General features: G+C 71.5%; 207 protein-coding genes, 3 tRNA genes and 2 pseudogenes (1 of these 212 cut by a window edge). 119 read left to right on the top strand and 93 right to left on the bottom strand.

Translation table 11 applies throughout. From position 1 onward, the window contains the following. Positions 1-389: 389 nt before the first annotated feature. Positions 390-1208, bottom strand: a complete 819-nt coding sequence (locus IF17_RS0121210; protein ID WP_030568249.1) for a class I SAM-dependent methyltransferase — start codon at positions 1206-1208, stop codon at positions 390-392. Positions 1209-1318: 110 nt separating this feature from the next. On the opposite strand from IF17_RS0121210, the gene IF17_RS0121215 reads away from it, so the two are divergent. From IF17_RS0121215 to IF17_RS0121230, 4 genes are all read left to right on the top strand, one after another. Further along, positions 1319-1576, top strand: a complete 258-nt coding sequence (locus tag IF17_RS0121215; protein WP_030568251.1) for a hypothetical protein — start codon at positions 1319-1321, stop codon at positions 1574-1576. Positions 1577-1702: 126 nt separating this feature from the next. Further along, positions 1703-2779, top strand: a complete 1077-nt coding sequence (locus IF17_RS0121220; protein WP_051884095.1) for a M20 family metallopeptidase — start codon at positions 1703-1705, stop codon at positions 2777-2779. Between the two features lie 81 nt (positions 2780-2860). Continuing rightward, positions 2861-3481, top strand: a complete 621-nt coding sequence (locus IF17_RS0121225) for a TOPRIM nucleotidyl transferase/hydrolase domain-containing protein (RefSeq protein ID WP_030568255.1) — start codon at positions 2861-2863, stop codon at positions 3479-3481. Positions 3482-3641: 160 nt separating this feature from the next. After that, positions 3642-4496, top strand: coding sequence for a M23 family metallopeptidase (locus IF17_RS0121230; protein WP_030568257.1), 855 nt, complete (start codon positions 3642-3644; stop codon positions 4494-4496). Between the two features lie 97 nt (positions 4497-4593). On the opposite strand, the gene IF17_RS0121235 is transcribed toward IF17_RS0121230, so the two are convergent. Together IF17_RS0121235 and IF17_RS0121240 are read right to left on the bottom strand one after the other, a co-directional pair. Further along, complete coding sequence (locus IF17_RS0121235) at positions 4594-5103, bottom strand: hypothetical protein (protein ID WP_030568259.1); 510 nt, start codon at positions 5101-5103, stop codon at positions 4594-4596. Positions 5104-5454: 351 nt separating this feature from the next. Beyond that, the gene (locus IF17_RS0121240) at positions 5455-5871 is read right to left on the bottom strand and encodes an ATP-binding protein (RefSeq protein WP_030568262.1); all 417 of its coding nucleotides are present in this window, start codon (positions 5869-5871) and stop codon (positions 5455-5457) included. A gap of 234 nt (positions 5872-6105) precedes the next feature. Here IF17_RS0121240 and IF17_RS0121245 point away from each other — a divergent pair, with 234 nt between their 5' ends. Both IF17_RS0121245 and IF17_RS0121250 read left to right on the top strand, forming a co-directional pair. Further along, positions 6106-6975: a helix-turn-helix domain-containing protein gene (locus IF17_RS0121245; RefSeq protein ID WP_030568264.1), complete on the top strand. Its 870-nt coding sequence runs from the start codon at positions 6106-6108 to the stop codon at positions 6973-6975. A gap of 14 nt (positions 6976-6989) precedes the next feature. After that, positions 6990-7193, top strand: a complete 204-nt coding sequence (locus tag IF17_RS0121250; RefSeq protein ID WP_030568266.1) for a DUF397 domain-containing protein — start codon at positions 6990-6992, stop codon at positions 7191-7193. A gap of 62 nt (positions 7194-7255) precedes the next feature. Here the strand turns inward: IF17_RS0121250 and IF17_RS1000000138995 are convergent, their stop codons facing one another. Continuing rightward, positions 7256-7684 (bottom strand): DUF5959 family protein, encoded by a 429-nt coding sequence (locus tag IF17_RS1000000138995; RefSeq protein ID WP_030568268.1) that lies wholly within the window; start codon positions 7682-7684, stop codon positions 7256-7258. Positions 7685-8188: 504 nt separating this feature from the next. On the opposite strand from IF17_RS1000000138995, the gene IF17_RS0121260 reads away from it, so the two are divergent. After that, positions 8189-9292 (top strand): helix-turn-helix domain-containing protein, encoded by a 1104-nt coding sequence (locus IF17_RS0121260; RefSeq protein ID WP_244890525.1) that lies wholly within the window; start codon positions 8189-8191, stop codon positions 9290-9292. Further along, a complete protein-coding gene (locus tag IF17_RS1000000139000; RefSeq protein ID WP_157851165.1) occupies positions 9289-9846 on the top strand; it encodes a PIN domain-containing protein in 558 nt (185 codons plus the stop codon). The genes IF17_RS0121260 and IF17_RS1000000139000 overlap by 4 nt, the downstream gene beginning before the upstream one ends. Before the next feature lie 83 nt (positions 9847-9929). Here the strand turns inward: IF17_RS1000000139000 and IF17_RS0121265 are convergent, their stop codons facing one another. Then, positions 9930-10163 (bottom strand): type II toxin-antitoxin system VapB family antitoxin, encoded by a 234-nt coding sequence (locus tag IF17_RS0121265; RefSeq protein WP_030568272.1) that lies wholly within the window; start codon positions 10161-10163, stop codon positions 9930-9932. Between the two features lie 86 nt (positions 10164-10249). Beyond that, on the bottom strand, positions 10250-10552 hold the full coding sequence (locus tag IF17_RS0121270) for a DUF6087 family protein (protein ID WP_030568274.1): 303 nt from the start codon (positions 10550-10552) through the stop codon (positions 10250-10252). Between the two features lie 282 nt (positions 10553-10834). Between IF17_RS0121270 and IF17_RS0121275 the strand changes: the two genes are divergently transcribed. Continuing rightward, entirely contained in the window at positions 10835-11113 is a 279-nt protein-coding gene (locus tag IF17_RS0121275; protein ID WP_237667086.1) for a hypothetical protein, read from the top strand. Between the two features lie 51 nt (positions 11114-11164). Here the strand turns inward: IF17_RS0121275 and IF17_RS0121280 are convergent, their stop codons facing one another. The 3 genes from IF17_RS0121280 to IF17_RS0121290 form a co-directional block, all read right to left on the bottom strand. Continuing rightward, the gene (locus IF17_RS0121280; RefSeq protein ID WP_030568277.1) at positions 11165-12271 is read right to left on the bottom strand and encodes a glycoside hydrolase family 43 protein; all 1107 of its coding nucleotides are present in this window, start codon (positions 12269-12271) and stop codon (positions 11165-11167) included. Positions 12272-12474: 203 nt separating this feature from the next. After that, positions 12475-13284 (bottom strand): NAD-dependent epimerase/dehydratase family protein, encoded by an 810-nt coding sequence (locus IF17_RS0121285; protein ID WP_030568279.1) that lies wholly within the window; start codon positions 13282-13284, stop codon positions 12475-12477. Between the two features lie 247 nt (positions 13285-13531). Continuing rightward, positions 13532-14857: an LPXTG cell wall anchor domain-containing protein gene (locus IF17_RS0121290; protein ID WP_030568281.1), complete on the bottom strand. Its 1326-nt coding sequence runs from the start codon at positions 14855-14857 to the stop codon at positions 13532-13534. A 507-nt stretch (positions 14858-15364) separates the two neighbouring features. Between IF17_RS0121290 and IF17_RS0121295 the strand changes: the two genes are divergently transcribed. The 6 genes from IF17_RS0121295 (at position 15365) to IF17_RS0121320 (ending at position 23545) form a co-directional block, all read left to right on the top strand. After that, entirely contained in the window at positions 15365-16273 is a 909-nt protein-coding gene (locus IF17_RS0121295; protein ID WP_179115524.1) for a TIGR03619 family F420-dependent LLM class oxidoreductase, read from the top strand. An 11-nt stretch (positions 16274-16284) separates the two neighbouring features. After that, complete coding sequence (locus IF17_RS0121300; protein ID WP_030568286.1) at positions 16285-17070, top strand: SDR family NAD(P)-dependent oxidoreductase; 786 nt, start codon at positions 16285-16287, stop codon at positions 17068-17070. A gap of 111 nt (positions 17071-17181) precedes the next feature. After that, positions 17182-18306, top strand: coding sequence for an LLM class flavin-dependent oxidoreductase (locus tag IF17_RS0121305; RefSeq protein ID WP_030568288.1), 1125 nt, complete (start codon positions 17182-17184; stop codon positions 18304-18306). A 228-nt stretch (positions 18307-18534) separates the two neighbouring features. Then, the gene (locus IF17_RS0121310; protein WP_030568291.1) at positions 18535-20274 is read left to right on the top strand and encodes an N-acyl-D-amino-acid deacylase family protein; all 1740 of its coding nucleotides are present in this window, start codon (positions 18535-18537) and stop codon (positions 20272-20274) included. Next, positions 20271-21737 (top strand): aldehyde dehydrogenase family protein, encoded by a 1467-nt coding sequence (locus IF17_RS0121315; protein WP_030568292.1) that lies wholly within the window; start codon positions 20271-20273, stop codon positions 21735-21737. The genes IF17_RS0121310 and IF17_RS0121315 overlap by 4 nt, the downstream gene beginning before the upstream one ends. Before the next feature lie 227 nt (positions 21738-21964). Further along, entirely contained in the window at positions 21965-23545 is a 1581-nt protein-coding gene (locus tag IF17_RS0121320; protein WP_030568295.1) for an APC family permease, read from the top strand. A gap of 26 nt (positions 23546-23571) precedes the next feature. Here IF17_RS0121320 and IF17_RS0121325 read toward each other — a convergent pair whose 3' ends face one another. Beyond that, the gene (locus IF17_RS0121325) at positions 23572-24300 is read right to left on the bottom strand and encodes a siderophore-interacting protein (RefSeq protein WP_030568296.1); all 729 of its coding nucleotides are present in this window, start codon (positions 24298-24300) and stop codon (positions 23572-23574) included. A gap of 124 nt (positions 24301-24424) precedes the next feature. Between IF17_RS0121325 and IF17_RS01000000136600 the strand changes: the two genes are divergently transcribed. The 3 genes from IF17_RS01000000136600 (at position 24425) to IF17_RS0121340 (ending at position 29000) form a co-directional block, all read left to right on the top strand. Next, positions 24425-27241, top strand: coding sequence for a GNAT family N-acetyltransferase (locus IF17_RS01000000136600; RefSeq protein WP_078615984.1), 2817 nt, complete (start codon positions 24425-24427; stop codon positions 27239-27241). Positions 27242-27377: 136 nt separating this feature from the next. Next, positions 27378-27638, top strand: coding sequence for a hypothetical protein (locus IF17_RS0121335; RefSeq protein WP_030568300.1), 261 nt, complete (start codon positions 27378-27380; stop codon positions 27636-27638). Between the two features lie 156 nt (positions 27639-27794). Continuing rightward, on the top strand, positions 27795-29000 hold the full coding sequence (locus tag IF17_RS0121340) for a hypothetical protein (protein WP_030568302.1): 1206 nt from the start codon (positions 27795-27797) through the stop codon (positions 28998-29000). A gap of 60 nt (positions 29001-29060) precedes the next feature. On the opposite strand, the gene IF17_RS0121345 is transcribed toward IF17_RS0121340, so the two are convergent. Further along, positions 29061-29516 carry an SEL1-like repeat protein gene (locus tag IF17_RS0121345; RefSeq protein ID WP_032772361.1) on the bottom strand — a complete coding sequence of 152 codons (456 nt, stop codon included), beginning with the start codon at positions 29514-29516 and terminating at the stop codon, positions 29061-29063. Positions 29517-29636: 120 nt separating this feature from the next. On the opposite strand from IF17_RS0121345, the gene IF17_RS0121350 reads away from it, so the two are divergent. From IF17_RS0121350 to IF17_RS0121365, 4 genes are all read left to right on the top strand, one after another. Beyond that, the gene (locus IF17_RS0121350) at positions 29637-30482 is read left to right on the top strand and encodes an LLM class F420-dependent oxidoreductase (protein WP_030568305.1); all 846 of its coding nucleotides are present in this window, start codon (positions 29637-29639) and stop codon (positions 30480-30482) included. Positions 30483-30629: 147 nt separating this feature from the next. Next, entirely contained in the window at positions 30630-32114 is a 1485-nt protein-coding gene (locus IF17_RS0121355; protein ID WP_030568307.1) for a peptidoglycan D,D-transpeptidase FtsI family protein, read from the top strand. A gap of 186 nt (positions 32115-32300) precedes the next feature. Further along, a complete protein-coding gene (locus tag IF17_RS0121360; RefSeq protein ID WP_030568309.1) occupies positions 32301-33434 on the top strand; it encodes a PQQ-dependent sugar dehydrogenase in 1134 nt (377 codons plus the stop codon). Positions 33435-33797: 363 nt separating this feature from the next. Continuing rightward, positions 33798-37274: a hypothetical protein gene (locus IF17_RS0121365; RefSeq protein WP_030568311.1), complete on the top strand. Its 3477-nt coding sequence runs from the start codon at positions 33798-33800 to the stop codon at positions 37272-37274. Between the two features lie 60 nt (positions 37275-37334). On the opposite strand, the gene IF17_RS0121370 is transcribed toward IF17_RS0121365, so the two are convergent. Further along, positions 37335-38081: an HAD family hydrolase gene (locus IF17_RS0121370; RefSeq protein WP_030568313.1), complete on the bottom strand. Its 747-nt coding sequence runs from the start codon at positions 38079-38081 to the stop codon at positions 37335-37337. A 149-nt stretch (positions 38082-38230) separates the two neighbouring features. On the opposite strand from IF17_RS0121370, the gene IF17_RS0121375 reads away from it, so the two are divergent. Continuing rightward, positions 38231-40819 carry a bifunctional FO biosynthesis protein CofGH gene (locus IF17_RS0121375; RefSeq protein ID WP_030568315.1) on the top strand — a complete coding sequence of 863 codons (2589 nt, stop codon included), beginning with the start codon at positions 38231-38233 and terminating at the stop codon, positions 40817-40819. A 52-nt stretch (positions 40820-40871) separates the two neighbouring features. Here IF17_RS0121375 and IF17_RS0121380 read toward each other — a convergent pair whose 3' ends face one another. The 4 genes from IF17_RS0121380 to IF17_RS0121390 are packed head-to-tail and all read right to left on the bottom strand — an operon-like array spanning position 40872 to position 44083. Further along, complete coding sequence (locus IF17_RS0121380; RefSeq protein WP_030568317.1) at positions 40872-41417, bottom strand: hypothetical protein; 546 nt, start codon at positions 41415-41417, stop codon at positions 40872-40874. Continuing rightward, positions 41417-41860 carry a hypothetical protein gene (locus tag IF17_RS1000000139855; RefSeq protein WP_244890526.1) on the bottom strand — a complete coding sequence of 148 codons (444 nt, stop codon included), beginning with the start codon at positions 41858-41860 and terminating at the stop codon, positions 41417-41419. The genes IF17_RS0121380 and IF17_RS1000000139855 overlap by 1 nt, the downstream gene beginning before the upstream one ends. An 11-nt stretch (positions 41861-41871) precedes the next feature. Further along, positions 41872-43602: a hypothetical protein gene (locus IF17_RS01000000136610; RefSeq protein ID WP_244890527.1), complete on the bottom strand. Its 1731-nt coding sequence runs from the start codon at positions 43600-43602 to the stop codon at positions 41872-41874. A gap of 31 nt (positions 43603-43633) precedes the next feature. Next, positions 43634-44083 (bottom strand): hypothetical protein, encoded by a 450-nt coding sequence (locus IF17_RS0121390; protein ID WP_030568319.1) that lies wholly within the window; start codon positions 44081-44083, stop codon positions 43634-43636. A gap of 207 nt (positions 44084-44290) precedes the next feature. Between IF17_RS0121390 and IF17_RS0121395 the strand changes: the two genes are divergently transcribed. Beyond that, a complete protein-coding gene (locus tag IF17_RS0121395) occupies positions 44291-45145 on the top strand; it encodes an NPP1 family protein (protein WP_030568320.1) in 855 nt (284 codons plus the stop codon). A gap of 15 nt (positions 45146-45160) precedes the next feature. Here the strand turns inward: IF17_RS0121395 and IF17_RS0121400 are convergent, their stop codons facing one another. Further along, positions 45161-46138, bottom strand: coding sequence for a GlxA family transcriptional regulator (locus tag IF17_RS0121400; RefSeq protein ID WP_030568322.1), 978 nt, complete (start codon positions 46136-46138; stop codon positions 45161-45163). 153 nt (positions 46139-46291) lie between these two features. Here IF17_RS0121400 and IF17_RS0121405 point away from each other — a divergent pair, with 153 nt between their 5' ends. Then, the gene (locus IF17_RS0121405; protein ID WP_030568324.1) at positions 46292-47176 is read left to right on the top strand and encodes an NAD(P)-dependent oxidoreductase; all 885 of its coding nucleotides are present in this window, start codon (positions 46292-46294) and stop codon (positions 47174-47176) included. Between the two features lie 2 nt (positions 47177-47178). Next, positions 47179-47832 carry a maleylpyruvate isomerase N-terminal domain-containing protein gene (locus IF17_RS0121410; RefSeq protein ID WP_051884084.1) on the top strand — a complete coding sequence of 218 codons (654 nt, stop codon included), beginning with the start codon at positions 47179-47181 and terminating at the stop codon, positions 47830-47832. 54 nt (positions 47833-47886) lie between these two features. Here IF17_RS0121410 and IF17_RS0121415 read toward each other — a convergent pair whose 3' ends face one another. The 5 genes from IF17_RS0121415 to IF17_RS0121430 all read right to left on the bottom strand — a co-directional run bounded on the left by IF17_RS0121415 (position 47887) and on the right by IF17_RS0121430 (position 50540). After that, on the bottom strand, positions 47887-48480 hold the full coding sequence (locus IF17_RS0121415) for a hypothetical protein (protein WP_030568328.1): 594 nt from the start codon (positions 48478-48480) through the stop codon (positions 47887-47889). Between the two features lie 107 nt (positions 48481-48587). Then, on the bottom strand, positions 48588-49178 hold the full coding sequence (locus IF17_RS0121420; protein ID WP_030568330.1) for a hypothetical protein: 591 nt from the start codon (positions 49176-49178) through the stop codon (positions 48588-48590). Between the two features lie 128 nt (positions 49179-49306). Continuing rightward, positions 49307-49546 (bottom strand): DUF397 domain-containing protein, encoded by a 240-nt coding sequence (locus IF17_RS1000000137940; protein WP_076967425.1) that lies wholly within the window; start codon positions 49544-49546, stop codon positions 49307-49309. Continuing rightward, positions 49510-49710 carry a DUF397 domain-containing protein gene (locus tag IF17_RS0121425; RefSeq protein WP_030568333.1) on the bottom strand — a complete coding sequence of 67 codons (201 nt, stop codon included), beginning with the start codon at positions 49708-49710 and terminating at the stop codon, positions 49510-49512. Before IF17_RS0121425 ends, IF17_RS1000000137940 begins: the two co-directional genes overlap by 37 nt. After that, entirely contained in the window at positions 49707-50540 is an 834-nt protein-coding gene (locus tag IF17_RS0121430; RefSeq protein WP_030568335.1) for a helix-turn-helix domain-containing protein, read from the bottom strand. The genes IF17_RS0121425 and IF17_RS0121430 overlap by 4 nt, the downstream gene beginning before the upstream one ends. Positions 50541-50681: 141 nt before the next feature. On the opposite strand from IF17_RS0121430, the gene IF17_RS0121435 reads away from it, so the two are divergent. After that, on the top strand, positions 50682-50978 hold the full coding sequence (locus tag IF17_RS0121435; RefSeq protein ID WP_030568337.1) for a hypothetical protein: 297 nt from the start codon (positions 50682-50684) through the stop codon (positions 50976-50978). A 13-nt stretch (positions 50979-50991) separates the two neighbouring features. Further along, entirely contained in the window at positions 50992-53376 is a 2385-nt protein-coding gene (locus IF17_RS0121440; protein WP_030568339.1) for a tetratricopeptide repeat protein, read from the top strand. A gap of 582 nt (positions 53377-53958) precedes the next feature. Here the strand turns inward: IF17_RS0121440 and IF17_RS0121450 are convergent. Continuing rightward, the gene (locus IF17_RS0121450) at positions 53959-55089 is read right to left on the bottom strand and encodes a helix-turn-helix domain-containing protein (RefSeq protein ID WP_030568343.1); all 1131 of its coding nucleotides are present in this window, start codon (positions 55087-55089) and stop codon (positions 53959-53961) included. Between the two features lie 141 nt (positions 55090-55230). On the opposite strand from IF17_RS0121450, the gene IF17_RS0121455 reads away from it, so the two are divergent. The 9 genes from IF17_RS0121455 (at position 55231) to IF17_RS0121495 (ending at position 65398) form a co-directional block, all read left to right on the top strand. Further along, entirely contained in the window at positions 55231-55854 is a 624-nt protein-coding gene (locus IF17_RS0121455) for an NADPH-dependent F420 reductase (protein WP_030568345.1), read from the top strand. Between the two features lie 42 nt (positions 55855-55896). After that, the gene (locus IF17_RS0121460) at positions 55897-56802 is read left to right on the top strand and encodes an AfsR/SARP family transcriptional regulator (protein WP_076967281.1); all 906 of its coding nucleotides are present in this window, start codon (positions 55897-55899) and stop codon (positions 56800-56802) included. Between the two features lie 171 nt (positions 56803-56973). Further along, complete coding sequence (locus IF17_RS0121465) at positions 56974-58347, top strand: FAD-binding oxidoreductase (RefSeq protein ID WP_244890529.1); 1374 nt, start codon at positions 56974-56976, stop codon at positions 58345-58347. Between the two features lie 81 nt (positions 58348-58428). Beyond that, complete coding sequence (locus IF17_RS0121470) at positions 58429-59781, top strand: MFS transporter (RefSeq protein ID WP_030568348.1); 1353 nt, start codon at positions 58429-58431, stop codon at positions 59779-59781. 320 nt (positions 59782-60101) lie between these two features. Beyond that, positions 60102-61112, top strand: a complete 1011-nt coding sequence (locus IF17_RS0121475; protein WP_244890530.1) for an AMP-binding protein — start codon at positions 60102-60104, stop codon at positions 61110-61112. Further along, positions 61112-62482, top strand: coding sequence for an aldehyde dehydrogenase family protein (locus tag IF17_RS0121480; protein ID WP_030568351.1), 1371 nt, complete (start codon positions 61112-61114; stop codon positions 62480-62482). Before IF17_RS0121475 ends, IF17_RS0121480 begins: the two co-directional genes overlap by 1 nt. 86 nt (positions 62483-62568) lie before the next feature. Further along, complete coding sequence (locus IF17_RS0121485) at positions 62569-62937, top strand: tyrosinase cofactor (RefSeq protein ID WP_237667082.1); 369 nt, start codon at positions 62569-62571, stop codon at positions 62935-62937. A 49-nt stretch (positions 62938-62986) separates the two neighbouring features. Then, entirely contained in the window at positions 62987-63907 is a 921-nt protein-coding gene (gene griF, locus IF17_RS0121490; protein WP_030568355.1) for a grixazone synthase, read from the top strand. Positions 63908-64000: 93 nt separating this feature from the next. Further along, on the top strand, positions 64001-65398 hold the full coding sequence (locus IF17_RS0121495; protein ID WP_030568358.1) for an MFS transporter: 1398 nt from the start codon (positions 64001-64003) through the stop codon (positions 65396-65398). Here IF17_RS0121495 and griH read toward each other — a convergent pair. The 3 genes from griH to IF17_RS0121510 all read right to left on the bottom strand — a co-directional run bounded on the left by griH (position 65373) and on the right by IF17_RS0121510 (position 68770). Then, the gene (gene griH / locus IF17_RS0121500) at positions 65373-66491 is read right to left on the bottom strand and encodes a 3-amino-4-hydroxybenzoic acid synthase (RefSeq protein ID WP_030568360.1); all 1119 of its coding nucleotides are present in this window, start codon (positions 66489-66491) and stop codon (positions 65373-65375) included. The genes IF17_RS0121495 and griH overlap by 26 nt on opposite strands. 71 nt (positions 66492-66562) lie before the next feature. Further along, a complete protein-coding gene (gene griI / locus IF17_RS0121505; protein WP_030568362.1) occupies positions 66563-67396 on the bottom strand; it encodes a 2-amino-4,5-dihydroxy-6-oxo-7-(phosphonooxy)heptanoate synthase in 834 nt (277 codons plus the stop codon). A gap of 81 nt (positions 67397-67477) precedes the next feature. Then, positions 67478-68770, bottom strand: coding sequence for an aspartate kinase (locus IF17_RS0121510; RefSeq protein ID WP_030568364.1), 1293 nt, complete (start codon positions 68768-68770; stop codon positions 67478-67480). A 311-nt stretch (positions 68771-69081) separates the two neighbouring features. On the opposite strand from IF17_RS0121510, the gene IF17_RS0121515 reads away from it, so the two are divergent. Further along, positions 69082-70197: an ADP-ribosylglycohydrolase family protein gene (locus tag IF17_RS0121515; protein ID WP_030568366.1), complete on the top strand. Its 1116-nt coding sequence runs from the start codon at positions 69082-69084 to the stop codon at positions 70195-70197. A 17-nt stretch (positions 70198-70214) separates the two neighbouring features. On the opposite strand, the gene IF17_RS0121520 is transcribed toward IF17_RS0121515, so the two are convergent. Next, complete coding sequence (locus IF17_RS0121520; RefSeq protein WP_030568368.1) at positions 70215-70997, bottom strand: SDR family oxidoreductase; 783 nt, start codon at positions 70995-70997, stop codon at positions 70215-70217. Positions 70998-71087: 90 nt separating this feature from the next. On the opposite strand from IF17_RS0121520, the gene IF17_RS0121525 reads away from it, so the two are divergent. Then, positions 71088-71936 (top strand): hypothetical protein, encoded by an 849-nt coding sequence (locus IF17_RS0121525; protein WP_030568370.1) that lies wholly within the window; start codon positions 71088-71090, stop codon positions 71934-71936. 160 nt (positions 71937-72096) lie between these two features. Here the strand turns inward: IF17_RS0121525 and IF17_RS0121530 are convergent, their stop codons facing one another. From IF17_RS0121530 to IF17_RS0121540, 3 genes are all read right to left on the bottom strand, one after another. Then, positions 72097-72303, bottom strand: coding sequence for a DUF397 domain-containing protein (locus tag IF17_RS0121530; protein WP_030568372.1), 207 nt, complete (start codon positions 72301-72303; stop codon positions 72097-72099). Between the two features lie 200 nt (positions 72304-72503). After that, positions 72504-73361 carry a helix-turn-helix domain-containing protein gene (locus tag IF17_RS0121535; protein WP_026242169.1) on the bottom strand — a complete coding sequence of 286 codons (858 nt, stop codon included), beginning with the start codon at positions 73359-73361 and terminating at the stop codon, positions 72504-72506. 314 nt (positions 73362-73675) lie between these two features. Beyond that, positions 73676-74395 carry a GOLPH3/VPS74 family protein gene (locus tag IF17_RS0121540; RefSeq protein ID WP_015609174.1) on the bottom strand — a complete coding sequence of 240 codons (720 nt, stop codon included), beginning with the start codon at positions 74393-74395 and terminating at the stop codon, positions 73676-73678. A 193-nt stretch (positions 74396-74588) separates the two neighbouring features. On the opposite strand from IF17_RS0121540, the gene IF17_RS0121545 reads away from it, so the two are divergent. The 3 genes from IF17_RS0121545 (at position 74589) to IF17_RS0121555 (ending at position 80308) form a co-directional block, all read left to right on the top strand. Then, positions 74589-77138, top strand: a complete 2550-nt coding sequence (locus IF17_RS0121545; protein WP_030568375.1) for a serine hydrolase — start codon at positions 74589-74591, stop codon at positions 77136-77138. 170 nt (positions 77139-77308) lie between these two features. Further along, positions 77309-79180 (top strand): MFS transporter, encoded by a 1872-nt coding sequence (locus tag IF17_RS0121550; RefSeq protein ID WP_030568377.1) that lies wholly within the window; start codon positions 77309-77311, stop codon positions 79178-79180. Between the two features lie 222 nt (positions 79181-79402). Continuing rightward, the gene (locus IF17_RS0121555) at positions 79403-80308 is read left to right on the top strand and encodes a hypothetical protein (RefSeq protein WP_030568379.1); all 906 of its coding nucleotides are present in this window, start codon (positions 79403-79405) and stop codon (positions 80306-80308) included. Between the two features lie 30 nt (positions 80309-80338). Here IF17_RS0121555 and IF17_RS0121560 read toward each other — a convergent pair whose 3' ends face one another. Then, positions 80339-80989: a hypothetical protein gene (locus IF17_RS0121560; RefSeq protein WP_030568381.1), complete on the bottom strand. Its 651-nt coding sequence runs from the start codon at positions 80987-80989 to the stop codon at positions 80339-80341. 98 nt (positions 80990-81087) lie between these two features. Here IF17_RS0121560 and IF17_RS0121565 point away from each other — a divergent pair, with 98 nt between their 5' ends. From IF17_RS0121565 to IF17_RS0121575, 3 genes are all read left to right on the top strand, one after another. Then, a complete protein-coding gene (locus IF17_RS0121565) occupies positions 81088-81996 on the top strand; it encodes an aminoglycoside phosphotransferase family protein (protein ID WP_051884085.1) in 909 nt (302 codons plus the stop codon). A 96-nt stretch (positions 81997-82092) separates the two neighbouring features. Then, on the top strand, positions 82093-83679 hold the full coding sequence (locus IF17_RS0121570) for an alpha/beta hydrolase (protein WP_030568385.1): 1587 nt from the start codon (positions 82093-82095) through the stop codon (positions 83677-83679). Positions 83680-84037: 358 nt separating this feature from the next. Continuing rightward, on the top strand, positions 84038-84340 hold the full coding sequence (locus IF17_RS0121575) for a hypothetical protein (protein WP_030568387.1): 303 nt from the start codon (positions 84038-84040) through the stop codon (positions 84338-84340). A 1247-nt stretch (positions 84341-85587) separates the two neighbouring features. Here IF17_RS0121575 and IF17_RS0121580 read toward each other — a convergent pair. Then, positions 85588-85660 (bottom strand) — tRNA-Arg (locus IF17_RS0121580). A 188-nt stretch (positions 85661-85848) separates the two neighbouring features. Here IF17_RS0121580 and IF17_RS0121585 point away from each other — a divergent pair. Next, the gene (locus tag IF17_RS0121585) at positions 85849-87204 is read left to right on the top strand and encodes a hypothetical protein (RefSeq protein WP_030568390.1); all 1356 of its coding nucleotides are present in this window, start codon (positions 85849-85851) and stop codon (positions 87202-87204) included. A gap of 222 nt (positions 87205-87426) precedes the next feature. Next, a complete protein-coding gene (locus IF17_RS0121590; protein WP_030568392.1) occupies positions 87427-89190 on the top strand; it encodes a class I adenylate-forming enzyme family protein in 1764 nt (587 codons plus the stop codon). Here the strand turns inward: IF17_RS0121590 and IF17_RS0121595 are convergent. After that, positions 89177-90454, bottom strand: a complete 1278-nt coding sequence (locus IF17_RS0121595) for a M6 family metalloprotease domain-containing protein (RefSeq protein ID WP_030568394.1) — start codon at positions 90452-90454, stop codon at positions 89177-89179. The two genes, IF17_RS0121590 and IF17_RS0121595, sit on opposite strands and share 14 nt — an antisense overlap. Positions 90455-90785: 331 nt before the next feature. Between IF17_RS0121595 and IF17_RS0121600 the strand changes: the two genes are divergently transcribed. Beyond that, positions 90786-91448, top strand: a complete 663-nt coding sequence (locus tag IF17_RS0121600; protein WP_030568396.1) for a TetR/AcrR family transcriptional regulator — start codon at positions 90786-90788, stop codon at positions 91446-91448. A 202-nt stretch (positions 91449-91650) separates the two neighbouring features. Further along, positions 91651-93210, top strand: coding sequence for an MFS transporter (locus tag IF17_RS0121605; RefSeq protein WP_030568398.1), 1560 nt, complete (start codon positions 91651-91653; stop codon positions 93208-93210). Between the two features lie 71 nt (positions 93211-93281). On the opposite strand, the gene IF17_RS0121610 is transcribed toward IF17_RS0121605, so the two are convergent. Further along, positions 93282-93794 (bottom strand): MarR family winged helix-turn-helix transcriptional regulator, encoded by a 513-nt coding sequence (locus IF17_RS0121610; protein WP_018515782.1) that lies wholly within the window; start codon positions 93792-93794, stop codon positions 93282-93284. Positions 93795-94010: 216 nt separating this feature from the next. Here IF17_RS0121610 and IF17_RS0121615 point away from each other — a divergent pair, with 216 nt between their 5' ends. Continuing rightward, complete coding sequence (locus tag IF17_RS0121615; protein ID WP_030568401.1) at positions 94011-94793, top strand: dioxygenase family protein; 783 nt, start codon at positions 94011-94013, stop codon at positions 94791-94793. Positions 94794-94814: 21 nt separating this feature from the next. Here the strand turns inward: IF17_RS0121615 and IF17_RS0121620 are convergent, their stop codons facing one another. Next, complete coding sequence (locus IF17_RS0121620; RefSeq protein ID WP_030568403.1) at positions 94815-95903, bottom strand: questin oxidase family protein; 1089 nt, start codon at positions 95901-95903, stop codon at positions 94815-94817. A gap of 504 nt (positions 95904-96407) precedes the next feature. Here IF17_RS0121620 and IF17_RS0121625 point away from each other — a divergent pair. After that, positions 96408-97418 (top strand): sigma-70 family RNA polymerase sigma factor, encoded by a 1011-nt coding sequence (locus IF17_RS0121625; protein WP_030568405.1) that lies wholly within the window; start codon positions 96408-96410, stop codon positions 97416-97418. Positions 97419-97550: 132 nt separating this feature from the next. On the opposite strand, the gene IF17_RS0121630 is transcribed toward IF17_RS0121625, so the two are convergent. Continuing rightward, positions 97551-98645: a helix-turn-helix transcriptional regulator gene (locus tag IF17_RS0121630; RefSeq protein ID WP_051884086.1), complete on the bottom strand. Its 1095-nt coding sequence runs from the start codon at positions 98643-98645 to the stop codon at positions 97551-97553. A 62-nt stretch (positions 98646-98707) separates the two neighbouring features. Between IF17_RS0121630 and IF17_RS0121635 the strand changes: the two genes are divergently transcribed. Then, positions 98708-100255 carry an MFS transporter gene (locus IF17_RS0121635; RefSeq protein WP_030568409.1) on the top strand — a complete coding sequence of 516 codons (1548 nt, stop codon included), beginning with the start codon at positions 98708-98710 and terminating at the stop codon, positions 100253-100255. 114 nt (positions 100256-100369) lie between these two features. On the opposite strand, the gene IF17_RS0121640 is transcribed toward IF17_RS0121635, so the two are convergent. Next, positions 100370-101116, bottom strand: coding sequence for a DUF6227 family protein (locus tag IF17_RS0121640; RefSeq protein WP_018515776.1), 747 nt, complete (start codon positions 101114-101116; stop codon positions 100370-100372). A 220-nt stretch (positions 101117-101336) separates the two neighbouring features. Then, positions 101337-102491, bottom strand: coding sequence for a P1 family peptidase (locus tag IF17_RS0121645; RefSeq protein ID WP_244890531.1), 1155 nt, complete (start codon positions 102489-102491; stop codon positions 101337-101339). Positions 102492-102659: 168 nt separating this feature from the next. Between IF17_RS0121645 and IF17_RS0121650 the strand changes: the two genes are divergently transcribed. From IF17_RS0121650 to IF17_RS0121675, 6 genes are read left to right on the top strand one after another with little or no spacing between them, the layout of a single operon-like run. After that, positions 102660-103856 carry a hypothetical protein gene (locus tag IF17_RS0121650; RefSeq protein ID WP_030568413.1) on the top strand — a complete coding sequence of 399 codons (1197 nt, stop codon included), beginning with the start codon at positions 102660-102662 and terminating at the stop codon, positions 103854-103856. Next, positions 103853-106180, top strand: coding sequence for a molybdopterin oxidoreductase family protein (locus tag IF17_RS0121655; protein WP_030568415.1), 2328 nt, complete (start codon positions 103853-103855; stop codon positions 106178-106180). Before IF17_RS0121650 ends, IF17_RS0121655 begins: the two co-directional genes overlap by 4 nt. Before the next feature lie 6 nt (positions 106181-106186). Next, positions 106187-106789: a 4Fe-4S dicluster domain-containing protein gene (locus IF17_RS0121660; protein ID WP_030568417.1), complete on the top strand. Its 603-nt coding sequence runs from the start codon at positions 106187-106189 to the stop codon at positions 106787-106789. Beyond that, on the top strand, positions 106786-107481 hold the full coding sequence (locus IF17_RS0121665; RefSeq protein ID WP_030568419.1) for a QcrA and Rieske domain-containing protein: 696 nt from the start codon (positions 106786-106788) through the stop codon (positions 107479-107481). The genes IF17_RS0121660 and IF17_RS0121665 overlap by 4 nt, the downstream gene beginning before the upstream one ends. Then, positions 107478-107873 (top strand): hypothetical protein, encoded by a 396-nt coding sequence (locus tag IF17_RS0121670; RefSeq protein ID WP_030568421.1) that lies wholly within the window; start codon positions 107478-107480, stop codon positions 107871-107873. Before IF17_RS0121665 ends, IF17_RS0121670 begins: the two co-directional genes overlap by 4 nt. Positions 107874-107931: 58 nt before the next feature. Then, positions 107932-108162 carry a hypothetical protein gene (locus IF17_RS0121675; RefSeq protein WP_030568423.1) on the top strand — a complete coding sequence of 77 codons (231 nt, stop codon included), beginning with the start codon at positions 107932-107934 and terminating at the stop codon, positions 108160-108162. Positions 108163-108184: 22 nt separating this feature from the next. Here IF17_RS0121675 and mscL read toward each other — a convergent pair whose 3' ends face one another. The 6 genes from mscL to IF17_RS0121705 all read right to left on the bottom strand — a co-directional run bounded on the left by mscL (position 108185) and on the right by IF17_RS0121705 (position 114274). After that, on the bottom strand, positions 108185-108724 hold the full coding sequence (gene mscL / locus IF17_RS0121680; RefSeq protein WP_030568425.1) for a large conductance mechanosensitive channel protein MscL: 540 nt from the start codon (positions 108722-108724) through the stop codon (positions 108185-108187). 113 nt (positions 108725-108837) lie between these two features. Next, positions 108838-109458 (bottom strand): hypothetical protein, encoded by a 621-nt coding sequence (locus IF17_RS0121685; RefSeq protein ID WP_030568427.1) that lies wholly within the window; start codon positions 109456-109458, stop codon positions 108838-108840. A gap of 226 nt (positions 109459-109684) precedes the next feature. Further along, on the bottom strand, positions 109685-110569 hold the full coding sequence (locus IF17_RS0121690; RefSeq protein WP_030568429.1) for an S-methyl-5'-thioadenosine phosphorylase: 885 nt from the start codon (positions 110567-110569) through the stop codon (positions 109685-109687). A 106-nt stretch (positions 110570-110675) separates the two neighbouring features. Further along, entirely contained in the window at positions 110676-111038 is a 363-nt protein-coding gene (locus tag IF17_RS1000000137950; protein WP_030568431.1) for an FmdB family zinc ribbon protein, read from the bottom strand. A 66-nt stretch (positions 111039-111104) separates the two neighbouring features. Continuing rightward, positions 111105-112385, bottom strand: a complete 1281-nt coding sequence (locus IF17_RS0121700; RefSeq protein ID WP_030568433.1) for an MFS transporter — start codon at positions 112383-112385, stop codon at positions 111105-111107. Between the two features lie 293 nt (positions 112386-112678). Beyond that, positions 112679-114274, bottom strand: a complete 1596-nt coding sequence (locus IF17_RS0121705; RefSeq protein WP_030568435.1) for a potassium/proton antiporter — start codon at positions 114272-114274, stop codon at positions 112679-112681. Between the two features lie 297 nt (positions 114275-114571). Here IF17_RS0121705 and IF17_RS0121710 point away from each other — a divergent pair, with 297 nt between their 5' ends. Further along, positions 114572-117319, top strand: coding sequence for a penicillin acylase family protein (locus IF17_RS0121710; protein ID WP_030568437.1), 2748 nt, complete (start codon positions 114572-114574; stop codon positions 117317-117319). 25 nt (positions 117320-117344) lie between these two features. Here the strand turns inward: IF17_RS0121710 and IF17_RS0121715 are convergent, their stop codons facing one another. Next, on the bottom strand, positions 117345-117962 hold the full coding sequence (locus tag IF17_RS0121715; protein ID WP_030568439.1) for a 5-formyltetrahydrofolate cyclo-ligase: 618 nt from the start codon (positions 117960-117962) through the stop codon (positions 117345-117347). Between the two features lie 94 nt (positions 117963-118056). Between IF17_RS0121715 and galU the strand changes: the two genes are divergently transcribed. The 7 genes from galU (at position 118057) to IF17_RS0121750 (ending at position 123741) form a co-directional block, all read left to right on the top strand. Continuing rightward, a complete protein-coding gene (galU, locus tag IF17_RS0121720) occupies positions 118057-118962 on the top strand; it encodes a UTP--glucose-1-phosphate uridylyltransferase GalU (protein WP_030568441.1) in 906 nt (301 codons plus the stop codon). Positions 118963-118966: 4 nt separating this feature from the next. Next, complete coding sequence (gene glp / locus IF17_RS0121725) at positions 118967-120280, top strand: molybdotransferase-like divisome protein Glp (protein WP_030568443.1); 1314 nt, start codon at positions 118967-118969, stop codon at positions 120278-120280. A gap of 98 nt (positions 120281-120378) precedes the next feature. Continuing rightward, a complete protein-coding gene (moaC, locus tag IF17_RS0121730) occupies positions 120379-120888 on the top strand; it encodes a cyclic pyranopterin monophosphate synthase MoaC (RefSeq protein WP_030568445.1) in 510 nt (169 codons plus the stop codon). Further along, positions 120885-121499, top strand: a complete 615-nt coding sequence (locus tag IF17_RS01000000136615) for a MogA/MoaB family molybdenum cofactor biosynthesis protein (RefSeq protein WP_076967312.1) — start codon at positions 120885-120887, stop codon at positions 121497-121499. Before moaC ends, IF17_RS01000000136615 begins: the two co-directional genes overlap by 4 nt. 17 nt (positions 121500-121516) lie before the next feature. Beyond that, positions 121517-122161 (top strand): GNAT family N-acetyltransferase, encoded by a 645-nt coding sequence (locus IF17_RS0121740; RefSeq protein WP_018515757.1) that lies wholly within the window; start codon positions 121517-121519, stop codon positions 122159-122161. 162 nt (positions 122162-122323) lie between these two features. Then, on the top strand, positions 122324-123580 hold the full coding sequence (locus tag IF17_RS0121745) for a gephyrin-like molybdotransferase receptor GlpR (RefSeq protein ID WP_030568447.1): 1257 nt from the start codon (positions 122324-122326) through the stop codon (positions 123578-123580). Between the two features lie 87 nt (positions 123581-123667). Then, positions 123668-123741: transfer RNA gene (locus tag IF17_RS0121750), tRNA-Ala, on the top strand. Between the two features lie 124 nt (positions 123742-123865). On the opposite strand, the gene IF17_RS1000000139860 is transcribed toward IF17_RS0121750, so the two are convergent. Both IF17_RS1000000139860 and IF17_RS1000000139865 read right to left on the bottom strand, forming a co-directional pair. Next, entirely contained in the window at positions 123866-124294 is a 429-nt protein-coding gene (locus IF17_RS1000000139860) for a DUF1963 domain-containing protein (protein ID WP_244890532.1), read from the bottom strand. Further along, positions 124282-124629: a DUF1963 domain-containing protein gene (locus IF17_RS1000000139865; protein WP_244890533.1), complete on the bottom strand. Its 348-nt coding sequence runs from the start codon at positions 124627-124629 to the stop codon at positions 124282-124284. Before IF17_RS1000000139865 ends, IF17_RS1000000139860 begins: the two co-directional genes overlap by 13 nt. A gap of 326 nt (positions 124630-124955) precedes the next feature. Here IF17_RS1000000139865 and IF17_RS0121760 point away from each other — a divergent pair, with 326 nt between their 5' ends. Further along, positions 124956-126164, top strand: coding sequence for a S1 family peptidase (locus IF17_RS0121760; protein WP_030568448.1), 1209 nt, complete (start codon positions 124956-124958; stop codon positions 126162-126164). An 83-nt stretch (positions 126165-126247) separates the two neighbouring features. Here IF17_RS0121760 and IF17_RS0121765 read toward each other — a convergent pair whose 3' ends face one another. Continuing rightward, a complete protein-coding gene (locus IF17_RS0121765) occupies positions 126248-127306 on the bottom strand; it encodes a helix-turn-helix domain-containing protein (RefSeq protein ID WP_030568450.1) in 1059 nt (352 codons plus the stop codon). Between the two features lie 166 nt (positions 127307-127472). Here IF17_RS0121765 and IF17_RS0121770 point away from each other — a divergent pair, with 166 nt between their 5' ends. Then, complete coding sequence (locus IF17_RS0121770) at positions 127473-128963, top strand: sigma-70 family RNA polymerase sigma factor (RefSeq protein ID WP_030568451.1); 1491 nt, start codon at positions 127473-127475, stop codon at positions 128961-128963. Between the two features lie 4 nt (positions 128964-128967). Here the strand turns inward: IF17_RS0121770 and IF17_RS0121775 are convergent, their stop codons facing one another. Then, positions 128968-129456 carry a GNAT family N-acetyltransferase gene (locus IF17_RS0121775; RefSeq protein ID WP_030568453.1) on the bottom strand — a complete coding sequence of 163 codons (489 nt, stop codon included), beginning with the start codon at positions 129454-129456 and terminating at the stop codon, positions 128968-128970. Positions 129457-129506: 50 nt separating this feature from the next. Here IF17_RS0121775 and IF17_RS0121780 point away from each other — a divergent pair, with 50 nt between their 5' ends. After that, positions 129507-130322, top strand: a complete 816-nt coding sequence (locus IF17_RS0121780) for an exodeoxyribonuclease III (RefSeq protein ID WP_030568455.1) — start codon at positions 129507-129509, stop codon at positions 130320-130322. Between the two features lie 11 nt (positions 130323-130333). Here IF17_RS0121780 and IF17_RS0121785 read toward each other — a convergent pair whose 3' ends face one another. Continuing rightward, a complete protein-coding gene (locus IF17_RS0121785) occupies positions 130334-130975 on the bottom strand; it encodes a MerR family transcriptional regulator (RefSeq protein WP_030568457.1) in 642 nt (213 codons plus the stop codon). Between the two features lie 169 nt (positions 130976-131144). On the opposite strand from IF17_RS0121785, the gene IF17_RS0121790 reads away from it, so the two are divergent. From IF17_RS0121790 to IF17_RS0121810, 5 genes are all read left to right on the top strand, one after another. Continuing rightward, positions 131145-132755 (top strand): flavin-containing monooxygenase, encoded by a 1611-nt coding sequence (locus IF17_RS0121790; protein ID WP_030568459.1) that lies wholly within the window; start codon positions 131145-131147, stop codon positions 132753-132755. Continuing rightward, positions 132752-133699, top strand: a complete 948-nt coding sequence (locus IF17_RS0121795; protein WP_030568461.1) for an alpha/beta fold hydrolase — start codon at positions 132752-132754, stop codon at positions 133697-133699. Before IF17_RS0121790 ends, IF17_RS0121795 begins: the two co-directional genes overlap by 4 nt. After that, positions 133696-134589, top strand: coding sequence for an SDR family oxidoreductase (locus IF17_RS0121800; protein ID WP_030568463.1), 894 nt, complete (start codon positions 133696-133698; stop codon positions 134587-134589). The genes IF17_RS0121795 and IF17_RS0121800 overlap by 4 nt, the downstream gene beginning before the upstream one ends. 133 nt (positions 134590-134722) lie before the next feature. After that, positions 134723-134938, top strand: a complete 216-nt coding sequence (locus tag IF17_RS0121805; RefSeq protein ID WP_018515744.1) for a hypothetical protein — start codon at positions 134723-134725, stop codon at positions 134936-134938. A 235-nt stretch (positions 134939-135173) separates the two neighbouring features. After that, a complete protein-coding gene (locus IF17_RS0121810) occupies positions 135174-136637 on the top strand; it encodes a glycosyltransferase family 39 protein (protein WP_078615987.1) in 1464 nt (487 codons plus the stop codon). A gap of 19 nt (positions 136638-136656) precedes the next feature. On the opposite strand, the gene IF17_RS0121815 is transcribed toward IF17_RS0121810, so the two are convergent. The 3 genes from IF17_RS0121815 to IF17_RS0121825 are packed head-to-tail and all read right to left on the bottom strand — an operon-like array spanning position 136657 to position 140776. After that, the gene (locus IF17_RS0121815; RefSeq protein WP_030568467.1) at positions 136657-137025 is read right to left on the bottom strand and encodes a helix-turn-helix domain-containing protein; all 369 of its coding nucleotides are present in this window, start codon (positions 137023-137025) and stop codon (positions 136657-136659) included. After that, positions 137022-137390 carry a type II toxin-antitoxin system RelE/ParE family toxin gene (locus IF17_RS0121820; RefSeq protein ID WP_030568468.1) on the bottom strand — a complete coding sequence of 123 codons (369 nt, stop codon included), beginning with the start codon at positions 137388-137390 and terminating at the stop codon, positions 137022-137024. The genes IF17_RS0121815 and IF17_RS0121820 overlap by 4 nt, the downstream gene beginning before the upstream one ends. Next, positions 137387-140776, bottom strand: coding sequence for a S41 family peptidase (locus IF17_RS0121825; RefSeq protein WP_030568470.1), 3390 nt, complete (start codon positions 140774-140776; stop codon positions 137387-137389). Before IF17_RS0121825 ends, IF17_RS0121820 begins: the two co-directional genes overlap by 4 nt. Before the next feature lie 171 nt (positions 140777-140947). Here IF17_RS0121825 and IF17_RS0121830 point away from each other — a divergent pair, with 171 nt between their 5' ends. Together IF17_RS0121830 and IF17_RS0121835 are read left to right on the top strand one after the other, a co-directional pair. After that, positions 140948-141520, top strand: a complete 573-nt coding sequence (locus tag IF17_RS0121830; RefSeq protein ID WP_030568472.1) for a TetR/AcrR family transcriptional regulator — start codon at positions 140948-140950, stop codon at positions 141518-141520. Between the two features lie 130 nt (positions 141521-141650). Further along, entirely contained in the window at positions 141651-143876 is a 2226-nt protein-coding gene (locus IF17_RS0121835) for an MMPL family transporter (RefSeq protein WP_030568484.1), read from the top strand. 211 nt (positions 143877-144087) lie between these two features. Here IF17_RS0121835 and IF17_RS0121840 read toward each other — a convergent pair whose 3' ends face one another. Further along, on the bottom strand, positions 144088-144525 hold the full coding sequence (locus IF17_RS0121840; protein ID WP_030568486.1) for an SsgA family sporulation/cell division regulator: 438 nt from the start codon (positions 144523-144525) through the stop codon (positions 144088-144090). A 282-nt stretch (positions 144526-144807) separates the two neighbouring features. Between IF17_RS0121840 and IF17_RS0121845 the strand changes: the two genes are divergently transcribed. The 6 genes from IF17_RS0121845 to IF17_RS0121870 all read left to right on the top strand — a co-directional run bounded on the left by IF17_RS0121845 (position 144808) and on the right by IF17_RS0121870 (position 150099). Beyond that, a complete protein-coding gene (locus tag IF17_RS0121845) occupies positions 144808-145869 on the top strand; it encodes an energy-coupling factor ABC transporter permease (RefSeq protein WP_030568488.1) in 1062 nt (353 codons plus the stop codon). Between the two features lie 51 nt (positions 145870-145920). Next, positions 145921-146682: a cobalt ECF transporter T component CbiQ gene (gene cbiQ, locus IF17_RS0121850; protein ID WP_030568490.1), complete on the top strand. Its 762-nt coding sequence runs from the start codon at positions 145921-145923 to the stop codon at positions 146680-146682. Next, positions 146670-147461 (top strand): energy-coupling factor ABC transporter ATP-binding protein, encoded by a 792-nt coding sequence (locus IF17_RS0121855; RefSeq protein WP_030568492.1) that lies wholly within the window; start codon positions 146670-146672, stop codon positions 147459-147461. Before cbiQ ends, IF17_RS0121855 begins: the two co-directional genes overlap by 13 nt. 146 nt (positions 147462-147607) lie before the next feature. Continuing rightward, complete coding sequence (locus IF17_RS0121860) at positions 147608-148774, top strand: serine hydrolase domain-containing protein (protein ID WP_030568494.1); 1167 nt, start codon at positions 147608-147610, stop codon at positions 148772-148774. Next, on the top strand, positions 148771-149556 hold the full coding sequence (locus IF17_RS0121865; protein ID WP_030568496.1) for an SDR family NAD(P)-dependent oxidoreductase: 786 nt from the start codon (positions 148771-148773) through the stop codon (positions 149554-149556). Before IF17_RS0121860 ends, IF17_RS0121865 begins: the two co-directional genes overlap by 4 nt. A 66-nt stretch (positions 149557-149622) precedes the next feature. Further along, positions 149623-150099 (top strand): GNAT family N-acetyltransferase, encoded by a 477-nt coding sequence (locus IF17_RS0121870; RefSeq protein WP_030568498.1) that lies wholly within the window; start codon positions 149623-149625, stop codon positions 150097-150099. A 35-nt stretch (positions 150100-150134) separates the two neighbouring features. On the opposite strand, the gene IF17_RS0121875 is transcribed toward IF17_RS0121870, so the two are convergent. From IF17_RS0121875 to IF17_RS01000000136625, 4 genes and pseudogenes are all read right to left on the bottom strand, one after another. Continuing rightward, entirely contained in the window at positions 150135-150608 is a 474-nt protein-coding gene (locus IF17_RS0121875) for a GNAT family N-acetyltransferase (protein WP_030568500.1), read from the bottom strand. A 61-nt stretch (positions 150609-150669) separates the two neighbouring features. Then, positions 150670-151698 (bottom strand): hypothetical protein, encoded by a 1029-nt coding sequence (locus IF17_RS0121880; protein ID WP_030568502.1) that lies wholly within the window; start codon positions 151696-151698, stop codon positions 150670-150672. Positions 151699-151872: 174 nt separating this feature from the next. Continuing rightward, the gene (locus tag IF17_RS1000000139005) at positions 151873-152028 is read right to left on the bottom strand and encodes a hypothetical protein (protein ID WP_157851166.1); all 156 of its coding nucleotides are present in this window, start codon (positions 152026-152028) and stop codon (positions 151873-151875) included. Further along, positions 152025-152461, bottom strand: a pseudogene (locus IF17_RS01000000136625) (ATP-binding protein). The gene IF17_RS1000000139005 and the pseudogene IF17_RS01000000136625 overlap by 4 nt, the downstream one beginning before the upstream one ends. 164 nt (positions 152462-152625) lie before the next feature. Between IF17_RS01000000136625 and IF17_RS01000000136630 the strand changes: the two are divergent. The 3 genes and pseudogenes from IF17_RS01000000136630 to IF17_RS0121900 all read left to right on the top strand — a co-directional run bounded on the left by IF17_RS01000000136630 (position 152626) and on the right by IF17_RS0121900 (position 154355). Continuing rightward, positions 152626-153503 (top strand): annotated as a pseudogene (locus IF17_RS01000000136630) (helix-turn-helix domain-containing protein). Continuing rightward, positions 153500-153709 carry a DUF397 domain-containing protein gene (locus IF17_RS0121895; RefSeq protein ID WP_030568504.1) on the top strand — a complete coding sequence of 70 codons (210 nt, stop codon included), beginning with the start codon at positions 153500-153502 and terminating at the stop codon, positions 153707-153709. The pseudogene IF17_RS01000000136630 and the gene IF17_RS0121895 overlap by 4 nt, the downstream one beginning before the upstream one ends. Before the next feature lie 250 nt (positions 153710-153959). Further along, a complete protein-coding gene (locus IF17_RS0121900) occupies positions 153960-154355 on the top strand; it encodes a hypothetical protein (protein WP_051884087.1) in 396 nt (131 codons plus the stop codon). 52 nt (positions 154356-154407) lie between these two features. Here the strand turns inward: IF17_RS0121900 and IF17_RS0121905 are convergent, their stop codons facing one another. The 3 genes from IF17_RS0121905 to IF17_RS0121915 form a co-directional block, all read right to left on the bottom strand. After that, positions 154408-154953: a hypothetical protein gene (locus IF17_RS0121905; RefSeq protein WP_030568508.1), complete on the bottom strand. Its 546-nt coding sequence runs from the start codon at positions 154951-154953 to the stop codon at positions 154408-154410. Positions 154954-155057: 104 nt separating this feature from the next. Then, positions 155058-155912 (bottom strand): DMT family transporter, encoded by an 855-nt coding sequence (locus IF17_RS0121910; RefSeq protein ID WP_030568510.1) that lies wholly within the window; start codon positions 155910-155912, stop codon positions 155058-155060. Beyond that, positions 155909-156439, bottom strand: coding sequence for a YbaK/EbsC family protein (locus IF17_RS0121915; protein WP_030568513.1), 531 nt, complete (start codon positions 156437-156439; stop codon positions 155909-155911). Before IF17_RS0121915 ends, IF17_RS0121910 begins: the two co-directional genes overlap by 4 nt. A 249-nt stretch (positions 156440-156688) precedes the next feature. Here IF17_RS0121915 and IF17_RS0121920 point away from each other — a divergent pair, with 249 nt between their 5' ends. From IF17_RS0121920 to IF17_RS0121930, 3 genes are all read left to right on the top strand, one after another. After that, a complete protein-coding gene (locus tag IF17_RS0121920; RefSeq protein WP_032772383.1) occupies positions 156689-157831 on the top strand; it encodes an ArsR/SmtB family transcription factor in 1143 nt (380 codons plus the stop codon). Between the two features lie 162 nt (positions 157832-157993). After that, the gene (locus tag IF17_RS0121925; protein ID WP_030568517.1) at positions 157994-158374 is read left to right on the top strand and encodes a hypothetical protein; all 381 of its coding nucleotides are present in this window, start codon (positions 157994-157996) and stop codon (positions 158372-158374) included. 57 nt (positions 158375-158431) lie between these two features. Next, positions 158432-158995: a 3'-5' exonuclease gene (locus IF17_RS0121930; RefSeq protein WP_030568519.1), complete on the top strand. Its 564-nt coding sequence runs from the start codon at positions 158432-158434 to the stop codon at positions 158993-158995. Between the two features lie 37 nt (positions 158996-159032). Here IF17_RS0121930 and IF17_RS0121935 read toward each other — a convergent pair whose 3' ends face one another. Continuing rightward, positions 159033-160679 (bottom strand): penicillin-binding transpeptidase domain-containing protein, encoded by a 1647-nt coding sequence (locus IF17_RS0121935; protein ID WP_030568521.1) that lies wholly within the window; start codon positions 160677-160679, stop codon positions 159033-159035. A gap of 393 nt (positions 160680-161072) precedes the next feature. On the opposite strand from IF17_RS0121935, the gene IF17_RS0121940 reads away from it, so the two are divergent. From IF17_RS0121940 to IF17_RS0121950, 3 genes are all read left to right on the top strand, one after another. Beyond that, entirely contained in the window at positions 161073-161477 is a 405-nt protein-coding gene (locus IF17_RS0121940; protein ID WP_063830239.1) for a DUF3592 domain-containing protein, read from the top strand. Between the two features lie 195 nt (positions 161478-161672). After that, positions 161673-161828 carry a hypothetical protein gene (locus tag IF17_RS1000000138670; RefSeq protein ID WP_018515713.1) on the top strand — a complete coding sequence of 52 codons (156 nt, stop codon included), beginning with the start codon at positions 161673-161675 and terminating at the stop codon, positions 161826-161828. 56 nt (positions 161829-161884) lie between these two features. Continuing rightward, positions 161885-162220 carry a hypothetical protein gene (locus tag IF17_RS0121950; RefSeq protein WP_030568525.1) on the top strand — a complete coding sequence of 112 codons (336 nt, stop codon included), beginning with the start codon at positions 161885-161887 and terminating at the stop codon, positions 162218-162220. A gap of 318 nt (positions 162221-162538) precedes the next feature. On the opposite strand, the gene IF17_RS0121960 is transcribed toward IF17_RS0121950, so the two are convergent. Then, complete coding sequence (locus IF17_RS0121960) at positions 162539-164305, bottom strand: dolichyl-phosphate-mannose--protein mannosyltransferase (protein WP_030568529.1); 1767 nt, start codon at positions 164303-164305, stop codon at positions 162539-162541. A 53-nt stretch (positions 164306-164358) separates the two neighbouring features. Between IF17_RS0121960 and rsmI the strand changes: the two genes are divergently transcribed. After that, positions 164359-165240 (top strand): 16S rRNA (cytidine(1402)-2'-O)-methyltransferase, encoded by an 882-nt coding sequence (rsmI, locus tag IF17_RS0121965; RefSeq protein ID WP_209437776.1) that lies wholly within the window; start codon positions 164359-164361, stop codon positions 165238-165240. Between the two features lie 36 nt (positions 165241-165276). Here the strand turns inward: rsmI and IF17_RS0121970 are convergent, their stop codons facing one another. The 5 genes from IF17_RS0121970 to IF17_RS1000000139310 are packed head-to-tail and all read right to left on the bottom strand — an operon-like array spanning position 165277 to position 169264. Next, positions 165277-166350: a serine hydrolase domain-containing protein gene (locus tag IF17_RS0121970; RefSeq protein ID WP_030568533.1), complete on the bottom strand. Its 1074-nt coding sequence runs from the start codon at positions 166348-166350 to the stop codon at positions 165277-165279. Beyond that, complete coding sequence (locus tag IF17_RS0121975) at positions 166347-167288, bottom strand: DUF6895 family protein (RefSeq protein ID WP_030568535.1); 942 nt, start codon at positions 167286-167288, stop codon at positions 166347-166349. The genes IF17_RS0121970 and IF17_RS0121975 overlap by 4 nt, the downstream gene beginning before the upstream one ends. Next, positions 167285-168358: a DUF6895 family protein gene (locus tag IF17_RS0121980; protein WP_030568536.1), complete on the bottom strand. Its 1074-nt coding sequence runs from the start codon at positions 168356-168358 to the stop codon at positions 167285-167287. The genes IF17_RS0121975 and IF17_RS0121980 overlap by 4 nt, the downstream gene beginning before the upstream one ends. Then, complete coding sequence (locus tag IF17_RS0121985; RefSeq protein WP_026242148.1) at positions 168355-169077, bottom strand: hypothetical protein; 723 nt, start codon at positions 169075-169077, stop codon at positions 168355-168357. The genes IF17_RS0121980 and IF17_RS0121985 overlap by 4 nt, the downstream gene beginning before the upstream one ends. A 10-nt stretch (positions 169078-169087) precedes the next feature. Beyond that, positions 169088-169264: a hypothetical protein gene (locus IF17_RS1000000139310; protein WP_015609087.1), complete on the bottom strand. Its 177-nt coding sequence runs from the start codon at positions 169262-169264 to the stop codon at positions 169088-169090. Positions 169265-169754: 490 nt separating this feature from the next. On the opposite strand from IF17_RS1000000139310, the gene IF17_RS0121995 reads away from it, so the two are divergent. The 5 genes from IF17_RS0121995 to IF17_RS0122015 all read left to right on the top strand — a co-directional run bounded on the left by IF17_RS0121995 (position 169755) and on the right by IF17_RS0122015 (position 174357). Then, positions 169755-170111: a hypothetical protein gene (locus IF17_RS0121995; RefSeq protein ID WP_018515703.1), complete on the top strand. Its 357-nt coding sequence runs from the start codon at positions 169755-169757 to the stop codon at positions 170109-170111. Between the two features lie 102 nt (positions 170112-170213). After that, on the top strand, positions 170214-171080 hold the full coding sequence (locus IF17_RS0122000) for a TatD family hydrolase (RefSeq protein WP_030568539.1): 867 nt from the start codon (positions 170214-170216) through the stop codon (positions 171078-171080). Between the two features lie 141 nt (positions 171081-171221). After that, positions 171222-172568 (top strand): resuscitation-promoting factor, encoded by a 1347-nt coding sequence (locus tag IF17_RS0122005; protein WP_030568541.1) that lies wholly within the window; start codon positions 171222-171224, stop codon positions 172566-172568. After that, positions 172565-173440, top strand: a complete 876-nt coding sequence (gene rsmA, locus IF17_RS0122010; RefSeq protein WP_030568543.1) for a 16S rRNA (adenine(1518)-N(6)/adenine(1519)-N(6))-dimethyltransferase RsmA — start codon at positions 172565-172567, stop codon at positions 173438-173440. Before IF17_RS0122005 ends, rsmA begins: the two co-directional genes overlap by 4 nt. Next, on the top strand, positions 173437-174357 hold the full coding sequence (locus IF17_RS0122015) for a 4-(cytidine 5'-diphospho)-2-C-methyl-D-erythritol kinase (protein WP_030568545.1): 921 nt from the start codon (positions 173437-173439) through the stop codon (positions 174355-174357). Before rsmA ends, IF17_RS0122015 begins: the two co-directional genes overlap by 4 nt. 21 nt (positions 174358-174378) lie before the next feature. Here the strand turns inward: IF17_RS0122015 and IF17_RS0122020 are convergent, their stop codons facing one another. The 3 genes from IF17_RS0122020 to IF17_RS1000000137955 form a co-directional block, all read right to left on the bottom strand. Then, positions 174379-174858 (bottom strand): DinB family protein, encoded by a 480-nt coding sequence (locus IF17_RS0122020; protein ID WP_030568547.1) that lies wholly within the window; start codon positions 174856-174858, stop codon positions 174379-174381. Positions 174859-174907: 49 nt separating this feature from the next. Continuing rightward, entirely contained in the window at positions 174908-175564 is a 657-nt protein-coding gene (locus tag IF17_RS0122025; protein WP_030568549.1) for a class I SAM-dependent methyltransferase, read from the bottom strand. Positions 175565-175677: 113 nt separating this feature from the next. Further along, positions 175678-176175, bottom strand: a complete 498-nt coding sequence (locus tag IF17_RS1000000137955; protein WP_078615991.1) for a hypothetical protein — start codon at positions 176173-176175, stop codon at positions 175678-175680. A 204-nt stretch (positions 176176-176379) separates the two neighbouring features. On the opposite strand from IF17_RS1000000137955, the gene IF17_RS0122035 reads away from it, so the two are divergent. Next, positions 176380-177726, top strand: a complete 1347-nt coding sequence (locus IF17_RS0122035; protein ID WP_030568553.1) for an acyltransferase family protein — start codon at positions 176380-176382, stop codon at positions 177724-177726. A gap of 13 nt (positions 177727-177739) precedes the next feature. Here the strand turns inward: IF17_RS0122035 and IF17_RS0122040 are convergent, their stop codons facing one another. Further along, positions 177740-178009, bottom strand: coding sequence for a type II toxin-antitoxin system Phd/YefM family antitoxin (locus IF17_RS0122040; protein WP_030568556.1), 270 nt, complete (start codon positions 178007-178009; stop codon positions 177740-177742). A 145-nt stretch (positions 178010-178154) separates the two neighbouring features. On the opposite strand from IF17_RS0122040, the gene IF17_RS0122045 reads away from it, so the two are divergent. The 4 genes from IF17_RS0122045 to IF17_RS0122060 all read left to right on the top strand — a co-directional run bounded on the left by IF17_RS0122045 (position 178155) and on the right by IF17_RS0122060 (position 185310). After that, positions 178155-179975: an ABC-F family ATP-binding cassette domain-containing protein gene (locus IF17_RS0122045; protein WP_030568558.1), complete on the top strand. Its 1821-nt coding sequence runs from the start codon at positions 178155-178157 to the stop codon at positions 179973-179975. Positions 179976-180261: 286 nt separating this feature from the next. Beyond that, positions 180262-182313, top strand: a complete 2052-nt coding sequence (locus tag IF17_RS0122050) for an outer membrane protein assembly factor BamB family protein (RefSeq protein WP_030568560.1) — start codon at positions 180262-180264, stop codon at positions 182311-182313. 85 nt (positions 182314-182398) lie between these two features. Next, positions 182399-184357, top strand: coding sequence for an outer membrane protein assembly factor BamB family protein (locus tag IF17_RS0122055; RefSeq protein ID WP_030568561.1), 1959 nt, complete (start codon positions 182399-182401; stop codon positions 184355-184357). A gap of 242 nt (positions 184358-184599) precedes the next feature. After that, the gene (locus IF17_RS0122060; protein ID WP_030568562.1) at positions 184600-185310 is read left to right on the top strand and encodes a helix-turn-helix transcriptional regulator; all 711 of its coding nucleotides are present in this window, start codon (positions 184600-184602) and stop codon (positions 185308-185310) included. A 36-nt stretch (positions 185311-185346) separates the two neighbouring features. Here the strand turns inward: IF17_RS0122060 and IF17_RS0122065 are convergent, their stop codons facing one another. Both IF17_RS0122065 and IF17_RS0122070 read right to left on the bottom strand, forming a co-directional pair. Next, a complete protein-coding gene (locus tag IF17_RS0122065; RefSeq protein ID WP_030568563.1) occupies positions 185347-185637 on the bottom strand; it encodes a hypothetical protein in 291 nt (96 codons plus the stop codon). Between the two features lie 24 nt (positions 185638-185661). Continuing rightward, positions 185662-187332, bottom strand: coding sequence for a sodium:solute symporter family protein (locus IF17_RS0122070; protein WP_030568565.1), 1671 nt, complete (start codon positions 187330-187332; stop codon positions 185662-185664). Positions 187333-187615: 283 nt separating this feature from the next. Between IF17_RS0122070 and galT the strand changes: the two genes are divergently transcribed. Genes galT through galK form a run of 3 tightly spaced genes read left to right on the top strand, consistent with a single transcriptional unit; the run spans position 187616 to position 190811 of the window. After that, positions 187616-188659: a galactose-1-phosphate uridylyltransferase gene (galT, locus tag IF17_RS0122075; RefSeq protein WP_030568567.1), complete on the top strand. Its 1044-nt coding sequence runs from the start codon at positions 187616-187618 to the stop codon at positions 188657-188659. Further along, the gene (gene galE / locus IF17_RS0122080) at positions 188656-189633 is read left to right on the top strand and encodes a UDP-glucose 4-epimerase GalE (protein WP_030568569.1); all 978 of its coding nucleotides are present in this window, start codon (positions 188656-188658) and stop codon (positions 189631-189633) included. The genes galT and galE overlap by 4 nt, the downstream gene beginning before the upstream one ends. Continuing rightward, the gene (galK, locus tag IF17_RS0122085; RefSeq protein ID WP_030568571.1) at positions 189630-190811 is read left to right on the top strand and encodes a galactokinase; all 1182 of its coding nucleotides are present in this window, start codon (positions 189630-189632) and stop codon (positions 190809-190811) included. Before galE ends, galK begins: the two co-directional genes overlap by 4 nt. Positions 190812-190834: 23 nt before the next feature. Here the strand turns inward: galK and IF17_RS0122090 are convergent, their stop codons facing one another. Next, a complete protein-coding gene (locus IF17_RS0122090; protein ID WP_030568573.1) occupies positions 190835-191275 on the bottom strand; it encodes a GNAT family N-acetyltransferase in 441 nt (146 codons plus the stop codon). A 280-nt stretch (positions 191276-191555) separates the two neighbouring features. On the opposite strand from IF17_RS0122090, the gene IF17_RS0122095 reads away from it, so the two are divergent. Beyond that, positions 191556-192374 carry a response regulator transcription factor gene (locus tag IF17_RS0122095; RefSeq protein WP_030568575.1) on the top strand — a complete coding sequence of 273 codons (819 nt, stop codon included), beginning with the start codon at positions 191556-191558 and terminating at the stop codon, positions 192372-192374. Here IF17_RS0122095 and IF17_RS0122100 read toward each other — a convergent pair. Further along, complete coding sequence (locus IF17_RS0122100; RefSeq protein ID WP_028417566.1) at positions 192333-192830, bottom strand: MarR family winged helix-turn-helix transcriptional regulator; 498 nt, start codon at positions 192828-192830, stop codon at positions 192333-192335. The two genes, IF17_RS0122095 and IF17_RS0122100, sit on opposite strands and share 42 nt — an antisense overlap. A gap of 89 nt (positions 192831-192919) precedes the next feature. Between IF17_RS0122100 and IF17_RS0122105 the strand changes: the two genes are divergently transcribed. After that, positions 192920-193762 carry a trans-aconitate 2-methyltransferase gene (locus tag IF17_RS0122105; protein ID WP_244890535.1) on the top strand — a complete coding sequence of 281 codons (843 nt, stop codon included), beginning with the start codon at positions 192920-192922 and terminating at the stop codon, positions 193760-193762. Positions 193763-193830: 68 nt separating this feature from the next. On the opposite strand, the gene IF17_RS0122110 is transcribed toward IF17_RS0122105, so the two are convergent. The 3 genes from IF17_RS0122110 to IF17_RS0122120 all read right to left on the bottom strand — a co-directional run bounded on the left by IF17_RS0122110 (position 193831) and on the right by IF17_RS0122120 (position 196212). Further along, entirely contained in the window at positions 193831-194436 is a 606-nt protein-coding gene (locus tag IF17_RS0122110) for a Uma2 family endonuclease (protein ID WP_030568579.1), read from the bottom strand. A 103-nt stretch (positions 194437-194539) separates the two neighbouring features. Next, complete coding sequence (locus tag IF17_RS0122115) at positions 194540-195220, bottom strand: TetR/AcrR family transcriptional regulator (RefSeq protein ID WP_030568580.1); 681 nt, start codon at positions 195218-195220, stop codon at positions 194540-194542. Beyond that, positions 195217-196212: an acyl-CoA desaturase gene (locus IF17_RS0122120; protein WP_030568583.1), complete on the bottom strand. Its 996-nt coding sequence runs from the start codon at positions 196210-196212 to the stop codon at positions 195217-195219. Before IF17_RS0122120 ends, IF17_RS0122115 begins: the two co-directional genes overlap by 4 nt. Before the next feature lie 400 nt (positions 196213-196612). Between IF17_RS0122120 and ppc the strand changes: the two genes are divergently transcribed. Next, positions 196613-199342 carry a phosphoenolpyruvate carboxylase gene (ppc, locus tag IF17_RS0122125; RefSeq protein WP_030568585.1) on the top strand — a complete coding sequence of 910 codons (2730 nt, stop codon included), beginning with the start codon at positions 196613-196615 and terminating at the stop codon, positions 199340-199342. A 52-nt stretch (positions 199343-199394) separates the two neighbouring features. On the opposite strand, the gene IF17_RS0122130 is transcribed toward ppc, so the two are convergent. From IF17_RS0122130 to IF17_RS0122160, 7 genes are all read right to left on the bottom strand, one after another. Further along, the gene (locus IF17_RS0122130) at positions 199395-199886 is read right to left on the bottom strand and encodes a hypothetical protein (protein WP_030568587.1); all 492 of its coding nucleotides are present in this window, start codon (positions 199884-199886) and stop codon (positions 199395-199397) included. 113 nt (positions 199887-199999) lie between these two features. Then, positions 200000-200593, bottom strand: coding sequence for an aminoacyl-tRNA hydrolase (gene pth / locus IF17_RS0122135; protein WP_030568589.1), 594 nt, complete (start codon positions 200591-200593; stop codon positions 200000-200002). A 116-nt stretch (positions 200594-200709) separates the two neighbouring features. Beyond that, positions 200710-201303: a 50S ribosomal protein L25/general stress protein Ctc gene (locus IF17_RS0122140; RefSeq protein ID WP_030568591.1), complete on the bottom strand. Its 594-nt coding sequence runs from the start codon at positions 201301-201303 to the stop codon at positions 200710-200712. 217 nt (positions 201304-201520) lie between these two features. Beyond that, positions 201521-202498, bottom strand: coding sequence for a ribose-phosphate diphosphokinase (locus tag IF17_RS0122145; RefSeq protein WP_030568593.1), 978 nt, complete (start codon positions 202496-202498; stop codon positions 201521-201523). A gap of 119 nt (positions 202499-202617) precedes the next feature. Next, entirely contained in the window at positions 202618-204066 is a 1449-nt protein-coding gene (glmU, locus tag IF17_RS0122150) for a bifunctional UDP-N-acetylglucosamine diphosphorylase/glucosamine-1-phosphate N-acetyltransferase GlmU (RefSeq protein ID WP_030568596.1), read from the bottom strand. A 108-nt stretch (positions 204067-204174) separates the two neighbouring features. Next, a tRNA-Gln gene (locus tag IF17_RS0122155) sits at positions 204175-204246 on the bottom strand. Continuing rightward, entirely contained in the window at positions 204247-205140 is an 894-nt protein-coding gene (locus tag IF17_RS0122160) for a hypothetical protein (RefSeq protein ID WP_030568597.1), read from the bottom strand. A 156-nt stretch (positions 205141-205296) separates the two neighbouring features. Between IF17_RS0122160 and IF17_RS0122165 the strand changes: the two genes are divergently transcribed. After that, the gene (locus IF17_RS0122165; protein WP_030568599.1) at positions 205297-206640 is read left to right on the top strand and encodes a sensor histidine kinase; all 1344 of its coding nucleotides are present in this window, start codon (positions 205297-205299) and stop codon (positions 206638-206640) included. Positions 206641-206774: 134 nt separating this feature from the next. On the opposite strand, the gene IF17_RS0122170 is transcribed toward IF17_RS0122165, so the two are convergent. Next, a complete protein-coding gene (locus tag IF17_RS0122170) occupies positions 206775-207317 on the bottom strand; it encodes an SUKH-3 domain-containing protein (RefSeq protein WP_030568601.1) in 543 nt (180 codons plus the stop codon). A gap of 10 nt (positions 207318-207327) precedes the next feature. After that, a complete protein-coding gene (locus tag IF17_RS0122175) occupies positions 207328-207861 on the bottom strand; it encodes a YwqJ-related putative deaminase (RefSeq protein WP_026242143.1) in 534 nt (177 codons plus the stop codon). A 236-nt stretch (positions 207862-208097) separates the two neighbouring features. Between IF17_RS0122175 and IF17_RS0122180 the strand changes: the two genes are divergently transcribed. The 3 genes from IF17_RS0122180 to IF17_RS0122190 all read left to right on the top strand — a co-directional run bounded on the left by IF17_RS0122180 (position 208098) and on the right by IF17_RS0122190 (position 212802). Then, positions 208098-209075 (top strand): SMI1/KNR4 family protein, encoded by a 978-nt coding sequence (locus IF17_RS0122180; protein WP_030568603.1) that lies wholly within the window; start codon positions 208098-208100, stop codon positions 209073-209075. A 5-nt stretch (positions 209076-209080) separates the two neighbouring features. After that, positions 209081-211663: an SUKH-4 family immunity protein gene (locus IF17_RS0122185; RefSeq protein WP_425315174.1), complete on the top strand. Its 2583-nt coding sequence runs from the start codon at positions 209081-209083 to the stop codon at positions 211661-211663. A gap of 239 nt (positions 211664-211902) precedes the next feature. Next, complete coding sequence (locus tag IF17_RS0122190) at positions 211903-212802, top strand: coiled-coil domain-containing protein (RefSeq protein WP_030568607.1); 900 nt, start codon at positions 211903-211905, stop codon at positions 212800-212802. Between the two features lie 228 nt (positions 212803-213030). On the opposite strand, the gene IF17_RS0122200 is transcribed toward IF17_RS0122190, so the two are convergent. From IF17_RS0122200 to IF17_RS0122210, 3 genes are all read right to left on the bottom strand, one after another. After that, the gene (locus IF17_RS0122200) at positions 213031-213687 is read right to left on the bottom strand and encodes a DUF433 domain-containing protein (protein WP_030568617.1); all 657 of its coding nucleotides are present in this window, start codon (positions 213685-213687) and stop codon (positions 213031-213033) included. Positions 213688-213783: 96 nt separating this feature from the next. After that, on the bottom strand, positions 213784-213909 hold the full coding sequence (locus IF17_RS1000000139870) for a DUF397 domain-containing protein (protein WP_030568619.1): 126 nt from the start codon (positions 213907-213909) through the stop codon (positions 213784-213786). Then, positions 213866-214780, bottom strand: coding sequence for a helix-turn-helix domain-containing protein (locus IF17_RS0122210; RefSeq protein ID WP_030568621.1), 915 nt, complete (start codon positions 214778-214780; stop codon positions 213866-213868). Before IF17_RS0122210 ends, IF17_RS1000000139870 begins: the two co-directional genes overlap by 44 nt. A 167-nt stretch (positions 214781-214947) precedes the next feature. On the opposite strand from IF17_RS0122210, the gene IF17_RS0122215 reads away from it, so the two are divergent. The 3 genes from IF17_RS0122215 to IF17_RS0122225 are packed head-to-tail and all read left to right on the top strand — an operon-like array spanning position 214948 to position 216512. Further along, complete coding sequence (locus IF17_RS0122215) at positions 214948-215499, top strand: ATP-binding protein (RefSeq protein WP_030568624.1); 552 nt, start codon at positions 214948-214950, stop codon at positions 215497-215499. Positions 215500-215544: 45 nt separating this feature from the next. Then, on the top strand, positions 215545-215919 hold the full coding sequence (locus IF17_RS0122220; protein ID WP_015609040.1) for a PadR family transcriptional regulator: 375 nt from the start codon (positions 215545-215547) through the stop codon (positions 215917-215919). Beyond that, positions 215916-216512: an HAAS signaling domain-containing protein gene (locus IF17_RS0122225; protein WP_030568627.1), complete on the top strand. Its 597-nt coding sequence runs from the start codon at positions 215916-215918 to the stop codon at positions 216510-216512. The genes IF17_RS0122220 and IF17_RS0122225 overlap by 4 nt, the downstream gene beginning before the upstream one ends. Before the next feature lie 22 nt (positions 216513-216534). On the opposite strand, the gene IF17_RS0122230 is transcribed toward IF17_RS0122225, so the two are convergent. Both IF17_RS0122230 and IF17_RS0122235 read right to left on the bottom strand, forming a co-directional pair. Next, positions 216535-218169, bottom strand: a complete 1635-nt coding sequence (locus IF17_RS0122230; protein ID WP_032772397.1) for an MFS transporter — start codon at positions 218167-218169, stop codon at positions 216535-216537. 154 nt (positions 218170-218323) lie between these two features. Continuing rightward, entirely contained in the window at positions 218324-218947 is a 624-nt protein-coding gene (locus IF17_RS0122235) for a histidine phosphatase family protein (RefSeq protein WP_030568631.1), read from the bottom strand. A gap of 400 nt (positions 218948-219347) precedes the next feature. On the opposite strand from IF17_RS0122235, the gene IF17_RS0122240 reads away from it, so the two are divergent. From IF17_RS0122240 to IF17_RS0122255, 4 genes are all read left to right on the top strand, one after another. Then, entirely contained in the window at positions 219348-220136 is a 789-nt protein-coding gene (locus IF17_RS0122240) for an ABC transporter ATP-binding protein (RefSeq protein WP_026242141.1), read from the top strand. Then, positions 220133-222718: an ABC transporter permease gene (locus IF17_RS0122245; RefSeq protein WP_030568633.1), complete on the top strand. Its 2586-nt coding sequence runs from the start codon at positions 220133-220135 to the stop codon at positions 222716-222718. Before IF17_RS0122240 ends, IF17_RS0122245 begins: the two co-directional genes overlap by 4 nt. Positions 222719-223102: 384 nt before the next feature. After that, positions 223103-223399, top strand: coding sequence for a hypothetical protein (locus IF17_RS0122250; RefSeq protein ID WP_030568634.1), 297 nt, complete (start codon positions 223103-223105; stop codon positions 223397-223399). Between the two features lie 50 nt (positions 223400-223449). Then, positions 223450-225076: the 5' portion of an AfsR/SARP family transcriptional regulator gene (locus tag IF17_RS0122255; protein ID WP_032772436.1), read on the top strand. Its footprint extends 266 nt past the window's final position; the window shows 1627 of its 1893 coding nt (coding positions 1-1627); it begins with the start codon at positions 223450-223452; its stop codon lies off the right edge, out of view.

Consider the following 225076-nt stretch of genomic DNA (forward strand, 5'->3'; position numbering starts at 1 on the left):
CCCCTGCCGCACCACCCGCCAACCCGACACCGACCAAGCCCCCATCGACCCCACCGAGGCCGCCGACATCGAGGCCCGCATGGCCAACCTCCGAGACCTCCTCAAAACCGTCTGAGGCCGACGGGCGGCGGATTCCCCCCGCGCCAACTCGGAGAATCAGGAGTCCCTTTGTAGTTGGCGAGGGCAGAATTACTTCCGACATACACAGCACCGAGCACAGCCCGCTCACACCTCGGGGGAGATGTGTCCGTTTCTCAAGAAGTAAGTAAAAACGAGCCTCTGGCCACCTAAACCCGCAGGTCACGAACTGTGGTCCCCGCGCACGCGGGGCCTTGTTGTCGCCTTCCGGTGACGTGTGTTCCCTGCATACGCGCTGGGTGACGTCGCCCTTACCTCAGACGGGCGGTCGCCACATGGAGCTTCATGCCACAAGGAATGACTCCGTGTGGCATGGCCAGCCCCTCCACCCGCCCGAAGAACTCCTCACGCAACGATGCGACTGCGCCCGGATCGAGCGGGCCCACGTCGTAGACGCCGGACAGGGCGGCCCACACCTGCTCCGGTGGGCCGCTCAGGTCCATCGCGACGGTCTCCCAGTCGACCGGCGTGAAGCCCGCCGGTCCGAGGAGGCCGTCGAGTCCTTCGCGGCTCCGTGTCCGCCTGTCACCCAGCGCGGGCACCCGCTGCGCGGCGGGCGCGTCCTTGATCGCCGCCCTCAGCAGCCCGAGGAACAGCTCGTACGCCTCGCCGCCCACGGCCCCGCCCCCGATCACGCAGGCCAGCGTGGCCCCGGGAGCCAGCACGCGGGCGATCTCCGCGATGACCTGTTCGACGTCCCCCATCAGCATCAGCGCCATGTGGGACACGCAGGCATCGAAGCTGTCGTCGGCGAAGGGAAGGTCCTGGGCCCGCCCCTCCAGCACGGTCGCGCCGCCCAGCCCCGGTCGGCGTCGCGCGAGCGCCACGGCTTCGGGCGACAGGTCCACGCCCGCGAGCCGGCGGCCCTCCGTCCGGGCCAGCAACTCCAGCAACAGGCCGTCACCGCAGCCGAGATCCAGCACCCGCCCGCTTCCGGCGACCCGGTCGCACAGCATCTCGTAGCTGGACCGCCCGTCCGCCGCCCGGGCGCCACCGAAGGTGTCCGCTGTCACAGCGGGGAGTTCGGCATGGAAGGCTCGCAGGAAGGACTCTTGAGCTGTGGTCGTCATGAGTGCGAACCTACCGTCGCCCCGCACCGCACCACCCGGTCCGAGGCTTCGGGCGGGGGCGGTCCAGCCGTCGGCGCCGGAGCCGCCGACGCGCTCCGTATGATCCGGACGTGATCTCCCAGATACCCGCCGACACCCGTCGGCTTCTCCTCATCGCCTGCACCGTCACGGCGCTGGTCGCCGGAGCCATCGGCGCGTTCGCCGCCCAATCCGTCCGGCCGGACTGTTCCTACTCGGTGTTGTCGCTGACGTCGGAGTCAGGGTCGTCGACGGAACAGGAAGAGGCCATCGAACGCGCCTACTGGCAAACCGTCGCCGCCGGCAACTGCGCACCGCCCCACGCCCGCTGGCAGTTCTGGCGCGGCTGACAGGGGAGGGCGGCAAGCCCTCTGCCCGGCCCGCATGACCACTACGCTGGCCGCGTGACCAGCCACGACAACGCCAGCGCCCGTAACGACGCCCCCGCCACCGCCTTCGGCGTCAGCACCGACGCGATGCTCGAAGACCTCCGTACGCTCGTCGAGATCGAGTCCCCGTCCCGCGATCTCGACGCCCTGGCCGCGTCGGCCGAAGCCGTCGCCACCGTCATCGAGAACCGCCTCGGCGGGCAGGCCGTGCTCAACGTGAACGCGGGCGGTACCCACGTCCACTGGGTGGCCGGTGGTGAGCCCCGTGTTCTGATCCTCGGCCACCACGACACGGTGTTCCCGCTCGGCACCCTCGCGCGTCGGCCGTTCGCCGTCGCGGACGGGCGCGCGACCGGGCCCGGTGTCTTCGACATGCTCGGCGGCCTCGTGCAGGCCGTTCACGGGCTGGCGACGCTCGACGAGCGGGACCGGTCCGGCGTGGAGATCCTCGTGACCGCCGACGAGGAGGTCGGCTCCTTCTCCTCCCGGGCGTTCATCGAGGAGCGGGCCCGCGCCTGCGGTGCCGTACTCGTCTTCGAGGGGGCCGCCGACGGGGGAGCCCTCAAGAACGCGCGCAAGGGGTGCGGCGCGTTCCAGGTCACCATCACGGGCCGGGCCTCGCACGCCGGGCTGGAGCCGGAAGCCGGGGTCAACGCCCTCATCGAGGCCGCGCACCAGGTGCTGGACATCGCCGCCCTCAGCCGTCCCGAGCTCGGGACGACGGTCACCCCGACCGTCGCGTCCGCCGGGACCCTGGAGAACGTCGTACCCGCCGAGGCGACCGTCGTCGTGGACGTCCGGGTCGAGTCGGCCGAGGAGAAGGAGCGCGTGGAAGCCGCCTTCGCCGCCCTGACTCCCCATGTGGACGGGGCGCGGATCACGGTCGAAGGGGCCATCGCGCGACCGCCCATGCCTGAGTCGGCGGCTGCTGAACTCCTCGCGCTGGCACAGCAGTTGATGCCGGGGATCGAAGCCGTGGCGGTCGGTGGCGGCAGCGACGGCAACCTCACCGCCGCCGTGGGCGTGCCGACGCTGGACGGTCTGGGGGCGGTCGGCGGTGGCGCCCACGCCGACCACGAGTACGTCGTCGTCGACGCCATGGCCGAGCGCGCCCACCTGGCGGCCGGGCTGGTGAAGGCCATCCAGCACGCGCCCCGGGCGTAGCAGCCACATCTGCGCCCACCCGCCCAGCGTGTCGGCGGAAATTCGCTACCGTACCGGCCGCGAAGGGCCGAGACTCGCCCCATGGCTGACATGGAGGCGTTCCGCGAGGCGGTCACCGCATGGGCGGCCGGTGGGCCCGGCGAGGCCGCCCGTGACCTGGCCGAACAGCTCCCCGTACGGACCGCCGTCCTCCTCGAAGGCCCGAGCGACGCCGCCGCCGTCAACGCGCTGGCCGAGAGCCGTGACCGGGACCTCGCCGCCGAGGGGGTCTGCGTCCTCCCCATGGGCGGCGCGATGAGCGTCGCCCGCTTCGCCGGTCTCCTCGGGCCTTCCGGGCTGGGTGTGCGCCTCACCGGCCTCTGCGACGAGCGGGAGCGCGGCTTCTACGAGCGGGGGTGGGAGCGGGCCGGGGCGGGAGCGGAGCAGGAGTTCTTCGTCTGCGCGGCCGATCTGGAGGAGGAGCTGATCCGCGCCCTCGGTGTGCCGCGCGTGGAGCAGCTCGTCCAGACGGAGGGCGACCTGCGCGCGCTCCAGATCTTCCTGCGCCAGCCCGCCCAGCAAGGCCGCACCCCACAGCAGCAGTTGAGGCGGTTCCTCGGTACGAAGAAGGGGCGCAAGATTCATTACGGCCGCGTCCTCGTCGAAGCACTCGACGCCGACCAGGTCCCCGCCCCGCTCGACGACCTGTTCGCCACCCTCTGACGCGAGACGGCCAGGTCGCGCGGTCTGTCGGCCGGGCGCAACTTACGGCACTCTGGTGTCCGTTCAACTCGCGTAGATTCCACGGCACTTCGCACACCCCGCACCCCACTGCACGGTTGTCGACCCGGAGGATTCCCTGCCCATGCGCCGCTCTCCCCGAATGCCATCCCGTACTCGTACTCGTACTCGTACGCGTACGAGCCTTCTCGCCCTGCTGGCACTCCTCGGCGGACTGCTCACCGTCACCGCCGCCGCGTCCCCCGCAGCCGCCGCGCCCAACTTCAAGGCCCCGTACGCCTGCGGCCAGCAGTGGACCTACAGCCACCACTCCGCCGAGGTCAGACGGGCTCTCGACTTCGTCCGCACCGACGGCGGCGCCACCGCCGGCTCCCCGGTCCTCGCCTCCGCCCCCGGCACGGCCTACCGCCACTCCCAGCCCAGTGGCGCGGGCAACTACATCTCCATCGACCACGGTGGCGGCTGGCAGACCTACTACTTCCACCTCAACGCCTTCTCCGTCGCCAGCGGGGCGCGCGTCGGCCAGGGCCAGCAGATCGGCACCACCGGGTCCACCGGCAACAGCTCCGGCGCCCACATCCACTACGAGCAGCTCCTCAACGGAGTCGGCCAGAACATCGTCATCAACGGCCAGCCGCTGAGCCCCTACCCGGGCTCGTACTACGCCAAGTACCTGACCAGCGACAACGGTTGCGGTGGCGGTGGAGGCGGCAAGTATTGGGTCGACACCTTCGCCAACGCCACCGGCTACGCGGCCCCCAACACGGCCGACGCGCAGGGCATCCTCAACGCCGGTACGAACTACGTCTATTGCAAGGTGTGGGGTGCCCGCGTCGGTACGGCGACCCAGTTCAACCACTGGTGGCTGCGCACCGACCTGGACAGCGTCTACGCGGGCAAGAACGGCCGTAACGCCTACGTCTCCGCGTACTACCTCTCCCGCTGGGGCAACGACGAGGCCCGCGACAACAACGGCACGGTGATCCCCAACTGCTGATCGCACCACCACCCCCATGACCCCGTGCACGGGAGGGCCGCGGCGGCTTCCTTCCCGTGCACGGCCTGCGGGGCTCCTCGGGCGCATCTGCGAGCCCTCAGAACCGCAGCGCCCCGATCAGCCGCCGAGCCGCCCGAGCGTCAAGAGCGCCCAACTCCACGACGTCCGGCGCCTCTCCGCGTACGGAAACATCGAGGGTCCCACCTCCCGTGGCGGCGGAGAAGGCCTCCGCCAACAGGTCCCGTACGGCCTCGGCGTCGGGTACCTCCGGCCCGGGCGAGGACGCACCCAGCAGCCGTGCGAGCCGTACGCCGTCGTCGACCCGGCATGCCCCGAGCGTGATGCGGCCCTGTCGTACGCGCAGCTCGGGGAGATCGATCCCGTACGCCTCGCAGATCTCCCGCAGCGCGCGTGCGGCCTTGAGGGTGCGCTTGGTCCCGGTACGGATGAGCCGCGCCAACTGCCGTGCGTCGGACGCCCTGAGGGTGCCCAGCTGCACGTAGTCGTCGGTGCCGGTGGCTCCCACGGGCAGCCCGGCCTCGCGGAGGGCGGTACGCAGCTCGGCAGCGGCGCCGGCCGGGGAAGCGGTCGCGGTCATGGCGGTCATGCGTGGCTCCTGACGGGGTGCTCGTTCGGTAAGTGGTGGTGCGGCGGCGGGAGTACGAGACGGGGTAGGCGGTCCAGCGCCAGCGGGCTGCGGGGGTGATCAGCTCGTACGCGTACGGCTGCCCTCGCCGTAGGGTCTGCACGGCCGCCTGCGCGCCCCGGTGGTCGCCCAGCCAGGCCCACGCCCGGTGAAAGGCGTCACGGTCGAGGCGCGGAGTCAGCCACCGTACGGATTCACGGATCCAGGTGACGGCGGGCCCGGGCGCGGTGGTGAGGAGGTCTGTCGGGATCGGGTGGGGCGGGGTGCCGCCGGCATCGGTGTGGCACCAATAGGCCCGGGGGAGCGGGGTGTTCATGCCAGCGCGACCGGGCGCGAGGTGAGGATCTCGGCCCACACGTCCTTGCTGTCCCGCCGGATGACGGTGCCGAAGTGCTCCGCGACCCCGTTGATCAGGGCCAGCCCGCGCCCGCTCTCGGCGTCCCAGTCGGGGTCGCTCGGCTCCAGCGGCTCGGTGTTGGTGTCGGTGACGGTGACCCGTACGCCGTTGGGCCGGCGGCGCAGGGTGATCGTGCAGTGCGGCGACCCGGTGTGCCGGTCCACGTTGGCCAGCAGCTCGTGGGCGCAGAGCGTGACGGAGTCGGCCAGCTCCCGAAACCCCCAGAGGTCGACGTGGGCGCTGACGATGCGCCGCATGATCGCGAGCGATTCGGGGTGGGCGACCAGGTCTTGGCGGTAGTCGGGCGGGTCCGGTTCGGCGGTGACGGGCACGGCTCCTCCGGGGTGAGGGAAGGGGATGCGGCCCACGTGGCGACGCAGGGTGACCCTGGCGATGCCATGAGTGGTGAGCAACAGAGTGGACCGCCTGGAGCACTCATCGCAACTACTTCGGCTACAAAATTGTAGATTCGCCTGTGTGGGTGAACGCTTGTGCATATAACGGGAGTTGCTAAAAGCAGTGAGGAGTGGGTAACACTGAGCCACTTACGTCAGGGGAGGGACCGCATGCCCAGCCATCCGCGCCCAACGGTGCGCCGCCGCCGTCTCGGCGCCGAGCTGAAACGACTCCGTGAGAAGGCCGGAGTCAGCATGGAAGACGCCGCCGAGCGCATCGGCGGCGACAAGCCCAAGATCTCCCGTCAGGAGAACGGCCGCCAGGGCGTCAGCAAGCTGGAGATCGAGGCACTGCTCGCGCTGTACGGGGTGTCGGACGACCGGCTCAGGACGGCGCTGACCACGCTGGCCCGGGAGGGGCGGAGGAAGGGCTGGTGGGCGCAGTACGGCGACATACTCACGGCCGGCTTCCAGGAGTGGCTGTCCATCGAGTCCGATGCCGCGAGGATTCTCGCGTTCCAGCCGATGCTCGTGCCTGGCTTGCTTCAGACGGTGGAGTACGCCACGGAGGTGATCCGGTGCGCGGAGAAGGACGCGACCCAGGCAAAGCGCGACTCGTACATTGAAGTACGCAAGGCCCGGCAGGAGATCTTCACGCGGGACAACCCTCCGCAGTACGTCTGCCTTCTCGATGAGGCGGTGCTCCGCCGCGAGGTCGGTGGTCCCGCCGTCATGGCGGCCCAACTGGCCCGGATTCTGGAGGTCAACAACCCGCCGAAGCTCACCATCCAGGTGGTGCCGTTCGGTCAAGGCTGGCACGCGGGGACGCACGGCCCCTTCAACATCTACAGCTACCCGGATCCGATGGACCTCGACGTCGTCAACCTGGGCTATCTCGACGGCGCGCTCTACCTGGAGGAAGATGACACGGTGAAGCGCTACCAGCTTGCCTTCGACGAATTGCGGGCAACCGCGCTCACCACGCGACAGTCCATGCAGCTAGTCTCGTCAGTACAGCGAGAGTTCGCGATGAGAGCGTAAGGCGGAGACAGCAGATGGTGCGATACGGGCTGCCCGAAGGTGCCTGGGCAAAGTCCTCTTACAGCGCAGACAACGGCGGCAACTGCGTCGAGACCCAGCAGACGTCGGACGGCCTCGTAGCCATCGGCGACAGCAAGGACCGTTCCCTCGGCGCGCACACCTTCGCCCCTGCCCAGTGGCAGGCCTTCGTCACCGCCGTACGGGACGGCTCGCTCTAAAGGAGTGTCCCGGTGAGCGCATGGCCCCCGGTCATGCGCTCACCGCCCGTGGGCTGCTGCCCCTACCCCGCCAGCATCGGGACCCAGTGGTCCATCACCCGGCGCAGACGCAGATGGTGATCGGCGATCCAGTCGTCCGGGGGTACCAGCGGGACCCGCACGGTGACCATGGACCAGCCCTCGTCCTCCACGATCACCTCGGGGCATTCGCGCTCGCCGGTGAGTTGGATGAACAGGGACGGGCCGCGGCTCATCTCCCTCCAGGCCGCGTCCTCACCGGCGTCGAGCCGGTCCAGGGCGGCGCTCCAGCCGTCCAGATCCCTCACGGACAGCGGCAGGTCGAGGCGACCGGACACAAAGGGCGTCCTGACGACGATCTCCGCGTCGAGACCGGCAGCCCATGTGGCGTTGCGCCCCAGAATGCTGACCGTGACGCTGTTTCCCTCGTCGTCTGCGAGGGAGATGAGATGAGTCGGGGAGCTGCCGCTCATGGATGCCCTCTCGTCGGTGCTCAGGGAGAGATCCTCGCCTGACCGGAGGGTATGTTCCCCCGTGGTCACGATGAGATTGACCATGGCTCCTTCCACTCCGCTGGATCGTGTGAGTTCGTCGTTCGTGAAGGGGAGGTGAGTGGAAGGACCGTAGGGGTCCTCCGTGACCCGATCGACGAGGCGCTTCAGGGGCCGGCGATCATCGGGCGGGAGATAGTCGCGGAGCCGGGCCGCTCGCTCGGTGAACTCAGTGCGGCGCTTCATGATGGCCGGAGTGTAGGTTCACGGGCGCGATGGGGGCATCGGATTTTTCGAGCGAGGGTTGGGATGGGCGCAGGCAGTCGGACAGGCTGGATTCCTGCGCGGTGGTGTTCGCCAGTCGCGTGGATGGCGCTTCCCGTGCAGGCCGGCACCCGCTGCACCCTTGGCCTGATGTAGGCGTTTGACCGAGAGCGCGGCCCTCCGCGGATGCTGCCCCGCCGCGTGTGTGCAAAAATCGCACACATGGAAGCAGTGCAGGGCTGGGATGAAGTGGGCGAGCGGATCGCTGAGGCACGCCTGGCTGCGGATATGAGCCAGGGCGGCCTGGCCTCCGAGGTGGGTCTCGATCGCACGGCCATAGTGCGCATCGAGGCCGGGGATCGCCGTGTCTCCGCTCTTGAACTTTCTCGTCTGGCCCAAGCGCTGGGTGTCCCTCTGGCGCACTTCCTCTCTCGTCCGCCGGCCCCTCTCGTATCCCGCCGAGCCGCACTGGAGGATGTGTCGGACGAGGCAACTCGTGCTAGCTACCGGCTTGATGCCTGGCTGGAGCAGCACGCTCGCCATGCTCATTGGCTCATCACGGAGGGTTTTCTCACCCCTCCGCAGGTGGACCCTTCTGTGCAGCGGGCGGAAGGGCAGGTCGACCCGGTTGCCCTGGCCGTAGCAGCCCGTAGCGCCCTGGGTAGACCATCGGGCCCGCTCGGGCCGATGGCGGACGTCGTGGAGCAGTTGGGTCTCTTCCTGACAGTCGTGGACGAGTCGGCCGAGGGAGCTTCACTTCTGCAGGACGGCTATGGCGTAGCTGTCATCAGTGGACAAGCACAGCCCGGAAGGCGGCGGTGGACGGCTGCTCACGAGCTTGGCCATCACCTTCTGCAGGACGAATATCACAGCGATGCTGGTGTGGCGGCCGGCCGCGATGAGCGTGAACAACGGATTGACCGGTTTGTCGAGTGGTTCATGCTTCCCGCCCAGGACGTGGAGAGCGTTTGGCGGGACGTTACAGAGGCCACGGAAGTCAGGCCCGCCCTGCTCGCCATGGCGGCCGGCTACAGGGTTTCCTGGAGCGCAGTCGTCAATCGCGTGCGCAACCTGGAGCTGATCGACAGCGGTGAAGCCAGGCGGCAGAAGGCGAACTCGCCCACGCGCGGAGATTTTCTCGCCGTACTCGGCGAACAGCCGGTCCCTGATCTTGAACCGGGTGCCACTGGTAAACTGTGGCGCAAGGCAGTGCTGAGCGCCTGGGAAACAGGCGCCATCACAGCTCCTCGGGCCATCGAACTCCTCTATAGCGCGCTCACGGTGGATGAACTGCCCACGCGTGCCCTGGAGGAGCCGCTGCCGTGAGCACCGCCTCTACCGCCGGAAACCTGCCTGCCCTCTTACTTGCCTGGGATACATCTCCTCTCTTTCACGCAATTAAGGCGGGGAAACTCGATGTTCTCGGTGATATTGCCCAGACCTGGCAAGGTGTGAGTCGGCGGAACGTAACCACTCAGACCGTGGTGGATGAGCTCGGTACGTACGGGCTGAGTCTGGCAAGTGCTGATTGGCTGGAGATCGTGCATGTCGACCACCTGAATGAGCTCACGGCACTCGTGAAGTGGATGGATCTGGTTTCGGGCAGCAAGTCGAACCAGGGCGAAGCTACTGTCCTTGCCTGGGCCGAGGTCAACGGCGCGATCGCTGTGATCGATGACGGAGACGCTCGCAGGATCGCCCGCAGAAACTCCCTTCCCGTCTGGGGATCCCTGCGCGTCATAGCGACTGCTGTCAGCGAGGGGAACGCAACGGAATACGTAGCAGGTACCCTGGTCGACGCATTGATCGATACGGATGCACGATATCCTTGCGCTCGCGGTCAATTCGTAAGCTGGGCTAAGCAGAACGGTTTGCTCTAGAGGTCATGCGGAATTGATTGGGGCTTTTCCGGCGGGTGTGCCGGTAGGCGCCGTCGCGGCCTCAGGGCGGCGGACCGTCCACCTCAGGCCAACCGCGAGGACCCACCCCGGTAGTTTCGCTTGTCGAGGAGGAGGTCCATGTCGAGAGCGCCGTCACGGGCCAGGTCTTGCAGCTCGTGAAGGGCTCGGAGTCGTCGATTGCGGTCGACGATCTCGCGCAGCGCGGTGTTGATCGTGTCGCGTTTCGTCGTGGTGCCGAGCTCCTTCGCAGCGGCCTCCAGCGCTTCGTCGTCTGGGTCGATGACCGTACGGCTCATGCTTCCCTCCGCGAATCGACCAGCGCCGTCCGATGGCGACTCGGCCGGTCCGCCAGGGCCGGAGGCGGACTGATCTCCACCCTGCATCATTCCCCCGGCCGGGGCTTGCGGTGCCTCCCGCGCCCCGCCCGCAAGGGCTGAGGTCGCGGGGCGGTCACCGTCGGCGGTTCCTCGTCGCGCGGGCGCAGGAGGCGTCGGGTCTCGGCCAGGTTGGCCGCTGTCCCGTACGGCTCCCAGGTGTAGCCGTTCCAGCGTTGGATGGCGCGGGGTGCGTCCGGGTTGAGGTGGGAGGCGCTCGGGCCCTCGCCGGGCACGAGCGGCACGGCTCGGAGGCGGCCGATCTTCGCGTCGCGGCGCTTCGCCCAGTCCGACAGAGATTCGTCGTCCATCGTGCTGCTTTCCTCGTTCCGGCGGCTCCTGGCCCAGCAGCGTAATGTCCCGCTGTCAGTGATCGGGGGTTTTTGGCCATGCGGGGAACCGGGGGTTCCGCTGGGCTCCGGGAAGGGGTGGCTGCGGCACGCTTCGGTGTGCCAGGAATCGTCCTACCCTCGGTCCGCGCTTTGGGTGATGCTGGTCGGCGCAGTGGCCGACGCCCTGATGGCGACCATTCCTCAGAGAAAGAGCCTCCGTACATGTTCATGTGCCGCAGGAACCCGCCCGGGAACCCGCCGATGGACCCGTCAGGTGCCATCGTCCGTTCTGTCGCCCTGCGCATGATCCGGCGGCTGGCTGACCAGCCGGAGCTGGTCAGGCCTCTGTCGTCGGTCGTGGAAATGGTGGACCACGACGAGGCCGATCTGGCCCTGGACGACATCGGGATGGTGATCAAGTTCTCCCGGTTCCCCGTCCTCCGCTCGGAGTACGAGGACCTCCGCCGCGCCGCCCAGCAGCTCGACTCCCTCGACTCGCTCACCGACACGGGGGTGGAGCAGCTCGTCGTCGAGGGGTAGGTGATGTGGCGACGGGGAGGCGGCTTCGGGGCAGTTCTCGCGCTGCTCGCCTCACTCGAAGAACTTCAGGCTCCACCCCGTGTCGGTGTTCGGACCCGGGACGTTGGCCCGTGAGTACGTCGTGTTGCCCCACCACGCGAACGTGCCCGTGTACCAGTGGCGGTTCGCCCATGTGTACGGGGTGCCCTTCGGCACCGCGTGGAACATCGACGGGAACCTCGGGCCCGCCGGCGGGCTCGTGTTGATGTCCCCGTGCAGCAGCACGAACGTGTGGTGGCCTGGGCCGTTCACGTACAGCGTCGGGTCCCAACCTGCCATCATCGTCGACCGGTTGGAGCCGAACAGGCAGCCGTTCGACTTGTACCAGTCCCATACGTGCGTGGGGTCGCCGCCCGCCCGCAGGCGCAGGTCCGCCAGGCAGTACTGCTCGCTCCAGCTGCCGTTGGCGGAGTACACGATGTGCAGCTGGCCGTTCGGGTCCTTGATGGCTTCGGGGCTCTCGTTGATGAACGGGTTGCCCACCACCCGCTCCCAGCTCTCGCGCGGCTGGGAGATGACGTACCGCGCGCCGGTGGGCTGCGTCGGGCTGCTCATGCGGGCGATGTAGAGGTTCTGCTCCACGTTCGTGTCGCCCGCCCAGCCGGACCAGATGAACCAGCGCTGGCCGTTGAAGGTGAACAGCGTTCCGTCGATCGCCCATTTGTTGTCCGGGAGGGCGAGTTGTGTCTCGGCCCCGTAGCCGCTGTCGGAGGTGGCGGAGCTGATCACGAACATGCGATGCGCCGGGCCGACGCCGGCCGTGAAGTAGATGTAGTACCGGCCGCCGTCCATCACGATCTCCGGCGCCCAGACCTCGCCCCGGCCACGGGTGTCCGACCAGACCTGGCGGGCGGGGGCCGTGGCGAGGCCGTCCGTCGACGAGGCCTGGCGTACGGCGATGCCTCCGCCGGTCGACTGGACGGCGACGTACGTGCTGCCCACCCGCAGAACGCTGGGGTCGGCCGCCCGCAGGCTCGTCTGGCCTTGCGCTGCCGCCTCGCGCTCCGGCGGTGCGCCCGCGCCTTGCGCGGTGCCGGGGGAGGACAGGAACAGCGTTGCGGTGAGGGCGCCGGCCAGTGCCAGGGCACCGAGGCCGGACGAGCGGCGGAACAGTCTCATGGGCGGCTCGCTCCCGGGTGTGCCTCCGGCGGGTGATGCCCGGGTCGGGGTCGGGTGAGCGGGGAGGCTGTGGGGGTGGGTGACCCTGCCCGGTGCGCCCGTCCCGGTGGGGATTTATATCGATGGAAGAGCGCTCTCGCAGCATCCCGTCGGGGCGTGGGGGTGTCAACGGGCCGCGCAGGGAGGAGTTCTGTGCCGCCGCCTCAGTGCGGCCAGATCGGCGGGGCCGTGACGAAGTGGCCGCCGAGTCGGGCGTGCGCCGGGTTCGCCGGGTCCAGTTCGCCCTGCTCGGCCACCAGCTTCGCCGCGTACGGCTCCGAGTCGTCCTGCGGGTCGTATCCGAGCGCGCGTGCCGTCGTCAGGTCCCACCACAGGCGGGTGTTGGCGGAGGAGCCGTAGACCACCGTGTGGCCGACCGCCTCGGCGGTCAGGGCCGCGTGGAAGAGGCGTGCCCCGTCGGCCGGGCTCATCCAGACCGACAGCATCCGTACGGAGGTGGGCTCCGGGAAGCAGCTCCCGATCCGTACCGAGACGGTCTCGACACCGTGCTTGTCCCAGTAGAGCTGCGCCAGGTCCTCGCCGAAGGACTTCGACAGGCCGTAGAAGGTGTCCGGGCGGCGCGGGGTGTCGACCGGGATCAGCGGGTCGCCGGGGCGCGGGAGCGGGGTGTAGCCGATCGCGTGGTTCGAGGATGCGGACACGATCCGGGCGACGCCCTCCTCGCGTGCGGCCTCGTAGAGGTGGTAGGTGCCCTCGATGTTCGCGCGCAGGATCTTGTCGAAGGTCGATTCCAGGGAGATGCCCGCCAGGTGGATCACCGCGTCCACCCCGCGTACCGCCTCGCGCAGTGCCTCACGATCCGCCAAGTCGGCGGTGAGCGCGTCCGGTTCGCCCTCGATGGGAGTCGCATCGAGGAGCCGGAGCTCGTATCCGTACGCGGGCAGCAGGTCCCGCATCAGGGTGCCCACGCCGCCGGCGGCTCCGGTCAGCAGGATGGTGCGGGGAGCGGGCATCAGGGGATCTCCTCGGTGGGGCTCCGGCCGTCTCTGCTTCATCGACATGCTTCATCCGCATGGATGGAGTTCACATGCATGGGCAAGGTAGGGAGCCTCTGTGGTCGCGTCAACCCTGGCGGCGGGCCACTGCCGGCACCTGCTCGTGGGGCGTCCGGGCCCGTAGGCAGGGGCCGGACGACGTACGCCGAAGGGGCCCCACCACAGCGCGCGGTGAGGCCCCTTCGGTGTCACGTCCGTACGTTTCTCAGGCGTCGGCGCCCGTCTTGCGGCGGCGCACAAGGAATATCGCGCCGGCGCCGAGCGCCACGGCCGCGCCGCTCGCGAGGGCGAGCTGCGTGGTGGCGTCGGACGAGCCGGTCGCGGCGAGGGTGCTGCTGGTGGTGGTCGCCGGGACGCTCGAACCCGAGCCCTGCGGGGTGACCCCGTTGCCCGCGGCCGGGGCGGTGGTGCTGGTGCTGGGCTTGGGGGTCGGCTTGGCGGAGGGCTTGCCGGCCGCGGCCTTGATGTCGAACTCGTCGACGGCGGCGTCCTGCGTCAGGCCGCAGGAGCCGTCCTTGTTGAAGTAGTCACCCGCGATGAAGGTGAGGCCCTGACCGGCCGGGGTCTTGGCGTCGACGGTCAGGCGGAGCTTGATGTCCGCCTGCGCGCCATCCTTCAGTGCACCGATGGCGTCGATGTAGAGGTCGCCGTCGACCTTCTGCCACTTCGGGGACTTGGCGGTCGACCACGTCAGCTTCAGGTACTTGGCGATGTCCTTGGCGCCGGTCTTGTCGGTCGCGTGGACGCTCGCGTACGTGAGGACCTTGTCCAGGTCCTTGCCGGTGCCGTTGGCCACCCGGACCGAGAAGGTGGTGGAGGTGCCGGCGGTGACCGAGGACGGGAGGCCCTTCACGACCGTGGTCAGGCCGGGCTCGTCGATGCACTCGCCCTCCTCGCCGTCACCGTCACCGTCGCCGTCGCCCTGGTTCTCCTCCTCCTTCTTCGCCCGCTCCAGGGCCGCCTCGGCGGCCGTGACGGCGGCGAGCGCCTCCTTCGTGGCGTTCTGCGCCTTGGCGAGTGCCGTGAACGCGGCGACCTTCGCGTCGGTCGCGAGCTTGAGGGCCGCCTTGGCCTCGGCCTCGGTGGTCGTGGCCGTCGTCGCCGCCGTCGCGGCGGCCGTCTTGGCGTCGGCGAGAGTCTTCTCGGCGGTGGCCTTGTCGTCGTCCTCGCCAAGCTCGTCGAGCGCGGCCTGCGCTTCCGCGACCGCCTCGTCTGCGGTGTTCTTCGCGGCGGCGGCGTCGTCCGCGGCCTTCCGGGCGGCCTTGGCCGCCACGGTGAGGGGCGCGGTGTCGGATACCGCCGCCTCCACGGCGTCGTACGCGACCCTCTCGGCCGCGACAGCCGCGTCGTACGCCTTCTCCGCCTCGGCCAGCGCCTTTTCGAGCTCCTTGACGGTCGGCTTGGCCGGCGTCTGTGCGGCGGGCCTGGTGTCGGGCTTGGTGTCGGCGAACGCGGGGGTGACGGAGAGCGCGACGGCAGGCGTCGTCACGGCGACGGCGACAGCCGTGGCGAGAATGCGGCGAATCTTCACTTGAGCCCTTTTTTGGTCCGGCACACAGAATGGGAGCGGCCGTCGCGGCGGAAGCGATCACGCGGGTGGCCTGTGGTGATGGTAGGGCGGACCTATGAACGTACGGGGGGAATTTCCCGGTTGCTGCGGGCCGAAGGGTGTTCTCGCCGGCAGACAGAGAGAGCGAAAAGGGGCAGTTGCTCTCCAGGGCTGTGCTTTTCCTGTGATCAACGCCATGGAAAGGGGGCGGGAGGCGATCGGTGGCGGTGGTGCTTCCGCATTTTCCGTCCATTCAAGCGGAGTCCCGCATTCATATCTTCATGGGCCCGTGGGGCCGTGGGTCCGTGCGCCAGGGGTGCCCATGCCCTTCCCCCCGCCCCTTGTCTGATGGTCCGTCAGGTACGACGATGGCGGCCGTCACCCGGAGCGGGCAACGTCCCGGGGGCGAACGGGAAGGAGGCCGCCGTGCCGATACCGCCGCCGTCGCTACCGCCGCTGCCGTCAGCCGACGGGCCGCTGACGTACGGGATGCAGCTCCCGGTCCAGTCGCAGAGCGCCATCTACGCCGAGCCCTGGGAGGCGGCGGCGACCCCCGCCGACCTCGTCCGCATCGCCCGGGCCGCCGACCGCGGCGGCTTCGCCTACATCGCGAGCTGCGACCACATCGCCATCCCGCGCCGGCTCGCGGAGGGGATGAGCACGGTCTGGTACGACCCCGTCGCCACGCTCGCGTTCCTCGCCGGGGTCACCGAGCGTGTGCTCCTGATGAGCCATGTCGCCGTCGTCGGGCTGCGCCACCCGCTCGTCACCGCCAAGCAGTACGCCACCCTCGACCACCTCAGCGGCGGCCGGCTGATTCTCGGCGTCGGCGCCGGGCACGTACGGGAGGAATTCGAGGCGGTCGGGGCGGACTTCGACGGGCGCGGGGGTGTGCTGGACGAGTCGATCGACGCGTTGCGGGCCGCGCTCGGGCCCGACGAGTACCCGGAGTTCGCGGGGGCGCGGTACTCCTTCGGCGGCCTCGGGCAACTGCCGCGCCCCGCACGGGAGAAGGTACCGATCTGGGTGGGCGGCTCCTCGCCCGCCGCCGTGCGCCGGGCGGCCGTACGGGGGGACGGCTGGCTCCCGCAGGGCGATGCCCGCGACCGGCTGCCCGCGCAGATCGCCCGGGTGCACGCCCTGCGGGCGGAGGCGGGGGTGGGGGAGCCGATCGTGATCGGTGCGATCACCGAACCGCTGTACGTGGGTGAGCCCGGGTGGTCCGTGGGGCGGCGGACCCTCGCCGGGAAGCCCGGAGCGCTCGCGGAGTCGCTGCGGGAGTACGCGGCGATCGGTGTGCACCAGATCCAGGTGCGGTTCCGGAGCCGGAGCGTGGACGAACTGACCGATCAGATGGCGGCGTTCGGTGCGGACGTGGCCCCCCACCTCGGTACGTGAAGGAGACGGACATGGGCAAGCTGGACGGGCGGGTCGTCCTCGTCACCGGGGCGGCGCGCGGGCAGGGCGAGCAGCAGGCGCGGCTCTTCGCGGCGGAGGGCGCGCGCGTCGTCATCGCCGATGTGCTGGTCGAGCAAGGGGAGGCGCTGGCGAAGGAGTTGGGGGAGGAGGCCGCCCGGTTCGTGCGGCTGGACGTGGGGAGCGAGGAGGGGTGGGCCGAGGCGGTGGCCGTGGCCCGGGACGCCTTCGGGAAGATCGACGGGCTCGTCAACAACGCGGGCATCCTGCGCTTCAACGAGCTGGTCAACACCCCGCTGGCCGAGTTCGAGCAGGTGGTGCGGGTCAATATGACGGGTGCGTTCCTCGGGATCCGGGCCGTCGCGCCGGAGATCGAGGCGGTGGGCGGCGGGACGATCGTCAACACGTCCTCGTACACCGGTCTGACCGGCATGCCGCTGGTCGGCGCGTACGCCGCGACCAAGCACGCCGTCCTCGGGCTGACCAAGGTGGCCGCGATGGAGCTGGCCGGCAAGGGCGTGCGGGTCAACGCGATCTGCCCGGGCGCGATCGACACGGCCATGAGCAACCCGGCCCTGCTGGACCCGGACGCCGACCTGAGCAGGTCCGACGCGGCGCTGGACGCGTACTACCGCAAGCTCGTGCCGATGGGGCGCATCGGACGGCCCGAGGAGGTGGCCGCGCTGGCCCTCTTCCTGACCGGCGAAGACTCCTCGTACATCACCGGGCAGCCGTTCGTCATCGACGGGGGGTGGCTGGCCGGGGTCAGTCCGTTCTGATCGTGCTACCTGACGGCTCGTCAGCTATTGACGGGTCGCGGTGGCGGTGGAACAGTCGGTCGCATCACAATCTGACGGTGCGTCAGAAAAACTTGAGGACGGTGAACCTCCGTGGAATTCGGGCTCTTTGTTCAGGGGTACGTGCCCGCCGCGCGCGCCAAGGTGGACCCCGAGGCAGAGCACAAGGCACTGATCGAGGAGACCGAGTACGTCATCCAGGCGGACAAGTCCGGCTTCAAGTACGCCTGGGCCTCCGAGCACCATTTCCTGGAGGAGTACTCGCACCTCTCCGCCAACGACGTGTACCTCGGCTACCTCGCGCACGCCACCGACCGCATCCACCTCGGCTCGGGCATCTTCAACCCGCTCGCGCCCGTCAACCACCCGGTGAAGGTCGCGGAGAAGGTCGCCATGCTCGACCATCTCTCCGAGGGGCGCTTCGAGTTCGGCACCGGCCGGGGGGCGGGCAGCCACGAGATCCTCGGGTTCATGCCGGGCATCACCGACATGAACCACACGAAGGAGCTGTGGGAGGAGACGATCGCCGAGTTCCCCAAGATGTGGCTCCAGGACGAGTACGTGGGTTTCCAGGGCAAGCACTGGTCGCTCCCGCCGCGCAAGATCCTGCCGAAGCCGTACGGGGGTGCGCACCCGGCCATGTGGTACGCCGCCGGGTCGCCGTCCTCGTACGCCATGGCGGGGAGGATGGGGCTCGGGGTGCTGGGCTTCAGTGTGCAGAAGGTCTCCGACATGGAGTGGGTCGTCGAGTCCTACAAGAACGCGGTCAAGGACGCGGAGCCGGTGGGGGCGTTCGTCAACGACAACGTGATGGTGACGTCGACCGCCATCTGTGCCGAGACGCATGCGGAGGCGGTGCGGATCGCGGTGGGGGGCGGGCTGAACTACCTCCAGTCGCTGCTGTTCCGCTACCACGACACGTTTCCCCGGCCGGAGGGGATTCCGGAGTGGCCGCAGCTGCTGCCGGAGTACACCGAGGAGATCGTGGAGCTGCTCATCGCTGAGGAGCTGATGATCTGCGGGGATCCCGATGAGGTGCTGAAGCAGTGCCGGCGGTGGGATCAGGCGGGGGCGGATCAGTTGAGCTTCGGGCTGCCGATCGGGATCAGTCCGGAGGACACGATGACGACGATCCGGCTGATCGGGGAGCACGTGATTCCGAAGATCGATACGGATCCTGTGCATCGGACCTCGCGGTTGCGGGCTGCCGCCAACTGATTCGGGGCGCTGCCCCGGACCCCGCTCCTCAATCGCCGGAGGGGCTGAAAAGACTCGCCTCAAACGCCGGCGGGGCTGGAAGTGGCCGCCCGGGGCTGGAAGTGGGGGCCTCACCCCCGCCCAAGAGCTGGGCGGCGTCTTCCCGGACCGTCGTCCTGTGAGCCGGGGTACGTACCGCGGCCAAGGCGTACGTACCCCGGCCGTCCGAACCGAAGAAGGGACACCGTCATGCTCGACCACCTCATCCGCCGCGCGACCGTCGTGGACGGCACCGGCGATCCCGCCTACACCGCCGACGTCGGCCTCCGCGGCGGCCGCATCGCCGTCATCGCCGAGCCGGGCACCGTCACCGAGGAGGCCGTCACCAGTGAGGACGCCCACGGCCTCGTCCTCGCCCCCGGCTTCGTCGACCCGCACACCCACTACGACGCCCAGCTCTTCTGGGACCCCTACGCCACCCCCTCCATGAACCACGGCGTCACCACCGTCGCGGGCGGCAACTGCGGGTTCACCCTCGCGCCCCTGAACCCCGACCGGCCCGAGGACGCCGACTACACCCGCCGGATGATGTCCCGGGTGGAGGGGATGGCCCTCGCCGCCCTGGAGGAAGGCGTCGACTGGACCTGGTCCACCTTCCGCGAGTACCTCGACGCCCTCGAAGGCCGCATCGCCGTCAACGCCGGGTTCATGGTCGGGCACTGCGCCCTGCGGCGGCATGTCATGGGCGCCGATGCCGTGGGCGGGCAGCCCACCCCGGCCCAGATGGACGCCATGCTCGCCCTCTTCCACGACGCCATGGACGCCGGGGCCTGGGGGCTCTCCACCACCCAGTCCTCCACCCACGCCGACGGCGACGGCGAGCCCGTCGCCTCCCGGCACGCGCGACCCGAAGAGCTCCTCGCGCTCTCCCGCGCCGTCGGCGAGCACGAGGGCACCCAGCTCGAAGCGATCGTCGCCGGGTGCCTGGACCAGTTCTCCGACGAGGAGATCGACCTCTTCGTCGACATGACCGCCGCCGCCGGGCGCCCGCTCAACTGGAACGTCCTCACCATCGACGCCGCCGTCCCCGAACGCGTACCGCGCCAGTTGATACCGAGTGAGCGAGCCCGCCGCGCCGGCGGCCGGATCGTCGCCCTCACCATGCCGATCCTCACCCCGATGAACATGTCGCTCGGCACCTTCTGCGCCCTCAACCTCATCCCCGGCTGGGGCGAGATCCTCGCGCTCCCCGTCCCCGAGCGCATCGAACGCCTCCGGGACCCCGCCACCCGCGCCGAGATGCTCCGCCGCGCCGACAGCAAAGAGGCCGGGGTCTTCCGCCGCCTCGCCGACTTCGGCCGGTACGTCATCGGGGACACGTACAGCGCCGCCAACGAAGGGCTCAGCGGGCGCGTCGTCAACGACATCGCCGCCGAACGCGGCCAGGACCCCTTCACTTGCCTGGTCGAGATCTGCGCCGCCGACGACCTGCGTACGGTCCTGTGGCCGATGCCCACCGACAACGACCCGGACTCCTGGGCCTTGCGCCGGCGCACCTGGGAGCACGAGGACGTGATGCTCGGCGGCTCCGACGCGGGCGCGCACCTGGACCGGATGTGCGGTGCCCCGTACACCACCCGGTTCCTCGGCGACTGTCTGCGCGGGCGCAAGCTCGTCCCGCTGACCGCAGCCGTCAAGATGCTCACCGACGACCCCGCCCGCCTCTTCGGGCTGCGCGAACGTGGCCGGATCGAGGAGGGCTTCCACGCCGACCTCGTCCTCTTCGACCCCGAGCGGATCGACGCCGGACCCGCCACCCTCGTCCACGACCTGCCCGGGGACAGCCCGCGCCTGGACTCCAAGGCCATCGGGATCGTCTCCGTACGCGTCAACGGGGTCGAGACCCTGCGCGACGACAAGGTGACGGGGGCGGTGCCGGGGACGGTGCTGCGCTCGGGCCGCGACACCCGGACGGTGAGTACCGCGTGAACCATGACGACCCGGGGAAGCTCTTCGTCGGTGGGGAGTGGGTCGAACCCGATCACGGACATTACGAGGTCATCGACCCGGCCACGGAGCAGGTCGTCGGCCTCGCCCCCGAGGCGAGCCGCGCCCAGGTGTACGAGGCGGCCGCAGCGGCTCGCGAAGCCTTCGGCCCGTGGTCGCGCACCCGGCCCGAAGAACGCGCCGCCATCCTGGACCGGGCCGCCGACCTCATCCAGCGCGACTTCCGCGCCCACGCCGACCTCGCCCGGCGGGAGAGCGGAGCCACCGCCTCCACCGCCCGGGGGATGCAGGTCGCCGTCGGTGCCGCCCGCTTCCGGCGGTACGCGCGGGGCGCCCTGGAGCCCGTCGAGGAGGCCATCGCGCCGCAGATCAACGAGGCCGGTCCGATGGGGCGGGCCGGGGTCTTCGGGGCGCTGGCCGTCCGCCAGCCGGTCGGGGTGGTCACCTGCATCACCTCGTACAACAATCCCTGGGCCAACCCGGCGGGCAAGGTCGCGCCCGCCCTCGCGATGGGCAACACGGTCCTCGTGAAGCCCGCCCCGCAGGACCCGCTCTCCGTCTACCGGATGGCCGCCGCCCTCGCGGAGGCGGGCGTTCCGCCAGGGGTCGTCAACGTCGTCACCGGGTCGGGGGCCGAGGCCGGTGAGGCCGCCGTGGACTCCCCGGACGTCGACATGGTCAGCTTCACCGGCTCCACCGCCGTCGGGCAGCGCATCGCGGAGGTGTGCGGGCGCGGGATGAAGCGGCAGCTGATGGAGCTGGGCGGGAAGGGCGCCGCGCTGGTCCTGGAGGACGCGGACCTCAGCTCCGCCGTCGCCGGGATCGGGACCACCTTCTCCTTCTACAGCGGACAGATCTGTACGGCTCCGACCCGCGTCCTGGTCCACCGGTCCCGGCACGACGAGCTGATCGCCGCGCTCGCCGCGTACGCGAACGCGCTCACCGTCGGCGACCCCGCCGACCGGACCACCATCGTCGGCCCGGTCATCTCCGCCGCCCACCGCGACCGTGTCGAGGCGTACGTGGAGCTGGGCCGGAAGGAGGGCGCGCGGGTCGTCACCGGCGGCGCCCGCCCCGCCCACCTGGACCGGGGCTTCTACGTCGCCCCGACCCTCCTCGCCGACTGCACCCCCGGTCTGCGGGTCGTCCGCGAGGAGATCTTCGGGCCGGTCGTCGTGGTCGTCCCCTTCGACGACGAGGACGAGGGCGTCGCGCTCGCCAACGACAGCGACTACGGCCTCATCGACTACGTCTGGTCGGGCGATGTGGCCCGCGCCTTCCGCATCGCCCGGCGGCTGCGGGCGGGCGGGGTCGGCGTCAACACGGTCGGGCGGAACATGGAGGCGCCGTTCGGCGGGTTCAAGAAGAGCGGCGTGGGACGGGACGTGGGCTCGTACGCGCTGCACGCCTACAGCGAGACGCAGGCGATCGTCTGGCCCGGCTGAGCGCGTTCCCAGGCGGCGCGGGAAAATTTTGAATCGGGACAAAACGGACAGCGCTGCGATTACCGTACGTGGCCACCGTCACGCGAGCGACATGCATTGCAAGGCCCTGCGTGCAAGTGACCTTTAATTCATCAAGTGTTCATCCGGAATCGGCCGGTGTAACCAAGGGTGAGACATGGGAGTCTCACCCTCCGGATGTGGATATCGCAGCGCATAACGTCCCTCTCATGACTCAGCTGGACGCGCGGCCACAGGCCGGAGACACGGTACGGGGAAGCGCCCCGGCCGACGGCCGTGACGGGGGCGTACGCGGCAAGGGGCTCGGCGGGAACTCCGTCGGGCTGATGGGCAGCGCCGTCATCGGTGTCTCCACCGTCGCCCCCGTCTACTGTCTGACCTCGACCCTCGGCTCCACCGCCGGTGAGGTCGGCGTGCAGATGCCCGCCGTCTTCCTGGCCGGGTTCCTGCCGATGCTGCTCGTCGCCTTCGCCTACCGCGAGCTCAACAAGGTCATGCCGGACTGCGGCACCTCCTTCACCTGGACGGTGAAGGCGTTCGGCCCGCGCGTCGGCTGGATGTGCGGCTGGGGCCTGGTCATCGCGACGATCATCGTCCTGTCCAACCTGGCGGGCGTCGCCACCTCGTACTTCTGGCTGCTGGCCGGCGAGGTCACCAACAGCGCGTCGGTCGCCGCGCTGGACGACAACAAGCTCGTCCACATCGGCACCTGCCTCGCCCTCATCGCCGCCGCCACCGCGATCAGCTACCGGGGGATGACGGCCACCAAGGGCGTCCAGTACGCGTTGGTCGGGCTCCAGCTCGCCGTGCTCGCGCTCTTCGTGACGATGGCCCTGAGCAAGGCGGGCAGCGGGGACGCGGCCTTCGCCGGTTCGCTCGACTTCTCCTGGTCGTGGATGAACCCGTTCGCCGTCCAGTCCTTCGCGGCCTTCACCGCGGGCCTCTCCCTCTCGATCTTCATGTTCTGGGGCTGGGACGCCTGTCTGACCGCCAACGAGGAGACCACCGGCAGCGAGAAGACCCCCGGCCGCGCCGCGCTCATCGCGATGGTCGTCCTGGTCGGCTCCTACCTGGCCACCGGCATCGCCGCCCAGATGGCCGTCGGCTCCGGCACCTCCGGGCTCGGCCTCGCCGACCCGGAGACCTCCGACAACGTCTTCGCCGCCCTCGCCGGACCGGTGATGGGCCCCGGCCTCGGCGTCCTGCTCTTCGTCGCCGTCCTCGCCTCGGCCGCCGCCAGCCTCCAGACCACGTTCATCCCGGTCGCCCGTACGGTCCTGGCGATGTCGACGTACGAGGCGATGCCGGCCTCGTACGCCAAGGTCCACCCCCGCTTCAAGACGCCCGGCCGGGCGACGGTCACGGCGGGCATCGGGACCGGTGTCTTCTACACCGTGATGACGCTGATCAGCGAGCACGTCCTGATCGACACCATCTACGCGCTCGGCCTGATGATCTGCTTCTACTACGCGCTGACGGCCTTCGCCTGCGTCTGGTACTTCCGCGCCGAACTCACCCGCTCCGGACGGGACCTGGTCTTCAAGGGCCTCTTCCCGGCCGTCGGCGGCCTGCTGCTCGCCGCCGTCTTCGCCAAGACCCTCTACGACATGTGGGACCCGGCGTACGGCTCCGGCTCCTCGGTCCTCGGCGTCGGCTCGGTCTTCGTGATCGGGGTGGGGCTGCTGCTCCTCGGCGTGGTGCTGATGGTCGCGATGGAGCGCCGCAGCCCGGCGTTCTTCCGGGGTCAGGTACTGACGAAGGAGACCCCGGCCCTCGTGGTCGAGGGCTGAGGTCTCCGGTACCGGCTTCTTCAGGGTTACGGGCGCCAGTAACCCAGCGCGTTCACCCGGTCCTTGGGCAGGCCCAGCTCCTTGCGGAGGTAGGCCGACAGGGTCCGGGTGGTCGACGTGTCGCAGGCGACCCAGACGTACGCGTCCGAGTGGTCGTCCCCCAGCAGCCCCGGCAGGGCCGCCTTCACCTCGGCGACCAGGTGCGCACCGCCCTCGCGGCGCTCCACGTGGTGCAGGGTGTGGTGGGCCTCGTCCAGGCGGAACGGCAGTTTCCGGTCGTCCTCGTCGGAGGACTCGAACCAGATCGTCGCCGGGGTCTGAGGGATCGCGTCCAGCAGCGAGTTGATCGCCGGGAGCGCGGCCGGGTCACCGATCACGAAGAGCCGCTTCGGCGCCGGGTCGGGCAGCGTGAAGCCGGTGCCCTGGAGCGTCGCGTCGATCGTGTCGCCGGCTTTGGTCTCTTTCGCCCAGTCGCAGGCGGGGCCCTCATGGAGGGCGAATTCCAGACTGAAGGTGCCGGCCTCGGGGTCCGGGTCGACCAGCGTGTAGGCGCGCTGGTGCGGTTTGCCGTCCTTCTCGAACCAGAGCCGCACCCACATCGTCGGGTGCGCCCCGCCGGTCGCGGCGAGCAGCCCTCCATCGGTCACGTGCACCCGGCGGAACCGGTCGGTGACTTGCTCGGCGCCGGTCACGGTGAACGTGAAATCCCGTCCCCGGAACAGTTTGAGAACGACGCCTTCCCAGCCATGACCCACGGTGTCTCCCACCCTCCCTTGGTGCCCCGGCCCACTGCCCAAAGGGTCACTTTGGTTAGGCTAACCTAAATTCTGGGGGCCGGGGAGTGGCTGAAAACCACCGGGAACAGGGGAAGGCAGAGCGATGACGACCGCTGACGTCGACAGCGAGAGACCGAACGGCAGATCGGGCCACGGGCCGGCGGACGACTTCGAAGTCTTCCGGGACGACTGGGGGATACCCCATCTGAAGGCCGGCAGCGCGCTCGCGCTCGCCCGCGCCCAGGGCCACAACGCCGCCCTGGACCGCGCCTGGCAGCTGGAGACCGAGCGCCACCGGGTGCTCGGCACGACCGCCGCGTACCTCGGTGCGGAGGTCGTCGACTGGGACCGGTTCGCCCGGCGGGCCCGGCTCGCCGACACCGCCCGCCGCTGCTACGACCGGCTCGCGCCCGAGACCGCCGCCTGGGTGAGCGCGTACGTCGCCGGGGTCAACGCGGGCCTGGCCGACGGGGCCGCCCGCGCGCCGGAGTTCGCCGCCGCCGGGCTCGCCCCGGGCCGCTGGGAGCCCTGGACCCCGCTCGGCGTCTGGCTCTCCACGCACATCCTCTTCGCCGGGTTCCCCACCAAACTCTGGCGTGAAGAGGTCGCCCGCAGGCTCGGCGACGACCGCGCGACCCTCTTCGCCACCGACGGCCCCGGCACCTCCGGCTCCAACGGCTGGCTGCTCACCGGCGCCCGCACCACCACCGGCGCCCCGGTGATCGCGGGCGACCCGCACCGCTTCATCGAGGACCCGGGCGTCTACCAGCAGATCCGGCTCGCCTGCCCCGAGTTCGACGTGGTGGGCCTCGCCGTCCCCGGCGTCCCGGGCATCGCCCACTTCGGACACGCGGGCGGCGTCGCCTGGGCGATCACCAACGCGATGGCCGACTACCAGGACCTCTACCGCGAGCAGCTGCGCCGCACGGCGGACGGCGACGTGGAGGCGCTCGGGCCGGACGGCTGGTACGCGGTCCACGCCCACACGGAGACCGTCGAGGTGGCCGGGGGAGAGCCGGAGACGGTCGAGGTCGTGGAGACGGGCCGGGGGCCGGTGATCATCGGGGACGTGACCGGTGAAGTGGCCGGGGGTGAGGCCCCCGACGCGCCCGTCATCAGCCTCCGCTACCCGCCCCGCGTCTCGGGTGACCTTGGCTTCGACGTGCTCCCCGCGCTCCTCCGGGCCCGTACGGTCGCCGACCTCGACACCGCCCTCGACGGCTGGGTCGAACCCGTCAACGTGGTCCTGGCCGCCGACACCACCGGGGCCACCCTGCACCGGGTCGCCGGACACGTCCCCGTGCGCCCGCAGGCGAACCGGCTGCGGGTCGTCCCCGCGCACGACCCCGCGTACGCCTGGCGCGAGGGCGCCGAGCCCACTCCCCGTACCGAGGTCGAACCCGTCACCGGCACCGCCGTGATGGCCAACGAGCGCGGGCTCGCCGCCCCGCTCGGCATCGAGTTCGCGCCCCCGCACCGGGCCCGCCGCATACGGGAGCTGCTCGGCACGCCCCCCGGCGCGGGCGCGCGGGGGCTCACCGGCCCGCCCTGGTCGTCCGCCGACATGGCCGCCGTCCACACCGACACGCGCCTCGCCTCCTCCCGGCAGCTCCTCTCCCTGCTCGCCTGGGCCCCGGACCTCGGCCCCGACGCCGAACGCCTCCGGGACCGGCTGCTGCTCTGGGACCGCCACATGGACGCGGACAGCGCCGACGCCACCCTCTACTCCCGGCTGCGCGCCGACGTCGTCCACCGGCTGGCCGCCCACCCCGCCCTGCGGCCCGTCACGGGCGACGCCGACCCCTGGCGCTCGCCCGCCTACCCCCCGCTCTTCCGCCCCTGGCTCGCCGCCGTCCCCCGGATCGGCTACGCCCTGGAGGCCCTGCTCACCGTCGGACTCCTCCCGTACGAGGACCGGCTGGCGATCGTCGCCGCCTCGGCCGAAGCGGTGGCCGCCACGCAGGCGGAGAGCCCCTGGGGCCAGGTCCACCGGGTCTCCCCGTGGCAGGCGCTGCCGGGCGCGACCCCCGAGGAGGCGTGGCCGGGGCTCGCGGGCGACCACGACTGCGTGCTCTCCACCTCCAGCGTCCCCGGCATCACCGACCTCTTCGCGCGGGGCCCCGCCGCCCGGTACGTCTGGGACCTGGCCCGCCGCGAGGACAGCCTGTGGGTGGTGCCGTTCGGCGCGTCCGGCGTACCGGGCTCCGCCCACCACCGCGACCAGAGCGAACTGTGGGCGAGCGGCCGGCTGGCCCCCGTCACCACGGACTGGAACCTGCTGCACCGCACCGAGGAGAGCACCACCACCATGACCACCACCCCCGAGCCCACCGCGGCCGCCGCGTCCACCGTCCCGGCCCTGCGCCCCGCCGTCCACGAGCAGAAGGTCGAGGGCTTCGGCGTCGTCCGGCTCGTCCCGGTCGACCCGGCGGCCGACGCCGAGCTGCTGCACGGCTGGGTCACCGAGGAGCGCGCCCGGTTCTGGGGCATGGCCGACCACACCCGCGAACAGGTCCGGGAGATCTACGAGTTCGTCGACTCGCTCCCCACCCACCACGCCTACCTGGCGCTGCGCGACGGCGTCCCGGCCGCGCTCTTCCAGACGTACGAGCCGGACGCCGACCCGGTGGGCGAGTGCTACGACGTCCAGCCCGGGGACTTCGGCATCCACCTGCTGATCGCGCCCGCCGAGGGCGAGGGCGCGGTGAAGGGGTACACCGACGCCCTGCTCACCGCGTTCATCGGCTACGTCTTCAGCGACCCGGCCCACCTGCGGGTCGTCGTCGAGCCGGACGCCCGCAACGAGAAGGCGCTCGCGCGGATGGTCCGGGTCGGCTTCGAGCTGGGCCCGGAGATCGAGAAGCCGGAGAAGACAGCGAGGCTGGCGTTCCTGACCCGGGCGGCGCTGGGCCTGGTCTGAGGGCCGTGGTCCTGCCGTACGGCGCTCAGGGGCCGCTCCGGACGGGCCGTCGGCGAATGCCATGATGGGGAGGGGCGGGAGGCCTCCCGCCCCCGTACACAGGACGACGCAGACACCTCACGACAAGGGAAGCGCCATGGCCACCGGAACCACCGACAGCCCTGCCACCCTCTATGCGCCCGTCTCGGTCGGCCTGGGCGTCGTCGCGGTGATCCTCTCCTTCTTCCTCGCCGTCTTCGCGCTCCTGGCCGGCGCTCTCGCGGTCACCTTCGGCGTCCTCGGTCTGGTGAGCAGGGTCCCGGTCAACCGGACCCAGTGCTACATCGGCGTCGCCGCCGGTGCCGTCGGCGTGCTCCTCCCGCTCTTCTTCCTCTTCGCGTACACCGGCGGCCTCTGAGCCGTTGCCTCTTGGGGCATTGCCCTTAAGGGCAATGCCCCAAGAGGCAATTGAACCCTTCTGTCCCCCTTCCTAAGGTCAATGACAGGTGCCTGACATCAGGGCGCCCGATGTCATGGCCTCGGCCGTGGCGTCGACGGGGATGAAGGGAAATACATGCAGTTCTCGCGTTTCGCCAAGGTGACCGCGCTGTCCGTGACCCCGCTCGCGCTCGTCGCGGGCGGCTTCCAGGCGACCGCCCTCGCCTCGGGCTCCGCCTCCGGACCGGCCTCCGTGGTCTCCTCCGACCGGACCGGTCCGGCGTTCGCCGTGTCGCAGCTGTCCGCCACGTCGTACGGCGGGCTGAAGGACGTCACCGGCTTCGCCGCGGACAGCGCCCAGGGCAAGGCGCTCGACGCGCAGGGCCTCGGCGTCGCGCGGGCGGCCTCCGGCGAGACCGCCGTCGTCGACACCTCGTCGGCGGACGAGGGCATCACCTCCGCGGCCGGCCAGGGCTTCGTGGAGCTGTCCTGGAAGGCCTACGCCGAGAACGCCCAGTACGTCATCACCCGCGACGGCAAGGAGATCGCCCGGCCGGGCGCGGGCGCGCAGTCCTTCCGGGACACCGCCGTCAAGCCGGGCGCCCAGTACGACTACCAGGTCATTCCGCTCCTTCCCGAGGGCGGCCACGCCGGGGCCAAAACCTGGGGCATGAACGTCTCCGTCCCGGCCTCCGGTTCGCTCACCGGGCTGCGCGGCCAGGCGGTCCAGCAGGCCAAGGCGGCGGCCGCCGCCAAGACCACCACGCTGAGCTGGGTCGCGTTCCTGCCGTTCAAGAAGGTGGACGCCCCCAAGGCCGGCTGCGACTACAAGAAGGGCTACCAGTACGGCGGTGACAGCCGTTCCAAGTTCGACTGGAAGTCGGACAAGTACCGCGCGGCCCTGCACGCCACCGTCACCTGGAGCAACAAGAAGGTGGTGGGCAACAAGTCGGTCAAGCCCACCCACGTCTACAAGAAGTCGACCGGCAAGAAGGTCGCCACGAAGACGGCCACGGACAAGCACATGACCGCCAAGAAGCTGGGGTCGGGCAAGAACTCCGTGGACATCCGGTTCGTCATGCACGCCGCGAACCCGTTCTGCAAGGGGCTGGGCGGGGTCAAGGGGGCCATCAGCGGCGCGGCCACCATCAACATGACCAAGAGCGGCAACTGGACCATCCGCTCGGGCAAGCACCGCCTGATGCCCAACCACCACATCTACATCTACAACGGCGGCAAGGTCACCAACGTCTACACCCGCAAGTACGTCGGCCTGCCGTGCCTGATCGGCTCGGTCCTGTGCCAGGAGGCGGACCTGACGGGCCGCTACGGCAAGTTCTGACCCTCCCTCCGCAGGGTCCCTCCCTCCGCAGGGTTGAGCCCTCTGTGGTCGCACACGCGGCTACAGAGGGCTCGTCCCGTCCCGGTTCAGCTCGCCGCCCGCCCGGAACAGCCGCCGGGCGACGACGTGACCGCGCCCGGCGGCCATCCGGAACCACGGCTCCGCCGCCGCGAGACCCTCGCGCTCCTGGACCAGCCGGCCCAGCTCCCACATCGACTCCACGTCCCCGGCCTTCACCGCCTGCCGCAGCATCCGCTCGGCGGCGTCCGGCCGCCCCTGGCTCCGCGCGTCCAGGGCGAGCGTGCGCAGCCCCCGTACGGCGTGGGCGTCCCCGGCGGCAGCGGCGACGGCCAGCTGCCGGGGGTCCGGCGGGCGGCGGTAGCGCTGGGCGATCAGCAGCAGGACGCCGGCCGCCCACATGATCCAGCTCAGCCCGATCAGCGTGTCGCTGCCCAGCCACACACCGGTCAGGCTCAGCACCCCGCCTGCGGGCAGCAGGAAGAACCCCAGTCCCATTCCCATCCCACGTCCTCTCCCGCAGTCCTGGTCTCAGGCTATGGCCAGGGCCGACACGGTCTCGGAATTCTCGGGCGTACGGCATACCTTGGCCCCCCGTACAGACGACGGAGGTGTTCGATGCGGATCGCCACAACCATCTTCCTCACCGACGAGACGGTGACCCCCGTGCGGCTGGCGCGCGAGCTGGAGCAGCGCGGGTTCGCCGGGCTCTATCTGCCCGAGCACACCCACATCCCGGTGAGCCGCCGCACCCCGTACCCGGCGGGCGGTGACCTGCCCCGTGAGTACGGCCGCACCCTGGACCCCTTCGTGGCGCTCGGCCAGGCGGCGGCCGTCACCGAACGGATCACGCTCGGCACCGGGATCACGCTGGTCGCCCAGCACGACCCGGTCGACCTGGCCAAACAGGTGGCGACCCTGGACCACCTCTCCGGCGGCCGGTTCACGCTCGGCGTCGGCTACGGCTGGAACGTGGAGGAGGCCGCCGACCACGGGGTCGAGTGGTCCACGCGCCGGGAGCTGGCGCGCGACCGGATGGCGCTGATGCGGGCGCTGTGGTCGGCCGAACCGACGGCGTACGAGGGGGAGTTCGGGTCGGTCCAGGCGAGCTTCGCGTTCCCGAAGCCGGCTCAGGCGCCGCGCGGCACCGTCGTCGGCCCGCGCACGCTGATCGGCGGCGGGGCGGGCCCGAAGCTGTTCGCGGCGATCGCGGAGCACGCGGACGGCTGGCTGCCGATCGGCGGCCGGGGCCTGACAAAGTCGGTCCCGAAGCTGCGGGCGGCCTGGGAGGAGGCGGGGCGCGACCCGAAGGAGCTCCAGGTGGTGCCGTACGCCGTCCTCCCCGACGCCGGGAAGCTCGCGCACTACGCGGAGCTGGGCATCGAGGAGGTCGTACTCCAGCTGCCCCCGGCCGGTGAGCGGGAGGTGCTGCGGGTCCTGGACGGATACGCGGCGTTCCTCTGAGACGCCTCTCGGGGCGTCCATGAGGCCGCCCCGTGCAACCGGGGGCGCCGACAGGGCATCCTTACCCTCGGGGGATCGCAAACGTGGGCACCGCCCGTACGTGCTTTCGGGCGTGCGGGCGGGGGGCCCGCCTGGGTGGGGAGTGGAATGAACAGGCCGTTGCGGCACATAGCCATCTTCTGCGGGCTCCTGATGCTGGGGCTGCTGCTGCGGGCGAACTGGCTGCAGCAGGTCGACCGCGTGGAGCTGTCCCAGCACGAGAAGAACCACCGGGTCCGGTTCGAGCGGTTCGCCACCCCGCGCGGCGACATCATCGTCGGCGGCAAGGCGATCACCGGCTCGAAGGAGACCGAGAGCAGGGACTACACCTTCCGGCGCACCTGGAAGGAGGGCCCGATGTACGCGCCCGTCACCGGGTACGCCTCTCAGGCCCAGGGCACCTCGCTGCTGGAGCGGACGTACGACAGCGTCCTCAGCGGCCAGGACGACCGCTTCGCCTTCCGGCACGCCAAGGACGTCCTCACCGGGCAGCCGAGGCGCGGCGGCAGCGTGATCACCACGATCGACCCGAAGGCGCAGAAGGCGGGCTACAAGGGGCTGACCGACCTGGGCGCCCGGGGCGCGGTCGTCGCCCTGGAGCCGAGCACCGGCAAGGTGCTGGCCCTGGTCTCGACGCCTTCGTACGACCCCGGGGTCTTCGCCGGGATCTCGTTCAAGGAGAGCGACCGCTTCAAGAAGCTCCTCGACGACAAGGCCAAGCCGCTGGCCAACCGCCCGCTGCGCGAGACGTTCCCGCCCGGCTCGACCTTCAAGATCCTCACGGCCGCGGCGGCGCTGGAGCACGGCGTCGTCTCGGACGTGGACGCGCCGACGAAGGCGGTCTCGCCGTATCCGCTGCCGCTCTCCCGCAACAAGATCGGCAGCGAGGCGGGGGACGGCATCTGCAACAAGGCGTCCATGAAGACTGCCATGCAGTACTCCTGCAACAACGTCTTCCTCGACGCGGCGGCCGAGCTGGGCGAGGACCGGATGCGGGAGACGGCGGAGAAGTTCGGCTTCAACGAGGACGTGTACGCGGAGGAGTTCGGCGACATGCTCGCCACGAAGAGCCTCTACCCGGCCGAGCTCGACAAGCCCGGCACGGCCCTCACCGGCATGGGCCAGGGCAGCCTGACGAGCACCCCGATGCAGATGGCGATGGTGACCGCGGCGCTCGCCAACGACGGCAAGCTGATGCAGCCGTACATCGTGGAGGAGCTGAAGGGCCCGGACCTGTCCACGCTGGAGACGAACAACCCGGCGGAGATGAGCCAGGCCGTCTCGCCCGAGACGGCGAAGAAGGTCCAGGAGATGATGGAGCACACCGCGAAGGAGGGCAGCGCGCAGCGCGCCCTGATCGACGGGGTGACGGTCGGCGGCAAGACGGGCACCGCCCAGCGCGGGGTGAACGTGCGCGACGAGGTCCCGTACGGCTGGTTCGTCAGCTACGCCAAGACGGACGACGGCCGGTCGGTCGCCGTCGCCGTCTTCATCGACCCGACGGACATGGACATCTCCCGCTCCGACATCTCCGGCGGCCGCCTCGGTGCCCCGATCGCGAAGAAGGTGATGGAGGCGGCGCTGGGCAAGTAGCCTGCTGGGCGCCGGAATTGGCCGGTGCATTGGCCTAGGCCAATGCCCTCCAGCCCTCGTACTCTCATCCGTAGCCAGTGGCACACGCCCCCCACCCCGGTTGCATGCTGGCGCGGGCACCCCCACCGAACTCTGCCCCGAGCAGCCAGGGTGAACTCCCCCACTCGCCGCCTCCAGGAGGCCACGGTGAAAGTTCGCACCAGAAGCTCGGCGATCATCGGCGCACTTTTCCTCGCAGCGACCCTGACCCTGCCCCTGACGCTGACCACGGCGTCGGCAGAAGAGCCCTCGGCGCAGGTGGTGCTGACGGAAGTGGCCCGCGCGCAGGGCCCGTCGGCCGGCGCGGCCGGACCGGACGGCAAGGTCTGGATAGCCGAACGGTCCGGAACGGTGCGGGTGTTGGGCGACTACGGTCTGGGTGACCCGGTCCTCGACATCTCCGACGAGACCACCACCGACGGTGAACGCGGCCTGCTGGGCGTGGCGTTCGACCCGGAGTTCGCGCACTTCTACATCTCGTACACGGACCTCGAAGGCACCAGCACCATCGACGAGTTCGCGGTGGCGGACGGCGAACTCCAGCCGGAAACCCGGCGCACGGTCCTCACCCAGGAGCAGCCGTACCCGAACCACAACGGCGGCGACATCAAGTTCGGCCCCGACGGCTACCTCTACATCGCGTTCGGCGACGGCGGCTCGGGCGGCGACCCGCACGGCAACGGCCAGAACCTGGACACGCTGCTCGGCAAGATCCTCCGCATCGACCCGACCGGCGGGGAGCCGTACGCCATCCCGTCCGACAACCCGTTCGTGGCGGAGGAGGGCGCGAAGGACGAGATCTGGGCGTACGGGCTCCGCAACCCGTGGCGGTTCTCCTTCGACGCGGGCACGGGCGACCTGCTCATCGGCGACGTCGGCCAGAGCGAGTGGGAGGAGATCGACTGGGCCCCCGCGAGCAGCAAGGGCGGCGAGAACTACGGCTGGTCCTCGATGGAGGGCAACCACCCGTTCCGCGGCGGCACGGAGCCGGCGAACCATGTGCCCCCGGTCCACGAGTACGACCGCAGCGGCCTGGGCTGCTCGGTGACGGGCGGCTTCGTCTACCGGGGCGAGGCGATCGAGGGCCTGGCGGGGAGCTACGTCTACAGCGACTACTGCGACGGCACGCTCCGCACGCTGCGCATCGAGGACGGCGCGGTGACGGAGGAGGGCGACCTGGGGGTCCAGGGCGGCGAGGTGATCTCGTTCGTGGAGGCGGGTGACGGGGAGCTGTACGTGCTGGCGATAGGCGGCGCGGTCTCCCGCCTGGACCCGGCGTAGGGGCGCCCCCCCTTCCGGCACACCGGGCCCACCCCTTCAGCCCGTCCGGCGTTTGAGGGCGAACCCGGGCCCACCCCAGCCCGTCCGGCGTTTGAGGACGGAACCCTTGCTGGGGTGGGCCCGCGCTGTTCTCGGGCTCCTCGTGCGCGAGACCCTCGCAGGTGCCTGGCCCCCCACGGACACGGGTCCGTCCTCAAACGCCGGACGGGCTGGGTGGTGGCCCGCTTCCGTGCTCGCACGCCGGACGGGCTGGGTGGGTCGGCCCGAGAATTGACATGCCCCCGGCCCCACACCTTGTGCGATCATCACGTGCGCCCCCTTCACGCGGCGCTCACAACTCACCGCTCCGGGGGGAACGGACCCATGCCACGCCACCTCTGTACGACCGCGAGATCCGCGGCGTACACCGCGCTCCTGCTCGCGCTCACCGTCCTGCTCTCCCTCCTGGCCCCCATGGGAACGGCCCAGGCGAACCCCCCGGCCCCGTCGGCCCCGCCGGCCGCCACCGAGGACTGCCCGGCCTTCCCGCTCTCCGCGTTCGGCGAGGCCGCCCCGGAGGGGAACACGCTCACCCTCCCCGCCGAGGGCACGGCCTGCTACACCTTCACGGTCGAGAAGCCGGGCCTGCACCGGCTCGTGAAGTCCGGAGGGAACGAGGTGACGATCACCGTCCACGACGGTGAGGAGCAGGTCGACTGCTACGACACTGACTGGGGCGCCGGCTGGTGCCGCCTGGAGCGCACCGGCGCGTTCACGCTGCGACTGACGAACAGCTGGGACCCCAGCACCGTCACCTTCGCCCTCACCCCGCTCGCCACGGACGAGGGATGCACGGCACAGGTCCCCACCGACGGGAACAGCGCACCCTTCGTCGCCCGGGCCACCGCCCCCACGGCCGTGCAGTGCGCGCGGCTGGACGCGAAGCCGGGCGAGCGGCTCACCAACACCGTCACGACCACCGGATACGGCCAGAGCACCTCCTGGATCACCGACGGGACCGGCGCCCGGATCTGCCCGAGCCGCCGCGAGGACGACAACGACGGCTGTGTGCTCCCCGGCAACGGCCCCTACCGTGTCCTGACCCAGGTCACCAACGCGGAGGGCGGCTTCCCCGCCGAGTACACGCTGAAGGTCCGCCGGATCTCCGACCCGGTCGGCTGCACCCACGTCCCCCTCAACACCTACAACTCCGCGCCCACCAAGGCGACTCCGGCGTCCGGCTGCAAGACCTTCACCGCCCCGCACGCGGGCCCGTACGAGGTGTACGGCGTCGACTCCTCCCGTACGAAGCTCAAGGTCTACGACCGCGCGGGCAAGACGGTCTGCTCCCCCTGGAACGGCTGCGAACTCCCTGCCGCCGGTGACTACACCGTCCACACCCACGACGCCACGCTGATCCTCGACCGCGCCTCGGCCGCCGGCTGCGAGAGCGCCGAGCTCGGCCTGTACCGCTCCACCTTCGCTTCGGCCGGTGAGATCGACTGCGTCCTGCTGCCGCTCCCCGCCGGAGCCCGGCTGGCCGCGCTGACACCGCTCTCCGGGCCCGCGCCGCGCCCCGACCTGACGCTGTTCGACGCCCGGGGCGCCTACGTGTGCGGCAGCGACGGCCTGTCGGACGGCACCTGCGCCCTGACCGGCACCGCGCCGTTCCGGCTCCAGGCCTCCACCGACAGCGCCGACCCGGCGACCGGTCCCTACGCCGTCGCGCTGCACCGCACCGACGCCGCGAGCGGCTGCCCGGTGCTCCCGGCCGGTGACTTCACCGCGCAGAGCGCATCGGCCCGGGTGACCATGGGCGGCGGTGTCTTCTCGCAGTGCTTCAGCATCCCCGCCGACGCGCACAGCGCGAGGGAGAACATCCAGATCCAGGCGGCGCCCGGGACGCGGTACGGCGCCGACTTCACCGTGCTGGACCAGGACGGGGAGAAGGTCTGCGCGACCTACTCCGCGCTCTCCACCTGGACGACCTGCGCCATGGCTCCGGGCGCCGAGCACACCGTGCTCGTCAACGGCCGCGACGCCGACGCCTCGTACACCCTGACCCGCCGCGACGTCACCGCGACGGCGAAGGGCTGCACACCGAATCCGGCGACGAAGGTCGGCGGCGCCTCCTCGGCCGGTGTGATGGGAGCGCCGGGCGACCTGCGCTGCCGTCGGGTGACCACGGCCGACGCCGAGGACGTCGTGCACCTCGATGTCCGTGACGCCCTGGGCACGGCCAACGTCGTGGCCTACGACGCGGACGGTACCGCGCTGTGCAACAGGAACCAGGCGTGCGCGGTCACCGGCTCCACCAGCTACCAGGTCCTGGTCACCGTACGCACCGGGCTGAAGGCGGCCCCCGACTACCGCTTCGACGCCGTACGTATTGCTACCGCCACCGGCCCCGCCGAGGGCTGCGTACGGGTCCCGAATGTGAGTTACGGATACGGCCCCGTCACCGGCACCCTCGACGAGGCGCGCAGCACGTTCTGCGCGGTGCTGCCCACCGCCTACAGTGACCGCTTCCAGATGGAGATCAGCGACACGACGGGCGCCGAAGAGACCGCCGTGCCCTCGTTGTACGACCCCAGCCTCGGCAACGGCTGCGCGCTGCACATCCCCGGCGGCTACCACTGCGGTGTGTCCGAGCCCTACACGAAGGAGGTCACGCCGAGCACGCTGGTCCTCTCGCTGCCGGAGACCGCGGCGAAGACCTCGTACCAGGCCAAGGCCGTCTGTTCCATCTTCCGCTGCGGCACCGAGCAGGTCACCATCGGCACGGTGAGCCCGGCGACGGGCGCGGCCGGCAGCAGGGTCACGGTGACGGTGACGGGCACGGCGCTGCACGAGGAGGACGTCGTGCAGCTCTACGTCAACGGCAAGGAGATCGAGGCGAAGACCACCGCCGTCTCCGCCGACCGCAGGACGCTCACGGCGGTCCTCGACCTGACCGGCGTCCCGACGGGCACCTGGTCCCTCAGCGTCATCACCCACAACGGAGTGCAGTACCTGCGGAATCCGTTCACGGTCACCGCCGCCCCGTTGACGAGCACCAAGCCCCCGGTGATCAGCGGCCAGGCGAAGGTCGGGGCGAAGCTGACGGCGGGCACCGGGTCCTGGACGGCGGCGCCGTCCTCGTACGCGTACCAGTGGAAGGCGGACGGTACGGCGATCGCGGGCGCGACCGGAGCCACGTACACCGTCCCGGCGAAGCTGCTCGCCAAGAAGATCACGGTCACCGTCACCGCCCGCCGCAGCGGCCACCCGGACGGCCAGAGCACGTCGGCGGCGGTCACGGTCGCCAAGGGTGACGCACCGAAGGCGTCGGCGAAGCCGGTGATCTCCGGCAAGGTGAAGGTGGGCGCCAAGCTGACGGCCGGGAAGGGCACATGGGCGCCGAAGCCGACGGCGTACACCTACCAGTGGAAGGCGAACGGTACGGCGATCGCGGGCGCGACGGGTGCGACGTACACCGTCCCGGCGAAGCTGCTCGGCAAGACGGTGACGGTCACCGTCACGGCGGCGCTGACCGGCCACAGCAGTGGCAGCGCCACCAGCGCGGCGGTGAAGGTCGCGAAGGGTGACGCACCGAAGGCGTCGGCGAAGCCGGTGATCTCGGGCAAGGCGAAGGTGGGCGCCAAGCTGACGGCCGGTGCGGGCAAGTGGTCGCTGAAGCCGACGTCGTACAGCTACCAGTGGTACGCGAACGGCAAGGCGATCGCGAAGGCGACGGGGTCGAAGCTGACGCTGAAGGCGGCGCAGCGGGGGAAGAAGATCACGGTGAAGGTCACGGCGCACCGCACGGGCCACGCGAGCGGCGCGTCGACGAGCGCGGCGACCAAGGCGGTCGCCCGCTGACGCCCACCCCAGCCCGTCCGGCGTTTGAGGACGGAACCCTTGCTGGGGTGGGCCCGGCGCTCAGAGGCCCCTGAGGTACGAGACCCTCGAAGGTCGGCCGCCCCCCACAGCCCCGCTTCCGTCCTCAAACGCCGGACGGGCTGCGTGGCCCCCCACCGCCGGGCGGGCCGGGGAAAGGCCCACCCCCACCAGCTCCGTCAACGCGTTGACCCGGAAGTCCGCCGCCCCCACCACATCCGGATGCTCCGCCCACCAGTGCCCGTACGCCCCCCGCCGCAGATGCGCCGTCCGCAGCCCCGCCGCGGCGGCGGGGAACAGGTCGTCCGCCGGGTGATCGCCCACGTACAGCGTCGCCGACGGCTCCGCCTCCGCCACCTCCACCACCCGCGCGAAGAACGCCGGATCCGGCTTCCGTACGCCCCACTCGCCCGAGGTCACCACCAGATCCGCCGGCAGGTCCAGCGCCCGCAGCAACTCCCCGGCCCGCACCGTCCCGTTCCCCGCCACGACCACCCGCACTCCCGCCGCCCGCAGCTCCGCGAGCGCCGGCCGCACGTCCGGGTAGAGGTCCGACTCGTCGAGGTGCTCACCGCGCCCGGCGGCGGCCCGGGCGAGGTACGCCTCGTCGACGTCCATGTCCGGCCGCAGCACCCGCAGCGCGTCCGTGGCGTCACGCCCCTGGGCGACGGCCGCGCCCACCAGCGCGCTGAGCGTGTGCGCGGGCACGCCGAGCCAGTTGGCCCAGGAGGCCCAGTGGCGGTCGTCGCGTACGAGGGTTTCGCCGATGCCGAGGACGATCGTTTCCATCACCGTGCCGACACTAGGCGTGAGGATGCCGTGCCAGGGCTCTCATTCGGTGAGTCGGCCCGCACGAGTGACCAGGAGTACCCCGCGGCCCGCGCACGGAGGCCCCGGGCCCTGGTCCCGTGCGCGCGCCTCGCTCGTATGCTCGGTTCATGACCGATCCTGATCCTCAGAGCGGACGTCCCACCTCCAACGCCATGCGGCGCGCGCTCAAACGCGCCCGTGACGGTGTCGCCCTCGACGTCACCGAGGCCGCCGTCCTGCTCCAGGCGCGCGGCGACGATCTGACGGACCTCGCGGCGTCCGCCGCCCGGGTCCGGGACGCGGGCCTGGCGGCGGCGGGCCGGCCGGGCGTAATCACGTACTCGCGCAAGGTCTTCATCCCCCTCACCCGCCTCTGCCGTGACAAGTGCCACTACTGCACCTTCGTCACCGTCCCCGGCAAGCTCCGCCGCGCGGGCCACGGGATGTTCCTCTCGCCCGACGAGGTGCTGAAGATCGCCCGTGACGGCGCGGCGATGGGCTGCAAGGAAGCGCTGTTCACCCTCGGCGACCGCCCCGAGGACCGTTGGCCCGAGGCACGGGAGTGGCTGGAGGCGGAGGGGTACGACGACACCCTCGCGTACGTACGGGCGATGGCGATCCGGGTCCTGGAGGAGACGGGCCTGCTGCCCCACCTCAACCCGGGCGTGATGACCTGGACCGACCTCCAGCGGCTCAAGCCCGTGGCGCCCTCCATGGGGATGATGCTGGAGACGACGGCGACCCGCCTGTGGTCCGAGCCGGGCGGCCCGCACCACGGCTCCCCGGACAAGGAACCGGCCGTACGGCTCCGGGTCCTGGAGGACGCGGGCCGCTCCAACGTGCCCTTCACCACCGGCATCCTGATCGGTATCGGCGAGTCGTACGAGGAGCGCGCCGACTCCCTCTTCGAGCTGCGCAAGACGGCCCGCGCCTACCACGGCATCCAGGAAGTCATCGTGCAGAACTTCCGCGCCAAGCCGGACACGGCGATGCGCGGGATGCCGGACGCGGAGCTGGAGGAGCTGGCCGCCGCCATCGCGGTGGCCCGGCACATCCTCGGCCCCTCGGCCCGCATCCAGGCCCCGCCGAACCTGGTGGACGCCGAGTACGCGCTCCTCATCGGCGCGGGCATCGACGACTGGGGCGGGGTGTCCCCGCTCACCCCCGACCATGTGAACCCGGAACGCCCCTGGCCGCACATCGACGAACTGGCCGCGAAGACCGCCGAGTCGGGCTTCACTCTCCGCGAACGCCTCACCATCTACCCGGAGTTCATTCAGCGCGGGGAGCCCTGGCTCGACCCCCGCCTCCTCCCGCACGTCCGGGCCCTGGCCGACCCGGAGACGGGCCTGGCCCGCGAGGACGCGCTCCCCGTCGGTCTGCCCTGGCAGGAGCCGGACGAGGGCTTCACCTCCTCCGGCCGCACCGACCTGCACACCACGATCGACACCGAGGGCCGCACCGGCGACCGCCGTGACGACTTCGACGAGGTGTACGGGGACTGGGAGGCGCTCCGGGAGGCGGCGGCGCCCGGCATGGTCCCGTCCCGGATCGACGCCGACGTACGGCAGGCACTCAGCCAGGCCGCCGACGACCCGACGAAGCTCACCGACGACCAGGCCCTCGCCCTGCTCCACGCGGACGGCCCGGCGCTGGACGAGCTGTGCCGGATCGCGGATGCGCTGCGCCGGGACGTGGTCGGTGACGAGGTCACGTACATCGTCACGCGGAACATCAACTTCACCAACGTCTGCTACACCGGCTGCCGCTTCTGCGCCTTCGCCCAGCGCCGCACGGACGCCGACGCGTACACGCTCTCCCTGGACCAGGTCGCGGACCGGGCGGCGCAGGCGTGGGATGTGGGCGCGGTCGAGGTCTGCATGCAGGGCGGCATCCACCCGGACCTGCCGGGCACGGCGTACTTCGACATCGCGCGGGCGGTGAAGGAGCGCGTCCCCGGCATGCACGTCCACGCGTTCTCGCCCATGGAGGTCGTCAACGGCGCGACCCGCACCGGCATGTCGATCCGCGACTGGCTGACGGCGGCCAAGGAGGCGGGACTCGACTCGATCCCCGGTACGGCGGCGGAGATCCTGGACGACGAGGTCCGCTGGGTCCTCACCAAGGGCAAGCTGCCCACGGCCACCTGGCTGGAGGTCATCAGGACGGCGCACGAGGTGGGCCTGCGCTCGTCCTCGACGATGATGTACGGGCACGTGGACCAGCCCCGCCACTGGCTGGGCCACTTCCGCACGCTGGCTCAACTCCAGCAGGAGACCGGCGGCTTGACGGAGTTCGTCACGCTCCCCTTCATCCACACCAACGCCCCGGTCTACCTGGCCGGCATCGCCCGCCCGGGCCCGACGGACCGCGACAACCGGGCCGTCACGGCGATGGCGAGGCTCCTCCTGCACCCCCACATCACCAACATCCAGACGAGCTGGGTGAAGCTCGGCACGGAGGGTGCGGCGGAAATGCTCCGCTCGGGCGCGAACGACCTGGGCGGCACGCTGATGGAGGAGACCATCTCCCGTATGGCGGGGTCGAGTTACGGCTCGTACCGCTCCATCCAGGGCTTGCAGGAGATCGCCGACCTGGCCGGCCGCCCGTCCCGCCCCCGCACGACGCTGTACGGCGAGGTCCCGGCCGAACGGGTCGCAGCGGCCACGGCCTCGGACGGCCACCTACCGGAGCTGCTGCCGGTGGTGCCGGGCTGAGGGGTGTGGGAGGGGAAGGCGGGCGCGGGCCGGGGCCGTCCCCCTTCCCCCACTACGGGTGGCAGCCCTCTGCCGCCATGATGACGGGCAGGTGGGCTCGCAGGAGCTTTACGAGGGCCTCACGGCGTTCGACGATGTCCTTCGGGTTGTCCACCCCGTCGATTTCCAGAATGTACTGGCTCTTCTTCCCTTTGTACGTGCACGCCTGCACGGCCATCGCTCCGTGGTCCGCGACGGTGGCGCCGTCACCGATGCCGTCGGCTGGTGCAGGGTTGCCCAGCCGCCGCATACTCCGCTCCGTGGCCTTCAGCAGGTCGAAGTCGGGCTCCTCCACGTTGCCCCGCACGTAGAGGGAGAGCTTGCCGTCCACGTACACCTGGCAGCGCGGTTGCTCCGGAGCGGAGATACCGTCGTCGACCTTCAGTTTCTCGCCTTCCGGAAGGAACGGGGCGACGAGGGCGGAGTCCACTTTCCTCCCGCACAGCTCCGAGACCTCGAACGTCTTCTGGGAGCTGCACCCTGCCGACCCGACCGCGACCGCCGCGAGCAGTGCGGCACCGCGCGCGGGCATGGTGAGGTCCTTCCGCGTGGTTCGCATCACCCTCCTCCCTTGAGGCCCTTGACCCGACTGTTCGCATCGTAGGCTGCACCGTTGATCTCGCCGGTGATGACGAACCGGCTACTGCCGTGGTCGGGATTGGCCTTGATCCAGGCGTCAGCGAGCGCTTGCAGCTGCCGCTCCCTGCCGACGAAGGTCTTTTCGTTCTCCTGCTGCTGGATCGTGTCGATCCGCTTCTGTTCCTGCTGCTGCCACTCGTAGGTCACCGCGTCGACGCCACGCTGCGCGATGTCACCGACCCCCGGCACGAAGTTCACGATGCTGCCGAATCCGTGGTACATCCACTTCGCATCCCACGTGGGGTCGTCCTTGTCGGTCACCAGGGCTTGGTACCGTGCCTGTTCGAGGAACCCGACGGTGCCGCCCGCGCGCAGCAGGGTCTCGTTCGGGTCCTCCGCGTTGTTTTCGCGGATGTCCCTCACGATTTCCTGGTTCAGACCCTCGTTAACATGCCGTAGGAGTTCTGGTCGCGGGAGACCTGCTTCGAGACCTCCAGCAGCTGGTCCCGGTCCAGCAGCCTCGCGTCCTTGGGGTCGTCGGCCAGCGCACTGGCGGAGTGGTGCACCACGTCCCCGTGGTTCGTCAGGACGATCGCCATGTCGTCCCGCATCGCGGCGGGGAAGTCGTCGCCCCGCTCCGCGAGGTACTTGAGCGAGCTGTCGAGCACCTGCCGGTGCTGTCCGGTGTGTTCGACGGGGCGCGCGGACCTGTCATCCGGGTCGACCCCGGTCGCGGCTGCGACGAGGGCGTTACCGGTCGCCTCGTAGCTCGCGTTCGGGCCCGTGTAGTCGCTCGCGGACTTCCCGTATCCCATGGAGTCGGGCACCACGTCGTTGAAGGGCTTGCGGTCCTTGAGGACGTGCTGGGCGTTGTCCTGCGGGTCGGTCGAGCTGAAGAAGTCCGTCGCCGCGTCGGGGTTGTGGGCCAGCGCCTTCATGAACCCGGTCATCGGGTCCGTACCGGCGTCGTTGTTCTCCCCGTAGTGGAGCTGGTCGATCTTCGCGTACGACGGGAGCTTGTCCCAGGGCAGCACGTCCTCCCGGTGCTTGCCGCCGGGACCCGGGTCCTTGACGTCCCCGGTGTTCTCCTTCTCGAACTTGACGAGCGCGTTGCCGTAGTCGTTGAGGAACTCGCCCTCGTACTTGCCGTGGCGCATGAGGTTGCTCATCGCCTGGAACCCGTAGACGCGGGTCTGGCTGGTGCCCTTGCCGTTGCCGACGTCCTCGCCGCCGAGGGCGACGGCCTTCTCCTTCCACGCCTCCATGCCCTCGCTGTTGGAGTGCGATGCGGTGGCCAGCGTGGTGCCGAGCTGCTTCTCCAGCGTGCCGAGCAGCTCCATGCGCTTCTCGCGGTCCTCCCGCGTGCCCGTGGCCCCGCCGTCGCGGTTCTCCCAGCTGTCCAGGTCCACGGCCCCGGCGAAGAACTTCAGCGTCCCTTCCGGGCCGAGGCCGAGGGCCACGCGTTCGGCAAAGACGGGGTCGTTCGGGTGGGCCTTCAGCAGGGCGTTGAAGCGTTCCAGCTGCTCGTTGGCGATCTTGCTGGGGTCCAGCTTGCCCAGGGCGATGAGCTCGTCGGAGTCGTCGATGGACTTCTGCGCCGCGTCGAAGCTCTTGAAGCCGTTCGACTCGAATCCGTGCTTGTCCTTGGCGTGGAAGCGCAGCGCCGTGGCGGCCGTGCTGTCGGTCTCGGCCGCCGCGGTCAGGATGGTGCTGATCTCCCTGGCCACCGCGTCGATCTCCGCCTGCGTCGGCGGCTCGATCTTCGCGTTCCCGGCCGCCTGCGGCGAGGGGACGGCGGCATTCACCATGCCCTTGTCGTTCACGTAGATGTTCTTCTTGGCGGCCCGGCTCACCGCGTCCGCCAAGTCGCTCTTGTGCTCGGTCAGTTTGCTGTGCGCGCCGCTCAGGATCGTGTGCACACTCCGTGCGACGGTGACGACGTCGCCGAACTCCCGCGCCGTGACGGTGACGAAGTCCTTGGTCACCGTCGCGTTCTGCCCCTTCCAGTCGGCCGCCTTGGCCTTGCGGTCCATGTCCGCCGCGCTGACCGCGCCGCCACCGCCGTCGGCCACCTTGACCAACTTGTCGATCATCGCCTGCCAGTCCGTCACCGCAGCCTGGAGCTTGCCCAGCCGCAGATCGTTGAGCTCTTGGAAGGTGACCATGCCGTTCGCCCCCGTGGTTCGCCGTGCTGGCTTACGTGTAGTAGTCCCGGATACGCGAGACGGAGAGGTCGTCACCGCCGGCGGTGCGCATGTCCGTGACGATCTTGACCTCGTCCTTCGCGTGCTCGGCGCGCGAGTAGTCGAGGTGGTTGGAGATGTGCGCACAGGCCTGCTTGAGCGTTCCCGACTTCGTGTTCCAGGCGTCATGCAGTTCGGTCAGGGCGGAGCCCATGTCCAGTCCGTCGTTGAAGAGCTGGATGGACGCGTCGAAGGTGTTCTGCCGGGCGTGGTCGGACGCGGTCGAGAACTGCTGCCGCAGACCGTACGCCAGGTTTCCCAGCGCCCCCAGGACGTCGTTGTGGACGATCAGGTCCCCGTTGTCGCCGCTCCCGCCGCCGCGTTCGGGTGCGACCTGGTTCAGCTGCATGGACGCGTCCTGCTGCGCCCTGGTCTTCGCCTGCTCCCACTCGTCCCACGCCATAGGTCCTCCGTGAAGCCGTACGCCGATTCTTCTTCCGCCATGAGGTTGCCTCTTGCTCCACGTTATCTTTGCTCCTTGATCGTTTGCTGAAGGGGTGTCGGGCGGGTATCTCAGAACCGGCCTTCCGTTTCGTTCTGTCATGACCCGGGCAACTCTTGCGGGGGTCATCCCTGCCGTCACGTGCTGTTGAGACAGGAGCAGAAAATCATGCGAACCCTGCCGATACCGGTACTCGCCCGCAAAGTCCGCCGCCAGGCGCACGCGACCACGGGCGCCTCTCTTTCCTTGCGCAACCACGCCTCCCGCACCGCCGCCGTCCTGGCCGCCGCCGGCCTCCTCGTGCTCGGCACCGCGACGGCCGCGCACGCCGATCCGCCGCAGCACCTTCCCCAGAACGCCGGGGGCTACGAGCAGACCTTCTCGCCCGCCTACGACTACGACGGCGACGGCTGCTACGCCACCCCCGCCATCGGCCCGGACGGCACCCTCGCCCCCGGCCTCAAGACGTCCGGCGCGATCAACGGGAGCTGCCGGGACCAGTGGGACCTGGACAACTCCCAGACGTACGCCCGCTCCAAGTGCAACAACGGGTGGTGCGGCATCGTCTACGCGAGCTACTTCGAGAAGGACCAGGCCGTCCACGGCAGCGGGCTCGGCGGGCACCGCCACGACTTCGAGCACGTCATCTCCTGGGTCAACCAGGCCTCGAACCAGGTGGATTACGTCTCCACCACCCAGCACAGCACCGTCAAGACCTACCCCCGCTCCCAGGTGCGGTTCGACGGCTCCCACCCCAAGGCCGTCTACCACAAGGACGGCCCGAGCACCCACTTCTTCCGCCTCGCCAACAACAACGACGAGCCGCCCGAGAACCACTACGGGAACTGGCGCTACCCCCCGATCGTCGACTGGAACGGCTTCCCCAGCACCGCCCTGCGCGACAAGCTCATGAACGCCGACTTCGGGTCCGCGACCATCAAGGTCACCGACAAGGACGACCGCTTCCGGAACCTCCTCAACAACTCCAAGCCCGCCGGCATCCCCTTCGACCCCTGGGCCTGAGGGGCTCCCAGGCCCTCACGCCAGGGGGAAGGCCCGCCGGTAGTCGCTCGGCGACACCCCGACCTGCCTGAGGAAGTGGTGGCGGAGGTTGTTCGCGGTGCCGAGGCCGCTCAGCTCCCCGATCCTGGAGACCGGCAGGTCCGTCGATTCCAGGAGGCTCTGAGCCCGCCGGATCCGCTGGTTGAGCAGCCATTGCAGCGGAGTCGCCCCGGTGGCCGCCTGGAGCCGCCGGTAGAGGGTGCGCGGGCTCATCGCGGCCTGCCTGGCCAGGTCCTCGACCGTCAGCGGCTCGTCGAGGCGCTCCCGGGCCCAGTCCAGCACGGGCGCCAGCCCCCGGTCGTCGGTGGCGGGCATGGGCTGGTCGATGAACTGCGCCTGGCCGCCGGGCCGGTGGGCCGGTACCACCATGCGGCGGGCCAGCTGGTTGGCCACGTGGGCGCCGAGGTCGCGGCGTACGAGGTGGAGGCAGAGGTCGAGTCCGGCGGTCAGTCCGGCGCTGGTGAGGACGTCGCCGTCGTCCACGTACAGCACCGAGTCGTCGACCTCCACCTTCGGGTAGCGGGCGGCCAGTTGGGACGTGTGCAGCCAGTGGGCGGTGGCCCGGCGGCCGTCGAGGATGCCCGCCTCGGCGAGGGCGAAGGCTCCCGTGCACAGGGAGACCATGCGGGCGCCGGAGTCGTAGGCGCGGCGCAGAGCGGTGATCAGTTCCGGCGGCAGTGGCCGGCCCTCGTCGACGCAGGCGTCGGGCACCGAGGGCACGATGACCGTGTCGGCGCCGACGAGGTCGGTGAGTCCGTAACGGGTGTGCAGGGACAGGCCGGTCGTCCCGTTCGCGGGAGTGCCCGGGTCCTGGCCGGGCTCGCCCGTGCCGCAGAGCCGCAGGTCGTACCACGGCTCCGCCAGATCGGGCTGCGGCTTCCCGAGCACCGTGCAGGGGATGCTCAGTTCGTACAGATCCCAGGAAGGGACGTGCATCTCCTCGGTCACGACCACGGCGACGGAACCAGCGCTCATGCTCCTCAGCGTATGGCAGGAATTTGGTGATCGCCGTCATCGCTGTCACTTCTCCGGTCCGCCCCCGGCTGCGAGCGTGGTGCGTACGTGATCAACCGGCCCAGGCGTGGGCATACGTACGGGAGTTGAGGCATGGGTACCGAGCGTTCGGCCGTCACCGTCATCGGGCTGGGGCAGATGGGATCGGCGCTGGCCGCCACCCTGCTGGAGCGGGGGCACCCGACCACCGTGTGGAACCGTTCCGCGCAGAAGGCGCAGCCGCTGGTCGAGCGAGGCGCCCGGCCGGCCGCGACGCCCGAGGAGGCGGTCGCGGCGAGCCCGCTGGTCATCGTCTGCGTCCTGGACCACGACGCCCTGCACGCCACCCTCGACCCCGTCGCGGGCTTCCTGGCGGGCAAGACCCTGGTCAACCTCACCTCCGGGTCACCGGAACAGGCCCAGGAGGCCGAGGCGTGGGCCCGCGCGCACTCCGCCGACTATCTCGACGGCGCGATCATGACCACTCCGCCGGGGGTCGGCAGCCCCGAGATGATGTTCCTCTACAGCGGGTCGCGGACCGTCTTCGAGACCCACCGCCCGACCCTGACGGCCCTCGGCGACCCCCTGCACCTTGGCGCCGAGCCGGGTCTGGCCTCCCTCTACGACGCCGCCCTGCTCGGCCTGATGTGGTCCACCATGACCGGCTGGCTGCACGGCACCGCCCTGGTCGGCGCGGAGAAGACCGAGGCCACGGCCTTCACCCCGGTCGCGATCCGCTGGCTGAGCGCCGTGACCGGCTTCCTGACCACCTACGCCGCCCAGGTCGACGCCGGCCGCTACCCGGGCGACGACGCCACCGTCGACGTACAGATCGCGGCCATCGACCACCTCCTGCACGCCGCGGCGGCCCGGGGCATCGACAACGCCCTGCCCGAACTCCTCAAGGCCACCATGGAACGCACCCGGGACCTGGGCCACGGCTCCGACAGCTACGCGAGCGTCATCGAGGTCCTGAAGAAGGGGGCGGGCAGCGCGTGACCATGACCCCGTCGGCCACCACGACAACACCCGCTCCAGCCGCGCCTCCGCGCTGGACGGACCTGCTCGCCGCCGCCACCGAGGACAACCTGGCCGCCCTGGAGGAGGCGGCCGGGCGGGACTGGTCGCGCCCCGCCCACGGCCTCGACTGGACCTGCCGCCAGACGCTGGACCACCTCGCCCTCGGCCTGACCGGTTACGCGGGCCTGCTCATCGCCCGCCCCGCCGACCGCTACATCACGCTCTTCGCCTCCCTCGACCCCCAAGCCGCCATCCCCGACTGCCTGGACGGCCTCCGCGTCGCCGCCACCTTCGCTCTCTCCACCATCCGCGACACCCCGCCGGAGGTACGGGCCTGGCACCCCTGGGGCACCTCCGACGCCGCCGGCTTCGCCGCCATGGCGGTCACCGAACTCGCCCTCCACACCTACGACATCACCCGCGCCCTCGGCGTCCCGTGGGCCCCGCCCGAGACCACTTGCGCCGCCGTCCTGGCCCGCCTCTTCCCCGACGCGCCTTCCGGGCACAGCCCCTCCGGCACGCTGCTGTGGTGCACGGGCCGCGCCCCGCTCGCCGGGCTGCCCCGGCGCGTGGACTGGCGGTGGGACGGCACCGTGCGCGGCGATCTGCCGCGTACCGGAGTGCCCGCCGGGTGACGTCCTGCGGTACGTCCCCGACGAGTGACCGCCGCACCGGCCCGGCCCGGGCGGTCAGCCCAGGGTGAGCTGGAAGTGGGCCGTGTCCCGGGAGCCGGGGGTCGGAGTGCTGACCTCCACCGTGACCGGAATCCCCTTCCGGGACGGCTTGAGGCGGAGGGGGACGGTGCGTTCGTCGTCCTCGGGGAGGGGCTGTGCGAGGGCGGCGGTTGAACGGGCGTGGTTCAGCCATTCCACGTCGTACCCGGCGTGGTCCTCGTCGCTCGCCTCGCCCGCCCGGACGTCGAGAGGTGGGGAGTACGAGTCCCCGTCGAGGGCCAGGTCCTCGTCGGTGCCGTTCTCGTAGGTCACGGTGAGGCTGTAGGTGCCGTCGTCGTGGGCCTCGGGGCGGCTGACGGTGACGCGCAGCCCGTCCTCGTACCGGGCCGTCGCACCGGGCCCGAGCGGTTGGTACGCGCTGCCCGACCGGCCGGGCTGCTCCATCTGCCCGTCACCGTCGAGGCTCTTCTCGAACTCCGTCACCGCGTGCGCCGCGAGCGCGAACAGCGCGAGAAGAGCGATCGCCGCGATCCAGCAGCCGTGGAACCACCGCGAGCCGTCGGCGGCGGGTGGCGTCTCTGCTGCGGTGGCCGCTTCTTCCGTGTCCATGACGCCCACGGTAGGAAGCGGACGCCGCGTGATCATGAGCGTCCGTACTCAGGGGCGGTTGAGTAGAGGCGAGCGGGCCGGCGGGATGACGTGATGGGGCCGCCTTCTCACCAGCCGCGCTGCGCCGCTCCCAGCACCGTACTGCCGATGGACGCGGCGAGGCGTTCGGCGCGGGAGAGGTCGCCGTACTTGTCCACGTGCACGAACACCGTGTGGTGGTCCGCCCGTTCCCCCCACGCGGCCGTGTCGCCGTTGAACGCGATGCCCACACCGTCGTACGTCGCCATGCCGTACGAGTCGAACTCCGGCTCGTCCGGCCACCGGCCCTCCCAGTCGATGCCCGCCACGCCTCGGCCGAGCGCCCGCACGAAGCGTTCCTCCACCGTCCCGAGCGGCGCTCCAGCCATCACCGACAGAGGCAGCTCTGCCTCCAGCGCGGCATCGCCCGCCGTGCTCACGTCGAGGTCGAAATCCGCGAAGTCGCCCGTAGCCGGGTCGTGGCGGCTCTCCAGGTAGTCGAACGGCCCCTCCGGCAGCACGGCGGCCATCCTGCGCACGTCCGCGACGGTGAACAGCTCGGCATGGAGCAGGACTTCGTCGTCGCGCTCCTCCAGCATCCCGCAGAGACGCACAGCCTGCGCGTACGCCTCGGCCGCGTCGGTGGTACGGAGAACGGGGTACGCCACGGAGTTGCCCATGCCCGCACTCTCACACCGCCTCGTGCCCGCCCGCCACCCGAATTGCGCGCAGCCGTGCGCGTGTGAGGGCCCGCGCCCCCGCCCGGTGAGGACGGGGACGCGGGCCCTCGGGACGTACGCCGGCCGGTTCAGGCCCCGGCCGCGAACTCCACGAAGGCCGCCCAGGCGGGGGCGGTGATGAGGAGGGCGGGGCCGGTGGGGGTCTTGCTGTCGCGTACGGGGACGAGGCCGGGGTAGCCGTCCGCGACCTCGATGCAGTTGTTGGGGCCCCCGTCGCTGTAGCTGGACTTGCGCCAGGTCGCGGTGGAGAGGTCGGGGGTGGTCGCGGGTGCTACCCCTTCCGTACGTCGTCGATGAAGGCGGTCCAGGCGGGCGCGGCGATCACGAGGGCGGGGCCGGTCGGGACCTTGCTGTCGCGTACGGGGACCACGCCGGGGTAGCCGTCCGCCACCTCGATGCAGTTGTTCAAGCCCCCGTCGCTGTAGCTGGACTTGCGCCAGGTGGCTGTCGAGAGGTCGGGCGTGCGCTTCATGATCCTCTGAACTCCTTCAGGACGCCCCTGATGAAGGCGATGGAGTCGGGCGGGGGCAGCGACCGATCCCGTGCCCGATCGTAGGACAGCCGGGCGCGCGTCACGTCTTCCGGATCTTCCAGCAGTTCAGAGCACTGGTTGCCTTCCATGTAGGCAACGGCACTCCCGTCCTCCTGCCACATCAGTGTGAGGGAGCCGTCCATCAGATGATGCGCCCCGGCCGAGAGCGGAAGGACCTGAAGGGTGACCATCGGCAGCTCTGCGATCTCGATCAGATGCTCCAACTGGGCCTCCCAAACTTCCGCGCTGCCCACCTGACGCCGTAGCCCGTACTCGTCGATGATGATCCGGACGGTCGGAGCCGGGTTGCGGTAGAGCAACTGCTGACGGCCCAGTCGCGCTATGACCTGCTCCTCGACGGACTCGGCTTCGCTCTCCGTTTCCTGGTCGCCGGACAACAAGGCGCGAGCCACCTCCTCGGTCTGGAGCAGACCCGGAATGCCGAGCGTGAACAGGTGCATGATGCGGGCCGAGAGCTCCAGCCGCGCGGCTTCCTTGTACTTGTCCTTGAAGACCTCCCTCCGCGCCACCTTCCACAGCTCGACGAGCAGCCCGCCCGTCTTGTAGAACCGGTCCAGGTCCTCCATCACTGCGAGCTTCGAGAGCCGTTTGCCTGTCTCCAGGCGGTACAAGTAGCTCTTGTCGTAGCGGGTCTTCTCCGCGAGCTGGCCGAGCGACAGCCCCGCCTGCTCCCGTAAGAACTTCAGCGCGCGCCCCAGCGCCGCGCGCCCGGACTCCGCTTCGACTTCCACTTCCGCGACTTCGGTCATCCCCGACCCCTTGCCGTTGTCCTGTGCACAGGCAATCGCGTGCCTCTGTCGAGCGTAGGGCGGCGGCCGTGACGATGGGGGCACGAACGGTAATCGCCACCCGTCAGGGACACGCGACCCCCACGCGCTAAGGACGCCGACATGATCGAGACCTCGCAGCTCCGCCTCCTCCCCTGGAGGTCCCCCGAGGGCAAGCCCTGCTATCTGAGCACCAGCGACCCCAACAGCCGGGTCTCCCGCCTCGCCGACAAGGTGGAGGAGGAGCAGATCGAGTGCGGCAACGTCGTGCTGGAGGGGGCGCAGGAAGTGCTGGCGGACCAGGTGGCCGGGGAGGTCGCCCTACGGTTCGCGCTGACGCAGGCCGTGCTGTCCCTGAGGGACGTGCTGCTCATCGCGCACAGCCGGGGGGAGCGGCTGCCCGATCCCGAGGTCCGCTGACAGACTGACCCCCATGCCCGCGATTCCGCCCCGCCGCCTCTCCCTCCAGCAGATCGTCGAAGGGCAGCGGCGCGCCGCGTTCGTCGGGCGGGAGAGCGAACTCGATCTGTTCCGGCGGAACTTCGCCGTTCCGCCCGAAGACCCTCGCCACCGGTTCGTCTTTCATGTGCGGGGTAACGCCGGGGTCGGCAAGACCTCGCTCGTGCACGAATGGCAGCAGGTGGCAGGGGAGGTCGGGGCGCTCTCCGCGTCCGTCGATGAAGCGGCCGACTCCGTGCCGGAGCTTCTGTCTTCTGTGGCCGGGCAGTTCGCCGAGCAGGGGCATCCGCTGCGGGCGCTGGACCGGATGCTGGTCACGTACCGGCGTGCTCTCCACGACATGGCCGGGCGGCTCGCGGCCGACGGGGACGAGCCCTCGCCCGCCGCCCTCGCCGCCGCGCAGGCCGGGCTGATCGCGGCCGGGGCGATCCCGGTGGTCGGGGCGCTCGCCGGCGGCATCGATCCGGCGGTCGTGGCGCGGGGCGCCGGCGGGCTGCGGGCGGTGTTCGGCGGGCGGGCCCGGCAGCAGGAGGAGGCACGGCTGCTGGCGGAGCCGGTACGGGTCCTCACGCCGGTGTTCGTCGCCGAGCTCGGGCGGGTCGCGGACGCCGTGCCGTGGGTCGTGCTGTTCCTGGACACGTACGAGCGCACCGCGCCCCTGCTGGACCGGTGGCTGGCGGACCTGCTGCTGCGCGGCCGGTACGGAGAGCTGCCCGCCAACCTGGTCCTGACCCTGGCCGGGCAGCGGCGCCTGCATCCCGCGCACTGGGGCGATCGGGGCCGCCTGGTGGCCGACGTACCGCTGGGGCCGTTCACGGAGGCCGAGTCGCGTCAACTCCTCCACGGGCGCGGGGTGGTGGAGGAGCCGGTGGTACGGGAGGTGCTGCGGCTCTCCGGCGGGCTGCCGGTCCTGGTGTCGACGCTCGCCGCCAACCCGGGCGCGGCCGGCGAGGCGAACGCGACCGCCGTCGAGCGCTTCCTGGCCGGCGAGAGTGACCCGGCCCGCCGGGCGGCCGCGCTCGCCTGCGCGCTGCCACGGCGGTTCGACGAGGACCTGGTGGCCGTGGCCGTCGGCGCACCGGAGGGCGGGTCGTACGCCGTGCCGGGGCTCTACGACTGGCTGCACGAGCTGCCGTTCGTCGCCGAGCGGCACTCCGGCCACTCCCGCTACCACGCCGTCGTCCGGGCCCCGATGCTCCGCCTCCAGCGCACCGGATCGCCGCGCCGCTGGAAGGCGGCGCACGACCGGCTGGCCGAGGCCTTCGCCGCCCGCCGGGACGCGGCGGCCGAGGGGGTCGACCCGGAACGGCTCTGGGCCGAGCAGCCCTGGCGCCGGGCGGCCCTGGAAGTGCTCTACCACCAGCTGTGCGCCCGCCCCCGCACCGCGCTGCCCGAGGCCCTGCGCGCCGGGATCGCGCTCTGCTCCCAGCGGCCGTCCCGCGCCCGCTACTGGGCACGGACCCTCGCGGAGGCGGGCGAGGACACCGACAACGCCGTACTGCGGGAGTGGGGCCGGGACCTGCTCGCCGCCATAACGGACCACGGCCCGCGTCCCACCGCCGCCCTCGGGCTGCTGCTGACCCGGGCCGAGCTGACCGATACGGACCGGGCGGCCGCGCTCGTGGTGCGGGCCTGGGACCGGTTCCGGGCCGGGGAGCTGGAGGCCGCCCTGTCCGACCACGGGCGGGCGATCGCCGTGGACCCGCGCAGCGAACGTGCCCACCAGGGGCGGGCGGTGATCCTGCGGTCGCTCGGGCGGTACGAGGAGGCGCTCGCCGACCTGGACCGGGCCGAGGAGATCGCGCCCGCCTGGGCCTGGGCGGTGCGCGAGCGCGGGGAGACGTACCGGCGGATGGGCCGCCTGGAGGAGGCCCTGACCGTGCTGGACCGGGCGCACGCCCTGGACCCGTCCGACGCGGTGCCGCTGGGCAGCCGGGGCCTGGTCCGCCATGGGCTGGGCCGGCACGAGGAGGCGCTCGACGACTTCGACCGGGCGGTCGCGCTGTGGCCGGAGTACGCCTGGGCGCTGGTCCGGCGGGCCCGGGTCCGCACCGGCCTGGGCGACCGGGTGGGGGCCCTCGCCGATCTGGACCGGGCCGAGGAGCTTGCCCCCGGGCTCGCGGGGACGGAGGGGGAGCGGGGCGAGGTGTACCGGGCGACGGGGCGGTACGAGGAGGCCGTGGCCTGCTACGACCGGGCCATCGCGATGGACCCCGGCTACGCCTGGGCCCACGGCAGCAGGGCGCTGGCGCTGGAGGCCCTGGGGCGGATCGCGGAGGCGCGCGCGGACCTGGACCGGGCGCTGGAGCTGGACCCGGAGTACGGCTGGGCGCGGGCACAGCGGGAGCGGCTGGGGTGACCGGAGCGTAGGGGGGAGCAGGGCTTGCGGGGCGCAGGGCGCGCGGGGCGTCGCGTGGGCGGTCGGCGCTGCTCGTACCTCACCGACATTCGGACGAATTGGTTGAACGGCCGTTGAAGGCATTCGGCCGAAAAATGCTTTGCCGGGGTGCGGGCGTCGGTCGGGGCGGTAGTGGCGGAGGCCTTTTACGGTCATTCCGGCGAGTTGTGGTGCGTGGAATTGTCCTGACGGCTTGTTCGGTGCGGTCGAACCGGGGAGATGGGTCGACTACTCGCCTATTCGCGTTGGTCCGATTCCCGGCCGTCACGGCCGAAGAGCAGGCCGAAAGCGTGCACCGTTCTCAGGAGTGCCCCGCACGCGCGACCGGGGGCGAATGGGGGAGTGGTGTCGCTGCTTCGGTGTGTTGTCCGTCGGCCGGCCGACGGACCGGTCGGTGAGCCGGCCGGTGGATCAGCGGGTGAGCCGGTCGACCGGCCGGCCGGTGCGGACCCGGGCCGTGCGCCGGCCGGTGCGGGCCCGCGTCATGGGTCAGCCGGTGTGGCCCCGCGGCATGGGTCAGCCGGTGTGGCCCCGCGTCATGGGTCAGCCGGTGTGGACCCGCGTCATGTTCTTCTCCGCGAGCGGCGCGTAGTACTCGGTGAACAGCTTGCCGACCAGCTCGCCCCGGCTGGAGACGCCGACCTTCTCGAAGACCGCCTTGATGTGGTCGCGGACCGTGTGCGGCGACAGGTGCAGCTGTGCGGCGATCTCGCCGGTCGGCAGGCCGCGCGCGATGTACTGGGTGACCTCGGTCTCGCGGTCGGTGAGCTCGTACGCGTCCACGATCAGCGGCACGATCTCGGAGGTCTTCGCCGGTTCGATCACCACCGCCGCCGCGCCGAGTCCGCCGTTCGCCTCGCGCAGGCAGGAGGCGTGGCAGACCAGCCAGCGGCCCGCACGGTTCCGTACGCGGGCGCGCGCCTGGCCGCGGTCCCGCTCCTGCGCGACGGCGCGCGCCTTCATCGCCGTCGCCTGGACCCAGGCCGGTACGCGGATGCCCTGCGGCGACGGCACGGCGGGGCCTTCGGGGAGGGTATCGAGGTAGGCCAGGGCGTCGTCGTTGACCGACATCAGCGCACCGCTCGCGTCGAACAGGAGGAGCCCGGGGCCGTACGGAGCGTCCGGCAGCGGTTGAGGCGACGGCTCGGCGAACGAGCGCAGCTGCTTGGCGAGCGGGGTGAGGACGGAGGCGATCAGCTGCGTCTCGGCGTCGTCGAAGGCCGGGCGGCCCTCCGCCCGGAACAGGCTGATGTGGCCCTGGGGGTGGCCTCCGACGCGCAGGACCGCGCGCAGCTCGTCCTGGAGTCCGCGCGGCCGCATGAAGGTCTGGTACAGCGTGCTGCGCGCGGGCAGGTCGTTGGTGGTCTGGCGGAGTCCGGCGACCGGCACCGAGGCCTGCGCCAGATCGCGGAAGAGATTGACGTTCTCGGTGAACAGCTCGGATTCCCAGTAGACGGCGCAGCCGCCCTCGTCCAGATTCTCCGCACGGATCGGCGCGGTCATCATGCCGGTCACGGGGTCGGTCACGCGCCATACCGCCGCGTCGTACGGCATGAGCCGCCGCAGCTGCGTCGAGGCCTCGGCGAACATGCTGAGGGCGTCGGTGGCCTTCGCGGACCGGGAGAGCAGTTCCGCCCGGCCGACCGAGATGCGCGAGATCATCGAACTCGTCATCCCTTGAATGTGCCAGTTCCTACGGTTCCGTCCAACCCCTCACCTGAGGGAGGCGGTCCTTTCACGCCGTTTCTCCGCCGCACCCCGCCCCCCTTGATTGCGGGATGGGAACCGCGCCCGTATCCCGCAAGTGTGCTGTTCATGCGGATTGGGATTATCGGAGCGGGAATGTTGGGGCGCGCGGTCGCCAGACGGGCCGCGCTGGCCGGTGCGGCGGTCCTGCTGGCGGACCGGAGCATCGGCCAGGCCCGGGTGGCGGCGGCCGAGGCGACGACCGCGGAGTCGGCCGGCACGGTGGTGGCCACGACGCTGGCCGCGGCGCTCCGGCCGGAGATCGTGATCTTCGCGATCCGGTGGCCCCAGGCTCTGGAGCTGACCCGGCTGCACGCCGGTCTGCTGACCGGCAAGGCCGTGGTGGACCTGAGCGTTCCGTCGCGGACCGATCCGGAGTCGAGCGCGGTCCGCCAGCTCGTCTGCCTCGCCCCGCAGGTGCGCTGGGTCAAGGCTCTGACCACCGCCGACGCCGGCGCGCTGCACAGCGGGTACAGCGAGGGCCTTCCGGTGGACGTGTTCGTCGCCGCCGACGACGAGGGCGCCAAGGTGGCCGTCGTGGAGCTGTTCGACCGGTCCGGTCTGCGGGCCTTCGACGCCGGAGGCCTGGACAACGCCTGGGTGCTGGAAGGCATGGGGCGGCTGGGGCAGGAGGTGGGAGAGCGGCTTCAGCTCAGCGAGAGCTGGAGCTTCAAGTTCATGCCCAGTTGGTGATCTCCCGGACACTGCGGTTGAGTTTCAGGAAGGCGTTCACACATGTCTACGCACCATCAATTCTCCGTTCTCGGTCCACTCGTCGTCCAGGGCGCGCACGGGCCCGTGCGCCTCGGCGGTAATCGGCAGAGAATCCTGCTGACCTTGCTGTTGCTGGAGGCCAACCGGGTGGTCGGCGTGGGCCGGCTGATCGAGGCGATCTGGCGGGAGGCGCCGCCGGCGACGGTCCGCAGCCAGTTACGGATATGCGTGTCCGGCCTGCGAAGACTTCTCTCGGCCGCCGGCGTCGCGGCCCAGATAGAGACGCACCCTTCCGGCTATCTGATCCGTGTGCCGCGCGCGCATCTCGATCTGTCCCACTTCGAGGACCTGCTCAGCCGGGCGCGGGCCGAGGCGCGATCGTCGCCGGAGGACGCGGTCGTCCTGTTCCAGCAGGCCCTCCAGCTCTGGCAGGGGCCGGTCGGTGCCGGGCTCGACAGCGAGCTGCTGGAGACCGTGGCCCTGAAGGTGAACGAGGACCGGCTGTCCGCGATCGAGGACCACATCGAGCTCGAACTGGCTCTGGGCCGGCACCGCCAGGTACTCGGCGAGCTCACCCGCCATGTGACGGAGAACCCCTTCCAGGAGTCGCTGTGCCTCCAGCTGATGCTGGCGCTGTACCGGTCGGGCCGGACGGCGGAGGCGCTGTCCGTCTACCGGGACACGCGCCGGAGGCTGGCGCGTGAGCTGGGGCTGGAGCCGAGCGAGAAGCTGCGCGTGATGGAGCGGATGATCCTGGACGGCCGCTCGGCGGGGGAGCTGTCACCGGCATTCGTAGCCGCGACATCGAGGTCCGGCCTGGCCGGGGCGGCCGCCGGGCCGCAGGACCGGATCGGGCCGCAGGACCGGATCGCTCTGCTGGAGCGCGAGATCGCGGATCTGCGCGACGCGAGCGTACGTCCCGGCTGACCGCTGACCGCTGACCGCTGACCGCTGACCGCCGACCACGATCCCGTACGCCGAGCCTCCCCATACCCCCTAAGCAGGGGATGGGAGAGGGCCTGGCGGACGAGAACACTGCTCCTCATCGCCGCCGCGCCTGGTGAGACCGCCGCGTGGCCCGGGAGGAAGGACGTGATCGTGGCAGGACGACCTGGACACGCGGACATCGCCGAGAGCGCCATGGACGGGCTCGTCGCGCGGCTCAAGGGTGAGGTCTTCACCCCGGAGGACGCGGGGTACGCGAGGGAGCTGCCGGGCTTCAACCGGATCGGGCAGCACCGGCCGGATGTGATCGTCGCGGCGCAGTCGGCCGAGGACGTGTCCGCCGCGGTCTCCTTCGCCGCCCGCCAGGGGCTCCCCATCGCCGTTCAGGCGACCGGCCACGGCATCGCCGCTCCGGCGGACGGCGGCGTCCTCGTCTCCACGCGCCGGATGAACGCGGTCGCCGTCGACCCGATGACGCGTACGGCGCACGTCGAGGCCGGAGCGCAGTGGCACCAGGTGATCGCCGCGGCGGCGCCGCACGGCCTCGCCCCGCTCAACGGCTCGTCGCCGCTGGTCGGCGTCGTCGGCTACACGCTCGGCGGCGGCCTCGGGCCCCTCGGCCGGCAGTACGGCTTCGCGGCGGACCATGTGACCTGCATCGAGCTGGTCACCGCCGACGGCGGCGTCCGGCAGGTCACGCGCGACCGGCACCCGGACCTGTTCTGGGCGCTGCGCGGCGGCAAGGGCAACTTCGGCATCGTCACCGGTCTCTGGTTCGGCCTGATGCCGGTGCGCCGGCTCTACGGCGGCGGCCTCTACTTCCCGGGCGAGCAGGCGGCGCAGGTGCTCCACACCTGGCGGCAGTGGTCCGCGACCGTGCCGGAGGAGATGACCTCCTCCGTCTCGCTGCTGCGGCTGCCGGACGTGCCGGACGTGCCGGAGTTCCTGCGCGGAACGTTCGCCGCGCATGTACGGATCTCCTTCACCGGCCGCGCCGAGGAGGGCGAGCGGCTCGTCCGCCCGCTGCGCGAGTGCGGTACGCCGCTGGCGGACTCCGTCGCCGAGATGCCGTACACCGAGGTGGGCGAGATCCACCAGGACCCGGCGCACCCGCTCCCGTACCACGAACGCAACATCGTGCTGCGGGAGTTGGGCTCGCAGGCCATGGAGGCGCTGCTGCGGGTGGCCGGGGCCGGTTCGTCCTGCGGTGACCTGATGGTCGAGGTGCGCCAGCTCGGCGGCGCGCTCGCCCGGCCCGCCGAGGTGCCGAACGCGGTCGGCGTCCGCGAAGGCGCGTACACGCTCTCCACGCTCTCGGCGCCCGGTTCGCCGGACGTGGTCCTCGGGGCGATGCAGGAGTGGGGCACGGGCCGCCGCTATCTGAACTTCCTGGCCGGTGCGGACACGGCCGGATCGGCGGCGGAGTGCTTCGCCCCGGAGACCTTGAGCCGGCTGGCGCGGGTGAAGGCCGAGGTCGATCCGGACAACCTCTTCCGGCTCAACCACAACATCGCGCCGCTTCCGTAAGGCGCCGCCGCCCGGCCGCCGCTCGTCCGGATCCCGAGCCGCTCGTTCTTGGCAGGTTCTCGTCACTATTTGGAGTGCATCATGACCACGCACGAGGCCGCGTCCACCGCGGCCGTCAGCACCGCTTCCTCCCCCGGAGCCCGCTCGGACGGGCTGCGCTACGGCGCCCTGTTCGGCCCGGTCGTCTTCGGCGTCACCGCCGCCGGGGTCGCCCTGCCGGACGTGGCGTCCTCCCTCGACGCCTCGGCCACCGCCACGGCCTGGGTCCTGACCGCGCACGCGCTGGCGCTCGGCGTCGGCACGGCGCTGTTCGGCCGCCTCGCCGACACCCGGGGCGTGCGCGCCGCGCTGCTCCTCGGCTCGCTGGCGCTCGCCGTCGGCGCGGTGATCTGCCTCGTCGCGCCGAACCTCGGCGTCCTGGTGGCGGGCCGCTTCGTGCAGGCCGCCGGTTCCGGCGCCATGGCCGCCTGCGCGATGGCGCTCACCGCCTCCGTACCGCCGGAGAGGCGGGCGCAGGTCTTCGCCGGATTCGGGGCGACGATGGCGATCTTCTCGGCCAGCGCCACCCTGGCCGGCGGCGTCTTCACCGAGTGGGTGACCTGGCGCATCGCCCTGGTCCTGCCGGCGCTCTCCCTGCTCGTCGTGCCGCTGTGCCTGGCCGGAGCACCGGCGCGGAAAAACTCCGGCAGGTCCATGGACCTGCCGGGAGCGGCCCTGCTGACGCTCACCGCCATGTCGTTCCTCGTGCTGATCCAGTCCTCCGCGCTCGCGCTGTCCACCCCGCTGGTGACCGCGACCGCCGTCGTGCTGCTCCTGTCGGGCGCCGGACTGATCTGGCGTACGCGCAGCAGCGAGACCTCCTTCGTGCCGCGCGCGCTCGTCACCGACGGCGTCTTCCTGAAGGCCGCCGTCATCGGCATCGGCGTGTACGGCGGTCTGTTCGCCGCGATGTACGCCGTACCGCAGCTCCTCGTCCGCGACCACGGCTGGAGCGTCCTCGCCGTCGGCGTCTGGCTGCTGCCCGGAGCGGTCGTCGGCGCGGTCCTCTCCCGGCTGGCCGGCCGGCTCACCGCGGGCGACCGTGGCAACCTGCTGCTCGGCGCGGTCTCCCTCGCCTTCGCGGCGGCGCTCGCCGGTGCGCTGTCCGGCTCCGGCGTCGTGCTGCTGATCCTCGGTGCCTCGCTCGGCTTCTCCGCCTTCTCCGTCACCCAGGTCTTCACCACCGCCCTGATGTCCGGACACATCGAACCGGCCCGGCGCGGCGGTGCGATGGGGCTGCTCAACCTCACCTTCTTCGTGGGTGGCGGTGTCGGCAGCGCCACCGCAGGGGCGCTGGCGAAGTCGATGTCGCTCTCCACGGCGCTCGGCGTCGTCGCGCTCTTCCCGCTGATCGCGGCCCTGGTCGCCTTCACGCTGTCCCGGCGCACGCCCTAGACGCCGTCCGTCGTGAAGCCCGCGCCGTGAAGCCCGCGCCGCGAAGCCCGCGCCGCGAAGCCCGCGCCGCGAAGCCCGCGCCGCAAAGCCCGCTCCGACCGCCGCGCGCCCGTACAGAACCGCCGTACAACCGCCCGCACAGCACCGCCGAGACGGTGCTGTGCGGGCGGCCGCGTTCCACGACACGCAGGTGATACGTCACCGATAGGCCTCGCCAGCACGATGGACCCCGTACCGCCCTTGCCCCGTGATCAGGAGAGCGGAAGACCGTCATGAGCCACATCATTGATCCTGAATTCGACAGTCACATAAGTAAGTTGATGGCATGGCACTTCGGTGCCGAGACCGGCTCGCCGTTCTGGCTCGGAAAGCTGGACGGACTCGGGTTCGATCCGGTCGCCGAGGTGCAGGGCCTGGCCGACCTGACGCGCTTCCCGGACGTCAGCGCCGAACTCCGCTCCGTACCGGCGCAGGACCTGATCCCGCGCGGCCTCGCCGACCGCCCGTTCCGCGTCTACGACTCCGGCGGCACCACCGGCTCGCCCAAGCGCATCGTGGACAGCGCCTACCGGTCGCAGGTGACCGAGTGGGCGCGGGAACGCCTCATCGCGAACGGCGTTCCTGCGGACGGAAATTGGCTGCACCTGGGACCGAGCGGCCCGCACGTCATCGGCTTCGACACGGGTCGTTACGCCGCGCTCGGCGGCGGCATCTTCTACACCGTCGACCTCGATCCGCGCTGGGTGAAGAAGCTCCTGTCGGACGGCCGGGGCGAGGAGGCCGACTCCTACATCCAGCACCTTCTGGACCAGGCGGAGACGGTCCTGGAGAGCCAGGACGTCGCGGTGCTCAACACCACGCCACCGCTCCTGGAGGCGATCTGCGCCCGGCCGCGCCTGTACGAGCTGGTGCGCACCAAGGTCCGCGCGATCATCTGGGCCGGAACCTCCATCAGCCGGGAGAGCCTCAAGCAGCTCGACGAGGTCTTCTTCCCGGCGGCGCACGTGGTCGGCGTCTACGGCAACAGCCTGATGGGCGTGGCGCCGCAGCGGCCCGCCCGGCCCGGCGACGCCTACCCGAGCGTCTTCGAGCCGTTCCCGGAGACCACGCGCCTCCACCTCGTCGACGAGGCCGGTGAGCCGGTGGCGTACGGCGAACGCGGCCGGGTCCTGCTCCACCTGGTCTCGGAGGAGATGTTCCTGCCGAACGTCCTGGAGCGGGACACCGCCATCCGGATCGAGCCGCGGGACGGGTCCACCGTGGACGGCCTCGCCGATGTGCAGACGTACCGCACCCTCGACGACGTGGCCATCATCGAAGGGGTCTACTGATGAGCACCGCAGCGCCCGCCACCGTCGTCCTCGACCCGAGCGTCTGCGGTCGCCGCGTCGCCAGCTCCGACCGCTCCCGGCTGCCGAGCGTGCTCGGCGGCGACCTCGCCGACATCGGAACCGCGCCACGGCTCCTGGCGGTCGCCGCGCTCAACGAGATCCGCGCGCACGCGGACGGCAGACCGCCCGCCTTCGAGGTGTTCACCGGAGCGGCCGAGCTCTTCGCCACCGCGACGCTGGACGGCGAGAGCCCGCAGGAGTACGCGCGGCGCGTCTGCCACGCCACCGGCCTCACCGCCACCGCTGTCGACCAGGCCGTCGCCGACCTGACCGCCGAACTGCGCGCGCTCCCGGCGACCACCGCCGCCGAACTGCCCGCCACCGGCTTCGGGGACGGCTTCGACACCCGCTGGGTGCCGCGCGGCCGGGTCTTCGCCGCCGTGATGGCGAGCAACCACCCGGTGCCGAACATCTCCTGGGCCCAAGCGCTCTTCCACGGCTACAGCGTGCTCGTCAAGCCGGGCAGCCGCGATCCGTTCACCCCGGCCAGGCTGCTGGCCGCGCTGACGGCGGCGGGCCTGGAGCCGAGCAGGGCCGCGTTCCTGCCGTGCTCGCGCGAGGTCGGCGAGTACCTGCTGCGGGAGGCCGACCGCGGCATCATCTACGGCGGCGAGAGCGCCGTCTCCACCTGGCACCAGCGCGAATCGGTGGCCGTGCGCGGCCCCGGCCGGACCAAGGCGCTCCTGGACACGGCTGCGGACGACGACGTCATCGAGCACCTGGCGCTCTCCGCCTCCTTCGACGGCGGCACCCGGTGCACCAACCTCTCGGCGGTCCTCACCACCGGGGCGGTCGAGGAGGTGGCCGACCGGCTCGCGGAGCGGCTCGCGAAGCTGCCGTCGCTGCCGGCGACCGACGGAGCGGCGACGCTCCTGGTGGTGAACCGGGCCCGCGCCGAGGCGCTGCGCGAACAGGTCGCCGCACTCCGCGCCTCGCTCACCGACCACAGCGCACGCGCCGGCGAGTACGAGACCGTCGTGGAGCTGGTCGACGGCTCGTTCCTGCTGCGGCCAGTCGTGCTCTCCGCCGACCGCGCCGGCCATCCGGCGGTCGGCACGGAACTGCCCTTCCCCTTCGTCGTGGTGGCCCCGTGGACGGAGGCCGACGGCGTGGAGCCGCTCCGCGACTCGCTCGTCCTCAACCTGCTCACGGACCGCGAGGAGCTGGTGGAGGCCGCGGTACGGGAGCCGAGCGTACGGAAGGTGACGCGCGGCCGGGTCCTGCCGTGGACCGCGACGCCGGGTATCCCGCACGACGACAACTACACGCAGTTCCTCCTGGAGCCGAAGGGCCTCGTGGCCCAGCGCTGACGTCCCGAAGCCCGGCCCGTTCACCCAAGACACACCAGACCGCGAGAAAGGGATTCCGCATGCCCATGAACAGGCGAGAAATGGTCATGGCTACCACCGGAGCGGCGCTCGTCGCCGCCGCGGCCGCCGTACCGCTGCTGAGCGGCGGCGACGACACCGGAGCGACCGCCGAGGCCGCCGAGGCCGCCGCACCGGCGAAGGCCGCGGGCCAGGAACACACCGAGCGCTACCTCGGCCGCACCATACGCGTGGCCACCGCGGCGGACGGCGGCGGCGTGTACATCGACGGCCGCCCGCTCCACCTCATGAAGTTCGCCGACGACGCCTACCTCAGCTCCATGTGCCACTACGAGATGGCCCCCACCCCGCTGGACGCCGCCCGCCGCGCCGTCGAGGAGCTGCGCGGCGCCGCCCTCCAGCCCTCCACGCACGGCACCCACGTCACGCACCTCTGACACTCCGCTCTGACACCCCGGCGGCACCTCTGAAGAAGGAATCCCAGCGATGGTCCACGTACGCAAGAACCACCTGAACATGACGGCCGAGGAGAAGCGGCGCTTCATCAACGCGGTCCTGGAGATCAAGAGACGCGGCATCTACGACCGTTTCGTCAAGCTCCATATACAGGTCAACTCCACCGACTACCTCGACAAGGAGACCGGCAAGCGCCTCGGCCATGTCAACCCGGGCTTCCTGCCGTGGCACCGGCAGTACCTCCTGAAGTTCGAACAGGCCCTCCAGAAGGTCGATCCGCGCGTCACGCTGCCGTACTGGGACTGGACCACCGACCACGGCGAGAACTCGCCGCTGTGGTCCAAGGACTTCATGGGCGGCAACGGCCGGCCCGGTGACCGCCGCGTCATGACCGGACCGTTCGCGCGCCGCAACGGCTGGAAGCTGAACATCAGCGTCATCCCGGAAGGCCCGGAGGATCCGGCGCTGAACGGCAACTACACCCACGACGACCGCGACTACCTCGTACGGGACTTCGGCACGCTCACCCCCGACCTGCCGACGCCGCAGGAGTTGGAGCAGACGCTCGACCTCACGGTCTACGACTGCCCGCCGTGGAACCACACCTCCGGCGGCACACCCCCGTACGAGAGCTTCCGCAACCACCTGGAGGGCTACACCAAGTTCGCCTGGGAGCCCCGGCTCGGCAAGCTGCACGGCGCCGCGCACGTGTGGACCGGCGGCCACATGATGTACATCGGCTCGCCGAACGACCCCGTCTTCTTCCTCAACCACTGCATGATCGACCGCTGCTGGGCCCTGTGGCAGGCACGCCACCCGGACGTGCCGCACTACCTGCCGACCGTGCCGACCCAGGACGTTCCCGACATCAACACCCCGCTCGGGCCGTGGCACACCAAGACGCCGGCGGACCTGCTCGACCACACGCAGTTCTACACCTACGACCAGTAGACCGACGCGGCGGCGCCGGACAGCGGATCCCCGTTGTCCGGCGCCGCCGCGTTGTGCGCACCCCACCGCCCCCCTGGAATCAGGAGAGACACCGTGTACGTGGTACTCGCTCTGTGCTGGCTCGTCGTCTTCTTCGACGGGCTGGACGTCACGATCTACGGCGCCGTCATGCCGTACATGCTCGACGACACCGCCTTCGGGCTCGACGCCTCCGCGGCCGGGAGGATCGGCAGCTGGACCACCTTCGGCATGCTCATCGGCGCGCTGACGGCGGGCAACATCACCGACTGGATCGGCAGACGCACCGTGCTGGTCTGGTGCGTGCTGCTGTTCTCCGCCGGATCCGGGGTCTGCGCGCTGGCCGGCGATCCGCTCCAGTTCGGCGCCGGCCGCTTCCTGGCCGGTCTCGGCCTCGGCGGCCTGATGCCGATCTGCCTGACCGTCGTGGCGGAGTTCGCGCCGCCGCGCCGGATGGCGCTGGCCACCGGCGCACTCATGACCGCCTACCACGCCGGCGGCATCGCGGCGACGGGCCTCGGCCTGGTGCTCGCCCCGGACCACGGCTGGCGGTGGCCGTTCGCCGCGGGCGTGCTGCCGGCGCTCATCGCCGTACCGCTGCTCCTGCGCTTCATGCCGGAGTCGCCGGGCGTGCTGTACGCGCGCGGCCGGTTCGAGCAGGCGCGGACGACCGCCGAACGGTACGGACTTCCGGCGCCGACCGCCGCCGACGCACCGGCCGCCGGGGCCGCCGGACGACTGCGTGCCGTACGCGAACTCGTCGCACCAGGGCGGGCGTTGGCGACGCTGCTGCTGTGGGCCGCCTCCTTCTGCGGGCTGCTGCTCGTGTACGGCATCTCCACCTGGCTGCCGCAGCTGATGCGCTCCGCCGGTTACGGCCTGTCCACCTCGGTCAGCCTGCTCATGGTCATCAACGCCGGCGGCATCGTCGGCATGCTGGTCGCCGGCCGTGTGGCCGACCGGTTCGGCGCGGTCCGCGTCGCCACCTGCTGGTTCCTCCTGACGGCGGCCGGACTGGCGCTGCTCGCCACCGGACCCTCGCTCGGCCTCACGTACGCGGTCGTCGCCTTCACCGGCGTCTGGCTGTTCAGCGCCAGCACCATGGTCTACGCGGTCGCCGGCCGCTTCTACCCGGCGGCCGACCGCGCCGCGGGGATCGGCTGGGTCACCGGCGTCGGCCGGCTCGGCGCGGTCGTCAGCCCGTGGCTCGGCGGCGCGCTGGTCAGCCGGGGGCTGGAGAGCAGCGGGTTCCTGGTCTTCGCGCTCGGCGGAGTCCTCGGAGCCGTGGCCGTGGTCCTGGTGCCGGCCGTCGCGGCGGCCCGCACACGCACCGGCCCCGGACGCGCCGCCGATGAGAAGGAGCTGGGCGGCGCGGCCGGGGCCGAGGAGGAGGGGGGTTCGCGGGACTCGCGGGACTCGCGGGACTCCCGCGACTCGGAGGCGGAGCCTACTTCTCCAGGCAGAACTCATTGATCGGGTAGCCGACGTGGCGGTCCTCGACGGGCAGGTAGCCGAGGACCGTGTCGCCCGGCTTCAGCTCGGTGCTGTTGAGGACCGTGCCACCGGGGCCGAGGACCCGGACGTGCCAGTCGTCCTGGAGGATCAGGTTGACGCGCCGGCCGTCCGGGGCCTCGGCGTCGATGGAGATCAGCGGACGCGTCTCGATCTTCACGCGGCCCACCGTCACCAGCCGCGTGTTGCCCTTGATGTCCACGGCGGTGAGCTTGCTGCCGGTCTTCAGCTCGCTGAGGTAGTTGGTGCGCTCGTCCTTGCCGAGCGTGTACGAGTGGATGGCACCGGCGTTGACGCGGAACGGCCGGGTCGGCATGTACGGCAGCGGGTGCGTCTCGCTGACGCAGAGGATCATGCCCTTGGAGTGCGAGCCGACCAGGATGCCCTCGTCCTCGCCGAAGTGGGTGGTGGTGTCCACGCAGGCCCGCTCACCCATGCCGATGTGACTGGTCTCCACGACGCGCAGCTCGGTGAGGTTGAGGTTGGGGATGCCGGCCTGGGCGATCCGCTTGAGCTCGGCGGCGTCGCCGACGGTCCGCGGGGCCATCATCACGCCGTCCGAACCGTGCTCCAGCACGCCGAAGAGGATCTCCGCCTCCTCAAGATCCTGCGCGATGGTCACCATCGAACCGGTGGCGCGCGCGGCGGCGGCGATCACGATCTCCAGCGGGATCTTGGTCGGGTCGCGGAACAGCAGGACGGACCACTTCTCGGTACGCGAGGACTCGCAGGCGTCCTCCAGCGTCGGCGCGTCGATGATCTCCACGAACCGGCCGAACTCGATCTCCGGGTGCTTGATGGCCAGTTCGGCCGGGGTCACCCCGTGCTTGGCGGGGTCGACGATGACGACGGTGGCCTCGCCGAACTCCTCCGGGATCTGCTTGCCGGACACCAGCAGGACCTTGGTCACGGTCGGCGGCAGGTCCGCGAGGTGGGCGGGATCGTCGGCGACCAGGGCCTCGACCTTGTGGTGCAGGGCCTCCTGGACGATGGCGGCACGGGCCTCACCGACGGAACGGATGTCGAGCCAGGTCAGTTTCGAAGACGAAGACATGCGAAGAACTCCTCAGAAGCGATGGACTGACTGGATGGAACAGGGGAGTTGAGATCGTTCGGCGGGACGGATCAGGCGGCGCCGGCCGTCGCGCCGGCGCGCGCCGTTGACGCGGACCTGTTGCCGCTGTGGCCGCTGTTGTGGATGAGGTCGGAGAGCTTGTCCGCCATCGCCCCGGGATCGTTGGCCTGGAAGACGTTGCGGCCCATGGCGACACCGGCCGCGCCGCCGCGCAGCGCCTCGTCGACATAGGCGAGGATCCGGCCCTCGTCGCTGTCGCGCGGTCCGCCGACCACGACGACCGGAACCGGCGAGGACGCCGTGATCTCGGCCATCGCCTCGACCGATCCGACGTACAGCGTCTTGACCAGGTCGGCGCCGAGGTCGACGGCCACCTGGACGGCATGGGCGACGAGCGCCGGATCGCGCGGATTGTCGATCTTGGGGCCGCGCGGGTACATCATCGCCAGCAGCGGTACGTTCCAGCGGTCGCAGGCCTCCGCGACCGCCGCCATGTCCGCGATCTGGTGACGCTCCTGGTCGGAGCCGAGATTGACGTGGACGCTCACCGCGTCCGCGCCCATCCGCAGGCTCTCCTCGACGCTCGACACCAGGTACTTGGCGTTGGGGTCGGGGGCGTGGACCGTGCTGGCGCTCAGGTGCACGATCAGCGAGGTCCGGGTGAACCACTCAGGGTCCACGTGCCGCAGCGACCCCTTGTGCAGCACGATCCCGTCGACGTGGTGCGAGGCCAGCTGGCCGACGAGCGTGTCCAGGTGGTGCGCGCGGGTCAGCGGGCCGTCGGTGATCGAGTGGTCGAGCGGGACGATGAACAGCCGCTCGGGGTCGTGGTGGTGGAGCCGTTGGAGTCGCAGACTCCTGGCGAAGGGGGCGTTCGGGGCCATCGGTGCTCCTGTCTGGTGTCGGCGGGGCGGGGCCTCGGGCCGGGATCAAGACCGGGGTCGAGGCCGGAGTCGGGGCCGGGATCAGGGCCGAGGGGAGAGGCTTGCGGGCATCGCGCCGGCCTCGGCGCCGAGGCCGAACTCGCTGTGCAGCAGGCCGACCGCGCGGACCGCGTCGGAGCTCGGCACGGTCACCGAGACGCGCAGCTGGGACGCGGACAGCGACCGGGCGCTGATGCCGGAGCCGACGAGCGAGGCCAGCATCCGGGAGGCGTACTCGGGCCGGCTGAGCAGGCCTTGGCCGACGATCGAGACCTTGGCGACCTGGTCCTCGACCTCCACCCCGTGCCGGCGCGGCGCCATGAGGTCGCTGAAGGACCTGCTGACGTCCGCCGCGTGCGAACGGTGGACCGTGAGGCCGAGCGAGAAGCCGCCGCCGGGCGCGGAGGCGACCGTGGTCATGTCGGCCGGGATGGACTCCTCGGCCAGGAAGCGGAAGACGGCGGGGGAGGGGTCCGGTGTGTCGTGGGTGCGGAGCGTGATGCGGGCGATGTCGGTGTCGTGGACGACGGCCATCACCGCGGTCCTGTCCTCGAGCATGTCGTTTCCGTCTCGTCGGTGGAGTCGATGGATACGGGTGCCGGTCCGCGTGGCCGTGGAGCGGCCCACGAGAATGTCGACGTCGTAGAGGGCGGCGAGCTCGACGGCCCGCGAGTGCATGACCCGCGCTCCGGCGAAGGCCATCTCGGTCATCACGTCGATGTCGATGTCGGGCATGAGCCGTGCGTCGGGGACGACGCGCGGGTCGGCGGTGTAGACGCCGCGCACGTCGCTGTAGATCTCGCAGTGGCCGGCACGGAGTTCGGCCGCCACCGCGACGGCCGTGGTGTCCGAGCCGCCACGGCCGAGCGTGATGATGTCGCCGTCGGCGGTGACGCCCTGGAACCCGGCGATCACCACGACCTGGCCCGCGTCCAGGAGGGTGCGCAACTGCTCCGTGTCGATGGCGACGATGACTCCGGCGCCGTGCGGCCCGGTGGCGAGAATGCCGCTCCGCGAGCCGGACAGCGCGGTCGCGGCCAGGCCGCTGTGCTGGAGCGCCATCGCCATCAGCGCCGCGGAGGCGGTCTCGCCGGTGGCGAGCAACTGGTCGAGTTCGTGGCCCGCCGGGTGCGGATTGACCGCGCCGGCCCGGCCGATCAGTTCGTCGGTGGTGTCGCCCTGTGCCGAGACCACGACGACCACACGCCGGCCGGAGCGTGCGAGTGCGCCGACCCGGTCGGCGACCTGACGTACCTGGGACACGGTGGCGAGCGAACTTCCGCCGTACTTCTGGACCACCACGTCGCTCGTGGGACCGCTGCCTTGCGTACTCACGCGCTGCTTCCCCCCGCCTCGTCGAGCCCGGCTTCCCGAGCACTGCGATGAGCTTCCAGGAGCGGGATATCGACGCCGTGTCTCCGTCGCACCGCCGGGCTATTGCGCGTGTATCGGGACAGTGCGGGCGGCCGGAGGGCGGGGCCGGGGGCGGCTCGGCGGCCCAAAAGCGACCTGCGGGACGTCCGTCGACATACCCGTACGTACTCAGGTCGCCCCCTCTACCGCCCGTTCCCGTTCGATTACAGTGCTTGCGCGGTCGCCCGCAGAGGGCCGCGCCGGCGAGGACGTGGTGACGGGGAGGGGGCGGGGTGAGCACAGGGACCACGGCGGTCTGGGGACGGGCCGAGCAGCAGGACTTTCGCAGCCGGGTGCGCGGGGCGCTGCTCGGCGGGGCCGTCGGGGACGCGCTCGGGGCCGGGGTCAGCGGGCTCACGCTGGAGGAGATCCGGGAGGCGCACGGGGCCGAGGGGGTCACCGACTACGTTCCCGCGCACGGCAGACGCGGGGCCGTCACCGCCCTCACTCAGCTCACCCTCTTCACCGTGGACGGGCTGATCCGCGCCCAGGTCCGCCGGGACACCGGCGCCTGGCACCCGCCCACCGATGTGCACCGGGCCCACCTGCGCTGGGCCGCGACCCAGCACGACTGGGGGCCCGACGAGCGGCGCAAGGACAACGGGTGGCTGGCCGCCGAGGAGTGGCTCTACGCCCGCCGCGGGCCCACCCGGGAGTGCCTGGGCGGCTTCGGCGACACCGTCATGGGGACGCTGGAGCGGCCCAAGAACCCCACCGCCCGGGACGCGGGCGCGCTGACCCGGTCCGCGCCGTTCGGGCTGCTCGTGGGGTGGGAGCCGCAGCTCGTGCTCCAGCTGGCCGTCGAGTGCGCGGCCCACACCCACGGGCATCCCGCCGCCCAGCTGGCCGCCGGGGCCTTCGCCGTACTCGTGCACGCTCTGGCGCGCGGGGAGAGCCTGGACGGCTCCGTGCAGCATGCGATGGCGCTGCTCGGTGAGCGCCCTGGCCATGAGCCGGTGACCGAGGCCCTTCAGCAGGCCCTCGGGTCCGTACGGCAGGGCATCCCCGGTCCCGCCCTCATCGAGGCGCTGGGCGCGACCGACGCCGCCGAGGAGGTGCTCGCCGTCGCCGTGTACTGCGCCCTGGTCGGTGAGGACGTACGGCACGGGCTGCGGCTGGCCGTGAACCACGGCGGGCCGTCCCGCGCCACGGGGTCCGTCTGCGGGGCGCTGCTCGGTGTGCTGCACGGCGAGACCGCGCTGCCGCCGGCCTGGCTCGCCGAGCTGGAGGGACGCCCCACGCTCCTCGAACTGGCCGACGACTTCGCGATGGAGATGACCCAGGGCCCGGCCCTGCACAGCCCGACCGCCGCCGCCCCGGGGTGGCTGGCCCGCTACCCGCGCGGCTGAGATCCGCTGCCGTCCGCTCAGCGCATCAGCTCTCCGGCGTTGACCAGGAGGGACTGGCCGGTGATCGCCCGCGCCCGGTCGGAGGCCAGGAAGGCGACGGCCTCCGCCACATCCCCGTCCGTGGCCAGCTCCGGCAGGGCCATCCGCTCGGTGAGCCGGGCCAGCACCTCGGACTCCGGTACGCCTTCGGTGCGCGCGGTGAACTGGACGTACGCCTGCACCGGCGGGCCCCACATCCACCCCGGCAGCACGGTGTTGACCCGGATCCGGTGCGGCCCCAACTCCCGTGCCAGGGAGTACATCGCCGAGGTGAGCGCCCCCTTGGACGCCGCGTACGCCGCCTGCCACACCTGGGAGGGTGCGGCCACGGCGGACTGCGTACCGATCACCACCACCGAGCCGCCGCGCTCCTTGAGGGCGGGCAGGCAGGCCCGGGTCATCCGCAGCGTACCGAGCAGGTTCACATCGAGGACCGACTGCCAGGTGGCGAAGTCCGCGTCCTGGAGGCCGCCGAAGTAGCTGTCCCAGGCGGCCACATGGACCACCGCGTCGATCCCGCCGAACCGCTCGACCGCCAGGGCGGCCAGTGCCTCGCACTGTGACTCGTCGGTGATGTCGGTCGGCAGGTGGGCGGTGTGCCGGCCGTCCGGGTCGATCTCCGCCGCGACCTTGGCCAGATGCGCCGCCGTACGCGCCCCGAGCACCGCGCGCCCTCCGTCCCGTACGACGGTCTCGGCGACCCGGTGCCCGAGCCCCGCGCCGACGCCCGACACGATGACGGTCTTTCCCGTGAGCAGCATCCCGGCGCCTCCCGGCCCTGGAAGTTTTTCTGACGGAGCGTCAGAGTAGGTGCCCGCAGGGGGTCGATGGAAGGGGAAGGGGTGCGGGACATGGCGGACGAGGGTGAGGGGACGCGGGGCGCGGGCTATGCCGGGCTGGCGGCGGTGGGGCCGTACGGGGTGCGCCCGGGGCACGCGCTGATCACGATGGTCGAGCCGCATCCGGGCCATGAGTACGCGTACAACCGCTGGTACGAGGACGACCACTACTACGCCGGGGCGACGGCCATGCCGTGGATGTTCGCCGGGCGGCGCTGGGTGGCGACCAAGGACCTCCAGGAGTTGCGCTACCCGGAGGAGTCGGCGGTCGCCCGGCCGGTGGGAACGGGGTGCTATCTGTCGACGTACTGGGTGACCGAGGGCCGCTACGACGAGCACATGAAGTGGACCGTCGCCATCAACAAGCGGCTCAACCGGGACGGCCGGGTCTACCAGGACCGGACCCACGTCTTCACGGCCTTCCAGGACCACGAGGCCACGGTCTACCGCGACGGTGCCGCCGGGCCCCGGGACTTCCACGCGCTCGACCACCCGTACGCGGGACTCGTCCTCCAGGTCGTGGACGCGGAAGGCCCCGAGCAGCGGGCCGAGTTGCTGGAGTGGCTGAGGTCGCGGCATCTGCCGAAGCGGCTGAGCGGGTCGCCGGCGGCCATGGTGACCGTCTTCCGGCCGACGCCCCTGCCGGGTGACCGGATGACCTACGTGAAGCAGGTCGAGGGGGTGGACACCCGGCTGACGCTGCTGTGGTTCCTCCAGGAGGACCCGCGTACCTGCTGGGGGGCGCACTTCACGGGGCTGGACGCGGCGGTCGCGGAAGCGGGGCTGGGGCGGGTCGAGCTGGTCGCGCCGTTCATCCCGACCGTGCCGGGGACCGATCGGTACGTCGACCGGTTGAGGTGACGGCCGTCGGGTGGGGTGGCGTGGGGGCATGGGGCGGGGGCGCGTGCCGAGCCCCCTCGGCCAGGACGGCGAACCGGTCGAGAGGGCTCCATCAGGTGATGCAAGGTGTGCAGGTGTGCAGGTGGTGCAGGTGGTGCAGGTGGTGCGGCCTGCTCGGCGGTCAGGCGCCGGCCGGGCCCGTGGCGACATCGCGCACGAACGCGTTCCACGCACCGGGGACGAAGGTGAGCGAGGGGCCCTCGGGGGCCTTCGAGTCACGCACGGCGATGGACAGAGCGACCGGGGACTTGACCTCGACGCACGCGCCGTTGCCCCCGGAGTACGACGACTTCGTCCACATGTCCGTAGCACCCTGAAGAATTGCCATGTTCACTCCGGTTCAGAGAGTTGGGTGAGTCGCACCAACCTGATTCCGGTTGGCGTGATCGACGCTACTCGCCAAGCCCCGTCCATGAGATGGCCGTTCACTCGACCGGGTGTCATTTAGCCAAGAACTCTTACGCCGTGAGTCGGCGGCGGTGTAAGGTGCCGCCGCCGCTCACTCGGCGCTCTGAGGAGTGTCCTGATTCAGCTGGTGTAGGACTTGGCGATCTTGCTGATGAACTCCCGCGTCTGCTCCACGTTCAGCGCCTGCGCCCGCAGGTGTTCGTACATCACGCTGTAGCGCTGCACGTCGTTCGCCTTCTCCAGATAGAGATCGCTCGTGACGCCCTCGATGTAGACGACGCTGGAGTCCGCCGCGTCCGGGAACTCCAGGATCGCGTACTGCCCGTTGATCCCGGGGTGCGCCCCCATGTCGAACGGAAGCACCTGCACGGTCACATGCGGCAGGTGCGACTGCTCGACGAGGTGCTCCAACTGGTCGATCATCACCTGGTTGTCACCGACCCGCCGGCGCAGCGCCGACTCGTCGATCACGGCCCACAGCCGCAGCGGGTTCTCCGGCGCGTTGACCCGGTCCTGGCGCCGGGACCGTACGTTGACGCGCTTCTCGATGTCCGACGGCGGTGCCTCGGGGAGCGCGCCGCTGATCAGCGCCTCGGCGTACGCCCGGGTCTGGAGCAGGCCCGGAACCATCTGGGGCTCGTACACCCGCAGGGACTCCGCGTCCGTCTCCAGACCGATGTAGACGCTGTACGGGATGTCGCCGAAGGCGTGCCACCAGCCCTGCTGGCGCGAGTCCTTGGCCATCTGCATGAGCGAGTCGACGATGCGGACGTCCTCGACCTCGTACACCCCGCAGAGGTCGCGCACGTCGCGCTGGCTGATGGAGCGGCGGCCGTTCTCCAGGCGGCTGATCTTCGACTGCGAGACCAGCAGGCGCTCCGCCACCTCCTCGGCCGTCATGCCTTTGAGTTCGCGCAGGCGGCGCAGTTCCTGGCCCAACCTGCGTCGCCTGACTGTGGGATTGACGTTGGACGGCACGGAAAGTGCACCTCCGGCTATGTAGCTGTGCGTATCTACTGCTCAGCAGATTGCCACCCCTTGCCCCGGCCGCGCTGGGAAACGGCCACACGCAGGTGCGTGCGGTATAGGCCCCCGACCGCGCACCGGAGCGCGCACCGGCGCGTGAGACGGCGTGTGCTACGGCGCGCAAGCGCACGGGGCAGCCGGTCGAAACCGGCTGCCCCGTGCGTGGTGCGGCTCCCGAACCGGGTCCTGTGACGACGGCACGGCGGTGTGCGATTGTCCGCGCGGTCCTCTGCGCGGGTCCTGCTGAGGTGCTCAGGTGCTCCGGATCAGCTCGCGGCGGTGTGCGCCATGCTGTCCCGGCGTGCCTGTGCTTGCGGCTGCAACGGAACGCCCGCTGCCTGCTGCGTACGGCGTGGCTGGACCGCCACGCCGTTCTGGACGTCCATCACGGCATGCGCCACGAGACCGCCCATGGGGTCGTGCCTGATCAGGTCCCGGAGCCGGGAGCGCGATGAACGCCCCTCGTTCCCGGGGTACAGGTGCTTGCCGAGTCCGACCGCGTGGGCCAGTGCGGCGAGCGCCGCGGTCCGCGGGTCCGGCGGTACGCCGGTGCGGATCGCACTGTCCAGCCGGGCCCTGATGTCCCGGCTGATGGCTGTCTCCGTCGCCTGGTAGCGAGTCGTCGGCAGCACTCCGCACATCTGGCCCGCCACGGCATGAACCATGCCGCACCGCTCCAGATGAGCGAGATAGATCTGGCGCAGCCCCAGCCGGGGTCCGCCGATCCAGTGGACCGCCCGGACCGGGCTGCCACGACGGCGCAGCAGCTCCAGTGCGGAGTCCAGTGTCGGATCTCCTGTCGGCCGTGGCATCACCACGGCGATACGATCCCCGTCAGGGGCTATCCGTCCTGCCAGAGCCAGCTCCACTAGCTGTGCCCCGGCCAGGCCGAGGTCGAGCGACTGCGGCTGCGCTGTGGTACCCGTGGTCGGGTCCAGAGCGAGCAACAGAAGCTCCTCCGGGATTGTTCTGCGGCTCCTGCCCATCCATGCCTCCCCGCGTGGATGTCTGACAGGGTGACCCCTCTCACATTCATCTGTCGAGAGCGCCTGGCTGCTTTGTATGGGAACCGGTAGGTATGTCGTTCTCGTCTAGCAGCTCGGCCAGGGGTTCACACAGGACACTGGTAGATGGTTCGGACAGCGCGGGGATTGCCCCGCGGCGCATGAGGAGGCATCGGTGGCGGGCGAGTCCCCCGACAAAACGGAGCAGCGGAAGTCGTCGGGGACGGCTGCGGAGGAACGTGATCCGCGCTTCGCGGTGTTCCGCGAACCCGGTGCGGACGTGGCTGAGGATGCGGCTGCCGACGAGGCGACGACGGACGGGGTGACGACGGACACCGCTACGGCTGTTTTCCGTCCCCGTCTCCCGGAGGACGAGGTCGGGCGCGCGCCGGAGGGGTCCGCTTCCGGCCCCGAGGAGCCCGCTTCCGGCGAGGAGAGGCCCGCGAAGGCTCCTGAGGGCGCTGTAACGCCCCAGAAGCCCGCAGGGGACTCCAAGGAGGCCTCCGAGGGCGCCGAGGCCCCCGAGGACTCTGACGCGGCCGCGGAGGCCCCTGAGGGCGACACGGACGACACGTCCGACGCCGGTGTGGGTGAGCCGGAGCCCGGTGACGTACGGCTGCGCGCGGCGGTGGCCGCGTGGGTCGATGCGGCGGCCGAGGGCGAGACGGACGACAAGGCGGACGACTCCGCGGACTCCGCGAAGGGCGAGGTGGAGGCGAAGGGCGAGCCGGTCGCGGATGCCGACGTCGAGCCTGCTGCTGACTCCGACTCCGCCCCCGAGGCCGAAGCCGAGACCGAGCTCAAGTCTGCTGAGAAGCCCGAGCCCGAGCCCGCTGAGGAGCCGGAGGCCGAGGCAAGGACCGCGACCGCGGCTGAAGCCGAGAAGGCGGAATCTGCGGCCGACGCCGACGCCGACGCCGACGCCGACGCCGACGCCGACGCCGACGCCGACGCCGACGCCGACGCCGAGCCCGAGGCCGACTCCACGTCCGAGGACGATGGCGAGGGCCCCGCTCCTGACGCCGACGCCGCCACCGGCTCCGACCTGCGAGGAATCGATCAGCCCACGGCCGTCTTCAAGGCGGTCGCACCCCCCAAGCGGGTCGACCAGCCGACCACCGCGCTGAAGCTCTCGCCGCAGGAGCGCGAGGAGCTGAAGGCCGCGGGCGACAAGGCTCGTGAGCCCGAGAGCGCCGTCGAGCGCACGAGCACCTTCGTGCCCCTGCGCTCCGACGACGTACGGCCCGCCCCCGCGCCCCGCGCGCCGGAACCCGAGACGCCGACGGGCAAGCCGGACGCCGGCCCGGCGACTCCCACCCCGGCCTCGACCCCCAGCCCCACCCCCACCCCGGCCTCGGCCACTCCGTCCGCCGCCCCCGCCCCGGCCGCCCCCTCATGGGCGGCGGCCGAGCGGACCCGGCAGCAGCCGCTTCCGCCCAAGCCGCCGCTCGACCTGCTCGCCGAGCTGACGAACACCCCGCCGCCGGCCGAGACCCCGGTCCGTACGGCGGTGCGGCGGGTCAAGATCTGGACCCCGCTGGTCCTCCTCCTGCTGATCGTCTTTGCGATCGTGCAGGTGATGCGCCCGCTGCCGGAGCCGGTCCTGGAGCTCACGGCGAAGCCGACGTACACCTTCGAGGGCGGCGAGACGAAGCTGCCCTGGCCGGGCCAGGGGCAGTCCGCCGTGATGGTGGACGGCGTCGGGTCGCTCGGCTCCGAAGGGGCGCAGAAGCCGGCGCCCATCGCGAGCGTCGCGAAGGTCATGACCGCCTACGTGATCCTCCAGGAGCACTCCCTCAAGGGTGACGAGGAGGGCGAGACGATCACCGTCGACCAGAAGGCGGAGGACGAGTCCAAGCGCCCCGACGAGTCGACGGCACCCCTGACCAAGGGCCAGCAGCTCACCCAGCGGCAGATGCTCCAACTGCTGATGATCCCCTCGGGGAACAACGCGGCGCGGCTGCTCGCCCGCTGGGACGCGGGGAGCGAGGACAAGTTCATCGACAAGATGAACGACGCGGCCAAGGACCTCGGGATGACCAACTCGACGTACACGGACCCGAGCGGCCTGGAGAAGACCACCGTCTCCACCGCGAACGACCAGCTGAAGCTGGCCCAGGCGGTCATGAAGAACGACGTGTTCCGGAAGATCGTGGACATGCCCGAGGTCGAGATCAAGGGCATAGACGGCAAGATCTACAACAACAACAATCTGCTCCTGCAGCCCGGTGTGAGCGGCATCAAGACCGGTTCCTCCACCCCGGCGGGCGGCAACCTGCTCTGGTCCGCGAACACCGTGGTCGACGGCAAGGTGCTCTGGATCTACGGAGCGGTCATGGGCCAGCAGGCCGGTACGGGCCGGGTCTACGACAGCCTGGAGCTGTCCCTGCAGAACAGCCTGAAGCTGATCAAGGACGCGCAGGAGGCCCCCACCACCGCCACGGTCGTGAAGAAGGGTGACGTGGTCGGATATGTGGACAACGGTTTCGGCGCACAGACCCCGGTCATAGCGACGAAGAACCTCAAGGCGGTCGGCTGGCCCGGACTGAAGGTCGAGCTGAAGGTCACCGACAACGGCAAGGGCATCGCGCACTCCGCGAAGGCCGGCAGCGAGGTCGGCATGGTCACCGTGGGCACGGGCACCGGAAAGGTCACGGCGCCGGTGGTGCTCCAGGGCGACCTCACCGAGCCCGCATTCGGCGACAAGCTGACCAGGATCGGCTGAGCACACAGCGGTACGGGGCAGGCACGGGGCGGGGTGAGCGGCGTCGCTCACCCCGCCCCGATGTCAGGAGAATGTGTCGGAGGTACGTGTTAGCGTCCCCGGACAACTGAAGGGCGCCGGGACGCGTCCTGAAAGGCGTACGGGGCCGCCGGAGGACGGGGAGAGCCGTAGTGACCACCGCGGAGCCGAGACCCGGCCGCGAGGCGGACAGCAGCACCGGAAAGATCGCGGACGGCGACAGCGCCGCCCCGCGCGTCCTGCTGCCCTCACCCCGTACGCCGGAGCCTTCCGCTCCCGAGCCGGACGCCGCCCCTGAGCCGTCCGTCACCCCGGCCCGGCGGCTGCTGCGCCACCCCGTCACCATCGCCACGGCGGCCGCGGCCGTCACCCACGTCCTGTGGTTCCTCTTCTTCGCCAACAGCGGCGGCGACATCGCGGCGCAGGACGCCTGGGCCGAGTTCGTGGGCCGGCACCCGGGCACCGCGTACAACCTCGCCTGGTACGGGGGCATGCACCCCGTCTCGTACAGCGTGGTCTCGCCGTATCTGATGTCGGTGCTCGGCGTCCGCTCCACGATGATGATCGTGGGGACGGTCTCGGCGGCGCTGACCGCGCTGATCCTCGTCCGGGTCCGGGCCGTGCGCAATCCGCTGGCCTGCTCGCTCGCCGGGGTCTTCGCCTACCTGTGCAACGCGCTGTCGGGGCGGGTGACGTTCGGGCTCGGCATGATGTTCGCCGTCGGTGCCGTCGCCGCCGTCTTCTGCTGGCCCCACCGCTGGCGGTACAAGCGGTGGGCCAAGGCTGCCGTCGCCGCCCCGCTCGCCGGTCTCGCGACCGCCTCCAGCCCGGTCGCCGGGCTCTTCCTCGGGGTCGTCGCGGCCGCGCTCTTCCTCCACAAGCGGCGCCCCGGCGCGTACGCGATCGGGCTCGCCCCCGTCGCCGTGGTGGCGCTGTCCTCCCTCCTCTTCCCGTTCTCCGGTACGCAGCCGATGTCGCTGGGGACGGTGTCGCTGCCGTTCCTCTTCGCGGCCCTCGTCTTCGTCCTCGTACCGCGCGACTGGTCCACGGTCCGCACGGCCGCCGCCGTCTACGGGTTCGGCACGGTGCTCACCTACTTCGTCGACTCGCAGATCGGGTCGAACGTGACCCGTATGGCGATGCTGTTCGCCGGGATCGTGCTGCTCGCCGCCCTGCCGTACACGGTGCCGCGCAGCCGCCGCTGGTACGCGCTGGTGCTGGCGTTCGCCGGGCTCAACTTCTGGATCGGCTTCAAGGGCGTCGACGACATCGTCCGCACCACCCCCGACGCCTCCTGGGCCCGTTCGCTGGCCCCCCTGGTCAACCAGCTCCAGCAGGTCGGGGCGGAGAGGGGCCGGGTCGAGGTGGTCCCCGCGAGCAGCCACCGGGAGGCCTCGGCGCTGGCCACGTACAACCTGGCCCGCGGCTGGAACCGGCAGGCCGACATGAAGCGCAACCCGCTCTTCTACGACGACACCCTGGACGCGGTCAACTACCGGCAGTGGCTGGACCGCTGGGCCGTCCACTACGTGGTGCTGCCCACCGGCAGGCCGGACGGCGGGGCGGAGCGGGAGACGGAGCTCGTGGGGAAGGGGCTGTCCTACCTCCGCGAGATATGGAGCGACGAGAACTGGAAGCTCTACCGGGTCCTGGAGCCGACCCCGCTCGCCGATCCGCCCGCGACGGTGGAGAAGGCGGGGGCGAACGAGCTGACGATCCGGGTCGAGTCGGCGGGCCGGGTGCTCATCCGGATCCCGCACTCGCGCTGGCTCGCGGTCGTCGACGAGCAGGGCAAGGCGGTGGAGCGGCCGCAGGAGACCGAGGAGTCCAAGCTGCGGACGCAGGAGGACGAGACGGCCCCCAAGACCTTCGACAACCTCCACGGCTGCCTGAACAAGATCGTGGACGAGGGTCCGTACGGCGACGAGTGGACCGAGCTGCTCGCGCCGAAGCCGGGGGTGTACCGGCTGGCGGCTCCGTACCAGTTGCAGCCGGGGACGCCGTGCCCGGAGGAGCTCAGCTGAGCCGAACCGGGCTCTTCTGCAAGGACGTTGCGGAAATGACGGCTGTACGGACCCGCTGAGCCGGTTTCAAACCGATCGCTGTACGGGCCATCGTTCATGGGCCCTCCCTCTGGGGCCGCCGCCCTGGCAAGGTGTCCTGTCATGAGGTGCCAACACTGCGGTGGTCAACGCGGCGCGCTGCCGGGGATGGTCTGCCCCGGCTGCGGATCGGCCCGTTCCCGGATGGCGGCCGGCGAGAGCTCCTGGGTCGCACAGGAGACCCTGACGGGCCGCGTCTCGACCCTGCCCCGACGACGTAAAGCCTTGCTGGCGGCGGGAGTCGTGGTGGCCGCCGGGGGGCTGGCGACGGTGGCCGCGCTGCTCCTGTCGGGCGGCGGGAGCGTGGGCGGCGGCACGAGCCGTACGGACGCGGCGGGCCGGGCGGGCGCCCTGCCGGGCCCGCCGGACCGGATCGGGGGCGGGGCTCCGACCCGTATCGGCCCGGGGGAGGACGCCCCCGCCGTGCCCGCGCCCGAGGAGCCGTCCGCGGAGGCACCGGAAGCGCCGGAGGATCCGGACTCTCCTGGCTCCCCGGACTCTCCGGGCTCCCCGGATTCCACGGACTCCCCGGACGAGGGCGGCCGCCGCTTCACGCAGTGGGCGGGCCCGGGCTGCACCGCGGGGGAGTACCGGGAGTACGGCCGCTTCGAGCGGGGCGAGGCGGGCTGGTACGCGGTCGCCACGGGCGGCTTCACCGGCGGCGGCTGCGACGGCCGGTTCAGCGCCGTCCCGATGTCGGGCAGCCCCACCGAGGACCGCGGTTCCACCGCCACCTGGTCCTGGCACCTGGGCGAGGGCTTCCGCAGTTGCACGCTGACGGTGTTCGTGCCGGAGGGGCGCGCCCGCGACGTGGCGGGCGACCCGACCGTCTACCGGGTGCTCTCCGACCCGGCCGACGCGCACTCCGCGTACACCGGGTTCGCGGTGCGCCAGACGCAGCACCGGGGGAGCGCGGTCGAGGTGGGCAACTACCCGGTCAAGGGCGACGCCTTCGCGGTGCTGCTCATCGACCGGGGCCGGGACTGGGGCGCGTCGGACCGGGTGGGCGCGCATCACGCGGCGGCGCAGATGCGGGTGGTCTGCCGCTGAGGGGCGCGGGTCGCCCGTACCGGGCGCAGGTCAGGGGGCGTCCTCGTACGGTCCGCCCCGGAAGTACAGCGCCCCGGAGGACCGCGCACGGTCACCGCGCTCATGCGCGGCGTCGGAGCGGTCGGCGGGCTCGGACCGCCCGGCCAGCCCGCGCAGTCTCTCCAGGCCGGTCAGGATCTCCGACCGGTTGCGGGACGCCTTCATCCACCGGGGCAGCCGGGGGACCATCGCCAAGGTGGAGCCGCTGCCTCCTCGTTCGCGCAGCGTGGCGCGGATGTAGGCCGACAGGTGGTCGACGTGCTCCTCGTTGTAGGCCCACAGAACGCGGCCGGTGCATCGGGTCTGCAACCACAGGGGCCGATGGAAGAACGGATCCTCCGTACCGCCCGGCCTGGCCCCGACGAGCCCGGTCCCCCGCATCCCCGCCTGCCACTTCGCGACGGCGCCGCACCGTCCGCAGGCCGGCCGGCGCGGCTGGAACAACAGCTCGCTGAAGTAACGGATTTCGGGGAGCCCGGGACGGGGAACGACCTGCGCGCGTCCCCCGCACCGGGGGCAGACCACCAGCACGAGCCCGGAGAACTGGGCCAGCCAGCGCCCCGCGTCGACGTGCCGGACCGGGGAGGTGGCCGGAGCCCGGCCCGGTACGGGTGGCGGGTCTGCGGTCGGGTCGGCGTTCATGCACGACACTCTCGCAGGCCGGGAGTGGTGGGCCGCCGACGGGGCACAGGACCGGAATGACCTTGTGCAGCCGCGGAACCGCCTGGTTCACTCACCCGATGCCCCTCGGCTCCACGCCCCTCGCCCCCGTGCCTTTCGACCCCGCGACGCCTCTCGACTCCGCGACCCTCGTACGCACGTTGATCGCCGCCCAGTTCCCGCACTGGGCGGACCTGCCGGTGGAGGCGGTCGACGCGAGCGGCACGGCGAACGCGGTCCACCGCCTGGGCGACGACAAGGTGGTACGGCTGCCGCGTACGGAGAGCAGCGCGGCGGACGTGGCGACGGAGCACCTCTGGCTGCCCCGGCTGGCCGCGCAGCTGCCCGTACCGGTCCCGGCGCCGCTGGCCCAGGGAGCCCCGGCCGAGGGCTTCCCCTGGGCCTGGTCGGTGTGCACGTGGCTGGAGGGGACGAACCCGTCGCCCGGTGACGGCACATGGGCGCCGGAGCTGTTCGCCGCGGACCTGGCGGAGTTCGTCCTCGCGCTGCGCCGCATCGACCCCACGGACGGCCCGCAGGCCTACCGGAGCGAACCCCTGGCGTCCCGGGACGAGAAGACGCGCAAGGTGATCGCGGGGCTTGACGGCGTCCTCGACGCCGGGGCCGCCACCGCCGCCTGGGACAAGGCGCTGACCGCCCCGGCCTTCACGGGCGCGCCCGTGTGGGTGCACGGGGACCTCCAGCCGGGCAACGTCCTGGTCGCGGACGGCCGTCTCACGGGAGTGATCGACTTCGCCTGCATGGGCCTGGCCGACCCCGCCGTCGACCTGATCGCCGCCTGGTACCTGCTGCCGGCGGGGGCCAGGGAGGCGTTCCGTACGGCGGTCGGGGCCGACGACGCGAGCTGGGAGCGGGGGCGTGGCTGGGCGCTGTCCATCGCGGTGATGGAGCTCGCGGCCTACCGGGAGTCGAACCCGGTGATGGCGCGGAACGCGTGGTGGGTGATCGGGGAGCTCCTGGCCGGGTGACCGGTCAGGGGGTGGGCCGAGGAGGAGCTGGCCCCCCTGCGAAGTGGGGTGCCAGCCGTAGTGAGTGCGAACGCCCGCGCTTCTAGCGTCTGTTGCATGAGATACACAGAGAAGATCAGGATCCCCCGCAGCCCGGCGGCCCGCAGCGCCGCAGCCGCAGGCCTCGCACTCGCCGTGGGCCTCACCGCGACACCGGCCCTGGCGACACCCGCGACGAGAACAGCCGGTACGGAGGCACACGGCGGCCTCGACCGTTACTACGACCAACGCCTGTCCTGGGGCACGTGTGTGGAGTCCCCCGACGACACGACGGGCAGGGACCTGGACGCGGCGGGCGTGCAGTGCGCCGACGTCACCGTCCCGCTGGACTACACGGCCCCCCGGGGCCGCACGATCACCGTCGCGGTGTCCCGGCTCAAGGCCACCGACACCCGCCACCGCATAGGCGCGATCCTCCTCAACAACGGCGGCCCCGGCGGCACGGCGGTGGAGTCCCCACCGGTCATACGCACGGCGATGAAGAAGGTCGGCGCCCGCTACGACATCGTCGGCTTCGACCCGCGCTTCGTCGGCCGCAGCACCCCGCTGGACTGCGGCTGGCCCGTCAGCTTCCCCTGGTTCTCGGCCGGGGCGGGCCGGGCGGGCTTCGACCGCCATGTGGCCCTGAGCAAGAGCCTGGCCGCCAAGTGCCGCGCCACCAACGCCTCGGTCCTCCCGCACGTCACCACACGCAACACCGCCCGCGACATGGACGTGATCCGGGGCGCACTGGGCGAGCGGAAGATCTCCTACCTGGGCTACTCGTACGGTACGTACCTGGGCACGGTCTACACGCAGATGTTCCCCGGACGCTACGACCGGGTGGTCCTGGACGGAGCGATCGACCCGCACGCTTACGGCCCGCGGCTGCTGAAGGACGCGGTACGGGAGAACGAGCAGGCACTCTCCGCCTGGGCCGCCTGGGCGGCCGGCCGCCACACGACGTACGGCCTGGGCCGCACCCGTACCGCCGTGCTGGCCACCATCGACCGCGTGATGGCGCAGGCGGCGCGCGGCCCCCTGACGGTCGGCACGGCGCCGGACACCTTCCGGGTCGACGACACCCACATACCGACGCTCCTCTTCATGGGCGTGGCCGACGACACGGACGCGTCGCGGGCGTTCCTGGCCGAACAGGTCTCCGTACTGTCCAAGGCGACAAAGAACCAACAGTCCGCACTCTCCCCGGAGTTCACGGAGCAACTCCGCTTCGCGCTGACCGGCGAGGGCTCGGCTTCCGGCAGCGCCCAGATGGCGATCATCTGCGGTGACGTCCCGGCCCCACGCAACCCCGAGCTCTACTGGCGCGACATCCAGCGCGCCCGCGCCGCCCACCCCCTGTTCGGCCCGCTCACCGAGAACATCGGCCCGTGCGCGTTCTGGAACACCCCGAGGGAGAACCCCACCGGGATCCGCCACGACACCCCGGCCCTGATCGTCGCCGCCACCGGCGACCCCCGCACCACCTACCGGGGCAGCGTCGCCCTCCACGACCAGCTCCCCAGCTCCCGCCTCCTCACCCTCAAGGGCGCCAACCGGCACGCGCTGTACGGGGAGTACGGGAACGCGTGCGTGGACACCAAGGTCAACCGGTACCTGGAGACGGGCAGGCTGCCCGGGAAGGACGAGGTCTGCGTGAAGTAGGGGACCTGCTCCCCTTCGATGCGATACAGGCAGGCAGGACCCCTGGCCGCCGGTACCGGCCTGCCGGGCCCGCGCGTCCAGGGCGTGTTACGAAACTTCTTTGAATTCTCAGCCGCGCCGCCCGCTCAGCCCACCTCGTCCGAGCTGCGAAAACGCCCCGGGCAGGTCGAAATATCCACCAGGAGGGGCCGAAGGAATCGGGTACGTTCTGGTCGTGGTCACGGCACACCTGTGCCTGGCCGCACAAGCCCCGCTCCCTGCGGGGAATTTGCTGCCTGCACTGACCGATGGCCCCCGTCGCGAAACGTCGCGACGGGGGCCATCGTCATGTCCGGGCCCGAAAGGAGACGAGAGCACGGTGACCGAGGCCGTACTGATCGCGCTGGCTGCGCTGATCGCCTTGACGGTGGTTTGCCTGATCGGTCTGTTGGTCCACGGGCGCATCGCCGGGCAGGCGATGCGTCGGGCCCGTACCGAAGACCTGCCGCAGATGTTGGAGGCCAGCGGTCACACGCTGGTCAACCTGTTCAGCTCGCTACGATTCAGGACTCGCCGAATGCTGCCGCGTGCCGACACCGTGCGACGCGACACCGGCCGCTCCGCCGGCTTCGACACGTTGCCCGGTAGCGAACGGCCGACGGCGGAGGAGTCAGAGCGTTGAGGCGCAAAGGGTACGGGCCGGACCTGGACCGGGTTGGCCGGAACATCGGCGACGACATCCTCGGCCGCGCGTTGCGCAAGGTTCTCGAACCGCCTCACCGGCGCCTCCTCCTGGACTACCTGCACGGAGCCCCGCCTGAGCAGATGGCAGCCCAGCTCGGCATTTCCCTCGACAGCCTGCAGCGACTCGTCGGCCGGCTTCTGGCCAAACTGCGCGACTCCGAATACGGCAGCCAGCTGCACGAGGAACTGCACAGCCGTTTCGGCCCCCGTCACTCCTCCGTGGTGTGGGAGGCGGCCAAAGACGTCCCTGTCCACAGGTGCGAGCGCACCGGCTGCACGGCGCCCCCGTTCACACAGAAGCCCACCGGCCGCCCACGCCGATACTGCAGTTCGGCGTGCAGGCAGGCCGCCTATCGAGGGGTACGGCGCGCCGGCCCCCGCCCGGCATCGCGACTCGGCAGTGCGCTGGGCCGCCCGCTGGTGCGTCGCGAATATCGGCTGATGACCTATGCCGACGCTCCAGCCGAGTTCCCCGAACCCCGGCACACACCGCGTCTGCTCGACGGGTACATGGCGTATCTCGAACAACGTCTGCTTGAGTGGGGGGCACCCACTGCCTCACCTGTACGGGTACCGGTGACCTTCCAGGCCCACTCCTGGACCGCGGTCAACGAGAGGTTTTCGCTCATCAGCATGCCGGGTCTGTGGTGGACGCAGGGTACCGGCAAGTCGCAGTTCGCCTACTACGCCATCCAGGAGCTTCTCCAGGGGCAGCATCGGGTGCGTCCGATCTCGCTCTTCGAGCTCGGACGCCTCGGGGGGAACAACACCCTGAAGGCCAAGGCCTCGGACCTTTCCGCCGCCGAGCCGCTTTCCCCCGATCCTCGTCCGACCAGTCCACTGCACACTCCCATACCGTCACATATCCGGCATTTCGCAGTCGGGTGGAGCCAACGAATCCCTCAACCGCCCGCTGCTCGACTCGGGCTGTCACCCGCGACTCAGGGCGAGAGGCCCTGGAGCGGGCCGCCCCGGAAGCGCGCCACGAGATCCGGGTGTGCGGGAATGACCGCTGCCCCTGCCCGGCGAACCGCCCGCATGCGCCGCAGACGTCGTCGCTAGGGCTGCTCATGCACCGCTCATGCACCGATCACCGCTCACGCAAACGGCCCCGGACGAGAAGTCCGAGGCCGAACAGGACCCCTCCCTGAGGGAGAATTCCCAGGTCAGAGCGGTAACGCGCTGTGCCCCCGGCAGGATTCGAACCTGCGACACCCGCTTTAGGAGAGCGGTGCTCTATCCCCTGAGCTACGAAGGCCGACTGACCGCTGACAGCCTAGCGGATCGGACTCGCTGGGGGCGCCCCCATAGGCGCTGCAGCCTCCGGGTGTGTGCGAAAGGCCGTCTGACCTGGGTATTTCCGGTGGCACGGAGGCCGCTGTCAGTCCCGTGAGCGAGCAAGGTGTTCGCAAGCACACCATCAAGCCTCGACGGAGGGGTCCTCTCGTGACCGGCTCGCGTTCCGATTCCCTGCTGCCGACCGAATTCCTCCTCACGGCGATGGCCGGCTGCGGCCCGGACGACCCCGCCGTGAGGCTGACCGTGCGGCAGGCACGATCGGTCACGTCTCGGACCGACCGCTCCGCTCTCAGCGAAGCCCTGCTGTCCGGCCCGCTGGCCGAGGAGGCCCCGATGTGGCTCCTGGAAGCGGCCGTAGCGGCGGATCTGGAAGGTGAGGAGGAAGCGCACCACTTCGGCCGTCGGTCGGCCGTGGCCGCACGTGCGCTGGGGCACCCTTCATGTACGCCGGATCTGCGTGACCGGACCCTGAGGCGGTGCACCCCTCAGCAGTTGGCCCGGCTCGGAGGTCCGGGTGCCGAGGAGCGGTTGGCCACGGCCGTTGCCGAAGTGGTGCGCGCGCTCGGCGCCCCGCCGCCCATGTCCCCCCAGCTTCTGGAGGAAGAGGCTCCGGCGCAGACCATGCTCCGGCAAGGCCCCCTGCACGACGTCGTGTTCGAGGCGGCTCGCGACATGCTTCCGACGGCTCCCGATCCTGGTGACCCGGAGGGCGAGGACATCGACGACTGGCTGGACAGGAACCGTAGAGGGCACGAGGCATGGCAGACCATGTGGCGTCAGATACTCGAACGGCACCCCGACCGGCACAGGAACTTCGTGGAATGGGCGGACGGCACCGATGCCGAACGGGCCATCCACGACCAGTTGCTCGGCAGCCTGCCCTGGGCTGTAGATCCTCGATACCGTCCAGCGCATCCTCGCGGACCCGCCACCGGCCTCCGGCACGGACCGCCGCCGCACCGCGCTCGGCGCGCCGGACGAGGTGACCGTGCGTGTGTTGGCCGGTACCTCGGTGGAGACGCTGGGGGAGTACCTGGATCGGCACGTCGGCAACGACTCCCTCGTGGAGAAGCCCTCCTCGCCTCCGCGGCGGGCGCCTACCGGTCCGGCGAGGACTTCGAGGACGTGCTGCGCCGCCACAGCGCCCCCGATGAGGTGCTCCTCCGCCTTACTGTCGCCCTTCGCCGCTATCTGGGCGGCGGGCCGACCTGGCGCGAGTCCTGGACCCGTCTGATCCTGGCCAGGGAGGACACCGGCCCGAGTCTCGTACGTGCCCTGCCCGCCTGGTCGGCGCTGCGAGCCCGGGGTGGTGGGTACCGGAACGCCCATGCGGTGGTGGTCTCGGTGGTGCGCGAATCGCTCGGATCCGACCAGGACGCGTGGGACCGGTTCGCGAGCTGCCCGGCCACGAACTCCGGACCGGCCGCCTGGCTTCGCCTGGGCGATCTCCTGGACGCGGCCGCCAAAGGGATGCCGTGGCCGAAGCCCCCGGCCGGCCGCTGAAGCGTCGAGGTGCCGCGCTCGCGGCCGTTCCGATGGAGCCGGCCCCGGACGGTCTCACCTCGGTCCGCCGCACGTTGCACCCGCGTTCCCGTCTTCGCCGCCGCTGACCTCGACGGCCACGTGATCCACCACAGTCCCAGCGGCGCTCGCCCACCGGAACGTGGCAGCCGGTGACCGGTTAACGTCACCCCTACCGAGCCAGCGCGAGAAAGGCCGCAGCCCGTGCCGCACACCGACCGGCCCCCGACCGGGCCCCAGGACTCCGAGCGCGCCGAACGGATCCACGCGCTCCTGACCGGCCCCGGTGCCCCCTTCGCCGTGGTCCGGGGGGAGCGGGGAGTGCTGGAGTACGCCGACGGGCCGCGTACGCTCCGGGAGTTCGTCGAGACGGCGTGGGCCTACGGTGACTCGCCGTTCCTGATCGCCGGTGAACGCCGTTATTCGTACGGGGAGTTCTTCGCCGCCGCGTCCGCCCTGGCCGTCCGGCTGAGCGAGCGGTACGGGCTGCGCCCCGGTGACCGGGCCGTGGTCGCGATGCGGAATCAGCCTGAGTGGCAGATCGCCTTCTGGGCCGTCCAGCTGGCCGGGCTCGTCGCCGTACCGCTCAACTCCTGTTGGACCGAGGGTGAGTTCACCTACGCCCTCGACGACTGCGAGCCCGGGGTGCTGCTCGTCGACGGTGAGCGGCTGGAGCGGGTCGCGGGGTGGGCGCGGCGGACCGGGGCGCGCGTGGTGCTCTTCCAGGGCTCGCACGGCGCAGGGCCGCTGCCGGACGGCGTACGCGTCGAGCGGTACGAGGACCTTCCCGCGCCCGACCCCCTGGCCGCTCCCCCCGACGTGGAGCCCCGGCCCGAGGACGACGCCACGATCCTCTACACCTCGGGCACCACCGGCCGGCCCAAGGGGGCGGTGGCCACCCATCTCGCCCAGGCCGGGGCCGCGCTCAACCCCCGCTACCAGGCGGCCGCCTCCGCGCTGGGGAGGGGCGCCGTCCCGGGGATGGGGCCCGCGCCGGTCTCCCTGATGACGTTCCCCTTCTTCCACGTCGCCGCGTTCACCAGCTTCTACGGGGTGATCGCGGCGGGCGGCACCCTCGTCCTGATGGACCGGTGGGACGCGGACGAGGCCCTCCGGCTCATCCGCGCCCACGGCGTCACGCACGTCGCGGGGGTGCCGACGACCGCCCTCCGACTGCTGGACGCCGCCGAGCGTACGGGGGACGAACTGGCGAGCCTCACCCTCTTCAGCACCGGAGGCGCCGCGGCCCCGCCCCGCCTGGTCGCCCGCCTCACCGCCCGGTACGGGGAGCGCGTCGAGCCCCGTAACGGCTACGGCCTCACCGAGACCAGCGGCGGCGTCCTCGCGAACATCGGCGCCGAGTACCGGGCCCACCCCGGTGCCGTCGGCCGCCCGACCCCCGTGACCGAGACACGGATCGCGGGCCCGGCGGGCGAGGAGCTGCCCGAGGGGCAGGTGGGGGAGCTGTGGCTGCGCGGGCAGTCGTTGTTCCGCGGCTACTGGCGCGACCCGGCCGCGACCGAGGAGGCGTTCCGGGACGGCTGGTTCCGTACGGGGGACCTCGCCGTGGCGCGTGAGGGGCGCATCGCGGTCGTCGACCGGATCACGGACATGGTCGTCCGGGGCGGCGAGAACGTGTACTGCGTCGAGGTCGAGGGCGCCCTGCACGACCACCCCGACGTGCGCGACGCCGCCGTCCTCGGTGTCCCGCACCCGGTGCTGGGGGAGGAGGTCGTCGCCGTCGTCCTGCCTCGTACGGGTGCCGGGGTCACCGCCGACGCCCTGCGCGAGCACGTCGGCCGGTCCCTCGCCCGGTTCAAGGTGCCGGCCCGGGTGCTGCTCACCGACGAGCCGCTCCCGCGCAACGCCACCGGGAAGGTCCTCAAGCACGAGCTCCGGGACCGGTTCCCCGCCCGCGATGAGAGCCCCGCGCGCGATCAGGGTCCCGCGCCGCTCACGGCCGGGTGATCCGGACCCGGTAGTTGCCGTCGCCGTCCTCGTCCAGCACGGATATCCGTACGCCGTTGGCGCGGTCCGTGAACGTCTGGCCGGGGCGGAACGGCGCGTCCGAGAGTTCCGCGTGCACGTTGGGGCGCCGGGTGCAGCCGCCGCTGTCCTGGGTGGCGTCGGCGACGGAGACCGGGCCCTGGCCGGTGTCCACGTCGGAGCTGACCTTGTAGATCAGCACCCCGGGCCGGCACACCGCCTCGTCGTTGCCCGCCGCCGTACGGACCTCCACGGCGTAGCCGGACTGGGCGCTGAGCGGGACGAAGGCGAGTTTGGTGCCGCCCGCCGTGGCCAGCGGGCCGAGCGTGTGGTCGCTGACGCCGGGCTGGGAGGCGCAGCTGATCTGCTCGTTGTCGAGCCAGCCGAGCTTCCACTTGTGCCAGCCCAGGAAGTCGTTGTTGGCGCCCCAGTCCTCGGACATGATGTCCCAGTGCCCCACCGAGCCGCCGCCCTCCATCGTGTAGAGGTCGGGCAGGCCGAAGACATGGCCGTTCTCGTGCGGCAGGACGCGGTAGCCCGTCTGTGCGTACGACCCCGAACCGTCGTCCTGGCGGCTGTAGACGAACGACGTGTTGGAGAGCGGTACGCCGTCGGCGGTCGGGGCGTCGTCGTTGCCGGAGAAGGTCACGGAGAGCACGGTGTCGAGGGCGGAGGGGCCCGCGTTCGGGGTGACGAGGACGTTGACCAGGTCGTACGCCGAGAAGTCCACCAGCGGGTCCGCGGCCGCGACGAGGTCCTCGACCAGCTGGCGGTAGCCCGGTTCGAACGGTGAGCCGCGCTCTATCCCGTACTCCGCGAACGGCATCGGCATCCGCAGCCACTCCTTGACGGGGGCCTCGGGGCGGTAGTCGAGGCGGCCGTAGGAGCTGGTCGTGAACCAGTCGGAGGTCTGCGGGAAGAACTCCGCGAACCGGTCCGCCGCCGGTTCCGTGCCCTCCGCGTCCGGGAAGTCGATCATCAGGTTGAGTGACCTGACCTCGCCGGTGGAGCGGGCGTAGCCGGGCGGGGTGGGCATGCCCAGCGACATCTGGACGCCCATGGTCGTGGCGATCCGGCAGGGGGCGACCGCGGAGTCCTCGGCGGTGGCCGCCGGGCCCGCCGTGGCCCGCCCGGCCCCCGGAAGGGTGGTGCTCGCCGTCGCCATGGCGGCTATGACCAGGGCGGTCGCTCCGGCCAGGGCGGCGGGGCGGCGGTGATTGCGTATCCGGTGGCGGGGCTGCTGCATAGAGGCGCCTTCGGGTCCGCGGCAGCCGGCCGACCCTGACTGCGCTCTGGCGATCAGCCTGTGCCGGGCGGTCGGGGGGCGCTCGCTGGGGTGCGCCGATCGGAGGGTTTTCGCCGTCGGCGGGTGTGACTCAAGTCACAGGGGGAGGCGGAAATAACCGGGGAGGGTCTCCCCGTTTGCATCGGTGTCCCCCTGAAACGGGGATCTGATCCCCGGTTACGGGTGGGGGTCACTCAGCTACACGCCGTCCAATCCCACACCGTCCAGCCGCACATCGTCCGATATCTGCTCAGAGCCGATATCCACTCAGAGAACGGGAAGGGCCGCAGCCGTGGAGACCGTCGCCGACACCACCGCACCGGCAGCTCAGCGCCGTACGCCCCGACCGAGGGCCGACGCGCTGCGCAACCGTGAGCGGATCGTCACGGCCGCCCGTGAGCTGTTCGTCGAGTTCGGGCCGGACGTGCCGCTCGACGACGTCGCACGGCGGGCGGGCGTCGGGAACGCCACGCTCTACCGGAACTTCCCCGACCGCGCGGCGCTGACCCATGAGGTCGTGCTCGCGGTCACCTCCCGCACCACCGCGAGGGCCGAAGAGGCCACCGCGGCGGAGGCCGACCCGTTCGCCGCGCTCAGCCGGTTCGTGCACGCGGCCGCCGACGAACGGATCGGGGCCCTGTGCCCGATGCTCTCCGGCGTCTTCGACAGGGACCACCCCGACCTGCTGGCCGAGCGCGACCGCCTCGAAGCCGCTGTCGAGGGGCTCGTGTCGCGCGCCATGTCCGCGGGGCGGCTGCGTACCGACATCGCCGTCGGTGACGTACTCGTCGCCCTCTCCCAGCTCACCCGGCCGCTGCCCGGCATCGCCTGCCTGGACATCGACCGCTTCACCCACCGCCATCTGCAGCTGTTCCTGGACGGACTGGAAGCCCCGGCCCGTTCCGTGCTGCCCGGATCGGCGGCAACCCTGGAGAACCTGAGGCGCCGCGACTGATGACGCCCGCACGGGCCGCAGCCCCCGCCTCGAATCAACGTCCTAGTCGATGTCCTTAGTCGACGCCCTTAGTCAACGTCCCTTTACGTTCACGCATCACGTACTCCCTTCACGTACTCCCATCACGCGTACGCCAGCACGTACCGGCGACTGACCTCGCGACGTCCTCGGCGCCCTCGCATGTCCCTAGGTGGCTACTCCCATGGCAAAAACCGCTGACACCCCGCTGTCGAGAATCGCCGGCACCGGGCTTCCCGATCCCAGCCGCTGGAAGGCCCTGGCCTTCATCGCGCTCGCCCAGCTGATGGTCGTGCTCGACGCGACCATCGTGAACATCGCCCTGCCCTCCGCCCAGACCGACCTCGGCATCTCCGAGGGCAACAAGCAGTGGGTCATCACGGCCTACGCGCTCGCCTTCGGTGGTCTGCTCCTCTTCGGCGGCCGGATCGCCGACCTCTGGGGGCGCAAGCGCACCTTCGTCGTCGGGCTGATCGGCTTCGCGCTGGCCTCCGCGCTCGGCGGAGCCGCCCAGAACGAGGCGATGATGTTCGGCTCCCGGGCCCTGCAAGGTGTCTTCGGCGCCCTGCTCGCCCCGGCGGCCCTCTCCCTGCTGGCCGTGATGTTCACCGACGCCAAGGAGCGCGCCAAGGCCTTCGGCATCTACGGGGCCATCGCCGGTGGCGGTGGCGCGGTCGGGCTGATCCTCGGCGGCTTCCTCACCGAGTACCTGAACTGGCGCTGGACGTTCTTCGTCAACATCCCGTTCGCCGTCGTCGCCGCCGTGGGCGCGTACTTCGTCATCCGTGAGCCCTCCGGCACCCGCAACCGTTCGCCGCTGGACATCCCCGGCGTCGTGCTCTCCACGCTCGGCCTGGTCGCCCTGGTCTACGGCTTCACCCGCGCCGAGTCGGCCGGCTGGTCGGACGGTCTGACGATCACCATGTTCATCGCGGCCGCCGGACTGCTGCTGGCCTTCGTCGTGGTCGAGTCGCGGGTGAAGTCGCCGCTGCTGCCGCTGCGCGTCCTGACCGAGCGCAACCGCGGCGGGGTCTACCTCTCGCTGGGGCTCGCCATCATCGCGATGTTCGGGCTGTTCCTCTTCCTGACCTACTACCTGCAGATCGTGAAGGGGTACTCCCCGGTCAGGACCGGCTTCGCCTTCCTCCCGATGATCGCGGGCATGATCACCGGCTCCACCCAGATCGGTACCCGGCTGATGACCCGGGTCCCGCCGCGGCTGCTCATGGGCCCCGGCTTCCTGGTCGCCGCGATCGGCATGCTGCTCCTCACCCAGCTGGACCTGAACACCAGCTACGCGGCCGTCATCCTGCCCGGCATGCTGCTGCTCGGCCTCGGTATGGGTACGGCGTTCATGCCGGCCATGTCCCTGGCCACGCACGGCATCGAGCCGCGTGACGCGGGGGTCGCCTCCGCGATGGTCAACACCTCGCAGCAGGTCGGCGGCGCGATCGGCACCGCTCTGCTGAACACCATCGCGGCCGGTGCCACCACCGCCTACATCGCCGACAACGCGGCCCGCGCCACGGACCCGAAGCTCCTGGAGCTCCAGGCCATGGTCAGCGGCTTCGCCAGCGCGATCTGGTGGGCGGTCGGCATCCTGGTCCTCGCCTCCGCGATCGCGGTCGTCCTGATCAACACCGGCCGCCCGGGAACGGGAGCGGCCGGCGGTACGGGTGGCACGTCCGGTGGGAACGCCGAGGGCGCCGAGGACGAGTTCCGGATCCCGGTCGTCGCCCACTGACGCCGTCGCCTACGAGGCCTGCCCTGGCTTCACGGTCTGCCCTGATTCACGGTCTGCCCTGGTTCCGCCGCTCAGCGGAGCCAGGGCAGATCCGCGTCCGTACCCTCCGGTTCGAGCCCGGAGGCGAGGACGCGCATGATGTCGCCGAGGCTGCGCACCTGCTCGGGCGTGAGCCGGTCGAACAGCGCCTGCCGTACGGCGTCGACATGGCCCGGCGCCGAACGCCCGAGCATCGCGTAGCCGTCGTCGGTGAGCACCGCGTTCTGGCCGCGCTTGTCGGAGGGGCACTCCTCACGCCGCACCCAGCCGTTCTTCTCCAGCCGGGCGATGGCGTGCGAGAGCCGGGAACGGGTGATCTTCACGTTCCTGGCGAGCTCGGTCATCCGCATCCGGCGCCGGGGCGCCTGGGAGAGCTGGACGAGCAGCCCGTAATAGATGTGGGGCATGCCCGCGTCCCGCTGCAACTGGCGGTCGAGGTGGTCCTCCAGCAGCGTGGTGGCATGCAGATAGGCGCGCCAGACCCGCTGCTCCTCGTCGGTGAGCCAGCGTGTCGCGCCGGTGGATGCCGTGGATGCCGTGGTCATGTGCTCCACTGTACGACCTTTTCTTGAAAGTTTAACTAGATAGGGCTAAGGTCTCTGGAGGTAGGAACTTGAAGGTTCAAGAACCTGGCCGGGTGGATTCCGCAGGATCCCTGATTTCGCCCTGATTTCGCAGGGCCCCTGGAGAACCATCCCCCGGGATCCGGAATCCATGATCGATGCCGAAGGCAATGTCAGGTCCAGTGGATGGGGAGTGCCATGACTGTCACCGCGGAGCGCATGCCCGCCCTCTACCTCTCGCACGGCGCCCCACCGCTCGCCGACGACCCGGTCTGGCCCGGCCAGCTCGCCGCCTGGTCGGCCACGCTGCCGCGCCCCCGCGCCATCCTGATGGTCTCCGCCCACTGGGAGGAGGCCCCGCTCGCGCTCGGTGCGGTGGAGCCGGTGCCGCTGGTCTACGACTTCTGGGGGTTCCCCGAGCACTACTACCGGGTGCGGTACGGCGCCCCCGGGGCCCCGCAGCTCGCCGACAGCGTCCGCAAGCTGCTGCGCGGCGCCGGTACGCCGGTCCAGGACATCCCGGACCGGGGGCTCGACCACGGGGCCTACGTGCCGCTGGTGGAGATGTTCCCGGACGCCGACATCCCCGTACTCCAGATCTCCATGCCGACGCTCGACCCGCAGAAGCTGATGGCCATCGGGCGCAAGCTCGCCCCGCTGCGTGACGAGGGCGTGCTGATCGTCGGCAGCGGCTTCTTCACGCACAACCTGGCCGCCCTGCGGCACACGGGCGGCGGGGTGCCGGGCTGGTCGGCGGAGTTCGACGACTGGGGCGACCGCGCGCTGCGGGCCCAGGACGTCGACGCCCTGCTCGACTTCGAGCACACGTCCCCCGCCGGAAAGCTGGCCCACCCGCGCACCGAGCACTTCGCCCCGCTCTTCGTGACGCTGGGCGCCGCCGAGGAGGAGCTGGACCGGGGGCGGAGCGTCATCGACGGCTTCTGGATGGGGCTGGCCAAGCGCTCGGTGCAGTTCGGCTGAGGGTGCTCGGCCACGTGCGTCTCACCAGGCCGGCGTGTTCAGCTCGACCGCGCGGCCGACGGCGACGAGGGCGGCAGCGTCACCTACGTCCAGTGCCGTGTCGGCGAATTTGATCGTGTGGTCGTCACCGTGCGCCGCGGCCCGCTCGAACACCTCCTGCGGGTGCTGTGCGACCGGTGCGGCCTGTGCGGTTGGCGTGGCCTGTGCGGCCTGTGCGGTCGTCAGGTGTTCCGTGACCGGCTGCGCCTCGCGGGGCCCGTACGCGGAGGTCACCGCGGCGCTCGCCGCCCAGGCCGCGTGCAGGCTCGGCGTCCACAGGGTGCCGGGGAGTGCGGGCAGGGTGCGCAGGACCGCGTTGGGCGCGGTCGCCGCGTGGACCAGCATGATCGGATCGGCGTGGCCATGGGTCGCGTAACGGTGGGTGGCGGCCCGGACGAGCTCCTCGATCGCGGCGCGTGCCGCCTCCGGCCCCGAGGGGGCCCGGCCGGGCCAGTCGGGGAAGCCGGTGAGCTGCTCGAACCGGCTCCGGATGCCGCCGTCCTGGTCGGCGATGAGCGGCACCCGGTCCAGGGCGGCCGCAGCGTCGGGGGCCGGGGCGAGGCGCTCCAGGGCGGGCAGCGGCTGGTGCCGGGCGGCCCAGTAGCCGAGGGCGTGGGCCAGTTCCCGTACGCGCGGGGCGGTCTCCTCGCCCTCCAGCAGTGTGCGTACGGCGTGGCCGACCCGGATCACCCCGTGCGTGGCGCCGGCCGCGATGCCGGGCAGCAGTCGGGGCCACCACTCGGCGAGGGCGGTGCGCCAGGGGCGGTCGGCGGTCTCCCGCTCGAAGAACGCCGTCCAGTCGGCGACGCGGCTGATGTCGCCGAGGGCCTCCTGCCAGTTGAGGGCGGTCACCGGCGCGACGGACCCGGGCATGTCCTCCAGCTTGGGCCGGTAGGTGTCCAGCCAGCGGTGTGCGACCCGCGCGTGCCCGTGCCGTACGAGGGCCTCGATCGCCATCGGCGCGTGGTTGCTGAGCCAGCCGTCGCGCTCCGGCCCCGAGAGGTGGATGCGCTCCAGGGCCTCGTCGAGGGTGCCGGAGGTGTCCGTGGGGTTGCGCTGCGTGTCCGTCATGGGCCTCACGGTAGGGGCGGCGGGCGGCCCGCGGATCGGGCTGAGGTCCCGGCCGGCCACGGCCGGGACCTCCTCCTGCGGACCTAGGGCCCGGGGCGGTGCACCGCACTCCGCACCACGCTCCGTGGCGACAATGCGGACATCGCGAGCAACCCCGAGGCGATACGGATCGTCTTCCGGGGTAGACGCGAGGTCGGGAACGTCCGGGGCGTACGGAGGTCCGGGCGGCCTGGTCCAGGGGTGTGGCCTCCTGTGAGCGCCGCCTCACCGAAACGGAGTCGCGGGTTCCCCGCCACGGCCCGCCGGTACCCCTCGGTTCGGTACCTGACCTGCGCTTACGGGGGTATCCGCGCCGGGTTTCCGCCGGTCGGCGCCGGACAGGGTACTGGATGATCGCGAAAATGAATGGGCGGCATGGGAATTCTGTCCGGATTCCAGTCGTTGTTTCCATCGGATGCAGGGCACCCGAAAAGGTGTCGCGACCTACTCAGCAAGGGAGCACGCATGGCAACCCGTGCCGTCGCCCGTCGTTCGTCCACCACCTCCGGTGGGACCGACCGGGCAAGCAGTGTTCGCGCCGTGGGCGGGGAAGTCGCCGATCGCGACCTGGTCGGCATGTACCTGGACGAGATCGCTCGTACACCGCTGCTCGACGCCGCCAAGGAAGTCGACCTCTCCCAGTCCATCGAGGCGGGCGTCTACGCCCAGCAGATCCTCGACGGCGAGGTGGAGAGCGACGCCCGCGACGCCCGCGGCGCGACGCGTGAAGAGCTGGAGGCGCTGGTCGCCGAGGGCGAGCGCGCCAAGGACATATTCATCCGTTCCAACCTCCGCCTCGTCGTTGCCGTGGCCCGCCGCTACCCGCGCGCGGGGCTGCCCCTGCTCGACCTGATCCAGGAGGGCAACGCGGGCCTGGTGCGCGCGGTCGAGAAGTTCGACTACGCGAAGGGCTTCAAGTTCTCCACGTACGCGACGTGGTGGATCCGGCAGGCCATCACCCGGTCCATAGCCGACCAGTCCCGCACGATCCGGCTCCCCGTCCACCTGGTGGAGGAGCTCGGCCGGATCCGCCGGGTCCAGCGCGAGTTCAACCGGGAGAACGGGCGCGATCCCGAACACGCGGAGATCGCCGCCGAGCTCGACTCCAACGCCGAGCGCGTGGGCAACGTCCTGGACTGGGCCCGCGACCCGGTCAGCCTCAACATGTCGGTCGACGACAACGGCGACACCCAGTTCGGCGACCTGCTGGAGGACACCTCCGCCGTCTCGCCCGAGCAGTCGGTGATGACCCTCCTGCGCAGCGAGGAGCTGGAGGACCTGATCGGCAAGCTCGACAACAGGACCGCCTCCATCATCAAGATGAGGTACGGCATCGAGGACGGGCGCGAGCGGACGCTGACCGAAGTGGGCAAGCAGCACGGCCTGACACGGGAGCGCATCCGCCAGATAGAGAAGCACGCACTACTCGAATTGAAGCGAATGGCTCACGACACGGGCTTTGACGCTGCGGCGTGAGCCAATAACCCGTAACCTCCCCATCAAGCCGGTTCGCACCGGCTGACCGACCGGATCATGCCGGTCACCGACCGGTTTCCCGACCGGTCCCCGGAACTGAGTCCCGGCGCCCACCCCCCCCGGCGCCGGGGCTCATCCATGTCCGGCCCCGTGTCCGGCCCCGTGTCCGGGACCGCCTCCGAATCCGTTTCCGGGCCCGTTTCCTTGTCCGTTCGCGGGTGAGGCCGCGCGGGTCAGCCGGGCGCCCAGGCTCTCCAGGTACGCCACCAGCTGCGGCGGCCCCTGCACCGCGAACTCGCAGTCCACCAGCGCCAGCCGCAGCGCCACCCACTCCAACGAGTCCGTGGACGAGGACCGCAGTCGGCAGCCGTCCTCCCCGTCCGGCCCCGACCCGGGCTCCGGCTCCGGCACCCCGAGTGTCGGAGGCAGCCGGGCCGCCACGAACTCCGCCGGCGCCCGGAACCGCACATCGAGCCGGAGCTCAGGCTGCCTGCCCGCCATCGACCGGGCGAAGTAGCGCGCCGCATCCTCCGCCTCGCCGCCCTCCGCGCCCCCGCCACCCTCCACCGGGAGCGACCGGGGCGTGAACCGGGCGCCCGTGGCGAACGGCTCGGAGACCCGGTCCACCCGGAACGTCCGCCAGTCCGCCCGCAGCAGGTCGTACGCGACCAGGTACCACCGCCGCCCCGTGCTCACCAGCCGGTACGGCTCGACCTGCCGCTTCGTCTCCGTGCCGTCGCCGCTGCGGTACGAGAACCTCAGCGCCTCCTGCCCGGTGGCCGCCGAGGCCAGCGTCGTCAGGGTCTGCGGGTCGATGGTGGCCCCGTCGCCCCGGGTCAGCGGCACCGTGGCGTTCTGCAGCGCCGAGACCCGGTGCCGCAACCGTGACGGCAGTACCTGCTCCAGCTTCGCCAGCGCCCGTACGGAGGCCTCGTCGACGCCCTCGATGGCATGCCCGGCGCCGGCCCGCAGCCCCACCGCGATGGCGACCGCTTCCTCGTCGTCCAGCACCAGGGGCGGCATGGCGGCGCCCGCGACCAGGCGGTAGCCGCCGAGCGAACCGCGCGAGGCCTCGACGGGGTAGCCCAGTTCACGCAGCCGGTCGATGTCGCGGCGGACCGTGCGCGGGCTGACGCCGAGTCGTTCGGCCAGCTCCCCGCCGGGCCATTCGCGCGGGGTCTGGAGGAGCGACAGCAGTTTCAGCAGGCGTGCCGGGGTGTCGGTCATGGAATCCAGGATGCGCGCCCATCAGGTCATGATCAGTCCTAATGAAGGCTTAGCTTCTTCTCATGTCTTCTTCCGCAGCGCTGCCGGACCCGGCACCGAACACCGCACCGAGCACCGCTCCGCCCCAGCCCGGCCCTGCCGACCGGCGCCGCTGGTTCGCCCTCGCCATCGTGATGACCGCGGCCTTCATGGACCTGGTCGACGTCACGATCGTCAACATCGCCATCCCGAGCATCAGGCAGGACATGGAGGCCTCCGTCTCCGCGATCCAGTGGATCACCGCCGGGTACGCGCTCGCGTTCGCGGCCGGGCTGATCACGGGCGGCCGGCTCGGCGACATCTACGGGCGCAAGCGGCTCTTCCTCCTCGGCATCGCCGGGTTCACGGTGGCCTCGGCCCTCTGCGGCCTCGCCCCCAGCCCCGACATACTCGTCGCCGCCCGCATCCTCCAGGGTGCGACGGCGGCCCTGATGGTGCCCCAGGTGCTCTCGATCGTGCACGCCACCTTCCCGGCGCACGAACGCGGCAAGGTCTTCGGCCTCTTCGGCGCGATCGTCGGCCTCGGCGCGGTCTCCGGCCCGCTGCTGGGCGCGCTGCTCACCGAGTGGGACCTCTTCGGCCTCGGATGGCGGCCGATCTTCCTGATCAACCTGCCCGTCGGCATCGCGGGCCTGATCCTCGGCGCCAAGTTCATCACCGAGTCCAAGGCGCCCAGGGCCATGCGGCTGGACCTGATGGGCGTCGGCCTGGTCACCCTCGCCATGCTGATGCTCATCTACCCGCTCACCCGGGGGCACGAGCTGGACTGGCCGCTCTGGGGCCACGTGTCGATGGTGGGCAGCCTGTTCGTCTTCGGGCTCCTCGTCCGGCACCAGCGGCAGAAGGCCATCATCGACGGCTCACCGCTGATCGAGCTGTCCCTGTTCCGGATCAAGAGCTTCGCCGCGGGCATCGCCGTGCAGCTCACCTTCGGCGTCGGCCTGGGCATCTTCTTCCTGGTCTGGACCCTGTACATGCAGATGGGCCTGGGCTGGAGCGTCCTGCGGGCCGGTACGACGGGCGTCCCGTTCTCCGTCGCCGTCTCGGTGGCCGCCGGGATCTCCGTACAGAAGCTGGTGCCCCGCTTCGGCCGCAAGGTCCTCCAGGCGGGCGCGCTCCTGATGGTCGCCGGGCTGCTGACGTACGTCTGGGAGGCCGAGCACTACGGCCTCGCCATCACCTCCTGGCAGATGGCGGTTCCGCTGGTCGTCATGGGCGTCGGGATGGGCCTGATCGTGGCGCCGCTGACCGACGCGATCCTCTCCGAGGTCCCCAAGGAGCACGCGGGCTCGGCGTCCGGGCTGATCAACACCGTCCAGCAGATGGGCACCGCGCTCGGCCTGGGCCTGGTGTCCGTGGTCTTCTTCGGCGCGATCGGTGACCGGCTCGCCCCGCAGGAGCTCGGCCCGGCCTTCGTGAACGCCTTCCAGCAGTCGCTGTGGTGGGTGGCCGGAGTGCTCGTGGTGATCTTCCTGCTGATGTTCGCGCTGCCGGCCCGGCCGAAGGCGCATGTGGAGGGCGAAGCGGCCGGAGACGGCCCGCTCGCCAAGGAGCCGGCGCTGAAGGGCTGAGCGGGCGGGGCGGCGGCCGGGGGCTCCCGGGCGGCGGGGCCCGGCCGCCCGGGATGCTGAGCCCGGGCCCCGGGATGCTGAGCCCGAGCCTCCGCCCGGGAGCCCCGCCCGGGCTCAGCAGATCCTCGTACGGCTCTCCATCGCCGCCCGGGCGGTGTGCTCGTCCTCGTAGACCTCGCACATGTGGCGGCCGTCGGGGGTCGCCGTGTGCTCGACCTCCCACAGGCTCGTCTCGCTGCCGTCCAGCAGCAGGAAGGCGTGCTCGTAGAGCGTGAACCCGGCCTCCTGTCCGTCCACCTGGCACTGGCGCCCGAAGATCTGGGTGATGTGGTGGGCAAAGGCGGACCGGAGCAGCCGTGCCTTCTCCTCGTCCGGGCGGTCGCCGTTCTCCGCGCGGCGCAGGACCCGGCGGGCGTGGTCGGCCGAATTGTCGGGCGCGTACGTCCGGGGGGCCGGGGCCGGGGGAGCGGACATCAGGACCGTCAGGATCTCCAGGTCCCCCCGGCTGCCCTCGTCGCCGAAGGCGGGGGTGTCCGAGAAGCTCCCGGCGAGCCGGGCCGCGGCGATATGGGCGTCGCCCTCGTCGGCGTACAGCTCGTGGCGGCGGGGGACCTGCTCGTCCCGGCCGCCGCCGTGCACCAGCTCCCAGAGGGTCACGTCGGAACCGTCGGTGAGGAGGTAGGTGTGGCGGTAGGTCTCCCGGTGCAGGACGGGGCTGTGGTGCGACGAGTGCAGTGAACTGCTGTGGGCCAGCGCCGAACCGAGCAGGTCGACCGTGCTGTCGGGGAGGTCGAAAGAGTTGAGGGCGCGTCGCAGGAGTCGGTCGAGGTGCTGCTCGGTTGTCTCGTACGGATCGCTCAAGGTGTTGTCTCCAGGCCGTCGCCGCGTGTTACTTGGTGCGTGCTTAACGTAGTCCCTGGGTCTGACATCGTGACCGGGGTTCGTAAAAACGTAAGGCGCCTGAGATAAGTTCCCCGTCTGTTCCCGGCGCATTTCGGGCGGTTGGGGGTGAACTCCCTTGGCCAGGTTGCGAGTCGGGCGCCCGCGCGCCCCTTCGCCCGTGCCGCGCGCCCCCGGCGGTCTACGCCTCGGGCCGACCGTCCGGCCCCTCCCCGTACAGGTCGGCGTGGGCGAGGAACGTGCCACCGGATCCCTGGATGCTCCGGGCCGCGCGCACGGCCTTCACGATCGCGCGGGCCAGCACGTCGGCGCCCGCGGCGAGGATCTCGTTGACCGCGACGGGGTTCTCCGACTCCACCCGCACCCGCCCCGTGGCCAGCGCGAACACCGTGTCCCCGTCGGTCAGCAGATGGACCGGGCGCACCGCGCGGGCCATGCCGTCGTGTGCGGTGCCCGCCAGCTTCTGCGCCTGGGCCCGCACGAGGTCCGCGTCCGTCGCGACGACCGCGATCGTGGTGTTGAACGGCGGGGCCCCGCCCCCGGCCGCCTCCGCCGCCTCCCGCTCCCGCGCCAGCCGCCGTACCGCCGCCGCATGCGTGGCGGGCGCCGGGTACGCGGGCGGCTCCCCGGCCCCGTACTCCCCGAACAGCACCCCGGTACGGGGGTCGAGCACCGAACCCGCCGCGTTCACCGCGACCAGGGCGGCGACGGTGACCCCGGAGGCGAGCCGCACGCTCGCCGTGCCGATGCCGCCCTTGAGCTGCCCGGCCACCGCGCCCGTACCCGCGCCCACGTTCCCCTCGGCGACCGGAGCCCCCGGTTCGGAAGCGGCCGCCGCCTCCACCGCGGCCCGTCCGGTCGACGCGTCGGGGCGGGCCCGCCAGTCGCCGCCCCGGCCGAGGTCGAAGAGGGCCGCCGCCGGAACGACCGGCACCACCTGGCCGGGCTCCGCGCCGACCCGGACGCCCCGGCCCTGCTCCTCCAGCCAGGCCACCACCCCGGACGCGGCGTCGAGCCCGTACGCACTGCCGCCCGTGAGGACGATCGCGTCGACCCGCTGCACCAGGTTGCGCGGGTCCAGCGCGTCCGTCTCCCGGGTCCCCGGCCCGCCACCCCGCACGTCCACGGCGGCCACCGCCCCGCCCTCCGGCGCCAGCACCACGGTCGTCCCGCTCAACGCCCCCGCCCCGCCCACCTGCGCATGCCCCACCCGCACGCCGGCCACATCGGTCAGCGCGTCCAGCAACGGACCACCCTCCAGTGACGGTCCATCCTCCGTCGACGGCGATGGCGACGGGGCGTCGGGCAGCGGCGGGTGCGGGTCCTCGGCGGTCATCGGGCACTCCTCGGGTCGGCGCCCACGGCCGGGCGCGGGCTCGTCCACGTACGCTCCGAACGTACCGGCGACTGCCAGCCCCGTCCCCTGCGCCTGTCCGGGCGACCCGCTCACCCCCTTACCTCCCAAAACGGGTCCAATTGCCGTAAACGGTCCTACGGTGGCCGAGTGACCGAGCCGCCAGAAGACCCCGCAGCCCCCGCCGCAGCCGAGCCCCGTCCCCCCAGTGGTCCCGCGGGCGCTCTCGCCGACGGTTCCGGTTCCGGGGGCGAGGTCCCCGGCGGTTCCGGGGGCGCGACCCACGGCGACTCCGCCGACGCGTCCCCCGCCGCCACCGGCCCCCGCTCCGTCACCGCCCGGGCGACCCTGGCCGGAGTGGTGGTCTCCGCTCTGCTGATCCTCGCGATCGTGCTCGGCAGCCGTATGCTGCGCAACTTCGACTCGGCGCTCCTTCCCTACGCCGTGGCCACGGTCTTCCTCGCCTTCGGTGTCGCCTACCGCTACACGGTCTGGCTCTCCGCCCCCGGCGCCCGACGCCTCTTCAGACAGGGCTGGCGCAGCCTCTTCTCGTACGAGAACTTCCGTCAGGCCCCCACCGCCCTGCCGAAGATGATCGCCACCTACCTCGGCTTCCAGAAGTTCCTCGGCGCCCGGTCCCACGCCCGCTGGGCAGCTCACCAGCTGATCTTCTGGGGCTGCATCCTCGCCGCCCTGATCACCTTCCCGCTCACCTGGGGCTGGTTCACCTTCACCTCCGGCAGCGGCTCAGGACCCGGCTACGAGATGCGGATCTGGGGCATCAAGATCCTCGGCTTCGACTCGCTCTCCGTCCTCGGCTGGCTGATGTTCCACGGCCTCGACATCGCCGCCGTCCTCGTCATCCCCGGCGCCTCCTACTTCCTGTGGCGCCGGATGAAGGACCGCGGCGCCTCGACCGGCCAGCGCTTCGCCTACGACCTGGTGCCGCTGATCGCGCTGATCGTCATCTCCGTGACCGGGCTGCTGCTCACCTTCTCCTCGATCTTCCTGCACGGCGGCGGCTACCAGTTCCTGGCGATCCTCCACATGGTCTCGGTGGTCTTCACTCTCATCTACATCCCGTTCGGCAAGTTCTTCCACATCGTCCAGCGCCCGGCCGCGGTCGGCATGCAGCTGTTCAAGTACACCGGCCGCCAGGACGACCAGGTCTTCGCCTGCCGCCGCTGCGAGGAACCCATCGACACCGGCCCGTACGTCGAGAACCTGCGCGGCACCATGCGCGACCTCCGGCTCGACTTCGACGCCTGGGCCGAGTACTGCCCGCGCTGCAAGCGGGTGCTGCGCGGCAGCGCCTACCTCTCCCATGTGAAGAAGGGCTTCAAGTGACCGCGGAACCGCGAGCCACCGCCGACCGCCGCACCTTCATCCCGCTCGACCCCTCCCTCGCCCCGCCCGGCACCCGCGCCTTCCGCGACGCGGGCGGTATCCCGGCCGACCAGTGGCACGCCGACCAGAACGGCGAGACGCTCGTGCCCACCCACTGCTGCTTCTGCGGCGTCCAGTGCGGGATGTATCTGCGCGTGGACCGCGGCGGCAAGGTCTTCGGCGTCGAACCCCGCAACCACGACATCAACCGGATGCGGCTCTGCCCCAAGGGCATCAACGCCTACCAGCAGGTCAACCACCCCGACCGGCTCACCGCCCCGCTGATGCGCCGCTCCCGCGACGAGGAGTTCCGGGAGGTCTCCTGGGAGGAGGCGCTCGACTTCACCGTCGCCGAGGTCAAGCGCATCCAGCAGACGTACGGCAACGACGCCTTCGGGCTGCTCGGCGGCGCCAGCCTCTTCTCCGAGAAGACGTATCTGGTGGGCAAGTTCGCCCGGGTCGCCCTCAAGTCCCGGCACGTCGACTACAACGGCCGCCTCTGCATGGTCAGCGCGGCGGGCGCCAACAAGCTCGCCTTCGGCATCGACCGGGCCGGCAACCCCTTCTCCGACATCCTCCTCACCGACTGCCTGCTCATCGCAGGGTCCAACGTCGGCGAGTGCTTCCCCGTGATGACCCAGTACGTCTGGGGAGCCCGGGACCGCGGGGCGAGCCTCATCGTCATCGACCCGCGCGAGACCGCCATCGCCCGGACCGCCGACATCCACGTCGCCCTCAAGCCCGGCACCGACTCGGCCTTCTTCACCTCCGTACTGAACGTCGTCATCGCCGAAGGGCTCACCGACGAGAACTTCCTCGCCGCCCACGCCACCGGCTGGGAGGAGGTCAAGGCCAAGGCGGCCGAGTACCCGCCGTCCCGCGCCGCCAAGATCTGCGGTGTCCCCGCCGAACAGATCGTCCAGGTCGCCCGCACCTTCGCCCGCGCGCCGAAGGCCATGGCCTGGCACGCCCGGGGCATCGAACACCACTCGCAGGGCGTCGAGAACTGCCTCTCCGTGATCAGCCTCTGCGCCGCCACCGGCCACATCGGCAAGCCCGGCGCCGGATACGGCACCCTCACCGGCCAGGGCAACGGGCAGGGCGGCCGCGAGCACGGCCAGAAGTCCGACCTCCTCCCGGGCGGCCGCTCCATCACCAACCCCGAGCACCGCCGTCAGATCTGCGAGATCTGGGGCATCGAGGAGTCCGAACTCCCGCCCGCCGGGACCTCCATGATGGAGATGGTCTGGCAGATGCAGCGCCGCGAGATCCGTGGCCTGATCGGCATCTGCAACAACCCCTTCGTCTCCCTCCCCAACTACCAAGTGGTCAAGGAGGGGTACGACGCCACCGAGTTCCACGCCCAGTTCGACTTCTTCCTCTCCGAGACCGCCGCCAACGCGCATGTCGTCTTCCCCGTCACCACCTGGGCCGAGGACGAAGGGGTGATGGCCAACGCCGAGGCTCGCGTGGTCAAGCACAACAAGGCCCAGGACCCGCCCCCCGGCGTCCGCACCGACACCTGGGTGATGTGCGAACTCGCCCGCCGCCTCGGCGCCGGGGACAAGTTCGACTTCCCCGACTCCCGGTCGGTCTTCGAGGAACTGCGCACCGCCTCCGCCGGCACCGTCAACGACTACTACGGCATCACCTACGAACGGCTGGAGGAGACCGGCGGCATCGCCTGGCCCTGCCCCACCACCGACCACCCCGGGACCCCGCGCCTCTTCGAGGACGGGAGGACCTATCATCCCGACGGCAGGATCCACCTCCAGGTCGTCGAGTGGCACCCGCCGATGGACCCGTACGACGACGAGCACCCCATGTCGCTCACCACCGGCCGGACCGTGGCCCACTTCCTCTCCGGCAACCAGACCCGCAGGCTCGGCGCCCTCGTCGAACAGACCCCGCGCCCCTGGGCCGAGATCCACCCCTCCCACGGCTTCCGCAACGGCGAGCCCGTACGGGTCGTGACCCGGCGTGGCAGCGAGGTCTTCCCCGCCCTGGTCACCGAGGCGATCCGCCCCGACACCGTCTTCATCCCCTACCACTGGCCCGTCCCCACCGCGGCCAACGCCCTCACCATCGACGCCCTCGACCCGCGCTCCAAGATCCCCGAGTACAAGGTCTGCGCCTGCCGCATCGAGCACGCCGACCGGATCGACGAGGTCCCCGCACCCCCGGTCGCTCCCGGTCATGTCGCCTACCCGGAGACTCAGGTCTCCCGTACCGACCCGCTGCCTCCCACGTCCCCCCAGGGCCGTGGCACCTCGGAGAGGAGCTGAGTCCCCATGATGGGCCGCACGATCTTCATCGACCCGGGGCGCTGCATCGGCTGCCAGGCCTGTGTCTCCGCCTGCCGCGAATGCGACTCGCACCGCGGCAAATCGATGATCCATCTCGACTACACCGACGAGGGCCACTCCGTCGCCTCCCTTCCCACCGTCTGCATGCACTGCGAGGACCCGGTCGCCCCCTGCGCCGAGGTCTGCCCCGCCGACGCGATCCTGGTGACCGCCGACGGGGTGGTGCAGCAGGCCGACACCACCCGCTGCATCGGCTGCGCCAACTGCGTCAACGCCTGCCCCTTCGGCGTCCCGAAGATCGACCTCGGGGCGAAGCTCCAGCTGAAGTGCAACCTCTGCTACGACCGCACCGCGTACGGCCTCGCCCCCATGTGCGCCACCGTCTGCCCGACCGGGGCGCTCTTCTACGGGACTGTCGAGGAGCTTCAGGCCGAGCGCCCCGGCGTCCAGGTCGCCGACACCTTCGTCTTCGACGAGACCGAGGTCCGTACCGGCGTGGCCATGGTCGTCCCCGCCGAGAAGGTGCAGTGGCCGGTTCCCGGCGGGCTGCCCGTCGTCGAGATCAACGGGAAGGACGTCCGCCGATGAGCGTCACCGAACAGCAGCAGGGTGGCGACCACCCGGCCGGAGGGGACCCGCGCGAGGCGCTCCGGGACCGGTTCGCCGCCGACTCCCTCACCACCCGGCGCGACTACCTCCGGATCGTCACCACCGTCTCCGGCGGCCTCGCCGTCGGCGGCATCGGCGTCGCCGCCGGCATCCTGCACCGCCACGGCGACGACGAGGACGGCAAGGCCCCCGAGGCGAAACGCATCGCCCAGCGGCTCCCGCCCGGTGAGTCCATCGCCTTCCGCTACCCGGGCGAGGAGGACCGGGCCGTCGCCGTCCGCCTCGACGACGGCACCCTCGTCGGCTACTCCGCCGTCTGCACCCACCTCGCCTGCGCCGTGCTCTGGCGCAAGGACCGGGGCCGGGAGGGCGAGCTGTACTGCCCCTGCCACGAGGGCGTCTTCGACGCCCGCTCCGGTGAGGTGACCGCCGGGCCGCCGCCACGCGGACTGCCGAAGGTCGTGGTCATCGAGGAGACCGACGGCAGTATCTGGGCCGTCGGGACCACCCGTTCCGGCGAGAGCGTCGAGGCGGGCCTCTGCCGCCAGCTCGGCGGCGAGCGCCCCGACCTCGCCGCCCGTATCGGCTGCCCCGACATCGGCGGTGGCGCCGAATCCCCGCCCCGGGCCCCGGGCCCCGCCGCCTCCGAGACCCCCGGCGGGCGGACATGACCGACGCCCCGCACCCCGAGCAGCCGCTGCCGCCCCCGGGCAGCCACTACCCGACGTACCACCCGGGCAGCGCCGACCCCGCGCTGAACCGGCCCGTCCACGAGCGGTATCCGCAGATCCGCCCCACCAGCGGCTACGGAGACCCGCGCGTCCGCCACACCGGGCCCGGCCCCGGCGCGGGCACCGACCAGGAACCCGAGCGCTCCGCGAAGCTGACCGCCCGCCTCGCCCTGGCGATGACCGTGGTCATCGGCCAGCTCTGGGGCCTGACCGTGCTGATCGACGAGTGGATGGAGGGCAACACCGGCACGGCCTGGTGGGGAGCCGGCTTCCTCTGCCTGTCGTTCCTCGTGGTGCTCGGCCTGTGGCTGATGGACCCGAAGGACCGCTGACGGCCGACAGGCCCGGCGGCGGCCCGCACCCCGCCGCCGGCCGCCGTACCCTGGAGGCATGAGTGCCGCCCCCGCCCCCGGTCCGCGAGACGCGAAGCAGCAGCAGCCGCAGGCACAGCCGTCGCAGGAACCGAAGCCGAAGCCCAAGCCGGTTCTGATCTTCGACGATCCGCTGGACCAGCAGTCCGCGGACGACACGGACCGGGGCTGGGGCGAGCGGCCCTCCGGCGGCTCAAGCGCCGCCGACCTCGCGCGCTTCCTCGACGAGAAGCCGCCCCACCACATCTGAACCGCCGGTCCCGATCGGCGGGCTACCGCTGCCCGTCCCGGCCCGGCAGCGTCCCCCCGCCCTCGCCCGGCCCATCGGCTCCGAACCCACCGGCACCCGCCGCGCCACCACCGCGCTGCGCGACCAGGGCGTCGCGGATCTCCTTGAGCACCTCCAGCTCGCTCACCTCCAGCGTCTCCTGCACGCCCTCCTTGGCGGCCTGCATCGCCGCCCGCCGGGCCAGGTACTTGGCCATCGGCAGCACCATCAGGAAGTACACGACCGCTGCGGTGATCAGGAAGCTGAGGGTGGCGCTGAGCACCGAGCCCCACAGGATCTCGATCCCGTCCATCTCGCCGGTGGCCGGGTCCGTGGTGCACGGGCCCCGGAGGCAGGAGCTGTAGTTGTCCAGGTCCTGCGTACCGAACGCGCCGACCAGGGGGTTGATGATGCCCTTGACGACGGCGTTCACGATGTTCGTGAACGCGGCCCCGATGACGACGGCCACCGCAAGGTCGATCACATTGCCGCGCATCAGGAAGGCTTTGAAGCCCTCCAGCAGACTGACCTTCTTCTCGCTCACAGGTGAGCCTTCTTTCGCATGTGCGGTGATGGGAGCAAACTGCTCCGCCACCTAAGGCGGGAGAAGGCAACACTGTCCAATCCGGTAATGCCCACGAGTGACTTGAGGGCGCGTCAGTTCCCATCGGACACCGCCAGCGCCAGCCGTCCCGAGGCGCCCGCGCCCAGCAGCACCGTGGCGGTGGACCGCTCCACGGACAGCATCACCAGAGCCCCCTCCGGCGCCGCGCCCGTGCCGATCACCTCGCCACCGCCGCCCCGGGGGCCGCCGTCATCGGCGACCCGCCCGGGAACTCGTGCCACCCGCACCCCGCGGGCCACCAGACGGGCATCGTCCCCCGCCTCGCCGACCGCGATCACATCGACGTGGTCACCCGGGCGCAACAGCCGTACGGTCGCCGCGTCCGCGATCCGCACCGGCGCCGAGACGAGCCGCGCCGACGGACGCCCGGACCCCGTCGCCGTACCGGACACGGCCGTACCGGACACGGCGGCGCTGTCCGAGGCGGCGGTGCCGGACCCGGCGGTCCCGGATGCGGCGCCGCCCAGGCCCGTCGTGGCCAGTGCCGCACCCGCCAGCGCGATCCCCGCGGCGATCGCACGCCGCTGTCTGCGCAGCATCCGCCGCAGCCGGTACGCCCCGCCGCCCCGCACCCGCAGTGGTGCGAACGGCCCCACCCCGCGGGGGGCGGGCGGCGGAGCCGGGGGCCGGGCGTGAAAAGGGGACGGGGGCATGGCGTCACCTGCAATCGGACGAGGGGAGTTCGGCCGGAGATCCCGGCCGAACTCCCCTCACGATCCACGGTCCGCACGCATCCCGCTGAGGCCTGTGGACAACCCCGGGATTGTGGACAACTCCGTCACCCGATCCGGTGGCCCGGCCGCCGTGACCTGCCGCTACGGCCGCCGTGACCCACCTCTACGGCCGCCGTGACCCACCTCTACGGCAGCGCGACCCGCCCTACGGCAGCGCGACCCCCGTGTCGATCCCGTCCAGCGCGTGCGCGCAGGTGCAGTTGCGGGCGCCCGTGTCCGGCAGCCCGCCCACCGCGTCGAACAGCACCGACCGCAGCCGGTCCACGTTGGCCGCGAACACCTGGAGCACCTCCTCGTGGGAGACGCCCTCACCCGCCTCGGCGCCCGCGTCCAGGTCGGTCACCAGGGTCATCGTCGTGTAGCAGAGCCCCAGTTCGCGGGCGAGCACCGCTTCCGGATGCCCGGTCATCCCGACCACCGACCAGCCCATCGCCGCGTGCCAGCGGGATTCCGCGCGGGTGGAGAAGCGCGGCCCCTCGACCACCACGAGGGTCCCGCCGTCCACCGGCTCCCAGCCGCGTCCGCGCGCCGCGGTGAGCGCGGCCTTCCGGCCCTCGGGGCAGTACGGGTCGGCGAAGCCCAGGTGCACGACGTTGGGTACGGTCCCGTCGGCCCGGGTCTCACCGTCGTAATAGGTCTGCACACGGGCCTTGGTGCGGTCCACCAGCTGGTCCGGGACGAGCAGGGTGCCCGGGCCGAACTCCGGTCGCAGCCCGCCGACCGCACAGGGGCCCAGCACCTGGCGGACCCCGACGGAGCGCAGTGCCCAGAGGTTGGCCCGGTAGTTGATGCGGTGGGGCGGCAGGTGGTGGCCGCGGCCGTGGCGGGGCAGGAAGGCCACCCGGCGGCCGCCGATCTCGCCGAGGAAGACCGAGTCGCTGGGCTTCCCGTAAGGGGTGTCCACGGAGACCTCGGTGACGTCCTCCAGGAAGGAGTAGAAGCCCGAGCCGCCGATGACTCCGATCTCCGCCCCCGGCGCCGTACCCGCGATGTCTGTGCCGGAGCTCGTGTCCGTATATGCGTTCACCATGCGGTCACCGTATCCGGGGGAGTGTGCGGAGCCGCGCCCGGGAAACGCACGGACCCCGCCGAGTGGATCGGCGGGGTCCGGTGAAGCGTGTGGGGCGTGCGGCGGCTCAGGCGGCCGACGAACCGCTCGACGACGAGGCCGGCGCGGGAGCCGACGACGAGGAGGAAGCGGAGGACGAGGACGACGACGAAGCGCTCGACTTCGTGTCCGAACCCGTCGACGTCGATGAGGACGACGAACCGGAGTCGGACGACTTCGAGGCCGACGTCGCCGGCGTGCTGCTCGACGAGGAGCCGCGGCTGTCGTTCCGGTAGAAACCGGAACCCTTGAAGACGATGCCGACCGCAGAGAACACCTTCTTCAGGCGTCCGTCGCAGCTCGGGCACACGGTCAGGGCATCATCGGTGAACTTCTGCACCGCCTCGAGGCCCTCGCCGCACTCGGTGCACTGGTACTGATAGGTCGGCACTTGCTCCTCCTGGCACTCTCACTCAATGAGTGCTAACGACGGTCCATACTGACGTATTCCGCGGGATCAGTCCACCATGACCGGCTCGCGGTGACCGATCCCACGTGCGACGGTCCGGCCCGCGGACCTCGGGGCCAGCCGTGAGCGCAGGGCCAGCAGGGTCGCCAGCGCCAGTACGGTACCGGCCAGCGGGACCAGGAACCCGGTGCTCGCACCGTGGGCGTCGGCGAGCTGCCCCGCCACGGTCACGGCGGCCGCCTGGCCGAGGGCCACGGCGCCCGTGAGCCAGGTGAAGGCCTCGGTGCGGGCGCCGGCGGGCACCAGCGACTCGACCAGCGTGTAGCCGCTGATCAGTGCCGGCGCGATGCAGAGGCCGACCAGCAGGCCGAGCCCGGCCAGCAGCGGGACGGAGTGCACGGCCCAGAGGCCGGACGCCATGAGGGTCAGGGCCATGTAGCCGACGACGAGGCGGCGCTGCGGGCTGCTCTTCCAGGCGATGGCGCCGCAGACGATGCCGGCCAGCATGTTGCCCGCCGCGAAGATCCCGTACAGCAGACCGTTGACGCCGGGGTGGCCGATCTCCTGGGAGAACGCCGTCAGCGAGACCTGCATGCCGCCGAAGACCGCGCCGATGCCCAGGAAGGCGACGACGAGGACCCGGACGCCGGGGACGGAGAGGGCCGAGGTGTGCGGCCGGTCCGCGGTGGCGGCGGGGCGGGGAGCGGGCTGGGTGGCGCGCTGCGCGGCGAAGAGCAGGCCGCCGACGAGGGTGAGGGCGGCCTCGGTGATCAGCCCGGCCGCCGGGTGCACGCCGGTGCACAGCGCGGTCGCGATGACCGGTCCGAGGACGAAGGTGAACTCGTCCGTCACCGACTCGAAGGCGGCGGCGGTGGACATCAGCGGGGAGGCGGGCCGGTCCGGGGTGGCCCCCAGCATCGCGGCCCAGCGGGCGCGCACCATCGGGCCGATCTGCGGGACCGAGGCCCCGGTGGGCACCGCGGCGGCGAACAGCGCCCACAGGGGGGCGTCCGCGAGCGCCAGCGCGGTCAGGGCGCCGACGGAGACGGTGTGCAGCAGGACGCCGGGCAGCAGGACGGCCCGCTGGCCGAACCGGTCGGCGAGTTTGCCGCCCTGCGGGGCCACCAGCGCCATCGAGACGCCCGCGACGGCCGCGACGGCGCCCGCGGTTCCGTAGGAGCCGGTGGTGTGCTGCACGAGCAGCACGATGCCGATGGTCAGCATCGCGAAGGGCTGCCGTGCGGCGAAGCCCGGAAGGAGGAAGGTCCACGCACCGGGGGTGCGGAGCAGCTGCCCGTATCCGGGGCGGTCGGTGACCGTGTCTGCCACGGTCCTTGCCTTTCTGCTGCCTGGTAGCAGTGCTTCCCGGCGCCCTTGTGGGGCGGGCCGGACGGAAGCGGCCGAGAGCTGTCCTCTTCGCGCGGAACTGCGGTAGATGCCGGGCGACTCGCTGCCATCGGCGAAGAAACGCCGGGCTATGAGGCACCACGACCGCCATACGGTCGCGCCAGCTCTGCATCAGACAGAGTTGGTCGATCAGTGTGCCTTTCATCGTACAGGCAGGAAGCCCTGTGCGCCTGTGAATGCGCACAGGACTTGTTGGTGAGCCTGTGATCCGCGTCCTATGAGCGACGCGCGTTCGTACCGCCTGTGGTGGGGGCGTCGTCGGCCGGTCCGAGCTTCTTGACGGGCCGGACCGGTTTGACGGCCTGCCGGACGGCGGATCCGCCCGCCGTCGAGGGCTTCGCGAGCCTGGGAGGTGCGGGACGGCCCGGCGTACCGGACACCGTGCCCGTACCCAGCCAGCCGGCCAGCTTGCCCCCCTCGCCGACCGCCCGGAGCCGGGCCTCGGCCTTGTCGCGCACCGGGTCGGTCGCCACCACGAGCAGCTCGTCGCCGCGCCGCAGGACCGTGGTGGGGGAGGGCACGAAGCTCTCCTCCTGGCGGACCACCAGGGTGACCGCGGCCCCGGCCGGGAGCCGGAGCTCGCCGACCTCGACGCCGTGCATCTTGGACTTCTCGGGGATGTCGACCGACAGCAGGTGGCCGCGCAGCCGCTCCAGCGGGGCGGACTCGACGCCCAGGTCGTCGGCCTCGGCATCGTCGTCGGCGATCTTCAGCTTGGCCGCGACCCAGGGCAGGGTCGGGCCCTGGATCAGCGTGTAGACGATGACGAGGACGAAGACGATGTTGAAGATCCGGGTGCTGCCCTCCACCCCGGAGACCATCGGAATGGTCGCCAGGATGATGGGCACGGCCCCGCGCAGCCCGGCCCACGACATCAGGACCTTCTCGCGGGCCGGCAGCCGGAACGGCGCCAGGCTGAGGAAGACCGACAGCGGCCGGGCCACCATCGTCAGCACCAGACCCACCACGACGGCTGGCCAGAAGTCGTCGACCAGGTCGTGCGGGGTGACCAGCAGGCCGAGCAGCACGAACATGCCGATCTGGGCCAGCCAGCCCAGCCCGTCGGCGAAGCCGCGGGTGGCGGGCCAGTGCGGCAGCTTGGAGTTGCCGAGGATCATGGCCGCCAGGTAGACCGCGAGGAACCCGCTGCCGTGGGCCATGGCGCCCGCCGCGTACGCCATCACGGCGATGGCCATGACGGCGATCGGGTAGAGGCCGGAGGCGGGCAGGGCGACATGGCGCAGCCCCAGGGCCCCCAGCCAGCCCACGGTGATGCCGATGGCGGCGCCGATGGCCAGCTCCAGGGCGATCTCGCCGATCAGGAGATACCAGTGCTCCACCGGGCCGACGGCGGAGAACGCGACGACGAGGATGACCACGGGGGCGTCGTTGAAGCCGGACTCGGCCTCCAGGACACCGGTGATCCGGGACGGCAGCGGCACGCGGCGCAGCACGGAGAAGACGGCCGCGGCATCGGTGGAGGAGACGACCGCGCCGATGATGAGGGCCTGGCGCCAGTCCAGGCCGACGAGATAGTGCGCGGCCGAGGCCGTGATGCCCACGCTGATGCCGACGCCGACGGTGGAGACCACCGCGGCCGCGGGCAGGACGGGGCGGACCTCTTTCCACTTCGCCCCGAGTCCGCCCTCGGCCAGGATGACGACCAGGGCGGCGTAGCCGATCACCTGGGTCAGCTCGGCGTTGTCGAACTTGACGTCGAAGATGCCGTCCTGCCCCAGGGCGATCCCGATACCGAGATACAGGAGCAGGCTGGGGAGCCCGCTGCGCGAGGAGATCCGTACCGCCGCCACGGCGACGAGCAGGACGAGCGAGCAGACGAGCAGGAGTTCGTTGAGCGCGTGGACAGTCAGGGTCCGTTCCTTCCCTGCGTGCGCCTGCCGGATCGACCTCCGGCAGCCAGTTACTTCGTTACCTTACCTAATCTTTAACGTCTTCTTGACGGCTTCCGCGTTCACTTCGAAGCTTCGCGCGTTCGTACGAGGAACACGCAAATGGATGCATCCCCATACCGCGTCCGAGTGGCTTCCCGGCTGCGCCTATGGTTGCTCCTGCACTCCCAGGACCACCCTGCCCCTCGAAGGACAGCGATGCCCGCCAATACAACCGACTCTTCCGGCCCTTCCGACGACGCGAAGAAGCCCGGCAAGAAGAAGGGGCGCCGCGTCCGCCTCCTTCTGCTCGTCCTGGTGCTGGCGCTCGTCGCGGGTGTCGGGTTCGGCGCCTACTGGTCCGTCTCCACCGTGCGGGCCTCGTACCCCCAGACCACCGGAACGATCACCCTTGACGGACTGTCCGGTGACGTCGAGGTCAAACGGGACTCCTACGGGATCCCGCAGATCTACGCGGACTCCGACGCCGACCTCTTCCGCGCCCAGGGCTTCGTCCAGGCCCAGGACCGCTTCTGGGAGATGGACGTCCGGCGTCATCTGACGGCGGGCCGGCTCTCCGAGATGTTCGGCTCCGGCCAGGTCGAGACCGACTCCTTCCTGCGCACGCTCGGCTGGCGGAAGGTCGCTCAGGAGGAGTACGACAAGGTCCTGGACGAGGACACCAAGAAGAACCTCCAGTCGTACGCGGACGGTGTCAACGCCTACCTGAAGGGCAAGGACGGCCGGGACATCTCCGTCGAGTACGCGGCGCTCGGGCTGACCAACGACTACAAGCCCGGCGCGTGGACCCCGGTCGACTCGGTCGCCTGGCTCAAGGCCATGGCCTGGGACCTGCGCGGCAACATGCAGGACGAGATCGACCGTTCGCTGCTGACCAGCCGGCTCGACGGCGGCCAGATCAAGGACCTGTACCCGGACTACCCGTACGGCACCCACAAGCCGATCGTCGACCGGGGGGCGATCTCCCCGGTCACCGGGAAGTACGACCTGGACGCCGCCCCGTCGGGCGACATCGGCTCGCAGACCGCGCTGGGCGCCACCGAGGGCCTGAACACCCAGCTCTCCGCGCTCTCCGACACCCTGGACAAGATCCCCGCGCTGCTCGGCCCGAACGGCAACGGCATCGGATCGAACTCCTGGGTCGTCGGCGGCGCCCACACGACCACCGGCAAGGCGCTGCTCGCCAACGACCCGCACCTGGCGCCGATGCTGCCCTCCCTCTGGTACCAGATGGGGCTGCACTGCCGGCAGCTTTCCAAGACCTGCCAGTACGACACCGCGGGCTACACCTTCTCCGGCATGCCCGGTGTGATCATCGGCCACAACCAGGACATCGCCTGGGGCCTCACCAACCTCGGCGCCGACGTCACCGACCTCTTCCTGGAGAAGGTCTCCGGCGACGGCTACCTCTACGACAACGCGGTGAAGCCGTTCACCACCCGCGAGGAGACCATCAAGGTCGCCGGCGGCCGGGACCGGAAGATCACCGTCCGCGAGACGAACAACGGACCCCTGGTCTCCGACCGCAGCAAGGAACTGGACAAGGTCGGCCAGAAGGCGCCCGTCTCCAACGCCGCCCCCGACCGTGCCGACGGGTACGCGGTCGCGCTGAGGTGGACCGCCCTGAAGCCGGGCAAGTCCATGGACGCGGTCTTCGCGATCAACCGGGCCAAGGACTTCACCACCTTCCGGGCGGCCGCCCGCAACTTCGAGGTCCCCTCGCAGAACCTCATCTACGCCGACACCCAGGGCAACATCGGCTACCAGGCGCCGGGCACGATCCCGGTCCGCCTCAAGGGCGACGGCACGCTGCCCAGCCCCGGCTGGGACCCGGCGTACGGCTGGGCGAAGGACCCGATCCCCTTCGACGAGCTGCCCTACGAGTACAACCCGAAGCGCGGCTACATCGTCACCGCCAACCAGGCCGTGATCGACGAGAGCAAGTACCCCCACCTGCTGACCAAGGACTGGGGCTACGGCGCCCGCAGCCAGCGGATCAACGACCTCCTCGCCGACAAGATCAAGGGCGGCGAGAAGGTCTCGACCGACGACATGCAGAAGCTGCAGATGGACAACACCAGCGAGATCGCCGCGCTGCTGGTGCCCGAGCTGCTGAAGATCAACATCTCCGACCCGAGCGTGCGTGAGGCGCAGAAGCTGCTGGAGGGCTGGGACTACACCCAGGAGTCCGACTCGGCCGCCGCCGCGTACTTCAACGGCGTCTGGCGCAATATCCTCAAGCTCGCCTTCGGCAACAAGCTCCCCAAGGAGCTGCGGGTCAAGGGCGACTGCATCAACGTGCCGCCGGCCAAGAACAGCGGCCCGGCCGACCAGCAGAAGAAGCTGGTGCGCGAGTGCGGCCAGCGCGACGGCGACACCGCGCAGCCGGACGGCGGCGACCGCTGGTTCCAGGTGGTCCGCGACATCGTCGAGGACCAGGACAACGAGTGGTGGAAGGCGCCCGCCAGGGGCCGCGAGGACGCGCTGGAGGGCCGGGACGACGTCTTCGCCCAGGCGATGCACGACGCGCGCTGGGAGCTGACCTCCAAGCTCGGCAAGGACATCTCCACCTGGAGCTGGGGCCGGCTGCACCGGCTGATGCTGAAGAACCAGACCCTCGGCACCGAAGGGCCCGATCTGCTCCAGCGGGCGCTCAACCGCGGGCCCTGGAACCTCGGCGGCGGCGAGGCGACGGTCAACGCCACCGGCTGGAACGCGGCGAGCGGCTACGAGGTGATCTGGGTGCCGTCGATGCGGATGGTCGTCAACGTGGGGGACTGGGACAAGTCCCGCTGGATCAACCTCACCGGCGCCTCCGGGCACGCGTTCAGCGCGCACTACACCGACCAGACCGACAAGTGGTCCAACGGTGAACTGCTCGACTGGTCCTACGGTACGGACGCGGTCGACGCGTCCACCGTCGACACGCTGACGCTGAAGCCCTAGAGCATCCCTGGCGCTTGACCGGCCGTCAGGCGGTGAAGCGCCGCGCTCCGGCCGGGGTGACCACGGCATCCACGGGGTGGTCGTGCGGTTCCACAGGGACCCGCGCGACCACCTCGTTGTCGTACAGGAGCACGATGAGCGCCGGATCGGCCCCGGCCGCCGAGAGCCGGGCCAGCACCCGGTCGTAGCTGCCGCCGCCGCGCCCCAGCCGCATGCCCGCCCCGTCCACGGCCAGCCCGGGCAGCAGGACCGCCTCCGCCTCAACGACGGCGGCGGGGCCGAGCCGGGGCCCGTCCGGCTCCAGGAGCCCGCGCCCGGCGGGCAGCAGGTGCTCCGCGCCCTGGTACACGGCCCAGTCCAGGTCGTTGTCCGGCAGGAGCACCGGGAGCAGCACCCGTACGCCGCGCTCGCGCAGTGCGTCCAGCAGGGCCCGGGTCCCCGGTTCGCGCCCCACGGAGACATAGGCGGCGACCGTTCGGGCGTCAGCCAGTTCGGGGAGCGCCGATGCGCCGGCCGCGAGAACCGCGGCGGCCTCCGTGACGTCCTCCTTGGTCAGGAGGGCGCGTGCGGCGAGGAGTTCACGCCTCAGAGAGGCTTTCGCAGGCACCTTTACAGATCGCTTTCCGGACTTGTCGGGGTTCAATAGAGACTCGCACGGTTCTCGTATGGGCATATTTAAGGGCAAAGTTAACCGGATGCTCATCTTCCGGGTGTGTGCACCCGTTAAGGTTCTGCGCATGACTCAGTCGTCGCCTTCCAGGATCAGCAAGGCTGTCATCCCGGCAGCAGGTCTCGGCACCCGCTTCCTGCCCGCCACGAAGGCCACTCCCAAAGAGATGCTGCCTGTCGTCGACAAGCCGGCCATCCAGTATGTCGTCGAAGAAGCCGTCGCGGCGGGCCTCTCCGACGTACTGATGATCACCGGTCGGAACAAGCGTCCTCTGGAGGACCATTTCGACCGCAACTACGAACTGGAGTCCGCGCTCACCCGTAAGGGAGACGCCGAACGCCTCTCCAAGGTCCAGGAGTCCAGCGACCTGGCCACCATGCACTACGTGCGCCAGGGCGACCCGCGCGGCCTCGGCCACGCCGTGCTGTGCGCCGCCCCGCACGTGGGCGACCAGCCCTTCGCGGTGCTCCTCGGCGACGACCTGATCGACCCGCGCGACCCCCTGCTGGCCCGCATGGTGGAGATCCAGGAGCGCGAGGGCGGCAGTGTCGTCGCGCTGATGGAGGTCGACCCCTCCCAGGTCCACCTCTACGGCTGCGCGGCCGCGGACACCACCGTCGACAGCGACGTCGTCCGGGTCACCGGCCTGATCGAGAAGCCCGAGCCGGCCGACGCGCCCAGCAATCTCGCCGTCATCGGCCGGTACGTCCTGGACCCCGCGATCTTCGACATACTGCGGCACACCGAGCCGGGCCGCGGCGGCGAGATCCAGCTCACCGACGCCCTCCAGCTGCTCGCCGCGGACGAGAAGATCGGCGGCCCCGTGCACGGCGTCGTCTTCAAGGGCCGCCGCTACGACACCGGTGACCGGAGCGACTATCTGCGTGCCATTGTCAGACTGGCGTGCGAACGTGAAGATCTGGGACCGGACTTCCGGACCTGGCTCCGTCAGTACGTCACCGAGGAGATGTAACCCCGTGAGCAGCACGATCTGGTCGGTGGACGAGCACCTGGACGACATCCTCGCCACGGTGAGGCCGCTCGAACCCATCGAACTGCAGCTGCCCGACGCCCAGGGCTGCGTCCTGGTGAAGGACGTCGTCGTGGAGGTGGCCCTGCCGCCCTTCGACAACAGCTCCATGGACGGGTACGCGGTGCGGATCGCCGATATCGAGGGGGCCAGCGAGGAGTTCCCCGCCGTCCTCACGGTCATTGGTGACGTCGCCGCGGGCAGCGCCGGGCTCGACGGCGACCAGGTCGTGGGGCCGGGACAGGCCGCCCGCATCATGACGGGCGCCCCGCTGCCCGCCGGAGCGGAGGCCGTGGTCCCGGTCGAATGGACGGACGGCGGTACGGGCGAGGGCCCGGCCGCCACCATGCGCGCCCACTCCGACGCCCCGGAGGGAGCCACCGGCGAGGTCCGCGTCCACCGGTCCGTCGAGGCCGGCGCCCATGTCCGCGAGCGCGGGAGCGACGTCAAGCCGGGCGATCTGGCCCTGCGCGCCGGGTCGATCGTCGGCCCGCCGCAGATCGGGCTGCTCGCCGCGATCGGCCGCTCCACCGTCGTCGTACGCCCCCGCCCGCGCGTCGTCGTCCTCTCCACCGGCAGCGAACTGGTCCAGCCGGGCGAGGAGCTGACGGGCGGCCAGATCTACGACTCCAACAGCTTCGCGCTGACGGCCGCCGCACGCGACGCCGGAGCCATCGCCTACCGGGTCGGCGCGGTCACCGATGATGCCGAGACCCTGCGCGCCACGATCGAGGACCAGCTGATCCGCGCGGACATCATCGTCACCACGGGCGGCGTCAGCGTCGGCGCGTACGACGTGGTCAGGGAGGCGCTCTCCTCCGTCGGCGACGAGGACGAGCCGGGCAGCGGGATCGACTTCCGCAAGCTCGCCATGCAGCCGGGCAAGCCGCAGGGCTTCGGCTCGATCGGCCCCGACCACACCCCGCTGCTGGCCCTGCCCGGCAACCCGGTCTCCAGCTACGTCTCCTTCGAGCTGTTCGTCCGCCCCGCCATCCGCGCCCTGATGGGCCGCACGGACGACCTCCACCGCCCCACCGTCCGGGCCGTCCTGAAGGTCGACAAGGCGCTCACCTCGCCCGCCGGCCGCCGCCAGTTCCTGCGCGGTACGTACGACGAGGAGGCGCGCACGGTCACCCCCGTCGGCGGCTCCGGATCGCATCTGATCGCCGCTCTCGCCCAGGCGGACGCGCTGATCGTGCTGCCCGAGGACACCACCTCCGCCGAGCCCGGCACGGAGACGGACGTGATCCTGCTCCGCTGACCGCCGCCCGGTGGCGGTACGGTATCTGCCGCCGTGCCTTCCGGAGGACCCCCTCCGGGACCGGGCCGATCGGTGCCCCTACCGCTGGGTGGAGTGAGTTGAGTACGCAGAACAGGCTGACGCACATCGACGAGGCGGGTGCGGCCCGCATGGTCGACGTGTCCGAGAAGGACGTCACGGCGCGCGTCGCCCGCGCCAGCGGCCGGGTCCTCGTCTCGCCGCGCGTCATCGAGCTGCTCCGGGGCGAGGGCGTCCCCAAGGGCGACGCCCTCGCCACCGCGCGGATCGCCGGGATCATGGGGGCCAAGCGCACCCCCGACCTCATCCCCCTCTGCCATCCGCTGGCCGTCTCCGGGGTGAACGTCGACCTGAGCGTGGCCGACGACGCGGTGGAGATCACGGCCACCGTGAAGACGACCGACCGCACGGGCGTCGAGATGGAGGCCCTGACGGCGGTGTCCGTGGCGGCCCTCACGGTGATCGACATGGTCAAGGCCGTCGACAAGAGCGCGGTCATCACCGACGTACGGGTCGAGGCGAAGTCGGGCGGCAAGTCCGGCGACTACCGGCGCACCGCGCCGGAGGGACCGGCGGGACCGGACGCGTGACGCCGCCCGAGCCCGGAGCCCCCGGCCACGGACACGTGACGCCGCCTGAGCCCACCGCAGCCCCCGGCCCCGAACAGCCCGCGCAGGCGCCGGAGCCCTCGGGCGCCGCGCTCCTCCAGTCGTACGCCGCTCTCGTCGTCACCGCCTCCAACCGGGCCTCCGCCGGGGTGTACGCGGACAAGGGCGGCCCCCTGATCGCCGAAGGGCTCACCGCCCTCGGCTTCGCGGTCGACGGACCGCAGGTCGTCCCCGACGGTGACCCGGTCGAGGCGGCCCTGCGCGCCGGAGTGGCCGCCGGGTACGACGTGATCGTCACCACCGGCGGTACGGGCATCTCACCCACCGACGCCACCCCCGAGGCGACCCGCCGCGTCCTGGACCACGAGATCCCCGGCATCCCCGAGGCGATCCGGGCCGAGGGGCTCGCCAAGGTCCCGACCGCCGCGCTCTCCCGGGGCCTCGCGGGCGTCGCCTCCGGCACCCTGATCGTCAACCTGCCCGGCTCCACCGGCGGGGTCCGCGACGGTCTCGCGGTCCTGTCCCGGCTCCTGGTGCACGCCGTCGACCAGCTCCGCGGCGGCGACCACCCCCGACCGGGGAGCCCGAGCTGAACATCGCGACCTGGCCGGTGACGCTGACCGACGGCGAGATCGTCCTGCGCCCGATAAAGATGCGCGACCAGCGGGTCTGGCGTGAGGTCAACCGGCGCAACCGCGACTGGCTGCGCCCCTGGGAGGCCACCGTCCCGCCGCCCGCGCCCGGCGGCCCGGTCGCCCAGCGGCCCACGTACCGGCAGATGGTCCGCCACCTGCGCGCCGAGGCGCACGCCGGGCGGATGCTGCCGTTCGCCATCGAGTACGAGGGCCGGCTCGTCGGCCAGCTCACCGTCGCGGGGATCACCTGGGGCTCGATGTGCTCGGGTCACATCGGCTACTGGGTCGACCAGGGCGTCGCCGGGCGGGGCGTGATGCCGACGGCCGTGGCGCTCGCCGTCGACCACTGCTTCCGCTCGGTGGGGCTGCACCGCATCGAGGTCTGCATCCGCCCGGAGAACGCGCCGAGCCGCCGGGTGGTGGAGAAGCTCGGGTTCCGCTCCGAGGGCGTGCGCCCGCGCTATCTGCACATCGACGGTGCCTGGCGGGACCACCTGATCTTCGCGCTCACGGCGGAGGAGGTGCCGGAGGGGATGCTCCGGCGCTGGCGCCGTACGCGGCCGGTGACGCCGCGGGGTCCGGGGGAGTCCGGCCAGTGGTCCGGGGAGTCCGGTAAATAAAATAAGTGTTCGAATTTGATCGACGGATGACAGCAATAGGTCGCACTATCGGTGACTGTTGATCCGATCAATCACAAAAAAAGTCCGTGATATCAGCCGGATCGTGCGACACACCGGGCCAATTGGCGGATGCCTCCGCGTAAACCCCTCTACGGTGTGAGCGTGAGCAGCAGCGGCCTCATCTACGCAGTCATCGTCGGGGCCTGGGCCGCCTACTTGGTGCCGATGTGGCTCCGCAGGCAGGACGAGCTCAACGAAGCCCGTCCGACGGAACGCTTCAGCACCGCCATCCGGCTGCTGTCCGGACGGGCGGCGATGGAGCGCCGGTACGCCAGGGAGCTGCGGGAGCGCACCGCCGAGGAGGCGGGGCCCGACGTCGACCCGGACGCCGAGACGGACCGTATGGATTCCGTCGACGTCCGGGCCTTTGCCGCGCCTCCGGCGCATACGGAAGCCAGGGTGCACGACCCGGCGCACGCTCCCGAGCGCGCCTCGGGCCCCCAGGCCCCCGACCGTCAGGCGCACGACAGGCGACCGGCACATCAGCCACCGGACCGTCAGCCGGCGGACCGCCAGGCCCCCGACCGTCAGCCCCCTGATCGCCAGGCGCACGACCGCCGACCCGGCGAGCGCCCCGCGCCTTCCGGCCCTCCGGCCCAGCGCCGCCCGCGCACCGGAGCCGCCGACGCCGAGCGGGCCCGGCGTGCCCAGCGCTCCCAGGTCCTGGCCCGGCGCAGACGGACGACGGTCGTGCTCTTCCTGGCCTTCACCCTCGGCGCGGTCGTGGCCGCGGTCGGCGGACTCGGCTTCCTCTGGGCGCCGGCCGTCCCCGCCGTCCTGCTGAGCACGTACATCGTGCATCTGCGCGCCCAGGAGCGGCGCCGGTTCGCGTTCACCATGGACCGCCGCCGGGCCGAGGTCGCGGCACAGCGCCTGCGCGAGAACCGCCCCCGCAGGCACCAGCCCGCCGCCTCCGCCTCCGCCGACCAGGACGACGACTCCGAAGCCCACCACCCGGAGCCGGAACCCACCCCCACGGTCTCCCCCCAGGAGGCCGGCCGTCGCGCCCTCGTCGAGCAGACGGACCACGCGGAGTGGGTGGACCAGCAGCGCGAACGCGGCCGGGTCCAGGGCGACAGCTGGGAGCCCGTCCCCGTACCGCTCCCCACCTATGTCACCGCCCCCGTCGCCCCCCGCGCCACCGGCGGCGTCGAGGTCGGCGACCCGGAGACCTGGAGCGCGGCCCGCTCCAGCACCGCCGAGCCCAGCCAGACCGGCACGTCGCACCCGACCACCCCCGCGGTGGACCCGGCGCCACGCCAGCGCACCACCCAGTCCCGCCGCACCCGCGACCGGGGCCGCACCCCCCTCTTCGACCAGTACGACGACGAGGACCGGCCGCGCGCGGCCAACGAGTGAGACCGGCGGAACCCCGGCGCCGCTGACCAGCGGAGGAACGGATTTCCAAGCACCCCGGTGAGGGTGCTAGAGTTTCACTCGTTGCAAGGGCCTGTGGCGCAGTCTGGTAGCGCACCTCGTTCGCATCGAGGGGGTCTGGGGTTCAAATCCCCACAGGTCCACAACAACGACTGTTCCTGAGTCAGCTCAGGAAGAGTTCACAAGATCCCGTCCGATCTCATTGATCGGGCGGGATCTTGGCGTTTCCCGGCAGGCTCGGCGCCTACGGGCCGCCCCAAGTGGGGATCAGAAGCACTGCCAGGTGAACATCGCGCGCTCGAAGCGCCGCTCGGCCAGGTCCTCCGGGCGGATCAGCCAGTACAGGACTCCGGCGTCGCCCCACATCATGTCCGCGGCGTCCTCGCTGCCGAACTGGGCCAGCAGCACCCAGTTGCCCGCCTCCTCGGCCAGCCGGGGGCCCTCCCAGGACACCTCGCCGTCCAGGACCGCCTCCGCGATCTCGATCTCCACCGGGTCCTGTACGGAGTGGACGTGGCCGCCGATCTGGTGCCCCGTCTCGTCGTCGAGCTCCCACAGCGCGTCGAGGAACTCCTGCGAGCAGACGGGGTGGCCGTACCGGTTTCCCAGCGGGGCGTGAGGGGCGAAGGCGGCTCGTACGGACGGATGCCAGGGCTCGGTTGCCGTCGCCTCCACCCGGGCGGTCAGTGGCACCATCGGGTACGGCCTGAGTCGCGCAGGCGTCTCTCGCTCCGCCGCCTCAACAGCAGCGTTCCGGACTCGGGCAGTCCGATGTCCAGCGCGGCCGTCGGCAGTCGGGCGCAGTCGACCGAGGCGATGAAGGAGAGCGGACCGTGCCCGTCCCACACCGGCCACGGAGAGCCGGCCGGCAGAGCGGGCAGGCCGCCGAGCCGGACCGCCGGGACGTCGGCGCCGGTCGCCACCTCGAGACGCGCACCAGGACGCAGCAGACCGAGCCACTTCTCGGCGTCGTCGGGCGGCAGATGGCGCAGAGCGAGGGAGCGAAAGGCGTCCCGGGAACCGTGGGTCATACGCCCGATCCTCCACCGCACCACTGACAGAGCCCCGGGCAGCCCTTCAGCGGCAGGCGCAGCGACTCGGTCCCGGGTGCTCGCCGGTCCCGGCTGCCCGTGTTTCCGCCGTGTTTCTCTACAGTTCTCGGCCAGTTCTGTAGATAAGAGCCCCATCTCCGGTCCTTGTCGCGGCAGTTCCGTTTACGCGAGAGTTCGAAGCGCGGCGACAGGAACATGTCATCGCCGCCGGGCAGTGTCCATGGAACACATCGCGCGTCCCCAAGCGCGGTGTGGCCACCCCCCCCATTGTCTGGACGCTTCGCCCGTGTAGCGGAAGGAATCGCGTGAAGCACGGAAAGAAGAAGAACGCGCGCAGATACATCGTGGCGGCCTCCATCGGCGCCCTCCTGTCGGCCGGAGTCGCCACAGGGGCTTACGCCGGTGCGGCGGATTCCGCGCCGCTGAAGTATCAGCCGGAGATGGTCCAGGCTCTCGCCACCACCCTGGGCGTGAGCGAGCAGGAGGCCGTCGAGCGGCTGGACAGGGAAGCACAGCAGCAGGGCCGGTTCGCGAAGTTGCGGGCCGAGAAGGTCTCCACCCTCGGGGCCTTCTTCGCCAAGGACGGGACGCTCGTCGTCAACGCCGCCGATGCCGAGGCGGCGAAGGAGGTCAAGGCGGCGGGACTCGCAGCACGGGTCCCGGAGCGTGGCGAGGGCGAGCTGAACCGGATAAAGGCGCAGCTCGACGCCAAGGCCCTCAAGAGTGCCCCGGCCGGGGTGTCGGCGTGGTCCGTCGACCTCGCCTCCGACACCGTGACCGTCGAGGTCAACGGAGAGACCGACGCCGCGACCCGTACCTTCCTCAAGGCCGCGAAGAGCAACGGCGACGCCGTACGCGTCGTCCAGGGCCAGGAGAAGCTGGAGACGCAGGCCGTCGTGCCGCCGGGCAGCCGCATGACGTTCAACGGCTACCTCTGCTCCGTCGGGTACGGCGCGAAGGACCGTAACGGCAAGCAGGTGCTCGTGACCGCCGGGCACTGCATCGAGGACCTGCCCGCACTGGCCTACAACGGGACCCGGTTCGCCAAGGGCACCCACACCCGCTTCGCGCTCGGTACCCGCAGCGTGGACATGGGCATCGCCACCGTGGACGCCGGCCACTCCATCGGCCTGGACATCACCACGTACGGCAAGGCGGGCACCGTCGCCGTCCGGGGCAGCCAGCGGGCCCCGCAGGGTTCGGCGCTCTGCAAGGCCGGCCAGACCACCGGCTGGACCTGCGGCAAGGTCGGCTCGTACAACGTCAGCGTCACCTACACCGACCAGAACGGCGGGCCCGACACCGTCGTGACCGGTCTCGCCAGCTCCTCCGTCTGCACCCAGGGCGGGGACAGCGGAGGCGCCTACGTCTCCGGCAACCAGGCCCAGGGGATGACCTCCGGCGGGCCGATCAGCCAGCGGTGCAACGGCCAGGTGAACTCGCCCGGTTCGTCGTACTTCCAGCCGCTCGACGACGCCCTGAAGTACTACGGGCTGACGCTCAACACCAAGTAGCCCCGACCGGGTGAAGGTGCCTCATACGCGGGAGACCGTCCACTGACCCTGGGCGGTCTCCCGTTTCCACGATTCGATTCAGCCTATTCTCCGGTGTCGAAATCCCAGGCCACTCCGTGCACTCCGGGTTTGCAGCGGGAGGCGAGCACATGGGTGCTGTGGGAATCGTTCATCGAAATGCGCCGCTGCGCACGGGGCGGCGAGCCCACCTGGTCCCGGAAGTACCGCCGGCAGCCCGAGGGGAGCGCGTCCGGATGGAAGAAGACCTGCTGAAGATATTCGTGCAGATTCGCCCGCGACCAGCGTTCGTAGTGGGTGGCCGGTTCCCGGGACGGGCTCACATCGACCGCGTAACTCACCACGGTCGTATCCAGTTTGGCGAGTTCCCTGCCGAAGTGGATTTCCAGCACCAGGGATTTGAGCCCCTTGAGGTACGTCGCCTCGCCGAGCCGGCCGCTGGTGACGCGGATGTCGAGCGGCTCGGCCTGTTCGTCGTCGAAGCTCAGCACGAACAGCGCGCGGTCCGCTCCGGCGCGATTGGCCCGCAGCACATTGGTCGTGGTGAGGTTGCTCAGCGTCCCGCTCGCGCCCAGCGTCACCACGTCGTGGATCAGCAGCGAGCCGGTCTCCTGGTTGAAGTGGCGGAACCGCTCGCCGAGCGCCTTCTCCACCACCGAGTCCTCGCCCAGCACCTGGAGGGCCGCCCCTTCGCCCCGGGCCGGCGCGACCCGGCCGCGCGGGCGGCGCGGGCCGAGCAGCGAGCGCAGCGCCCCGCCCGGCAGGTCCAGGATCTCCTCCAGCACCTCCACGGCCCGCAGCGACCGGGCCCGCTCCGGCTGGCTGCGGCCGCGCTGCCAACTGCTCAGCGTGGCCTGGCTGACGCCGATGCCGCGCGCCCTGAGCCGCTCGCTCACCCGCTCCAGGGAGAGGCCGCGGCGGCCCAGCGCCTCCCTCAGGGCGGCGGGGAAGGCGTCGGAGGCCGGGAGAGGGGTCTCGGCGGCCGACGACTCGTCGTGAGGCGGTGTTCCGGCCGCCCCGGCCTTCAGCGCCTTCCGCAGATCACGCGCGTTCGTGGCACCCGAGGCGCTCCGCGCGCCCTCCGCGTCCGGCAGACCGACGCCGGCTTCCATCCTGCTCGACATGTCCCTCCCCCATCCCGGCACTCCCGCCGCGGGGCGCCCGTAAGGTCCCCGCATACTGGTTGACCACCGGAAAGGGACCGGATAACAAAACCCCCAGGAGTGACCTGCCCCACACTCCGGGGATGCGCTGCCCGGCGTCCTCCGCACGGCCCGAGGAAGTGAGCACGTGGTGAACAGCGTGAACGGCGTGGACGTCACCGCACTGGTCGTCGCGGCCAGGGACGGGGACCAGGCGGCCGGGGAGCGGCTCGCCGCCCTCTACCTGCCGCTCGTCTACAACGTCGTGGGCCGCGCCCTCAACGGCCACCCGGACGTGGACGACGTGGTGCAGGAGACCATGCTCCGCGCGCTCTCCGGCCTCTCCTCGCTGCGCGATCCCACCCGGTTCCGGTCCTGGCTGGTGGCCATCGCCATGAACCAGGTCCGCACCCGCTGGTCCGTCCTCGGCCACCGCCCCGCCGCGCTGGAGGAGACCGACGAGCCGGCCGACCCGGCCGCCGACTTCGTCGACCTGACCATCCTGCGCCTGGAGCTCTCCGGCCAGCGGCGCGAGACCGCCGAGGCGACCCGCTGGCTCGACGAGGCGGAGCGCGATGTGCTCTCGCTGTGGTGGCTGGAGACGACGGGGGAGCTCACCCGGGCCGAGCTGGCGGACGCCCTCGGCCTCCCGCCCCAGCACGCCGCCGTACGCGTCCAGCGGGTCAAGAACCAGCTCGACATCGGGCGCGCGGTCGTCCGGGCCCTCGCCGCCGAACCCCGCTGCCCCGCCCTGGACGACCTGGTCGCCGACTGGGACGAGGTGCCCACGCCCCTGTGGCGCAAGCGCATAGCCCGCCACATACGCGGCTGCGCCTCCTGCGCGGCGACCAGCTCGGGGCTCGTACCGCCGGAGGGGCTGCTGTCGGGGCTCGCTCTGGTGGTGCCGTTGTACGAAGGCGGCCAGCACGCCGCCGCCGCTGTCGCCCCGGCCGTGGCTCCGGCCGCGTTCTCGGCGGGGAAGGCGGCCGGGCTCGCCGCCGCCGCGGCCGCCGTGACCTCGATCGCCGTACTCCTGTGGCCCTCGGCGCCCGCCCCGCCGGCGCCCCGCGCCGAGGGGGGTACGACGCAGCTCCCGGCGCCCGCGCCGCCCGCGGTCACCGTGCCGGCCACCCCGTCCGCGTCCCCGACGCCCGCCTCCACGCCGTCGCCCACGCCGAGCCCGTCCGCCCGCAGCGCCTCGCCGTCCGCCACCGTGGCCCCGCCGCCGTCACCGCGCCCGGCGCCCCGGGCGCAGCCCCGTCCCGAGACGCGCCTCGTCGCCGAGGTCAACACCCTGCGCGCCCACAACGACTGCCCGCAGCTGACCACCGACCCCCGGCTCACCGAGGTCGCCCAGCGCCACTCGGCGGACATGGCGGCGCACGACTATTTCGGCCACACCGACTCCACGGGCCGGGGCATGGGGGACCGGGTGACCGACTCGGGCTACCTGTGGACCGCCGTGGGCGAGACCATCGCCACGGGGAACGCCGACCCGGCCGAGGTCGTCGAGGAGTGGCGCCGCAGCTCCGGCCGCGACGACGACATCCTCAACTGCAACTTCACGCACGTGGGCGTGGGCATCGCGGACTCGCCGCGGGGGCCCTACTGGACGCAGGTGCTGGCCACACCGCAATGAGGGGTTACGGCTGTCGCAGCGGCTTGGCCATGCAGATGCTGCTCTCGTACTCCCGGTAGTGGCCGAACTTCTGCTCGCAGACCGTGTAGCCGCACGAGGTGTACAGCGCGACCGCCTCCGGCTGCTGGTCGCCCGTCTCCAGGACCATCCGGAGCCGGCCCGCGGCCCGGGCGTCCTCCTCCAGAGCGGCGAGCATCCGGCGGGCGAGGCCCCGGCCACGGCCCTCGGGGATCACGAACATCCGCTTGATCTCGGCGTCGCCGTCCCCGTACCCCTCCTCGTTACGGTCCTGCGTCCGCCAGCCGCCCGTCGCCACCGGGCGCTCCAGCTCGTCGTAGGCGAGCAGATACAGACCGTGCGGCGGAACGAACATGGCGGGGTCGAGGTATGTGACATCGCCCTCGTCGCCGTAGCGCTCGGCGTATTCGAGCTGGACCTGGTCGTTGAGTTTGACGGCGTCGGGGTGGTCGAAGCGGGACGGGCGGATGTTCATGCTGATTATCGTATATCTATGAGTGGGGGTGGGGTAGGTACTGTTTCTGGATGCTGACTGTTACATCTGTGAATGTTAATGGCCTCCGCGCCGCCGCGAAGAAGGGCTTCGTGGAATGGCTGGCGGGCACCGACGCCGATGTGGTCTGCCTCCAGGAGGTCCGCGCCGAGCCAGGCCAGCTGGCCGAGGCGGTCCGTGACCCCGAGGGCTGGCACACCGTGCACGCGCCCGCCGCCGCCAAGGGGCGCGCCGGGGTCTCCCTCTACTCCCGGCAGGCGCCGGAGCGGGTCCAGATCGGCTTCGGCGGGTTTGACGTGCCCGGGGCGGAGGAGTTCGACGCGAGCGGCCGGTACGTCGAGATCGACCTGCCCGGCGTGACCGTCGCGAGCCTGTACCTGCCCTCCGGTGAGGTCGGCACGGAGCGGCAGGAGGAGAAGGAGCGCTTCATGGCGGCCTTCCTGCCCTACCTCCAAGGTCTGAAGGCGCGGGCGGCGGCGGACGGCCGCGAGGTCGTGGTCTGCGGCGACTGGAACATCGCCCACCAGGAGGCCGACCTGAAGAACTGGAAGGCCAACCAGAAGAGTTCCGGCTTCCTCCCCGAGGAGCGCGCCTGGCTGACCCGGGTCTTCGCGGAGGCCGCGTACGTGGATGTGGTGCGGCAGCTGCACCCGGATGTGGCGGGGCCGTACAGCTGGTGGTCCTACCGGGGGCGCGCCTTCGACAATGACGCGGGCTGGCGCATCGACTACCAGATCGCCACGCCGGGGCTCGCCGCGCGGGCGGTCAAGGCGTGGGTGGAGCGGGCCGCCACGCATGGCGAGCGGTGGAGCGACCACGCGCCGGTGACGGTCGTCTACGAGCGGTAGCGCAGGGGCCGTTACGCCTTCGGAGGCTGTGTGCCGTCCTCGCGGCGCAGCCTCCGGTCCAGCGCCATCGACAGCTCCGCGTCCACCACCGCGCGCGCCAGTGGCCGGAGTTGGGCCGGTTCGGTCTCCGCCGCGTGGGCATGCAGTACGCGTACGAAGATTTCGGCGAGAGCGTCCGCGTGCTCACGGACGCGGCGGCCCGAGGAGAGCACCGTGGCGAGCGGCACCCCTTCCCGTACGAGCTCCGCCGAGACCTCCAGCAGGCGGCGGCTGATGTGGACGATCTCGTCGCCGTCGGTGGCGAGATAGCCCAGGTCCAGGGCGGTGGCCAGGTTCTCCGGGGTGACCTCGCCCTCGAAGTAGTCGGCGAGCTGTTCCGGGGTGAGCCGGACCGGGGTCTCCTCGGTCGGTTCGCCGAGCCCCAGCACCTCGGCGACATCGCGCCCGCTCTCGAAGGTGGCGGCCAGATCCGCGATGCCGTTCAGGGTGTGGCCGCGCTCCAGCAGGCCCGTGATGGTCCGCAGGCGGGCCAGGTGGTGGTCGTCGTACCAGGCGATCCGGCCCTCACGGCGGGGTGGCGGGATCAGGCCGCGCTCCCGGTAGAAGCGCAGGGTCCGCACGGTGATGCCGGCCTCCTTGGCCAGCTCCTCCATGCGGTATTCGCGGTGCTCGCGTCCTTCAGCCACAGGGGCACCCTATGTTGTACCGCCAGTAACTTTCCTCGGTCCGACCCCTACCCATCGGTACGAGCCTGCTCTACTCTCCGAACCATGCCAGTGATTGCTGGCGTAATCGCGTGACGTACCGCGGGGAGGCGGCAGCATGGCCCAGCAGGAACACGTACGTGTGGCGGTGATCGGTACCGGATTCGGGGGCCTCGGGGCCGCCGTCCGGCTGCGCCGCGAAGGCATCACCGATTTCGTCGTCCTGGAGCGGGCCGGATCGGTGGGCGGCACCTGGCGCGACAACAGCTACCCGGGCTGCGCCTGCGACGTACCGTCCCACCTCTACTCGTTCTCCTTCGCGCCCAACCCCGACTGGCCGCGCACCTTCTCCGGCCAGGAGCACATCCGGGCCTACCTGGAGCGCGTCGCCGACACCTTCGGCCTCCGCCCGCACATCCGGCTGAACCACGAGGTGAAGCTGATGAGCTGGGACAAGGAGAATCTGTACTGGGTGATCGAGTCCGCCAACGGCACGACCCTCCGCGCGGATGTCGTCATCTCCGCCACCGGGCCGCTCTCCGACCCCAAGATGCCCGACATACCCGGGCTGGACTCCTTCCCCGGCAAGGTCTTCCACTCCGCGCGCTGGGACCACGACTACGACCTGGCGGGCAAGCGGGTCGCGATGGTCGGCACCGGCGCCTCCGCCATCCAGATCGTGCCGGCGATCCAGCCGAAGACCGCGAAGCTCACGCTCTTCCAGCGCACGCCCCCGTGGGTGATGCCGCGCGTCGACCGCACCATCAGCAAGGCCGAGCGCGCACTGCACCGGGCGATACCCGCGACCGGCACCGCACGGCGTGGACTGCTGTGGGGCATACGGGAGTTGCAGGTCAGCGCCTTCACCAAGCACCCCGACCAGCTGGGCCTGGTGGAGAAGCTGGCGAAGTCCAACATGGCGCGGGCCATCAAGGATCCGGCGCTGCGGGCCAAGCTGACCCCGGACTACCGCATCGGCTGCAAGCGGATCCTGCTCTCCAGCACCTATTACCCGGCCCTCGCCCAGCCCAATGTGGACGTCGTGGCCTCCGGGCTCAGCGAGATACGCGGCTCCACCGTCGTCGCCGCCGACGGCAGCGAGGCCGAGGTCGACGCGATCATCTTCGGCACCGGCTTCCATGTGACGGACATGCCGATCGCGGAGCGGGTCGTCGGCGAGGAGGGCATCACGCTCGCCGAGTCCTGGAAGGACGGGATGAACTCGCTGCGCGGCGCGACCGCCGCCGGGTTCCCCAACTGGATGACGATCATCGGCCCCAACACGGGCCTCGGGAACTCCTCGATGATCCTGATGATCGAGTCCCAGCTGAACTACATGGCCGACTACCTGCGCCAGTTGAACGTGCTCGGCGGCCGCGCGGCGCTCGGCGCCCGCTCCACCGCCGTCACCGCGTGGAACCACAAGGTCCAGGAGCGGATGAAGCGCACGGTGTGGAACACCGGCGGCTGCACCAGCTGGTACCTGGACGCGGAGGGCCGCAACACGACGGTCTGGCCGGGCACGACGGGCGAGTTCCGGCGGCAGACGCGGTCGGTGGACCTCGCGGAGTACGACGTCATCCGGGCGGCCGCGAAGCCGGGGGGCGTCCACGTACCCGCACAGCCGGGCCGTACCGACCGGGAGACGGTGACCGCCGGGGACTCGGTGGCGTCCGCGGAATCCGTCGAGTCCGGCGGCGGCAACGTCGTCGAGGAGGCCGCCCGATGAGCCGGCTCCTGCACCGCGACGACGCCCCGCCCGTCCCCGCGCGCGAACTCTTCGTACGGTCCGCCGACGGCTCCCGCATCCACGTCGAGCTGCACGGCCCCGAGGACGCCCCCGCAGTGGTCCTCGCCCACGGCTGGACCTGCAACACCCACTTCTGGGCCGCGCAGATCCGGGACCTCGCCGCCGACCACCGCGTCATCGCCTACGACCAGCGCGGCCACGGCCTCACCCCCGACCCCGGCCCCGGCGGCTACAGCGTCGACGCGCTCGCCGACGACCTGGAAGCGGTGCTCGCCGCCACCCTCGCCCCCGGGCGGAAGGCGGTGCTGGCCGGACACTCCATGGGCGGGATGACGCTGATGGCCGCGGCCCGCCGCCCCGGCCTGCGCGAGCACGCGGCGGCGGTCCTCCTCTGCTCCACCGGCAGCGGCCGGCTGACCGCCGAGGCCCTCGTGCTCCCGCTGCGGGCGAGCGCGTTCCGGACCCGGCTCACCGCCGCGGTCCTGGGGGCGAAGGCGCCGCTCGGGCCGGTCACCCCGGTCTCGAAGAAGCTCCTCAAGTACGCCACCATGGGCGCCGGTTCGGCCCCGGAGAGGGTCGACGTCTGCGCCCGGATCGTGCACGCCTGCCCGCGCCGCGCCCGGGTGGGATGGGGCCACGTACTCGCCGAGCTGGACGTGACGGCGGACGTGCGCGAACTGCGGGTGCCGACGGCGGTCATCGCCGGTACGGACGACCGGCTCACCCCGCCGGTCCACGCGCGGGCCATCGCGGCGGCGCTGCCGGTCGGCCTCGGGCTGACCGAGCTGGCCGGCATGGGGCACATGACGCCGGTGGAGGCCCCGGAGGCCGTCACGGCGAAGCTCAGGGAACTGACCACCCGGTACGTCGCGAACCGGACGGCTTCGTCGGCCGCCACGTCCGAGAAGGAGGATGTCGCATGAGCAGCAGGCGGAGTCTGGAGGGCCAGGTCGTCGTCGTCACCGGCGCGGCCCGGGGCGTGGGCGAGCTGCTGGCCCGAAAGCTGTCGGCGCGCGGGGCGACGCTGGCGCTCGTCGGCCTGGAGCCGGACGAGCTGAAGAAGGTCTCCGAGCGGCTGCACGGCGAGAGCGACCACTGGTTCGCCGATGTCACCGACCACACGGCGATGGCCCAGGTGGCGCGCGAGGTCAAGGAGCGGTTCGGCAAGGTCGACGTGGTCGTGGCCAACGCGGGGGTCGCCTCGGGCGGCCCGTTCGTCGACTCGGACCCGGACGCCTGGCGGCGGGTCATCGAGGTGAACCTGATCGGCGGGGCGGTCACCGGGCGGGCGTTCCTGCCGGTGCTGATGGAGAGCCGCGGCTACTTCCTCCAGATAGCGTCGCTGGCCGCGATCACCCCGGCGCCGATGATGACGGCGTACTGCGCCTCCAAGTCGGGCGTCGAGGCGTTCGCGCACAGCCTGCGCGCGGAGGTCGGCTACAAGGGCGTCAAGGTCGGCGTCGGCTACCTCTCCTGGACCGACACCGACATGGTGCGCGGCGCCGACCAGGACGACGTCATGCGGGAGTTGCGCCAGCGGCTGCCGTGGCCGATGAACCGGACGTACCCGCTCGGCCCGGCCGTCGACCGCATCGTGGACGGGATCGCGCGGCGCTCCCCGCACGTGTACGCGCAGTGGTGGCTGCGCGGGATGCAGTCGGTCCGCGGCTACCTGCCGTCCGTCATCGCGGTCGGCGGACAGCGCGAGATGCGGCGCTTCGAGCCGCGCCTGCACACGGTGTCCAAGGGGCTGGTGGGGGCCGGGGGAGCGGCGGACCAGGACGCGCGGGCGGAGCGTACCGACCGTACGTAAGTGGGCCTACGGGCCCTACGTGACGGTCGGTAGCGGTCCGAAATGCGCGGGATGTCGGGGCGTGTAACGCTGAGCACGGCCCCGCTGGGGGCCATTCCCCACGTACCCCAGGCATCCCACAGGAGTGAACAGCATGGGTATCGCAGACCAGTTCAAGGACAAGGCGCAGGACCTCGCCGACCAGGCCAAGCAGAAGGCCGGTCAGGGCAGGGACGAGGCCCAGGAGCGGGGCTCGAAGGGTCGCGACCGCAACCGTGACCAGCAGCAGCACGGCTCCGACGCGTCGACCGGCCTGCGGGACCGGGCTCAGGACGCGACGGACCAGGCGCGCGAGCGCTTCGACCGTTGACGGTCGCTGAGGTGTGACGCGTGCGCGCTGCGCTGTGCGCGTGCGTGCGCGTCGCGTCAGGAGGCGCATCCGGGTGACCGGATGCGCCTCCTTCTTGCTGTCCGGAGCCGGGTGGGTGTCGATTGTTCGATCGATTCCGGAACTGCTGTGCGTACGATGCAGGGTCGGTGCGGGGGCCTGAGGGTCTCTGTCACCCTGCCCTGCGCCACAGCCGCTCCGGAAAGCCCGCTTCTTCGTGTCCACAGCTCATACGGTGCGTCCTTCGTCGCCGAGTCCTCTTCTCGTCCGCTCGGTACCGGCGCTCTGGACCTTCGCCTTAGGCTTGTGGGGCCTGTCGCGGCAGGACAGTGTGTGGCGGGACGAGGCCGCGACCTGGCAGGTGGCCCGGCGCTCCACGGCCGAGACCGTGCACATGCTCGGCAACGTCGATGTGGTGCACGGGCTCTACTACCTGCTGATGCACGGGCTGTTCGACCTGTTCGGGCCCGGCACCGCCGTGCTGCGGCTGCCGTCGGTGGTGGCCATGGCGGTGGCCGCGTCCTGTGTGGCGGCCCTCGGCCACCGGTTGGCCGGTCCGTGGGCGGGCCTCGGGGGCGGGCTGGCCCTCGGGCTGCTGCCGGCCGTGCAGTTCTACCTCCAGGAGGGGCGGCCGTACGCCTTGGTCGCGGCCGGGGCCGGGATCGCCACCCTGCTCCTGGTCACCCTGCTGGAGGGCCGGGGCAGGGCGGTGCACTGGGTGGCCTACGGCTCCGCGGTCGCACTGGGCGGTCTGCTGAACTGGCTCTCGCTGATGATCCTCCCGGCGCACCTGGCGACCCTGCTCTGGAGCCGGGCGGACCGCGCCACCGGCAGACGCTGGACGGGCGCCGCCCTGGCCGCCACGACCTGTGTACTGCCGCTGGTCCTGTTCAGCCGGAGCCAGTCCGCGCAGGTGTCCTGGATACCGCCGTTGACCTGGCACATGCTGATCGGCCCCACGATCCTGCTGGTCATCGGATGCGTCGGCGCCCTCCTCGACCGCCCCCGGGCGCGGCGGCTCTCGGCGGCGGCCGTCGGGCTGCCGCTGCTGGCGGTGCCGCAGTTGGGCCTCGTCGGACTCTCCCTGATCCAGCCGCTGTTCCTGGACCGGTACGTCCTCTTCAGCCTGCTGGGTCTCGCCCTGCTGATCGGCGTGGCCATCGGTGCGGCGGTCGAGGCCGTGGCGCGTCGCCGCCCGCGGGCCGCGCCCTGGGTCCTCCCCGTGGTGATGGCCGTGGCGGTGGCGGCCCTGCTGCCCCAGGCGCTCGCCAAACGGTCCCCGGCGAGCCGGGTGGACGATGTCCTCGCCGCCGCCGGGGACATCCGGCGGATGAAGAAGCCCGGCGACGCGGTGCTGTTCATCCCGGCGGCACGGCGGGACACCCGGCTGGTCTCCCCGGACGCCTTCGCGGGCCTCCGGGACATAGCGCTGGCGCGGGGCCCGGAGGAGTCCGGCACCCTGAAGGGCACGGAGGCGCGGCCGGACCGGATACGGGCGGTGATGCTGGCCCAGCGACGCATCCTGCTGGTGACGGACGCCCCCGGGGTGGCACGCCCGCCCGCCACCGCACGGGAGAGGGCGAAGACCTCCGTGCTGCGCACCCACTTCAGGCCCGTCGCCGACGAACAGGCCCGAGGGCGCCGGGTCACGGTCTACGAGCGGCGTACGGGAGCCCGCTGAGCCACCACCCGGACTGTGATCAAGCTGCGGAGGACTGTCCCCTCGTCCCCGCATCGTCCGGACGGCGGGGTTCGTGCGGAGTGAAGACGAAAGCCGACATGTCACCATCCAGGTCGATGGTCAGTGAGGCGTCGAGCGCAGTGGCGAGACGCGTCAACAGCGCCAGGGTGGTGACGGAGTCGCCGCCTTCGATGTTGGAGATCTGCGGCTGGCTCATCCCGGCCCGGCGCGCCAGCTCGGCCTGGGAAAGGCCGAGCGCGGTGCGGCGGTCGTGGACAGCCTGGCCGAGGGCGAAGGAGTGTCCGGCCTCGACGTAGGCGGCGGACTCCTCGACCGTCTCGCCCAGGAGCTTCCGGGTCCGGCGGGTCTTCCAAGCGGAGTGATTCACGGGCTCTCCTCCTTCTTCCGGTCGTAGCTGTGCTCGGCAGGGCCGTGGTCGGCTTCGCATGCCTGCTGCGCTTGCCGGGCTCTTTCGAGCTCGCTGTCCTCGCGTTGGCGGGTCTTGCGGAACACCGTCAGCAGGACGATGCGCCGGTCGGGAGCGAGCCAGTACGTGATGCGGACCGCGTTGCCGTCCATGGTGAAACGCAGTTCTCGTACTTTGCCGCCGAGGTGTCGGGCGTAGGGCTCCCCCAGAGTCGTCGGCTGGGCCAGGAGCATGTCAACGGCGCGCTCGGTCCTGTCGTAGTGCGCGTCCGGGAGTAACTCCGGCCATTGCCGGACCTCCGGCTCGATTTCGACCCCCCGTCTCATCCGCTCCTCGGCGGCAGCGGCGGCCTCCGCAGGTTCGGGGCCGTGTCGTACGAGGGTGGGGTCGAGGCCGGGTGGGCGGCCAGGAGGTCCAGGGCGAGGCGGACCGCGTCGTCGAGGACCGCGTACCGGCCCTCCGCCCAGTCCAGCGGGGTGCGCAGCGCCTTCACGTCCGGTTCCACGCCGTGGTTCTCCACCGACCAGCCGTACGCGTCGAACCAGGCCGCGTTCATCGGCACCGTGATCGACGTGCCGTCGCCGAGCCGGTGGCGGCCGGTCATGCCGACCACCCCGCCCCAGGTCCGCTGGCCCACCACCGGGCCGAGCTTCAGCAGCCGGAAGGCGGCGGTGATCATGTCGCCGTCGGAGGAGGTCGCCTCGTCGGCGAGGGCGACGACCGGGCCGCGCGGGGCGTTGGAGGCGTAGCTCACCGCCTGGGCGTTGCGGGTCAGGTCCCAGCCGAGGATCTTGCGGGTGAGCTTCTCCACCACCAGCTCGCTGATGTGGCCGCCCGCGTTGCCCCGTACGTCCACGATCAGCGCGGGGCGGGAGACCTCCAGGCGCAGGTCCCGGTTGAACTGGGCCCAGCCGGAGCCGCCCAGGTCCGGGATGTGCAGATAGCCGCACTTGCCGCCGCTCAACTCCCGTACGACCTCACGCCGTTTGGCCACCCAGTCCTGGTAGCGCAGCGGGCGCTCGTCCACCAGGGGCAGGATCGCCACCCGGCGCGAGGGGCCCCCGCCCGCCGGGGTGAACGTCAGCTCCACCGTCGTGCCGCCCGCCGCCGTCAGCAGCGGGTACGGGCCCGTCACCGGGTCCACCGGACGGCCGTCCACGTGGGTGAGGACCGCGCCCTCGCGGATGCCCGTACCGGCAAGCGGGGAACGGGCCTTGGAGTCCGATGAGTCGCCGGGCAGGATGCGCTGGACCACCCAAGCCCCGTCCCGGCAGACCAGGTTGGCGCCGAGCAGGCCGATCGCGCGCTGGTAGTGCGGCGGGCCCTCGTTGCGGCGGGCGGGGGAGACGTACGCGTGCGAGGTGCCCAGCTCGCCCAGCACCTCGCGCAGCAGATCCGCGAACTCGTCGGGGGAGGCGACCCGTTCGATCAGTGGGCGGTACTGGTCCAGTACGCCGTCCCAGTCGATGCCGCACATGTCCGGCTCCCAGAAGTAGGAGCGGATGATCCGGCCCGCCTCCCCGTACGCCTGCCGCCACTCCGCCCCCGGGTCCACCTCGTGCAGAATGCGGCGCAGGTCCAGGTAGACCGTCGAGTCGCTGTCGCCCGGTTCCGTCGCCGGTACGGCGCGCAGCTCGCCGTCGTCCATCACGACCAGGCGCGAGCAGTCGCCGCTGACCGCGAACCAGTCGAGGTGGTCGACCAGTTCGGTCTTCCGCGCCTTCGCGATGTTGAAGTGCTCCAGCGTCGGCCGCCCCGACATGTCGGCCGGGTTCGCGAACGTCTCGCCCAGCGCCCCCGAGATCGGCCAGCGCAGCCAGACCAGACCGCCGCCGCTCACCGGGTGCAGCGCCGAATACTTCGAGGCGGAGACCGGGAACGGCGTCACCCGGCTCTCCAGGCCCTCGAACTCGACCATGACCGTGGACCCTTCGCCCGTACCTCCGGTGTCCGGAACGTCTATCGGGTCGAGACCGCCCGCCGCCGGGCGGCCGTCCGGGGAGAGCGCGAAGGGGGACGGGGTGGCCGAGGAGAGCGGGACCAGGTACGGGCGGCAGCCCAGCGGGAAGGAGAGGTCGCCGGTGTGGACGTCGTACACCGGGTCGAAGCCCCGCCAGGACAGGAACGCGAGATAGCGGCCGTCCTCCGTGAAGACCGGGTTCTCGTCCTCGAAGCGGCCGTTGGTGACGTCCACGATCACCGGCGCGCCGGGGCCGGAGATCCGGGCCAGCTTGATCTGCCGCAGCGAGCGGCCGATGCCCGGGTGCGACCACGTCAGCCAGTCGCCGTCGGGGGAGAAGGCCAGGTCGCGGACGGGCCCGTTGACCGAGCGGATCAGCTCGGCGAGGCCGGGGTGCTCGTCGACCGGGGCCGCGCTGTCCAGGCGGGCCGCGCCCGTGGCCGCGTAGAGGTCGGCGCGGGTGGAGCCGCTGGGGCCCCGGTCCGCCACCTCGGCCACCTCCGGCTCCCCCGTGTCCAGGAGCAGCAGCCGGCCGTCGTTCGAGGCGATGGCGAGGCGTTCGCCGTCCGGGTCGGAGATCATCTCCTGCACCCGGCCCAGCTGCCCCGAGGCCAGTCGGCGCGGGGCCCGGTCGCCGCTGGCGCGCGGCAGGTAGGCGATCTCCACCGCGTCCTCGCCGTCCGCGTCGGTGACGTACGCGACCTGGCCCCCGCTGCCCAGCATCTCCGGCAGCCGCACCCGCACCCCCGGGGTGTCGCTGATGGTGCGGGCGGGGCCGTCGCGGTGGGTGAGCCAGTAGAGGCTGCCGCGCACGGTGACGGCGCTGGCCCGGCCCGTCTCGTCGACCGAGAGCGAGTCGACGTTGCTGGCGGCGGGCACCTGGTGGCGGCGCCGGCCGGTGCGCGGCCCGCCGAGCCGTACCTCCAGCTTGCGCGGGGTGGCGTCCGGCGACTCCAGGTCCTCGACCAGCCAGAGGTCACCGGCGCACTGGTAGACGACCCGGTGGCCGTCGCTCGCGGCGTTGCGGGCGTAGAAGGCGTCGTGGTCGGTGTGGCGGCGCAGGTCCGTGCCGTCGGTCCCGCACGAGTAGAGGTTGCCGACGCCCTCGTGGTCGGAGAGGAACGCGATGCGCCGGCCGACGAACATCGGCGAGGCGAGGTGGCCGTCGATGTCCGGCAGCAGTCGCTCCCCGTGCAGCCAGAGGCGCCCCATGGCCCCGCCCCGGTAGCGCTTCCAGGCGGCCGGTTCGTGCGGGGGCGTGCCGGTGAGGAGCAGGGTGCGGCGCTCGCCGTCGAGGTCGGCGACCGCGATGTCGGAGACCGGGCCCCAGGGGAGCCTGCCGCCCGGGCTGCCGTCGGTGGGGACGCTGTAGGCCCAGGAGAAGTACGAGAACGGCTGGTTGTGCGAGGAGACGGCGAGGATGTGGGTGGAGTCGGCCGGGTCGGGCGTCCACCCGCAGACCCGGGCGTCGGTCGAGCCCCAGTGGGTGAGCCGGCGGGCCGGGCCGCCGTCGACCGGGGCGAGGTGGATCTCGGGGTCGAGCGTGCGCCAGGTCGTGTAGGCGATGGAGGTGCCGTCGGGCGAGAAGCGGGGATGGCTGACCCGGGTCCGGTCGACGGTCACCCGCCAGGCCCGTCCCGGCCGGTGGCCCGCCGGCGCGAGGGGGGCGACCCAGAGGTCGTCCTCGGCGGCGAAGCAGAGCATGTCCTGGTGGAGGTGCGGGAACCGGAGATACGCGACGTCGTCACTCACCCCCCAATGCTTTCCGCGCGAGGGGCCCGGGGCAACTTGTGGTGCAGCCCACAAGCGAAACGATTTCGTTTCGCTGGGCGGGAGGGGTACGGTTCAGGTGTACGAAACAGTTTCGTTCGACGCTGAGCGAAACTCCGGAGCGATGGACTGACGTACGAAGGAGGTCGGCACATGGCACGCACCAGGCTGACCCCCGAGCGTGAGGGCGAACTCTACGAGTCCGTGCTCGACCTCCTCCGCGAGGTCGGTTACGACGCCCTGACGATGGACGCCATCGCCGCCCGCACCCGGTCGAGCAAGGCCACCCTCTACCGCCAGTGGGGCTCCAAGCCCGAGCTGGTCGCGAAGGCGCTGCGGCACAACAAGCCGGGGAGCCTCGCGGACATTGACACCGGTTCGCTGCGCGGTGACTTCCACGCCGCGCTGAGCCGGACCGACGACTGCCAGATGGAGAAGGACGCCGCGCTGATGCGGGGTCTGAGCCATGCCGTCCATGAGTACCCCGAGCTGCTCCAGGCCCTGCGCGAGCTGCTGATCGAGCCGGAGATGACCGGCCTCGACCAGCTGCTGCAACGGGCGGTGGAGAGGGGTGAACTGCGCCAGGACAACCCGGCGCTGAAATACATCCCGCACATGCTGGTCGGCGCGCTGGCCGCCCGGCAGCTGATCGAGGACCGTCCGGTCGACCAGGCGTTCCTCATCGACTACGTGGATTCCGTGGTTCTCCCCGCCCTCGGAGTCTGACGTCCCCGTCGCACCACCCGCACGGCCCTCTCCCCGAGGCTTCACCTGACCCCTGACACGCCGCTCTCGTCGTCGGGCCGGTTCCTCACGCCCAAATCCACTCATACGACCTGACCGGGAGTACGCCCCCGTGGCCACTTTCCTCTACAAGCTCGGACGGCTCACCTTCCGCCGCCGCCGCTATGTCGCCCTGATCTGGGTGGCACTGCTGGCGCTCGCCGGATTCGGTGCGGCCTCCGCGTCCACCGCCACCTCCAGCTCCTTCTCCATCCCCGGTACGGAGGCGCAGCGCGCCTTCGACCTGCTGGAACAGCGCTTCCCCGGCTCCAGTGCCGACGGGGCCACCGCCCGGGTCGTCTTCAAGGCGCCCGAGGGCGAGAAGGTGACCGACTCGGCCAACAAGAGCGAGATCACCGGCATCGTCAAGGAGCTGCAGTCCGGCTCCGACCAGATCGCCTCGGTCGCCGACCCGTTCGAGGCCCAGGCCGTGAGCCAGGACGGTTCGACGGCGTACATCTCGGTCGCGTACAAGGTCAACTCCATGGAGCTGACCGACACGACGACGGACTCGCTGAAGGACGCGGGCAAGGACGCGCAGAACAGCGGCATGAAGGTGGAGATCGGCGGTGACGCGCTCCAGGTCATGCCGCACACCGGGGCCGCCGAGATCATCGGTGTCGCCATCGCCGGCGTCGTCCTGGTCATCACCTTCGGCTCGCTGATAGCGGCCGGGCTGCCGCTGCTGACCGCCCTGATCGGCGTCGGCATCGGGGTCTCGCTGATCACGGCGCTCGCCACCGCCCTGGACCTCGGCTCCACCACCTCGACGCTCGCCATGATGATCGGCCTCGCGGTCGGCATCGACTACGCCCTCTTCATCGTCTCCCGCTACCGCGCCGAACTGGCCGAGGGCCGGGAGCGCGAGGAAGCCGCCGGACGGGCGGTCGGTACGGCCGGATCGGCGGTCGTCTTCGCCGGTCTCACCGTGGTCATCGCGCTGGTCGGCCTCGCCGTCGTCAACATCCCGATGCTGACGAAGATGGGCTTCGCCGCCGCCGGTACGGTCGCGATCGCGGTGGTCATCGCCCTCACCCTCGTCCCCGCCCTGCTGGGCTTCGCGGGCAAGCGGGTCATGGGCCGCAAGGCGCGCAAGGCCGCCGAGGCGGAGAGCCGTCCCGAGGCCAAGCCGAACATGGGCACCCGCTGGGCGCGGTTCGTGCTGCGCAGGCCGGTCTGGGTCCTGCTGGTCGGCGTCCTCGGCCTCGGCGTCATCGCCGTACCGGCCGCCTCGCTGGAGATGGGCCTGCCCGACGACGGCGCCCAGCCGAAGTCGACCACGCAGCGCCAGGCGTACGACACCCTCTCCGAGGGCTTCGGCCCCGGGTTCAACGGCCCGCTGATGATCGTCATGGACGGCAAGGGCAGCTCCGACGCGAAGGCCGCGGCCGAGCGGGTCCGCGACGAGATCGAGGGGCTCGGTGTCGTCACCGTCACCCCGGCCACGTTCAACAAGGCCGGCGACACCGCGATGATCACGGTCATCCCGAAGGACCGGCCCTCCTCGCACGCCACGGAGGAGGTCGTCCACGACATCCGTGACGCGGGCAAGGACATCAAGGCGGACACCGGGGCCGAGGTCCTGGTCACCGGCGCCACCGCGATGAACATCGACTTCTCGCAGAAGATGAACGACGCGCTGCTGCCCTACCTGGCGCTCGTCGTCGGCCTCGCGTTCCTGCTGCTGATGCTGGTCTTCCGCTCGATCCTCGTCCCGCTGAAGGCGGCCCTCGGCTTCCTGCTCTCGGTGGTCGCGGCTCTCGGCGCGGTCGTCGCGGTCTTCCAGTGGGGCTGGCTCGGCTCTCTCTTCGGGGTCGAGCAGACCGGTCCGATCATGAGCATGATGCCGATCTTCATGGTCGGTGTGGTCTTCGGTCTCGCGATGGACTACGAGGTCTTCCTCGTCACCCGGATGCGCGAGGCGTACGTCCACGGCGAGAGCCCCGGCCAGGCCATCGTGACCGGCTTCAAGCACGGCGCACGGGTGGTCACGGCAGCGGCCGTGATCATGATGGCGGTCTTCGCCGGCTTCATCGGCTCCAGCGAGCAGATGATCAAGATGATCGGCTTCTCGCTCGCCATCGCCGTCCTGTTCGACGCGTTCGTGGTGCGTATGGCGATCGTGCCGGCCGTCCTGGCCCTGCTGGGCAGGAAGGCGTGGTGGCTGCCGCGCTGGCTGGACCGGGCGCTGCCCAACGTGGACGTGGAGGGCGAGAAGCTGCAGAAGCAGCTGACGGACGAGCCCGCCGACGCCGAGGGCGGCGGTGACGGCGGCGAGCGCGAGCTCGTACGCGTCTGAGCCTCGCCCGGGTCTGTACGGATCCAGCAGTACGCGGGGACTCCGCGGAGCCGTTCGAGTCCCCCTGAACCCCGGGGTCGCGTCTGAGCGGAGCGCGGCCCCGGAAGCGCCGGTTACCTGTGGGGACGGGGGACCGGGGCACACAGAAGGCCCCCGTGCGATGAGCGCGGGGGTCTTCTGCGTGTGCGCTGTTCCTGCGGCCGGATCGGACTCAGCCGCGGGTCGCCGGCGCGCCCCGCTCCGGGCGGGTAGTGGTGGCGGCCGGGGTGGTGCGGGACGGGCGCTTCTCCGGGGTCCCGTCCGACGGCGTGGCGGTCGCCGGGGCCTGGGCGCGGGTGCGGGCGAGGAAGCGGATCAGCGTCCTGATCTCGAACTGGAACACCTCGACCCCGTCCGTCGAGTGCAGCTCCACGATCAGCTGCGTACGGCCGCAGGGCCAGACGCGGACGGCGCCGCGCTCGATCGGGGTGCGCAGACCGCGTTCCAGGAGGTCGCGGCCGAACGCCCAGTCGGTGCCGCCGGGCAGGGTGATGTGGACGGTGCGCGGGTCCTCGGTGGCGTCGTAGCGCAGGTCGACGGGGACCGGGCGGGTCAGAGGGCCATCGGTGATGAGCCGGGCGCGTGCATGTTCTTCGATCACAGGGGACATGGGCCGGCTCCTCCTATATGTGTCGTTCTGCCCTCTAATGTCCCATATTTCACGGAAGTGGCACGGTGGGCGTCCGCTCACCGTGACAGGAGGTGAGGGTCAGGGCCTCGCCCGGCCTCATCGGGCCTCACCGGCGGTGGATGCGGCGCAGATGCCGGGCGCCAGCTCTTGCATATGGTTCGCAGGAGAGCACTATTATTGATGGGTTCATGACCCCGCCCGCAGAGCCGCGTCCACGCGGACGCGGACACCGTGCGGAACCGCAGGAAGCGGAGCCTCCCCATGCATGTACCCGATGGATTCATCGATGCACCTGTCTCCGTCGCCGCCGGGGTGTTCGCCGCCGGTGCGGTCGCCGTCAGCCTGCGCGGCGCGCGCCGCGAACTGGACGAGCGCACCGCGCCGCTCGCCGGTCTGGTGGCCGCGTTCATCTTCGCCGTACAGATGCTGAACTTCCCGGTGGCCGCCGGTACCAGCGGCCACCTGATGGGAGGGGCGCTGGCCGCGATCCTTGTCGGGCCCTATACGGCGGTGCTCTGCCTGGCGGTGGTGCTGCTGATGCAGGGCATCTTCTTCGCGGACGGCGGCCTCACCGCGCTCGGCGTGAACATCACCGTCATGGGCGTGGTCACCGTCGTCGTCGCCTACGGCCTGTTCCGGCTGCTCACCGGCCTCCTGCCGCGTACGCGCCGGTCCGCGACCGCCTCGGCGTTCGTCGCGGCCCTGGTCTCCGTACCCGCGTCGGCCGCCGCGTTCACGCTGCTCTACTGGATCGGCGGCACCACCGACATCCCGATCGGCAAGGTGTTCACGGCCATGGTCGGCGTGCACGTCCTGATCGGGATCGGTGAGGCGGTCATCACCGCGCTGACCGTCGGCGCCGTCCTCGCCGTCCGCCCCGACCTCGTCCACGGCGTCCAGGGCCTGGCCGCGCCGCTCAAGCTCCGGGTCGACGGCGAACTGGTCGACGCCCCGGCCGCCACCCGTGAGCCCGAGCCCGCAGCCGCACACCGGTCCACCCGCGGGTTCTGGATCACCGGCCTGGTCTCGGCCCTCCTCCTCGCCGGGTTCGTCTCCTTCTACGCCTCCGCCAGCCCCGACGGCCTGGAGCGGGTCGCAGCCGACCAGGGCATCGACGAGAAGGTGGAGGAGCACGGCGCGGCCGACTCCCCGCTCGCCGACTACGGGGTCGGCGACATCGCCAACGCCCGGCTCTCCGGCGGCCTCGCCGGGGTGATCGGCGTCAGCGCCACGGTGGTCGTGGGCACGGGCGTCTTCTGGGTGGTGCGCCGGCGCAAGGAGGAGTCCGCCGAGAAGACCTCCCGCGACCACGAGAACGTCTGACCGGGCAATGGTCCTCCACGCCGAGCGGTCCGACAGGGAAGAGGTCTGACCATGGGAGCGGGCCACGCCCACAAGCTCTACCGGCACGGCCACAGCCCGGTCCACCGGCTGCCCCCGCACTGCAAACTGGCCGCAGTCTTCGGCTTCGTGCTGGTGGTCGTCTCCACCCCGCGCGAGGCTATGTGGGCCTTCGGCCTGTACGCGGCACTCCTCGCCGCCGTCGCGGCGGTGGCCCGCATCCCGGCCGGATTTCTGCTGAAGCGGCTGGTCATCGAGGTGCCGTTCGTCGCGTTCGCGCTGCTCATGCCCTTCGTGGTGCCCGGCGAACAGACGACCGTCCTCGGCGTCTCCGTCAGCGTCCCCGGCCTCTGGGGCGCCTGGAACGTGCTGGCCAAGGCCACCCTCGGCGTCGCCGCCTCGGTGCTCCTGGCCTCCACCACCGAGCTGCGGGCCGTCCTGCTGGGCCTCCAACGGCTGAAGCTGCCCCCGCTGCTGGTCCAGATCGCGTCGTTCATGATCCGGTACGGGGACGTCATCACCGACGAGATGCGGCGCATGTCGATCGCCCGCCGCTCCCGGGGGTTCGAGGCGCGCGGCGTACGGCAGTGGGGCGTCCTGGCGACCTCGATGGGCGCCCTGTTCATCCGCTCGTACGAGCGTGGCGAGCGCGTCCACCTCGCCATGGTCAGCCGGGGCTACGCCGGCACGATGCCGGTGATGGACGAGGTGACGGCGGACCGGACCCAGTGGGCGTACGCGGCGGCCCTCCCCGTACTCGCGCTCGCGGTCTGTCTGCTGGGATGGACCCTGTGACCCTCTCCCCGAAGGATGCCCGGACCGCCGCCCCCTCGCTCGATGTCAGCGGCCTCGCCTACGCCTACCCCGACGGCCACCAGGCCCTCTTCGGGGTGAACCTCACCGTGGGGCGCGGTGAGCGTGTCGCGGTCCTCGGCCCCAACGGCGCGGGCAAGACCACGCTCGTCCTGCACCTCAACGGCATCCTGGAGGCGGGCTCGGGCTCGGTCCACGTCGCCGGGCTCCCGGTGGCCAAGCGGAACCTCGCGGAGATCCGCCGCCGGGTCGGCATCGTCTTCCAGGACCCGGACGACCAGCTCTTCATGCCCACGGTCCGCGAGGACGTCGCGTTCGGCCCGGCCGCATCCGGCCTGCGCGGCCCCGAGCTGGAGGAGCGGGTCCTGCGGGCGCTGAAGCAGGTGGGGATGGAGGAGTACGTGGGCCGCCCGCCGCACCACCTCTCCTTCGGCCAGCGCCGCCGCGTCGCCGTGGCGACCGTCCTCGCGATGGAGCCGGAGATCCTGGTCCTGGACGAGCCCTCGTCCAACCTGGACCCGGCCTCACGCCGGGAACTGGCGGACATCCTGCGCTCGTTGGACGTCACGGTGCTGATGGTCACGCACGACCTGCCGTACGCGCTGGAGCTCTGCCCGCGCGCGGTGATCCTGAGCGAAGGAGTGGTCGCGGCCGACGGACGTACGCAGGAGCTCCTCTGCGACGAGGAGTTGATGCGGGCGCACCGGCTGGAGCTGCCGTTCGGCTTCGACCCGAGGTCGGTGACGGTTCCGTCGCCGTGACCTGCTCACCGTTCCGTCGCCGTAAACAGCTCGTGACAGCCTGAGAAGACCCGCGACCCGCCCACCGCGCACCCCACCCGGCCGTGCACCATGGGGGGATGAGCGAGGGCGTGGGCGCGGCGGCGGGGACAGAGGCAGGCGGGGACGTGGACGTACGGGGCACGGTGGCCCCCGGGTTCGAACCGGTCCGGGACGCCTTCGTCCGTAACTTCGAGCAGCGGGGCGAGCGCGGCGCGGCCGTCGCCGTCTACCGGGACGGCCGCAAGGTCGTCGACCTGTGGGCCGGTACGAGAGACGTGGACGGCACCGAACCGTGGGCCGTCGACACCGTCCAGATCGTGCGTTCGGCGGGCAAGGGCATCGCCGCCGCCGTCCCTCTCCTCCTCCACCAGCGCGGCCAGGTGGACCTGGACGCCCCGGTCTCCACGTACTGGCCGGAGTTCAAGGCGAACGGCAAGGAACGCGTCCTGGTCCGCGACCTCCTGGCCCACCGCGCCGGGGTCCCGGCCCTGGACCGCGCCCTCACCCCCGCCGAGGCAGCCGACGGGGTCACCGGTCCCGCGGCCGTCGCCGCGCAGCGCCCGGAGTGGGAGCCGGGCACGGACCACGGCTACCACGCCCAGACGTACAGCTGGCTCATCGGCGAACTGGTCCGCCGCGCCACCGGCCGCACCATCGGCCGCTGGATCGCCGAGGAGATCGCGCGCCCGCTCGGCCTCGACTTCTGGTTCGGACTCCCGGCGGACGAGGCCCACCGCATCGGCCGCATCGGCCCGGTGGAGCCCCCGGCCACCACCACCGCCTCCGGCGCCCTGCGCGTACGCCCCAAGCGCTCGGTGGTCGACGCCTACCGCGACCCGGACTCGCTCACCCGCCGGGCCTTCGGCGCGATCGACCCGCTGCCCGACGAGAACGACGACGCCTACCGTACGGCGGAACTCCCCGCCTCCAACGGCATCGCGACGGCCCGGGGCCTGGCCCACTGCTACGCCGCGATGATCGGCCCGGTCGACGGCCACCGCCGCCTCTTCGCCCCCGCGACCCTCACTCTGGCCCGTACGGAGGAGTCGGCGGGCCCGGACCGGGTCCTCGTCGTCAGCACCCGCTTCGGCCTGGGCTACATGCTGCACGGCCCGGCGGCCCCGCTGCTGGGCCCGGGCTCGTTCGGCCACCCGGGCCGGGGCGGCTCCCTCGGTTTCGCCGACCCCGAATCCGGCATCGCGCTGGGTTACGTCACCAACGGCCTCCAGAAGGGAGTCACCGCCGACCCCCGTGCCCAGGCGCTGGTCAGAGCAGTACGGTCGGCGCTATGACACCACCTCGTTTCGACGGCTACAGCATCCTGATCACCGCCGCCGGCCAGGGCATCGGCGCGGCAACGGCCCACCGCCTGGCGGCGGAAGGCGCCTCGGTCCTCGTCACCGACCTGGACGCCGGGCGCGCCTCCGACACGGCGGCGGCGATACGCGAGGCGGGCGGCACGGCCGACTCCCTGGCCTGCGACGTGGCGGACCGTACGGCGGTGGAGGCGGCGGTGGCGTACGCGGTCGAGACCTTCGGCGGCCTGGACGTCCTGGTCAACAACGCGTACGCGGCAGGCCAGGACGAGCGGCTCTTCGAGGACGAGTCGGACGAGATCTGGGAACGCGACCTGGACATCACCCTCTCCGGCCCCTTCCGCTGCGCCCGCGCCGCGCTGCCGCACCTGGTGGCCTCGGGCCGGGGTGCGATCGTCACCATCGGCTCGGTCAACGGCGAGCAGGACTTCGGCGGCCACGCGTACAGCGCGGCCAAGGCGGGCCTGGCGAGCCTGACCCGTACGCTGGCGGGCCACGCGGGCCCGCGCGGCGTACGGGTCAACCTGGTGGCCCCGGGCACGATCCGCACGGCGGCCTGGTCGGGCCGCGACGCGGAACTGGAGCGAGCCGCCGCGCTCTACCCGCTCGGCCGGGTCGGCACCCCGGAGGACATCGCGTCCGCCGTCGCCTTCCTCGCCTCCTCCGACGCGTCGTGGATCACGGGGACGACGCTGCGGGTGGACGGCGGGATCCTGGCGGTGAACACGGGCTTCCGCCAGGCGATGGCGCAGCCGTAGACCCCTCGTGGCCGGGGGACGGAAATCCCCTGGCCCGGCGTCGCGCACCGGCCCTACCCTCCCCGCATGATCCTCACGTACGGACACACCGACAAGGCGGGCCGCCCCGTCACCCTCCACGAGGTGGACGCGGACAACTGGCGGGCGGTCGCCGACTGCGCCCCCCGCGACGACCAGCGCGACTGGGTCCCGGCCCTGGCCGCCCGCTACCTCGTCCTGACGGCCCGCGAGGACACCTGGAACTCCCTGGCGGTCCTGGCCGGCGACGAGGTGACCGGCCACATCATGTGGGGGAGGGACGAGGACGGCTCGCACTGGGTGGGCGGCATGCTGATCGACGCCGCCCACCAGGCCCGGGGCATCGGCGCAGCCGCCGTACGCACGCTGTCGACGTGGCTTTCGGCCCGTCCCGGCTGCACGGCGGTCCGCCTCTCCTACGCCCCGTCCAACGAGGCCGCCGCCCACCTCTACGCCTCGCTCGGCTTCCGCCCGACGGGGGTGGAGGAGGACGGGGAGGTGGTGGCGGAGTGGGCGGAGAGCTGATCGACGGCATCACCCACTGACGGCCCGCTCGGCGCCTACCGCTCGCTGCTCAGGATCATCAGCAGCTCGGGATCGGGCACGGGGACGAACCCGACCTTCGCGTACAGCTCGTGGGCGTCGACCGTGGCGAGCATCGTCCGCTTGAGTTCGTACGGAGCGAGGTGGTCGCGGACGGCGGTGGCCAGCCGGGCGCCGAGCCCCCGGCCGCGATGCGCGGGCGCCACGTAGACGTCGCAGAGCCAGGCGAAGGTCGCCCGGTCCGTGACGACGCGGGCGTAGGCGACCTGGCCCCCGTCGGGGCCGTAGACGCCGAAGTTGAGCGACCCGCCTATGGACCGCTCGACGGTGGCGCGGCTGCGGCCCAGGGCCCAGAAGGCGTCCGTCGAGAGCCAGTGGTGCACGAGGCCGACGTCGAGGCGGCCGGGGTCGGTGTCGATCGCGTACCCGTCGCCTCGGCCGCTGCCCTTGCTCTTGTCCCTGTTCCCGTCTTCGCCGCGCGTGGTGGTCATGGGCTGAGAGCGTAGTCCTCGCGGCCCGCAGCACGCTCGGTAAGGCCGAGTGACGTCACGCTCAGGCGGCGGCGGCCTGAGCGGGCCCGTGAGCGTTCCGGCAGTCGCGGCAGTGGCCGGGGGTGGGGGCGCGGAAGGCGCGTTCGCAGCCGTCGCAGGTCTGGAACGGGGTTACGGCGATGCGGGGGCGGGCGGGTGCGGCGAGGTCGTCGGCGCCGGGGAGGGGTGGGGGCAGGAGGACGGTGAGGCGGTGTTTGAGGAGTTTGGCGGGGTGGCGGAGGGGCTGGGGCAGGTCGTTGGTGAGGGCGTGGCGGATGGTGTCGGGGTGGGTGTCGCGTTCCAGCCAGGCGGCTACGGCGGGGGCGAGTTGGCGGATGTCGTTCTCGGAGAGGACGAGCTGGGGCGCGTGGCGGCGGAGGTCGCTGAGGAGCGCGGTGGCCGCACGGTCCAGTTCGGCGGTGAGTTCGCGGGGCTGGGGGAGGGGCGGGGACGGCTGCCTGGGTGCGGTGGGCGGCGGGACGAGCGCGACGAAGGGGGCGTGATCCTGCGGCGGGGCGGGCGCTTCCGGTGCCTGCTCCTGCTGTACGTCGGGGAGTGCGGGTGCCTGCGGTGCGGCCGGTTCCGGTGCGGGGGGCTCGGGTGCGGGATCCTGGGCCGGCGGCGGGGTCTGCGGTGCGGCGGGAGGCCGCTGCGGTCGGGCGGCGGCAAATCGGGGTCGTAGCAGGGCCGCTGGCTGGTTGCAGAAGACCGTGCGGGTGACGATCCGGCCGTTGGTCAGGCGGGTGCGGGCCCGTTGGAGGTAGCCGTGGGCTTCCAGTTCGCGGAGGGCGGCGGCGATGAGCTTCTCGCCTTCGGGGAGGCGGGCGGCGAGTGCTTTGATGCCGATCTCGGTGCCCTGGGGGAGCGACTGGATGCGTACGGCGAGGCCCACGGCGACCGTGCTCAGGCCGGCGTGCTGGGCGAGGTGGTTGCCGACGACGGTGAAGCGGTCGGTGTGCCGGATGGCGATGTGGATCACGCCTCGGGCCGGGAGAGGGCCGGGAAGCTCTGTCAGGGCGCGCGCGAGCGCAGTATTCTGCGAGGTATCCATCGGGAAGCTTGCTTCTTCCTTGGTGGTCAGGCCCTCGATCGGGATTCGCAGTCCCGGCCGGGGGCCGACGTATGTCTGAGGTGGTGCTGGCGTGAGCATATGCCTGCCAACCGGTGTGAAATCCAGCTCAGTTGGCAAACCTCACCCGTGTGGGTGACGCGCCCCCGGGGTGCGTCAGGTGCGGGACGGGGTGGGTTGGGTGGGGTTATTTCTGTAGTTCTTCAAGTAGTTGATGTCGCTCGCCACCGCGTCGCGGCCGGGCACGATCCGGTGGGCGGTTTGTGCCGGAATCCGGATCGCGCCCGCGCACGACCCGGTCGGGATCGTCACCGTACGAGGTCGATCTCGGCCCAGACGGTCTTGCGCGGTACGGGCCCAGGGACGACGCCCCAGGGTCCGCCAGGGCCTCCACGATGAGGAGCCCGCGTCCGTTCTCCGCGTGGTCGTCCTCGGGCGCCTTGACGGCACCCGGCCCGGGCGGAACGCTGTCGCCCCGGGTGTCGGTGACCTCGATCCGGAGCCTCTGTCCGCTGACGGCCAGGCTGAGTTGGAAGTCCCGGCCCTGTACGCGGCCGTGGACCGAGGCGTTCGCCGCCAGCTCGCCGACGATCTGTGCGGCCGCCTCCGACGAAAGCCCCCAGGCGCCGAGATGGGCCACGGTGAGCAGCCGGGCGAGCCGGGCGCCTCGGCGGGTGAGGGAGAGCAGGACGCTGAACGTCTGTTCGGTGGAGGGGTGTTGGGTGCGGAGGATTTCTTGGTTCATGTCACTCAGCGTGGCCGCCTCTGCGTACCGTGAACAGTGACGGATCCCTTGCGTACGGTGAGTGTCCGGGGCTTGTCCCGTGTTGTCCTGGCTGTCTGGAGTGACGTGCCGGGAACGGTCGCTGTTGAGGGAAGAACGGCACGCACGTCGGAAGTGGGGCTCGCATGAGCGTGGTTGGCGACGGTATGGAGCGCGGGGACGCCGGGGTGGACGAGCCCGGCTGGGAGGTCGACCCGGACGATGAGCCGGGCGCCGTGGTGGTCGCCGCCGTGGGCCGCCAGATCAAGGCGTGGCGCGAGGCGGCGGGGATGCGGGCGGCGGAGTTCGGGGCGGCGATGGGGTACAGCGAGGACCTCATCTACAAGGTGGAGGGCGGCCGGCGCATCCCACGCCCGGAGTTCATGGACGGCGCGGACGGGGTGCTGGGGGCGGAGGGCAAGCTCGCGGCGATGAAGGCGGACATCGCGGAGGTGCGGTATCCGAAGAAGATCCGGGACCTGGCGAGGTTGGAGGCCAGGGCCGTTGAGCTCGCCGCGTACGGCAGCCACAATCTGCACGGTCTGTTGCAGACGAGGAGTACGCGAGGGCGCTGCTCGGTACGCGACGACCGGTCCTGTCCCCGGACGAGCTGGAGCGTGCTCTGGCCGGACGCATGGCCAGGCAATCCATCTTCAGCCGAACTCCCGCACCCGAACTCAGCTTCGTCCAGGAAAAGGCCTCGTTGCGCCGTCCGATCGGCGGCGTGGCGGTGTGGCGGCGACAGCTCGAAAACCTGCTTCGCCTGGGCGAGTCGCCCTTCGTGGACATCCAGGTGATGCCGACCGCCCGGTGGGACCACCCAGGAACAGGCGGACGGATTCAAGTGCTGAAGTTCGCTGACGGCTCGGCTGTCGGGCGGGCCGATGACGAGTTCGCGGGCAGGCCCATCTCGCACCCGAAGCAACTCCGTATTCTTGAACTGCGGTACGGCATCACCCAGGCTCGGGCTCTCACACCGGAGGAGTCCCAGGCCTTCATCGAGCAAGTGCTGGGAGAGACATGACCTACAGGCCCTCTGTCGGGGAAGCCTCTGAGCTGCGGTGGTTCAAGAGCAGCTACAGCGACAGCAGCAACCCCAACGACTGCGTCGAGGTCGCGACGGCCCCCGACGCTGTGCATGTCCGCGACTCGAAGAACGTGCAGGGCCCCTCCCTCGCCCTCGCCCCCGCCGCGTGGGCGGGTTTCGTCTCGTACGCCGCGGCGCACTGACCTCTCCAGAGGGACATGACGGCGCTCTCCGGGATGGCGGGCCTCTTCGCGGAGCATTTCCTTGAAGTGCCACGAGGCCACCGCTTCGTCCTCCTCATCGAGGAAGCGGTACTCCAACTCCCTCGTCTTCGTCGAGCTGGTCTCCGCCCGGGCCCGCATCACCCGGCCCGGCGCTTCCACCCGTTCCTTGTGGGGAAGTTCGGGTACCCGGGGGTGACGACAGAACCGACGGACGAGCAGGGAGAGCGCCATGGCGAAGACGAAGGCATCTGGCACTACGGGCCCGAAGGCCGCCTCAGCGGCGGGCCGGGCCGCTCGGGGCGGCAAGTCGAAGAGCAGCAGGACGGCCGCTGCGAGCACGTTGTCGCAGACCCCCGGCAAGGCCGGTACGGCCGACACCAAGAGCACCAAGTCCGGGCCGGCGTCCGCCGCGGGCAAGGTCGTACGGTCCAAGAAGCGGTCGAAGTCCGAGAAGAAGGCCGCAGCCAGCGCCTTGGCCCAGTCTCCGACCGCATCGCCGGGCAGGCCCCGCAAGAAGATACTCACCGCCGCCGCCAAGGTGCTGGCCGACAAGAAGTCGACCAAGGCGGAACGTTCCGACGCGGCGAGCACCCTCGCACAGGCTGCGGCGTACGCGCTGAAGTGAAATAGCGCGCACGATCGCGTCTGCGGGCTCGCGAGGGCCGGCGCCGTTTCGGCTACCAGGTGTTGAGGCGCTTGCCCGCGACGTCGGCGAACGCGTTGATCGCAGACCGCAAGGCCTCGTGCTGTGCGTGGGCTTGATCCGGCATCGCCGGGTCCAAGCCTTCGTCAGGGTTCTCGAAGCCGCCCTCAATGCCGGTCAAGGTGACGGCGAGTTCCTGAGCAGCTGCCCGAACAGCCTTGGCGGCCTCGGCGACGCGGGTCGGTCCCTCCAGTTCGACCTGCCGGACAGAGGCCGCCACCGGCTGCGGCATGGCTGCCGAGGAGATGGCACTTCGGTACCGGGCACGCTCATCCCGGTCGGAGTGCGGGAGGCGCGCGTACCCGAGCGCCGTGGCCGTCTCTGCCTCATATGTGTCGGCCGCCTTGAGCAGCGCCACGTATGCCTCGCGCTGGCCCTCGCGGCGTGCGACGTCCAGCGGCCCGAAGTAGGCGCTCCGAGCCGCCCTGGCCGCCCCCATCACCGCCGCCGCCCCACCGAGCAGAGCACCCGCGAGGGCGCTCCCCGCTCCGATCAGCGCTATCACCATCTCGTTACCCATAGGGTCCGATCCTGCCCTCACTCAGCAGGACGGTCCACGGGCGGATCACCAGGTCCGCCCTGACCGTCGCGGTCAGTCCCGGCCTGTCCGGCGGGGCGGGGGCATCAGCTCGTCGTGTGCAGCATCAGTCCGATGCCCACCACCATCAGCCCCGCCGCCGCGATCCTCGGTGCCCCGAAACGCTCCTTGAAGAACAGCGTGCCAATCGCCGCGCCCACGATGATCGAGGACTCCCGCAGCGCCGCGATCGGGGCGAGCGGAGCCCGGGTCTGGGCCCAGAGGACGAGCCCGTACGCGACGACCGAGAGGCCCGCGCCGAGCAGGCCCCGTACCGCGAACGGCCGGAGCTGGGCGGTCAGTTCGGTGCGGCGGCGGTAGTACGCGTACGCCGGGATCGCCAGGCCCTCCAGGATCATCAGCCACGCGACGTAACCGAGCGGTGTGCCGGAGGCCCGTACGCCGACGCCGTCGACCGTCGTGTACCCGGCGATCGCCAGGCCCGTGCCGAGGGCCGCCACGATCGCGGGCCAGTGCGGGCGCTTGCCGGAGCCCCGGATGCCCCAGAGGGCCAGGCCGACCAGGCCGGCCGAGGTCACCGCGACACCCGCCGTCGCCCACGCGTCCGGGCGCTCGCCGACGAAGACCGCCGCCAGGACGGTCACCACGAGCGGGGCCGTGCCCCGGGCGATCGGGTACATCTGGCCGAAGTCGCCGAGGGTGAACGACCGCATCAGCAGCATCATGTACGCCACGTGCAGCACGGCGGAGACCAGGAGGTACGGCCACGCCTCCGCCGCCGGGAGCGGGGCGAAGAGGGCCATCGCCGCGCCGATCAGCAGGCCGCCGCCGGAGATCAGCGTGAAGGAGATCAGCTGGTCCTTGATGGCGTGGGCGATGGCGTTCCAGCTGGCGTGCGTTATCGCGGCGAAGAGGACCGCGAGGGCGACCAGCGGGGTCACTTGGCGGGCTCGCGCACATCCGCAACCGTCGCGCCCGCGTGGGCGATCAGCGTCTTGGGGTCGAGCGGGAAGACCGTGTGCGGGGTGCCCGCCGCCGCCCAGACCACGGCGTGGTCCAGGAGCCGCCGGTCGGCCAGGACGCGGGTGCGGGTCGAGTGGCCGAAGGGCGGTACGCCCCCGATGGCGTACCCGGTCGTCTGCCGGACCAGGTCCGCGTCGGCCCGCTTGACCTTCTGCGCGCCGAGCTCACGCCGTACGAGTTCCACGTCCACCCGCGAGGAGCCGTCCATGAGGACCAGCACTGGGACGCCGTCCGCCGTGAAGACCAGGGACTTGACGATCTCGCTCAGCGCGCAGCCGACCGCCGCCGCGGCCTCGGCCGCCGTACGGGTCGCGTCGGGGAAGCGGCGCACCTCGACCTGGAGGCCCAGCTCGGCCAGCGCCTCGGCGAACCGGGGGTGGGCGAGGGAGACGGGTGCGGTGGAGGGAGACGGCTCGGGGGCGTCGGAGGTGTCGGGAGTGCTCATGGCTGCACGCTAGCGGTCCGTGCATGGTGCATGCGAGGGGGTTCCGGGGGGTGGTCCGGGGGTGGTCACGAGGGGTCCCGGGGGTGGTCCCGCGACCCTTCGCGTGCGCCCCCGCGCCCTTACGCCAGGACATCCGGCCAATCCGGGGGTGGCCCCTGGCCGGATGTGGCGGGTGCGGATCACGGGTTCGGTCCCGCGCGCCACAGTGATAGGGCGATATGTACAGGAAAGTGCGACAAGGGGGAAATCATGTTGCGCATCCATTTCACCGCCCAGGACCTGGAGTACGTCCGCATCGCCCGGAGCTCGGACCCGCTCTGGGAGATCGTGTGCAGCGTCTGCCGCCTCCAGACCGACGAGGGCCGGCTCGCGTTCGGGCCCTGGCGGCGGGCGGTGGCCCCTCTGCTGCGAGGGGGCGGCGGGGGAGGAGGACGAGAAGGCGGAGGCGAGCGAGCAGAGGGCAGCGGGGCCGGCCGTGCGGTGGCGGTCGCGCTGCGCAGTCTGATGCCGTCCGGGCCGTACATCCCCGACTTCCTGACCCCTGCGGTGGACGGCGGTATCGCCGACCTGCGGCAGGGCGTGGACCGGGTGCTGGCGACGCCGCGCAGCCGGTTGCGGCGGGAGTTCACGCTGCTCGCGGAGTCGGGGGCGGGGGCTTTCGTGGGGCCGGGGGCTCGGCCGGTGGCGCGAGCGGCACGGCTTCGGCCGTTCGCGGCGGAGCGGCTCGCACGGGGTGATGCGGAGGCGCTGCGGGCGCTCGGGGGGCTGCTCACGGCGTACGACGCGAAGTTCGTCGCCCCGTACCGACCCTGGATCGACGCGGCGATGGCCTCGGACGTCGCCTGGCGCTCCCGGGAACTCGCGGCAGGCGGCACCCGGGCCCTGCTGGAGACGTTCCGGCCGATGGCCCGGTGGAGCCCGCCCGTACTGGAGGTGACGTACCCGGTTGACCGGGACCTCCACCTGGCCGGGCGCGGCCTGCTCCTGGTGCCGTCGTACTTCTGCTGGCGCAAGCCGATCACGCTGTTCGACGGGGACCTGCTGCCGGTGCTGGTCTACCCGGTGGCGAAGCCGGTCCAGCTGCCCGCAGTCTCGGGCGCCTCGCTCGCCCGGCTGCTGGGCCCGACGCGCGCCGCGCTCCTGTACGAGGTGGCCGCCCGCGGATGCGCCACTACGTCCGAACTGGCCCTCGCCGTGGGCTGCTCGCTCCCCAACACCTGCCAGCAACTGGCGATCCTGCGCGAGGCGGGCCTCGCCGCCTGCCGCAAGGAGGGCCGGTGCGTGCTCCACCACCCGACGCCGCTCGGGCGGCAGTTGCTGGAGGAGAGCGGGGCCGGCTCTTCGGAGCGACCGCTGCCGGTGCCTCGCCCGGCGACGGTTTCACCCTGGTGAAAGGGTGCGGCGCGAGCGGCGGGGTCCCTGCCACGCTTCTGCCATCCGGGCGGCCGGCCTGCGGGAGGGAACGCCGCAGGCCGGCCGCCCGGACAAGACCGGAATCACTCATCCCACAGGGGAGCGCCGGGTCCAGGGGCCCGGTGCAGGGAGGGAAACGACATGCGCAGTTTCGTACGAGCGGCAGTGACGCTCATGCTCACGGCGGGGGCCGTCCTGGCGACGGGAGCGGGGGCGCAGGCCGGCGCGTCCGACACCCAGGACGCCCAGGACACCTACGCGGGATGCCGCTCCGGGTACGTCTGCATCTACCCGGGCGCGTCCTGGAACGGCAACCGGCCGGAGGCGACGTACTTCCGGTACGGCGTCTACAACCTCAACAACCAGACAGGCACCCACCGGGTGTTCAACAACCAGTCGGACGGCGCCACCGTGCAGCTGTGCACGGGGTACGACGGGGTCGGCTGCGGCGAGAAGATGCCGACGTGGACCTTCTGGGACGTGAACCTGACCCCGATCAACTCGATCAGGCTCGCGTCCTAGCTCTGCCCGGGCCGATACCCGGGTGACGTGGGGCGAGGGTCCTCCTACCCTCGCCCCATGGGCATGGGCGAGCAGCTGCTGAACGTCGTCGACGTCGAAGCGACGTGCTGGGAGGGGGAGCCCCCGCACGGCCAGGTGAACGAGATCATCGAGATCGGCCTCACCGTCGTCGACCTGCGCGCGGGGGAGCGGGTGGCGAAGCACCGCCTGCTGGTCCGCCCCGCGCGCTCGGAGGTCAGCCCCTTCTGCGCGGAGCTGACGGGCCTGACGCAGGCAGAGGTGAACGGGGGCCTGACCTTCGCCGAGGCGTGCCGGGCTCTGGCCTCCGAACACCGTACGGGCCATCTACCCTGGGCCAGTTGGGGCGACTACGACCGCAAGCAGTTCACGCTCCAGTGCCGGCGGACGGGCACGGAGTACCCCTTCGGGGAGCGCCACACCAACGCGAAGGCCGTCTTCACCACCGCGTACGGACTCCGCCGCCGCCCAGGCATGGCCCAGGCCCTGGAGCTGGCGGGTCTGCCGCTGGAGGGCCGCCACCACCGGGGCGACGACGACGCGTGGAACATCGCCGCCCTGGTGCTGGACGTGGCGGGGCGGGGTGACTGGCCGGCCGGGTGAGCCGGGCCCGGTGTCCCGTACGCTGTCGGTTCGGGCCTCAGCGCCCCGCGCGCAGCACCTCCGCCACCAGGGGGCCCGCCGCGTCGCCGCCGTGGCCGCCGGACTGGACGACCGCCGCTGCGGCCAGGTCGTTGCTGAAGCCGGTGAACCAGCTGTTCGACGTCTGCCCGTCGACCTCCGCCGAACCGGTCTTGGCGCCCTTGTCGCCGCCGACGGTCGCCATGGATCTGGTGCCGGTGCCCGTGGGGCTGGTCGCGGTGTAGCGCATCATCTGCCGCAGCTGCTCGGCCACACCGGCCGGGAGCGGACGGGCGCCGGCGAACGGCCGGTTGTCCAGCGCGCGGGCGATCAGATACGGCTGCTTGAAGCCGCCGTTCTTCACCGTGGCGGTCACCGACGCCATGTTCAGGGGGCTCATCAGCACCTTCCCCTGACCGATGTACGAGGCCGCGGTCTCGGTCCCCGAGGACTCCGGGATCCTGCCGTCGAAGGAGGGCACACCGGTCTGCCAGTTGTCCTGGCCGAGGCCGAAGTAGTCACGGGCCTCCTGGCCCAGAGCCGTTCCGGCCCGGCCGCCGAGCGGTTTGATCGGCTTGATGAAGGTGCTGTTGCAGGACTGCGCGAAGGCTTCTCGCAACGTGGCGTTGCGGATGGAGAAGTCCTTGAGGTTGTGGAAGGTCACCCCCTCCCACTGGACGGTGGCCGGGCACTCCACCGCGGAGTCGATGCTCCCGAGACCGTTCTGGATGATCATCGCCGCTGTCACGATCTTCATCGTGGAGCCGGGGGCCAACTGGCCGCTCATGGCCGCGTTGTAACCGTCCTTGCGGTTGTTGGCGATGGCGAGGATCGCGCCTGTGGACGGCTGTACCGCCGCCACCGAGGACTCGGCGAAGCGCTTGACCGCCTGCTCGGCCGCGGCCTGGACACCGGCGTCGAGCGACGTCCGTACCTTGCCGGGCTTGCCCTTGGCGAGGGTCAGCAGGTTGATGTCGGCCTGCCCGTCCTCGGCGGGGTCGATCCAGGTCTCGACGCCGGGCGAACCGCCAGCGGATTCACCGTACTTCTGGCGCAGAGTGTCCAGGATCGTGCCCAGGGAGGGGTACTTCTCCTTGGTGAGCACGGTGCCGTTGCGGTCGACGGCTTCGATGGCCGCCGTCGACGACTCGCCCGTCATCAGCGTCGCACCCTCGGTCAACTTCGGATGTACGACGGTGGGTTGCCAGTCGACCAGGGCCTTCCCGGCCGCCAGCCCGCGGACGACGGTGAGCTCGGAGGCGTACGACAGGGGCTTGGCCTTCCCGCCGTAGGAGACGGTGGCCTTGACGGTGTAGGGGACCGTCGTGCCGACGGCCGGCCCCGGGGTGATCTTCACCTTGCCGATGTGGGCGTCCTCGCCGTACGAGGCGAGTACGGGCTCCGCTTCGGCCTCGTTGTTGGTCAGCAGGGCGGCGGTCGCGGCGTCCCCTGCGGCCCAGGCGTCGAAGAAGCTCTTCGACGTCTCCGTTATCTCCTCAGGGCTCGGCGGCCCTGTCTTCACCTCGGGCGTCGCGTTCCGGGAGGCGACCTTGCCGCCGTCCCCGCCCCCGTCGCTCCCGAGCACGCTGTAGGCCCCGTAGCCGATGCCGCCGGCCGCCAGGACGAATACTCCGCCGACCACGGCGACCTTCGCTCCACTGCGCATCTGTGCAGTCCCCCTCCCCAGGAGTGCCCCTGAACACGTTCAAGGGGCAACTGTGAGGAACCCTAAGGGGTTGGTGCGGTGGGTGAGGGTGTTGTTATCGGACCGGAACGCTTGGCTGGAAAGCGCTCTCTGGACGTGCTGTCCGGATGTATCTGCGGAACCAGGCCCTCCGTTGCCGGGAGCGGGCAGCGGGGCTGTCCCGGGCGTGCCGACATCGGCACATGAGGGCGGCCGGCCCCGTCACCTACCCTGCTCATCTGCGGGGCGCGGTGTAGGTCGAGGCGGGGGATGCGGATGTCGAGAGGCGTGGACGGTACGACGAACGCGGGAGCGCCCGGTGCGGACCGGCGGAAGCCGTCCGCGACCACCTTGGGACCGCGTGCGTCCTTGGTGATGTCGCTGGTGCTCGGCCTGCTGCTGGGCGCTTTGTCACTCCTGGTCATGCTCCCGGCGGCCCAGCATCTGCGCTCCCTCCAGGACGGCGAGCGGGCTCAGGCGACGCTGCACACGGCCGGTTCGTGCATGGCCGGCCACTGCCAGGTGAAGTTCGAGGCCGGCGGCCGGACGGTGATCGCGGAACTCCCGGTGGGCAGCGGCGGCGGCAAGCAGTCGGTGGGCGCCTCGCTGGCGGTCCGGTACCAGGCGGACGACCCTCAGGTGGCGGCCCGCGAGGAGGACGTCGGGGGCGGCGGGGCAGCGGTGCTGGCGGCGCTGTCGGGCGGGGCGGCCCTGCTCTTCCTGACGGTGGCGGCCGTGGCAGCGGTCTTCCTGGCTCGTCAGCGGGGGTCCGAAGCTTGATCAACAAGGGCTGGCGGACGGCCTGGGAACAAATTTTCGCCGTGATGAGTGAACGCGGAATTGCCGGGCACTAGGACCAACGCAACGAGGTCCTGGCGACATTCGGAGCCGGGACATACCGGTGGGGTGAACTGAGGCCGTTGTGAAGTTAGGCGCACAAGCGCCTAAAACCGGACTTGACGATGGGAACTGAAAATGATCCTCCTTGGACTTCTTCTGCTTATTATCGGCCTGCTTGTTGGCATGGGCCTGCTGACCACGATCGGCAGTATTCTCATCGTCGTGGGTGTGGTCCTGTGGATCCTGGGTGCGACCGGCCGCGCGGTCGGTGGACGCAAGCACTTCTTCTAACCGTCGGAGTTGTTAGAGGGAGCCAGGAAACCTGTTGACGCAACAGAATCCTGAGCATGCGGGCGGGGCGCCCCTCCACGTACCGATGGGCGGCCGTGGGCTGCGCGGTGCTGGCCGGAGCCATCGGCTGGACCGATGCGCTGGCGGTGGTCGGCCGAGCCGTGGTCAGGGAGGCGTCGTTCGTTCTCGCGGGCAGCGGCGAGGTGTTCGCGGTGGGGACCGGCGGCGTGGGCTGGAAGCCGATGGGCTCATGGACGGCCGACGACGGCATCCGCCCCATCGCGGCCGGGTCGTACGAGCTGAAGTGGGGCCCCAAGGAAGGCACTTTGCTGATCCATGGCTCCAACGCCAACCCCGTGTGGCCCGCTCTGCACGGCCTCAGCTGCGATTGAGCAGCCTCGGCCTCAGGCCCCGGCGCCGCCCGTACTTCCCTGCGCGCATCGGGAACTAGCTGTTGCCTGCCCGCGTCGTGGTGTCCATGGAGCAAAGCGGCAGGACGATGGTCGAGGAGCCGACGTGGGCAGAGCTGTTGGTCACGTTCCTTCTCATGGGGGCCATCCCCGTGGTCATCGGAGGAGCGGCGATCCTGACTCTGGTGGGCCTGACGCTCTGGGCGAGGGCACTGCTACGCCGACGCAAGCACCCCAGCACCGGCGGTGGCTGAAGCCTGAACGCCGCTAAGTCGGACCAGCGGACCTAGCAGTCGTCGGCTACACCCACGTGTCCAGCCACATCCGGTCCCGCCACAAGTCCTCCGGGATCGATGTCCCCGTGTACAGGGGCCAGAAGTAGATGAAGTTCCAGATGATCAGGAGCACCAGCACGCCCGCCGCGATCGCGCCCAGGGTGCGGCGGCGTTCGCCTGTCGGGTCCTTGGAGGTGAGGCCCAGGTCCGCGCGGGCGCCCGTGCCTGCTGCCGGGCCCACGATCGCGCCCAGGAGCATCGTGACCGCCAGGCAGAGGAACGGGACGAACACCACCGCGTAGAAGAGGAAGATCGTGCGCTCCTGGTAGAAGAACCAGGGCACCCAGCCTGCCGCCACGCCGCAGGCGATCGCGCCGGCCCGCCAGTCGCGGCGGAAGAGCCAGCGCCACACCACGTACGCGAGGGCGAAGCACGCCAGCCACCAGAGCAGCGGGGTGCCGATGGCCAGCACCTCGGTGGCGCACTTGCCCGTGGAGGACTCCTTGCAGCCCGCCTGCTCCTCGTAGAAGTAGGAGACGGGGCGGCCCAGGACCAGCCAGCTCCAGGGGTTCGACTCGTACGTGTGGCCCGAGGTCAGGCCGACGTGGAAGTCGTACACCTGGGTCTCGTAGTGCCACAGGCTCCGCAGCCAGTCCGGGAGCCAGCTCCAGGACGAGCCCTTGCCTTCCGTGGCCGCCCAGTTGCGGTAGTAGCCCTTGTCCGTGACGATCCAGCCGGTCCAGGAGACGATGTACGTGACGATCGCCACCGGGACCGTGGAGAAGAACGCGGGGACCAGGTCCCGGCGCAGCACCGCCATGTACGGCCTCGCCGCGCCCGCCGTGCGGCGCGCTCCTACGTCCCACAACACCGTCATCAGGCCGAACGCCGCCAGCACGTACAGGCCGTTCCACTTCGTCGCGAACGCCAGGCCCAGCATCACGCCCGCGCCCAGCCGCCACGGCCGCCAGCCCAGCCGCAGCGTCTCCGCGATCCGGGCGTCCGGGCGCAGCACCCCCTCCTCGTCCACCGGCAGCGCGTCGGCCAGTCGGCGGCGGGAGCGGTCCCGGTCCACCACCAGGCAGCCGAACGCCGCCAGGACGAAGAACATCACGATCAGGTCCAGCAGCGCGGTCCGGCTCATCACGAAGTGCAGCCCGTCCAGCGCGAGCAGCAGCCCCGCCAGGCAGCCCAGGAACGTCGAGCGGAACAGCCGCCGGCCGATCCGGCAGAGGAGCAGGACGGAGATCGTGCCCAGCACCGCCACCATGAACCGCCAGCCGAACGGCGTGAAGCCGAACAGCTGCTCACCGAACCCGATGATCCACTTGCCGACCGGCGGGTGCACCACATAGCCGGGGTCGGTCGGGATCGGGACGGAGGACGGGTCCTTCAGGATCAGCTTGTCGACGTCCTTGGGCCACGAACCCTCGTACCCCTGGTTGACCAGCGCCCACGCGTCCTTCGCGTAATACGTCTCGTCGAATATCACCGCGTTCGGCTGGTCCAGCCGCCAGAAGCGCAGCAGGCCCGCGACCAGGGTGACCAGGAGCGGGCCGCCCCAGGCCGACCAGCGCACCAGCCGGTCCGCCACGTGAGGCGGGATCGCGAGCACCGACCACACCTGCCGGCCCGGCCGCGTCCAGGGCGGGTCCAGCCGGTCGCGGAGAGAGGTCTCCGGGCGCGGGACATGGCCGAAGCGGCGCAGCCGCCGTTGCCAGGACGTCGGCTGTTCGCCGAGCGGGTCCCCGGCGTCTTGGCCCCGCTGGGTCTCGGGTGCGGTACTGGTCACCGCGCCATCGTAGGGAACGCATCTGTGCGAAGGGTGCTGCGCGTGCTGCGAGGATGGCTGATGTGACTGGAACGACTGGAACGCTCGTGCTCGCAGGGACCCCCATCGGTGACGTGGCGGACGCCCCGCCACGCCTGGCCGCCGAACTGGAGCGGGCCGACGTCGTCGCCGCCGAGGACACCCGGCGGCTGCGCCGGCTCACCCAGGCGCTCGGCATCCACACCTCGGGGCGTGTCGTCTCCTACTTCGAGGGGAACGAGTCCGCCCGTACGCCGGAGCTCGTGGAAGCCTTGGTGGGGGGCGCCCGGGTGCTGCTCGTCACGGATGCGGGAATGCCGTCCGTGTCCGACCCGGGCTATCGGCTCGTCGCCGCCGCGGTGGAGAAGGACATTCGCGTCACCGCCGTGCCGGGGCCGAGCGCCGTACTGACCGCCCTGGCCCTCTCCGGGCTGCCCGTCGACCGCTTCTGCTTCGAGGGGTTCCTCCCGCGCAAGGCCGGGGAGCGGCTCTCCAAGCTCCGTGAGAACGCCGACGAGCGGCGCACCATGGTCTTCTTCGAGGCCCCCCACCGGCTCGACGACACCCTCGCCGCCATGACCGAGGTCTTCGGCGCCGAGCGGCGCGCCGCCGTGTGCCGGGAGCTGACCAAGACGTACGAGGAGGTCAAGCGCGGTCCGCTCGGTGAGCTGGCCGTGTGGGCCGAGGACGGCGTACGGGGCGAGATCACCGTCGTCGTGGAAGGTGCCACCGACTCCGGTGACGAGGGGCTGGACGCCGAGGAGCTCGTCCGGCGCGTGCGCGTGAGGGAGGAGGCGGGGGAGCGGCGCAAGGAGGCCATCGCCGCTGTCGCCGCCGCCGCCGGGGTGCCCAAGCGGGAGGTGTTCGACGCGGTGGTGGCCGCCAAGAACGCGGAGAAGGCTCCGCCCAAGCCGTAGCCGTGGCCGTGGCCGTAGCCGTGGCCGTCAGCGTGCTTACGGCGTTTCCGTCAGCAGTCCGTACGCCGTCGCCACGAACGTGTCCGCCCGGTGCACCCGCCTTGTCGCCGTCGCCACCACCGCCAGACCCGTGCCGGGGCGGAAGCCGAGGAACGCCTGCTGGCCCAGGGTCGCTCCGGCATGGAACAGGACCGGGCCGTACGGGGTCGGGTGCTGGAACCACGTCAGCGTGTGGGTGTGCGCGTGGCGCCAGCCCCGCCGCAGCACCGGGCGGGTCACCTCGGTGAGCGCGGCGGCCAGGGTGGGGTCGGTCGGGGAGCCCGAAGCGCCCCCCGCATGAGCCTCCAGGAACGTCAGCAGGTCCAGCGGTGACGAGCGGAGTGCCCCCGCCGCCGTGAAGCCCCCCGTGTCCAGCGCCGGCAGCGGGGTTCCGTCGCGGCGGTGACCCGTCGCGTCGGTGGAGTCCGGGCCAGGGCGCAGCAGCGTGGCCTCCAGGCCCAGCGGGGCCAGCACCTGTTGGTGCAGCAGCACCTCCCACGGGGTTCCGGTGGCGGCGGCCAAGGTGTGGCCGAGGACGGAGACCGCGAAGTTCGAGTAGTGCCAGCGCGTGCCGGGGCGGTGGCGCGGGCGGGCGCGGAGGAAGGCCCGGACCACCCGGTCCGCCGGGTAGTTCCCGTACGGGTCCGTCGACCACCGCGGCACCGCCTGCGGGTAGAAGTCGGCGGGCAGGCCCGGCAGCCCCGAGGTGTGGGTCAGCAGATGGCGCAGCGTGATCCGCCGCACCGCCGGGTGCACCGGGAAGCCCGGGGCCAGCAGGTCCGCCGCCCGGTCCTCGTACCGCACCCTCCCCTGCGCCACCAGCCGGGCCAGCAGCAGCCCCGCGAACGGCTTGGAGGCCGAGCCCAGTTCGTAGTGGAGCTGCTCCCGGGCGACCGGGCCGGCTTCCGCGCTGCCGCCCGTGTGGACCGTACGGACCCCGCCCCGGCTCATCGCGAGCACCACGTCCGGGGCGTCGATCCGGTCGGCCGACTCCGCGAGCAATCTGGCGGTGGCCGAAGAGCCGACAGCCGTCACCGGGGCCGCCGCCGTCACGCCCGTCACCTCCGTCATGCCGGGGCCGTCGCAGGGGCGCTCAGGTCCGACAGCGCCCGGCTCATCGCCAGCGCCGAGGCGAACGCGGCGACCAGCGTCGGGTGGTAGACCAGGTCGAACACCGACTCCTCGTCGCCCTCCGGCATGTCGCCCACCACCGGCATCGCCCCGTCCGGCTGCTGCGCCTGGGCGAACCCCTGCCAGGCCGCCGCGTCCAGCGTGGGGGAGGGCAGGCACGCGTCCACCACCAGCAGTTCGCCCAGCAGGTCCCACCGCTTCAGGTCGAGCCAGTCGTCCAGCCAGGCCGGAAGCCAGAGTTCCAGGTACTCGGCGATGTCGACGGGGAGGTCCGCGGGCTTCTCGCCCCAGTCCGTCAGGTGGAAGACCGTGTGCGTGATGTCGTAGCCGATGTGGCCCTCCACCGTCCACGGCTCGGGCCGTCGCGCCAGCCAGGTGTGCGCCAGCGCCGCAGTCTCCGGAACGCTCGGCTCCACCCCGAACCGCCGCTCGATCGCGCTGAGGCCGAGGCGCCGCACCGGCAGCACCTCCAGCGCCGCCCAGCTGGCCAGGCGGTGGTTGAGGCGGATTGCGGACTCCAGGTCCGGCTGCCGGTAGCCCAGCTCCCGGAACGGTACGTAGACCTCCAGCGGTACCGGCGAGAGCGGTTCGCGCCGCTGGCCCTCCAGCAGCCGGGCCCCGGAGTCCAGCAGCTCGTGCCAGGCGTGGTCCAGCAGCTTGTGCGCGAGCGCGGACTGCTGCGAGCCCGCCACCCCCTCGCGGAAGATGACCTTCCCGATCAGCGCCAGCTCGCCCAGCGGCTTGAACCGGTCCAGCATCCCCGCCTCCGGGGACGGGTCGGCCTCCAGACGGAACCCTTCGCGGTGCTCGTACAGCCAGCCCAGGGCCTTCGCCCCGACGTCGTGGATCTGCTGGATGCCGGTGTTTCCGCTGCTCATGGGGTGTGCCTTTCCCGGCCGGACCTGGACCCGGCCCCGTCCGTCAGCGACCTCAAGGACCTCAAGGACCTCAAGGACAGGGCCGCCGCGAATGCCGTGACGAGGGTGGAGTGGTAGCAGTCGATGAAGGGGTACGGATCCGGCGCCGTGTCCTGCACCGGTACGCCGGTCTCCGGGACGCAGCCCGTCGTGTGCTGGACGTCCGCCAGCACCGGCCACACCGCGTCCAGCAGCTCCAGCGGCGGCGGGCCCGGCAGCGAGGCGCCGACCGCCAGCAGCTCGCCCGTGAGGTCCCACTGGCCGCTCTCCAGACAGCCGTCGGCCCACGCGGGCAGCCAGGTCCGCAGGTACGCGTCCGTCTTCTCCGGCACCCGGTCGGGCATCCGGCCCCAGTCGGTGAGGTGGAAGACGGTGTGGGTCAGCGCGTAGCCGGACGGGCCCTCGAACATCCACGGCTCCGAGAGCCCGCCCAGCCAGGTCCGGGACAGCACCGCGCCCGCGTCGGTGTGGGTCAGGACCCCCACCCGCCGCTCGGAGTTGATCAGCCCGAGCTGCCGGTTGGCGTGCTGCTCGGTGTGGGCCCAGGCGCGGGTCGCGGTGAGCGGGCGGGCCAGGGCCTCGAACCCCTCGTGGCGCAGCCCGTACCCGGCGAAGGCGGCGTAGATCTCGTACGGGTACGCCGCGAAGGGCTCCGTACGCAGCAGTTCCAGGAGCAGGTCGCCCGCGCCGACCTGCTCCCAGGCGTACGTGACGAGGTCCCCGGCCACCTCGTGTTCCGGGGTTCCGGGGGCGGTGGCGGCGCGGACCGTGGAGCAGAGCTGGGCCAGTTCGCCGAGGGGTTTGAGGGTGGCGTTGACCTGGGTGCGGGGGTCCAGGACGTCGTCGGGGAGCGCGAACTCCGCCCGGTGTGCGTCGGTCCAGGCGAGGGCGGTACGCAGGAGGTGCGGGAGGACGGCGAGCGCGGCGCCGGGGGAGGCGTGGCCCCGGGGGGCCTGGCCGGGGTGTGCCTCACGGCGAGGGGCCCGATTCTCCGGGCGCCCCTGGGGCCCTTGCGTCGCGGTCGTCGTCATCGCGCCCTCGCCTCGGCCATCAGCCGGGCCGCCCGGACGTGCAGGGTGACGCGCGGGTCGTGGCCGCCCATCAGCTCGACGAAGTCGAGGCCGCGCTCCAGGCCCAGGGTCGCCGGTTCGCCGCCGATCGCCGCGAGCCAGCGGCCCGCGCCCGCCGCCTGGAGCCAGTCGCGCCGCCGCACCGCGCGGACGAAGCCGCGCGCGAGGTCGACCGCCCGGGCCGCCGCGGCCCGCTGCACGGCCGAGGGCGCGGCCGGTACGGCGAGGGGGGCGAGGACCGAGAGCTGGTGGGTGAAGGACTGCCAGGGCGCCTGCTCCAGCCAGGCGGCGTCGGGCTCCTCGTAGGTTCCGGGGGAAGCCGTGCCGGTCGTGCCTGTCGTGCCCGGGGGCTGCGCCATGCGCTGGAGCGTGGAGATCATGTGCCAGTGGCTCCAGGCCGTGGCGGCCGGAGCGTCGGGCTTGGGCGGGAATTCCCGTACCGCCCGGTCGAGCACGGCGACGTCTCCCGGATGCGGATGACGCCCGTACAGAACACTCGGGAGCAGCAGATCGGCACCGATGACCCGCGCGGCCGCAATTCCGGTCCGGTTCTCCTCGTCGATTCCTGCCGCGCCGCATACCGTGGCGAGGTGGTCCCCGCTCCGAAGAGCGAGGACCACCTCTGTTGCCAGGTCATGCACGGCACCCGCGAGCGGGGACGAAGCATGTGTCTGGTCCATGTTCCGACGTTCAGCCCTTCTTCGGGCGCGGGGTCGGAGGCGAAAGCAGCAGGGCCCCGCCGCCGGCGAGAAGCGCGAGGTAGGCGCACTCGCGGGAGTCGCGGTAGACGCCGTCGATCTCGCCCGGGTTGAGCGCCGTGTCGAGGTCGAGCTCGATGTCGGTGGCAGTGGTGTCCGTGGTGTACATGGGTGCTCCCCATCCTGTGGGAAATCGGGTTGGTGTACGTACCGAGTCACGCTTGACGTACGTTCCGAGTGAAAGGGAGGAATGGGAGCGCCGCAAATCGGGACCGGACATCCGTGGTAATAGGGGATTCAATTGAATGATGAATTCATGCGGCGAATGGGTGATTAGGCGTTGAGAATTCGGGGAATTGTGGGGGGTCGGGTGGGGGTGGTGCGCGGGCGCATTCGCCCCGGGTGGCGGGCGCGTTCGGGGGCGCTCGGTGGTCCGCCGCTCACCCGCTGTCCCGTCCGCCGGTCACGGGCCGGCCTGTCGCGGGCCATGCGGCGGCAAAGGGCGGCAAAAGGAGGCCAAGAACGCATCAACAACGGCTCTGAGCTGGTGCGTCCGCCCCGGCGCGGGTGTCCACTGGAAGGAACGGGCCACCTGCTCGAAACCCTCGGGCGGGCCGGCCTTCCCCGGAGTGCCTGACCGGCGGACAAGAGGAGCGGGTATGAGCGAGATCGCAGCGACCACCGTCCATGAGGCGTACGCCTTCGCCTGCATGCGGTGCGGGTACGGCTGGGAGCAGTCCTACGAGATAGAGCACCACGTGGACGTCCACGGTCACGAGTTCGTCGTCTACAAGGCCGACGGTGAGCGTGTGCCGTCCCCGCTCTCCACGCCCACCTGCGCCAACTGCGACGGGCACGTTGTGCGCATCATGCGGGCGGGCCGGGTGGCCGGTGCGCAGCAGTTCCTGCACACGCCGAAGAGCGCCAAGCGGGCCCCGGAGAAGGTCCCGGCCGCCCGCTCCGCCGACCGCCACTGGCGGCTGTCGGACCTGCTCCACCCCTTCCACCGCAGGTGACGAGGGTGGTGTGACCGGGCCCGGCCCACCGGCGTCGCGCCTCCCCGCGTGAGGACCCCGTCCTCGTACGCCGGTGAACCGGGCCCTCGTAGAGTCGTCCGCATGAGCCGTACCGAAGCCCCGCCGCTGCCCGAACCCCTCCGGGTCCCGGTCGCCGACTCCCACACCCACCTGGACATGCAGGACGCCACCGTCGAGGAGGCCCTCGCCCGGGCCGCCGCGGTGAACGTCACGACGGTGGTCCAGGTGGGCTGCGACGTGGTCGGCTCCCGCTGGGCCGCCGAGACCGCCGCCGCCCACCCCGCCGTCCACGCCTCGGTCGCCCTGCACCCGAACGAGGCCCCGCGCATCGTCCACGGCGACCCGGACGGGACCGCGCGGCAGGGGGCCCGGGAACCCGGCGGCAAGGCGGCGCTGGACGACGCGCTGGCGGAGATCGACGCGCTGGCCGCCCTCGACCATGTGCGCGGGGTCGGCGAGACGGGCCTGGACTTCTTCCGTACGGGCCCCGAGGGCATCGCCGCCCAGGAGGAGTCGTTCCGGGCCCACATCGAGATCGCCAAGCGGCACGGCAAGGCCCTGGTCATCCACGACCGGGACGCGCACGCGGACGTCCTGCGGGTCCTGGCCGACGCGGGCGCGCCCGAGCGGACCGTCTTCCACTGCTACTCCGGCGACGCCGAGATGGCCGAGGTCTGCGCGCGGGCCGGGTACTTCATGTCCTTCGCCGGCAACATGACCTTCAAGAACGCCCAGCCGCTGCGCGACGCGCTCGCCGTCGCCCCCACCGAGCTGGTCCTCGTCGAGACGGACGCGCCCTTCCTCACCCCCGCCCCGTATCGCGGACGGCCCAACGCCCCGTACCTCATCCCGGTCACGCTCCGCGCCATGGCTGCGGTGAAGGGGCTGGACGAGGACACGCTGGCCGCCGCGATCTACGACAACACGGCACGCGCGTTCGACTTCTGAGCGGGGGATGAGCCGGTGATGAGCCGGTGATGAGCCGGGGCGGGCACGCTGCGTAGCCGTGTCGCTTTGGAGAGTCACCGGTGCTCCGCTATCGTCCCCGCGCACGACGGGGGCGGCAGCAGGCGGATCATCGGGAGCGGCGTGAACGGCGTGAACACTTCGCAGGACGGGCGTCTCGGCGCGTTCCACGAGCAGCTGACCGTGGCCGACGGAGCGTGGACGCCGGGCCCCGCCGCCGGCCGGGCGTGGGCGGCGGGCCCGGCCGCCCACGCCCCGACCGTTGTCGACATCCCGCTCGCCGCACCGCCGCCGCCCGCGCCGCCCCGGCAGGGCCTCACCCGCGCCGATGCCCGGCGGGCCGCCAAGCGCCGCCGCCCCCGCGTCGCCGACCCGGAGAACCTCAAGCTGAGACGGCTCGTGCCCCAGGCCCTCGTCGTCGCCTTCCTGGCCGGCGGCACCACCGCGTTCGTCGCCCACGACAAGGCGGTCCGGCTCGACGTCGACGGCACCCCCCGCACCCTGCACACCTTCGCCGACGACGTCACCGAGCTCCTGGCGGACGAGGGCGTCACCGTCGGCGCCCACGACCGCGTCTCCCCGGCCCCCGGCGCCGAACTGGACCACGGCGACGAGGTCACCGTCCGCTACGGCCGCCCCGTCGACCTCACCCTCGACGGCCACCACCGCCGGGTCTGGACGACCGCCGACACCGTGGCCGGGGCCCTGCGCGAGTTCGGGGTCCGCGCCGAGGGGGCGTACCTCTCCGCCTCCCCCTCCGCCCGGATCGCCCGCACCGGCCTCACCCTCACCGTCCGCACCGAGCGCACCGTGACCTTCATGGCCGACGGCCAGGAACGCACCTTGCGCACCAACGCCGCCACCGTCGGCGAGGCCCTCGCCCAGGCGGGCATCACCCTGCACGGCCTGGACGCCACCTCCGTGGACCCCGCGAGCTTCCCGCGCGACGGCCAGACGGTCTCCGTGCTGCGGATCACCGACACCCGCGAGATGCACGAGGAGAGCGTCCCGTACGCCGTCGAACGGAGCGAGGACCCCGAGCTGTTCCGGGGCGTCGAGCGGGTGGAGCGGGCCGGCCGCAACGGCGTGCGCCGGGTCACGTACGCCGTCCGGACCGTCAACGGCGTACGGCAGACGCCCCGCAGGACCGGCGAGGAGCTGGTCCACCGGCCGGTCAGCCGCGTCGTGCGCACCGGCACCCGGCAGCGGCCCGCAGCTGTCACCGGCGCGGACGGGCTCAACTGGTCCGCGCTCGCCGCCTGCGAGTCCGGCGGGCGGCCCGGGGCGGTCGACCCGAGCGGGACGTACGGCGGGCTGTACCAGTTCGACACCCAGACCTGGCAGTCGCTGGGCGGCAGCGGGCGGCCCCAGGACGCGCCCGCCGCCGAGCAGACGTACCGGGCGAAGAAGCTCTACGTACAGCGGGGGGCGAGTCCGTGGCCGCACTGCGGCCGTAGGCTTACCGGGTGAGCAGCACAGAGCCCGACGCCCTCCTGGGCCCCGCAGACATCCGCGACCTGGCAGCGAAGCTGGGCGTACGCCCGACCAAGCAGCGCGGTCAGAACTTCGTCATCGACGCCAACACGGTCCGCCGCATCGTGCGCACCGCCGAGGTCCGCCCGGACGACACCGTCGTCGAGGTCGGCCCCGGGCTCGGCTCGCTGACCCTGGCGCTGCTGGAGGCGGCGGACCGGGTGGTCGCGGTGGAGATCGACGACGTGCTCGCGGCCGCGCTGCCCGCCACGGTCCAGGCCCGGATGCCGGAGCGCGCCGACCGGTTCGCCCTCGTCCACTCCGACGCGATGCTGGTCACCGAGCTGCCGGGCCCCGCGCCCACCGCGCTCGTCGCCAACCTCCCGTACAACGTGGCCGTCCCCGTCCTGCTCACCATGCTGGAGCGCTTCCCGAGCATCGAGCGGACCCTCGTCATGGTCCAGGCCGAGGTCGCCGACCGGCTGGCTGCCCGCCCCGGCAACAAGGTCTACGGCGTGCCGTCGGTGAAGGCCAACTGGTACGCGGAGGTCAAGCGCGCCGGGTCCATCGGCCGGACGGTCTTCTGGCCCGCCCCGAACGTCGACTCCGGCCTCGTCTCGCTCGTCCGTCGCACGGAGCCCATCGCCACCACCGCCACCCGCGCCGAGGTCTTCGCCGTCGTGGACGCGGCCTTCGCCCAGCGCCGCAAGACGCTCCGGGCCGCCCTCTCCGGCTGGGCGGGCTCCGCGCCCGCCGCCGAGGCCGCGCTGGTCGCCGCCGGGATCTCGCCGCAGGCGCGCGGGGAGGCGCTGACGGTGGAGGAGTTCGCGGCGATCGCGGAGAACAAGCCGGAGGTGTCGTCCCTGTGAGTGCTGTCCGTACGGGCGTCACCGTCCGCGTCCCCGCCAAGGTCAACGTCCAGCTCGCCGTGGGCGCCGCCCGCCCCGACGGCTTCCACGACCTGGCCAACGTCTTCCTCGCCGTCGGCCTGTACGACGAGGTCACCGCCACCCCCGCCGACGAGCTGCGCATCACCTGCTCCGGACCGGACGCCGCCCAGGTGCCTCTGGACCGGACGAATCTCGCCGCCCGGGCCGCCCTGGCGCTGGCCGAGCGGTACGGCGTCACACCCGCCGTCCACCTCCACATCGCCAAGGACATCCCGGTCGCGGGCGGCATGGCGGGCGGCAGCGCCGACGGGGCTGCCGCCCTGGTCGCGTGCGACGCCCTGTGGGGGACGGGCGCGAGCCGTGACGAGCTGCTGGCCATCTGCGCGGAGCTGGGCAGCGATGTGCCGTTCAGCCTGGTCGGCGGGGCCGCGCTCGGCACCGGACGGGGCGAGAAGCTGACCCCGATCGAGGTGGGCGGGGCCTTCCACTGGGTCTTCGCGGTGGCGGACGGGGGGCTGTCGACGCCTGCGGTGTACGGGGAGTTCGACCGGCTCACGGCAGGCGCCGATGTCCCCGAGCCGACCGCCTCGCCCGCGCTGCTGGCCGCCCTGCGCTCCGGCGACCCCGGCGCACTCGCGGGCGCCCTGAGCAACGATCTCCAGCCCGCCGCGCTCTCCCTGCGCCCTTCCCTCGCCGACACGCTGGCGGCGGGCACGGAGGCGGGGGCGCTGGCCGCGCTGGTCTCCGGATCCGGGCCGACGACGGCGTTCCTGGTCGCGGACGAGGCGGCGGCGCGCAAGGTGGCCGACGCGCTGCTGGCGTCGGGGACCTGCCGGAACGCGCGGGTGGCACCGGCGCCCGCGCGGGGCGCGCACGTGGTGACGGCGTCTTCGTGAGCCGCTGAGGGGGCGGGCGGCTCAGCGGCCCGTCGAACCGTCGATCAGTTCACGCAGGATGTCCGCGTGACCGGCATGCCGGCCGGTCTCCTCGATCATGTGGGCGAGCGCCCACCGGACGCTGGGCGCGGGCTTCCCCGGCTGCGGCCGGGGGACCGGTGCCGCCAGGTCGGCGCACCCGTCGAGGACGGCGTTCGCGCTCTCGACCGCCGTACGGTAGCGGGCGACGACCTCGGCCACGCTGTCCTCCGGCGCGGCCCGGAACGTCGCCTGCCAGTCGGCGACGCGCTCTCCGAGGAAGATCGCGCGCTCGACGTACGTCAGGTGGTTGAGCAGGCCGAGCAGGTTCGTCCCCGAGCGCACGGCGGCTGTGCGTACCTCCGGCTCGGGGGCGCCGTCGACCTTCGCGGCGACCGAGGTCCGCAGGTAGTCGAGGAACCCGCGCAGGGTCTCGGCCTCGCTGGTACCGGTCCGGGGCGGCGGGGTGTCACGGGTGGCCATCGGGTCCTCCTTCGCGCTGCGGGTGCGGGTGCGGGTTCGGGTGCGGGCGTCAGGCGGTGCGGCGGACTATGACCAGGACGTGGTCGGTGACCTCGGCGGTGGTGCCGTCCGGGCCGGTCGCGATGCGGCGAGGCGCGTCGGCGCGCTCGATCGTCCAGGTGGCCGGGTCGAGCGCGAGGCCTTCGGCGACCTCCTGCGGGCTCGGGTGGTACGCGTCGGGGTCCTGGTTCCACGACCAGGGGGCGGTCGAGCCGTGGTCGACGACCAGCAGCCGGCCGCCCGGCCGCAGCGCGTGGGCGGCCCGGCGCAGGACGGCCGCGCGGTCCAGTTCGTGCGGGGTGTGCAGATAGTGGGCGGTGACCAGGTCGAACCCGCCCTCGGGGCCCTCGGCGCCCTCCGGGCCCTCCGGGAAGGTCGCGCCCAGGTCGTGCCGCTCGGCGGTGACCCGGTCGCCCAGGCCGAGCGAGCGGGCCAGGGTGGTGAGCCTCTCGACCGCCACGGCCGAGACGTCGACGGCGGTGACCCGCCACCCCTGGCGCGCGAGCCACAACGTGTCGCCGCCCTCACCGCAGCCGAGCTCCAGCGCATCGCCGGGCGGCAGGCCGGTGACCGTCTCGGTGAGCCGGACGTTGGGCCGGGGGTCGGTGGCCACGGGCCGGGCGGCGTAGATGCCGTCCCAGGAGGTGCGGGCGTCGTCGGTGGTCAACGGAGGGCTCCTTCGGCCGGGACGCGCGCGGCAGGGCGCGCTGTCGGGTGTCCGCCCAGTGTGGTCACCGGCTGCCGCGATCCGCACGAGAACTTGCCGTACCGGCAAATCGCTCAGGATGCGGAGGACGGGTCGTTCTCCTCGTACAGGTAGCCGTTGAAGCTCGTCGTGCAGTCGCTGAAGTCCTGCGCGAGCCTGACCGTGACCGTGGTGGTGGCCGGGAGCGGGGCGCCGGGCCGAGGGCTGCTGTCGCAGATGTACCAGTCGTCGTGGTCCCGGGGGAGGGTGACGTCCTTGTGCTGGGCGGCGGCCGTCAGGCGGGCGGGGGACAGGTCCTGGCGACTGAAATCCGTCCGCGCCTGCTCGTAGGTCCTGCTGTGCAGGGCGGGCATGACCGCATCGGGTGGGGGCGCGGGAGCGGTCGAAGCGGTGGCCGGTGCCGTGGTCGTGGTCGTGGCCGGAGCTGTGGCCGGGGCCGTGGTTGTCGCGACGGTGGCGGGTGCGGTGGCCGGAGTGGCGTCGCCGGTCTGCGTGCCACCACCCGAGCATCCGGCCAGGGCGAGCACGCCGACGAGGACCGACGGGGCGAGGCGGCGAGGATTTGGCACCATGGTGGTACTCCGATCCGGGAAAGCGGTGAAAGGCGTCCGCACGCAACGGCGTTGACCGATTTACGGCGTCCCCTGCCCTTATCTCCTACCCCGTACCGGGACGGCCAACGGGGGCGCACCGGCGGCGTCATCCCGCGTACTCAGTCACCGAATTGAGTACGCGCACCCTCCCGCCGCACGCCCGCCCGCCGCGAACGTATGCGCATGGGATCACCAGTTCGCATACTCGCCGAGGCCACCCCCGACACCCGGGACCGCTACGTCGACCTGCTGCGCGTCGCCTCGCTCGCCGCGGTCGTGCTCGGCCACTGGCTGATGGCGGCCGTCACCCCGGACGGGGTCGGCAACCTGCTCGCCGTCGTCCCGGCGCTCCAGCCGCTGACCTGGCTGCTCCAGGTGATGCCGGTGTTCTTCTTCGTCGGCGGATTCGCGCACGCCCTCTCGTACCGCTCCCTGCTCCGCAAGCGCCCCGAGGGTTCCGCGGACTCCGTCTACGCGGCCTTTCTGCGGGCCCGGCTCCAGCGGTTGCTGCGCCCCACCATGGTCTTCGTCCTCGTCTGGGGCGTCGCGGCTCTCCTCATCCAGCTGCTCGGCGGGGGCGACGGGCTGACCGGTCTCACCTTGCGGCTGGTGACCCAGCCGCTCTGGTTCATCGGGATCTACCTGGCGATGGTGGCGTTCACCCCGCCGCTGCTGAGGCTGCACGAGCGGTACGGCTGGGGCGCGTTCGCCGGGCTCGCGGGTGCGGCGGCGGCCGTGGACGTCCTGCGGTTCGCGGCCGGAGTCCCGTACGTCGAGTTCCTCAACTTCGCCTTCGTCTGGCTCGCGGTCCACCAGCTCGGCTTCCTGCGCGCCGACGGCCGCCTCGGCGCCGGTCCCGGCCTCTCCGCCCTCCGCCGCCCCGCCCTGCTCGCCGGCGGCGGCCTGATCACCGCCGTGGCCCTGGTGGCGGCCGGTCCCTACCCGCTCTCCATGGTCGGGATGCCCGGCGAGAAGGTCAGCAACATGGCCCCGCCGACTCTCGCCCTGCTCTGCCACGGCCTCTGGCTGGTCGGCGCGGTCGAGCTGCTCCGCGCCCCCGCCGCCCGTCTCCTGGCCCGCCCCCGCGCCTGGCGCACGGTGGTGGCGGCCAACGGGGTGGCGATGACCGCGTTCCTCTGGCACCTCACGGCGATGCTCGGCGTGTACGGGGCGATGCTCGCCCTCGACGTCCCGCTCCCCGAACCCGCCACCGCCGCCTGGTGGGCCCAGACCCCGCTGCGCCTGGCGGTCGCCGCCGCGCTCACCGCCGTACTCGTCGCGGCCTTCCGCACCTTCGAACGCCCGGCTCCCGCCGCAGCCGTCCAAGGCCATGGCCCCCTCGCCGCCCTTGGCGCGACGCTCACCCTGCTCGGCGTCCTCGGCCTCTCCATGGTCGGCTTCGCCGGCCTGCTGGAGGGCCGCACGGCCCTGCTGATCGCGATCCCGGTCACCGCCCCGGCCGCCGTCGCGATGACGCTGTGCGGCTGGCTGCTGGTGGAGCGGGCGGGGCGGGGCCGGGGTGTGCGGTAGGCCTCGCCGCTGCCTACCTGCTCACCGCCCGCCGGCCGGCACCACCTCGTACGGTGCCGGCCCCCTGCTCCAGTCGGTCGATCGAAGCCAGCAGCCGACGCGCGTTCGCGGAATCGCGGAGAAGGTGAACGGTCTCCTTCAACGACGTGTACTCGGCCATGGGCAGGATCACCACGGACCCGTGCCCCTCCCGCGTCACGGCAACCGCCTCCCCGCCCCTGCCCACCGCGTCCACCGTCCCGGCGCAGTCCGCCAGGAATTCCCCGCAGGTCATCGTGCGCATGGCCACCTCTCTGTTCACCGGTCTGTTCACCGGCATCATTCGGCATGGTGCGCCGGAGCGCCGGTGCCGTCGAGGCCGCAGGACCGGCCCGCCGTCGCCGCGCCGTACCCTGGGAAGGTCGATCAACCCCCTGGGCAGGAGTGAAATGGCCGTCAATCTGGTCAATGTCGAGCAGGTCAGCAAGGTGTACGGCACCCGTGCCCTGCTCGACGGTGTATCCCTCGGAGTGTCCGAGGGCGACCGGATCGGTGTCGTCGGCCGCAACGGTGACGGCAAGACGACCCTCATCCGGATGCTCGCCAAGCTGGAGGACGCGGACACCGGCCGCGTCACCCACAACGGCGGGCTGCGGCTCGGCGTCCTCACCCAGCACGACTCCCTGGATCCGGCGAAGACCATCCGCCAGGAGGTCATCGGCGATCTCGCCGACCACGAGTGGGCGGGCAGCGCCAAGATCCGCGACGTGCTCACCGGGCTCTTCGGCGGGCTCGCCCTCCCCGGCTTCGAGCACGGGCTCGACACCGTGATCGCCCCGCTCTCCGGCGGTGAGCGCCGCCGTATCGCGCTGGCGAAGCTCCTCATCGACGAGCAGGACCTGATCGTCCTCGACGAGCCCACCAACCACCTCGACGTCGAGGGCATCTCCTGGCTCGCCGGACACCTGCGGACCCGGCGCTCGGCGCTCGTCTGCGTCACCCACGACCGGTGGTTCCTGGACCAGGTCTGCACCCGCATGTGGGACGTCCAGCGGGGCACCGTCCACGAGTACGAGGGCGGCTACAGCGACTACGTCTTCGCCCGCGCCGAGCGTGAGCGGATCGCCGCGACCGAGGAGTCCAAGCGGCAGAACCTCATGCGCAAGGAGCTGGCCTGGCTGCGCCGCGGCGCCCCCGCCCGTACCTCCAAGCCGCGCTACCGCATCGAGGCCGCCAACGAGCTCATCGCCGATGTGCCGCCGCCGCGTGACACCAGCGAGCTGATGAAGTTCGCCAACGCCCGCCTCGGCAAGACCGTCTTCGACCTGGAGGACGTCACCGTCCAGGCCGGGCCCAAGACCCTCCTCACCCACCTCACCTGGCAGCTCGGCCCCGGCGACCGCGTCGGCCTGGTCGGCGTCAACGGCGCGGGCAAGACCTCGCTGCTGCGGGCGCTGGCCGAGGCCGCCCGTACGCAGGGCGACGAGCAGCCCGCCGCCGGGAAGGTCGTCGTCGGCAAGACCGTCAAGCTCGCCTACCTCTCCCAGGAGGTCTCCGAGCTCAACCCGAACCTCCGGGTCCTGGAGGCCGTCCAGCAGGTCCGCGACCGGGTCGACCTCGGCAAGGGCCGCGAGATGACGGCGGGCCAGCTCTGCGAGCAGTTCGGGTTCACCAAGGAGAAGCAGTGGACGCCCGTCGGCGACCTCTCCGGCGGTGAGCGCCGCCGGCTCCAGATCCTGCGGCTGCTGATGGACGAGCCCAACGTCCTCTTCCTCGACGAGCCCACCAACGACCTCGACATCGAGACCCTCACCCAGCTGGAGGACCTCCTCGACGGCTGGCCCGGGTCGATGATCGTGATCTCCCACGACCGGTTCTTCATCGAGCGCACCACCGACAAGGTCATGGCCCTCCTCGGCGACCGCGCCCTGCGCATGCTGCCGCGCGGCATCGACGAGTACCTGGAGCGCAGGCAGCGGATGGAGGAGCAGGCCACCCCCTCCGCCGCCGCCGCGCCCCGTTCGTCCGGAGCCCCCGCCGCCGCACCCGCCGTCTCCGCGCAGGAGGCCCGCGCCGCGAAGAAGGAGCTCCAGAAGGTCGAGCGGCAGCTCGACAAGCTCTCGACCCGGGAGACCGCGCTGCACAAGCAGATCGCGGACAACGCCACCGACTTCGAGAAGGTCGCGGGGCTCGACGCCGAACTCCGCGAACTCGTCACCGAGCGCGACGAGCTGGAGATGCGCTGGCTGGAGCTGGCCGAGGACGCCTGAGAGCGGGGCGTCGTGGAGGGCGGTTCGAGCGGCGCCCGCCTCGGTGACTGACCGTCACTTTGCGCCGGTCGTAACGGGCGCATCACAACGCGGTTCTCCCTTGGGAACAGGGGGCGGACCGATCCGGTGTTCGACAGCGGGTGGGTGGTACAAAGAAGCCCCGCCCGACTGTCGTAACACCGCGGAAGCCATGCCCGATTCGCTCCTTTCCGGGGGGATTTGAACCCTCCCGGAATCGCGGGGGAGACCGGATCGGGCACCGGCCCGCACGAAGGGGGACGCGCTGATGAGCCAGCCGCCCAGCCAGCAACCGCCGCAGGGGGGCTTCGGAGCTCCGCAGGAGCCGCCGCAGGGGACTCCTCAGCCGCCGCAGGACCAGCCGCCGCAGCCGCAGGACCAGCCGCAGCCGTCCCTGGCCAAGCAGCCGCCGCAGGCTCCGGCGGGTCCGCCCGCCCAGCCGCCGCAGGTCCCGGCCGCCGGTCAGCCCCAGCCCCCGGCAGGACCGCCGCAGACGCCGCCCCCGGGCGGCCCGGCGTACGGCTACCCGCAGACACCCCCGGCCCCGCAGCCCGGCTACGGCTACCCCCAGGCACCGGGACAGGCCCCCGGCCAGGCACCGGGACAGGCACCGAGCCAGGCCCCCGGCCCGTACGGCCAGCAGACCCCCGGCCAGGCACCCGGCCCCTACGGCCAGCAGGCCTCCGGCCCGTACGGTCAGCAGCCCGGCCCCTACGGACAGCCCGGCCCCGGCGGCTACGGCCAGCCGGCTCCCGGCCCCTACGGCCAGCCCGCGCAGCCCGGTTACGGCTACCCGCAGCAGCAGTACCCCGGCGCCCCCGCCCCGGGCGGAACCGGCGGATCCGGCGGCAGCGGCGGCCCCTTCAAGGGGAAGACCGGCATCCTCGCCGCGGCGGCCGTCGCCGTCGTCCTGCTCGTCGGCGCGGGCGCCTGGTACGTGGTGAGCGACAGCGGCGACGACCCCAAGAAGCCCGTCGCGGGCCCCAGCGAGGACGCCAAGGGGTCCGAGGAGCCCACCGCCTCCCCCTCCGTCGACGAGGGCGACGGCACCGGCGACGGCCGGGAGACGGACGACGACCTCAACGCCGGGCGCAAGCCGGGCGAGGCCAAGGTCGCCTGGCTCCAGAAGAACGAGGTCGACCTCCCGCGCGACGGCGACGAGATCCGCGGCCCCTGGTTCGTCGGCGACACCGTGGTCACGGCCCTGTACCGCGGGATCTCCGGCTACTCGGTCGCCGACGGCAAGAAGAAGTGGACCGTCGCGCTCCCCGCCGACATCTGCGCCGCCCCCAACACGACCTCCCCCGATGGCAAGCTCGTCATCGGCATCCAGAACGGCACCACCGAGCGGTCCAAGTGCTCCGTGATGCAGATGATCGACCTCAACACCGGCAAGGCCGGCTGGAAGTCCGAGGTCAAGAAGAACGGCGCCTTCGACCTGATCTCCGACATCGGCCTCGCGATCAGCGGGAACACGGTCACCGCAGGGCGGACCAGCTACTCCAGCGCCTACCGGGTCAGCGACGGCAAGCAGCTGTTCGGCACCCCCGACAGCAACTGCCGGACCTTCGCCTTCGCCGGCGGTCCGAAGCTGATCGCCGCCGCCAACTGCCGTAACGACGACGTCGACAACCCGCAGCACCAGCTGCAGGAGCTGGACCCGGTCACCGGCAAGGCCAAGTGGACCTACCAGCCGCCGCGCGGCTGGGAGATCAAGAAGACCTACTCGGTGAGCCCGCTCGTGGTCTCGCTGGAGAACAGGAAGAAGAAGCAGTGGTCGGTGGCCGCGTTCACCGACAACGGCAAGCTCCGTTCCCAGCTGAGCCCGGCCAAGGGTGACCTGGTCACCGCCAACTGCGGCGGCCTGCTCGGCAGCATCTTCGGCCAGCAGCTCGAAGGGTGTTCCGGGGTCGCCGCCGACGCCAACACCTTCTACATGGCCACCAAGACCGACACCACCGGCTCCGACCGGACCAACAAGGTCGTCGCCTTCGACCTGAACACCGGCAAGCCCAAGTGGACGGCGCCCGCACCGGCCGGGCGCACCGTGAGCCCGATCGGGATGGACGGCGGCAAGGTGCTGCTCTACGCGGAACCCCGCTACGACAAGGCCGGCGCCATCCTCACCCTCCCGCCGGCGGGCGGCTCCACCAGCGTCCTGCTCCAGCACCCGGAGGGGACCAACCGGATCGAGAACAGCCTCTTCGGGGGCCTGAACACCGTGTACCGGGACGGCCGCTCCTTCCTCTTCCCCAAGCGCATCACCGGCCGCGACGACGGCGAGATGGAGCAGGCGACGGCGCTGGTGTTCTCCAAGTGACCGTTCCCCACGGCATCCGCAGGCAGCCGGCCCCTGACGGCCGGACGCGACCCCGCCCCCACACATCCCCCGAGGTACGTACACGATGACCCAGCCGCCGCAGCAGCCACCCAACGAGCCCCAGCCGCCGAACCAGCCGTCCGGCCAGCCGTCGGACCAGTCCCCGGCAGGACCCCCGGCAGGCCCGCCCTCCGGCGGATTCGGGGCCCCGCAGGACCCGCCGCCCGGTGGGTTCGGTGAGCCGACCCCGCCGCCCGCGGACCCCTTCGCCAAGCAGCCCCCGCCCGCGGCCCCGCCCACCCCGCCCGCCGGCGGCTACGGCGCACCGCAGCCCGGCTACCCGACCCCGCCGGCCCCGCAGCCCAACGGATACGGCTACCCGCAGGCCCAGCAGCCCGGCTACCCGCAGGGAGCCCCCGGCCAGCCGGGTCAGCCGGGCTACCCGGGCCAGCCCGGCTACCAGGGCCAGCCCGGTCAGCCCGGCATGCCGCAGCAGGGCTACGGCTACCCCACCCAGCCGATGTACGGCGCCCCGCAGCCCGGCCCGGGCGGTGGCGGCCCCGGCGGCCCCGGCGGTGGCAAGAAGTTCTCCACCCAGATGCAGATCATCGTCGCCGCGGCCGTCGCCGTGGTGCTGATCATCGGCGCGGCCGTCGTCTACACCTCCACCAAGGACGACGGCGACCAGGGCAACCAGGCGTCCACGTCCGGCTCCACCGGCGGCGGCGAGGGCAAGGGCGGCGAGGGCAAGGACGGCGGCCTGGCCGGCGGCAGCGAGAAGGCCCCCGCCAACACCGGCTCCAAGGTCGCCTTCCAGCTCCCGCAGCCGGAGGTCGCCGACGTCACCTCGGTCAAGGGCTCCTGGCTCACCGACAAGGCGTACGTGAAGTCCGGCGTCAACGAGGTCGTCGCGTACGACCGGGACAAGGGCACCAAGCTCTGGTCCCTGCCGGTCCCCGCCGAGGTCTGCGGCGCCTCCCGCCACATGACGAAGGACTTCAAGGCGGCGATCCTCTTCAAGGAGGGCAAGCCGACCAAGGAGAAGAAGTACCCCGCCTGCAACCAGGTCGGCGCCGTCGACCTGGCTTCCGGCAAGCTCCTGTGGAGCAAGTCCGTCACCTCCGCCACCGGCGGCGACCGGCCGGTCCAGTTCGACGAGGTCACGCTCAGCGGGACCACCGTCGCGGCCGGCGGCACCTCCGGCGGCGCGGCCTTCAAGCTTACGAGCGGCGCCGAGCTCTGGAAGCCCAAGGTCAGCGCCGACCGCTGCTACGACATGGGGTACGGGGGCGGCGAAGCCCTCGCCGTGGTGCGCAAGTGCGGTTCGTACGACAGCCCGCAGCTCCAGATCCAGGCGCTCAACCCGGCGACCGGCGCACCGCTCTCCTCGTACCAGATGCCCGCCGGCGTCGACTACGCGTCCATCGTCTCCACCAAGCCGCTGGTGGTCGCGGCCAACGTCGGCGACACCGCCAACGACGGCAGTGCCATCTCCGACTTCTTCTCGATCGACGCGGCGACCGGCAAGCTGATCGTGCGGATCTCCGCCGACGCGGAGAAGTACGCGGCCCGCTGCGGCTCCACCGACGTCGAGAGCTGCCGTGGGGCGGTCGTCGGCAACAACCGGCTCTACCTGCCGACCGAGGACCACGACGGTACGAGCGAGTACGGCGACACCAACGAGGTCGTCGCCTTCGACCTCACCACCGGCAAGCTGCTCGGCGGCCGGGCCGACGCGGGTGACCGCTACAGCCTGACCCCGCTCCGGATGGACGGCACCAACGTCATCGCGTACAAGCGGCCTCCGTACGACAAGGGCGGCCAGGTCGTCTCCATCGACGGGGAGACCTTCAAGCAGACGCTGCTGATGGAGAACCCGAGCGACGAGTCGGTGCGGGACGCGGAGACCGCGTTCACCGCCGACCGCTCCGAGGTCCTCTACGCCGAGGGCCGCCTCTTCTTCTCCAAGCAGCTGATCAGCGAGCGCCGCGACAGCCAGGCGGACGAGAAGCTCTACCTCGCGGTGGCCTTCCGCACGGACTGACACCCAGCCCAACCCAGCCCAACGCACGGACCAGCCCTGCCAGTCGATCACCGACTGGCAGGGCTGATCGTTTTCCGACCCCGGTACCGCCCTCAAGTGGCCGTCAATGACGCAGAATCCGGCACCCCGGGAAGCTTCTCCCCCGTAAGGGGCACACGCCGTCGAACAAGCGTGTACGTTGCCGGGTCAGGAGCCCGGGGGGCCGGTATCCAGGGCATACACGGGCACTTGGAGCTTGAACGATGAGCGTGCGGCTCATGGTGGTCGATGATCACCGCCTGCTCGCCGAGGCACTCGCCTCGGCGCTGAAACTGCGCGGGCACCGGGTGCTCGCGGCGGCCGCCCCGACGTCCGGGTCGGCGGAGCTGGTGGTCAGCCGGGCCCCGGAGGTCTGCCTCTTCGGTACGGCGTCGCCCGCCGCGCCGGGGGTCTTCGACCCGATCACGCGCATCGTCCAGGAGCGCCCGCAGGTGGCCGTGGTGGTCCTCGGGCCGGTGCCGAGCCCGCGCGGGATCGCCGCGGCCTTCGCGGCCGGGGCGGCGGGGTACGTCCGGCACGACGAGCGCATCGAGGGCGTCGAGCGGGCGATGCTGAAGGCGCGGGCGGGGGAGAGCGCTGTTGCCCCGCAGCTGCTTCAGGGCGCCTTCGCCGAGCTGCTCAACCCGGCGGTCCAGCCCGACGACGAGGGCCGCCGGCTGCTCCAGATGCTGACCCCGCGCGAGGCGGAGGTCCTGGTCCGGGTCGCCGAGGGCGAGGACACCCGGCTGATCGCGGCCGGGATGCGGATCGCCCCGAGCACCGCCCGTACGCATGTCCAGCGGGTCCTGATGAAGCTGGGCGTCGGCTCCCGGCTGGAGGCGGCCGCCCTCGCGGCCCGTACGGGGCTGCTGGACCGGGCGGTGGCGGACGGCGGGACGCGGCAGGGGCCGTACGTTCCCGGACAGCGCGGGTGACGTACGGCCCCCGAGGGCGTCAGGGCAGGCGACGGGTCAGCCCGCGTCGGTCTCCTCGACCGGAGCGACCGGCGCCTCCGCCGGGCGGAGCTTCATCCAGATGAGGAAGAACAGGCCGAGCGCCAGCATCGCGAGGCCGGTCCACAGGTTGATGTGGACGCCCTCGGCCTTCTTCAGGTCGGCATCGGACGGGCTGATTCCGGCGATGGTGACGATCACCCCGTAGACCACGAACAGGCCGCCGATGATGCGCCGGATGTCGAAGAGACGGGCGGCGGTCGCGGACTTGCGCTCCAGTTCGGAGACTTCCTTGTGCAGGTCGGACATGGTGGGTTCCTCCGATCGGAAGTATCAGAACGAGTACGGGATGTAGCACGCGGCGGCGAGCACGATCGCGCCCCAGCCGAGCAGCGCGGGCTTGCGGTACCAGGCCTTGTCGGCCTCCTCCAGCGCCTCGTCGGGGTCCGGGGACTCGGTCCCGTACACCAGACCGGCCAGCTCCGCGTCGGGCTTCGGCGCTGTGAAGAGCGTGACGACGACCATGACGACGGCCCCGGCGACGAACCCGACGATCGCGGAGACGAAGTTGGCGCCCTGGTCGGACGGGATGTCGATGACCCCGCCCTTGTAGATCCAGAAGTAGTTGACCATCGCGGCGCCGGTACCCGCGATCAGCCCCCAGACACCGGACTTCATGGAAGCGCGCTTCCAGAACATTCCGATGATGAAGACGACGAACATCGGCACGTTGAAGAACGAGAACAGCGTCTGCAGGTAGCTCATGATGTTCGAGAAGCTCGCCGCGATGAACGCCGTGCCGATCGAGGCCAGCACCCCGATCGCCGTGATCAGACGGCCGAACTTCAGGTAGTACGTGTCCGGCTTGCCCTTCACCACGTACCGCTGCCAGATGTCCGTCGTGAACACCGTGTTGAACGAGGACACGTTGGCCGCCATGCCCGCCATGAACGCGGCGAGCAGACCCGTCACCGCGATGCCGAGCACCCCGTTGGGCAGCAGCTCCTGCATCAGCAGCGGGATCGCGTCGTTGTACGTGAGGTCCGAGTCCGGGGTGCCGATCTGGGGCACGATCACGGCCGCGACCAGGCCCGGGATCATCACCGCGAAGACGATGAAGATCTTCGGGAAGGCGGCGATCAGCGGGGTGCGCTTGGCGGCGGAGAGGTTCTTCGCGGACAGGGCGCGCTGCACCTCGGCGAAGTTCGTCGTCCAGTAGCCGAAGGAGAGCACGAAGCCGAGGCCGAGGATGATCGTCAGCCAGTTGGCGCCGAGCGGGTTGGCGTCACCGATGCCGGTGCCGCCCCAGGCCGTCATGAAGTCGCCGCCGTGCTGCTTGGTCAGCGACTCGCTCATGGCGTCCCAGCCGCCGACCCGCTTGAGACCGAGCACGGTGATCGGGATCAGCGCGGCGAGGATCACGAAGAACTGGAGCACCTCGTTGTAGATCGCCGAGGAGAGGCCGCCGATGGTGATGTAGATCAGCACGAACAGGCCCGCGACGACGATCGCGACCCACTGCGGCCAGCCGAGGAGCGCCTCCACGACGATCGACAGGGCGTAGAGGTTGACGCCCGCGATGAGGATCGCCGCGAAGGCGAAGAGTATGGAGCTCAGCAGGTGCGCGGACTTGTCGAACCGCTGGAGCAGGAACTCCGGTACGGAGCGCACCTTGGAGCGGTAGTAGAACGGCATCATCACCAGGCCGAGGAAGACCATGGCGGGGATGGCGCCGATCCAGTACCAGTGGACCACCGCGACGCCGTACTGCGCGCCGGTCGCCGCCATGCCGAGGATCTCGGTGGCACCGAGATTCGCCGCGACGAAGGCGAGACCGGTCACCCAGGCGGGCAGGGACCGTCCGGAGAGGAAGAAGTCGAGACTCGTCTTCACACTCGCACGGGCCGCGAAGCCGATGCCGAGGACGACGACGAAGTAGATCGCCAGGATGGCGTAGTCGAGCCCGTTCGTGGGGAGACGGAGCCCTTCGGCCAGTGTCTGCATGGGGGGTACCCGCTTCGTTGCGCGAACTGAACCCGACGGAACTTACGCCTCTGTGTTCGCTAAATGAACAGTTTCGTTGGTCTTCTTTGTTCGATCGTGATCGAGTGCGGTGGAATGTCCGGGTATGCCGCGCGTCAGTGTTACGGGCGGCCTGCGCGAGCGGTGCCGGAGGGCGTGCGGGGGGTGTGCGCGGGGCGCACCGGCGGCCGCCATTGACGAGGGTGTTCGCTTGTGATTTGTTATGTGCGTTTATGTTGGTCGGGGGAACGGGTGGAGGACCCTGGTGAAGAAGACGGTTACGCGCCTGGCCGACGGCCGTGAGCTGATCTACTACGACTCCGCGGGCGGCACCGTCCGCGACGCCGTCGACCGGCGCCCGCTGGACGCGGTGTCGACCTCCTCGGAGATCCGCCGCGACCCGCTGCTCGGCGACGCGGTCGCCGTCGCCTCGCACCGCCAGGCCCGCACCTACCACCCGCCGGCCGACTCCTGCCCGCTCTGCCCCACCCGGGAGGGCCGCCTCAGCGAGATCCCCGACAGCCACTACGACGTGGCCGTCTTCGAGAACCGCTTTCCCTCCCTCGCCGGTGACTCCGGCCGCTGCGAGGTCGTCTGCTTCACCTCCGACCACGACGCGTCCTTCGCCTCCCTCACCGAGGAGCAGGCCGCGCTCGTCCTCGCCGCCTGGACCGACCGCACCGCCGCACTCTCCGCACTCGACCAGGTCACCCAGGTCTTCTGCTTCGAGAACCGGGGCGCCGAGATCGGCGTCACCCTCGGCCACCCGCACGGCCAGATCTACGGCTATCCCTTCGTCACCCCCCGCACCGAGCTGATGCTCCGCTCGGCCGCCCGCCACCGCGAGGAGACCGGGGGCAACCTCTTCGACGACGTGGTCGCCCGCGAGGAGAAGGACGGCACCCGGGTCGTCCTCGCCACCGACCACTGGATCGCCTACGTCCCGTACGCGGCGCACTGGCCCTACGAGGTCCACCTGCACCCCCGCCGCCGCGTCCCCGACCTGCCCGCACTCGACGAGGCGGCGCGTACAGAGTTCCCACAGGTCTATCTGGAACTCTTGAGGCGATTCGACCGGATCTTCGGACCCGGCGAGCCGCCGACCCCGTATATCTCCGCCTGGCACCAGGCACCGTTCGGGGTTCCCGGACGGGAGGACTTCGCCCTGCATCTGGAGCTTTTCACCATTCGCCGTACCTCCGGCAAGCTGAAGTTCCTCGCGGGTTCCGAATCCGGCATGAGTGTGTTCATCAACGACGTGCCGCCGGAAGCCGCGGCCCAGCGACTGCGAGAGGTAGCGAGCGAATGAGCGAGCCGAAGAAGTACCTGGTCACCGGTGGGGCCGGATACGTCGGCAGTGTGGTCGCCCAGCATCTGCTGGAGGCCGGGCACACGGTCACCGTGCTGGACGACCTCTCCACCGGCTTCCGCGCCGGCGTCCCGGCCGGCGCCACGTTCATCGAGGGCCGCATCCAGGACGCCGCCCGACACCTCGACCCCTCCTACGACGGGGTCCTCCACTTCGCCGCGTACTCCCAGGTCGGCGAGTCCGTCGTGGACCCGGAGAAGTACTGGGTCAACAACGTCGGCGGCACGACCGCCCTCCTCGCAGCGATGCGCGAACACGGCGTCCGCACCCTCGTCTTCTCGTCCACCGCCGCCACCTACGGCGAACCGGTCTCCAGCCCCATCACCGAGACCGACCCCACCGCCCCCACCAGCCCGTACGGGGCCTCCAAGCTCGCCGTCGACCACATGATCAGCGGCGAGGCCACCGCCCACGGCCTGGCTGCCGTCTCGCTGCGCTACTTCAACGTGGCCGGGGCGTACGGCAGTTGCGGCGAGCGCCACACGCCCGAGTCCCACCTCATCCCGCTCGTCCTCCAAGTGGCCCTGGGCAGGCGCGAGTCGATCTCCGTCTACGGCGACGACTACCCCACCCCCGACGGCACCTGCGTCCGCGACTACATCCACGTCGCCGACCTCGCCGAGGCCCACCTCCTCGCCCTGGACGCGGCCGCCCCCGGCGAGCACCTCATCTGCAACCTCGGCAACGGCAACGGCTTCTCGGTCCGCGAGGTCATCGAGACCGTCCGCAAGGTCACCGGCCACCCCATCCCCGAGACCCCGGCGCCGCGCCGAGGCGGCGACCCGGCCGTCCTCGTCGCCTCCGCCGCCACCGCCGTCGAACGCCTCGGCTGGCAGCCTTCCCGCGCCGACCTGGCCGGAATCGTCGCCGACGCCTGGCAGTTCGCCCGTCGAGAGGAGATCACCACCCCATGACCGAGACCGTCGCGCGGACCGGGCCCGACCCCGCCGCCACCTTCACCGAGCTGTACGGGGGTGAACCCCACGGCGTATGGGCGGCACCCGGACGGGTGAACCTCATCGGCGAGTACACCGACTTCAACGACGGCTTCGTCATGCCGCTCGCCCTCCCGCACACCGCCCGCGCCGCCGTCTCCCCGCGCACCGACGGCGTCCTGCGGCTGCACTCCTCCGACGTGCCCGGCGGGGTCGTCTCCCTCCGCGTCGAGGAGCTGGCCCCGCACTCCGGCCACGGCTGGGCGGCCTACCCGGCGGGCGTGGTCTGGGCGCTGCGCGAGGCCGGCCACCCGGTCACCGGCGCCGACATCGCCCTGACCTCCACCGTCCCCACCGGCGCCGGGCTCTCCTCCTCCGCCGCCCTGGAGACCGTCACCGCGCTCGCGCTCAACGACCTGTTCCAACTCGGCCTGAGCGGACCCGAACTGGCCGTCATCGGGCGCCGCGCCGAGAACGACTTCGTGGGCGTGCCCTGCGGGATCATGGACCAGATGGCGTCGGCCTGCTGCACCGAGGGCCACGCCCTGCACCTGGACACCCGCGACCTCACCCTGCGCCAGGTCCCCTTCGACCTGGCCGCCCAGGGCCTCACGCTCCTGGTCGTCGACACCCGGGTCAAGCACGCGCTGGGCGACGGGGCGTACGCGGAGCGCCGGGCCGGCTGCGAGGAGGGCGCCCGGCTGCTGGGGATACCCACCCTGCGCGACCTCCCGTACGACGGTCTCGACGCGGCCCTGACCACCCTCGCGGACGCCGGGGCGGACGAGTCCGTCATCCGGTACGTGCGCCATGTCGTCGGCGACAACCGCCGGGTGGAGCAGGTCATCGCCCTGCTGGACGCGGGCGATGTGCGGGCGGCGGGCCCGGTCCTGGACGAGGGCCACCGCTCGCTCCGCGACGATCTGCGGGTCTCCTGCGCCGAGTTGGACCTCGCGGTCGCGGCGGCGCGGGAGGCCGGGGCGCTCGGGGCACGGATGACCGGCGGCGGCTTCGGCGGCTCGGCGATCGTGCTGGTGGAGGCGGCGGAGGCCGACGCGGTGGCCGAGGCCGTCACGAAGGCGTTCGCCGGGGCGGGGCACGCGGCGCCGGGCATCTTCGCGGCGATCCCCTCGGCGGGAGCACGCCGTCTGAGCTGAACCGGCTTACGCGTACGGCCTGTTCAGAGCCGCTTGGTGAGGATGAACTCGGTGACGCCCGGCGGGTAGTCCTCGACCCGGCCGATCTCCTCGTACCCCTGCTTCCGGTAGAAGTCCGGGGCCTGGAAGTCCCAGGTCTCCAGCCGGGAGCGGGTACAGGCCCGCTCCGTGCGGGCCACCCGCTCGGCCTCGGCGAGGAGTTGGGAGCCGAGGCCGGAGCCGCGGTGGCGGGCGTCCACCCAGAGCAGGTCGACATGGAGCCAGTACGCCCAGGTCCGCCCGGTCAGCCCGCCGGCGAGCGTGCCGTGCTCGTCCAACGCCCAGACCTCCAGCGGGGTTTCGTGCTCGGCGGAGGTGGAGAGCAGCGCACGCAGACCGCCGGAGGCCGCGACGTTGTCCTCGTGCAGGCGCTTGCTCAGCAGGCGGTGACGTTCTTTGTCCACTTCTGTCTCAAGACGGAACATGAACCCCACCCTAAACACCACGGGATCCCCCTGGCTCATCAGTTCCGCGAATCGCCTTCCCCCTCCGGCCCCCGCCCGTACGCTGATCCCAGCACCGGTGGGGGCCGGTGCCGAATCAGGGGGCGAGAGAGTCGGGTACGGCGCCCGGAGCGGGGTGGCACGCGGTGCGGACGACGGCGGTCGGCCCACCACGGTCCACCCGGAAGGCAGGCCACGGGCCCGCCGGATGTTCCGGACGCCGTACCCGCAGCTGTCCGCCCCCGCTGATGGGGGTCTCTCTGTGGCTCGAATCCGGGTTCTGGTGGTCGACGACCACCGCATCTTCGCCGAATCGCTCGCGGCGGCCCTCGCGGCCGAACCGGACGTGGACGTGGCGGCGGCGGGCAGCGGCCCGGCCGCGCTGCGCGCACTGGAGCGCGCGGCCGCCGAGGCGCGCCCGTACGACGTGATCCTGGTCGACGCCGAGCTGGGCGGTCCGGCGCCCGGGGGCGCCGCTGCTGTCGGCGGCTCCCCGGCTGTCGGCGGTGTCCCGGCGCTCCCCGTGCCCCGGCCGGAGGAGCCGGGGGCCGTCGACGGCATCTCGCTGGTCGCCCAGGTCCGCGCGGCCCGGCCCGGTGTGCGCTCGGTGGTGCTGGCGGAGAAGGACGACCCGCGGTGCGCGGCCCGGGCGCTCCAGGCGGGGGCCTCGGGGTGGGTGGCCAAGGACTGCTCGCTGCAACGGCTGCTCACGGTGATCCGGGGGGTGCTGCGCGACGAGACGCATCTGCCGCCCGCCCTGCTCACCGGGGTCCTGCGGGAGCTGACCACGGCCCGCAAGCACCGCACCGAGAGCGAGCAGCTGGTGGAGTCCCTGACGCCGCGCGAGCGCGAGGTGCTGCGCTGCATGGTGGCGGGGCTGGGGCGGAAGGCGGTCGCGGAGCGGCTGTTCCTCTCCCCGCACACGGTCCGTACGCATATGCAGAACGTGCTGGGCAAGCTCGGGGTGCACTCGACCCTGGCCGCCGTGGCGCTCGCCCGCCGGGCCGGGGTCGGCCCGGCGGAGCCCGTAACGGTCCGGCTAGCCGGGGATGTTGTCGAACGGGGCAGTCAACTGGCGTAGCAGTCCGGCCAGTTCGCCGCGCTGGTGGCGGGAGAGCTCGCCGAGGATGGCCCGCTCCTGGTCGAGGAGACCGGCCAGCGACTGGTCGGCCTTGTCGCGCCCCTCGGCGGTCAGCCGGACGAGGACGCCGCGCCGGTCGCTGGGGTCGGGGAGCCGCTCGACCAGGTTCTTCTTGGTGAGCCGGTCGATGCGGTTGGTCATCGTGCCCGAGGTGACCAGGGTCTGGGTCAGCAGTTGCCCGGGGGAGAGCTGGTACGGGGGTCCCGCGCGGCGCAGCGAGGTCAGGACGTCGAACTCCCACGGCTCCAGGTGGTGCTCGGCGAACGCTATGCGGCGGGCCCGGTCGAGGTGGCGTGCCAGGCGGGAGACGCGACTGAGCACCTCGAGTGGTTCCACGTCGAGGTCGGGGCGCTCTCGGCGCCATGCTGCGACCAGTCGGTCGACCTCGTCCTCCATGTGGATCAGTGTAGAGGGTCTGTCGACATGAAGTCTCTTGAATTCAAGTGTCTTGACATCAAGATATTGCGAGCGTGATCCTGTTCCCCATGACACCCATGACACCCATGACACCCATGACGCCGCCCTCGCCCGACCCCACCTGGGACCCGCAGCAGTACCTGCGCCACGCGGACCACCGCACCCGCCCCTTCCACGACCTCCTGGCCCGGATCGGCGATCTCCCCGGCCACCCCGCGCCCCGCATCGCCGACCTCGGCTGCGGCGCCGGCAACGTCACCGCCCTCCTCGCCGACCGCTGGCCCAAGGCCCGTATCACCGGCTACGACACCTCCCCGCAGATGCTCGCCGAGGCCGCCGCCCACGCCCGCCCGCCCCTCCTCGACTTCGCCGAGGCCGACGCCGCCACCTGGACGCCCGCCGAGACGTACGGCCTGATCGTCTCCACCTCCGCGCTCCAGTGGATCCCCGGCCACGCTGCCTGCTTCCCCCGCTGGCTCGACGCCCTCGCCCCCGGCGGCACCCTCGCCTTCCAGGTCCCCGGCAACTTCACCGCCCCCAGCCACACCCTCCTGGCCCAGCTCCGCGACTCCGACCGCTGGCGCCCCCGCCTCCACGGCACCGGCGACCGCACGGCCGCGGTCCTGGAGCCCGCGGACTACCTCACCCGTCTCCGCGACCTGGGCTGCACGGCGGACGTCTGGGAGACCACCTACCTCCAGACCCTCCAGGGTGAGGACGCCGTCCTCGACTGGGTCAAGGGCACCGCCCTGCGCCCCGTCCTCACCGCGCTCGCCGACGACCCCGAGGCCCGCGACGCGTTCCTCACCGCATACCGCGACCTGCTGCGCGAGGCGTACCCGCCCGGCCCGTACGGCACGGTCTTCCCGTTCCGCCGCATCTTCGCCGTAGCCCGTAAGGAGAAGCCATGACCGCTCGTGCGGCCGCGGCGGCTGCTGGAGTTCCTGGAGCCGGACGCGGCTTGAGGCGCCCTACAGCTCTACAGCTCCTTGAGCGCGTCCGCCGAGATGTCGATGTCCACGGGGAACGGCACACCCGTCTTCAGCCGGTCGTGATGGATCCCGGTCAGCGCGTACGCCTTCGTCACCGGGTCCAGCTCGTAGACCCGGACGACGGGGTGCTGGTCGGTGCCGGTCATCTCCACCAGCCAGAAGTGCGGGATGCCGGCGGTGGCGTACTTGCCAGGCTTGGTCTCACGGTCGCGCGCCTCGGAGTCGGGGGAGACGACTTCCACGGCGAGGAGGACGTCGGCGGCGGCGTACGACGTCTGCTCCATCCCCTGGGTGTCGGCCTCGCTGCGAATGACGGAGACGTCGGGCTCCGGTCCGTTGCGCCGGTCCAGCACCACGGTCATCTCCCGACGGATCTTCACCTCCGGCGGTGCTGTGCTGCGCAGCCCTGCCACCAGCAGATCAATCGCTGTGCTGTGGAACTTGCGCTGCGGACTCACGAAAACCAGGCTCCCGTCGATCAGCTCGGTGTGCGGCGGGAGATCGGGCAGCGTGAACAGATCGTCCACGGTGTATCCGTCCTGCGGGGGCACCGGCCAGCGGGAGCTGCGCGTGGTGGTCGGCTCGGCGGTCATGGTTCCTCCCATGGACGGGATTCTGTGCCCTGCCGACCACACTACGGCGGGAAAACCGAGGCCGTCCTCACGACGGGCGACGAAGTGCGAACACGTTCGAAGATCAGCTCTTCCGGTGCCCTATCAGCCGCGGCTTCGCCTCCAGGTTCTCCAGCCCGTGCCAGCACAGGTTCACCAGGTGCGCCGCGACCTCAGCCTTCTTCGGCTTGCGGACGTCCAGCCACCACTGGCCGGTCAGCGCCACCATCCCCACCAGCGCCTGCGCGTACAGCGGGGCCAGCTTCGGGTCGAAGCCGCGGGCCTTGAACTCCAGGCCCAGGATGTCCTCCACCTGCGTGGCGATATCGCTGATCAGGGAGGCGAACGTACCCGTCGACTGCGCCACCGGGGAGTCCCGGACCAGGATCCGGAAACCGTCCGTGTACGACTCGATGTAGTCCAGCAGCGCGAACGCCGCCTGCTCCAGCAGCTCCCGCGGATGGCCCGCCGTGAGCGCCCCGGTCACCATGTCCAGCAGCTGGCGCATCTCGCGGTCGACCACCACCGCGTACAGGCCCTCCTTGCCGCCGAAGTGCTCGTACACCACCGGCTTGGAGACCCCGGCGCGGGCCGCGATCTCCTCCACCGACGTGCCCTCGAACCCCTTGTCGGCGAAGAGGGCACGGCCGATGTCCAGCAGCTGCTCGCGGCGCTCCTTGCCGGTCATCCGGACCCGGCGGGCCCGCCGGGACGGGGAAGGTCTGCTCTTCTCGCTGCTGGAGTCGGTCGCCACGTCGTCAATCATGCCGGGTCGGCCGGTACGGGCGTGCGCCGGGCATCGATACGGGCCGCGTCCGGCCACCGCACGTCGGACGCCCACCCCAGCTGCTCGAACCAGCGGATCAGCCGGGCGCTGGAGTCGATCTGCCCCCGCATCACCCCGTGCCGCGCGCTCGTCGGGTCCGCGTGGTGCAGGTTGTGCCATGACTCGCCGCACGACAGCACCGCCAGCCACCACACGTTCCCCGAACGGTCACGGGACTTGAAGGGGCGCTTGCCGACCGCGTGGCAGATCGAGTTGATCGACCACGTCACATGGTGCAGCAGCGCCACCCGTACCAGCGAACCCCAGAAGAACGCCGTCGCCGCACCCCACCACGACATCGTCACCAGGCCGCCCACCAGTGGAGGGATCGCCAGCGACACGATCGTGAAGGTCAGGAAGTGGCGCGAGATGGCCCGGATCGCCGGGTCCTTGATCAGGTCGGGGGCGTACTTCTGCTGCGGGGTCTGCTCCTCGTCGAACATCCACGCGATGTGCGCCCACCACAGCCCCTTCATCAGGGCCGGCAGGCTCTCCCCGAACCGCCACGGCGAATGCGGGTCACCCTCCGCGTCCGAGAACTTGTGGTGCTTGCGGTGATCGGCCACCCATCGCACCAGGGGCCCCTCCACCGCCAGCGAACCCATCACGGCCAGCGCGATCCGCAGCGGACGCTTCGCCTTGAACGAACCGTGCGTGAAGTACCGGTGGAAACCGATCGTGATGCCGTGGCAGCCGATGAAGTACATCGCCACCAGCAGCCCGACGTCCAGCCAGCTCACCCCCCACCCCCACGCCAGCGGCACCGCCGCCACCAGGGCCACGAACGGCACCACGATGAACGCCAGCAGCGCGAACTGCTCGATCGACCGCTTCTTGTCCCCGCCCAGCGTGGCGGGGGGAAGCGCGGAGATGGTGGTGGTGGCGGTCGCGGATGGGCCGGGCTCGTCGATCACATCGGGCGTGGACGGCATAGGGGAGTCCCCCGGAGGGTGAGGAAGCAGTGCTCGGACGGCCGTGGCTACGGTTCCGTAACCTACGGCTTGGTAAGTATGACAGTGACGGGGCCCACAACACGAGAACCCGGTCCAGCCCGTCGTACGCGGTAGTCCGGCTGCCCGAGGGGTAGGGCACTCGGTGCCGACGGCGTTCCCCGCCCCCCGCCAGGGCTGCGGACACGCCGGAGGCGACGACACCTATCCTGGAAGGGTCGGACAGCGCGGTCCGCACCCGCTCGTCGGGGCGTGGCAACAGCACCGCTGCCTGCCGCAGGGCCCCGTACCCCGCCAAGCGCCCTCCCACCACCCAGCAGCACCGCCACCGGGAGACGCCGGAGCGACGCACCTCCTCATTCACTGCAAGGAGCCGCACACTGTGAGCAGTGCCGACCAGACCCCCGCCGCCAGCCCCGAGCTGCGCGCCGACATCCGCCGCCTCGGTGACCTCCTCGGCGAGACCCTCGTACGCCAGGAAGGCCAGGAACTCCTCGACCTCGTCGAGCGGGTACGCGCCCTGACCCGCACCGACGGCGAAGCGGCGGCCGCGCTCCTCGGCGACACCGACCTGGAGACCGCCGCACAGCTCGTGCGCGCCTTCTCCACCTACTTCCACCTCGCCAACGTCACCGAGCAGGTCCACCGCGCCCACGAGATGCGCGACCGCCGCGCCGCCGAGGGCGGGCTCCTGGCCCGCACCGCCGACCGGCTCAAGGACGCCGACCCCGAGCACCTGCGTGCCACCGTCAAGAACCTGAACGTCCGGCCGGTCTTCACCGCCCACCCCACCGAGGCCGCCCGCCGCTCGGTCCTCAACAAGCTCCGCCGCATCGCCGAGCTCCTGGAGACGCCGGTCATCGAGGCCGACCGCCGCCGCCACGACCTCCGGCTCGCCGAGAACATCGACCTCATCTGGCAGACCGACGAACTCCGTGTCGTCCGCCCGGAGCCCGCCGACGAGGCCCGCAACGCCATCTACTACCTCGACGAGCTGCACGCCAACGCGGTGGGCGACGTCCTCGAAGACCTCGCCGCCGAACTGGAGCGCGTCGGCGTCGAACTCCCCGCCGGCACCCGCCCCCTCACCTTCGGCACCTGGATCGGCGGCGACCGCGACGGCAACCCCAACGTGACGCCCGCCGTCACCTGGGACGTCCTGATCCTCCAGCACGAGCACGGCATCACCGACGCACTCGAACTCATCGACTACCTGCGCGGCCTGCTCTCCAACTCCATCCGCTACACCGGAGCCACCGACGAGCTCCTCACCTCCCTCCAGGCCGACCTGGAACGCCTCCCCGACATCAGCCCCCGCTACAAGCGGCTGAACGCCGAGGAGCCCTACCGCCTCAAGGCCACCTGCATCCGGCAGAAGCTCGTCAACACCCGCGAGCGCCTCGCCAAGGGCACCCCCCACCGCCCCGGCTGCGACTACCTCGGCACCTCCCAGCTCATCGCCGACCTGGAACTCATCCAGACCTCCCTGCGCGAGCACAAGGGCGGCCTCTTCGCCGACGGCCGCATGGACCGCACCATCCGCACCCTCGCCGCGTTCGGCCTCCAGCTCGCCACCATGGACGTACGCGAACACGCCGACGCCCACCACCACGCGCTCGGCCAGCTCTTCGACCGCCTCGGCGAGGAGTCCTGGCGCTACGCCGACATGCCCCGCGAATACCGGCAGAAGCTCCTCGCCAAGGAGCTCCGCTCCCGCCGGCCCCTCGCCCCCACCCCCGCCCCGCTCGACGCGGACGGCGAGAAGACCCTCGGCGTCTTCCACACCATCAAGGAAGCCTTCGAGCGCTTCGGCCCCGAAGTCATCGAGTCCTACATCATCTCGATGTGCCAGGGCGCCGACGACGTCTTCGCCGCCGCCGTCCTCGCCCGCGAGGCCGGACTCCTCGACCTCCACGCCGGCTGGGCCAAGATCGGCATCGTCCCGCTCCTGGAGACCACCGACGAGCTCAAGGCCGCCGACACCATCCTCGACGAGATGCTCGCCGACCCCTCCTACCGGCGCCTCGTCTCGCTCCGCGGCGACGTCCAGGAAGTCATGCTCGGCTACAGCGACTCCTCCAAGTTCGGCGGCATCACCACCAGCCAGTGGGAGATCCACCGCGCCCAGCGCCGGCTCCGCGACGTCGCCCACCGCTACGGCGTACGCCTGCGCCTCTTCCACGGCCGCGGCGGCACCGTCGGCCGCGGCGGCGGCCCCTCCCACGACGCGATCCTCGCCCAGCCCTGGGGCACTCTGGAGGGCGAGATCAAGGTGACCGAGCAGGGCGAGGTCATCTCCGACAAGTACCTCATCCCCGCCCTCGCCCGCGAGAACCTGGAACTGACCGTCGCGGCCACCCTCCAGGCCTCCGCCCTGCACACCGCCCCCCGCCAGTCCGACGAGGCCCTCGCCCGCTGGGACGCGGCCATGGACACCGTCTCCGACGCCGCCCACAACGCCTACCGCAAGCTCGTCGAGGACCCCGACCTCCCGGCCTACTTCCTCGCCTCCACCCCGGTGGACCAGCTCGCCGACCTCCACCTGGGCTCCCGGCCCTCCCGCCGCCCCGGCTCCGGCGTCTCCCTCGACGGCCTCCGCGCCATCCCGTGGGTCTTCGGCTGGACCCAGTCACGGCAGATCGTCCCCGGCTGGTTCGGCGTCGGCTCCGGCCTCAAGGCCCTGCGCGAAGCCGGACTCGACACCGTCCTCGACGAGATGCACGAGCAGTGGCACTTCTTCCGCAACTTCCTCTCCAACGTGGAGATGACGCTCGCCAAGACCGACCTGCGCATCGCCCGGCACTACGTCGACACGCTCGTCCCCGACGAGCTGAAGCACGTCTTCGACGCCATCGAGGCCGAGCACGCGCTCACCGTGAAGGAAGTCCTCAAGGTCACCGGCTCCACCGAACTCCTCGGCACCAGCCCGGTGCTCCAGCAGACCTTCGCCATCCGTGACGCCTACCTGGACCCGATCTCCTACCTCCAGGTCTCCCTGCTGGCCCGCCAGCGCCAGGCCGCCGAGCGCGGCGAAACCCCCGACCCGCTGCTCGCCCGCGCCCTCCTGCTCACCGTCAACGGTGTCGCGGCGGGCCTGCGCAACACCGGCTGAGTACGCCGTACGTACGCATGGAGCCGTACGTACGCATGAACGGGCGGCCCTGCTACAGCGCGACGAACGTCGCCGCCAGCAGGGCCGCCCCCGCCGTTCCGACCCCCCACGCCGTACGCGGCATCCGCAGCCCGCCGCCGATCACGAACCCGGCCAGCACCATCGCCCCGCCGAGCGGCATCCACGCATGCAGAAGGCCCGGCACCCCCGTGCGGACCACCACATCGGTACCGGGCTTCACCACCACCGGAAAACGGTCACCCTTCCCCGCCGCGACCGACCTCTCCACCGTCACCCGCGCCCGCGCCGCCGACGTCGCGTCCGGCTCGTACCGGCCGGTGCAGGTCTCCTCACCGCACTCCGTCACCGTCAACGTGCCGTGCTCACGCCCCTGGGCCAGCACGACATGGTGCGCCGTACCCCACGACGACCACACCCCCGCGGCCAGCAGCACCAGGGCCACCAGCCCCATCGCGGTCCGACGGCCCACGAGCGCCGTCCGACGGCCCACGAGCGCCGCACGCTGGGAAGAGCTCCGCTTCATGGGGGCAGATCCTTGGCCAGAGCACAGCCCCCGGTCAACCTGTGGCCGAAAAACACCCCAAGGGGGACAGGAATGTCAGGAGTTGCGCACGGCAGGAGCGAAAAGGCCGCGGCTCAGGAGTTGTACGCGCTCTGCGCCCGCTCCAGCCCCTCCGCCAGCAGACACTCCACCGAGTCCGCCGCCCGGTCCACCAGGAACGCCAGCTCCTTGCGCTCCACCGACCCGAAATCCTTCAGCACGAAATCCGCGACCTGCATCCGCCCCGGCGGCCGCCCGATCCCGAACCGTACCCGGTGATAATCCGGACCCATCGACTTCGTCATCGACTTCAGCCCGTTGTGCCCGTTGTCCCCGCCGCCCAGCTTCAGCCGCAGCATCCCGTAATCGATGTCCAGCTCGTCATGGACCGCCACGATGTGATCCGTCGGCACCTTGTAGAAGTCCCGCAGCGCCGTCACCGGCCCACCGGACAGATTCATGTACGACATCGGCTTCGCCAGCACCACCCGCCGGCTCCCCGGACCCGGCGGACCGATCCGCCCCTCCACCACCTGCGCCTGCGCCTTCTGCGCCCGCTTGAACTTCCCGCCGATCCGTGTCGCCAGCAGATCGGCCACCATGAACCCGACGTTGTGCCGGTTCGCCGCGTACTCGGGGCCGGGGTTGCCGAGGCCCACGATGAGCCAGGGGTCGGTGGCGTCGGACATCAGCGCTCGGTCTCCTCGTGCGGGAACAGGTGATGGCAGGCGAACGGGGCGGCGGCTCCCCCGGAAGGGAACCACCACCCCGTCAGTCAAGCAGGTGGAACGGTGAGGCGTGAGGCTCAGGCCTCGGCACCCTCGGCCTCGGCGGCGGCCTCGTCCGCGGACGGCTCCTCGGCCTGCGCGGCGACGACCTGGATCACGATGGAGTCCTCGTCACCGGCGAGCACGGAGCCCTTCGGCAGCGGGATGTCCTTGGCGGCGATCGAGTCACCGGCGTCCAGGCCCTCGACGGAGACCGTCACGGACTCGGGGATGTGGGTGGCCTCGGCCTCGACGAGCAGCGTGTTCTGCACGAACTCCAGCAGGTTGGCGCCCGGCGCCAGGTCGCCCTCGGCGTGCACCGCGATCTCGACGTTGACCTTCTCGCCGCGCTTCACGGTCAGCAGGTCGACGTGCTCGATGGTGCCCTTGAGAGGGTGACGCTGCACGGCCTTCGGGATGACCAGCGCGTCCTTGCCGTCGATCTCCAGACCGATCAGCACGTTGGCCGTACGCAGCGCGAGCAGCAGCTCGTGGCCCGGCAGCGTGATGTGGACCGACTCGGCGCCGTGGCCGTAGACGACCGCGGGGACCTGGTTGGCACGACGGATACGGCGGGCGGCGCCCTTGCCGAACTCGGTACGGACCTCGGTGGCGAGCTTGATCTCAGCCATGGTTGCACTCCTCGTCAGGTGACGGAACCGTCGGAAACGGATCTCGAACGGTCACCCGGCCCACGACAGGCCTGCTACGAAGAGCGCGTCGATAACGGAGTGTCCGTACACACAGGTACGGCCTCCCTCGCCGAGCAACTCGGTGAGTCTACCCGGCGGGGAGGCCGTACCCCAAAGTGGATCAGCGGAGACCGATCTCAGCTGGTCAGCCCTGCTGTCAGCCCTGCTCCTCGAAGAGGCTCGTCACCGAACCGTCCTCGAACACCTCACGCACCGCACGCGCGATCGTCGGCGCGATCGACAGCACGGTGATCTTGTCCAGCTCCAGCTCACCCGGGGTCGGCAGCGTGTCCGTGAACACGAACTCGCTCACCTTCGAGTTCTTCAGCCGGTCCGCCGCCGGACCCGACAGCACACCGTGCGTCGCCGTCACGATGACGTCCTCCGCACCGTGCGCGAACAGCGCGTCCGCGGCGGCGCAGATCGTGCCACCCGTGTCGATCATGTCGTCGACCAGCACACAGACCCGGCCCTCGACGTTACCGACGACCTCGTGGACGGAGACCTGGTTCGGCACGTCCTTGTCACGGCGCTTGTGCACGATCGCCAGCGGCGCGTCCAGCCGGTCGCACCAGCGGTCGGCGACCCGCACGCGGCCCGCGTCCGGCGACACGATCGTCAGCTTGGAACGGTCGACCTTCGCGCCCACGTAGTCCGCCAGGATCGGCAGCGCGAACAGGTGGTCCACCGGGCCGTCGAAGAAGCCCTGGATCTGGTCCGTGTGCAGATCGACGGTGAGAATCCGGTCCGCACCCGCGGTCTTCATCAGGTCCGCGATCAGACGCGCCGAGATCGGCTCACGGCCACGGTGCTTCTTGTCCTGACGGGCGTACCCGTAGAACGGCACGATCACCGTGATGGAACGGGCCGACGCGCGCTTCAGCGCGTCCAGCATGATCAGCTGCTCCATGATCCACTTGTTGATCGGAGCCGTGTGGCTCTGGATCAGGAAGCAGTCCGCGCCACGTGCCGACTCCTGGAAGCGCACATAGATCTCACCGTTGGCGAAATCGAAAGCCTTCGTCGGCACGAGACCGACACCCAGTTGATGTGCGACCTCCTCGGCCAGCTCGGGGTGGGCGCGGCCGGAGAAGAGCATCAGTTTCTTCTCGCCGGTCGTCTTGATCCCGGTCACAGCACAGTCTCCTCAGACGTGTATCTGGCGCTGCACGCATAGGTCCCGATGTGCAACGAGCCAGCCGAAATGGGTGAGCATCTATCACGGTACGCCGTCACCGGCGCACCTGTTTCCGGTCAGCTTTCGCCGTCGGCTCCCTGCGACGACGCCTGAGCAGCCTGAGCGGCGGCGCTGCCCGGACGCTTCCGGGCCACCCAACCCTCGATATTCCGCTGCTGGCCCCGCGCCACGGCGAGCGAACCGGAAGGGACGTCCTTCGTGATGACCGACCCGGCGGCGGTGTAGACCCCGTCCCCGACCGTGACCGGTGCCACAAACATATTGTCCGAACCGGTACGGCAGTGGGAGCCGATCGTCGTGTGGTGCTTGGCCACCCCGTCGTAGTTCACGAAGACGCTGGCCGCGCCGATGTTGGTGTGGTCGCCGATGGTCGCGTCACCGACGTAGCTGAGGTGCGGAACCTTGGTCCCTTCGCCGACCGTGGCGTTCTTCATCTCCACGTACGTACCGGCCTTGGCCTTCGTCCCCAGCCGCGTCCCCGGCCGCAGATACGCGTACGGCCCGACGGAGGCCCCCGCCCCGATCTCGGCCGAGTCGGTCACGGAGTTGTCGACGCGGGCCCCGGCGTGCACGACGGTGTCCTTGAGCCGCGAGTTCGGCCCGACCTCACTGTCCTCCGCGAGATGCGTCGTCCCGAGCAGCTGCGTCCCCGGATGCACGACGGCATCCCGCTCGTACGTCACGGTCGCGTCGATCAGCGTGGACGCCGGGTCCACCACCGTCACGCCCGCGAGCATCGCCCGCTCCAGCAGCCGCTCGTTCAGCAGCCGGCGCGCCTCGGCGAGCTGGAGCCGGTTGTTGATGCCGAGGATCTCGCGGTGGTCGCCCGCCACGGACGCCCCGACCCGGTGCCCCGCCTCACGCAGGATGGAGAGCACATCGGTGAGGTACTCCTCGCCCTGGCTGTTGTCGGTGCGCACCTTGCCCAGCGCGTCGGCCAGGAGCGACCCGTCGAACGCGAACACCCCGGAGTTGATCTCCGCGATCGCCCGCTGCTCGTCGGTGGCGTCCTTGTGCTCGACGATCTCGGTGACCGCGCCGGTGGCGGGGTCGCGCACGATGCGCCCGTAGCCGGTGGAGTCCGGGACCTCGGCGGTCAGGACGGTGACCGCGTTGGCGTCGGCGGCGTGGGTGGCGGCGAGCGCGCCGAGCGTCTCGCCGGAGAGCAGCGGGGTGTCGCCGCAGACGACGATCACGGTCCCGTCGACGGACCCGCCGAGCTCTTCGAGCCCCATGCGGACGGCGTGCCCGGTCCCGTTCTGCTCGGCCTGGAAGGCGGTGCGCACGGGGGCGTCGCCGGCGTTCAGGTGCGCGGTGACCTGCTCACTGGCGTGCCCGACGACCACGACGAGGTGCTGGGGGTCCAGCTCCCGGGCGGCGGCGACGACATGTCCGACGAGCGAGCGCCCGGAGATCTCGTGCAGGACCTTGGGGGTCTTCGACTTCATACGGGTGCCCTCACCCGCTGCGAGGACGACGACGGCTGCCGGGCTGGTTGCGCTCACGGATGTGCCCTTCGGCTTCGGGTGGTGGTCATCCGCAGGATACCGGGGGTGTTTCGGCGGGGAATGGGGGCGGGCCCCGACCGGAGTGGTCGGGGCCCGATGCGTGAGCTCCGCCGGCTGGATTCGAACCAGCGTCTCAAGGCTCCAAAGGCCTGCGGGATGCCGCTACCCCACGGCGGATCACGCCTCAACCCTACCGGGTCGATCACCGTCCTTGAGCCGGGAGGTGGCCCCTTCGGCGATCCCCGACCACCACCCTTCGATGCGGCGATAGAGGGTGGCGCCCTTGGCCACGCGGATCACCAGGCACCCCCGGTACGCCTCGCCCACATTCTTCCGGATCGTCTGCGGATTGTGCCTCTTGAGGGTGGTCTTCCGGAGGTCGGACACGTCGATGCCGACCAGGTCGGCCCAGTAGCGCTCGGCGGCCGGGACGTCGGCGGTTTCGTGGATCATCACCCGGTAGGAGAGGCGGTTCCGCCCTACTTCCAGCAGATCCAGCCACGCCAGATAGACGGCTATGACGCCTGGGTCGCTGTTGATGAACGTGACGTTCTCGCGGCGGTCGTAGACCTTGTCCTTGCTTCCCTCCGCCCAGTACAGGGCGACACCGGTGTAGAAGAGCTCCTGGTCCGACATCGCGACGGTCTCGTCCCGGGCGGCCGCCTTGGTCCGCTGCCGCTCGGCGTCGCGCACCGCCAGTTCGTGGTCCCAGCGCATGCGTCCCGCGAGGCGCACCTGCTCGATGGCGCTACGGCTGCGCTCCGGCTTCGGCAGATCCCGTACCCAGAGCGAGATGGACCCCTTGGAGCACCCCAGCTCCACCTGGATCTGGTCGTACGTCATGCCCTGGAGGCGCAGCTCGCGGGCCTTCTCCCGTGCGTCGTCCTTGGCGTTGGGCCGCTTCGTCCACTCCGGGGCGGGCTCGCCCTGGAGGAGGCGGTTGAGGAGGTCGTTGTTGTCGACGTGGAGGCGGTCGCGGATCTGGCGGCGGCTGAGCCCCTCCCGGCGCAGCGCCACCGCCTGGGCGCGTAAGCCCTCGAAGTCGGCGTACTTGCTTGTGGTTTCCGTCATACGGTGATCGTCGTCCGGAATGCGAACGTCCGGGTCGAAAGTGCGGTCGATTCGCCATTTCAGGCGATCGGCGTGTGTTTCGTGCTCGTTCGAACGCGGAACGTGCTGTTGCCGGTCACCGGAAAATGGGATGCGACCGCCCGTAGGCTGGATGCCATGACCGCAACGGGGGCAGACCGGGAGGCGGCGGGATCGACCACCCGCGGCTACTGGTGGTGGGAGCGGCGGCGCAGTGTCGCCCTGGACGTGGGACTGGCGCTGGTATCGGCGCTGGAGTGTGGCCTGGAGGGGGTGGAGTTCGCCGGGAACACCGGGCTGCCGGTGTCGGTGGGCGTGGTGTTCGGGCTGCTGGCGGGTTCGGTGCTGGTGGTGCGGCGGCGGTGGCCGATCGTCGTGGTGCTGGTGTCGATCGGGATGACGCCGGCCGAGATGGGCTTCCTGATGGCCTTGGTGGGCCTGTACACGCTGGCGGCGTCCGAGGTGCCGCGCCGGATCACCGTCGTGCTGGCGGGGATGGCGCTGGTGGGGACGTTCATCGTCACCTACGTACGGCTGCGCCAGAGCATCGCCGAGCAGGCCGATTTCGGGCCGGGGGACTGGTATGTGCCGCTGGTGTCGGTGTTCATGGCGGTGGGGCTGACGGCTCCCGCCGTGCTGTTCGGCCTGTACATAGGGGCCCGGCGCCGGTTGATGGAGAGCCTGCGGGAGCGGGCGGACTCGCTGGAGCGTGAGCTGTCGCTGCTGGCGGACCGGGCGGAGGAGCGGGCCGAGTGGGCGCGTACGGAGGAGCGGACCCGGATCGCGCGGGAGATGCATGACGTGGTGGCCCACCGGGTGAGCCTGATGGTGGTCCACGCCGCGGCGCTGCAGGCCGTCGCCCCGAAGGACCCGGCGAAGGCGGTGCGGAACGCGGCGCTGGTGGGGGACATGGGGCGGCAGGCGCTGACGGAGTTGCGGGAGATGCTCGGCGTGCTGCGGAGCGGTGACGCGTTGATCGCGCCGGTGGCGGCGGGTGGCGGTGCGGTTCCGCTGGCGGCGGTGGGGCAGGCAGCTGCGGCGGCCGCGGCGGCGTCGGAGGACGGGCCCCGGCTGAGCGAGCTGGAGGCGCTGGTGGCGCAGTCGCGGCAGGCGGGGATGGTGGTGGAGCTGTCGGTGGACGGCGAGCTGCGCCCGTACGCGCCCGAGGTCGAGCAGACGGCGTTCCGGGTGGTGCAGGAGGCGCTGACGAACGTGCACAAGCATGCGGCGGGGGCGAAGACGTGGGTGCGGTTGGCGCACCGGGGGTCCGAGGTCGCGATGCAGGTGGAGAACGGTCCTTCGGACGCGGCGGTGGCGGATGCGGGGCTGCCGAGCGGGGGGAACGGGCTGGTGGGGATGCGGGAGCGGGTGCTGGGGCTGGGGGGTGTGTTCGTGTCCGGTCCTACGGACGCGGGTGGGTTCCGGGTGTCGGTGGTGCTGCCGGACGTTTCCGGCCCGCATTCCAGCCCGTCCGGCGTTTGAGGACGGAACCGTCGCTCGGGACGAACGGGCACTATCACTTCCCGGACAGGCAAAGGGCGCCGCTCTCCCCAGCAAGGGTTCCGTCCTCAAACGCCGGACGGGCTGGGGTGGTCGCCCCACGGGCCGAAAGTGGTTCAGGCCCCCGTCGGGCTGGACAGGCGTACCGGTTGCGTGCCGGTGATCAGTGTTGCCAGGGCCTCGTCGATGTCCTGGCCCAGGAACCAGTCGCCGGTGTGGTCGATCCCGTACACCCGCCCCTCCGTGTCGATCGCGAGCACCGCCTGCTCCTCGCCCTCCGCCCCCAGCGGGGCCACCTCCGTCTCCAGGGCGCGGCCCAGGTCGCCCAGGGTCCGGGCGAGGTGCAGCCCGTGCAGCGGGTCGATGCGTACGGCGGCGGGCGCGATCTGCCGGCCCGGTGCGGACGCGGTGATGTGCAGGGCCCCGAACTCCGCCCAGGCCTCCACCGCCGCCGGGAAGACCGCGTGCCGGTGCCCGGCGGGCGAGGTGTGGGCGCGCAGGGCGTCGGCCCACTCCTCGGCCTGCCGGATGTCCCAGCGCCCGGGCTGCCATCCCGCCGCGCGCAGAGCGGCGTCGACGGCGACGGGGAAGCGGGTGGAGTTGTGCGGCGGCCTCTGCTGAGGCGGAAGGTGCGGAGGGTGCGGCTGCTGGTCGTGCATCGGTGGGCGGTCAGCCCTTCTCGGCGGTGGTCGCGGCGCCGGTGGTGGTGAGGTCGACGGGGCGTACGCCGAAGTGGGAGAGGAGCGCCGAGCAGGATCGGCACGGTGGTGCGTAGCTGCCGTGCAGCGGGTCGCCGTCCTCGCGGATGCGGCGGGCGGTGAGCCGGGAGTGTTTGAGCGCGCGGCGGGCTTCCCCGTTGGTCAGGGGTTTTCGCTGGGCGCGTTTGGAGCGGCCGCTCTCGGTGGCGGTGAGCTGCCGGGAGAGCAGTATGGCTTCGGGGCAGCGGCCGGTGAAGCGTTCGCGCTGGCCGCTGGTGAGGGTGTCGAGGAAGTCCTGGACGAGCGGGTGCAGGGCCGGCGGCTGGTCCCCCTTGCCGGCGGTGCAGGTGAGCGTCTCTCCGCGTACGGACAGCGCGGCGGCCACGGCCGGGAGGATCCCGTCGCGGCGGTGGAGCAGGTGAGGCGTGCGGCTGGTCTCGGTGCTGCTCCAGTTGAGTCGCGGATCCCCGGATGTGCCATTGGTGACTGTTTGTACTGAATGCATGGTGCGGTCGTCCCTCCCTGCAATCCCCCGAGTTGCGGGGACAGCCTGCCAAATGTGCAACGTCGTGGGGAAGCTGGGTGGGGGAAACGTGTGCGCGTGTCGCCGGAAGGTGCCGGACCGTCGCCTCACCGTCACGCGAATGTGACCGTGGGTGACGGAACCGGCGGGGCGGGACCCCCTGTTGCCCCACCGCTTAGGCTGTGCGGAACCACCAGACGCAGCAGGGGGCAACCGCCATGACGACAGGTCGGCTCGGGCAGCAAGCCGCGCCACCGAACGCGGCCTATGCCGGTCAGGTCGTGCACTTCCCGGACCCGGTCCGGGCGTCCCGCCACCCCAGGGGTGTGCGCGTGGGCGACAGCGGCCATCCGGATTTCTCGCCGTACGCGCGGGCCGCCGCCGAGATCGCCGACCCCCCGCAGGGGTTCGGTGTCGACGAGCTGCGGCTGACCGACTACGTGTCGGCGAACGCGGCGATGGCGGCCTCCGGCCATGAGCTGTGGGACACGATTCCGGCGGTCGCGACGCCGCACGGCTGGACCTGGCACCACGTGGCGGGCGGCCGGCGGATGGAGCTGGTGCCGGTCGAGGTGAAGGCGCTGCTGCGTCACCACGGCGGCCTGGCGACGACCGAGGTGGACCAGAACCGGCGCGGTACGCGCCCGTTGCAGGAGACCCGCCCCGCGCATTTCCGGCTGCCCAAGGGCGCGGTCGCGGTGAGCGAGCAGCAGATCCAGGGCGTCGAGGAGGACCTCGGTTACCGGCTGCCGGGCGCCTACCGTTCCTTCCTCAAAGCGGCGGGCGGTTCGGCCCCGGTGGGGGCCGCGCTGGACGCCGAGTTGGGGCTGCTGGTGGACCAGCCGTTCTTCACGGTGCGTGACGAGGCGGCCGTCAACGACCTGGTGTACGTGAACAAGTGTCTGCGGGACCACTTCACCAAGGACTACCTGGGCGTCGCCTTCGTCCAGGGCGGGATCCTGGCCGTGAAGGTGCGCGGGCAGGACGTCGGTTCGGTGTGGTTCTGCCCGTACGACGATGCCCGGGACCAGGACGGCTGGAGCGTGCAGGAGCGCGTGGAGCGGCTGTTGCTGCCCTGCGGTGCGGACTTCGACGCCTTCCTCCAGCGGCTGGCGGGCAACCCGCCGGAGCTGGAGACGGTGGCGAACCTGATGGTGGACGGCGGCTTCGCGCGCGCCGTCCCGGTGGAGGGGTGAGCGCGGTGGTGACTTTCGCGCAGGCGCAGGAGCGGGCGGACGAGTGGGTCAACGGTGACGTGCCCGCGTACCAGCACCGTGAGGTCCGGGTCCGTGAGTTCGAGCTGGGTTTCGTGGTGTGGGCCGAGGACCGCGCGGAGGGCCCCGTCTCGGACGGGGGCCGTCAGCGGCTGGTGATCGCCCGGGACAGCGGTGAGGCGACGTTGTGGCCGGGGCTGCCGGTGGGTGAGGTGATCCGGCGGTACGAGGAGGAGTACGGGACCCCGGTGGGTGCGCCGGCCGCCGCGCCGGAGCCGCCGCAGCGGGTGGACCTGAACCAGACGTCGTTCCTGCTGACGCCGCCGGAGTGGCTCCAGGAGGCGGCGGACAAGCTGGGAATCCCGGACCACCGGGCGGAGCGCCGGGCGGCGGCGGAGCAGGAGGAGGCTGCGGCGGACGGGGAGGCTTCGGCTGCGGACGGGGAGGCTTCGGCTGCTCCCGCCGCTCCCGGCGCTCCCGCCGCTTCCGCCGCTTCCGCCTCGGGCCGGACGGCCGGCGGAACGCCCGTACCCGCTCCTGCGGATGAGCCCGCCGACGCCACCCCCGCACCCTCCTGGCCCGCCGCAGGTGGCAGCTCGGGCGGTGCGGGTGGCGCCTACGAGCCGACCGCCAACGACGGCGTGCCCGCCGACGCGACCCCGTGGGCCGGTACGGACACCAACTCCGCCGACTCCGACGACGGGGCCGTTCCGCTGCCCGCGACCGTGTTCGCGCCGCCGCTGTCGGGGACGGACGACGAGGAGGCCCCGCCGCCGGTGGTGTCGGCGGAGGCACCGACCGCGCTGATGTCGGGAGGCAGCCAGCTCCCGCGTACGCAGGTGGCGCCCGCACTCAAGCCCGCCGACCCGCCTTCCCAGGGCGCCGGGGACATCGCGGACGCGGCAACCAGCAAGGCCGTGGTGCCCCCGCGCGGTTCGCGTGGCGCGGGTCCGACGACCCCGCCGCCGCCCGGTGCGCCCGGGATCCCCGGCGTACGCCCCGGTGCGACGCCGCCGCCCTCGGGCCCGGGTGCGCCCGGTGCTCCGGCGGGCGGGTACATCCCGACGCAGCTCGTCTCCCAGCTCGGCCCGCCCGGCGCCACCCCGCCGCCCGGTCCGCCCGGCGCCCCGCAGCCGCCTGCTCCTCCCGGTCCGCCGCCGGGCTCCACGCCCCCTCCGGGCGGCGGGGTCCACCACGCGGCGACGATGCTCGCCGACGGCAGCAGCATCGGCGCGGGCGTCCCGGCCGCTCCGGGCGCACCCCGCCCGCCGGGCCCTCCCGGCGCCCCGGGCGCCCCGCTGCCCCCGGGCCCTCCCGGTGTCCCCGGCGCCCCGCAGCCCCCCGGCCCGCCCGGTCCTCCCGGGCCCCCCGGACCTCCGCCCGGCTCCACGCCGCCCCCCGGCGGGGTGCACCACGCGGAGACGATGTTCGCGAACTCCGGCCCGATCCCGGTCCCGGGCCCGCCCGGCCCTCCCGGACCTCCGCCCGGTGTTCCGCAGGGCGGTGCCCCCGGTCCCGTACACACTCCGCCGGCTCCCGGTCCGCACACCCCGCCGCCGCCCCCGGCGTACGGCTATCCGCAGCAGCCCTCCGGTCTGCCGACCGTGGGCCCCGGCTACCAGGCGGTGCTGCGGTTCCGGGCGCCGGACGGCAGTGAGCAGCAGTTGATCCGGCGTTCGGCGCCGGGCACCCCGCACCCCGAGTGGCAGATGCTGCACGAGCTGCGGGCGATGAACGTGCCGCCGCAGCAGGTGATCGAGCTGCACACGGAGCTGGAGTCCTGCGAGCTGCCGGGCGGGTACTGCGCCCGGATGATCCGGGAGACCTGGCCGCAGGTGCGGATCACCAGCGTGGCGCCGTACGGCACCGATCACGCGAGCCGTCAGCAGGGCATGCAGCACCTCCTCACCCACCAGGGCGAGCTGCACCAGGTGGCGGACGGCCCGGCGCGGCCGGCTCCGCTGCGGGCGCCGCTGCCGCAGATGCCGCCCGCCCCGGCGTTGCCGCCGGAGGCGGTGGCCGAGGAGCTGCTCCAGGCGTTCGGTCCGCAGGGGATCCTGCGGTTCGACCAGCGTGCGGTGTCGCGTCAGGGTGTGCCCGAGATCGTCGCCCGTACGTTGGTGTGGGCGGGGCTGCCCGCCGATTTCGGGCCGTTCTTCTGGGCGCAGCCGGGGCAGCCGGTGGTGCCGACGCTGGGCGAGCTCGCGGCGCAGCGGCAGGTGCAGGCGGCGCCGGACGCGGGGTCGTACCTGGTGATGGGTACGGACTTCGGGCGCGCGATCTGTGTCCAGTACGGGACGGCGAACATCGTGGCCGTGCCGGTGGAGGCGGGTCCGGGCGGTCAGTCGGTGGCGCCGCAGTTCGTGAACACGGGGCTGCCGGAGTTCGTGCGGTCGATGGCGCTGCTGGGCCGGATGTGGCGGCTCCGGTTCGGGCTGACCCCGGAGCAGGCGGGCCGGTGGACCGTCGATTTCCAGGCACAGCTGGTGGCGCTGGATCCGGCGGCGCTGGCGTCGCCGGAGAGCTGGTGGTCGGTGCTGCTGGAGCAGATGTGGGACGGTCTGCTCTGATCCGTACCGCTGGCCGATAGAGGTCGGCAGAGGTTGTACGAGGCACCCGGTCCGGGGACGGATCGGGTGCCTCGTGGCGTACCGGGCGTGTGACGCCGGTCGCTTTACGTCCTGAAAGCGCCTGATCGATTCCGACTTCCGGCCCCAATTGCCGCATCCTTGACGTATCGCGGGGAGACCCGTGTGCGCCTGCGTGTCCGTGTGTCCGTAATCCGTATGTCGTAGAAGGGCTTCAGGCTATGAGTGCTGGACCGGTGTCCGCGTTCGACGTCGTCGGCGTGCGGGGGCGTGGTTACCGTCCGGAGCAGGTGGACCGCGCGGTGGCGGAGCGGAGCGCCGAGCGGGAGAGGGCGCTCGCCGAGGTCGTACGGCTGGAGCGGCTGGCGCAGGAGCTTGGGGCGGAGGCGGCCCGGCTGGCGGAGACCGTGGCGGGGCTGCCCGAGCAGGATTACGCGGAGCTGGGGGAGCGGGCGCAGCACATTCTGGCGCTGGCACAGGAGCAGGCGGCTTCCCTGCGGGCGGACGCGGAGGCGGCGGGCCAGGAGCTGGCGGACGCGGCCGACGCCGAGGGCCGCGCGCTGGCGGACGCGGCACGGGAGGCGGCGGACGCGGTGCGGGCCGCTGCCGTGGCGGCGGCGGAGGAGCGGGTCGCCGAGGCGGTCCGGGAGGCCGAGGGCGTGCTCGCGGCGGCCCGCAAGGAGGCCGAGGAGGTGCGCGGGGCGGCCGAGGAGGCCATGGCGCAGACCCGGAGCCGTACGGCGAGTGTGCTGTCCCACCAGGACCAGGAGCACGCGGAGCGCCACCAGGCCGCCGAGGCCGAGATCGCCGCGGCCGAGGCGGAGTCGGAGGCGCGCCACAAGGAGCTGACCGACCGGGCGGAGGCGCTGCTCGCGGAGGCGTCCCGGGCGCTGGCGGAGACCCGGGAGGCGGCCCGCCACGGCCAGGAGGACGCGGAGGCGCGGGCGGCCGAGATCCTGTCGGAGGCCCGGGTGCGCGAGGAGCGGATCGTCCGCGAGACCGAGCGCGTGCTGCGGGAGCACGAGGAGGGCCGCGAGGAGGTCCAGGCGCACATGGCGCACGTCCGCAGCTCACTGGCGGCGCTGACGGGGCGGGTGACGGCGGGGGCGGGGGAGGACTGAGGGTCCCGCGCGGGCCGTCCGGGTCCGCGCGAGGGAGGGGCCCGCTCACGGCCAGGTACGTTCGATGCGATCGTGCCGCACGGCGTAGGCGGACGGGCCGCCCTTGGCGATCGCCTGATGGTTCGCTGTGCGGTGGGTGTGGAGCCGTTCGACCATCCGGATGCTCGGGAGCTGCGTTCCCGCAGCCCGTCGGCCAGGCGACGCCCGAGGTTGCGGTCGAGGAAGAATTCAGGCGGCAAGCTGCACCACGGCTTCGCAGAGAGCGCCCACCTGCTCCGGGGTCATATCGAAGTCGTACGCGATGTCCTCGACGGTCTCGCCGGCTTCCCACAGATCGGTGATGGCCTGGACCGGGACACGATTGGCCGCGACCACAGGCAGCCCGCGGCCGAAGCGCGGGTCGATCACGACGGGCACGGTCTCCCCGTACTGACTCAGCTGGAGGCTGGAGGGGAAGTCGTCGTCCGCCTCCCACGTCAGATAGCGGAGGTACTGGGCCACGACCTCCTGGATCGGGGCCTGGCCGTCCCTGGCCCTGCGCAGGTCTCCGAGGCCGTGCTCGACGAAGATGTCCACGCCGTCCGTGGCGATGCGCTTCGAGACAAGACCGTACGGAGTGTCGAAGGCATCCCGTACGGCTGCTGCCGCCTCCCTGATCTCGCTCATCCGCAGGCCCAGGGTGCGCAGGGAGCGCAGGACGTGGGCTTCGGCCACCGCGATGAAGGGGATGGACGGCTGCCTCTTGCGCGTGGGTTCGACGGCGTGGATCAGCGGGGCGCCGGCGGCCTTTCCGTTCAGCCAGCTCGTGAGCGTCGAATACGGGATCTCCAGGTACGAGGACGTCTCGGCGGGCGTCAGAAGCCCGTCCGTAAATCTGTCGACCATGATCCACCTCCCGTAGACGATGCCGCATCGTTGCACACCAGCCTGCCAGCGCCCGGCCGCGGACACATCCCGGACCGAGCGCCCGGCGAGTGGCGGTCAGCGGGTGGCGATCCCGCTGATGAAGGCGGTCCAGGCGGTGGCGGGGAGGATGAGTGCGGGGCCGCCCGGCCTCTTGCTGTCACGGACGGGGACGACGCCGGGGAATCCGTCCGCCACCTGCACGCAGTTGCCGCCTTCCTGGTTGCTGTAGCTGCTGCTGCGCCAGGCGGCGGCGGTCAGGTCGGGACGGGACGCGGCTTCCACGGTAATCGGCCTCCAGCACGGATCGGATCAGTTCGAGCGACATCAGCGGCGGGAGCGCCATCGCCCTGAGGTGATCGTAGGTCAGAACGAACCGTTCGACCTCGTCCGGTTCCTCGGTCAGCTGACCGTTGTGCGCGCCCTCGGTGTAGGCCACTTCGGAGCCGTCCGGCATGACGAGCACGGTGAGGGAGCCGCCCAGCGAGCCGTGCTCGCCTTGGTCGAACGGCAGCACCTGGAGGGTGATGTCGGGCTCCTCGGCCAACCGGAGCAGTTTCTCCAACTGGCCGCGCATCACCGCCTTTCCACCGACCGGCCGGCGGAGCACGGCCTCGTCGAGGATGATCCACAGGTGCGGCCGGTCCGGACCGGTGAGCCGCCTCTGGCGGTCGAGCCGGGCCGTGACACGTTCCTCCAGATGCTCGGCGTCCCGCAGCGAGTAGCCGACGCTCAGCAACGCCCGCGCGTACTCCGGGGTTTGCAGCAGGCCTGGCACGGCGTGCGAGGCGTACTCGCGGATCACCCTGGCCCGGGCCGAGTAGGCGATGAACGCCTGCGACCAGTCCGGAAAGGCCTCTCGCTGTACGAACGGCCACAGGTCGATCAACAAGTCGTCCGCCACCAGCTCCCGGTCCAGGGACCGGGTCAGCTCCAGCGTCGGTTTCGCTCCGGTCGCGCGTTCGATCTGGGTGATGCGGCTGCCGACCACGTGGGTGCGGGCACCCACTTCGGTCTGGGTGAGTCCGGCCGCCTCGCGGAGCTTGCGTACGCGGGTGCCGAAGAGGGCGGCCATGGAGGCCTGCGGGTCAATTGCTTTGGCCACGGCGTTACTTCCGTTTCTTACGGCCTGCGAGGTAAGGCGCTGTCACCTTTCGAGGCTAGGGCGGACGGCCGACTCTTGAGTACGGAACGTCACGGAGCCCGCACGTGTGGGTGACGTGAGGAGCGTCGAGCGAGCGGATGACCGGCATGAGCGGCAAGAGGACGACGGCGGCGACGGAGACCGACGGGCGACAGGAGGACCCGCCGATCCCGCGCGGCTTCGGGCTGAACGGCAACATGTACGGCTCGCTGTCCCGGCAGTTCCCCTCCACGCCGCAGGGCGCGCAGGAGGCGCGGCACGCCGTGGTGCGGCAGTTGGGGCAGTGGGGGTTCGGGCCGATGACGGACGTGTCGTGCACGGTGGCGCTGGTGGTGGCGGAGCTGGCGGCCAACGCGGTGCGCCACGGGGCGCTGCCGGGGCGGGAGTTCGCGGTGCGGGTGGACTACGAAGGGGCCGCGAGCCGGTTCCGTATCGAGGTCTCGGACGCCCGGCTCGGCCGGACGCCGCAGGAGCCGGTGCTGCCGCCGGGTGACCGGGAGTCGGGGCGTGGACTGTTCCTGGTGGAGTGCCTGGCGGCGCGGTGGGGGTGGGAGCCCCGGAACCCGATCGGGAAGACCGTGTGGGCGGAGGTGGCGGCCGGGCGGCCCCAGGAGGCTTCCGTACGACCCCAGGAGGCTTCGGCGGAATGAGGGCCCCCTTCTCATCCACTTGTTCGACCAGGTATCTTGCATCGCATGGAACCAGGTGATTCGACCAAGCAGGCCCGGGCGGCCGCCCAGCTGCGCAAGGGCGTCCTGGAGTACTGCGTACTCGCTCTGATGCGCGACCGCCCCCGCTACGGCGTGGAGCTCCTCCAGGCGTTGGAGGAGTCCGGTGCCCTGGCCACCAGCCAGGGCACGGTCTACCCGCTGCTCTCCCGGCTCCGCCGGGACGACCTGGTCACCACCACCTGGCAGGAGTCGGCCTCCGGGCCGCCCCGCCGCTACTACGCGCTCACCGACAGCGGCCGGGCCGCGCTCGACGAGTTCACCCGTGTCTGGCCCGGCTTCCGCGACGCCGTCGACACCTTCCTGGCCACCCCGCACCCTTCCACCGGAGACCTCGCATGAAGACCTCTCAGGACCCCGTACGCGACTATCTCTCCGCCGTGGAGCGCGAGGCCTCCGCCCTTCCCGCCGACCGCCGTCAGGAACTCCTCGCCGACCTCTCCGAACACATCGAGGTGACGCGCGCCGAGCGCCCCGACGCCGTCATCGGCGAGATCCTCGCGGAGCTGGGCGACCCCCGGACCATCGCGGCCACGGCGCTGGCCGAGTCGGGGAGCACCGCCGCCCCGGGCCCGGCCTGGGGCGGATCCGGCGCACCCGTCCGGCGCGGGAAGGTGCACCCCCTGGTTCCGCTCCTGATGCTGGCCCTCGCGCAGCTCTTCGGGATCGCCTTCCCCGACGACGGCGGTCCGCTGGTCGGCGGCCTGGTGCGCATCACCGGCGCGGTCCTTCTCTGCACCTCGGTGCACTGGACCGCAAGCCGGAAGGTCATCGGCTTCCTGCTCACCTTCGGCCTGCCGAGTGTCGCCATGACCGTCTGGAACCTGTCCGAGGGCGGGCCGGAGGGTGGCGGCCCGGCCCTCGCGGCCAACCTGGCGGTGCTCGTCCTGGCGTCCGCGACGGCGGCGTGGCTCTGGCGGGTCCGCCGCGTCTGAGGCGTCGCCGCCGGGCCGGCTTCTACCTCGGGTCGGGGGAATCGCCCGTCTCGGTGCTGCCCGTCTCGGTGCTGACCGCCTCGCTGATGACCGGGAAGCGGCGTGGCGCGAGGACGACGAGGGCGAGCAGGGCCAGCGCGGCGGCTCCGGCCGCGCCGATGTAGACGTAGTCCACCGCCGCGTCCACCGCCCGCCGCAGGTGGTCCGTCGCCGCCGCCGAGAGCGCCCCCGGGTCCTCCAGCGTGCGGGCGACCGCGTCCAGGTCGTCGGGGAGTCCGGGGGCGGGCGCGTCGAGGAGGCGGGCGGCCAGCACGCTGTTGGCGACGGCCCCGAAGACGGCCGCGCCGATGCTCTGGCCGACCTGGCGGCAGAAGAGGACGGACGCCGTCGTCGTACCGCGCTCCGCCCACCCCACCGTCGACTGCACGCCCACGATCAGGGGCAGTTGGAAGAGGCCGAGGGCCGCGCCGAGCAGCAGCATGATCAGGGCGGGCTGCCAGGGCTCACCGGGGTAGGGGAGCAGCGGGAAGGCCAGCAGGATCAGCAGGGCGGCGCTCATGCCGATGATCGCGGTGAGCCGGAAGCCGATGCGGTTGTAGACCCGGTCGGAGAGCGCCGCCGAGACCGGCCAGCTCAGGGTCATCACCGAGAGCACGAACCCGGCGGCGATCGGGCCGAGGCCGAGGACCGACTGCGCGTACGTCGGGAGGAAGACGGTCGGCGCGACCATCAGCAGCCCCATCGCGCCCAGCGCCAGGTTGACCGAGGCGATGGTGCGGCGGCGCCAGACCCAGCCCGGGATGATCGGTTCCGCCGCCCGTCGTTCGATGACGACGGTCAGGGCCGCCAGCGCCGCGCTCGCCGCGAACAGGCCGAGCGAGGGCGCCGAGAGCCAGGGCCAGGCGACCCCGCCCTGGACGAGCGCGGTGAGCAGCAGGGTGCCGGTCGCGAAGACGGCCAGGGCGCCCGCCCAGTCGATACGGGGACGGGTCTTCGGCCGGGGGCGTGCGGGCTCATGGAGGTGGCGGACGACCAGCCAGAGGGCGATCGCGCCGACCGGCAGGTTGATGAGGAAGATCCACCGCCAGTCGGCGTACCCGGCGAGCAGCCCGCCGACGACCGGTCCGGCGACCGCCGAAGTGGCCCAGACGGTGGACAACTTGGCCTGGATGCGCGGACGTTCCTTCAGGGGGTAGAGGTCGGCGGCGATGGTCTGGACGGTGCCCTGGAGGGCGCCGCCGCCGAGGCCTTGGATGACGCGGAAGGCGATCAGTGCGCCCATGTTCCAGGCGGCGGCGCAGAGCAGGGAGCCGACGAGGAAGAGGATGATCCCGGCGATCAGGACCGGCTTGCGGCCGAAGGTGTCGGAGAGCTTCCCGTACACCGGGAGCGTGACGGTGACGGCGAGCAGATAGCCGGAGAAGAGCCAGGAGAAGACGGTGAAACCGCCGAGGTCGCCGACGATCTGGGGTACGGCGGTGGAGACGATGGTGCCGTCGATGGCGGCCAGCGCCATGCCGAGCATGAGGGCCGCGACGACGGGGCGACGGCCGCGGGGGGTGGTGAGGGCGGCGGCGGGAGGCGGCCCGGCCGTTCCGTGCGTACCGCGCTTACCGTCCGTGCCGCCCGTACCGTCCTTGGCTTCCGTGCCGCCCACCGGGTTTCCTTCCCTATGCACGTATCTCCCGGGGCACTGTCTCATCCCGGGGGGCGGCGTGGGGGCGTTCGGGCGAGGTCGTACGCGCGGAAGAGGCTGGCGGCGGGGTCGGGCCCGCCGAAGCGGTGGGGTCGTGCCTGCCGAAGCTATGGGGTCAGAGGTGCTGCTCGGGCGGGAAGCCGGTCCAGCGCAGGTCGGCGGGGAGGTGGCGCATGTCGTTGATCAGGAGGACGGAGGCCGGGCGGTCGGGCGGGTAACGGATGACGGTCAGGGCCGCGTTGGCGTGATTGAGGCCGAGCCAGCGCCACTCGGGGGCGTACAGGGCGTCCCGGACGAGCCAGGCGACCAGGAAGTTGTGGGAGACGACCAGTTCGTGCCGGTCCTCCTCGCCGTCGACCGGGCCGGTGAACCGCTCCAGCGCGCGGCGGGCCAGGGCGGGCCCGTGCTCCCGCTCCTCCTCCCCGGCTCCCGCGAGGAAGCGGAGGAAGAGGTCGGCGGATTCCGGCGGGAGTTCGTCCCGGTGCGGTACGTACGGGACGTAGTCGCCGGCGAGTGGCGAGCGGTGCAGCGGTACGCTGTCCAGCTCGTCGCCGATCAGGCGCGCGGTCTCCTCCGCCCTCGGCAGCGGGCCGTGGTGGATCGCCGCGAAGGGGATGCCCTGGAGGCGGCGGCCGAGGAGGGTGGCCTGGCGGCGGCCGTTCTCCGTCAGTCCGCTTTCGTCCGGTGTCGCCTCGCCGTGCCGGACGAGGTGGAGGTAGCGGGTGGCTGTGGCGGTCATTCCCCACCCCTTCGGGCCGCTGGTGATCATGTCCTCGGTGGACGCCTCGCTTCCGGTCCTTGGTTCCCCGAGGGCGACCCTGACCCCGCCTCCCTCCGGAGGACGACTCCCCCTAGGGGGCACCCCCTCATAGTGGCCAGGGCCCCTTCCTCCCGGCGGAGGACGTGGAGAGCGAGGGCGTTTCCTTAACCTGTTCTTACGTCGCGCCTGGGGCCGGCAGCAGGGGGGAGGGTGGGGAAAACCCCACCTCAAGACTGCGCTGGGCACCATCGCGTCGGACAGCTTGCTGAACCCAGACTTGGACCGTACGCAGCGACGTCCCGTCATCCATCGACATGACCCGGCCAACAACCGGATCGTCACCGACCGGCACGTCACCAACCGATATAGGAGATATACCGTGACAACGGCTGTAACCATTCCCAGGCACGGGGGCACTGGAGGGCGTACGGCCGTCGCGGCGCGAGCGCGGCAGGTCGTCAAGGCCTATGGCAGCGGGGAGACCCGCGTCGTCGCGCTCGACCACGTCGACGTGGACATCGCCCGCGGGCAGTTCACGGCGATCATGGGCCCGTCCGGCTCCGGCAAGTCGACGCTGATGCACTGCCTGGCCGGGCTCGACACGGTGACGTCCGGAGAGATCTTCCTCGACGAGACCGAGATCACCAAGCTCAAGGACAAGAAGCTCACCCAGCTCCGGCGCGACCGGATCGGCTTCATCTTCCAGGCGTTCAACCTGCTCCCCACGCTCAACGCGCTGGAGAACATCACGCTGCCGATGGACATCGCGGGCCGCAAGCCCGACGCCGCCTGGCTGCGCCAGGTCGTGGAGACCGTCGGGCTCGCCGAGCGCCTCAAGCACCGCCCCACCCAGCTCTCCGGCGGCCAGCAGCAGCGCGTCGCGGTCGCCCGGGCGCTCGCCGCCCAGCCGGAGATCATCTTCGGTGACGAGCCGACGGGCAACCTGGACTCCCGGGCCGGGGCCGAAGTCCTCTCCTTCCTCCGCAAGTCGGTCGACGAGCTGGGCCAGACCATCGTCATGGTCACCCACGACCCCGTCGCCGCCTCCTACGCGGACCGGGTGCTCTACCTCGCCGACGGCTCCATCGTCGACGAGATGTACAACCCGACCGCGGACCAGGTCCTCGACCGCATGAAGCACTTCGACGCACGTGGGCGGACGTCATGACTGTCTGGAAGACCTCGATGCGCAACTTCTTCGCGCACAAGGGCCGGATGGCCCTCTCCGCGGTGGCGGTGCTGCTCTCCGTGGCGTTCGTCTGCGGCACCCTCGTGTTCACCGACACGATGAACACCACCTTCGACAAGCTCTTCGCCGTCTCCTCCCCGGACGTCACGGTCAGCCCGAAGGACGCCGAGGAGAACGACGAGCAGCCCGACAACGGCAAGCCCGCCTCCCTGCCCGCCTCGCTCGTCCAGCAGGTCGAGAAGGCCGAGGGCGTGAAGAAGGCGGAGGGGGCCGCCTTCTCCATGGCGGTCACCGTCGTCGACAGCGAGAACAAGAACATGGGCTCCGAGACCGGCGCCCCCACCATCGCGAGCAACTGGACCGACAACGACCTGCGTTCGATGGAGATCACCTCCGGACACGCACCCCGCGGCCCCACCGAGGTGATGGTCGACGGCGACACCGCGAAGAAGCACAAGCTCAAGATCGGCGACGAGCTGCGCACCATAGCCGCCACCGGTGACCTCAAGGCGAAGATCAGCGGCATCGCGTCCTTCACCGTCACCAACCCGGGCGCGGCCGTCGTCTACCTCGACACCGCCACCGCCCAGAAGCACCTGCTGGGCGCCCCCGACGTCTTCACCCAAGTCCTCGTGACCGCCGAGAGCGGCGTCAGCGACACCCAGCTCAAGAAGAACGTGGCCGCCGCCCTCGACGGCTCCGCCGCGTACAAGCTGCAGACGCAGCAGGAGGCCGCCGACGCCAACAAGGACTCCATGGGCGCCTTCCTGGACGTCATGAAGTACGCGATGCTCGGCTTCGCCGGGATCGCTTTCCTCGTCGGCATCTTCCTCATCGTCAACACCTTCTCGATGCTGGTCGCCCAGCGCACCCGCGAGATCGGCCTGATGCGGGCCATCGGCTCCAGCCGCAAGCAGGTCAACCGGTCGGTGCTGCTGGAGGCGGTCCTCCTCGGCATCGTCGGCTCCGTCCTCGGTGTCGCCGCCGGGATCGGACTCGCCGTCGGGCTGATGAAGCTGATGGGCGCCGTGGGCATGGAGCTGTCCACCAGAGACCTCACCGTCGCCTGGACGACCCCCGTGATCGGCCTCGTGCTCGGTGTCGTCGTCACCGTCCTCGCCGCGTACATCCCGGCCCGCCGGGCCGGCAAGGTCTCCCCGATGGCCGCCCTCCGCGACGCCGGGACCCCCGCCGACGGCAGGTCCGGCTGGGTCAGGGCCGGGATCGGCCTGGTCCTCACCGGGGCCGGCGGCGCCGCCCTCTGGGCGACGACGCAGGCCGACAAGGCCACCGAGGGCTCGGGGTTCCTCGCCGTCGGTGTGCTGCTGACCCTGATCGGCTTCATCGTGATCGGCCCGCTGCTGGCCGGTGTCGTCGTCCGGGCCCTCAGCGTGGTCGTCCTGCGGCTCTTCGGCCCGGTCGGCCGGCTGGCCGAGCGCAACGCGCTGCGCAACCCCCGGCGTACGGGAGCGACCGGCGCGGCCCTGATGATCGGGCTCGCCCTGGTCGCCTGCCTCTCCGTCGTCGGGTCCTCCATGGTGGCCTCGGCCACCGAGGAGCTCGACAAGTCGGTCGGCGCGGACTTCATCGTCCAGGACAGCGGTGCGGGCCGTCCGATCGTGCCCCAGGCCGCCGAGGCCCTGCACGCCGTGCCCGGCCTGGAGCACCTGACGGACTACACGTACATCAAGGCGAAGATCACCGCGCCGAACGGCAAGACGGTCGACGAGGGCATCACCGCCACCGACCCGACCTATCAGCAGGACGTCCGCCGCACCGCCCTCTCCGGCGACCTGGCGAAGGCGTACGGGAAGAACGCCATGTCGGTCGGCGAGGACTACGCCGAGAAGCACGGGGTCAAGGTCGGCGACACCCTCACCATCGCGCTCAAGACGGGGGAGAGCGCGAAGCTGAAGGTCGCCGCCATCACCTCCGACGACACCAACATCGACCGCGGCGCGATGTACACCAACATCACCACGGCGACCTCCTTCGTCGCCGCCGACCGGATGCCGCAGAACGTGGCGATGTTCGGCAAGGCCGAGGAGGGCAAGGAGAAGGAGGCGTACGCGGCCCTCAAGAGCGCGCTCGCCGAGTACCCGGTCTACAAGGTGCAGAACCAGGCCGACTTCAAGGAGGACCTGAAGAACCAGATCGGCCAACTGCTGAACATCGTCTACGGCCTGCTCGCCCTCGCGATCATCGTCGCGGTGCTCGGTGTGGTGAACACCCTCGCCCTCTCCGTGGTCGAACGGACCCGGGAGATCGGCCTGATGCGGGCCATCGGCCTCTCCCGCCGCCAGCTCCGCCGCATGATCCGCCTGGAATCCGTGGTCATCGCCCTCTTCGGCGCGCTGCTCGGACTGGGCCTGGGGATGGGCTGGGGAACGGCGGCGCAGAAGTTGCTGGCGCTGGAGGGCCTGGAGGTCCTGGAGATCCCGTGGCCGACGATCCTCACGGTCTTCGCCTGCTCGGCGCTGGTCGGACTGTTCGCCGCACTCGTCCCGGCCTTCCGGGCGGGCCGGATGAACGTCCTCAACGCCATCGCGACGGACGGCTGAGGCCACCGCTGAACAGGCTCTTGAACGGCCCTCTGCCCAGGCCCCTCAACAGGCCCTTCAACAGGCCCTTCAACAGCCGGAGTTCACCGTAGGATGACCGGCGGGTCCCGGGGCGTTCCTCCAAACGCCCCGGGGCCGAATCCGTTCTCCGCCCCTGCCCCACCCGTCTCCGCTCCCTGCCCCACCCGCTTCCCCGACAGGGCCCGCCGGTCACGGCGGGCCCTGACAGCTTGTTGCACGGGCGGCCGCCGCCGTGTGCAGCAAGCTGACACGACTGCACCTCTGCGTCCCCGTTCCGCGCTGGCATCGTCGTCCCTACCGGGACACCCCCGGCATGGACCCGGGACACCCCGGCATGGACCCCCACCGCCGAAAGGGGACAACGTGTACAGGACTTCGCCCCACCCGAAGCCGCGCCGCTCACCCCGCACCGCTGCCGCCGCCCTCGCCACCGGTATCGCCCTCGCCGCCGTCACCCTGCTGGCCGGCCCCGCAGCGGCCGACGCCCCCCAGCGGACCGCCCCGGCCGCCCCGGCCACCCCCGCGACGCACACCGAGTCGGCCGGTGTTCCCGAGCACGTCACCCGGCTGGTCTGTACGGAACTGGCGGGGGTCATCGGCCACCTGCCGCCGGAATCCGGCCCCGTCCGGGTGTGCAAGCTGGTCAACGGCTGGGACTAGGAGGTGTCCTGCCGACCATGCCGGGCTCGGACCCGGAGGCGTCGATCGTGATGCGCTTCCAACTCCTGGGGCCGCTGGCCCTCGCGGACGGCCCGGACGTCGTCGTCCTCCAGCCCTCCAAGCCCGTCATCCTGCTCGCCGCGCTCCTCCTGCACGCCAACTCCACCGTCTCCGCCGACTACTTGCAGCGGGCGGTGTGGGGCGAGGACCAGCCCGCCACCGCCAGGGCCGCCCTCCAGACCTGCGTCCTGCGGCTGCGGCGGCTCTTCACCAAGCACGGGGTCACCGGTACGGCCATCGAAGCGGTCCCCGGCGGCTACCGGATCACTGCCGGACCCCCCACCCTGGACCTCCTCGGCTTCCGCGACCAGGTGCGCCGGGCAACAGCCCTCGCAGGTGATCCGGAGGCGGAGCTCTACACGCTCAAGGACGCCCTCTCGCTCTGGCAGGGCTCGCTGCTCGCCAACGTACGGTCCGACGTCCTGCACCGGGACGAGGTGCCCCGGCTCTCCGAGGAGCGGCTCCGCGCGGTCGAGCGGGTCTGCGATCTTCTGCTGGGGCTCGGGCGCTGCGGCGAGGCACTGGTCGACCTGTGGACCGCTACGCGCGTATATCCGGGGCACGAACGGTTCCACGAGCAGCTCATCGAGGCCCTCTACCGCACCGGGCGCCAGTCCCAGGCCCTCGCCGAGTACCGCAGGGTCAAGGGCTTCCTGCTGGACGAGCTGGGCGTGGACCCCTCGCCGTCCTTACGGCAGCTGGAGCTGTCCATCCTGCGCGGTGAGGATCTGGGGGCCGGCGGAGCAGCGCGTGCCGCCGTAGAACCCGCGCCCGCGCCCGCGCCTGCCTCTGCCCCCGCCCCCGCCCCGGGCCCGGTCCCGGTCCCGGTCCCGGGGGCCGCCTCGCGGGTCATCCAGGGTGCGGCCGTCCCCCTCCCGGCCGCCGCCCCCGGAGCCGGTCCCGTCCCCGTCGTCCCCCACTTCACCGGCCGCGAGGCGGAGGCCGCCGCCATGGCCGCCCGCCTCACCGCACCGCCGCCCCCGGGCGCCGACGGCCAACGGCCCCTCACCGTCCTGGTCTCCGGCGCCCCCGGCATCGGCAAGTCCGCCCTCGCCCAGCACGTCGCCCACCTCGTGCGGGACAGCTTCCCGGCCGGCCGGCTGCTCGTCCGGATGACCCGGGCGGACGGCCACCCCCGTACGGCGGACGAGGTCGCCGCCGAGGTGGCCGCCGCGCTGGGGCCCGCACGGGCGGGCGAGCGCGCCCTGCTGGTCCTGGACGACGTGGTCGACGCCGACCAGGTCCGCCCGCTGCTCACACCGCCGGACCTCGCCGTCGTCGTCACCAGCCGGATGGGGCTCGGCGGCCTCATCGCCACCCACGGCGGCTGGGTGCACCGGCTCACCGCCTTCACGGAGGCGGAGTCGTACGCGCTGCTGCTCGCCGCCCTCGGTACGGAACGGGTGGAGGCCGAACCCCGCGCGGCCCGGCGACTCACCGCGCTCTGCGGCCACTTCCCGGCCGCCCTGCGCATCCTCACCGCCCGCCTGCTGACCCGCCCCGGGCTGCGTCTCGGCGACGCCGTCGACTGGCTGGGCGACGACCCGCTGGCCCGGCTCACCCTGACCGACTCCCCGGACCACTCGGTGAGCGGCCTCTTCGACCGCGCGCTCGACC

This window comes from Streptomyces cyaneofuscatus, from assembly GCF_000718135.1.
GTDB classification, from domain to species: Bacteria; Actinomycetota; Actinomycetes; order Streptomycetales; family Streptomycetaceae; genus Streptomyces; species Streptomyces cyaneofuscatus.

Excerpts from the sequence above, each read along its gene's own strand:
- IF17_RS0121210 (WP_030568249.1), bottom strand. The coding sequence starts at position 1,208 with ATGACGACCACAGCTCAAGAGTCCTTCCTGCGAGCCTTCCATGCCGAA.
- IF17_RS0121220 (WP_051884095.1), top strand. The coding sequence starts at position 1,703 with ATGCTCGAAGACCTCCGTACGCTCGTCGAGATCGAGTCCCCGTCCCGC.
- IF17_RS0121225 (WP_030568255.1), top strand. The coding sequence starts at position 2,861 with ATGGCTGACATGGAGGCGTTCCGCGAGGCGGTCACCGCATGGGCGGCC.
- IF17_RS0121230 (WP_030568257.1), top strand. The coding sequence starts at position 3,642 with ATGCCATCCCGTACTCGTACTCGTACTCGTACGCGTACGAGCCTTCTC.
- IF17_RS0121235 (WP_030568259.1), bottom strand. The coding sequence starts at position 5,103 with ATGACCGCCATGACCGCGACCGCTTCCCCGGCCGGCGCCGCTGCCGAG.
- IF17_RS0121245 (WP_030568264.1), top strand. The coding sequence starts at position 6,106 with ATGCCCAGCCATCCGCGCCCAACGGTGCGCCGCCGCCGTCTCGGCGCC.
- IF17_RS0121250 (WP_030568266.1), top strand. The coding sequence starts at position 6,990 with ATGGTGCGATACGGGCTGCCCGAAGGTGCCTGGGCAAAGTCCTCTTAC.
- IF17_RS1000000138995 (WP_030568268.1), bottom strand. The coding sequence starts at position 7,684 with ATGAGCGGCAGCTCCCCGACTCATCTCATCTCCCTCGCAGACGACGAG.
- IF17_RS0121260 (WP_244890525.1), top strand. The coding sequence starts at position 8,189 with ATGGAAGCAGTGCAGGGCTGGGATGAAGTGGGCGAGCGGATCGCTGAG.
- IF17_RS0121265 (WP_030568272.1), bottom strand. The coding sequence starts at position 10,163 with ATGAGCCGTACGGTCATCGACCCAGACGACGAAGCGCTGGAGGCCGCT.
- IF17_RS0121270 (WP_030568274.1), bottom strand. The coding sequence starts at position 10,552 with ATGGACGACGAATCTCTGTCGGACTGGGCGAAGCGCCGCGACGCGAAG.
- IF17_RS0121275 (WP_237667086.1), top strand. The coding sequence starts at position 10,835 with ATGGACCCGTCAGGTGCCATCGTCCGTTCTGTCGCCCTGCGCATGATC.
- IF17_RS0121280 (WP_030568277.1), bottom strand. The coding sequence starts at position 12,271 with ATGAGACTGTTCCGCCGCTCGTCCGGCCTCGGTGCCCTGGCACTGGCC.
- IF17_RS0121285 (WP_030568279.1), bottom strand. The coding sequence starts at position 13,284 with ATGCCCGCTCCCCGCACCATCCTGCTGACCGGAGCCGCCGGCGGCGTG.
- IF17_RS0121295 (WP_179115524.1), top strand. The coding sequence starts at position 15,365 with ATGCAGCTCCCGGTCCAGTCGCAGAGCGCCATCTACGCCGAGCCCTGG.
- IF17_RS0121300 (WP_030568286.1), top strand. The coding sequence starts at position 16,285 with ATGGGCAAGCTGGACGGGCGGGTCGTCCTCGTCACCGGGGCGGCGCGC.
- IF17_RS0121310 (WP_030568291.1), top strand. The coding sequence starts at position 18,535 with ATGCTCGACCACCTCATCCGCCGCGCGACCGTCGTGGACGGCACCGGC.
- IF17_RS0121320 (WP_030568295.1), top strand. The coding sequence starts at position 21,965 with ATGACTCAGCTGGACGCGCGGCCACAGGCCGGAGACACGGTACGGGGA.
- IF17_RS01000000136600 (WP_078615984.1), top strand. The coding sequence starts at position 24,425 with ATGACGACCGCTGACGTCGACAGCGAGAGACCGAACGGCAGATCGGGC.
- IF17_RS0121335 (WP_030568300.1), top strand. The coding sequence starts at position 27,378 with ATGGCCACCGGAACCACCGACAGCCCTGCCACCCTCTATGCGCCCGTC.
- IF17_RS0121340 (WP_030568302.1), top strand. The coding sequence starts at position 27,795 with ATGCAGTTCTCGCGTTTCGCCAAGGTGACCGCGCTGTCCGTGACCCCG.
- IF17_RS0121345 (WP_032772361.1), bottom strand. The coding sequence starts at position 29,516 with ATGGGACTGGGGTTCTTCCTGCTGCCCGCAGGCGGGGTGCTGAGCCTG.
- IF17_RS0121350 (WP_030568305.1), top strand. The coding sequence starts at position 29,637 with ATGCGGATCGCCACAACCATCTTCCTCACCGACGAGACGGTGACCCCC.
- IF17_RS0121355 (WP_030568307.1), top strand. The coding sequence starts at position 30,630 with ATGAACAGGCCGTTGCGGCACATAGCCATCTTCTGCGGGCTCCTGATG.
- IF17_RS0121365 (WP_030568311.1), top strand. The coding sequence starts at position 33,798 with ATGCCACGCCACCTCTGTACGACCGCGAGATCCGCGGCGTACACCGCG.
- IF17_RS0121370 (WP_030568313.1), bottom strand. The coding sequence starts at position 38,081 with ATGGAAACGATCGTCCTCGGCATCGGCGAAACCCTCGTACGCGACGAC.
- IF17_RS0121375 (WP_030568315.1), top strand. The coding sequence starts at position 38,231 with ATGACCGATCCTGATCCTCAGAGCGGACGTCCCACCTCCAACGCCATG.
- IF17_RS0121380 (WP_030568317.1), bottom strand. The coding sequence starts at position 41,417 with ATGCGAACCACGCGGAAGGACCTCACCATGCCCGCGCGCGGTGCCGCA.
- IF17_RS01000000136610 (WP_244890527.1), bottom strand. The coding sequence starts at position 43,602 with ATGGTCACCTTCCAAGAGCTCAACGATCTGCGGCTGGGCAAGCTCCAG.
- IF17_RS0121390 (WP_030568319.1), bottom strand. The coding sequence starts at position 44,083 with ATGGCGTGGGACGAGTGGGAGCAGGCGAAGACCAGGGCGCAGCAGGAC.
- IF17_RS0121395 (WP_030568320.1), top strand. The coding sequence starts at position 44,291 with ATGCGAACCCTGCCGATACCGGTACTCGCCCGCAAAGTCCGCCGCCAG.
- IF17_RS0121405 (WP_030568324.1), top strand. The coding sequence starts at position 46,292 with ATGGGTACCGAGCGTTCGGCCGTCACCGTCATCGGGCTGGGGCAGATG.
- IF17_RS0121410 (WP_051884084.1), top strand. The coding sequence starts at position 47,179 with ATGACCCCGTCGGCCACCACGACAACACCCGCTCCAGCCGCGCCTCCG.
- IF17_RS0121415 (WP_030568328.1), bottom strand. The coding sequence starts at position 48,480 with ATGGACACGGAAGAAGCGGCCACCGCAGCAGAGACGCCACCCGCCGCC.
- IF17_RS0121420 (WP_030568330.1), bottom strand. The coding sequence starts at position 49,178 with ATGGGCAACTCCGTGGCGTACCCCGTTCTCCGTACCACCGACGCGGCC.
- IF17_RS0121425 (WP_030568333.1), bottom strand. The coding sequence starts at position 49,710 with ATGAAGCGCACGCCCGACCTCTCGACAGCCACCTGGCGCAAGTCCAGC.
- IF17_RS0121430 (WP_030568335.1), bottom strand. The coding sequence starts at position 50,540 with ATGACCGAAGTCGCGGAAGTGGAAGTCGAAGCGGAGTCCGGGCGCGCG.
- IF17_RS0121435 (WP_030568337.1), top strand. The coding sequence starts at position 50,682 with ATGATCGAGACCTCGCAGCTCCGCCTCCTCCCCTGGAGGTCCCCCGAG.
- IF17_RS0121440 (WP_030568339.1), top strand. The coding sequence starts at position 50,992 with ATGCCCGCGATTCCGCCCCGCCGCCTCTCCCTCCAGCAGATCGTCGAA.
- IF17_RS0121450 (WP_030568343.1), bottom strand. The coding sequence starts at position 55,089 with ATGACGAGTTCGATGATCTCGCGCATCTCGGTCGGCCGGGCGGAACTG.
- IF17_RS0121455 (WP_030568345.1), top strand. The coding sequence starts at position 55,231 with ATGCGGATTGGGATTATCGGAGCGGGAATGTTGGGGCGCGCGGTCGCC.
- IF17_RS0121460 (WP_076967281.1), top strand. The coding sequence starts at position 55,897 with ATGTCTACGCACCATCAATTCTCCGTTCTCGGTCCACTCGTCGTCCAG.
- IF17_RS0121470 (WP_030568348.1), top strand. The coding sequence starts at position 58,429 with ATGACCACGCACGAGGCCGCGTCCACCGCGGCCGTCAGCACCGCTTCC.
- IF17_RS0121475 (WP_244890530.1), top strand. The coding sequence starts at position 60,102 with ATGGCATGGCACTTCGGTGCCGAGACCGGCTCGCCGTTCTGGCTCGGA.
- IF17_RS0121480 (WP_030568351.1), top strand. The coding sequence starts at position 61,112 with ATGAGCACCGCAGCGCCCGCCACCGTCGTCCTCGACCCGAGCGTCTGC.
- IF17_RS0121485 (WP_237667082.1), top strand. The coding sequence starts at position 62,569 with ATGGCTACCACCGGAGCGGCGCTCGTCGCCGCCGCGGCCGCCGTACCG.
- griF (WP_030568355.1), top strand. The coding sequence starts at position 62,987 with ATGGTCCACGTACGCAAGAACCACCTGAACATGACGGCCGAGGAGAAG.
- griH (WP_030568360.1), bottom strand. The coding sequence starts at position 66,491 with ATGTCTTCGTCTTCGAAACTGACCTGGCTCGACATCCGTTCCGTCGGT.
- griI (WP_030568362.1), bottom strand. The coding sequence starts at position 67,396 with ATGGCCCCGAACGCCCCCTTCGCCAGGAGTCTGCGACTCCAACGGCTC.
- IF17_RS0121520 (WP_030568368.1), bottom strand. The coding sequence starts at position 70,997 with ATGCTGCTCACGGGAAAGACCGTCATCGTGTCGGGCGTCGGCGCGGGG.
- IF17_RS0121525 (WP_030568370.1), top strand. The coding sequence starts at position 71,088 with ATGGCGGACGAGGGTGAGGGGACGCGGGGCGCGGGCTATGCCGGGCTG.
- IF17_RS0121530 (WP_030568372.1), bottom strand. The coding sequence starts at position 72,303 with ATGGCAATTCTTCAGGGTGCTACGGACATGTGGACGAAGTCGTCGTAC.
- IF17_RS0121540 (WP_015609174.1), bottom strand. The coding sequence starts at position 74,395 with ATGGGCAGGAGCCGCAGAACAATCCCGGAGGAGCTTCTGTTGCTCGCT.
- IF17_RS0121555 (WP_030568379.1), top strand. The coding sequence starts at position 79,403 with ATGGCGGCCGGCGAGAGCTCCTGGGTCGCACAGGAGACCCTGACGGGC.
- IF17_RS0121560 (WP_030568381.1), bottom strand. The coding sequence starts at position 80,989 with ATGAACGCCGACCCGACCGCAGACCCGCCACCCGTACCGGGCCGGGCT.
- IF17_RS0121565 (WP_051884085.1), top strand. The coding sequence starts at position 81,088 with ATGCCCCTCGGCTCCACGCCCCTCGCCCCCGTGCCTTTCGACCCCGCG.
- IF17_RS0121570 (WP_030568385.1), top strand. The coding sequence starts at position 82,093 with ATGAGATACACAGAGAAGATCAGGATCCCCCGCAGCCCGGCGGCCCGC.
- IF17_RS0121595 (WP_030568394.1), bottom strand. The coding sequence starts at position 90,454 with ATGCAGCAGCCCCGCCACCGGATACGCAATCACCGCCGCCCCGCCGCC.
- IF17_RS0121605 (WP_030568398.1), top strand. The coding sequence starts at position 91,651 with ATGGCAAAAACCGCTGACACCCCGCTGTCGAGAATCGCCGGCACCGGG.
- IF17_RS0121610 (WP_018515782.1), bottom strand. The coding sequence starts at position 93,794 with ATGACCACGGCATCCACGGCATCCACCGGCGCGACACGCTGGCTCACC.
- IF17_RS0121615 (WP_030568401.1), top strand. The coding sequence starts at position 94,011 with ATGACTGTCACCGCGGAGCGCATGCCCGCCCTCTACCTCTCGCACGGC.
- IF17_RS0121620 (WP_030568403.1), bottom strand. The coding sequence starts at position 95,903 with ATGACGGACACGCAGCGCAACCCCACGGACACCTCCGGCACCCTCGAC.
- IF17_RS0121625 (WP_030568405.1), top strand. The coding sequence starts at position 96,408 with ATGGCAACCCGTGCCGTCGCCCGTCGTTCGTCCACCACCTCCGGTGGG.
- IF17_RS0121630 (WP_051884086.1), bottom strand. The coding sequence starts at position 98,645 with ATGACCGACACCCCGGCACGCCTGCTGAAACTGCTGTCGCTCCTCCAG.
- IF17_RS0121635 (WP_030568409.1), top strand. The coding sequence starts at position 98,708 with ATGTCTTCTTCCGCAGCGCTGCCGGACCCGGCACCGAACACCGCACCG.
- IF17_RS0121645 (WP_244890531.1), bottom strand. The coding sequence starts at position 102,491 with ATGACCGCCGAGGACCCGCACCCGCCGCTGCCCGACGCCCCGTCGCCA.
- IF17_RS0121660 (WP_030568417.1), top strand. The coding sequence starts at position 106,187 with ATGATGGGCCGCACGATCTTCATCGACCCGGGGCGCTGCATCGGCTGC.
- IF17_RS0121665 (WP_030568419.1), top strand. The coding sequence starts at position 106,786 with ATGAGCGTCACCGAACAGCAGCAGGGTGGCGACCACCCGGCCGGAGGG.
- IF17_RS0121670 (WP_030568421.1), top strand. The coding sequence starts at position 107,478 with ATGACCGACGCCCCGCACCCCGAGCAGCCGCTGCCGCCCCCGGGCAGC.
- IF17_RS0121675 (WP_030568423.1), top strand. The coding sequence starts at position 107,932 with ATGAGTGCCGCCCCCGCCCCCGGTCCGCGAGACGCGAAGCAGCAGCAG.
- IF17_RS0121685 (WP_030568427.1), bottom strand. The coding sequence starts at position 109,458 with ATGCCCCCGTCCCCTTTTCACGCCCGGCCCCCGGCTCCGCCGCCCGCC.
- IF17_RS0121690 (WP_030568429.1), bottom strand. The coding sequence starts at position 110,569 with ATGGTGAACGCATATACGGACACGAGCTCCGGCACAGACATCGCGGGT.
- IF17_RS0121710 (WP_030568437.1), top strand. The coding sequence starts at position 114,572 with ATGCCCGCCAATACAACCGACTCTTCCGGCCCTTCCGACGACGCGAAG.
- galU (WP_030568441.1), top strand. The coding sequence starts at position 118,057 with ATGACTCAGTCGTCGCCTTCCAGGATCAGCAAGGCTGTCATCCCGGCA.
- IF17_RS1000000139860 (WP_244890532.1), bottom strand. The coding sequence starts at position 124,294 with ATGGTGCCACTGACCGCCCGGGTGGAGGCGACGGCAACCGAGCCCTGG.
- IF17_RS1000000139865 (WP_244890533.1), bottom strand. The coding sequence starts at position 124,629 with ATGACCCACGGTTCCCGGGACGCCTTTCGCTCCCTCGCTCTGCGCCAT.
- IF17_RS0121765 (WP_030568450.1), bottom strand. The coding sequence starts at position 127,306 with ATGTCGAGCAGGATGGAAGCCGGCGTCGGTCTGCCGGACGCGGAGGGC.
- IF17_RS0121775 (WP_030568453.1), bottom strand. The coding sequence starts at position 129,456 with ATGAACATCCGCCCGTCCCGCTTCGACCACCCCGACGCCGTCAAACTC.
- IF17_RS0121780 (WP_030568455.1), top strand. The coding sequence starts at position 129,507 with ATGCTGACTGTTACATCTGTGAATGTTAATGGCCTCCGCGCCGCCGCG.
- IF17_RS0121785 (WP_030568457.1), bottom strand. The coding sequence starts at position 130,975 with ATGGAGGAGCTGGCCAAGGAGGCCGGCATCACCGTGCGGACCCTGCGC.
- IF17_RS0121790 (WP_030568459.1), top strand. The coding sequence starts at position 131,145 with ATGGCCCAGCAGGAACACGTACGTGTGGCGGTGATCGGTACCGGATTC.
- IF17_RS0121795 (WP_030568461.1), top strand. The coding sequence starts at position 132,752 with ATGAGCCGGCTCCTGCACCGCGACGACGCCCCGCCCGTCCCCGCGCGC.
- IF17_RS0121800 (WP_030568463.1), top strand. The coding sequence starts at position 133,696 with ATGAGCAGCAGGCGGAGTCTGGAGGGCCAGGTCGTCGTCGTCACCGGC.
- IF17_RS0121805 (WP_018515744.1), top strand. The coding sequence starts at position 134,723 with ATGGGTATCGCAGACCAGTTCAAGGACAAGGCGCAGGACCTCGCCGAC.
- IF17_RS0121820 (WP_030568468.1), bottom strand. The coding sequence starts at position 137,390 with ATGAGACGGGGGGTCGAAATCGAGCCGGAGGTCCGGCAATGGCCGGAG.
- IF17_RS0121830 (WP_030568472.1), top strand. The coding sequence starts at position 140,948 with ATGGCACGCACCAGGCTGACCCCCGAGCGTGAGGGCGAACTCTACGAG.
- IF17_RS0121840 (WP_030568486.1), bottom strand. The coding sequence starts at position 144,525 with ATGTCCCCTGTGATCGAAGAACATGCACGCGCCCGGCTCATCACCGAT.
- IF17_RS0121845 (WP_030568488.1), top strand. The coding sequence starts at position 144,808 with ATGCATGTACCCGATGGATTCATCGATGCACCTGTCTCCGTCGCCGCC.
- cbiQ (WP_030568490.1), top strand. The coding sequence starts at position 145,921 with ATGGGAGCGGGCCACGCCCACAAGCTCTACCGGCACGGCCACAGCCCG.
- IF17_RS0121855 (WP_030568492.1), top strand. The coding sequence starts at position 146,670 with ATGGACCCTGTGACCCTCTCCCCGAAGGATGCCCGGACCGCCGCCCCC.
- IF17_RS0121865 (WP_030568496.1), top strand. The coding sequence starts at position 148,771 with ATGACACCACCTCGTTTCGACGGCTACAGCATCCTGATCACCGCCGCC.
- IF17_RS0121870 (WP_030568498.1), top strand. The coding sequence starts at position 149,623 with ATGATCCTCACGTACGGACACACCGACAAGGCGGGCCGCCCCGTCACC.
- IF17_RS0121875 (WP_030568500.1), bottom strand. The coding sequence starts at position 150,608 with ATGACCACCACGCGCGGCGAAGACGGGAACAGGGACAAGAGCAAGGGC.
- IF17_RS0121880 (WP_030568502.1), bottom strand. The coding sequence starts at position 151,698 with ATGGATACCTCGCAGAATACTGCGCTCGCGCGCGCCCTGACAGAGCTT.
- IF17_RS0121895 (WP_030568504.1), top strand. The coding sequence starts at position 153,500 with ATGACCTACAGGCCCTCTGTCGGGGAAGCCTCTGAGCTGCGGTGGTTC.
- IF17_RS0121900 (WP_051884087.1), top strand. The coding sequence starts at position 153,960 with ATGGCGAAGACGAAGGCATCTGGCACTACGGGCCCGAAGGCCGCCTCA.
- IF17_RS0121905 (WP_030568508.1), bottom strand. The coding sequence starts at position 154,953 with ATGGGTAACGAGATGGTGATAGCGCTGATCGGAGCGGGGAGCGCCCTC.
- IF17_RS0121915 (WP_030568513.1), bottom strand. The coding sequence starts at position 156,439 with ATGAGCACTCCCGACACCTCCGACGCCCCCGAGCCGTCTCCCTCCACC.
- IF17_RS0121920 (WP_032772383.1), top strand. The coding sequence starts at position 156,689 with ATGTTGCGCATCCATTTCACCGCCCAGGACCTGGAGTACGTCCGCATC.
- IF17_RS0121925 (WP_030568517.1), top strand. The coding sequence starts at position 157,994 with ATGCGCAGTTTCGTACGAGCGGCAGTGACGCTCATGCTCACGGCGGGG.
- IF17_RS0121930 (WP_030568519.1), top strand. The coding sequence starts at position 158,432 with ATGGGCATGGGCGAGCAGCTGCTGAACGTCGTCGACGTCGAAGCGACG.
- IF17_RS0121935 (WP_030568521.1), bottom strand. The coding sequence starts at position 160,679 with ATGCGCAGTGGAGCGAAGGTCGCCGTGGTCGGCGGAGTATTCGTCCTG.
- IF17_RS0121940 (WP_063830239.1), top strand. The coding sequence starts at position 161,073 with ATGTCGCTGGTGCTCGGCCTGCTGCTGGGCGCTTTGTCACTCCTGGTC.
- IF17_RS1000000138670 (WP_018515713.1), top strand. The coding sequence starts at position 161,673 with ATGATCCTCCTTGGACTTCTTCTGCTTATTATCGGCCTGCTTGTTGGC.
- IF17_RS0121950 (WP_030568525.1), top strand. The coding sequence starts at position 161,885 with ATGCGGGCGGGGCGCCCCTCCACGTACCGATGGGCGGCCGTGGGCTGC.
- rsmI (WP_209437776.1), top strand. The coding sequence starts at position 164,359 with ATGGCTGATGTGACTGGAACGACTGGAACGCTCGTGCTCGCAGGGACC.
- IF17_RS0121970 (WP_030568533.1), bottom strand. The coding sequence starts at position 166,350 with ATGACGGAGGTGACGGGCGTGACGGCGGCGGCCCCGGTGACGGCTGTC.
- IF17_RS0121975 (WP_030568535.1), bottom strand. The coding sequence starts at position 167,288 with ATGAGCAGCGGAAACACCGGCATCCAGCAGATCCACGACGTCGGGGCG.
- IF17_RS0121980 (WP_030568536.1), bottom strand. The coding sequence starts at position 168,358 with ATGACGACGACCGCGACGCAAGGGCCCCAGGGGCGCCCGGAGAATCGG.
- IF17_RS0121985 (WP_026242148.1), bottom strand. The coding sequence starts at position 169,077 with ATGGACCAGACACATGCTTCGTCCCCGCTCGCGGGTGCCGTGCATGAC.
- IF17_RS1000000139310 (WP_015609087.1), bottom strand. The coding sequence starts at position 169,264 with ATGTACACCACGGACACCACTGCCACCGACATCGAGCTCGACCTCGAC.
- IF17_RS0121995 (WP_018515703.1), top strand. The coding sequence starts at position 169,755 with ATGAGCGAGATCGCAGCGACCACCGTCCATGAGGCGTACGCCTTCGCC.
- IF17_RS0122000 (WP_030568539.1), top strand. The coding sequence starts at position 170,214 with ATGAGCCGTACCGAAGCCCCGCCGCTGCCCGAACCCCTCCGGGTCCCG.
- IF17_RS0122020 (WP_030568547.1), bottom strand. The coding sequence starts at position 174,858 with ATGGCCACCCGTGACACCCCGCCGCCCCGGACCGGTACCAGCGAGGCC.
- IF17_RS1000000137955 (WP_078615991.1), bottom strand. The coding sequence starts at position 176,175 with ATGGTGCCAAATCCTCGCCGCCTCGCCCCGTCGGTCCTCGTCGGCGTG.
- IF17_RS0122035 (WP_030568553.1), top strand. The coding sequence starts at position 176,380 with ATGGGATCACCAGTTCGCATACTCGCCGAGGCCACCCCCGACACCCGG.
- IF17_RS0122040 (WP_030568556.1), bottom strand. The coding sequence starts at position 178,009 with ATGCGCACGATGACCTGCGGGGAATTCCTGGCGGACTGCGCCGGGACG.
- IF17_RS0122045 (WP_030568558.1), top strand. The coding sequence starts at position 178,155 with ATGGCCGTCAATCTGGTCAATGTCGAGCAGGTCAGCAAGGTGTACGGC.
- IF17_RS0122050 (WP_030568560.1), top strand. The coding sequence starts at position 180,262 with ATGAGCCAGCCGCCCAGCCAGCAACCGCCGCAGGGGGGCTTCGGAGCT.
- IF17_RS0122055 (WP_030568561.1), top strand. The coding sequence starts at position 182,399 with ATGACCCAGCCGCCGCAGCAGCCACCCAACGAGCCCCAGCCGCCGAAC.
- IF17_RS0122060 (WP_030568562.1), top strand. The coding sequence starts at position 184,600 with ATGAGCGTGCGGCTCATGGTGGTCGATGATCACCGCCTGCTCGCCGAG.
- IF17_RS0122065 (WP_030568563.1), bottom strand. The coding sequence starts at position 185,637 with ATGTCCGACCTGCACAAGGAAGTCTCCGAACTGGAGCGCAAGTCCGCG.
- IF17_RS0122070 (WP_030568565.1), bottom strand. The coding sequence starts at position 187,332 with ATGCAGACACTGGCCGAAGGGCTCCGTCTCCCCACGAACGGGCTCGAC.
- galE (WP_030568569.1), top strand. The coding sequence starts at position 188,656 with ATGAGCGAGCCGAAGAAGTACCTGGTCACCGGTGGGGCCGGATACGTC.
- galK (WP_030568571.1), top strand. The coding sequence starts at position 189,630 with ATGACCGAGACCGTCGCGCGGACCGGGCCCGACCCCGCCGCCACCTTC.
- IF17_RS0122090 (WP_030568573.1), bottom strand. The coding sequence starts at position 191,275 with ATGTTCCGTCTTGAGACAGAAGTGGACAAAGAACGTCACCGCCTGCTG.
- IF17_RS0122100 (WP_028417566.1), bottom strand. The coding sequence starts at position 192,830 with ATGGAGGACGAGGTCGACCGACTGGTCGCAGCATGGCGCCGAGAGCGC.
- IF17_RS0122105 (WP_244890535.1), top strand. The coding sequence starts at position 192,920 with ATGACACCCATGACACCCATGACACCCATGACGCCGCCCTCGCCCGAC.
- IF17_RS0122110 (WP_030568579.1), bottom strand. The coding sequence starts at position 194,436 with ATGACCGCCGAGCCGACCACCACGCGCAGCTCCCGCTGGCCGGTGCCC.
- IF17_RS0122115 (WP_030568580.1), bottom strand. The coding sequence starts at position 195,220 with ATGATTGACGACGTGGCGACCGACTCCAGCAGCGAGAAGAGCAGACCT.
- IF17_RS0122120 (WP_030568583.1), bottom strand. The coding sequence starts at position 196,212 with ATGCCGTCCACGCCCGATGTGATCGACGAGCCCGGCCCATCCGCGACC.
- IF17_RS0122130 (WP_030568587.1), bottom strand. The coding sequence starts at position 199,886 with ATGAAGCGGAGCTCTTCCCAGCGTGCGGCGCTCGTGGGCCGTCGGACG.
- pth (WP_030568589.1), bottom strand. The coding sequence starts at position 200,593 with ATGTCCGACGCCACCGACCCCTGGCTCATCGTGGGCCTCGGCAACCCC.
- IF17_RS0122140 (WP_030568591.1), bottom strand. The coding sequence starts at position 201,303 with ATGGCTGAGATCAAGCTCGCCACCGAGGTCCGTACCGAGTTCGGCAAG.
- IF17_RS0122160 (WP_030568597.1), bottom strand. The coding sequence starts at position 205,140 with ATGACGGAAACCACAAGCAAGTACGCCGACTTCGAGGGCTTACGCGCC.
- IF17_RS0122165 (WP_030568599.1), top strand. The coding sequence starts at position 205,297 with ATGACCGCAACGGGGGCAGACCGGGAGGCGGCGGGATCGACCACCCGC.
- IF17_RS0122170 (WP_030568601.1), bottom strand. The coding sequence starts at position 207,317 with ATGCACGACCAGCAGCCGCACCCTCCGCACCTTCCGCCTCAGCAGAGG.
- IF17_RS0122175 (WP_026242143.1), bottom strand. The coding sequence starts at position 207,861 with ATGCATTCAGTACAAACAGTCACCAATGGCACATCCGGGGATCCGCGA.
- IF17_RS0122180 (WP_030568603.1), top strand. The coding sequence starts at position 208,098 with ATGACGACAGGTCGGCTCGGGCAGCAAGCCGCGCCACCGAACGCGGCC.
- IF17_RS0122190 (WP_030568607.1), top strand. The coding sequence starts at position 211,903 with ATGAGTGCTGGACCGGTGTCCGCGTTCGACGTCGTCGGCGTGCGGGGG.
- IF17_RS0122200 (WP_030568617.1), bottom strand. The coding sequence starts at position 213,687 with ATGGTCGACAGATTTACGGACGGGCTTCTGACGCCCGCCGAGACGTCC.
- IF17_RS0122210 (WP_030568621.1), bottom strand. The coding sequence starts at position 214,780 with ATGGCCGCCCTCTTCGGCACCCGCGTACGCAAGCTCCGCGAGGCGGCC.
- IF17_RS0122215 (WP_030568624.1), top strand. The coding sequence starts at position 214,948 with ATGACCGGCATGAGCGGCAAGAGGACGACGGCGGCGACGGAGACCGAC.
- IF17_RS0122220 (WP_015609040.1), top strand. The coding sequence starts at position 215,545 with ATGGAACCAGGTGATTCGACCAAGCAGGCCCGGGCGGCCGCCCAGCTG.
- IF17_RS0122225 (WP_030568627.1), top strand. The coding sequence starts at position 215,916 with ATGAAGACCTCTCAGGACCCCGTACGCGACTATCTCTCCGCCGTGGAG.
- IF17_RS0122235 (WP_030568631.1), bottom strand. The coding sequence starts at position 218,947 with ATGACCGCCACAGCCACCCGCTACCTCCACCTCGTCCGGCACGGCGAG.
- IF17_RS0122245 (WP_030568633.1), top strand. The coding sequence starts at position 220,133 with ATGACTGTCTGGAAGACCTCGATGCGCAACTTCTTCGCGCACAAGGGC.